General features: G+C 44.9%; 219 protein-coding genes and 1 pseudogene (2 of these 220 only partly in view). 119 read left to right on the top strand and 101 right to left on the bottom strand.

Annotated elements, in window-relative coordinates; genetic code table 11:
- Window positions 1-462, top strand: partial view of an aspartate kinase gene (locus tag RXX31_RS07645; protein WP_317588495.1) — the 3' portion only. The gene continues 963 nt to the left of window position 1, outside the view; 462 of the gene's 1,425 nt are visible here — the last part of the coding sequence; the start codon falls outside the window, past its left edge; its stop codon occupies window positions 460-462.
- 133 nt (window positions 463-595) lie between these two features.
- Here RXX31_RS07645 and RXX31_RS07640 read toward each other — a convergent pair whose 3' ends face one another.
- The 5 genes from RXX31_RS07640 to RXX31_RS07620 all read right to left on the bottom strand — a co-directional run bounded on the left by RXX31_RS07640 (window position 596) and on the right by RXX31_RS07620 (window position 5,694).
- Window positions 596-1,747, bottom strand: coding sequence for an ABC transporter permease (locus RXX31_RS07640; protein WP_317588493.1), 1,152 nt, complete (start codon window positions 1,745-1,747; stop codon window positions 596-598).
- A complete protein-coding gene (locus RXX31_RS07635; protein WP_317588492.1) occupies window positions 1,744-2,910 on the bottom strand; it encodes an ABC transporter permease in 1,167 nt (388 codons plus the stop codon). The genes RXX31_RS07640 and RXX31_RS07635 overlap by 4 nt, the downstream gene beginning before the upstream one ends.
- 21 nt (window positions 2,911-2,931) lie before the next feature.
- A complete protein-coding gene (locus tag RXX31_RS07630) occupies window positions 2,932-3,912 on the bottom strand; it encodes an HlyD family secretion protein (protein ID WP_317588490.1) in 981 nt (326 codons plus the stop codon).
- Between the two features lie 3 nt (window positions 3,913-3,915).
- Complete coding sequence (locus RXX31_RS07625) at window positions 3,916-5,331, bottom strand: TolC family protein (RefSeq protein ID WP_317588489.1); 1,416 nt, start codon at window positions 5,329-5,331, stop codon at window positions 3,916-3,918.
- 135 nt (window positions 5,332-5,466) lie between these two features.
- Entirely contained in the window at window positions 5,467-5,694 is a 228-nt protein-coding gene (locus RXX31_RS07620) for a hypothetical protein (protein ID WP_014231956.1), read from the bottom strand.
- Window positions 5,695-6,173: 479 nt separating this feature from the next.
- Here RXX31_RS07620 and RXX31_RS07615 point away from each other — a divergent pair, with 479 nt between their 5' ends.
- Window positions 6,174-7,793 (top strand): sensor histidine kinase, encoded by a 1,620-nt coding sequence (locus RXX31_RS07615; protein ID WP_317588487.1) that lies wholly within the window; start codon window positions 6,174-6,176, stop codon window positions 7,791-7,793.
- The gene (locus RXX31_RS07610; protein WP_317588486.1) at window positions 7,790-8,479 is read left to right on the top strand and encodes a response regulator; all 690 of its coding nucleotides are present in this window, start codon (window positions 7,790-7,792) and stop codon (window positions 8,477-8,479) included. Before RXX31_RS07615 ends, RXX31_RS07610 begins: the two co-directional genes overlap by 4 nt.
- An 85-nt stretch (window positions 8,480-8,564) precedes the next feature.
- Here RXX31_RS07610 and RXX31_RS07605 read toward each other — a convergent pair whose 3' ends face one another.
- Complete coding sequence (locus RXX31_RS07605; RefSeq protein ID WP_317588484.1) at window positions 8,565-10,700, bottom strand: TonB-dependent siderophore receptor; 2,136 nt, start codon at window positions 10,698-10,700, stop codon at window positions 8,565-8,567.
- A gap of 128 nt (window positions 10,701-10,828) precedes the next feature.
- Window positions 10,829-11,749, bottom strand: a complete 921-nt coding sequence (locus tag RXX31_RS07600) for a helix-turn-helix domain-containing protein (protein WP_411197971.1) — start codon at window positions 11,747-11,749, stop codon at window positions 10,829-10,831.
- 528 nt (window positions 11,750-12,277) lie between these two features.
- On the opposite strand from RXX31_RS07600, the gene zwf reads away from it, so the two are divergent.
- The 3 genes from zwf to gnd are packed head-to-tail and all read left to right on the top strand — an operon-like array spanning window position 12,278 to window position 15,980.
- Entirely contained in the window at window positions 12,278-13,780 is a 1,503-nt protein-coding gene (gene zwf, locus RXX31_RS07595; RefSeq protein ID WP_317588481.1) for a glucose-6-phosphate dehydrogenase, read from the top strand.
- Window positions 13,777-14,493: a 6-phosphogluconolactonase gene (gene pgl, locus RXX31_RS07590; protein ID WP_317588480.1), complete on the top strand. Its 717-nt coding sequence runs from the start codon at window positions 13,777-13,779 to the stop codon at window positions 14,491-14,493. Before zwf ends, pgl begins: the two co-directional genes overlap by 4 nt.
- A 38-nt stretch (window positions 14,494-14,531) precedes the next feature.
- Window positions 14,532-15,980 carry a decarboxylating NADP(+)-dependent phosphogluconate dehydrogenase gene (gene gnd, locus RXX31_RS07585; protein WP_317588479.1) on the top strand — a complete coding sequence of 483 codons (1,449 nt, stop codon included), beginning with the start codon at window positions 14,532-14,534 and terminating at the stop codon, window positions 15,978-15,980.
- Between the two features lie 81 nt (window positions 15,981-16,061).
- Here the strand turns inward: gnd and RXX31_RS07580 are convergent, their stop codons facing one another.
- Window positions 16,062-16,265 carry a hypothetical protein gene (locus RXX31_RS07580; RefSeq protein ID WP_317588478.1) on the bottom strand — a complete coding sequence of 68 codons (204 nt, stop codon included), beginning with the start codon at window positions 16,263-16,265 and terminating at the stop codon, window positions 16,062-16,064.
- 493 nt (window positions 16,266-16,758) lie between these two features.
- Here RXX31_RS07580 and RXX31_RS07575 point away from each other — a divergent pair, with 493 nt between their 5' ends.
- Window positions 16,759-16,899 (top strand): hypothetical protein, encoded by a 141-nt coding sequence (locus tag RXX31_RS07575; protein ID WP_317588476.1) that lies wholly within the window; start codon window positions 16,759-16,761, stop codon window positions 16,897-16,899.
- A 78-nt stretch (window positions 16,900-16,977) separates the two neighbouring features.
- Here RXX31_RS07575 and RXX31_RS07570 read toward each other — a convergent pair whose 3' ends face one another.
- Window positions 16,978-18,735, bottom strand: coding sequence for a sigma-54-dependent Fis family transcriptional regulator (locus RXX31_RS07570; RefSeq protein ID WP_317588474.1), 1,758 nt, complete (start codon window positions 18,733-18,735; stop codon window positions 16,978-16,980).
- A gap of 258 nt (window positions 18,736-18,993) precedes the next feature.
- Between RXX31_RS07570 and RXX31_RS07565 the strand changes: the two genes are divergently transcribed.
- Together RXX31_RS07565 and RXX31_RS07560 are read left to right on the top strand one after the other, a co-directional pair.
- The gene (locus tag RXX31_RS07565) at window positions 18,994-20,514 is read left to right on the top strand and encodes an aldehyde dehydrogenase family protein (RefSeq protein ID WP_317588472.1); all 1,521 of its coding nucleotides are present in this window, start codon (window positions 18,994-18,996) and stop codon (window positions 20,512-20,514) included.
- Between the two features lie 196 nt (window positions 20,515-20,710).
- Window positions 20,711-21,682, top strand: coding sequence for a TAXI family TRAP transporter solute-binding subunit (locus RXX31_RS07560; protein ID WP_317588470.1), 972 nt, complete (start codon window positions 20,711-20,713; stop codon window positions 21,680-21,682).
- A 167-nt stretch (window positions 21,683-21,849) separates the two neighbouring features.
- Here the strand turns inward: RXX31_RS07560 and RXX31_RS07555 are convergent, their stop codons facing one another.
- The 3 genes from RXX31_RS07555 to RXX31_RS07545 all read right to left on the bottom strand — a co-directional run bounded on the left by RXX31_RS07555 (window position 21,850) and on the right by RXX31_RS07545 (window position 25,123).
- Window positions 21,850-23,376, bottom strand: coding sequence for a tripartite tricarboxylate transporter permease (locus RXX31_RS07555; RefSeq protein ID WP_317588469.1), 1,527 nt, complete (start codon window positions 23,374-23,376; stop codon window positions 21,850-21,852).
- 19 nt (window positions 23,377-23,395) lie between these two features.
- Window positions 23,396-23,890: a tripartite tricarboxylate transporter TctB family protein gene (locus tag RXX31_RS07550; protein WP_317588468.1), complete on the bottom strand. Its 495-nt coding sequence runs from the start codon at window positions 23,888-23,890 to the stop codon at window positions 23,396-23,398.
- A gap of 261 nt (window positions 23,891-24,151) precedes the next feature.
- Complete coding sequence (locus tag RXX31_RS07545; RefSeq protein ID WP_317588467.1) at window positions 24,152-25,123, bottom strand: tripartite tricarboxylate transporter substrate binding protein; 972 nt, start codon at window positions 25,121-25,123, stop codon at window positions 24,152-24,154.
- A gap of 92 nt (window positions 25,124-25,215) precedes the next feature.
- On the opposite strand from RXX31_RS07545, the gene RXX31_RS07540 reads away from it, so the two are divergent.
- The 10 genes from RXX31_RS07540 to RXX31_RS07495 all read left to right on the top strand — a co-directional run bounded on the left by RXX31_RS07540 (window position 25,216) and on the right by RXX31_RS07495 (window position 38,577).
- Window positions 25,216-25,443, top strand: a complete 228-nt coding sequence (locus RXX31_RS07540) for a hypothetical protein (protein WP_317588465.1) — start codon at window positions 25,216-25,218, stop codon at window positions 25,441-25,443.
- A 259-nt stretch (window positions 25,444-25,702) separates the two neighbouring features.
- A complete protein-coding gene (locus RXX31_RS07535) occupies window positions 25,703-26,422 on the top strand; it encodes a GntR family transcriptional regulator (RefSeq protein WP_317588464.1) in 720 nt (239 codons plus the stop codon).
- A 12-nt stretch (window positions 26,423-26,434) separates the two neighbouring features.
- Window positions 26,435-27,331 carry a methylisocitrate lyase gene (gene prpB / locus RXX31_RS07530; protein WP_317588463.1) on the top strand — a complete coding sequence of 299 codons (897 nt, stop codon included), beginning with the start codon at window positions 26,435-26,437 and terminating at the stop codon, window positions 27,329-27,331.
- Window positions 27,332-27,494: 163 nt separating this feature from the next.
- Entirely contained in the window at window positions 27,495-28,637 is a 1,143-nt protein-coding gene (gene prpC, locus RXX31_RS07525) for a 2-methylcitrate synthase (protein ID WP_317588462.1), read from the top strand.
- Between the two features lie 189 nt (window positions 28,638-28,826).
- Window positions 28,827-31,418 carry a Fe/S-dependent 2-methylisocitrate dehydratase AcnD gene (gene acnD, locus RXX31_RS07520; RefSeq protein ID WP_317588460.1) on the top strand — a complete coding sequence of 864 codons (2,592 nt, stop codon included), beginning with the start codon at window positions 28,827-28,829 and terminating at the stop codon, window positions 31,416-31,418.
- 9 nt (window positions 31,419-31,427) lie between these two features.
- Window positions 31,428-32,624 (top strand): 2-methylaconitate cis-trans isomerase PrpF, encoded by a 1,197-nt coding sequence (gene prpF, locus RXX31_RS07515; protein ID WP_317588458.1) that lies wholly within the window; start codon window positions 31,428-31,430, stop codon window positions 32,622-32,624.
- A gap of 57 nt (window positions 32,625-32,681) precedes the next feature.
- Window positions 32,682-34,559, top strand: a complete 1,878-nt coding sequence (locus tag RXX31_RS07510; RefSeq protein ID WP_317588457.1) for a propionyl-CoA synthetase — start codon at window positions 32,682-32,684, stop codon at window positions 34,557-34,559.
- A gap of 192 nt (window positions 34,560-34,751) precedes the next feature.
- Window positions 34,752-35,240: a GNAT family N-acetyltransferase gene (locus RXX31_RS07505; protein WP_317588456.1), complete on the top strand. Its 489-nt coding sequence runs from the start codon at window positions 34,752-34,754 to the stop codon at window positions 35,238-35,240.
- Window positions 35,241-35,619: 379 nt separating this feature from the next.
- Window positions 35,620-37,071, top strand: coding sequence for an NUDIX domain-containing protein (locus RXX31_RS07500; RefSeq protein ID WP_317588455.1), 1,452 nt, complete (start codon window positions 35,620-35,622; stop codon window positions 37,069-37,071).
- A 282-nt stretch (window positions 37,072-37,353) separates the two neighbouring features.
- On the top strand, window positions 37,354-38,577 hold the full coding sequence (locus tag RXX31_RS07495) for an aldose 1-epimerase family protein (protein WP_317588454.1): 1,224 nt from the start codon (window positions 37,354-37,356) through the stop codon (window positions 38,575-38,577).
- 254 nt (window positions 38,578-38,831) lie between these two features.
- On the opposite strand, the gene RXX31_RS07490 is transcribed toward RXX31_RS07495, so the two are convergent.
- The gene (locus RXX31_RS07490) at window positions 38,832-39,107 is read right to left on the bottom strand and encodes a hypothetical protein (RefSeq protein ID WP_317588452.1); all 276 of its coding nucleotides are present in this window, start codon (window positions 39,105-39,107) and stop codon (window positions 38,832-38,834) included.
- A 630-nt stretch (window positions 39,108-39,737) separates the two neighbouring features.
- Between RXX31_RS07490 and RXX31_RS07485 the strand changes: the two genes are divergently transcribed.
- Window positions 39,738-40,223: a GNAT family N-acetyltransferase gene (locus tag RXX31_RS07485; RefSeq protein ID WP_317588450.1), complete on the top strand. Its 486-nt coding sequence runs from the start codon at window positions 39,738-39,740 to the stop codon at window positions 40,221-40,223.
- A gap of 116 nt (window positions 40,224-40,339) precedes the next feature.
- Here the strand turns inward: RXX31_RS07485 and RXX31_RS07480 are convergent, their stop codons facing one another.
- Complete coding sequence (locus RXX31_RS07480; RefSeq protein WP_317588449.1) at window positions 40,340-40,903, bottom strand: sugar O-acetyltransferase; 564 nt, start codon at window positions 40,901-40,903, stop codon at window positions 40,340-40,342.
- A gap of 237 nt (window positions 40,904-41,140) precedes the next feature.
- On the opposite strand from RXX31_RS07480, the gene RXX31_RS07475 reads away from it, so the two are divergent.
- On the top strand, window positions 41,141-41,623 hold the full coding sequence (locus RXX31_RS07475; protein WP_317588448.1) for a c-type cytochrome: 483 nt from the start codon (window positions 41,141-41,143) through the stop codon (window positions 41,621-41,623).
- 119 nt (window positions 41,624-41,742) lie between these two features.
- Here RXX31_RS07475 and RXX31_RS07470 read toward each other — a convergent pair whose 3' ends face one another.
- Window positions 41,743-42,552: a Cof-type HAD-IIB family hydrolase gene (locus RXX31_RS07470; protein ID WP_317588447.1), complete on the bottom strand. Its 810-nt coding sequence runs from the start codon at window positions 42,550-42,552 to the stop codon at window positions 41,743-41,745.
- Between the two features lie 198 nt (window positions 42,553-42,750).
- Here RXX31_RS07470 and queE point away from each other — a divergent pair, with 198 nt between their 5' ends.
- Both queE and queC read left to right on the top strand, forming a co-directional pair.
- Window positions 42,751-43,401, top strand: a complete 651-nt coding sequence (gene queE, locus RXX31_RS07465; protein ID WP_317588445.1) for a 7-carboxy-7-deazaguanine synthase QueE — start codon at window positions 42,751-42,753, stop codon at window positions 43,399-43,401.
- A gap of 14 nt (window positions 43,402-43,415) precedes the next feature.
- Window positions 43,416-44,111: a 7-cyano-7-deazaguanine synthase QueC gene (gene queC / locus RXX31_RS07460; protein WP_317588444.1), complete on the top strand. Its 696-nt coding sequence runs from the start codon at window positions 43,416-43,418 to the stop codon at window positions 44,109-44,111.
- 35 nt (window positions 44,112-44,146) lie between these two features.
- On the opposite strand, the gene RXX31_RS07455 is transcribed toward queC, so the two are convergent.
- The 4 genes from RXX31_RS07455 to RXX31_RS07440 all read right to left on the bottom strand — a co-directional run bounded on the left by RXX31_RS07455 (window position 44,147) and on the right by RXX31_RS07440 (window position 48,739).
- Window positions 44,147-46,111: a tetratricopeptide repeat-containing diguanylate cyclase gene (locus RXX31_RS07455; RefSeq protein ID WP_317588442.1), complete on the bottom strand. Its 1,965-nt coding sequence runs from the start codon at window positions 46,109-46,111 to the stop codon at window positions 44,147-44,149.
- Window positions 46,112-46,296: 185 nt separating this feature from the next.
- Window positions 46,297-46,650, bottom strand: coding sequence for a DUF2750 domain-containing protein (locus RXX31_RS07450; protein WP_317588441.1), 354 nt, complete (start codon window positions 46,648-46,650; stop codon window positions 46,297-46,299).
- A 149-nt stretch (window positions 46,651-46,799) separates the two neighbouring features.
- Window positions 46,800-47,420: an OmpA family protein gene (locus RXX31_RS07445; protein ID WP_317588440.1), complete on the bottom strand. Its 621-nt coding sequence runs from the start codon at window positions 47,418-47,420 to the stop codon at window positions 46,800-46,802.
- A 2-nt stretch (window positions 47,421-47,422) separates the two neighbouring features.
- Window positions 47,423-48,739 (bottom strand): TolC family outer membrane protein, encoded by a 1,317-nt coding sequence (locus tag RXX31_RS07440; RefSeq protein WP_317588439.1) that lies wholly within the window; start codon window positions 48,737-48,739, stop codon window positions 47,423-47,425.
- A 400-nt stretch (window positions 48,740-49,139) separates the two neighbouring features.
- Here RXX31_RS07440 and RXX31_RS07435 point away from each other — a divergent pair, with 400 nt between their 5' ends.
- Window positions 49,140-53,138 (top strand): Calx-beta domain-containing protein, encoded by a 3,999-nt coding sequence (locus RXX31_RS07435; RefSeq protein ID WP_317588438.1) that lies wholly within the window; start codon window positions 49,140-49,142, stop codon window positions 53,136-53,138.
- A gap of 63 nt (window positions 53,139-53,201) precedes the next feature.
- Here the strand turns inward: RXX31_RS07435 and RXX31_RS07430 are convergent, their stop codons facing one another.
- Complete coding sequence (locus RXX31_RS07430; RefSeq protein WP_317588437.1) at window positions 53,202-54,395, bottom strand: class I SAM-dependent methyltransferase; 1,194 nt, start codon at window positions 54,393-54,395, stop codon at window positions 53,202-53,204.
- A gap of 274 nt (window positions 54,396-54,669) precedes the next feature.
- Between RXX31_RS07430 and yccX the strand changes: the two genes are divergently transcribed.
- On the top strand, window positions 54,670-54,942 hold the full coding sequence (gene yccX / locus RXX31_RS07425; RefSeq protein WP_014231913.1) for an acylphosphatase: 273 nt from the start codon (window positions 54,670-54,672) through the stop codon (window positions 54,940-54,942).
- Here the strand turns inward: yccX and RXX31_RS07420 are convergent, their stop codons facing one another.
- The 6 genes from RXX31_RS07420 to RXX31_RS07395 all read right to left on the bottom strand — a co-directional run bounded on the left by RXX31_RS07420 (window position 54,943) and on the right by RXX31_RS07395 (window position 60,971).
- A complete protein-coding gene (locus RXX31_RS07420; RefSeq protein ID WP_014231912.1) occupies window positions 54,943-55,272 on the bottom strand; it encodes a TusE/DsrC/DsvC family sulfur relay protein in 330 nt (109 codons plus the stop codon). It lies immediately after the preceding gene.
- A gap of 453 nt (window positions 55,273-55,725) precedes the next feature.
- Window positions 55,726-56,388, bottom strand: a complete 663-nt coding sequence (locus RXX31_RS07415) for a Bax inhibitor-1/YccA family protein (RefSeq protein ID WP_118118594.1) — start codon at window positions 56,386-56,388, stop codon at window positions 55,726-55,728.
- Window positions 56,389-56,637: 249 nt separating this feature from the next.
- On the bottom strand, window positions 56,638-57,387 hold the full coding sequence (locus RXX31_RS07410) for an amino acid ABC transporter ATP-binding protein (RefSeq protein WP_317588436.1): 750 nt from the start codon (window positions 57,385-57,387) through the stop codon (window positions 56,638-56,640).
- 23 nt (window positions 57,388-57,410) lie between these two features.
- Window positions 57,411-58,508 (bottom strand): amino acid ABC transporter permease, encoded by a 1,098-nt coding sequence (locus RXX31_RS07405; RefSeq protein ID WP_317588435.1) that lies wholly within the window; start codon window positions 58,506-58,508, stop codon window positions 57,411-57,413.
- Between the two features lies 1 nt (window position 58,509).
- Entirely contained in the window at window positions 58,510-59,715 is a 1,206-nt protein-coding gene (locus RXX31_RS07400; RefSeq protein WP_317588434.1) for an amino acid ABC transporter permease, read from the bottom strand.
- A gap of 227 nt (window positions 59,716-59,942) precedes the next feature.
- Window positions 59,943-60,971 (bottom strand): amino acid ABC transporter substrate-binding protein, encoded by a 1,029-nt coding sequence (locus RXX31_RS07395; RefSeq protein WP_317588432.1) that lies wholly within the window; start codon window positions 60,969-60,971, stop codon window positions 59,943-59,945.
- A gap of 460 nt (window positions 60,972-61,431) precedes the next feature.
- Here RXX31_RS07395 and RXX31_RS07390 point away from each other — a divergent pair, with 460 nt between their 5' ends.
- Window positions 61,432-62,352: a bifunctional precorrin-2 dehydrogenase/sirohydrochlorin ferrochelatase gene (locus tag RXX31_RS07390; protein ID WP_317588430.1), complete on the top strand. Its 921-nt coding sequence runs from the start codon at window positions 61,432-61,434 to the stop codon at window positions 62,350-62,352.
- Between the two features lie 104 nt (window positions 62,353-62,456).
- Here the strand turns inward: RXX31_RS07390 and RXX31_RS07385 are convergent, their stop codons facing one another.
- Window positions 62,457-62,939, bottom strand: a complete 483-nt coding sequence (locus RXX31_RS07385; RefSeq protein ID WP_317588429.1) for a YajQ family cyclic di-GMP-binding protein — start codon at window positions 62,937-62,939, stop codon at window positions 62,457-62,459.
- A 28-nt stretch (window positions 62,940-62,967) separates the two neighbouring features.
- A complete protein-coding gene (locus tag RXX31_RS07380; protein WP_317588428.1) occupies window positions 62,968-64,020 on the bottom strand; it encodes a 3-deoxy-7-phosphoheptulonate synthase in 1,053 nt (350 codons plus the stop codon).
- Window positions 64,021-64,438: 418 nt separating this feature from the next.
- Between RXX31_RS07380 and RXX31_RS07375 the strand changes: the two genes are divergently transcribed.
- Entirely contained in the window at window positions 64,439-64,936 is a 498-nt protein-coding gene (locus RXX31_RS07375; RefSeq protein ID WP_317588426.1) for a PaaI family thioesterase, read from the top strand.
- A gap of 16 nt (window positions 64,937-64,952) precedes the next feature.
- Here RXX31_RS07375 and RXX31_RS07370 read toward each other — a convergent pair whose 3' ends face one another.
- Window positions 64,953-66,305: a hypothetical protein gene (locus RXX31_RS07370; protein ID WP_317588424.1), complete on the bottom strand. Its 1,353-nt coding sequence runs from the start codon at window positions 66,303-66,305 to the stop codon at window positions 64,953-64,955.
- A gap of 184 nt (window positions 66,306-66,489) precedes the next feature.
- Here RXX31_RS07370 and RXX31_RS07365 point away from each other — a divergent pair, with 184 nt between their 5' ends.
- Window positions 66,490-67,323 (top strand): S1 RNA-binding domain-containing protein, encoded by an 834-nt coding sequence (locus tag RXX31_RS07365; protein ID WP_317588423.1) that lies wholly within the window; start codon window positions 66,490-66,492, stop codon window positions 67,321-67,323.
- A 327-nt stretch (window positions 67,324-67,650) separates the two neighbouring features.
- Here the strand turns inward: RXX31_RS07365 and rsmF are convergent, their stop codons facing one another.
- The 4 genes from rsmF to RXX31_RS07345 form a co-directional block, all read right to left on the bottom strand.
- The gene (gene rsmF, locus RXX31_RS07360; RefSeq protein ID WP_317588421.1) at window positions 67,651-69,087 is read right to left on the bottom strand and encodes a 16S rRNA (cytosine(1407)-C(5))-methyltransferase RsmF; all 1,437 of its coding nucleotides are present in this window, start codon (window positions 69,085-69,087) and stop codon (window positions 67,651-67,653) included.
- A gap of 122 nt (window positions 69,088-69,209) precedes the next feature.
- Window positions 69,210-71,858 (bottom strand): MlaD family protein, encoded by a 2,649-nt coding sequence (locus RXX31_RS07355; RefSeq protein WP_317588420.1) that lies wholly within the window; start codon window positions 71,856-71,858, stop codon window positions 69,210-69,212.
- On the bottom strand, window positions 71,851-73,098 hold the full coding sequence (locus RXX31_RS07350) for a paraquat-inducible protein A (RefSeq protein ID WP_317588419.1): 1,248 nt from the start codon (window positions 73,096-73,098) through the stop codon (window positions 71,851-71,853). Before RXX31_RS07350 ends, RXX31_RS07355 begins: the two co-directional genes overlap by 8 nt.
- 27 nt (window positions 73,099-73,125) lie before the next feature.
- Window positions 73,126-74,922, bottom strand: a complete 1,797-nt coding sequence (locus tag RXX31_RS07345) for an ABC transporter ATP-binding protein (RefSeq protein ID WP_317588418.1) — start codon at window positions 74,920-74,922, stop codon at window positions 73,126-73,128.
- Between the two features lie 92 nt (window positions 74,923-75,014).
- Between RXX31_RS07345 and RXX31_RS07340 the strand changes: the two genes are divergently transcribed.
- From RXX31_RS07340 to rmf, 14 genes are all read left to right on the top strand, one after another.
- Window positions 75,015-75,488 carry a GAF domain-containing protein gene (locus tag RXX31_RS07340; RefSeq protein WP_317588416.1) on the top strand — a complete coding sequence of 158 codons (474 nt, stop codon included), beginning with the start codon at window positions 75,015-75,017 and terminating at the stop codon, window positions 75,486-75,488.
- Window positions 75,489-75,586: 98 nt separating this feature from the next.
- The gene (gene proQ, locus RXX31_RS07335; protein WP_014231893.1) at window positions 75,587-76,213 is read left to right on the top strand and encodes an RNA chaperone ProQ; all 627 of its coding nucleotides are present in this window, start codon (window positions 75,587-75,589) and stop codon (window positions 76,211-76,213) included.
- 17 nt (window positions 76,214-76,230) lie between these two features.
- Window positions 76,231-78,237 carry a carboxy terminal-processing peptidase gene (gene prc, locus RXX31_RS07330; protein WP_317588415.1) on the top strand — a complete coding sequence of 669 codons (2,007 nt, stop codon included), beginning with the start codon at window positions 76,231-76,233 and terminating at the stop codon, window positions 78,235-78,237.
- A gap of 195 nt (window positions 78,238-78,432) precedes the next feature.
- Complete coding sequence (locus tag RXX31_RS07325; protein WP_317588414.1) at window positions 78,433-79,098, top strand: hypothetical protein; 666 nt, start codon at window positions 78,433-78,435, stop codon at window positions 79,096-79,098.
- A gap of 229 nt (window positions 79,099-79,327) precedes the next feature.
- On the top strand, window positions 79,328-81,934 hold the full coding sequence (gene pepN / locus RXX31_RS07320) for an aminopeptidase N (RefSeq protein ID WP_317588413.1): 2,607 nt from the start codon (window positions 79,328-79,330) through the stop codon (window positions 81,932-81,934).
- A gap of 278 nt (window positions 81,935-82,212) precedes the next feature.
- Window positions 82,213-82,431, top strand: coding sequence for a DUF2835 domain-containing protein (locus RXX31_RS07315; RefSeq protein ID WP_317588412.1), 219 nt, complete (start codon window positions 82,213-82,215; stop codon window positions 82,429-82,431).
- Window positions 82,432-82,632: 201 nt separating this feature from the next.
- A complete protein-coding gene (locus RXX31_RS07310) occupies window positions 82,633-87,474 on the top strand; it encodes an NAD-glutamate dehydrogenase (RefSeq protein ID WP_317588411.1) in 4,842 nt (1,613 codons plus the stop codon).
- 310 nt (window positions 87,475-87,784) lie between these two features.
- Window positions 87,785-88,795 carry a quinone-dependent dihydroorotate dehydrogenase gene (gene pyrD, locus RXX31_RS07305; RefSeq protein ID WP_317588410.1) on the top strand — a complete coding sequence of 337 codons (1,011 nt, stop codon included), beginning with the start codon at window positions 87,785-87,787 and terminating at the stop codon, window positions 88,793-88,795.
- A 165-nt stretch (window positions 88,796-88,960) separates the two neighbouring features.
- On the top strand, window positions 88,961-89,503 hold the full coding sequence (locus RXX31_RS07300) for a cell division protein ZapC (RefSeq protein WP_317588409.1): 543 nt from the start codon (window positions 88,961-88,963) through the stop codon (window positions 89,501-89,503).
- Window positions 89,504-89,998: 495 nt separating this feature from the next.
- Complete coding sequence (gene rlmKL / locus RXX31_RS07295) at window positions 89,999-92,122, top strand: bifunctional 23S rRNA (guanine(2069)-N(7))-methyltransferase RlmK/23S rRNA (guanine(2445)-N(2))-methyltransferase RlmL (protein WP_317588408.1); 2,124 nt, start codon at window positions 89,999-90,001, stop codon at window positions 92,120-92,122.
- Window positions 92,123-92,138: 16 nt separating this feature from the next.
- The gene (locus tag RXX31_RS07290) at window positions 92,139-92,381 is read left to right on the top strand and encodes a glutaredoxin family protein (RefSeq protein WP_014231884.1); all 243 of its coding nucleotides are present in this window, start codon (window positions 92,139-92,141) and stop codon (window positions 92,379-92,381) included.
- A complete protein-coding gene (locus RXX31_RS07285; RefSeq protein ID WP_317588406.1) occupies window positions 92,359-94,278 on the top strand; it encodes an ABC transporter ATP-binding protein in 1,920 nt (639 codons plus the stop codon). The genes RXX31_RS07290 and RXX31_RS07285 overlap by 23 nt, the downstream gene beginning before the upstream one ends.
- A 7-nt stretch (window positions 94,279-94,285) precedes the next feature.
- Complete coding sequence (locus tag RXX31_RS07280; protein WP_317588405.1) at window positions 94,286-96,013, top strand: DUF3466 family protein; 1,728 nt, start codon at window positions 94,286-94,288, stop codon at window positions 96,011-96,013.
- Window positions 96,014-96,184: 171 nt separating this feature from the next.
- Window positions 96,185-96,358, top strand: coding sequence for a ribosome modulation factor (rmf, locus tag RXX31_RS07275; RefSeq protein WP_014231881.1), 174 nt, complete (start codon window positions 96,185-96,187; stop codon window positions 96,356-96,358).
- 156 nt (window positions 96,359-96,514) lie between these two features.
- On the opposite strand, the gene fabA is transcribed toward rmf, so the two are convergent.
- Both fabA and RXX31_RS07265 read right to left on the bottom strand, forming a co-directional pair.
- Window positions 96,515-97,033: a bifunctional 3-hydroxydecanoyl-ACP dehydratase/trans-2-decenoyl-ACP isomerase gene (fabA, locus tag RXX31_RS07270; RefSeq protein ID WP_264901559.1), complete on the bottom strand. Its 519-nt coding sequence runs from the start codon at window positions 97,031-97,033 to the stop codon at window positions 96,515-96,517.
- A gap of 64 nt (window positions 97,034-97,097) precedes the next feature.
- Window positions 97,098-98,744: a Lon protease family protein gene (locus RXX31_RS07265; protein WP_317588401.1), complete on the bottom strand. Its 1,647-nt coding sequence runs from the start codon at window positions 98,742-98,744 to the stop codon at window positions 97,098-97,100.
- Window positions 98,745-98,955: 211 nt separating this feature from the next.
- Between RXX31_RS07265 and matP the strand changes: the two genes are divergently transcribed.
- The 9 genes from matP (at window position 98,956) to RXX31_RS07220 (ending at window position 103,992) form a co-directional block, all read left to right on the top strand.
- The gene (gene matP / locus RXX31_RS07260; RefSeq protein ID WP_317588604.1) at window positions 98,956-99,405 is read left to right on the top strand and encodes a macrodomain Ter protein MatP; all 450 of its coding nucleotides are present in this window, start codon (window positions 98,956-98,958) and stop codon (window positions 99,403-99,405) included.
- 10 nt (window positions 99,406-99,415) lie between these two features.
- Window positions 99,416-99,727: a DUF3634 family protein gene (locus tag RXX31_RS07255; RefSeq protein ID WP_317588399.1), complete on the top strand. Its 312-nt coding sequence runs from the start codon at window positions 99,416-99,418 to the stop codon at window positions 99,725-99,727.
- A 120-nt stretch (window positions 99,728-99,847) separates the two neighbouring features.
- Entirely contained in the window at window positions 99,848-100,168 is a 321-nt protein-coding gene (locus tag RXX31_RS07250) for a hypothetical protein (RefSeq protein ID WP_317588398.1), read from the top strand.
- Window positions 100,169-100,540: 372 nt separating this feature from the next.
- A complete protein-coding gene (locus tag RXX31_RS07245) occupies window positions 100,541-100,858 on the top strand; it encodes an antibiotic biosynthesis monooxygenase family protein (protein ID WP_317588397.1) in 318 nt (105 codons plus the stop codon).
- Window positions 100,859-100,888: 30 nt separating this feature from the next.
- Complete coding sequence (locus tag RXX31_RS07240) at window positions 100,889-101,365, top strand: GNAT family N-acetyltransferase (protein WP_317588396.1); 477 nt, start codon at window positions 100,889-100,891, stop codon at window positions 101,363-101,365.
- Complete coding sequence (locus RXX31_RS07235) at window positions 101,332-101,661, top strand: GNAT family N-acetyltransferase (protein WP_317588395.1); 330 nt, start codon at window positions 101,332-101,334, stop codon at window positions 101,659-101,661. The genes RXX31_RS07240 and RXX31_RS07235 overlap by 34 nt, the downstream gene beginning before the upstream one ends.
- Before the next feature lie 9 nt (window positions 101,662-101,670).
- Window positions 101,671-102,048: a PH domain-containing protein gene (locus RXX31_RS07230; protein ID WP_317588394.1), complete on the top strand. Its 378-nt coding sequence runs from the start codon at window positions 101,671-101,673 to the stop codon at window positions 102,046-102,048.
- A 491-nt stretch (window positions 102,049-102,539) separates the two neighbouring features.
- Window positions 102,540-103,193: a hypothetical protein gene (locus RXX31_RS07225; protein WP_317588392.1), complete on the top strand. Its 654-nt coding sequence runs from the start codon at window positions 102,540-102,542 to the stop codon at window positions 103,191-103,193.
- Window positions 103,183-103,992 carry a DUF3307 domain-containing protein gene (locus tag RXX31_RS07220; protein ID WP_317588391.1) on the top strand — a complete coding sequence of 270 codons (810 nt, stop codon included), beginning with the start codon at window positions 103,183-103,185 and terminating at the stop codon, window positions 103,990-103,992. Before RXX31_RS07225 ends, RXX31_RS07220 begins: the two co-directional genes overlap by 11 nt.
- 141 nt (window positions 103,993-104,133) lie before the next feature.
- Here the strand turns inward: RXX31_RS07220 and RXX31_RS24815 are convergent.
- From RXX31_RS24815 to RXX31_RS07205, 4 genes and pseudogenes are all read right to left on the bottom strand, one after another.
- Window positions 104,134-104,442: pseudogene (locus tag RXX31_RS24815) on the bottom strand (hypothetical protein); the annotation flags it as partial.
- Window positions 104,352-104,813, bottom strand: coding sequence for a hypothetical protein (locus tag RXX31_RS24810; RefSeq protein ID WP_411197970.1), 462 nt, complete (start codon window positions 104,811-104,813; stop codon window positions 104,352-104,354). The gene RXX31_RS24810 and the pseudogene RXX31_RS24815, both read right to left, overlap by 91 nt.
- A 189-nt stretch (window positions 104,814-105,002) precedes the next feature.
- Complete coding sequence (locus RXX31_RS07210) at window positions 105,003-106,355, bottom strand: ISNCY family transposase (protein WP_317588390.1); 1,353 nt, start codon at window positions 106,353-106,355, stop codon at window positions 105,003-105,005.
- Between the two features lie 122 nt (window positions 106,356-106,477).
- On the bottom strand, window positions 106,478-106,744 hold the full coding sequence (locus RXX31_RS07205; RefSeq protein WP_317588389.1) for a helix-turn-helix domain-containing protein: 267 nt from the start codon (window positions 106,742-106,744) through the stop codon (window positions 106,478-106,480).
- A gap of 142 nt (window positions 106,745-106,886) precedes the next feature.
- On the opposite strand from RXX31_RS07205, the gene RXX31_RS07200 reads away from it, so the two are divergent.
- The 23 genes from RXX31_RS07200 (at window position 106,887) to RXX31_RS07090 (ending at window position 118,674) form a co-directional block, all read left to right on the top strand.
- Entirely contained in the window at window positions 106,887-107,078 is a 192-nt protein-coding gene (locus tag RXX31_RS07200; RefSeq protein ID WP_083120003.1) for a hypothetical protein, read from the top strand.
- Complete coding sequence (locus tag RXX31_RS07195; RefSeq protein ID WP_317588388.1) at window positions 107,075-107,338, top strand: hypothetical protein; 264 nt, start codon at window positions 107,075-107,077, stop codon at window positions 107,336-107,338. The genes RXX31_RS07200 and RXX31_RS07195 overlap by 4 nt, the downstream gene beginning before the upstream one ends.
- Window positions 107,335-107,652 carry a hypothetical protein gene (locus RXX31_RS07190; RefSeq protein WP_317588387.1) on the top strand — a complete coding sequence of 106 codons (318 nt, stop codon included), beginning with the start codon at window positions 107,335-107,337 and terminating at the stop codon, window positions 107,650-107,652. The genes RXX31_RS07195 and RXX31_RS07190 overlap by 4 nt, the downstream gene beginning before the upstream one ends.
- Before the next feature lie 2 nt (window positions 107,653-107,654).
- The gene (locus RXX31_RS07185) at window positions 107,655-109,511 is read left to right on the top strand and encodes a hypothetical protein (RefSeq protein WP_317588386.1); all 1,857 of its coding nucleotides are present in this window, start codon (window positions 107,655-107,657) and stop codon (window positions 109,509-109,511) included.
- A 59-nt stretch (window positions 109,512-109,570) separates the two neighbouring features.
- Window positions 109,571-109,726 carry a hypothetical protein gene (locus RXX31_RS07180; RefSeq protein ID WP_317588385.1) on the top strand — a complete coding sequence of 52 codons (156 nt, stop codon included), beginning with the start codon at window positions 109,571-109,573 and terminating at the stop codon, window positions 109,724-109,726.
- Between the two features lie 3 nt (window positions 109,727-109,729).
- Window positions 109,730-110,041, top strand: coding sequence for a hypothetical protein (locus RXX31_RS07175; RefSeq protein ID WP_317588384.1), 312 nt, complete (start codon window positions 109,730-109,732; stop codon window positions 110,039-110,041).
- Window positions 110,034-110,567, top strand: a complete 534-nt coding sequence (locus RXX31_RS07170; protein ID WP_317588383.1) for a hypothetical protein — start codon at window positions 110,034-110,036, stop codon at window positions 110,565-110,567. Before RXX31_RS07175 ends, RXX31_RS07170 begins: the two co-directional genes overlap by 8 nt.
- Complete coding sequence (locus RXX31_RS07165; protein WP_317588382.1) at window positions 110,557-111,012, top strand: hypothetical protein; 456 nt, start codon at window positions 110,557-110,559, stop codon at window positions 111,010-111,012. The genes RXX31_RS07170 and RXX31_RS07165 overlap by 11 nt, the downstream gene beginning before the upstream one ends.
- On the top strand, window positions 110,984-111,742 hold the full coding sequence (locus tag RXX31_RS07160) for a hypothetical protein (protein WP_317588381.1): 759 nt from the start codon (window positions 110,984-110,986) through the stop codon (window positions 111,740-111,742). The genes RXX31_RS07165 and RXX31_RS07160 overlap by 29 nt, the downstream gene beginning before the upstream one ends.
- Before the next feature lie 123 nt (window positions 111,743-111,865).
- Window positions 111,866-111,994, top strand: a complete 129-nt coding sequence (locus tag RXX31_RS07155; protein WP_317588380.1) for a hypothetical protein — start codon at window positions 111,866-111,868, stop codon at window positions 111,992-111,994.
- The gene (locus RXX31_RS07150; protein ID WP_317588379.1) at window positions 111,995-112,822 is read left to right on the top strand and encodes a major capsid protein P2; all 828 of its coding nucleotides are present in this window, start codon (window positions 111,995-111,997) and stop codon (window positions 112,820-112,822) included. It begins immediately after the preceding gene.
- Between the two features lie 9 nt (window positions 112,823-112,831).
- Entirely contained in the window at window positions 112,832-113,143 is a 312-nt protein-coding gene (locus tag RXX31_RS07145; protein WP_317588378.1) for a hypothetical protein, read from the top strand.
- Between the two features lie 85 nt (window positions 113,144-113,228).
- Window positions 113,229-113,483 carry a hypothetical protein gene (locus tag RXX31_RS07140; protein WP_411197969.1) on the top strand — a complete coding sequence of 85 codons (255 nt, stop codon included), beginning with the start codon at window positions 113,229-113,231 and terminating at the stop codon, window positions 113,481-113,483.
- The gene (locus RXX31_RS07135; protein ID WP_317588377.1) at window positions 113,468-113,857 is read left to right on the top strand and encodes a DNAase; all 390 of its coding nucleotides are present in this window, start codon (window positions 113,468-113,470) and stop codon (window positions 113,855-113,857) included. Before RXX31_RS07140 ends, RXX31_RS07135 begins: the two co-directional genes overlap by 16 nt.
- Window positions 113,858-114,352 carry a chemotaxis protein gene (locus tag RXX31_RS07130; protein WP_317588376.1) on the top strand — a complete coding sequence of 165 codons (495 nt, stop codon included), beginning with the start codon at window positions 113,858-113,860 and terminating at the stop codon, window positions 114,350-114,352.
- Window positions 114,349-115,068, top strand: coding sequence for a hypothetical protein (locus RXX31_RS07125; RefSeq protein WP_317588375.1), 720 nt, complete (start codon window positions 114,349-114,351; stop codon window positions 115,066-115,068). Before RXX31_RS07130 ends, RXX31_RS07125 begins: the two co-directional genes overlap by 4 nt.
- 3 nt (window positions 115,069-115,071) lie before the next feature.
- A complete protein-coding gene (locus RXX31_RS07120) occupies window positions 115,072-116,157 on the top strand; it encodes a hypothetical protein (protein WP_317588374.1) in 1,086 nt (361 codons plus the stop codon).
- Between the two features lie 2 nt (window positions 116,158-116,159).
- Window positions 116,160-116,627 carry a structural protein gene (locus RXX31_RS07115; RefSeq protein ID WP_317588602.1) on the top strand — a complete coding sequence of 156 codons (468 nt, stop codon included), beginning with the start codon at window positions 116,160-116,162 and terminating at the stop codon, window positions 116,625-116,627.
- A 62-nt stretch (window positions 116,628-116,689) separates the two neighbouring features.
- Window positions 116,690-116,917 (top strand): hypothetical protein, encoded by a 228-nt coding sequence (locus RXX31_RS07110; RefSeq protein ID WP_014231850.1) that lies wholly within the window; start codon window positions 116,690-116,692, stop codon window positions 116,915-116,917.
- Window positions 116,898-117,083 carry a hypothetical protein gene (locus tag RXX31_RS07105; protein ID WP_317588373.1) on the top strand — a complete coding sequence of 62 codons (186 nt, stop codon included), beginning with the start codon at window positions 116,898-116,900 and terminating at the stop codon, window positions 117,081-117,083. The genes RXX31_RS07110 and RXX31_RS07105 overlap by 20 nt, the downstream gene beginning before the upstream one ends.
- 232 nt (window positions 117,084-117,315) lie before the next feature.
- On the top strand, window positions 117,316-117,618 hold the full coding sequence (locus RXX31_RS07100) for a hypothetical protein (protein ID WP_317588372.1): 303 nt from the start codon (window positions 117,316-117,318) through the stop codon (window positions 117,616-117,618).
- A gap of 61 nt (window positions 117,619-117,679) precedes the next feature.
- The gene (locus tag RXX31_RS07095) at window positions 117,680-118,255 is read left to right on the top strand and encodes a DUF6338 family protein (RefSeq protein WP_317588371.1); all 576 of its coding nucleotides are present in this window, start codon (window positions 117,680-117,682) and stop codon (window positions 118,253-118,255) included.
- A gap of 176 nt (window positions 118,256-118,431) precedes the next feature.
- Window positions 118,432-118,674 carry a hypothetical protein gene (locus tag RXX31_RS07090; protein WP_317588370.1) on the top strand — a complete coding sequence of 81 codons (243 nt, stop codon included), beginning with the start codon at window positions 118,432-118,434 and terminating at the stop codon, window positions 118,672-118,674.
- 49 nt (window positions 118,675-118,723) lie between these two features.
- Here RXX31_RS07090 and RXX31_RS07085 read toward each other — a convergent pair whose 3' ends face one another.
- From RXX31_RS07085 to RXX31_RS07070, 4 genes are all read right to left on the bottom strand, one after another.
- Window positions 118,724-119,155: a phage protein gene (locus RXX31_RS07085; RefSeq protein ID WP_317588369.1), complete on the bottom strand. Its 432-nt coding sequence runs from the start codon at window positions 119,153-119,155 to the stop codon at window positions 118,724-118,726.
- Between the two features lie 449 nt (window positions 119,156-119,604).
- Complete coding sequence (locus RXX31_RS07080) at window positions 119,605-121,335, bottom strand: ATP-binding protein (RefSeq protein ID WP_317588368.1); 1,731 nt, start codon at window positions 121,333-121,335, stop codon at window positions 119,605-119,607.
- Window positions 121,325-122,506 carry an FIST signal transduction protein gene (locus RXX31_RS07075; RefSeq protein WP_317588367.1) on the bottom strand — a complete coding sequence of 394 codons (1,182 nt, stop codon included), beginning with the start codon at window positions 122,504-122,506 and terminating at the stop codon, window positions 121,325-121,327. The genes RXX31_RS07080 and RXX31_RS07075 overlap by 11 nt, the downstream gene beginning before the upstream one ends.
- A 113-nt stretch (window positions 122,507-122,619) precedes the next feature.
- Window positions 122,620-122,976: a hypothetical protein gene (locus RXX31_RS07070; protein WP_317588366.1), complete on the bottom strand. Its 357-nt coding sequence runs from the start codon at window positions 122,974-122,976 to the stop codon at window positions 122,620-122,622.
- 258 nt (window positions 122,977-123,234) lie between these two features.
- Here RXX31_RS07070 and ccoN point away from each other — a divergent pair, with 258 nt between their 5' ends.
- From ccoN to uspE, 10 genes are all read left to right on the top strand, one after another.
- Window positions 123,235-124,662, top strand: a complete 1,428-nt coding sequence (gene ccoN / locus RXX31_RS07065) for a cytochrome-c oxidase, cbb3-type subunit I (RefSeq protein WP_317588365.1) — start codon at window positions 123,235-123,237, stop codon at window positions 124,660-124,662.
- A gap of 16 nt (window positions 124,663-124,678) precedes the next feature.
- Window positions 124,679-125,299, top strand: coding sequence for a cytochrome-c oxidase, cbb3-type subunit II (gene ccoO / locus RXX31_RS07060; protein ID WP_317588364.1), 621 nt, complete (start codon window positions 124,679-124,681; stop codon window positions 125,297-125,299).
- A gap of 9 nt (window positions 125,300-125,308) precedes the next feature.
- Window positions 125,309-125,482, top strand: a complete 174-nt coding sequence (locus tag RXX31_RS07055) for a cbb3-type cytochrome oxidase subunit 3 (RefSeq protein ID WP_237316777.1) — start codon at window positions 125,309-125,311, stop codon at window positions 125,480-125,482.
- Complete coding sequence (gene ccoP, locus RXX31_RS07050; protein ID WP_317588363.1) at window positions 125,482-126,456, top strand: cytochrome-c oxidase, cbb3-type subunit III; 975 nt, start codon at window positions 125,482-125,484, stop codon at window positions 126,454-126,456. The genes RXX31_RS07055 and ccoP overlap by 1 nt, the downstream gene beginning before the upstream one ends.
- 104 nt (window positions 126,457-126,560) lie before the next feature.
- Window positions 126,561-127,037 (top strand): FixH family protein, encoded by a 477-nt coding sequence (locus RXX31_RS07045; RefSeq protein ID WP_317588362.1) that lies wholly within the window; start codon window positions 126,561-126,563, stop codon window positions 127,035-127,037.
- Between the two features lie 4 nt (window positions 127,038-127,041).
- Window positions 127,042-129,405, top strand: coding sequence for a heavy metal translocating P-type ATPase (locus RXX31_RS07040; protein ID WP_317588361.1), 2,364 nt, complete (start codon window positions 127,042-127,044; stop codon window positions 129,403-129,405).
- A 15-nt stretch (window positions 129,406-129,420) separates the two neighbouring features.
- The gene (gene ccoS / locus RXX31_RS07035) at window positions 129,421-129,585 is read left to right on the top strand and encodes a cbb3-type cytochrome oxidase assembly protein CcoS (RefSeq protein WP_176291516.1); all 165 of its coding nucleotides are present in this window, start codon (window positions 129,421-129,423) and stop codon (window positions 129,583-129,585) included.
- An 8-nt stretch (window positions 129,586-129,593) separates the two neighbouring features.
- Window positions 129,594-130,271 carry a sulfite exporter TauE/SafE family protein gene (locus RXX31_RS07030; RefSeq protein WP_317588360.1) on the top strand — a complete coding sequence of 226 codons (678 nt, stop codon included), beginning with the start codon at window positions 129,594-129,596 and terminating at the stop codon, window positions 130,269-130,271.
- A 90-nt stretch (window positions 130,272-130,361) separates the two neighbouring features.
- Window positions 130,362-131,108 carry an FNR family transcription factor gene (locus tag RXX31_RS07025; RefSeq protein WP_317588359.1) on the top strand — a complete coding sequence of 249 codons (747 nt, stop codon included), beginning with the start codon at window positions 130,362-130,364 and terminating at the stop codon, window positions 131,106-131,108.
- A gap of 180 nt (window positions 131,109-131,288) precedes the next feature.
- Window positions 131,289-132,236, top strand: coding sequence for a universal stress protein UspE (gene uspE, locus RXX31_RS07020; protein ID WP_317588358.1), 948 nt, complete (start codon window positions 131,289-131,291; stop codon window positions 132,234-132,236).
- 85 nt (window positions 132,237-132,321) lie between these two features.
- On the opposite strand, the gene ttcA is transcribed toward uspE, so the two are convergent.
- The 3 genes from ttcA to RXX31_RS07005 form a co-directional block, all read right to left on the bottom strand.
- Window positions 132,322-133,215, bottom strand: coding sequence for a tRNA 2-thiocytidine(32) synthetase TtcA (gene ttcA / locus RXX31_RS07015; RefSeq protein WP_317588357.1), 894 nt, complete (start codon window positions 133,213-133,215; stop codon window positions 132,322-132,324).
- A 192-nt stretch (window positions 133,216-133,407) separates the two neighbouring features.
- Window positions 133,408-134,067: a DUF2987 domain-containing protein gene (locus RXX31_RS07010; RefSeq protein ID WP_317588356.1), complete on the bottom strand. Its 660-nt coding sequence runs from the start codon at window positions 134,065-134,067 to the stop codon at window positions 133,408-133,410.
- Window positions 134,068-134,323: 256 nt separating this feature from the next.
- Entirely contained in the window at window positions 134,324-135,127 is an 804-nt protein-coding gene (locus RXX31_RS07005; RefSeq protein WP_317588355.1) for a hypothetical protein, read from the bottom strand.
- Between the two features lie 563 nt (window positions 135,128-135,690).
- Here RXX31_RS07005 and potA point away from each other — a divergent pair.
- From potA to RXX31_RS06980, 5 genes are all read left to right on the top strand, one after another.
- The gene (potA, locus tag RXX31_RS07000) at window positions 135,691-136,806 is read left to right on the top strand and encodes a spermidine/putrescine ABC transporter ATP-binding protein PotA (protein ID WP_411197968.1); all 1,116 of its coding nucleotides are present in this window, start codon (window positions 135,691-135,693) and stop codon (window positions 136,804-136,806) included.
- Window positions 136,787-137,647 (top strand): spermidine/putrescine ABC transporter permease PotB, encoded by an 861-nt coding sequence (gene potB / locus RXX31_RS06995; RefSeq protein ID WP_317588353.1) that lies wholly within the window; start codon window positions 136,787-136,789, stop codon window positions 137,645-137,647. Before potA ends, potB begins: the two co-directional genes overlap by 20 nt.
- A complete protein-coding gene (potC, locus tag RXX31_RS06990; protein WP_317588352.1) occupies window positions 137,647-138,417 on the top strand; it encodes a spermidine/putrescine ABC transporter permease PotC in 771 nt (256 codons plus the stop codon). The genes potB and potC overlap by 1 nt, the downstream gene beginning before the upstream one ends.
- Window positions 138,418-138,523: 106 nt before the next feature.
- A complete protein-coding gene (locus tag RXX31_RS06985; protein ID WP_317588351.1) occupies window positions 138,524-139,555 on the top strand; it encodes an extracellular solute-binding protein in 1,032 nt (343 codons plus the stop codon).
- A 236-nt stretch (window positions 139,556-139,791) separates the two neighbouring features.
- Window positions 139,792-140,829: an extracellular solute-binding protein gene (locus RXX31_RS06980; RefSeq protein WP_317588350.1), complete on the top strand. Its 1,038-nt coding sequence runs from the start codon at window positions 139,792-139,794 to the stop codon at window positions 140,827-140,829.
- A gap of 69 nt (window positions 140,830-140,898) precedes the next feature.
- On the opposite strand, the gene cobB is transcribed toward RXX31_RS06980, so the two are convergent.
- Window positions 140,899-141,621 carry a Sir2 family NAD+-dependent deacetylase gene (gene cobB / locus RXX31_RS06975; RefSeq protein WP_317588349.1) on the bottom strand — a complete coding sequence of 241 codons (723 nt, stop codon included), beginning with the start codon at window positions 141,619-141,621 and terminating at the stop codon, window positions 140,899-140,901.
- A gap of 120 nt (window positions 141,622-141,741) precedes the next feature.
- Here cobB and RXX31_RS06970 point away from each other — a divergent pair, with 120 nt between their 5' ends.
- Entirely contained in the window at window positions 141,742-141,918 is a 177-nt protein-coding gene (locus RXX31_RS06970; protein ID WP_317588348.1) for a hypothetical protein, read from the top strand.
- 34 nt (window positions 141,919-141,952) lie between these two features.
- Here the strand turns inward: RXX31_RS06970 and RXX31_RS06965 are convergent, their stop codons facing one another.
- From RXX31_RS06965 to RXX31_RS06920, 10 genes are all read right to left on the bottom strand, one after another.
- Entirely contained in the window at window positions 141,953-143,173 is a 1,221-nt protein-coding gene (locus tag RXX31_RS06965; protein ID WP_317588347.1) for an ammonium transporter, read from the bottom strand.
- Window positions 143,174-143,562: 389 nt separating this feature from the next.
- On the bottom strand, window positions 143,563-143,979 hold the full coding sequence (locus RXX31_RS06960; RefSeq protein WP_317588346.1) for a hypothetical protein: 417 nt from the start codon (window positions 143,977-143,979) through the stop codon (window positions 143,563-143,565).
- Window positions 143,963-145,015, bottom strand: a complete 1,053-nt coding sequence (locus RXX31_RS06955; RefSeq protein WP_317588345.1) for a formate dehydrogenase subunit gamma — start codon at window positions 145,013-145,015, stop codon at window positions 143,963-143,965. The genes RXX31_RS06960 and RXX31_RS06955 overlap by 17 nt, the downstream gene beginning before the upstream one ends.
- Window positions 145,016-145,029: 14 nt before the next feature.
- A complete protein-coding gene (fdh3B, locus tag RXX31_RS06950; protein WP_317588344.1) occupies window positions 145,030-145,638 on the bottom strand; it encodes a formate dehydrogenase FDH3 subunit beta in 609 nt (202 codons plus the stop codon).
- Between the two features lie 11 nt (window positions 145,639-145,649).
- Complete coding sequence (locus RXX31_RS06945) at window positions 145,650-148,505, bottom strand: formate dehydrogenase subunit alpha (protein WP_317588343.1); 2,856 nt, start codon at window positions 148,503-148,505, stop codon at window positions 145,650-145,652.
- Between the two features lie 10 nt (window positions 148,506-148,515).
- Window positions 148,516-148,716, bottom strand: coding sequence for a transcriptional initiation protein Tat (locus tag RXX31_RS06940; protein WP_317588342.1), 201 nt, complete (start codon window positions 148,714-148,716; stop codon window positions 148,516-148,518).
- Window positions 148,717-148,788: 72 nt separating this feature from the next.
- The gene (locus RXX31_RS06935) at window positions 148,789-149,415 is read right to left on the bottom strand and encodes a molecular chaperone (protein WP_317588341.1); all 627 of its coding nucleotides are present in this window, start codon (window positions 149,413-149,415) and stop codon (window positions 148,789-148,791) included.
- A 9-nt stretch (window positions 149,416-149,424) separates the two neighbouring features.
- Window positions 149,425-151,086 carry a 4Fe-4S dicluster domain-containing protein gene (locus RXX31_RS06930; RefSeq protein WP_317588340.1) on the bottom strand — a complete coding sequence of 554 codons (1,662 nt, stop codon included), beginning with the start codon at window positions 151,084-151,086 and terminating at the stop codon, window positions 149,425-149,427.
- A gap of 304 nt (window positions 151,087-151,390) precedes the next feature.
- Entirely contained in the window at window positions 151,391-152,005 is a 615-nt protein-coding gene (locus RXX31_RS06925) for a DUF3306 domain-containing protein (RefSeq protein ID WP_317588339.1), read from the bottom strand.
- A complete protein-coding gene (locus RXX31_RS06920; protein WP_317588338.1) occupies window positions 151,995-152,462 on the bottom strand; it encodes a DUF3305 domain-containing protein in 468 nt (155 codons plus the stop codon). Before RXX31_RS06920 ends, RXX31_RS06925 begins: the two co-directional genes overlap by 11 nt.
- A 330-nt stretch (window positions 152,463-152,792) precedes the next feature.
- Here RXX31_RS06920 and RXX31_RS06915 point away from each other — a divergent pair, with 330 nt between their 5' ends.
- Window positions 152,793-153,623 (top strand): formate dehydrogenase accessory sulfurtransferase FdhD, encoded by an 831-nt coding sequence (locus RXX31_RS06915; protein ID WP_317588337.1) that lies wholly within the window; start codon window positions 152,793-152,795, stop codon window positions 153,621-153,623.
- A gap of 339 nt (window positions 153,624-153,962) precedes the next feature.
- Here the strand turns inward: RXX31_RS06915 and RXX31_RS06910 are convergent, their stop codons facing one another.
- The 3 genes from RXX31_RS06910 to RXX31_RS06900 all read right to left on the bottom strand — a co-directional run bounded on the left by RXX31_RS06910 (window position 153,963) and on the right by RXX31_RS06900 (window position 159,180).
- On the bottom strand, window positions 153,963-155,555 hold the full coding sequence (locus RXX31_RS06910) for an ABC-F family ATPase (protein ID WP_317588336.1): 1,593 nt from the start codon (window positions 155,553-155,555) through the stop codon (window positions 153,963-153,965).
- A gap of 141 nt (window positions 155,556-155,696) precedes the next feature.
- Window positions 155,697-157,739 carry a cache domain-containing protein gene (locus tag RXX31_RS06905; RefSeq protein WP_317588335.1) on the bottom strand — a complete coding sequence of 681 codons (2,043 nt, stop codon included), beginning with the start codon at window positions 157,737-157,739 and terminating at the stop codon, window positions 155,697-155,699.
- Window positions 157,729-159,180, bottom strand: coding sequence for a sigma-54 dependent transcriptional regulator (locus tag RXX31_RS06900; protein ID WP_317588334.1), 1,452 nt, complete (start codon window positions 159,178-159,180; stop codon window positions 157,729-157,731). Before RXX31_RS06900 ends, RXX31_RS06905 begins: the two co-directional genes overlap by 11 nt.
- 319 nt (window positions 159,181-159,499) lie before the next feature.
- Here RXX31_RS06900 and RXX31_RS06895 point away from each other — a divergent pair, with 319 nt between their 5' ends.
- From RXX31_RS06895 to RXX31_RS06870, 6 genes are all read left to right on the top strand, one after another.
- Window positions 159,500-160,318 (top strand): substrate-binding domain-containing protein, encoded by an 819-nt coding sequence (locus RXX31_RS06895; RefSeq protein WP_317588333.1) that lies wholly within the window; start codon window positions 159,500-159,502, stop codon window positions 160,316-160,318.
- A gap of 6 nt (window positions 160,319-160,324) precedes the next feature.
- Complete coding sequence (locus RXX31_RS06890) at window positions 160,325-161,023, top strand: ABC transporter permease (protein WP_317588332.1); 699 nt, start codon at window positions 160,325-160,327, stop codon at window positions 161,021-161,023.
- A gap of 43 nt (window positions 161,024-161,066) precedes the next feature.
- Window positions 161,067-161,786: an energy-coupling factor ABC transporter ATP-binding protein gene (locus RXX31_RS06885; RefSeq protein WP_317588331.1), complete on the top strand. Its 720-nt coding sequence runs from the start codon at window positions 161,067-161,069 to the stop codon at window positions 161,784-161,786.
- Window positions 161,764-162,351 (top strand): molybdenum cofactor guanylyltransferase MobA, encoded by a 588-nt coding sequence (mobA, locus tag RXX31_RS06880; RefSeq protein WP_317588330.1) that lies wholly within the window; start codon window positions 161,764-161,766, stop codon window positions 162,349-162,351. Before RXX31_RS06885 ends, mobA begins: the two co-directional genes overlap by 23 nt.
- Entirely contained in the window at window positions 162,348-164,126 is a 1,779-nt protein-coding gene (locus tag RXX31_RS06875; protein WP_317588329.1) for a bifunctional molybdopterin-guanine dinucleotide biosynthesis adaptor protein MobB/molybdopterin molybdotransferase MoeA, read from the top strand. The genes mobA and RXX31_RS06875 overlap by 4 nt, the downstream gene beginning before the upstream one ends.
- A 167-nt stretch (window positions 164,127-164,293) precedes the next feature.
- Window positions 164,294-164,560: a DUF2960 domain-containing protein gene (locus tag RXX31_RS06870; protein WP_317588328.1), complete on the top strand. Its 267-nt coding sequence runs from the start codon at window positions 164,294-164,296 to the stop codon at window positions 164,558-164,560.
- A gap of 74 nt (window positions 164,561-164,634) precedes the next feature.
- On the opposite strand, the gene nagK is transcribed toward RXX31_RS06870, so the two are convergent.
- A complete protein-coding gene (gene nagK, locus RXX31_RS06865; RefSeq protein WP_317588327.1) occupies window positions 164,635-165,543 on the bottom strand; it encodes an N-acetylglucosamine kinase in 909 nt (302 codons plus the stop codon).
- Window positions 165,544-165,715: 172 nt separating this feature from the next.
- Window positions 165,716-166,465, bottom strand: a complete 750-nt coding sequence (locus RXX31_RS06860) for a tRNA-uridine aminocarboxypropyltransferase (protein ID WP_317588601.1) — start codon at window positions 166,463-166,465, stop codon at window positions 165,716-165,718.
- A 139-nt stretch (window positions 166,466-166,604) separates the two neighbouring features.
- Between RXX31_RS06860 and RXX31_RS06855 the strand changes: the two genes are divergently transcribed.
- Window positions 166,605-167,423 (top strand): sterol desaturase family protein, encoded by an 819-nt coding sequence (locus tag RXX31_RS06855; protein WP_317588326.1) that lies wholly within the window; start codon window positions 166,605-166,607, stop codon window positions 167,421-167,423.
- Between the two features lie 67 nt (window positions 167,424-167,490).
- Here RXX31_RS06855 and RXX31_RS06850 read toward each other — a convergent pair whose 3' ends face one another.
- Window positions 167,491-167,871: a hypothetical protein gene (locus tag RXX31_RS06850; protein ID WP_317588325.1), complete on the bottom strand. Its 381-nt coding sequence runs from the start codon at window positions 167,869-167,871 to the stop codon at window positions 167,491-167,493.
- Window positions 167,872-168,182: 311 nt separating this feature from the next.
- On the bottom strand, window positions 168,183-170,189 hold the full coding sequence (locus RXX31_RS06845) for a methyl-accepting chemotaxis protein (protein WP_317588324.1): 2,007 nt from the start codon (window positions 170,187-170,189) through the stop codon (window positions 168,183-168,185).
- A 115-nt stretch (window positions 170,190-170,304) separates the two neighbouring features.
- On the opposite strand from RXX31_RS06845, the gene RXX31_RS06840 reads away from it, so the two are divergent.
- Window positions 170,305-170,817, top strand: coding sequence for a C40 family peptidase (locus tag RXX31_RS06840; RefSeq protein ID WP_317588323.1), 513 nt, complete (start codon window positions 170,305-170,307; stop codon window positions 170,815-170,817).
- A gap of 86 nt (window positions 170,818-170,903) precedes the next feature.
- Here the strand turns inward: RXX31_RS06840 and RXX31_RS06835 are convergent, their stop codons facing one another.
- From RXX31_RS06835 to RXX31_RS06825, 3 genes are all read right to left on the bottom strand, one after another.
- On the bottom strand, window positions 170,904-171,248 hold the full coding sequence (locus RXX31_RS06835; RefSeq protein WP_317588322.1) for a DUF3802 family protein: 345 nt from the start codon (window positions 171,246-171,248) through the stop codon (window positions 170,904-170,906).
- 163 nt (window positions 171,249-171,411) lie between these two features.
- Window positions 171,412-172,374 (bottom strand): diguanylate cyclase, encoded by a 963-nt coding sequence (locus RXX31_RS06830; RefSeq protein WP_317588321.1) that lies wholly within the window; start codon window positions 172,372-172,374, stop codon window positions 171,412-171,414.
- A complete protein-coding gene (locus tag RXX31_RS06825; RefSeq protein WP_317588320.1) occupies window positions 172,374-173,348 on the bottom strand; it encodes a response regulator in 975 nt (324 codons plus the stop codon). The genes RXX31_RS06830 and RXX31_RS06825 overlap by 1 nt, the downstream gene beginning before the upstream one ends.
- Before the next feature lie 224 nt (window positions 173,349-173,572).
- Between RXX31_RS06825 and RXX31_RS06820 the strand changes: the two genes are divergently transcribed.
- Window positions 173,573-174,439: a fructosamine kinase family protein gene (locus RXX31_RS06820; RefSeq protein WP_317588319.1), complete on the top strand. Its 867-nt coding sequence runs from the start codon at window positions 173,573-173,575 to the stop codon at window positions 174,437-174,439.
- 246 nt (window positions 174,440-174,685) lie between these two features.
- Entirely contained in the window at window positions 174,686-174,880 is a 195-nt protein-coding gene (locus RXX31_RS06815; RefSeq protein WP_237316690.1) for a CPXCG motif-containing cysteine-rich protein, read from the top strand.
- Between the two features lie 61 nt (window positions 174,881-174,941).
- Here RXX31_RS06815 and RXX31_RS06810 read toward each other — a convergent pair whose 3' ends face one another.
- Complete coding sequence (locus tag RXX31_RS06810) at window positions 174,942-175,553, bottom strand: riboflavin synthase subunit alpha (protein WP_317588318.1); 612 nt, start codon at window positions 175,551-175,553, stop codon at window positions 174,942-174,944.
- A 281-nt stretch (window positions 175,554-175,834) separates the two neighbouring features.
- Between RXX31_RS06810 and RXX31_RS06805 the strand changes: the two genes are divergently transcribed.
- Window positions 175,835-177,205, top strand: coding sequence for an MATE family efflux transporter (locus RXX31_RS06805; RefSeq protein ID WP_317588317.1), 1,371 nt, complete (start codon window positions 175,835-175,837; stop codon window positions 177,203-177,205).
- A gap of 113 nt (window positions 177,206-177,318) precedes the next feature.
- On the top strand, window positions 177,319-178,326 hold the full coding sequence (locus RXX31_RS06800; protein WP_317588316.1) for a DUF3080 domain-containing protein: 1,008 nt from the start codon (window positions 177,319-177,321) through the stop codon (window positions 178,324-178,326).
- 11 nt (window positions 178,327-178,337) lie between these two features.
- On the opposite strand, the gene RXX31_RS06795 is transcribed toward RXX31_RS06800, so the two are convergent.
- From RXX31_RS06795 to hrpA, 6 genes are all read right to left on the bottom strand, one after another.
- Window positions 178,338-179,180, bottom strand: coding sequence for a DNA ligase (locus tag RXX31_RS06795; RefSeq protein WP_317588315.1), 843 nt, complete (start codon window positions 179,178-179,180; stop codon window positions 178,338-178,340).
- 173 nt (window positions 179,181-179,353) lie between these two features.
- Window positions 179,354-179,743 (bottom strand): ATP-binding protein, encoded by a 390-nt coding sequence (locus RXX31_RS06790; protein WP_317588314.1) that lies wholly within the window; start codon window positions 179,741-179,743, stop codon window positions 179,354-179,356.
- A 162-nt stretch (window positions 179,744-179,905) separates the two neighbouring features.
- A complete protein-coding gene (locus RXX31_RS06785; protein WP_317588313.1) occupies window positions 179,906-181,510 on the bottom strand; it encodes a BCCT family transporter in 1,605 nt (534 codons plus the stop codon).
- A 346-nt stretch (window positions 181,511-181,856) separates the two neighbouring features.
- Window positions 181,857-182,372, bottom strand: a complete 516-nt coding sequence (locus tag RXX31_RS06780) for an outer membrane beta-barrel protein (protein WP_317588312.1) — start codon at window positions 182,370-182,372, stop codon at window positions 181,857-181,859.
- Between the two features lie 228 nt (window positions 182,373-182,600).
- Entirely contained in the window at window positions 182,601-183,080 is a 480-nt protein-coding gene (locus RXX31_RS06775) for a porin family protein (protein WP_317588600.1), read from the bottom strand.
- Between the two features lie 184 nt (window positions 183,081-183,264).
- Window positions 183,265-187,236: an ATP-dependent RNA helicase HrpA gene (hrpA, locus tag RXX31_RS06770; protein WP_317588311.1), complete on the bottom strand. Its 3,972-nt coding sequence runs from the start codon at window positions 187,234-187,236 to the stop codon at window positions 183,265-183,267.
- A gap of 186 nt (window positions 187,237-187,422) precedes the next feature.
- Between hrpA and RXX31_RS06765 the strand changes: the two genes are divergently transcribed.
- Window positions 187,423-188,007 carry an FMN-dependent NADH-azoreductase gene (locus tag RXX31_RS06765; protein ID WP_317588310.1) on the top strand — a complete coding sequence of 195 codons (585 nt, stop codon included), beginning with the start codon at window positions 187,423-187,425 and terminating at the stop codon, window positions 188,005-188,007.
- A 120-nt stretch (window positions 188,008-188,127) separates the two neighbouring features.
- Here RXX31_RS06765 and RXX31_RS06760 read toward each other — a convergent pair whose 3' ends face one another.
- A complete protein-coding gene (locus RXX31_RS06760) occupies window positions 188,128-188,466 on the bottom strand; it encodes an NfeD family protein (RefSeq protein ID WP_317588309.1) in 339 nt (112 codons plus the stop codon).
- Between the two features lie 326 nt (window positions 188,467-188,792).
- Between RXX31_RS06760 and RXX31_RS06755 the strand changes: the two genes are divergently transcribed.
- The 3 genes from RXX31_RS06755 to RXX31_RS06745 all read left to right on the top strand — a co-directional run bounded on the left by RXX31_RS06755 (window position 188,793) and on the right by RXX31_RS06745 (window position 191,318).
- Window positions 188,793-189,170 carry a DUF3316 domain-containing protein gene (locus tag RXX31_RS06755; protein WP_317588308.1) on the top strand — a complete coding sequence of 126 codons (378 nt, stop codon included), beginning with the start codon at window positions 188,793-188,795 and terminating at the stop codon, window positions 189,168-189,170.
- A 107-nt stretch (window positions 189,171-189,277) separates the two neighbouring features.
- On the top strand, window positions 189,278-189,970 hold the full coding sequence (locus RXX31_RS06750) for a heavy metal response regulator transcription factor (RefSeq protein ID WP_317588307.1): 693 nt from the start codon (window positions 189,278-189,280) through the stop codon (window positions 189,968-189,970).
- Complete coding sequence (locus RXX31_RS06745; RefSeq protein WP_317588306.1) at window positions 189,963-191,318, top strand: heavy metal sensor histidine kinase; 1,356 nt, start codon at window positions 189,963-189,965, stop codon at window positions 191,316-191,318. Before RXX31_RS06750 ends, RXX31_RS06745 begins: the two co-directional genes overlap by 8 nt.
- Window positions 191,319-191,564: 246 nt before the next feature.
- On the opposite strand, the gene RXX31_RS06740 is transcribed toward RXX31_RS06745, so the two are convergent.
- Together RXX31_RS06740 and RXX31_RS06735 are read right to left on the bottom strand one after the other, a co-directional pair.
- Window positions 191,565-192,008 carry a DUF411 domain-containing protein gene (locus RXX31_RS06740; protein WP_065300091.1) on the bottom strand — a complete coding sequence of 148 codons (444 nt, stop codon included), beginning with the start codon at window positions 192,006-192,008 and terminating at the stop codon, window positions 191,565-191,567.
- Window positions 192,009-192,026: 18 nt separating this feature from the next.
- Window positions 192,027-192,659 (bottom strand): hypothetical protein, encoded by a 633-nt coding sequence (locus tag RXX31_RS06735; RefSeq protein WP_317588305.1) that lies wholly within the window; start codon window positions 192,657-192,659, stop codon window positions 192,027-192,029.
- 261 nt (window positions 192,660-192,920) lie between these two features.
- Here RXX31_RS06735 and RXX31_RS06730 point away from each other — a divergent pair, with 261 nt between their 5' ends.
- On the top strand, window positions 192,921-193,097 hold the full coding sequence (locus RXX31_RS06730) for a hypothetical protein (RefSeq protein WP_317588304.1): 177 nt from the start codon (window positions 192,921-192,923) through the stop codon (window positions 193,095-193,097).
- Between the two features lie 249 nt (window positions 193,098-193,346).
- Here the strand turns inward: RXX31_RS06730 and RXX31_RS06725 are convergent, their stop codons facing one another.
- The 4 genes from RXX31_RS06725 to RXX31_RS06710 form a co-directional block, all read right to left on the bottom strand.
- Window positions 193,347-193,709 carry a cupredoxin domain-containing protein gene (locus RXX31_RS06725; RefSeq protein WP_317588303.1) on the bottom strand — a complete coding sequence of 121 codons (363 nt, stop codon included), beginning with the start codon at window positions 193,707-193,709 and terminating at the stop codon, window positions 193,347-193,349.
- A 14-nt stretch (window positions 193,710-193,723) separates the two neighbouring features.
- Window positions 193,724-195,985 carry a heavy metal translocating P-type ATPase gene (locus RXX31_RS06720; protein ID WP_317588302.1) on the bottom strand — a complete coding sequence of 754 codons (2,262 nt, stop codon included), beginning with the start codon at window positions 195,983-195,985 and terminating at the stop codon, window positions 193,724-193,726.
- A gap of 47 nt (window positions 195,986-196,032) precedes the next feature.
- A complete protein-coding gene (locus tag RXX31_RS06715; RefSeq protein WP_317588301.1) occupies window positions 196,033-196,380 on the bottom strand; it encodes a c-type cytochrome in 348 nt (115 codons plus the stop codon).
- 340 nt (window positions 196,381-196,720) lie between these two features.
- A complete protein-coding gene (locus tag RXX31_RS06710) occupies window positions 196,721-197,224 on the bottom strand; it encodes a hypothetical protein (protein WP_317588300.1) in 504 nt (167 codons plus the stop codon).
- 240 nt (window positions 197,225-197,464) lie between these two features.
- Between RXX31_RS06710 and RXX31_RS06705 the strand changes: the two genes are divergently transcribed.
- From RXX31_RS06705 to RXX31_RS06695, 3 genes are all read left to right on the top strand, one after another.
- Window positions 197,465-197,809: a hypothetical protein gene (locus RXX31_RS06705; protein WP_317588299.1), complete on the top strand. Its 345-nt coding sequence runs from the start codon at window positions 197,465-197,467 to the stop codon at window positions 197,807-197,809.
- 9 nt (window positions 197,810-197,818) lie between these two features.
- A complete protein-coding gene (locus tag RXX31_RS06700) occupies window positions 197,819-199,759 on the top strand; it encodes an alkaline phosphatase D family protein (protein ID WP_317588298.1) in 1,941 nt (646 codons plus the stop codon).
- Between the two features lie 163 nt (window positions 199,760-199,922).
- Entirely contained in the window at window positions 199,923-200,363 is a 441-nt protein-coding gene (locus RXX31_RS06695) for a TerB family tellurite resistance protein (RefSeq protein ID WP_317588297.1), read from the top strand.
- Window positions 200,364-200,571: 208 nt separating this feature from the next.
- Here the strand turns inward: RXX31_RS06695 and RXX31_RS06690 are convergent, their stop codons facing one another.
- Window positions 200,572-201,102 carry a 3'-5' exonuclease gene (locus RXX31_RS06690; RefSeq protein ID WP_317588296.1) on the bottom strand — a complete coding sequence of 177 codons (531 nt, stop codon included), beginning with the start codon at window positions 201,100-201,102 and terminating at the stop codon, window positions 200,572-200,574.
- Between the two features lie 437 nt (window positions 201,103-201,539).
- Here RXX31_RS06690 and RXX31_RS06685 point away from each other — a divergent pair, with 437 nt between their 5' ends.
- Genes RXX31_RS06685 through RXX31_RS06675 form a run of 3 tightly spaced genes read left to right on the top strand, consistent with a single transcriptional unit; the run spans window position 201,540 to window position 206,999 of the window.
- Window positions 201,540-202,172 (top strand): DUF2760 domain-containing protein, encoded by a 633-nt coding sequence (locus RXX31_RS06685; protein WP_317588295.1) that lies wholly within the window; start codon window positions 201,540-201,542, stop codon window positions 202,170-202,172.
- Window positions 202,172-204,136, top strand: coding sequence for an Hsp70 family protein (locus tag RXX31_RS06680; RefSeq protein ID WP_317588294.1), 1,965 nt, complete (start codon window positions 202,172-202,174; stop codon window positions 204,134-204,136). Before RXX31_RS06685 ends, RXX31_RS06680 begins: the two co-directional genes overlap by 1 nt.
- A 55-nt stretch (window positions 204,137-204,191) precedes the next feature.
- Window positions 204,192-206,999, top strand: coding sequence for an Hsp70 family protein (locus tag RXX31_RS06675; protein WP_317588293.1), 2,808 nt, complete (start codon window positions 204,192-204,194; stop codon window positions 206,997-206,999).
- Window positions 207,000-207,073: 74 nt separating this feature from the next.
- Here RXX31_RS06675 and RXX31_RS06670 read toward each other — a convergent pair whose 3' ends face one another.
- Entirely contained in the window at window positions 207,074-207,268 is a 195-nt protein-coding gene (locus RXX31_RS06670) for a hypothetical protein (protein WP_237316658.1), read from the bottom strand.
- Window positions 207,269-207,354: 86 nt separating this feature from the next.
- Between RXX31_RS06670 and RXX31_RS06665 the strand changes: the two genes are divergently transcribed.
- The 4 genes from RXX31_RS06665 (at window position 207,355) to RXX31_RS06650 (ending at window position 212,768) form a co-directional block, all read left to right on the top strand.
- Complete coding sequence (locus RXX31_RS06665; protein WP_317588292.1) at window positions 207,355-208,041, top strand: DNA-3-methyladenine glycosylase I; 687 nt, start codon at window positions 207,355-207,357, stop codon at window positions 208,039-208,041.
- A 383-nt stretch (window positions 208,042-208,424) separates the two neighbouring features.
- Window positions 208,425-210,164, top strand: coding sequence for an ABC transporter transmembrane domain-containing protein (locus RXX31_RS06660; RefSeq protein WP_317588291.1), 1,740 nt, complete (start codon window positions 208,425-208,427; stop codon window positions 210,162-210,164).
- A gap of 3 nt (window positions 210,165-210,167) precedes the next feature.
- Window positions 210,168-211,946 (top strand): ABC transporter transmembrane domain-containing protein, encoded by a 1,779-nt coding sequence (locus RXX31_RS06655; RefSeq protein ID WP_317588290.1) that lies wholly within the window; start codon window positions 210,168-210,170, stop codon window positions 211,944-211,946.
- A gap of 273 nt (window positions 211,947-212,219) precedes the next feature.
- Window positions 212,220-212,768: a hypothetical protein gene (locus RXX31_RS06650; RefSeq protein ID WP_317588289.1), complete on the top strand. Its 549-nt coding sequence runs from the start codon at window positions 212,220-212,222 to the stop codon at window positions 212,766-212,768.
- Between the two features lie 79 nt (window positions 212,769-212,847).
- Here RXX31_RS06650 and RXX31_RS06645 read toward each other — a convergent pair whose 3' ends face one another.
- From RXX31_RS06645 to RXX31_RS06630, 4 genes are all read right to left on the bottom strand, one after another.
- On the bottom strand, window positions 212,848-213,066 hold the full coding sequence (locus RXX31_RS06645; protein WP_317588288.1) for a hypothetical protein: 219 nt from the start codon (window positions 213,064-213,066) through the stop codon (window positions 212,848-212,850).
- A gap of 105 nt (window positions 213,067-213,171) precedes the next feature.
- Window positions 213,172-214,284 (bottom strand): HD-GYP domain-containing protein, encoded by a 1,113-nt coding sequence (locus RXX31_RS06640; protein WP_317588287.1) that lies wholly within the window; start codon window positions 214,282-214,284, stop codon window positions 213,172-213,174.
- A 243-nt stretch (window positions 214,285-214,527) separates the two neighbouring features.
- Window positions 214,528-215,733 carry an aromatic amino acid transport family protein gene (locus tag RXX31_RS06635; RefSeq protein ID WP_317588286.1) on the bottom strand — a complete coding sequence of 402 codons (1,206 nt, stop codon included), beginning with the start codon at window positions 215,731-215,733 and terminating at the stop codon, window positions 214,528-214,530.
- A gap of 387 nt (window positions 215,734-216,120) precedes the next feature.
- Window positions 216,121-216,723, bottom strand: a complete 603-nt coding sequence (locus RXX31_RS06630) for a 2OG-Fe(II) oxygenase (RefSeq protein WP_317588285.1) — start codon at window positions 216,721-216,723, stop codon at window positions 216,121-216,123.
- A gap of 344 nt (window positions 216,724-217,067) precedes the next feature.
- Here RXX31_RS06630 and RXX31_RS06625 point away from each other — a divergent pair, with 344 nt between their 5' ends.
- Window positions 217,068-218,006 (top strand): LysR family transcriptional regulator, encoded by a 939-nt coding sequence (locus RXX31_RS06625; RefSeq protein ID WP_317588284.1) that lies wholly within the window; start codon window positions 217,068-217,070, stop codon window positions 218,004-218,006.
- A gap of 790 nt (window positions 218,007-218,796) precedes the next feature.
- On the opposite strand, the gene RXX31_RS06620 is transcribed toward RXX31_RS06625, so the two are convergent.
- From RXX31_RS06620 to urtC, 14 genes are all read right to left on the bottom strand, one after another.
- A complete protein-coding gene (locus tag RXX31_RS06620) occupies window positions 218,797-219,270 on the bottom strand; it encodes a response regulator (protein ID WP_317588283.1) in 474 nt (157 codons plus the stop codon).
- The gene (locus RXX31_RS06615; protein ID WP_317588282.1) at window positions 219,257-220,594 is read right to left on the bottom strand and encodes a sensor histidine kinase; all 1,338 of its coding nucleotides are present in this window, start codon (window positions 220,592-220,594) and stop codon (window positions 219,257-219,259) included. Before RXX31_RS06615 ends, RXX31_RS06620 begins: the two co-directional genes overlap by 14 nt.
- A 3-nt stretch (window positions 220,595-220,597) precedes the next feature.
- Window positions 220,598-222,016, bottom strand: coding sequence for an SLC13 family permease (locus RXX31_RS06610; protein ID WP_317588281.1), 1,419 nt, complete (start codon window positions 222,014-222,016; stop codon window positions 220,598-220,600).
- Window positions 222,017-222,390: 374 nt separating this feature from the next.
- Window positions 222,391-222,921, bottom strand: a complete 531-nt coding sequence (locus RXX31_RS06605; protein WP_317588280.1) for a HupE/UreJ family protein — start codon at window positions 222,919-222,921, stop codon at window positions 222,391-222,393.
- An 11-nt stretch (window positions 222,922-222,932) separates the two neighbouring features.
- Window positions 222,933-223,574 carry an urease accessory protein UreG gene (gene ureG / locus RXX31_RS06600; protein WP_014231747.1) on the bottom strand — a complete coding sequence of 214 codons (642 nt, stop codon included), beginning with the start codon at window positions 223,572-223,574 and terminating at the stop codon, window positions 222,933-222,935.
- A gap of 2 nt (window positions 223,575-223,576) precedes the next feature.
- Complete coding sequence (locus RXX31_RS06595) at window positions 223,577-224,239, bottom strand: urease accessory protein UreF (protein WP_317588279.1); 663 nt, start codon at window positions 224,237-224,239, stop codon at window positions 223,577-223,579.
- On the bottom strand, window positions 224,239-224,727 hold the full coding sequence (ureE, locus tag RXX31_RS06590; RefSeq protein WP_317588278.1) for an urease accessory protein UreE: 489 nt from the start codon (window positions 224,725-224,727) through the stop codon (window positions 224,239-224,241). The genes RXX31_RS06595 and ureE overlap by 1 nt, the downstream gene beginning before the upstream one ends.
- 28 nt (window positions 224,728-224,755) lie before the next feature.
- Window positions 224,756-226,462 carry an urease subunit alpha gene (ureC, locus tag RXX31_RS06585; RefSeq protein WP_317588277.1) on the bottom strand — a complete coding sequence of 569 codons (1,707 nt, stop codon included), beginning with the start codon at window positions 226,460-226,462 and terminating at the stop codon, window positions 224,756-224,758.
- Window positions 226,463-226,521: 59 nt separating this feature from the next.
- The gene (locus RXX31_RS06580; protein WP_014231743.1) at window positions 226,522-226,827 is read right to left on the bottom strand and encodes an urease subunit beta; all 306 of its coding nucleotides are present in this window, start codon (window positions 226,825-226,827) and stop codon (window positions 226,522-226,524) included.
- 8 nt (window positions 226,828-226,835) lie between these two features.
- Window positions 226,836-227,138: an urease subunit gamma gene (gene ureA, locus RXX31_RS06575; RefSeq protein ID WP_317588276.1), complete on the bottom strand. Its 303-nt coding sequence runs from the start codon at window positions 227,136-227,138 to the stop codon at window positions 226,836-226,838.
- Window positions 227,139-227,242: 104 nt separating this feature from the next.
- Window positions 227,243-228,100: an urease accessory protein UreD gene (locus tag RXX31_RS06570; RefSeq protein ID WP_317588275.1), complete on the bottom strand. Its 858-nt coding sequence runs from the start codon at window positions 228,098-228,100 to the stop codon at window positions 227,243-227,245.
- 4 nt (window positions 228,101-228,104) lie between these two features.
- Window positions 228,105-228,800, bottom strand: a complete 696-nt coding sequence (gene urtE, locus RXX31_RS06565) for an urea ABC transporter ATP-binding subunit UrtE (RefSeq protein ID WP_014231740.1) — start codon at window positions 228,798-228,800, stop codon at window positions 228,105-228,107.
- Window positions 228,797-229,633, bottom strand: a complete 837-nt coding sequence (gene urtD, locus RXX31_RS06560) for an urea ABC transporter ATP-binding protein UrtD (RefSeq protein ID WP_065302538.1) — start codon at window positions 229,631-229,633, stop codon at window positions 228,797-228,799. Before urtD ends, urtE begins: the two co-directional genes overlap by 4 nt.
- On the bottom strand, window positions 229,630-230,686 hold the 3' portion of the coding sequence (gene urtC, locus RXX31_RS06555; RefSeq protein WP_014231738.1) for an urea ABC transporter permease subunit UrtC. 29 nt of this gene lie beyond the right edge of the window; the window shows 1,057 of its 1,086 coding nt (coding positions 30-1,086); its start codon lies beyond the right edge, outside the window; it ends in the stop codon at window positions 229,630-229,632. The genes urtD and urtC overlap by 4 nt, the downstream gene beginning before the upstream one ends.

The following is a 230,686-nucleotide window of genomic DNA, read 5'->3' as shown; positions in this document are numbered from 1 at the left end:
CAGAAAGTGTTTGCATTACATCTGTTTGACCAAGCTATGGTTGGTAAAGTAGACAACGTGAGTTATGAGCTGATGGAAATCATCTCAGATGCACACGTGACATTGGTTGGTAAAGAAATGAACGCCAACTCGATTACTTACTACCTAGGTGGCAGTGCAGACAGCTTGAATAAAGTTCTGTATAAAGCGGAAAAATGTTACCCGAAAGCGTCAATCAAAGGCCGTATGGTAGCGTTGATCTCAGCGATTGGTTCTCAGATCGACACCAACAAAACCTTGGCGAAAGGTGTACTGGCGTTAATGAATAATGGTGTTACTCCAGTTGCTCTGCACTCATCACTACGTAATGTTAACGTTCAATTCGTTGTGGGCGATAAAGAGTATAAGCGAGCCATTTGTGCACTGCATGATGAATTCTTTGAGCCGGTAGAAAGCGCCGAGTCTATCGAAGACGTTGCTTAAAAAATTTATCTCAAGTCGTTATACAAAAGGAGCCTTTCTAGGCTCCTTTGTTGCTTCTGGCTTTGCTGTGGTTATTTCGGCAATGAAAAGAGGCTTAATTGGACGGTAACACACGGGCTTGCTTACTCATTCTTTAGCTTACACTTTCTGTGACGACAGGTTTTGAATGACGTCTAGCTATCCAATAGGCGATACCACCCCAAAACACAGTTAGCAGCCAAAGGGCAGTCCAGTGTTTAGCCACTTGCTGCCACGTCGCGCCCATTTGGTTTAGAGCAAGAAATCCTTTGATTGCCCAGGTACTGGGGCTTAAATCAGCCATCCAAAGTAGGGTAGCCGGAATGGACTCTACCGGCCATATGAATCCGGCAAGGAAGATAAGTGGCATAGAGCTGACCAGTACAACTAACGTGACCAATTCCCTTCTTGGTAGAAGATACCCGAGCCAGAAACCTAAGCCGCAGCAGCTTAAAAGAAAGGGTAAAAGCAATGTGAGCAGCTCGCTTGCTTTAGCGATGTGATTAACACTTAGTCGCTCAAAGCTCGCTCCAAAATAGTAAGCACTAAGCAGGAAGTAAATCGCAACGAATATTAGCGTCCGAACCAACAGTAAAGAAGTGGTTGATACTCTTGACCAATAACCCCGCCCGTGACGCTGTGATCCTGTTTGTAAGCCAACCGCCATGATCAACGTTTGTTGTAGAATCAGAACGAACACCGCGGGTACTACGTATTCGATATAACCCATCGTGGGATTAAATGTCGGTTTCATATTGAGTTTTATAGCAGAGTAGTTGTGACTGGCAGTGCTAAGCGGTACACCTTCCATCACGAATTTACTCACTTTGACCTGTGCACCTAACGTTCCCCCAGCTTGTGCCAACCCTTCCACCACAGTGCCATACACCAAAAAGTAAGAAGCGTCCGCAGCATAGGAAAGAGTTGGGCTTTTACCTAACATCAGATCTTTATAAAAGTGCTCGGGAATCACCAGAAAACCAGTAATATCACGCTGCAAAAAGGCTTGTTTGGCATCTTCTATACTATTCAGCCTAGAGACAATGCTTACCTGAGGTGTTGAATCGACCATGCGCTCTAGCTTCAAACTGGTTTGGCTTCCATCCAGATTGACGACGGCAATCGGCTGCTCACGAGGGGTTTGCTGTGTGTAGGGAAGAGGGTAGAGGAATGAGTAAAACACCACGCCACCAAAAACGGTCAGTGTCACCACAGGATTGGTCAATACCGAACGGATTTCTGCTTTAATCAGTTGCCAAAGTGTCATACGACCTCCTGATTGTGGTTAAGGCGTGCTGTATTTCGGTGCTTGTTAATCAACGCAGCGGTTACAAGCAAAGGCACTACGTAGCCGATCATAGTCCACAGCGAACTCAGAGATTGAGTGGCCGAAACCCCATAACTTGCTTGGCCAACTTGAACTTCGATGTAATGGCTAATAGGTAATAATGAGCGCCAGGCTGTCGCGAGCGTATTCATGTCTGTCACCGGAAAAGTAATGCCCATAAAGGCAAAACTTGGCGCAGTAAACGCACCAGCAAAACTCATCGCCCGGGCAGGATCCATGGAGAGGAAGAAAAACAGCGCGCCCATAATAATGCAGGCAATAACAGTGAACAGTTGCGCCAATAAGATAACGACCACATTACCTTCCATCGGCCAATCCAGCAAAACGTAAAACCAGTAGATAAACAGTGCACCTTGAATTATAAATACTGGAATGTAATTGCTTAGAATCGACGCCAGTCGTAAGCAAGGTTTTTCGCCGAGAAAATCGAACTTATTTTTCCCGCCATAAATACGAAAATGAGCACTCAGAATTAAAATCGTACTTACCACGATACAAATCTGCCAAATGGCGGGCACGATCGCCGTAACCAGAAACTGAGCGTAGTTGGTATTACGATTAAAAAGTGCAGTGATTTGGGTAGAAACAGGCACAGCTTGCCCGATGGCAGAAGTTGCAGTGGTATCGCCTTTCGCAAGGTTGCCTATGGTTTGCAGCTGGGCATCAAAATAGCCTTGCGCTTGAGCAACGGCCGAGTTAATCAACTTCGCAACCAGAATATATTGGCTGTTAAAAAACACAGACAGCTGGGGCTGCCGATGCTGCAAAATGTCTTGATCGAATTGATGAGGAATGACAGCGTAAGCGTAAATATCACCTTCAATCATGGCATTTTTTGCATCGGTCGCACTGACGTAATGGTAATCTACTGACAAAGTCGGCGAGGCATCCAAAGACTGGATTAACTTACGTGAGAGTTGAGAGTGTTGCATGTCGACGATGCCGATCGGCAAATCACGCGCAATACCCGAAGAGAAGACTCCCCAAATCGTCAACGCGAGTAAAATCGGTACCCAAGTGAGGCAAGATAACAACCACTTATCACGTCGTAAGATGTGGCGTTGTGAGATCTGAATCGTCATAACGTTAACCTATGGCCGTGTTCAGAGTTCAACCACGACACTCATGCCCATACGCAAGTCAGACTCTTGCTGGACTGGCCTCGCTTCGACTTCAAAAGTACGTAAATCAAAGCCTTGAGCCGCATCCGTTGCACGCCAAGTTGCGAAGTCCCCCATCACCGCAACATGCGTGACTTTAAATTCTACCTTCTTATCCAAAGCGGGTAAGTAAGCCTGAAAGGTTGCCCCTTCATTGAAATACTTCAGAAGATCTTCACGTACATTAAGCGTTGCCCAGGCGTCTTGTGTATCAATAACCGTAACGACAGGAAAACCTTGTGGTGCAAGTTCGCCACTTTGTAATAGAACCTGAGAGACCTCGCCATTAAACCAGCTGTGGATTTGCGTATCCTTCGCGTACGCTTCCACCTCTGCAACGGCACCAGAAGCCATGCGGGCTTTTTCTGCCGCAGCGACTTTAGTTTCACTGCGCGCACCTTCCTTCGCCATTTCGTACATTTGGAAAGCCGCACTTTGTGTGTATTTTGCTGCCTGCCATTGCGTTAACGCTTCATCACGTTTTTGCTCTGCAACGACGCCATCTTTGTACAGATTGTTGACTCGGTTATAAGTCTTCTCCATTAGATTCGCCGCAGCTTGAGCTTTTAACCATTGATCTTTTGCCGCTTGGATTTGTTGCTCTCGAGCGCCTTTCTCAGCTTCTTGCGCCAGAGCATCTGCCGCTTTTTCTCCCGCTTTTGCTTGCTCTAATTTTGCGGCGATTTCTGGACTGTGAAGTGTGAAAATTAGCTGGTCCTTTTCAACGTCATCTCCTTTACGGACCATCACTTGATCAATACGCCCCGGTACCTTTGAGGAAATGCTGTATTGCTGTGCCTCAATCATGCCTTGCAGACGAACCGGCTCTGGCTGATAAGCCTTATAAAACTGAAAGCCAACCCAAGCGGTAACACCTACAGCGCAAAGTGATAATAAAATGGGTTTTAATGATTTTGCTGCCATGGTTTATCGCACCTCTTTCGACGGTAAAGCTGGGGTATAGGCGGTGTTTTTATATTGTTGGAAACTATCGATTTCGCTACTTAATGCCAATAACTTGGTTAAAGAGATCAGATAGCGGAATCGCGCTGCCGAACGTTGCGTTTCTATATTGGCGACATAGAGCTGCGCATCAACAACATCGAGCGAAGAAGACAGGCCTTGGGTAAACGCTTTTTCACGCAGAAGCAGATTTTCGTTTGCAAGTGCGATACTGGATTCTAGCCCTCGCACCTCGTCAATCGCTTGTTGTGCTTCTAGATAGGTTTTTTGGACCAATAGTGAAAGATCTTGTTTTGCCTGAGACTTGAGTGCGTCGACTTGCGAAACCATGCTTTGCGCGGCTTTGGTTTTTTCGCTCCGGCCGGTGGATTCAATCAAAGGGACACTCACACCAACGCCGACTAACCAATCCGGCTTGAGCTGGCTGGCGAGGGAGTCGTCTTCGTATAAAGTGTAATCACCATATAAAAAGACTTCGGGATAGTACTTTCCTTGTTCCGCTTTGATTAAACTTCGGGCTTGTTTGTCTTTAGCATCGAGCAGCGCTAAGCCCGGGTAGGTAAGTAACGTTTGATCAATAAATGCAGTCAGCGGTGGGAGGTTTTGGTTAATGAACAAGGTCTCGGCTGGTTCAACAGATTGCTTTTGTGCCAGCAGTTTTCCCAGTGCTGCTTCGGCAATGGTTAGATCGCTTGCGGCTTTGCGCGTTTCTACCGAGGCTTTATCGAGCGAGGCTTCCGCTTGCAAACGTTCAACACGGGCGATTTGACCTTGCTCTTCCAACTTAATCGCAAAATCCCGATGTTTTCTTAAGCCTTGTTCTACTGCCTGACGAGTGGCGAGAACTTCTTTCGCCAGCACGACAGAAAAATAGTACTTGGATAGATCTTCAAATCGGGCTTGTCGTTCCATTGCCAGTTGGCTTTTCGCTTCGTCGGTTTTTCCTTCAGCCGCGGTCTGTGCGGCTGAGATACGACCGCCAGTAAAAATAGGCCAGATTGCGCGGATAGAAGAAGAGAAAATGTCACGCTCGGTAATAGTTGAAGTGGTGTTCGCTAACGTGCCCAATAGATTTTGAAAGATAGGGGGAGCTACCAGCTCAGCACCAGTGCTGTCAAAGATCTGTTTACCGGAAAGTGTCACGTCTGTATCTAACCGCGTGTAGTTTGCACCGACAGATATTTGTGGCAAATTGAGGTTGCCGGTGGCTTTCTCCTGGTACTGATAACTTTCTACGTTCGAACGTTGCGCTTTCAGGGAGTAGTTGTTTTCTAACAGCATTTGCCATGCACTATCTAACGTTACAGGCGTGGACTGACAGGTAAAAGAAATAGAGCTACTGATGAGAGCAAGTACCCAAAACTTTCCAGTTTGTTTCATAGTGGCTGCTTTGTTATAGAGTATTAGCTCTAATATAGAGGAATAATGGTTTGTTGTTAAGTAGTTAAAACGAGAAAGTCGGGCTACATAGGCGTCCGGTTAATGCCTATCAACAGACGCCCAGTTAGCACAACGTTATTTTTGGTACGGGCAGTGGAACTCGGCTCGCCATTCTAGCTGACGAGAGCCGCACATTGTATTCAATAGATCCTTACCACTCATTTGAGGGAATGACAGCAGCACTTTAAGCTCTGAGGCGCTCCCACCATTTTTCTCGTATGCGCGTACATGCGTGAATGTTGAATACATATTTTCTGACAGCATGGCCTTATTAAGGCAAATTCCAAAATTATCGCGTTCCATTTTTTGGTGTTCCTTCTAAACTATAAAAACACCTCTGTTTATAGTTTTGCAGTACTCAGATGGTGTCTAACTATTTGTCATAACGCAGTATTTCTTATTATTAATTTATATTCGAATATACTGACAATGATGTTGAGCTCTTTATAGACTTCCGGCTTCACTGCTTTTCTTTACAAGAGACTCTTCTTGGCCTCTCTGACTAAAAATTATACGCTTTAAAGTATGGCGTCGCTTTAAAAATCGACAAAATTGGTGTGATCGAATTCATGTTCTAGAGTAAACATTATGTATGTTGTTGAATAAGAAGTAATTGCTAGTCGTTTGTTGAATGATTGTGCTTATTAGGTTTATGCCGTCTATTATTTGACCACAAACTTCGCTGTTTGTTTGTGTTGTTCACAGATTTGCTATCTGATAACAACCGGACTGTTAACTCAATGTTAACTTAGGCTGCTGGTAGCTTTGTTGAGGGGTGGTTTGTGAGTTGGAGTACGATTAGCTTTCGTAAGCGCATGCTCATTATTATGACGCTTTCTGGTTTGATTGAGTTGTTGCTACTCGTCGCAGCTGGGTTTACCTATCTGAAAGTCAATCAAGAGCAAGAAATGGGTGAGAAAGCTCTTGGTGTCGCTCAGTTTCTAGCAAACTCCGAGATCGTGCGTGAAATCATAGCGAGTGATAACCCCGAGCCTTATCAAGATCGTTTTCGTGAACTGACCCAAGCTATTGGTGCGGCATTTATTGTTGTTGGCGATCATCAAGGTGTGCGTGTTATCCATCCTATTGATGAGCGAATTGGCAAGCCGATGAAAGGCGGTGACAACCAACGAGCGCTGGACGAGGGCGAGTCATATGTATCAACGGCAAAAGGCTCATTAGGTTACTCTATTCGAGGCAAAGCCGCAGTATTCGACACTGACGGTCAAGTTATTGGTGTTGTCTCCGTAGGGTATTTGCTGGAAAGGTTACAAGATCGTATCGAACCTTTTTTGACCTTTTTAATCATTATGGTTGTGATCGTGGTGATTGCGAATGCTGTGGTTTCTAACTACGCCTCAAGAAAGTTTCAACGCGCAATTCTTGGTTTCGAGCCAGAAGAAATTGGCCGTTTGTACGGCGAGCTTGAAGTCACGATGGGAACCATCAAAGAGGGGATTTTAAGCATTGACTCTCAGGGTGTCCTGCGGTCGATAAACCGCAGTGCATGTCAGATATTAGGGATAGACAGAGAAACGGCGCTCAACAAACCGCTCACAGATACGTTGCGTGATAGTGATTTATATACCGTGCTTGAAACCGGGCAAGAAGATCACGACATTGAAATTTACCTTAATCACAAACGCTTGATCGCCAATCGCTCTCCAATCTACGTTGATGGAAAAGTGGTCGGAGCGGTGTCCAGTTTTCGTCTGCGTGATGAAATCAGTGAATTGACAGAGCAGTTGTCACAAACCAAAGAGTATGCAGAACTGTTGCGTTCTCAAACACATGAACACAGAAATAAACTCAACACCATCAGCGGGCTTGTCCAGATGGGAGAGCTTGACGCTGTGCAAAAGTTGATAGGGCAAGAAACGGCCCATTACCAAGCGATGATCGAGTTTTTACGCGACACAATAAAAGATCCTCTGATTGCTGGCATGTTATTGGGGAAAACAGAGCGTGCTCGTGAGCTGGGCTTAAATCTAGTTGTTGAAGAAGGTAGCCGATTAGAGCCGCTACCCGAATGGCTGAACGCAGAAGATTTGGTCACGATTTTGGGTAACCTAATAGACAATGCTTTTGATGCTACGTTGGCGACGATTCGTGCAGAGTCCACGGTGGCGATTGAACGCAGAGACATCGAGGTCTCTCTAAGCGACTACGGCAACGAAGTGATCATGGAAGTAAGCGATCAAGGATGTGGTCTGCCAGACAATATAGAACCACAAGCACTTTTCAAAAAAGGCATTTCAACCAAAGCGCTTCACAATAGAGGGGTGGGGTTGCACTTAGTTAACCAACTCGCCACACGCTATCATGGCCATGTTGAGATGCTGCCGAATACCCAATATGGAACGAGAATAACCGTGTATTTGCCTAAGGAAGAACAAATATGAAGACGGCAACGCGTGTCATGATCATTGAAGATGATCTCGCTATCGCAGAACTCCACCACAAATACCTTAGCCAATTGCCTGGGCTAGAGGTTGTGGGCATAGCAACAACGCGAATGGAAGCAGAAATGCAGCTTGAGATACTCAAACCAGACTTACTGCTGATGGATGTTTATCTTCCTGACGGGACAGGTCTGGAGATCCTCAATACGCTGCGCGCAAAAAATCAAACTTGTGATGTGATTTTGATTACTGCTGCGAGAGATGTTGATACGTTGCAAACCGCCATGCGGGGTGGAGTTGTTGACTATCTGCTAAAGCCGATCATGTTTCCCAGGTTAGAAGTGGCACTGAAAAAGTACCTTTCTCAACGTGAGCGATTGGACGTCGCTGGAAGCCTGGATCAAAGCTTAGTTGACAAGATGCTGCAATCTAACAGTGTGACAGACACGGCTGCGAAGCGTCTGCCAAAAGGCATTGATAGTGTCACGCTGGACAAAATCCGAGACTTGTTTACAGGTGGGGAAATGCTCACAGCAGACGAAGCGGGAGAAAAGATTGGTGCGAGCCGAACGACCGCAAGGCGATATTTGGAATACTTAATTAGCGCTGGTGAACTCGAGGCCGATTTAAACTACGGTACGGTTGGACGCCCCGAACGTTGTTATAAGAAGAAGGTGACAAGGTAACTTATTTTAGCCTGTTAGAGTTTTAAAAACGGTGGCCTTCAACGCCACCGTTTTTGTTAGTTTCAGTCGAAACTTTGTTGGCGAGTTAAAAGTTATACTCTAACTTTGCTTCGACAGAGCGTTCTGCACCAAACCAGCAGTTACTTTTGTCGTAGCAAGAGTAGTACTCTTTATCAAACAGGTTCGATGCTGACAGTATGACCGAGGCGCCCTCGAGTGATTTGGATACGGAAGAAAAGTCATAGCTTGCCGATACGTCGACTAACGTATAGTCAGGCACTTTTTCACTATTCTGTGCATCCATTTGTGATTCACCTACGTAGCGGACCCCTGCGCTGGTTTGAAGCCCAGACAGTGAACCTTCAAAGTAGTAGTTCGCCCACAGCGATGCCATTTGTTCTGGAACCCAGACCGGACTTTTACCTTCTTGGTTGTAGTAACTGTCTTCAGTGATCTCCATGTCAATGTAGGTGTAGTTAAGCGTCAAGTCTGCTTGTGGCGTTGCCTGCCATTTTGTTTCTAACTCTGCACCTTGGGATACCACTTCGCCAGCCTGATAATTTGGCGCGTAAGGGTTATTCGGATCGGTCAAGATGGTATTTTTCTTGGTGATATGAAATAGCGCTAAGTTGCCTGAGACATCACTTTCCCAGGGTGCGTATTTAAAGCCAAGTTCCCACTGATGTCCCGTTGATGGCTCAAATGCGTTGCCATTTGCATCGGCTCCGGCAATAGGTTCGAAACTTTCTGAATAGGTCAGATAAGGTGATACACCGAAATCCAGTTCGTATAAACCGCCAACACGGAACGAAACATTAGTGTCATCCAGATCTTCTTTACTGTTGGATACCGAGCCAAGGTAGTCACTGACGGTATCAGTTTCGGACTCGTACTTATCCCAGCGCAAGCCGGCAATCATCACCAGTTTGTCGTAGCGTACTTGGTCCTGGAAATAGACACCGATCTGCTTGGTTTTGATATCAAGATCTTGTTGATACTGGAAATTAAGAGCGTTTCTATCAATTTGATTGTGGTCAGGGTTAAAGATGTCCTGCGTCAGCGAGTAATCGAGCGTGTCTTTATATCTCACGTCAGATTCTAGATATTGATAGTCTAACCCAAGCAGTAGGTTGTGCTGCCAATTACCGGTTTTGATAAAACCAGACAATTGGTTGTCGATAACCAATGACGTTGATTTTTCATCAGTGAGGTAAGCGTTACGTCCAACGGTTCGGTTGTCATCGGCCAGGGCGCTGTTATAGGTATTTTCCTGATAGGCGTCAGCGTTCATGTAACGGGCGTTTTGCAAAAACTGCCAGTCACGATTGAAGTCGTGTTGAATTTTGTATCCCACCATCAGCACTTCACGCTCGTATGTGTTCCAGTTCTCATCACCTAAATACGTATTCGGAGACATTGAACCCAGCGGATTATTTGACGCGGACCCCGATGCCGGAACTGTAGTGTAGATGCCTGCCGACGGATCATTTTGGTAATACACATTGACGTTCACCAGCGTATCTTCCGTCGCTTGCCAATTAACTGAAGGTGCAAGTACGTAACGTTCATCCTCTGAAGTATCGGCCTGTCCGTCGCGCTGTTTTGCCAGACCAACAAGGCGGTAATCCACGTTAGAATCGCCTAACTGTCCGGTTGTATCGAAACTCAACTCTTTCAGACGATTAGATCCAGTGCTGATAGCGATTTTATTCGCAGGTTCTGATTGTGGCGTTTTAGCAATGATATTCACCATGCCACCTGGTGGGATGTTTCCGTACAGTACTGATGTCGGTCCTTTGAACACCTCAATCTGCTCTAAGGCTATCGCATCAATTTGGGGCTGAAGATTCCAGCCGTTGTATAGCAGTGGCAGGCCATCGTAAAAGTTGGTGTAGTTGATGAAACCACGAATATTAAACAGATCGAGACGGGAGACAGCACCACCGCGTAATTCTGTATTGACACCCGACGCATAACGTAACGCCTCGCCCACGTTACTGACACCGCGTAAATCCATCTCTTCTTTGGTCAGAACGGTGATCGCCTGAGGTGTTTCTTCTGGAGCGAGCGCCGTTTTTGTTGCGGTATTTCGATAAGTTTCACCAAGTACAGTGATGGTTTCGTGTTGAGATTGGTCTTCATTGGCAATGACAGACCCTGAGACAAATGCAGAAACAACGACAGCGAGTACTGAGCGTTGAAATCTAACTGAGCTTTTCATATGAGTTCCACTACTTACTTAATTATTACTTGATAATGATTGTTATTTGTATTCTATAGAGTGGGGAATGCGAAAAGTTAACAATTTGGTGCAAACATAGTTTTGACGGTACAAGTTTTAGGGTGGATTCATTTTGAGCTGAGCGGTTTAACCGGGAGCCAGTATTGCATCTGAGCATTCTCACACTCTGGTTGGTAATTTTGAGGATAAATTTCCAGCTCGTAACCGTCGACACCACGATAGTTCGAGTTGGGTAGCCAATGTAGGATGAACCATTCCAGAGTCTCCGTTAGCTTGGAGATTCTGCCTGAGTGGGTGATGACCGCATAGCTTTGTTGCGGAACCAACAAGGTCTCCAATTGCGTGAGAGCATCATTACTGGATGTCGAGAATGCTTCTGTGTCTAATTGGTAACCCGCCCAATACTCAAGCTGATAGTTACCTGAATGAGTGTTGGCTACATCGATAACACCAAGACAAGCGTGTTGTTCCAGGTTCGCCTCTATAGATGCAAGTCGTGTCCAAAGCCTTGGTACTGTCGATTGAAAATCGGGCTCGGGAGAGAACAAGCCATTGATGGAATGGTGAACGCCTTTGAGGTTAAATGCCGGTTTTGTTTCAATTTTAACGTTCGCAAAGCGCGCTCCAAGCTTTGAGGCCTCGGATACGGGTAGTAAGACGAAAGGTTGCCTTACGCCATACAATTGCCGCTTCTGGCGATATTCCCTCGGGCTCAGAGAAAACATTTGTTTGAAGGCCCGGCTGAAGGCATTTTCCGATGTAAAGCCGAGCTCAATCGCGATATCCAGTGAGCGTTCGGAACTGTTTATTAGTCGTTCGGCTGCAAAGCTTAACTTTAGTTCTCTAACGTAATGAACTACCGACATGCCAGTATGTTGCTGGAACACACGTTGCAGCTGCCAGCGTGACCAACAGCTCTGTTGCGAGATGTCGTCGACGTTGAGAGGTAACTCCAGATTATTATGTATGTAATCAAGCACATTCTGAATTCGATTAATGGGGTGCGTACGGGGTGTGCCAGAGTTCATTACGTTCTCGTTGAGTGTAGACATGTGCGTTATTATCTATCATTGAGAATGATTATCAATAATGTAGAATGAAAATTACCGGTATTAGGCAGTTTGCTCTTATTGGCTTGATTACCAAAAGAATATTTTTTATTCAATGTAGAGTTTTAACTCAAATTGTAAGCGGATCTGAATTAAGTTTTTTTATATATAAAATACAATAAGTTAATCGTTTTTCTGCAACTTATTTAAACGTTTGCACTGGCAAGTGTTGATGTAAATCAAATTGTCGTAGACAATACTGCACCGTGTCGGACTCTCCTTCGCTTAAGTCGGGGGAGGAATCCTTGACCTAAATGACCTCAACAAGTCGTGCTTAGATGTGGTTGCGAGTATGACTTATTGAGGTTCTTTGGGCCTAATTTGACTTGCCTATCAACGTAATAGGTAAGAGCAATTTTCTATTTTGAAGTGCCGTTGATAGGGTAGGCTCATTCTTTTAGCCATATCCAGGCACACAATAAGTACCTCGTTTTTAAGGGAAAGATGATGGTAATACCAGAAAACAGCAGCATCGTTATTTTTGGTGCTTCAGGCGACCTTACTTACCGTAAGTTAATTCCTGCTTTATACCACCTTTATGCGAATAAGCAGCTTCCAGATAACTTTGCGATTCTGGGCGTAAGTCGAACTGAATACAGTGATGAATCTTATCGCGAGAAGCTGAAGAAATCGCTTCAGGAGATGGAAAAAACAGAGCCAGAAACGCTCAATGCATTTATTAACCATCTGCACTACCAAGCTATCAACACCTCAGATACCCAAGATTACGGCAAGTTGGTGACTCGTTTAGATCAACTAGCCGGCGAATACCAGCTAGAGCAGCGTAATACGCTTTTCTATCTAGCGACTCCTCCAAGCTTATACAGCGTTATTCCTGCAAGTCTTGCAGCACATGGATTGAACAACGAAGAAGATGGTTGGAAACGTCTGATCATTGAAAAGCCTTTCGGTTACGATCTGGAATCTGCGCGCAAACTGGACCAAGAAATCCACGAGCATTTCCAAGAGCACCAGATCTACCGTATTGACCACTACTTGGGTAAAGAAACGGTTCAAAACCTGTTGGTTTTCCGCTTCTCAAACGCGATGTTTGAACCGCTATGGAACCGTAACTTCATTGATTACGTTGAAATCACAGGTGCGGAATTCCTTGGTGTAGAAGAGCGTGGTGGCTACTACGATAACTCTGGCGCAGTGCGTGACATGTTCCAAAACCACCTTCTGCAAGTTTTAGCAATGGTAGGTATGGAGCCGCCGGCACAAATTAACGCTGACTCTATGCGTGACGAAGTGGTCAAAGTACTGCAGTGTTTGAAACCTCTGGATGAGGACGCGCTGCGTAACGATCTTGTACTTGGTCAATACACTGCTTCTGAAGTACGTGGACAGCATCTACCAGGTTACCGTGAAGAAAATGGCGTAGCAGATGACTCTCGCACAGAGACTTACATCGGCCTGAAAGCCCACATTAACAACTGGCGTTGGAACGGCGTTCCTTTCTACGTGCGCACAGGTAAACGTCTGCCAACACGTGTAACGGAAGTGGTTATTCACTTTAAAGCGACGCCACACCCAGTGTTTGGCCAAAATGCACCAGAAAACAAACTGATCATCCGAATTCAGCCAGACGAAGGCATCCAGATGAGTTTCGGTTTGAAAGAACCGGGCGCTGGCTTTAAAGCCAAAGAAGTGAAGATGAACTTCCACTACACTTCTTTAGAAGAAACGCAAATGCTGACTGCGTACGAACGTCTGCTACTTGATTCACTAAACGGCGACGCGACACTATTCGCACGCAGCGATGCAGTGGAAGCATGCTGGCAGTACGTGCAGCCAATTCTGGACTTCAAGCAAGATCCACAATCGCTCTTTGGCTACGCTTGTGGTACTTGGGGACCAAAAGAAGCCGATGATTTGCTGCAACGTGACAGCCGCGCATGGCGTTTCCCATGTAAAAACTTAACAGATACGGACTACTGCGAACTATGATCAACCATAAGATCTTCAACACAGCACAGCAGGTTGTGGAAAGCTTAGCTAATGATATGAAAGCGCTGAGCGAACAAGGACGACCTATTCACATCTCATTGTCTGGTGGTAGCACACCAAAAATGTTGTTTAAGCTTCTGGCGAGCGATGGGTACGCAGAGTCGATTCAATGGCAAAACCTTCACTTCTGGTGGGGCGACGAGCGTTGCGTAGCGCCAGATGACGCGGAAAGCAACTACGGTGAAGCAAACACACTGTTGTTTAGCCAAGTGAACATCCCGGCAGAAAACATCCACCGTATCCTGGGTGAAAACGATCCTCAGGGTGAAGCTGAGCGCTTTGCAAAAGAAATGGCAGACGTGATCCCGTGTGAAAACGGCACGCCAGTATTTGACTGGATTCTGCTAGGCGTTGGTGCTGATGGCCACACTGCTTCTTTGTTCCCAGGTCAGACTAATTATGAAGACGAGAACTTATCTCTGGTAGCGTCTCATCCAGAGTCTGGTCAACTTCGCGTGTCTAAGTCAGCGAAAGTGCTAGAAGCAGCAAAACGAATCAGCTACCTAGTACTTGGCTCAGGTAAAGTTGAAATCGTTCACGAAATTCACACCACTCCAGCAAGCGAGCTGCCTTATCCTGCAGCAAAAATCCAGTCTAAAACTGGTGCAACGGAATGGTATTTAGATTTAGACGCAGCAGCAAAAATTTCTTAATAAGCAGCGCGTCAATAGAACACAATCGGAGAGAAACAATGAAAGGTGATATCGGTGTAATTGGCCTTGCGGTAATGGGCCAAAACCTTATCTTAAACATGAACGACCACGGCTTTAAAGTTGTGGCTCACAACCGTACTGCAGCTAAAGTAGACGAGTTTCTGGAAGGCCCTGCAAAAGGCACTAACATCGTTGGCGCATACTCTCTTGAAGAGCTAGTAGAAAAGCTAGAAGCACCACGTAAAGTGATGCTGATGGTTCGTGCAGGTGACGTTGTAGATAAGTTCATCGAAGCGCTAGTTCCTCTGCTAGACGAAGGCGACATCATCATCGATGGTGGTAACACAAACTACCCAGATACAAACCGTCGCGTTGCAGCACTACGTGAACAAGGCATCCACTTCATCGGTACTGGTGTATCTGGTGGTGAAGAAGGTGCACGTTTTGGTCCATCTATCATGCCAGGTGGCGCACCAGAAGCTTGGGAAGCGGTTAAGCCTATCTTCCAAGGTATCTCTGCAAAAACTGACGCTGGCGAGCCTTGCTGTGACTGGGTTGGTAACGATGGTGCAGGTCACTTCGTTAAGATGGTTCACAACGGTATCGAATACGGCGACATGCAGCTGATCACTGAAGCTTACCAGTTCATGAAAGACGGTCTTGGTATGTCTGCAGACGAGATGCAAGCGGTATTTGCTGACTGGAACAAAACTGAGCTAGACAGCTACCTGGTAGAAATCACGGCTGACATCCTTGGCTACAAAGATGAAGACGGCGAAGCGCTAGTTGAGAAGATCCTGGACACGGCTGGTCAAAAAGGTACTGGTAAATGGACGGGTATCAACGCGCTAGACCTAGGTATTCCTCTAACGCTTATCTCTGAGTCTGTATTCTCTCGTTGCCTTTCTGCACTGAAAGACCAGCGTGTTGAAGCTGAAAAACTATTCGGCAAGACAATCACACCAGTTGAAGGTGACAAGCAAGAGTGGGTTGATGCACTTCGTCAGGCGCTTCTAGCGTCTAAGATCATCTCTTACGCTCAAGGCTTTATGCTAATGCGCGAAGCGTCTAACGAAAACGGCTGGGACCTAAACTACGGTAACGTTGCTCTTATGTGGCGTGGTGGTTGTATCATCCGTTCTGCGTTCCTGGGCAACATCCGTGATGCATACGAAGCGAACCCAGATCTAGCATTCCTAGGTTCTGATGATTACTTCAAAGGCATTCTACAAAACAGCCTGGTAGCATGGCGTAAAGTGGCAGCTAAGTCTCTAGAAGCTGGTATCCCAATGCCTTGTACGACTTCTGCACTGACGTTCCTAGACGGTTACACAACAGCTCGTCTACCTGCTAACCTGCTTCAAGCTCAACGTGACTACTTCGGTGCTCACACATATGAGCGTACTGACCGTGAGCGTGGTGAATTCTTCCACACTAACTGGACTGGTACAGGCGGCGATACAGCGTCTACAACTTACGACGTTTAATACGTTTTAAGTACACCGACACAATCTAAATGGATGCCCAGGTGGCATCCATTTTGTGTTGGAAAAACCAAGGCAGAGTCTTCAGGCGCTTTTGCCATTGGAGTGAGTTTTAGGGTGGGTAATCTTGTCTTTCAAGTAGAGGATTGCGCTGACGATAAGAGCCGCTGCGGAAACGGTAAAGAGCGCATACATGCTCAGAATCCAGGCGAGCGTGGCGGTCAGAAACGCAATAAAAGAAAACATTCTGCTGAATGACATGATATGACCTAGCTTGTTACTTTTCATAACGCCTCCCAAAGCTTAGAGAGGAGAGACAAGAGTGATGTCTCACATCAACGTTATTGTCTCCATTTCTTAGCTTGAACACCTAAAAAGCAGCTAAATATTTCTCAAAAAAGGTGGAATGTTGAACCTGTAGACAAAATTTATGCTGATCTGAGGATCAACTCAGGCCCTATGCACTTAAGATTGTTTGCAAGATCTCATCCTTTATGTGTCGGAGCGTAGAGGAGCTTTTTCTTTTTTTGAAACAATGAATTATAACTGTGAGCGTAATAAGAATGGTTATCACGCAAGGTGGCATGGGGTGCTTTATGTTGAGAAGATTACTTTGTAAGCCCTTGAACTACGCCTGAAATATCCTCGTAAATGGAGGATGTCTAAATTTTTAAAAAACTCTATCTTCGATATCAACAATAAATCGCTGGAGGAAGCCGTTTTCACTGGCAGGTTTATGTTGATTATAAGGTGGTAAATACAACTCATTGAGGTTCTAACGATGACTCTTAACAAGTATTTTGTTTTCAGCCCTGCGAAACTGAAGCAGCAGGAAATACAAAACGACGCTAAAGCGAAATCTGCAAAGGAAACTCAACGTCGGGCACTGGTCAAGCAGGCACAACAAGCTGGCGGACTCTAACGCCAACAATAAAAAGAAAGAGCACCCATTGCGGGTGCTCTTCAAAACGCCATCAAAGCCATCATTAACGATGATTGACTACTTAATCATTCCCATGCTCTTCAGTTTCCGATAAATCGTATTCCGGCTCACACCGAGCATACGAGATGTCTTACTGATGTTCCCTTGATTTGCCTGGTAGGTTTTTACCAGTTTGTCTTCGACTGTAGTACGTATATCCGTAGTCGGTTCTGCGCTTGCCTGTTGTTGTATCTGGCTAAGTTTCTTAGATAAGTGAGTTGGGACATGCGCCAGCTCTAACATCGCTTCACCTTGTGCCATGAGCGCAGAAACTTTTATCAGGCTATCGAGCTCTCGCAAGTTACCCGGCCACGAATATGAGAGCAGCAGAGATAATAGGTGAGGGCATAAGTGTTGATTTGGTTCCGCATGTCGGCGGTGAAGACTTTCAATCAGCTTTTGCTTGTCTTGTCGTTCTTCCAATCTAGGCAACTCGATGATCAGCCCATTCAGTCGATAATATAAATCTTGTCGGAACTCGCCCTGTTCAACCAAGGCTTCAAGATCTTTGTGTGTTGCCGCAATAATCTGAGTATCCACCTGAACGCTTTGATTGGACCCAACAGGAAGTACGGTTTTGTCCTGAAGTACATGTAGAAGGCGGCTTTGTGCAGCGATTGGTAAGTCAGCAATCTCATCGAGGAACAGGGTTCCTTTGTGTGCTTGGCGAATCTTACCCTGATAGCCTTTGCTGTTTGCGCCGGTAAAGGCGCCCGCCACATAGCCAAACAACTCAGATTCAATAAGGTCTTTAGGCAGTGCACCGCAGTTGACTGCCACCAGTGGGCCGCTTTTGCGTTGGCTATTGCTATGCAGGGCTTTTACAAATTCGTTTTTACCCACGCCCGTCTCGCCCAGGATCATCATACTAATGTCTTTATCGACGACGCGGTTCGCTTGTTGCCAACAGTGTTCAACTTTGCAGTCGCCATAATGAAGATTGTTAGAGGCACTGATGGAACGGGACTGGATTTTTCTTTCCGACAGTGGCGCCGTTCTGAATACGATCGGCTGGTCTGAATTCTGGTGGGACAGAATTTCCTCTAATGATTGACCAACAACAGTGCTGCGATCGAGTAGCTGCGATGCGACCTGATTGTGCGCCAAAATTTCACCGGCTTCGTTGGCGATAATTATGCCTTGCCAGCCGCTATTTAATAGGTTTTTGTCGCAGGCTAAATCAACCCGAATATGACCACTCGGGATCTGATTTAACATTTGGTTTTCGACCAGCTGAACCATATTCTGTACCAGCATTTGGGTAGAGAGATCATGCTTTTCCTGTTCGCTGGTAATGTCCAATACACCAAGGAGTTGGCCTAGATGATCAAATATAGGGTTCGCTGAGCAACTGATGAAACGATGTTGCTGAATAAAGTGTTGGTCGCCAAGCACCGAGACCGGTTTTGCTTCGATCAGTGCAGTACCAATGGCGTTCGTTCCTTTCAGTTTTTCCTGCCAGCATGCACCTGAACTTAGGGCTATTTCGGTGAGTTTCTCTCTAAACCTTGGTTTACCCCAGCTACCAATGATCACGCCATCCGCATCAGTAAGAATCAATCGACTATTGCTGTGAGCATACATTTGGTTAAAAAGGGGAAGCGCGAATTGTTTTACTGCATCCAGCAGGAAATTCAATTGGTGACGTCTGTCCTTTAGTGTCGCAGAGTTGACGCGAACATCTTCTGGTAGTCGACGCTGTTTTAAACCCGCTTGCTCGCTTCTGAGCCAGGAGGTCGATAGCCAGTTATTATCGGTAATATGTTGAAGTTCCATGACTGTACCATTTTGTCACAGTGAGCATGTTCCATTTTGCAACACTTGAACACTGGTGTTCACACCATACATCTATTCAAACAACACTCACTTAAATTGTTATCGCTTGGTAATCATAGTGTTACATTTGATTAACAACAAGTCTGTCTTACTTGGCCTGTGACTTGCGTATTACTCTTTGTTAACAGTGACCTATGACACTGTCAAAAAAACAAAGTGTTTCAAACACTAACTGAACGAGAAACAAAAGGAAGAGTTATGATTTACGCACAGCCAGGTAGTGAAAATGCCATCGTTAACTTCAAGTCACATTATGATAACTTTATCGGTGGAGAGTGGGTGAAACCGACAGGTGGGGAGTACTTCGACAATATTTCGCCAATCAACGGAAAGCCTTATTGTAAAGTAGCTCGCTCAGGTGAAGCCGACATCAATTTAGCATTGGATGCAGCACACAACATCAGAGAAAAGTGGGCGAAGACCAGCGCTGCTGAGCGTTCTAATCTGCTTTTAAAAATTGCCGATCGTCTTGAACAGCACATTGAAGAGCTAGCGTTGGTTGAGACATGGGAAAACGGTAAGCCGATCCGTGAAACATTGGCAGCAGACATCCCCCTTGTTGTCGACCATTTCCGTTACTTTGCAGGTTGTATTCGAGCTCAGGAAGGCAGCGCCGCTGAAATTGATGAGACCACGGCAGCGTACCACTTTCCAGAACCAATCGGTGTGGTAGGTCAGATTATTCCCTGGAACTTCCCAATCTTGATGGCGGCATGGAAACTCGCGCCAGCGTTAGCCGCAGGCTGCTGTGTGGTCCTCAAACCGGCAGAGCAAACACCAACATCGATTTTGGTTCTGATGGAAAAAATCGCTGATTTACTTCCACCAGGCGTAGTTAACGTAGTCAATGGTTATGGCTCAGAGGCGGGTCAGGCGCTGGCAACCAGTAACCGTATCGCGAAACTGGCATTTACGGGCTCAACGCAAGTGGGTAATCACATTCTAAAATGTGCCGCAGACAACCTGATCCCTTCTACTGTCGAGCTGGGTGGTAAATCACCGAACATTTACTTCCCAGATGTGTTTGATCACGAAGACGAATTTGTAGACAAGTGTATCGAAGGTACGCTTCTGGGCTTCTTTAACCAAGGTGAAGTGTGTACCTGTCCATCTCGTGTGTTGGTACATGAGTCAGTCTATGACAAGTTTGTCGCTAAAGTGGCTGAGCGAGCGAAGTTAATCAAGCAAGGCAACCCGCTAGACACTGAAACTCAGGTTGGTGCGCAAGCTTCGCAAGAACAGTTCGATAAGATTCTGAGCTACCTGGAAATCGGCCGCGAAGAGGGTGCTAAAGTTGTCTTCGGTGGTGATATTGCCAAACAAGATGGTGATCTTGAGCAGGGTTACTACATTCAGCCAACGCTGTTGGAAGGTCATAATAAGATGCGTGTTTTCCAGGAAGAGATTTTTGGACCTGTTATCGCAATTACGACATTCAAAGATGAAGCTGAAGCGCTTGCGATTGCAAACGACACTGAATACGGCTTAGGTGCGGGTGTCTGGACACGCGATCAAAACCTGGCTTACCGTATGGGCCGTAACATCGAAGCTGGTCGTGTTTGGATTAACTGTTACCACGCGTACCCAGCTCATGCCGCATTTGGTGGTTACAAGAAGTCAGGTATTGGCCGCGAAACGCATAAGATGATGCTGGGTCATTATCAAAATACCAAAAACTTACTGATCAGCTACAGTGTTGATCCACTAGGGTTCTTCTAATTAGGGACGTCCCAGTAAGATAAGAAAAAGCAGTATTAACGCAAGCCCCGTAAATTCGGGGCTTTTGTTATCAATCAATAAATAAGTTGTATACGAACAAGTAAACAAATTTTATATGCTGTGAACTCATGCATAATCAATCGATTAACGCTTGCTATACTTTAACCGTCACAAACAAAAGGAAAAAGGAAGTTCAATGTTAAAGTTTAAGCAAATCGCGATAACTGCTTCTCTCGCAGCGCTAAGTACAAGTTTCTCGGCTGCTGCTGCAGATACGTTTGTCACGATTGGTACGGGCGGGGTAACAGGGGTTTACTATCCAACGGGTGGTGCAATCTGTCGTCTTGTGAACAAGTCGCGTGCCGACCACGGAATCCGTTGTTCTGTAGAAAGTACCGGTGGTTCTATCTACAACATCAATACGATCCGAGCTGGCGAATTAGATTTGGGTATCGCTCAGTCAGACTGGCAATACCATGCTTATAACGGCACCAGTCAGTTTGCAGATGCTGGCCCGTTCAAAGAGCTAAGAGCGGTATTCTCTGTTCACCCAGAACCATTCACCGTTGTTGCACGCAAAGATGCCAATATTAAGTCGTTTGATGACTTGAAAGGCAAGCGTGTAAACATTGGTAACCCCGGTTCCGGTCAGCGCGGTACGATGGAAGTGCTGATGAATGAGTACGGTTGGACAAATGATGACTTTAAACTGGTTTCTGAGCTGAAAGCGGCCGAGCAGTCTAAAGCACTATGTGATAATAAAATCGATGCGATGGTTTACACCGTAGGTCACCCAAGTGGTGCGATTAAAGAGGCAACTACCTCTTGTGACAGCAATATCGTTGAGATATCAGGTTCTCACGTAGATAAATTGATCGCTGACAATAGTTTCTATCGTGTTGCCACCGTGCCTGGTGGTATGTATCGCGGATCTGAAGATGACGTGCATACTTTTGGTGTCGGTGCCACTTTTGTTTCTTCAACTTCGGTACCTGAAGACGTGGTTTACAATGTGGTGAAAGCGGTGTTTGAAAACTTTGATGACTTCCGTCGTCTTCACCCAGCATTCGCTAACCTGAAGAAAGAAGAAATGGTCAAAGATGGTTTGTCTGCGCCACTTCATCCAGGTGCATTGAAGTACTATAAAGAAGTGGGTTTGATTAAATAACCACATTTCAGCCCCCAAACTTTCGAAACAGCAAGCGCCATCATTTTGATGGCGCTTTTACTTTATGTCTTAATTTTGAAGTCGTTAACTCTAGTTAACTTGATGAAAGAAAAAAGCCACCGTGCTGGTGGCTTTTAGAAGTCAATCATGGGGGATGACAGACTTATTTATTGTTCAACTTTTACCGGTTGAGCTCTTAGCTTTTGAAACAGTTTTACAAATAATGGGCTGCTTAGTACCAGTACTGCTAATACCGTAAAGGTTAGTGTAATAGGTCGTTCCCACAAGAAGCTCAACTCACCATCTGAAATCATCAGTGCTCGACGTAAGTTCTCTTCCATCAAACCGCCAAGGATAAAACCAAGCAGCAACGGAGCGAGAGGGAAGTTCGCTAACCGTAGCGCAATGGCAGCCATTGCAACAAGCAGCATCACAAAGACATCCATCGTATTGAACGAAACCAGGTATACGCCGGTGATAGAGAAGAACAAAATCATCGGAAGCAGTACGGTTCTTGGTACCGCCAGAAGTTTCGAGATGTACGGAATAAGCGGTAAGTTAAGAATAACCAGTACGATGTTACCAAAATACATAGAGATAATAACTGACCAGAATACATCCGGGTGCTCAACAAACAGGCGTGGACCAGGCTGAATACCGTAAGCGATCAAAGCACCAAGCATAATAGCAGTGGTACCTGAACCAGGAATACCAAGTGTCAACAATGGTACAAATGAGCCACTTGATGCAGCGTTATTCGCCGATTCTGGTGCTACCAGACCACGAATACTGCCCTTACCAAATTCTTCTTTTTTCTCTTTCGGCGCCAGATTACGTTCCAAACCGTAGCTTAAGAACGCGGCAATTGTTGCACCTGCGCCCGGTAGTACGCCGGTAAAGAAGCCCAGAATAGAAGAACGAATAGAAACAGGTGCCACTTCTTTGATTTCTTCTTTGGTGACTTTCATCGAGCCGATGTTGCTCAACTTGTCTTGCTCTTCATCGCGAGTGTCTGCAGAGGGCTTAAGAATACCCATTAGCGTTTCACCCAGTGCAAACGTCGCCATCGCCAGTAGCAAGAAGCTAAAGCCGTCCATCAAGTCAGTCAAGCCGAAGGTAAAGCGCTCAACGCCTACGCCTTTATCGATACCAACTGTTGACAGCATTAGACCCAGAATGGTCATCATCCACGCTTTAATTACCTGGCCTTTACCTGCGAATGCGGCAACTGCAGACAGACCAAGAAGCATCAACGCGAAGTAGTCTGAGGATTGAAAACTTAGTGATACCTTTGCCAATGCAGGTGCTGCGACTAACAACATGATTGCCGATAACGTACCACCAGTGAAAGAAGAGTAGGCAGCTAACGCTAACGCTTTACCAGCCTGACCTTTCTGTGCCATTGGGTAACCGTCAAATGCGGTTACTACGGTAGAAGAACAGCCTGGTGCGTTGATCAAAATCGAAGACGTAGAGCCACCAAATACCGCGCCGTAGTAGACACCTGCCATCAAGATCAGACCAGATGAAGGTTCCAGACCGTAAGTAATTGGGATCATCAACGCGATCGCAGAAATAGGGCCAAGACCAGGCAGCATTCCGATAAATGTACCGACAAAACAGCCAACAATCACCATCATGATGTTCATTGGCATCACCGCCGTGGATAAACCTTGTAGAATTCCATCTAACATAATTCTTTCCTTTGTTTGGCTACCAGATGATGAAAATTAAACCCGGCTCAAGATAGATATCTAACCCTTGAGTCAGCAGTAAATAAAAGGCGATAACAAAAGGGAAAGAAGCACCAAACAAAATGGACTTGCGTCTTTCACCAAGTAAGTAAAAGCCTGCTAGAAGGAAGAAACCGGTCGCTAACACAAATCCCAGATAAGTTAGGCCAACGCCATATAGTGCCATTAACACTAAAAATGAGATCAGCAGCTTCCAGTTGAACGTCAACACAGCACCACTTTTCTTATCCGGCTGGCCGGTGACTAACAATAAAAGTGCTAAACCGATACCGATGTAGGTCAGAATTGTCGGTAATGTGCGGGCTGTAAACGGTTCATATTCATCTCCGGGGAACAATGCGATTTGAGAAGTTTGGTAACCGTAACAAAGACAGAAAAGTAAAAAGATCATCGCACCGACGCGATCGCGACAGAGCAAGTTTTCTTTGGTAAAAAAGTTGGTTGAACGAGACATATTCAACTCCTAACGAAGGTATAAAAGACCGTATATGGGCGTTAATGTGCAAGGTAATCCATTAACAATTAAGCATTTCGCTGCTAGTCGAGCCGCTTATCAATCTATAAACAAAGGAGTAGGTATGCCGAATGTCGACAATGCCCATATACGGTGAAACTTAGCGTGCAAATACAGAGTTGGGGCTAATACCAAATCAGATTTCTCCGTTTTGGTATTGGAGAATTAGCCCCGTTTAATGTTGAGTTTCAGGTAACCTGATTATTTAAGGAAACCTAAATCACGCATTAGATCGCCCATTTGCTGTTCCTGTTCTTCAAGGAACGCGACGAAGTCTTTATCGGCTTTATAGTTGTCGATCCAGCCATTACGGTCACGAACGACTTGCCATTCGTCGGTCTTGTACATTTTTGTTAAGGCAGAATTCCAGTCGTCGATTTTTTCTTGGCTAACGCCTGGCGCTGCGAAGAAACCACGCCAGTTAGCAAATACCGTTTCATTGCCGTATTCCGTTAGTGTTGGAATATTTGGAGCCGCTTCTAGACGTTTAGGCGCTGTGATAGCAAGCACTTTAACTTGTCCAGATTTCGACATTTCAAGTACTTCACCTAAGCCGGTTGAAAGTAATTGGGTTTCACCAGAAAGTAGCGCAGCCATTGCTTTACCGCCCGCGTCGTAGCCGATATAACGAACTTTACGTGCGTCAAAACCTTCGCCTTTGAATGCAGCTGCAATGACAAGGTGATCCATTGAACCACGAGCTGAACCGCCAGCGATCTTCACTTTACGTGGGTTCTCTTCAAACGCTTTGACGACGTCTTCCCATGAGTTATATGGTGAATCTGCGGACGTAACAATAGCGCCGTAGTCAGCAACGGTTGCTGCAACTGGGGTTAGGTCACGGAAAGATTGTGGGAAAATACCACTAAGAGAACGTACAACGATTGGCGTTGAGTTCACCATGAGTGTGTCTTCTTGACGCTCTGCGGTTTCAATTAAGTGAGCAATGGCTTTACCGCCGCCGCCACCAGACAGGTTTTGGAATGATACAGTTTCAACGATGTCTGATTTCACTAAAACATCACCCGTACCGCGTGCTGTCATATCCCAGCCGCCACCGGCGCCTCCAGGAATGAGGAAATGCATTTTTTCTACATCAGCTGCGAAAGTGTTAAATGAAAATGAAGCAGCGATGATAGATGCGGCGAGCGTTGGTTTTATTACCTTTAACATGTTCACGTTCCTTATGTGAGTGACTCTATTCTTTTGATGAGTCTTATTGTCGTTTCAGCTTTGACGCTGAAGTTTGTTGAAAGGTTAATTAAGTGTTAATGGTATGTCTGCAAAAGGTAGATAAAGAGAATATTGAGCATTACGGGGATTTTGTTCATAAAGTTCACGCTGGGGGAGGCGGTGTCGAACAGATAGAACTCAACGTGGCCTTAGGATCCTTACCTATGAAAAATCAACTGATTACGGGAGCAATCAAAGTTCATAAGATAATGACCGAACAAGAAATCATTAAGTATTTTGCAGCTAAAGGGGAAGTTTGAAAGACGAATTTTACTGCTGAATTTATTTTTATATCTTTTAATCAATGAGTTATGTGTGGTTAAGTTGTCGACAACTGCTGAATTTTTATGACGATTATCGCTGGTAACTGTCATTTATCTTCTCTATATATGACCTTTTAATAAGACCTTAGTCTAAATTGTCGACAATTCACTTGATTGTCGACACTTTGATCGTTTATTTTATATTTAGGTTAAGGAATTGTAGACATTTCGGTGTCATTGATGTGAGTGCCTGAATATGAACTCTGAGTTGAAAGCTCGTTTTAAAGTGATAGCTACGGAGAAAGAACACACTAAGTCTGAAACGCTGACTGAGTCGTTGATTGAAGCTATTGTGAATGGTGATGTCGCACCAGGGAGTAAAATCTCAGAGCCTGAGCTTGCCAGGAAGTATCAAGTCAGCCGTGGCCCTTTACGTGAAGCCATCATGCGTTTAGAAGGCTTAGGCCTAATCGAGCGCATCCCGCATGTTGGTGCGAGAGTGATTACCTTTTCTCCTGAAAAGTTAATTGAACTTTACTCCGTGCGCGAAGCGTTAGAAGGAATGGCAGCAAGACTTGCCGCTCGCCATATTACGCAAGAAGAGCTATTGAGTTTGGAAATGCTATTGTCGACACACTCGAAGCATATTGACCAGGTAGAAGGTTCTTCTTATTTCCACCAACATGGTGACTTTGATTTCCACTATCGCATCATTCAGGCAAGCCGAAATAGCAAGTTGATTACGCTATTGTGTGATGAGTTGTACCACCTATTGCGAATGTATCGCTATCAGTCGCCACGTTCGCAATCTCGTCCGAATGAAGCACTTAACGAACACAAATATATTTTGGAAGCCATTCGTAATCGCGATGAAGAGCTTGCAGAAATGCTGATGAGACGACACATCTCTGGAAGTCGAAAACTCATCCAATCGCAGATTATTCATACAGAAACTGAAAGTTTAGACAAAGACTAGAAGGAATTCGTCATGAGCTTAACACCGGGGGCGAAGTTCAGACTCGCCATTGAACAAAACAATCCGCTACAAATCGTCGGTACCGTGAACCCATACTGCGCCATGATGGCGAAAAACCTGGGGCATCAAGCGATTTACTTATCTGGTGGCGGCATTGCTAATGCTTCTTACGGATTGCCAGACCTGGGCATCACAACACTGAATGATGTGTTGGTTGACGTTAATCGCATTACCAACGCTTGTGACTTGCCATTGCTGGTGGATATCGACACAGGTTTTGGCGGCGCATTCAATATCGCTCGTACGATCAAGCAAATGGAAAAAGCGGGCGCAGCTGCCGTTCATATGGAAGACCAGGTCGCGCAAAAACGTTGTGGTCACCGTCCGAACAAAGCGATTGTTAGCCAACAAGAGATGGTTGACCGTGTAAAAGCAGCGGTTGATGCGCGTAACGATGAAAGTTTCGTGATTATGGCTCGTACCGATGCACTTGCAGTTGAAGGCATGGACAGTGCGATTGAACGCGCGATTGCCTGTGTGGAAGCTGGCGCGGATATGATTTTCCCAGAAGCGATGAACAAGCTGGATCAGTACGTACAGTTCTCTACTGCGCTAGAGCAGGCGACAGGAAAGCATGTGCCTATCTTAGCTAACATCACTGAGTTCGGTGCAACGCCACTGTATGGCTGTGATGAACTGGCAAAAGCCAAAGTGGACATGGTGCTTTACCCACTCAGTGCATTCCGTGCCATGAACAAAGCGGCGGAAACGGTTTACAAGCACCTGCTAGAAGTCGGCAATCAGGAAGCGCTGGTTGATTCAATGCAGACACGTAAAGAGCTATACCAGCACCTTAATTACCACGAATACGAAGACAAACTTGACCAGCTGTTCTCAGAAGGAAAATAGCGGGGAAGTAATACTAAACCGAAGCCCAAGAAAATAAACGGAAGCCCAAGAAATTTAATTGATAGAGATAATCGGAATTTATCCAATCCAATAACGTGAAACTTGTCTGGTGAATAAAAACGCTCCAAAGAGAGCAAAGCCAGACAGAAAAGGAGTTCAAACAATGCCTCAAACTGAAGCAAAGAAAGCAGAGTTAGGTGGTGCAGGCCTACGTGGTCAAAGCGCGGGAAGCACAGCTTTATGTACTGTCGGTAAAACGGGAACAGGTCTTACTTATCGCGGCTACGATATTACTGACCTTGCCAATAATGCTCAATTTGAAGAAGTGGCGCACCTACTGTTACGCGGTCACTTACCAAATCAACAAGAACTCGACGCGTACAAGACGCATCTGTTGAGCCTTCGTGGCCTGCCAGCTGAACTTAAGCAAGCGCTAGAGCTTATCCCTGCCTCGGCGCATCCTATGGATGTGATGCGTACAGGCTGTTCTGTTCTGGGTAACTTAGAACAGGAAATGAGCTTTGATGAGCAACTGCAATCCACTGAGCGCATGTTAGCGCTGTTCCCTGCAATCATCTGTTACTGGTACCGTTTCAGCCATGATGGCGTGCGCATTGATACAGAAGATACGTCTGAAGATAGCATCGGTGGCTACTTCCTGAAGCTACTTACTGATAAAGAGCCAACCGAACTGCACAAACAAGTGATGCACTGTTCACTTATCCTATATGCAGAGCATGAGTTTAATGCGTCAACATTTGCGGCACGCGTATGTGCATCAACATTGTCAGACATTCACTCTTGTATTACTGCGGCAATCGGCACGCTTCGTGGTCCTCTTCATGGTGGTGCAAATGAAGCGGCGATGGAAATGATCGAAGATTGGCAGACGCCGGATGAAGCAGAAGCGAACATCATGCAAATGCTAGCCAACAAAGACAAGATCATGGGCTTTGGTCATGCGATTTATCGCGAAAGTGACCCTCGTAACGCGCTGATCAAGCGCTGGTCTGAAGAGCTATCTAAGCAAGTAGGTGACACTCACTTATATGCGGTCTCTGAGCGTGTTGAGTCAGTGATGAAGCGTGAAAAAGGTCTGTTCTGTAACGCGGACTTCTTCCACGCATCGGCTTACCACTTTATGGACATTCCGACCAAACTGTTCACGCCGATTTTCGTGATGAGCCGTTTAACGGGTTGGGCTGCACACGTGTATGAGCAACGCGCGAACAACCGAATTATTCGTCCAAGCGCAGATTACACAGGTCCAGACCATCAGGAATGGGTGCCTATCGAAAAACGCTAGTGCGTAACTCCTTCTCTTACGTTTATTCTCTCCTCGTAAGAGAAGGAGTATTTCTCATCACTAAGGTTACTAGAACGACTACATCTCAAAAACGGTTCTCCAATCAAGTCTCCAAACAACTTTTCTAGGGTAATGTTTCTAGAGTGATGGGGAGAAAGCCAAGATGTACAGATTGAATGGAAGCAAACCATGAGCACAACTATTAATACCCAATATCGTAAGTCGCTTCCGGGGACTCAGCTCGATTACTTTGATGCCCGCGAAGCCGTAAATACTATCTCTCCTGGAGCCTACGAAACGCTCCCTTACACCTCACGCGTTCTTGCCGAGCAGCTGGTTCGCCGCTGTGACCCAAATACACTAACCGATAGCCTCAAACAGTTAATTGAACGCAAGCGCGATCTCGATTTTCCTTGGTATCCAGCGCGTGTTGTTTGTCATGACATCCTGGGCCAAACTGCATTGGTTGACTTAGCGGGTCTGCGTGATGCGATTGCCGATCAAGGCGGTGATCCTGCAAAAGTGAATCCTGTGGTTGAAACTCAGTTGATTGTTGACCACTCGCTTGCGGTAGAACACGCGGGTTTTGAGCCTGATGCATTTGATAAAAACCGCGCGATTGAAGAGCGCCGTAATGAAGACCGATTCCACTTTATCGAGTGGTGTAAAACGGCATTTGAAAACGTCAGTGTTATCCCAGCGGGTAACGGCATCATGCACCAAATTAACCTGGAGAAAATGTCTCCAGTAGTGCAAGCGAAGCAGGGCATTGCTTACCCGGATACTTGTGTGGGCACGGACAGTCACACTCCGCACGTTGATGCTCTCGGTGTTATCGCGATTGGTGTGGGTGGTCTGGAAGCTGAAACCGTGATGCTTGGCCGACCATCAATGATGCGTTTGCCGGATATTGTCGGTGTGAAACTGACGGGTAAACGTCAACCGGGCATTACTGCAACGGATATCGTTCTGGCGATTACTGAGTTCCTACGTAACGAGCGCGTCGTTTCTTCTTATCTTGAATTCTTTGGTGAAGGTGCAAGAGACCTGACTATCGGTGACCGCGCAACCATCTCCAACATGACACCAGAATATGGCGCGACAGCAGGTATGTTCTACATTGACGAGCAGACCATCAACTACCTGAAACTGACTGGTCGTGATGAACAGCAAGTCAACTTAGTTGAGAAATACGCCAAACAAGCTGGCCTTTGGGCAGACGACCTCGATACTGCGGTTTACGAGCGCGTACTTGAGTTCGATTTGTCATCAGTGAGCCGTAATATGGCTGGTCCTTCAAACCCTCACCGCCGTTTGCCTACTTCTGAGCTGGCACAACGTGGCATTTCTGGTGCTTGGGAAGAGAAAGAGGGCGAGTTGCCAGATGGTGCGGTGATCATCGCTGCAATCACATCGTGTACTAACACCAGTAACCCACGAAACGTTGTTGCTGCTGGCCTTGTGGCGAAGAAAGCTAACGAACTTGGCTTGGTACGTAAACCTTGGGTGAAATCCTCTTTTGCACCTGGCTCTAAGGTGGCGCGTCTTTACTTAGAAGAAGCGGGTTTGCTACCAGAACTGGAAAAACTTGGCTTTGGCATCGTTGGTTACGCATGTACGACTTGTAACGGTATGAGCGGCGCGTTGGATCCAAAAATCCAACAAGAGATTATTGACCGCGATTTGTACGCCACAGCGGTACTGTCTGGTAACCGTAACTTTGATGGCCGTATCCACCCTTACGCGAAGCAAGCTTTCTTGGCTTCACCTCCACTGGTTGTGGCTTATGCGCTAGCGGGTACGATTCGTTTTGATATCGAGCGCGACGCCCTGGGCACTGACCAAAATGGTAACCCAATTCACTTAAATGATTTGTGGCCAAGCGACGAAGAGATCGATGCGGTTGTTGGTCAACACGTTAAACCCGAGCAGTTTAACCAGGTTTACATCCAGATGTTCAAACTGGACGATGCAGCGCAAAACTCTAACCCGCTGTACGACTGGCGTCCGATGAGTACTTACATCCGTCGCCCACCATACTGGGAAGGGGCATTAGCAGGTGAAAGAACGCTGTCTGGCATGCGTCCTTTAGCAGTTCTGGGTGACAACATCACGACTGACCACCTATCGCCGTCGAACGCGATCATGGCGAGCAGTGCGGCAGGTGAATACCTGGCGAAAATGGGCGTTCCGGAAGAGGACTTTAACTCTTACGCGACACACCGTGGCGACCACTTAACCGCGCAACGTGCGACCTTTGCTAACCCGAAACTGTTCAACGAAATGGTGAAAGAAAACGGCGAAGTGGTACAGGGTTCTCTAGCTCGAATTGAGCCAGAAGGTCAGGTTGTTCGCATGTGGGAAGCAATTGAAACCTACATGAACCGTAAACAACCACTTATCGTGGTAGCGGGTGCGGATTATGGTCAGGGTTCTTCCCGTGACTGGGCTGCAAAAGGTGTGCGATTAGCTGGTGTAGAAGCGATTGTTGCTGAAGGCTTTGAGCGTATCCACCGTACTAACTTGGTTGGCATGGGCGTATTGCCACTGCAATTCAAACCGGGTGTAAACCGCAATACATTAGAACTGGATGGTACTGAGATTTACGACGTAGTGGGTGAAATTAAGGCGGGTGCTGATTTAGCCTTGGTCATCACACGCGGCAACGGCGAAAAAGTCGATGTTCCGGTGACCTGTCGTTTAGATACTGCTGACGAAGTTCACGTGTACAACGCAGGTGGTGTATTACAGCGTTTTGCTCAAGACTTCTTGGCACAGTAAGGGATCGTTATGGAAAACATTACTCCTAACCAAATGAGCCAAATCAAAGTGCCTGCAACGTATATGCGTGGCGGCACGAGTAAAGGGGTCTTTTTCAATCTCGACGATTTGCCTCAAGCCGCGCAGGTAGCTGGTGAAGCACGTGACAAACTGTTGTTACGTGTTATCGGCAGCCCGGATCCTTACGCGAAGCAAATCGATGGCATGGGTGGCGCAACTTCTAGCACCAGTAAAACGGTGATTGTCTCTCGCAGTAGCCGAGACGATCACGATGTCGACTACTTGTTTGGACAAGTATCGATTGATAAGCCATTTGTTGATTGGAGTGGTAACTGCGGCAACTTGTCTGCCGCAGTCGGGCCGTTCGCGATTCATGTGGGTCTAATTCCACAAGATCGCATTCCAGAAAATGGCATCGTTACTGTGCGAGTTTGGCAGGTGAACATCAGCAAAACCATCTTAATTCACGTGCCGATTGTGAATGGTTTTGTGCAAGAAACCGGAGAGTTTGAGCTCGATGGCGTGACATTCCCAGCCGCTGAGATTCAAGTGGACTTCGTTGATCCAGCTGACGGCGAAGGGAGCATGTTCCCAACCGGAAACTTAGTCGATGATTTAGTGGTGCCAGATGTAGGGACTTTCAACGCCACCTTTATCAATGCAGGTATTCCAACCATATTCATTGATGCTGAATCGATTGGCTATCAGGGCACTGAACTACAAGATGACATCAACAATGATGACGCTGCGCTAGCGATGTTTGAATCTATCCGTGCGCATGGCGCCTTAAAAATGGGCCTGATTTCTGAACTTGAAGAAGCTCAGACACGCCAACATACGCCAAAGATTGCGTTTGTTTCCAAGCCCAAAAGTTACCTGTCTTCCAGTGGAAAATCGGTCAATGATACTGATATCGATGTGTTGGTCCGTGCGTTATCGATGGGCAAACTACACCATGCAATGATGGGAACAGCAGCTGTTGCTATTGCGTCCGCTGCTTGTGTGCCGGGAACGCTGGTGAACTTAGCTGCGGGTGGCGGAGAAAAAGAGTCGGTGACTTTTGGCCATCCGTCAGGAACGTTAAAGGTTGGTGCACAAGCAAAGCAAACCGAACAAGGCTGGGTGGTACAAAAAGCCATCATGAGCCGAAGTGCGAGAATACTGATGGAGGGATTTGTGCGAGTACCCTTCAATGTCTTTGAATGAAAAGAATGGTCTTTGAATAGAACGAGAGCAAAATCAGGACATACTGGAGGAAGCAATATGTCTTCATACGAAAAAGAGTACTTATGGGCGAAAAATGAACCGGAGAGTTTTTGGCGCGCTCAAGCGGAGAACATCGACTGGTTTGAGTCTCCAAACACCATCTTGAAAGCTGATGAAAATGGCATCGAGCGTTGGTTCCCGGATGGCGTGATGAACACAGCTTGGCTGGCATTGGATTACCATTGCGAACAAGGTCGGGGGGAAAACGCCGCTATTATTTATGACTCGCCAGTGACGGGAAATAAAAAGACTTATACCTACAATGAGCTACGCGACCAAGTAGCGAAAATTGCCGGAATGCTGTCTGCTCAAGGCGTTGTAAAAGGCGATCGAGTCGTTATTTACATGCCGATGATTCCAGAAGCGGCTATGGCGATGCTGGCGTGTGCCCGTTTAGGCGCAATTCACTCAGTCGTGTTTGGTGGCTTTGCACCTAATGAGCTGGCAGTGCGTATTGAAGATGCCGAGCCGAAAGTCATCATGACGGCGTCGTGTGGTATTGAGATCAACAAAGTCATACCGTACAAACCGATGGTGGACAAAGCCATCATGGATAGCCGTTGGAAGCCTGAGAAAGTGTTTGTACTCCAACGTCCAGAGTGCGAAGCCGAACTAAACCAGGAACGAGATCTGGATTGGCAACAAGAATACAGCCAGGCATTGCCACACGCTTGTGTTCCTGTGTTAGCGACCGATCCACTCTACATCCTTTACACATCGGGAACGACCGGTAAGCCGAAAGGGGTGGTACGTGATAACGGTGGCCATGCTGTTGCACTTAAGTACTCGATGAGTGCGATATATAACATGCCACAAGATGGTGTATTTTGGGCCGCATCCGACGTAGGTTGGGTAGTAGGGCACTCGTACATTGTTTACGCGCCACTCATTCATGGCTGTACCACAATATTGTATGAGGGCAAGCCAGTCAGAACACCGAACCCGGGCGCATTCTGGCGAGTATGTGATGAATACAAAGTGGATGCATTATTCTCAGCGCCTACGGCGTTCCGCGCAATTAAGAAAGAAGACCCGGAAGGTGAGTTCTTAAAGCAGTACGATCTGTCTAACTTAAAAACCATCTTTATGGCTGGTGAGCGTCTCGACCCGCCAACACTCGAATGGGTGCAGAGTAAAGCCGATAAACCGGTTATCGACCACTGGTGGCAAACGGAAACGGGTTGGGCTATTGCGGGTAACCCAACGGGCATTGAGATGATGCCTGTGAAAGCGGGTTCTTCAACTAAGCCAATTCCGGGTTATCAAGTCGAAATTCTCGATGAACTTGGTGAACCGGTGAAACCAAATCAACAAGGCTTTGTCGCGCTAAAACGTCCGTTACCACCAAGCTGTTTACCGACTGTTTGGCGTAACCATGACCGTTTTGATACCGGCTATCTTAGCCAGTTCCCGGGTTACTATGTCTCGGGTGACGGCGGCTATCTCGACGAAGATGGTTACCTGTTTATTATGGGCCGTATCGACGATGTGATTAACGTTGCGGGTCACCGTTTGTCTACGGGTGAGATGGAAGAGATCGTGGGTGGACACCCAGCCATCGCAGAATGTGCGGTTGTTGGTATCCACGATGACCTGAAAGGGCAGCTCCCACTTGGCTTTGTGGTACTAAAAGACGGCGTCAAAGTGGATGAGCTGGATCTTGAAGGTGAATTAGTCGGAAAAGTACGCAGTGAGATTGGCGCAGTAGCTTGTTTTAAACACGCACTGGTTGTTGATCGCTTGCCGAAAACTCGTTCAGGGAAAATCTTACGTCGAACCATTCGTCAAATCGCTGATGGTGAAAAATATACGGTGCCATCAACCATTGATGATCCAACAAGCTTAAGTGAAATCGAGCGTGTTCTACGTCGATAACCTTTAATCTGTTTCTTGTTTAATGTTTTGCCCCTGCAATACCAGCAGGGGCTTTTTTCTATTTGTGAGCTGGTCAATTTAACTCTACTTGCAGCAAGAATAATCGAATAACTATTTTATTGATCCTACCTACTTGCCATCCTTGTACTTTGGTCACAAACTACAAAGGTTCAATTTTTGGTAATCTTTTGTATGAGTACATTTGTAATCAAATCTGCGTGTTTTGATGATATCCATATTCTTAATGAGCTCATGTTCGATCTGCACGACGAACATCATGTTCAATCGCCGCAACTGTTTAAAACGGCAGAAGAGATTGAACAAGAAAAAAGCATTGGGCGTTATATTGATAACCCAGAGTGTCTGGTTTATGTCGCATCAATAGGGGAAGACATTATCGGGTTTGTCTCCGGACACTTTTGTGAACTCGTTTCTGTTGTCAGCAAGCCCGTTATGATGGGGAGTGTCGATGAGCTGTACGTGCTGCCTGAGTTCAGAAAGCAAGGAGTAGCCAAAGCATTACTTGATAAAATTGAAGGCACTTTCATCAATTATGGCGCGAAACAGATGTTTGTTGAAGTATGGGACTTTAATAAACAAGCGTTAGCACTCTATGACAAGCAAGGCTTCGGGCACCACATTCACTGTCTGCGAAAACCGCTAACAACGCCGATCAAGTAAGGTAATTCTGTTCTAATGCGGGGGGCCTTTCGATGCTGTTTACGGTGAACTCCGACTAATGTGCATAGTTTTAGTTCATAAGTGAGCTGTGTATTATTAACACAACTTGTTCTCTGCAAACAAAAAGCCTCAAATCATGTGTCAGAGATGAGAATTTACTCAAGGTCGATGATTTTTTCTGACACTAATTCTACATAGCTGTCAAAATCTCGCCCAATCTTGCAGTATGTGTCTGAGGATTGTCAGAGGAATATTAATTTTCATCTCCAATACCCTCAATCTTCTGTATGATACGCATCAGGTGACACTTCGTTTTCCTTAAAAATTACCAGTCTTGTTGCCATCCCACTTTGGTCACTATCATTAAAGGTTACATTTTGTGTTGAGACGTTTGTTTTTCCTCACTCTTTACTCCGTATTATTTATTACTGCTCCGGCTTCATTCGCTGTGTCTCCTTTAGATAAAACCGAAGGTGCAATCTGTGTCGTGCGAGCGGATGACCAAATGGTGCTGGTTCACGAGATACTGACGAATAAGATTTCATTGCCGGGTGGGACGATAGTTGCGGGTGAGTCACCAAGAGCTGCAGCTCAAAGGGAGACCTGGGAAGAGACTGGACTCGTTGTCACGGTTGGCGAAGAGCTAGGTCGAACTGAGACTGCCGTTTTCTATGATTGCGTGTCAGATTCGGAGCTCATCGCCTTCTCAATGTTCAACTCGATGGGGGGGAATGAACTGCCAGTTTGGTTCGCACCGCATTATGGCGTAGAAATAGCGTCGGCAATGTTGTTGGCACCTGAGAAGCTTACTAGCTCTGTATATCGCTATCCCGAACAGTGGCAAACGGTTGTCGGTTATTTCGACGAGGCAACGTTGCAACCCGTTCACTATATCCATCAATTGGTTGAATCAGCACCATCGTTTCGTCAGTTTGAATTAGCCTGGATGATGGAATTACAAAGTTGGGTCAGCTCACTATCTGAAACCAGTTTTCAGACGGCGCATCAGATCGCTGATTGGATTCTTGAACTTTCGACACCAGCCATTTTTCTATTTTTGTTTCCGTTCGTGATGATGCAATTTGGTAGCCGATTCGTTTATCGGCTATTTTTCGCTATTTCAGCAACGTCAGTGATGACGCTCGTCGCACAGCAGGTTTTTTCATTACCGAGGCCACATGTATATATGCCTGTGGTAGAGCTGACCCATAGCTTTGGTTTTAGTTTTCCAAGCCTGCCTATTGCAGTGTGGTGCTGTATGATCACTTTTCTATTTCAGAAAACAGGCAAATTTGGTGTTAATGTGACGACGGCTATGATCATAGGTATCACTTTGCTGGTTGTTATGGCTAAGTATTTCCTTGGTACCGCTTTTATGCTGGATATGTTGCTTGGCGCTTTACTGGGGATATTGGTCTCCTGGCATGTGTTGCGTCTGGAAGTCAATCCGGAGATAAATGTTGACCAGCTGCTCACTTCGAAAGGACTCTGGTTTGCTATGACCGGGTTTACTGTCCTGATTACCGTCATTTGGCCGTTACCAGTATTTGGCAACTGGCTTGCTATTCTTCTAGCAGCATCAGCGATTGTTGTGACTTTCGATAACGCGCAAGTGCGAATAAGCGCCAGACAGGCCGTTTTCGTTACTTTGGCGTTGTTCTTAGCTCAACAACTTTACCTATATTCAGCAACTATCGTTTCGTATAGCGGTTTTTGGTCTTTGGTGTTTATCACGCTGGAATACCCAATGTTGATGCTATTGTTCACTTTTCTGGTAAGAAAGCTTACTCAAGCGCAGCGTCAGAAAACAAGCGTTCAGGGAGCCAGATAGGGCGCTTTAACTCGCTAGAACAAATAACATAGCCTCGCCATTTGCGAGGCTTTTCTTTATCCAAAATAGAGTGGCGTTTTTCAAGTTGGGCTGAGCATTGCAAAATGAGAGACAATATTGCTGAAGTTGATTCAGCAATCAAAATTAGCGTCGATATACCACTCTCATACTATCAAGATCACATTGCTATTAGTTGCGCATTGTCGGCTGCTTTTCTTTAGGCGTATTTTTAACTGAATCGATTCAGCATTTGTTATTCACAACAAAATTAAGGAAAAAGAGATGAAATTGAATTCAACGCTCGCTGCCGTACTTCTTGGTCTGACTACGATGAATGTTCACGCTGCCGAATTTGTATTAACCGATTCTGCTAAGGGGCAGGATGTGGGGGACTGGCAAGTCACTAACGAATCACTAGAAATGAAAAGTGATACTCCGTTTTCCATAGAAAAACGCCGTCTGCATGGTGGCAAGCAGATGGGTGTCGATATTATCGTTGTCAATAATGGTGAACTGAGCATCACCGTTATTCCAACACGTGGCATGGGTATACTCAATGTTAAACGTGACGGTGAACGAATCTTAGGCTGGGATTCTCCAGTCAAGGAAGTGGTTAACCCGGCGTTTATTGAATTGGAAAGCCGCAATGGTCTTGGCTGGTTAGATGGCTTTAATGAAATGTTAGTGCGATGCGGTTATGAATGGACCGGCCATCCAGGCGTAGATGATAACGGCCAGCTGTTGAGCCTTCATGGCAGGGTCCAAAATACCCCGGCTTCGACCGTGAAAGTTATCATTGATGACAATCCGCCACATAAAATTACGATTGAAGGTACGGTGTCAGAGCGCACGTTCAAAAAGGCAGAGCTGGAAACGCTGACCAAACTCGAAGTCGTTCCTGGTGAAAGTTCGTTTGCTCTGCACGATACGCTAACCAATAAGGCTGACTATGATGATGAATATCAGATCATCTACCACTCTAACTTTGGTCGTCCGATCTTAGAGAAAGGCGCGAAAGTCACCGCTGCAGCAAGTGAGATTTCACCATTTAATGACTACGCCAAAGCAGGATTAGACGATTGGCAGACGTATCTCGGCCCAACCAAGGACTTTGATGAAATGGTATTTAACCTCAAGCCAATTGGGGACGAAAACGGCAATAGTTTAGCTGTACTGCATAACCAAGCTGGTAATCTGGGTGTGGCGCTTGGCTATAATGTTAAACAATTGCCGGTACTGACTTTATGGAAAAATACCGATACTGAACAACAGGGCTACGTCACGGGGATCGAGCCGGGTACCAGCTATGCGTACAACACGAAGTACCAACGTCCGTTGGGTCTGGTGCCAACCATAAAAGCGGGTGAAAGCAAACAATTTGATGTTACGTATACGGTACTGCGCGATAACCAAGAGGTTACGCAAGCTTTAGAAACCGTCAAAAGTATTCAACAAAATCAGTCCGTGAAAAAGGTAGAGCAGCCGCTGGTCGATTTGAGCAAATAATCCCAAAGTTAAAAGGGTCACAGCCGTTGACCCTTTAAACATTACCTGTTTCTTGCTAACTATTCATACAGTTTTTTCGAATTAGGTAGAGAAGCTTAATGAATGTTAGGTACTGTATTTCGATCGGATTGATGACCAAAAGAAAGGGCGTGATATATAAAAGTGATTCACGATAATAGTTTTTATATGCGATATCAGCCGATAGTAAACGTGAGAGACGAATACACAACAAACTTTCGTTGACAAAAGGTCATTTACAAAATGTTATTGCGTAAAAGCCCTCTCTTGACATTAGTACAGAGTTTCCCAAACTGACGGATATCATCAAAGTTTGGTGTAATGCCTCGAGAGATACTGTGTTCCCAATAAGAGAGTTCTGAGTCCACGAGTTCCATCAATTTTTTAGGGCAGCCAATGCAATTGCCATCAGTACCACAAACGAATGTGTCACTTACATACAGAGGAAGCTCGACCTTGGCTCGATCAATAATTAACTGCATAGCAGTAACTCTGTCTGGTTTGATGCTCATGTTTTGAATCGCTGGTTTCGGAGAGTGTCGCCATTCTAAGGTGATTAATCACGTTGTAAATTGGCTGAAAGTGGTAATGTTGAGGGTGTTTAGCCAACAAAAAATTAAAATGGATTCTTAACGCTCGGGATTTGTAAGTTTTGATTGGTGTTAGCTTGCTCGCAAACGCTAATGCTAAAAGGAGGCTTATAAAACGACGAGATTGTTATTATTGCAGGGTTTATCTGCAAGGTATCTGAGATGTCAGTTCTCAACATAATGCTCGTTAGTAGTTTTTTATTGAATTTGTCTTTAGATTGGTTTGAGGTGGAAAGTGCGAGAACCTCGAGCTTATGGGTTTCATTTCTCGTTTCATGGACGTTTATTCTTGACGAAATGACCTGGCTGCAATCAGGCACTCACAAATCTGCTGAATGGATCAAAACCTTTTTTATTGCCTATATAACCTGTGAGGTGACTTTGGTGATCAATATGATTTACAGGTTGGCGAATAAATATAGTGTAACCTCAATGTCTTGGTATACTCCATGTTTATTGCTAGCTGGTTACTCACTCTACCAAAAGGTATACAAAGGTTAGAGTTTGCGTTGCTCACGTCTTCGCTAAGTATTATGTTCGAGAGGAATTTGAATGTTCAGGGAAACAACGAAGGCTGATTTTGAGTTATTTTGGCCAACTTTTTCAGCCGTTATTCGCGATCAGGAAACCTACGCGTTTGACCCAGAAATGACGATGGAACAGGCTTACCACATCTGGTGTGAAGTTCCGTTGAAGTCGTACGTTTATGTAGAAAATGACGTAATTTTAGGTTCCTACTACCTGAAGCCTAATGCTATGGGCCCAAGCAATCATATTTGTAATTGTGGCTATATGGTTGCAAGCGAAGCGAGAGGGAAAGGTATCGCGCGCAAGATGTGTGAGCATTCGCAACAGTTAGCCGAAGAGCTTGGTTTTGAAGCGATGCAATTCAATAGTGTTGTATCGACCAATGAAATTGCGGTTAACCTGTGGCAAAAACTCGGCTTTAGCATAATAGGTACGATTCCTAAAGCCTACAGACATGGTCGTTTGGGGTATGTGGACAGTTTAGTTATGTACAAATGGCTACGAGCATAACAAATATCAGATCAACTCAGTAACACGATTGTGTACGCGAAAACGGGTTTATACATTAAGAAGCTTCGTATGTCGGTCCGAGGCCTCTTAAATCATGTCTTATTCTAGTTACACGCTTACTCTAAAACCTCGAGAGAACGAACCACTTTGCATGGATTGCCTACCGCCACACTGTTTGCTGGGATAGACTTATTTACAACGCTACCTGCGCCAATTGTGCTGCCTTTTCCTATTGTCACTCCAGGGAGAATAATACAACCACCACCAATCCAAACGTCATCTTCTATGGTAATGGGTTTCGCTTGTCCAATATGTTCTTTACGTTCGCGAGGGTCTAGCGGGTGAATCGCGGTATAAAGTTGGACATTGGGCGCAATAAAAACATTGTCACCAATCGTCGTTGGACAGCAATCTAACAACACAAAGTTATAGTTAATAAAGACGTTGTTACCTAGCGTTGTATTAATACCGTAGTCGATTCTCACCCCTTTCTCTATATGTACGTTTTCGCCAACTTGCTTAAAGATGCTTTTGATAACTCGTGTTTTTTCTTCTGTCTGACGCGAACTGAGTTGGTTGAAGTGATCCGTTTTATCTCTGGTTTGATAGCGTATTTCTACAAGTTCTGGATCATTAATTAAGTAAGGCTCTCCAGCCACCATTTTTTCGTAGTCAGTCATGCACATTGCCTCATTACACATTGTTTTAGACAGTATAAAGAAGGCTTCAGATCGCAGACATGAACTAATTGGCTGTAAATATGTAGGATCCTGCTCATTCATGAGCAGTAATAAGTCGGAAGAGGTGAGTAAGTCCATTTCAGATAGAGAATAATTAGCGTTTTCACTAGTAATGAAGTACGTCTGCTATCGATAGAACTATAATTAGCCTAAATGAAATTCACAGGTGTGATTATTATGGCGATTAGAAAGGTACATTTCTCCATACTATTGATGATGTTGCTCGTCTCTCCTTTGGTTAATTCAAGTGATAGAGCGGATGAGTATAAGGCGAAAGGAAAATACCTCGTGACAGTCGGTGGTTGTAATGATTGTCATACCGCAGGTTACGCGCCTAGTGGTGGTGCTGTACCAGAATCACAATGGTTACTCGGCGATCAACTCGGTTTTCGAGGGCCATGGGGCACCACTTACCCGATAAATTTACGAGAGTATATTGATAACTTGACCGAAGCCGAATGGATAGCCAAAGCAAAAGCACTTAAAACCAGACCTCCGATGCCTTGGTGGATTTTAAATACCATGACAGAAGATGACTTACGCGCTGTCTACCAATACGTGAAGAGTTTAGGCAGTGTACAAAATACGGTTCCATCGTTTGTGCCTCCTGAAGAGGAACCGAATCCACCATATATTCAATGGCCACAGCCACCAGAGTAAAGCCGCTCGATAAATTATCACGTACAGTTATCCGAAGCTCGGTATAACAAGATTAAAAAACGGCACTCTTAGATCGAGTGCCGTTTGCTATTTGGACTGAAATGTTAAAGCTGAACTTATTAAGCGTTCAGAACAAACTTTTCGATAGCTCTTGCCACACCATGGTCGTCGTTACTTGCCGTAATGTAGTCGGCGATCTTTTTGGTTTCTTCCATGGCGTTTTCCATTGCGATACCTAGGCCCGCAAATTCCAACATATGGTGATCGTTTTCTGCGTCACCCATACAGATTACTTCTTCTGGCTGAATCGACAAGTATTCCGCAATTGCAGCGACACCAATCCCTTTGTTACTTAACGGGTTAAGAAATTCCAGGAAGTAGGCGGCACTTTGTACGACAGTAAAGGTTTCACGCAATTCAGACGGTAATGCAGCGATAACTTCAGTAAGCTTGTTTGGCTCTGCAACCATCATGGCTTTGATAATAGGGTGGTCATCTTCCAGAGATTCAAAGCACATCTCGGTGACATTGAGTCCGTTGATGTTTGCTTCAATATCGGTATACGGGTTGTTTTCGGTGGTAATCAGACCGTGAACCTGACTAAACGCATGTACATAGGCGCCGAGCTCTTTGGCTTTTCGAGCGACCAACTTTGCCGCTTTGCCATCAATGATCTGCTGGTGGATGATCTCATTGGTTCCAATGTTTTTAACCATTGAACCGTTGTAGTAGAGAACGAAATCTTTGTCTGAACGAATGTCCAGTTCATCTAGCTTAGCTTGCATGCCATCGATTGGACGACCAGAGGCCAGTACAACCGTTACGCCAGCTTCTCTCGCTTTAGCGATCGCGCGTTTATTTTCTTCTGAGATTACTTTTTCGCTGTTTAACAGCGTGCCGTCCATGTCCAGGGCGATCAATTTATACATTTTACTTACCTTAAAAACTGAAGTTTGTGGCTTGTTTCTTTAACAACCATAGAAACACGTCCTACCTATGAAACTACAAAATGGTCTATTTTAACAATTAATTTTTGGTTTGAATTGACCTAGACACAGCTCTCCATTAAGGTCTTCGCCTCGAAGTATTATGAGTGAGTGAGTTCTACGTTGTATAAGCTAAATGAGATGTTTGAAACCATCCAAGGAGAAGGGGTCTTTACTGGCGTTCCTGCTGTTTTTGTTCGTCTTCAAGAATGTCCGGTTGGGTGTTCATGGTGTGACACGAAACAGACCTGGGAGGCGGCAGCAGAGGACCAACGTTCGATTGGTGATATTCTGATTAAGACGGAAGATTCTCCAACGTGGTGTGTTGCATCTGCAGATAACATCGTAGAACAATATAAACAGCAAGGTTTCAATGCAAAGCACATTGTTATTACTGGTGGTGAGCCGTGTATTTATGATTTGCGCCCGTTGGCACAAGCGTTTGAAGATATGGGTTGCCAGTGCCAAATTGAAACCAGCGGTACGTCAGAAGTCGTGACGACAGAGAAAACTTGGGTGACAGTGTCACCAAAAGTGGCAATGAAAGGCAAATTACCTGTGCTGAAAAGCGCATTGGAAAGAGCGAATGAAATTAAGCATCCGGTAGGCACGCAGAAAGACATCGACCATCTTGATGAGTTGTTAGCGTCTGCTGAGATTACGCCGCAGACGATCATTGCTCTGCAGCCGATCAGCCAGAAACCTCGTGCGACTCAATTGTGTATTGATACCTGCATCGCTCGTAATTGGCGCTTGTCGATTCAAACTCATAAATACCTAAGTATTGCTTAAGCCCGGAGAGTAACATGAATAAAGCCGTCGTTGTTTTTAGTGGAGGGCAGGATTCGACTACCTGTCTTGTTCAGGCACTGAAAGAATTTGATGAAGTACATGCGATCACTTTTGACTATGGTCAGCGTCACAAACTCGAGATCGAGGTAGCTCAACAGGTAGCGAAAGACTTGGGTGTTGCGGCGCATAAAGTGATGGATGTGGGCTTGTTAAACGAACTGGCTATCAGCTCTCTGACTCGTGATGACATTCCTGTCTCGCATGAACTGCAAGAAAACGGCCTGCCGAACTCGTTCGTTCCTGGGCGCAACATTCTGTTTTTAACACTAGCGGGCATTTATGCCTATCAGATTGGTGCAGAGACAGTTATCACTGGCGTATGTGAAACCGATTTTAGTGGCTACCCTGATTGTCGTGATGACTTCGTTAAAGCAATGAACACCGCTTTGGTAAAAGGGATGGACCGCGCATTGACCATTAAAACGCCATTGATGTGGCTGAACAAAGCGGAAACCTGGGCCCTGGCTGATCAGTATGACGCGTTGCAATTGGTTCGCGAAAATACGCTGACTTGTTACAATGGCATCATTGGGGATGGTTGTGGTGACTGTCCGTCGTGTGATTTGCGCAAAGCCGGTTTAGAAGACTACCTGAATAACAAAAATGCGGTTATGCAGTCGTTGGTTGAAAAACAGAGCTCAGAAGCTTAAAACCAATATGTGAGATAATGTCAGACATACTGGCATTATCTCGTACACTGGTTAATCGGTTCGTCGTAAGCATCAATAATGACATTGCGTCCGCTTCTTTTTGCTTGAGATAGTGCTTGGTCTAAGACTGAATAGAGTTCATCAAAATGAGTTAATGGCTGTGATGTTGCGAGATAGGCCAGACTGGCGGTAATGCTCACTTGTTCATCTTTACCTGTTTTGATTCGCTGTTCTGCAATCGTTTTGTGTAGACTCTGAATACGGAATGGGACGTCTATTTCATCGACATTTTTTAGTAGTAGCACGAACTCTTCTCCACTTAAACGCCCAATGAGCTCACCCTTGTTCAACTTAGCACTAAGTTTGTGGCAAACCTGCTTTAGAACCAAGTCTCCTGTAGGGTGACCGTAAGTATCGTTAATTGACTTAAAGTTATCTAAATCAATCAGCGCAAGGACATATCGTAACTCTTCGTTCGTTTTGAAAGCCTGTCTCTTGATCGTTTCAATACTGGCGGAACGATTCAATGCGCTGGTTAAACTGTCTACACGTGCCTTTTTTTGGGTTTGTCTTAGCAAGACCATTGTCAGTGCTAGCAATGTTACCAAACCGACAATAGCGAAATGATAGATGCTTTTTTGTTCTGTAAGTTTCTCAAATTCCGCCTGTTTTAGACTACGTTCCGTGTTTAATCGAGCAAGCTTAAGCTCGTACTCATACTCATTTTTGGTGAGATCGAGCACTTCCATCGCTTTGATGTTTTTTGCATCTCGATTGGCTAACTCCAGCGTCGAATACACTTCGTAATGCGACAATGCAGTTTGATAATTTTGTTGCAGCTGATAAGCCTTAGAAAGCAATAATTGCGCCTTTGCTTGGAGTAATGAATGTGAGTTGTCGCTCGACAATCTTAGTGCTAAGTTCGCGTGCTCAATTGCCGTTTCTGCCTGCAAACTTTTTAGATAAGCAAAACCTGCGGCTAAGTGTGCTTCGGTTTGAAGGTGTTTATTCTCGTGTCGTTCACCGAGCGACAAGGCCAGATTGACATACTCTAATGCCTCTTCCACATTGCCAGACTCAGCGGTTGCAGATGAAAGACCAAGGTAAACTAAGCCTTTACCATATGGATACTCGACCTGTTCAAGAATAGTCAGGGAGTTTTTATAATGTGTAATGGCTTTATCAAAGGCTTTGGCTTTGGCATACATGGCCGCCAGGCTGTGCTCGACTTGTGCTACCTGTACTGGAGTACCATCACTTTGACGGGCGAGCAGCGCCTGTATCAGGTACTGTTCTGAGTGTTCAAATTGTCCGAGCTCCGCCAACAAATTACCCACGTCGTTATAAACCCCAGATGGATCGCTTTGATAGGGCATATTTGCTAGCAGGCGGCGATATACGCTGATGGACTTTTCATAATCTCCGCGAAAATTGTAGTTATTAGCGATGATGCGTAGTGAGAGATCTTTCGGAAAGGCTTCCTGATGTTCACTATCAAGGTGGCTCTCCAGTGAGGAGCAGAAAAAGTGCGCCTTATGGTAACGCCCTTGTTGATTCAATGTGTAACAGAGCTGATAGTTCATCAGGGCTTCTCCCTCGCTATCAGAACTTTCCTTCATCCTGTTTCTTAGTGAAATGAAGCTGTTGACTGACGCATCATAACTGCCTTGTTTTCTCTCATTTAAAGCGAGGATGTACTCTGATTCCAGGTTGGCAAAATCATTGTTAAGGTTCTGGCTATTCCCATAGTATGGCTGTTTAATGTTAGCCATGTATTCATAGATCAAACCACTCACATACAGCTTCTCACTGTCAAATTTAGCGGAGTGATAACGGCTTTGAAGTAGGATAAGCGCAGAGTTCGCGCTGATTTTTAATGTGGCCTGATAAACCGAGTGCCATTGAGTAACGTTCTGATCTTGTTTGGTATATTGAGTGTGATTAGCATAGACAGGGCCGCAGGAAAGCACAAACAAGAGCAAAGAATACAGCGTACGCATATTATTGTTTTATCGTATTACTTCTTATGAATAGATTGCTCATTATCTAATGAATGGCGTGAAACAGTGAAGTAGGAGAAGAAGAAAAGAAGAGCAAAAACTATGCGCTTCGTCGATATTCGGAGTGAAAGTTGTAAAAGTGGCAAACTAAAAGGCCCCAGCATTGTGAGCTGAGGCCTTATCAATTAGTCTACATAAAGTTTTGCTAGATCTTGTGGCTCCATTTCTTTGCCTTCTAGCTGTTCGTTCCAGTTAGTGCCCACAAGAACGCCATCTTCTGCAAGAGTAAGAAGCCAATCTTCAACAAAGATATCCAAAGGAATTTCCAGGACATCAAAATCAGCCCACTCTTCAACGTTATGTGCTTCTGCCTCTTCTTTCGCTGACCAGAAAGGCATCACTTCACTATTTTCGAATTCAGTCGAATCGCAGGATAACCAACCTTCTTCGTTGCGCAGACCCCAAACCAATTGGTTTTCTTTGGTTTCGGACACGAAAAGGTCAAGGTTTGCTTGGATATCTGATGTAAGTTTGCTCATTTCAAAACTCTCATTGTTATGACGTGGCTAGGTTAACACTAAAGGGCCGATTCCTAAAGCATAATACGGCTTTGTATCGCTGTTAAAACAAAAGGAGCCGAAGCTCCTTTGTACAATTTAAGGTTGACAATAGTCAGCAAGGGAAGTGGTTAATTTTTTGGTAGTGTCGTAAAGACTGTCCACTCTTTTTTCACCGCGCCTTTATAACCCATCACTGTTGCCGTCACACGTCTGTTTTGAGCGTGACTCACTTCATCCGTTCCTTGTGTCGCCAGAACCGTATCGCCATAACCGACGATAGTGACTCTTCCAGGGCTAATGCCGTTACGAAGCAATTCGTTTCTCACGTTATTTGCCCGTCGCTTAGAAAGGTCCAGGTTGTGCTCTGCAGTACCAGTTCGGCTCGCATAACCCTGAATTTCGATAGAGGTTTCAGGGTACTCTTTCAAGAAGTTAGACAATTCAAGAATCTGTTGTGCAAATACAGGATTGATGACGTCTGAATCATTGGCGAACAGAATACGAAGCTGCATTTTCTCCGACGTGTTTTCGTACGCGCCACAACCATCGTTATCTATCTCAGCACCTTCTGGTGTGCCTGGGCATAGATCTCTTTCGTTGATTACTCCGTCGCTATCATCATCAAGGTGATCAGCGGTTTGTTCGGCGATAGGTGTATCCATGTATTCATATTCATCACCGTTTTCATCGGGTGTAGAACTACATGCGGCCACTGCGAATGACAATGCAATAATAGTTATGTATTTCATAATTAGTACTCCACCTTATCTAGCCATTCTTGTGGTACCTCGACTCTCAATGCACTAAGAAGCTGACCAGTCGCGTTCATTACTCGATATTTTGCATACTGCTCTGCATATTTCGCGTCAAGGTAATCCTTACGAGCTTCAAACAGTTCATTTTGGGTATTTAATACATCAAGAAGCGTTCGTTGACCGATTCTGTATTGCTTTTCGTAAGCAATCACGGTTTCAGACGCTGAATCTACGTGATCCGACAAAAATTCTTTTTGTTGGAGTGTTAAATCCAGTGCTGTCCATGAAAGTTTTAACCCTTCTTCCACGTTTCTGTACGCGCTTTCACGCAAATCTTTCGCTTTATTGAGTTGGTAAGCGTAACTATCTGCATTAGCGACATCACTACCACCGTTGAACAAGTTATAGCGAAGTCGAAGCATAGCTAAGGTTTCATCACTTCGACCTTTCAGGCCGTCGGCATCATCTCGCCATGTTTGCGATGCTTCTATTGAAATGGTTGGGTAGTAAACACCTTTGGATTGTTTGTATTGGAACTTGGCTGAGTCAACATCTGCGAGAGCGACTTGAATTACAGGATGGAGTTCGTATGCCGTACTGACTGCCTCGTCCACCGTGTAAGGGAGAAAGTTTTCATCTGCTCTTGGGAAGATTAATCCTTGCGGTGTTTGCCCAACTAGACGAGTAAACATCGTATGAGTGTCGTATAAGTTATTTTGCGCTGCAGCAAGGTTACCGTGTGCTTTAGCAATACGAGCTTCCACCTGGGTTAAATCTGCTGTAGATCCAATACCAGAGGTGACTCGCTTTGAAATGTCGGAATAGATATCTTTGTGAACCGCGAGATTGTCTTCTGAGAGTTTCAATACTTCATAGGCTTTCACCGCATCTAAGTACACTTTTGCGACCTCAAGTGCCTTGTCTGACGCATCAGCTAAGAGTTGGAACCTTACCGATTCTGCATCGGCTGCAGTTCTGTCGATGTCATTCAGCGTCGCGCTACCGTCCCAAATCAATTGGGTCAAGGTAATTGACGCTTCTTTTCTCGTGTAGTCTGTGTCGCCCCGAGCTACCTCGTCTGACGGGTCCAGACCTTCGTAACCAATCCCTGCATCCAGGTCAAGGGATGGCAGGTAAGCACCGGTAGACGCGTCATTTACGTACCGCTTACTCGTAAACTCGTTGAATGCACTTTTAATATCTGGGTTGTTTTGTAACGTCAATGTCACTGCTTGCTCTAACGTTTGACCGAAAACGGGTATAGACACCATTAAGCTGCAACAACAGGCGTATTTGAGTCGGTTCCATTTCACGGTAGTTCTCCTAAAAATCGTGTTTCTTTTTGTTGTTTTATCTCATTATTGAGACAGAACACCACAATTAACAGTGTTTGAGTTAGGAATAGATCAACCTACTGTTAAACCTAGGCTTTTACTCAGAAAATCCACGAACTTACCTGTATAAACCATAGCGCATAGGCTAGCAGTTGCTTAGCTGGCTATTGTGCTTATTCAGGAAAAAAGCTCGATTTTTTAACACCATAGCGCTCCGTAGACTGTGCTTTTAGACGCTTTTTAAAAACCCCGCCCCTTGAGTTAAAAAGCTCTGTAAGCATTAAACATACAACGAAAAATATGATGATTTTGACTAAACTATAGTCGTAAATTAAAAGGTGACAAACTTTTGAACTAGTTTGAAGTGGGGCAGGTAGGTATGGATCGTATAACTTTGAGCTCTTTAGTGGGCAACATAGTGGTGATCGGGCTAGATGGGAACATAAGGACCCTTGCAGAAGGAGAGTCCCCAAAGCCTGGTGAATTAATAATTGAAGAAGTTTCAGATACTTCGGAGCTGGTTGTTGAGCAAGTTACCCCGCAAGGGAGCTCGATAAATGTTACCGATGATATTACTTCTCTGATTGAAGCGATTGCACAAGGGCAGGACCCGACTCAGCTTGGCGAAGATTTTGAAACCGCAGCTGGCGGGTTGAACGGTTCGAGTCCCCAAACCACTGGGGCGATTAACCGAACTGGTGCAGAATCGTTAGCTAGTACTAATTTTGAGACAGTTGGCATAAACGGAACAGGATTTTCTAGTACACAAGTTCAGACACTGTTTGACATTTTCCAACCGCAAACACCAGAACCAAGCGTTATTCCAATTCCTGCTGAGGTCGTCGTACAGGAAATATCCAGCCCTACTGTTAACGAAGGTGATCAAGTCACTTTTGAAGTCACTTTAGATCAAGCAACCGAGATAGAAACAAATATTGAGTTGTCTTTGGATGATGGCTCCGCTATTGGTGGCCCTTCTGGTGCAGAGGGAGTGGACTACGTTAATACCACGGTACTAGTAACCTTATCCGATGGCACGACTCAAGAAATCCAAGTGAATGAAGATGGCACGTTTAGCGTTTCTCTCCCAATAGGCGTGCAATCATTTACTGTGAGTTTAGATAGTGTCGCTGATGATATTTATGAAGGTCCAGAAACGTTTACTTTAACAGGTGCAACCCCAGAGCAAGAAACGCCAGTTTCTGGTACTGCGACGGTTCTCGATGATGGTACAGGGCCTGGTCCAAACCCGGATGATGACCGTCCAGAAGTGGCGAGTATCAGCAGCGTGTCAGTGAATGAGGGCGATCCGGCGACCTTTGAGGTAACGCTGAGCAACACCAGCACCACTGCGACGTCGGTTAGCATGAGTCTGGCAGAGGACGATGATCCGAACACGGTCAATGCCGAAAGAGGCGTCGATTATGAGGCTACCTCTGTCACCGTGAGGTATGCAAATGGCGAAGAGGAGCCTGTTGAGGTTAAAGAGGATGGTTCATTTACCATCAATGTGCCAGCAGAGGACCTCACATTTGAAATTCTGGTTGATACAACACCGGATGATGTATTTGAAGGGCCAGAGATGTTTGCCCTGAGCGGCAGCACTGCAACGCAAGAAGAGCCCGCTGTCGGCATTGGTACCATTTTGGATGATGGCACAGGCCCGGGGACCGATCCGGATGATGACCGTCCAAGGGTGATCAGCATCAGTAGTGTGGAGGTCAATGAAGGAGAGTCCGCGCCGCTGGTAGTCACATTAAGTAACGCCAGTACCACCGAGACGGTAGTCAACATGACCTTGTCCGACGTCAGCGCAGAGGGCGGCGCAGAGGACACCGCCGATTACACCAATACATTTGTGACCATTGACTTCGGCAACGGCGAAGCTCCCAAAGACGTGGCTGTTAATTCGGATGGCTCGTTTGAGGTTACGGTACCGGCTGTGGAACCGGGCGAGGAGTTGATAGCCCCGACATTTACCGTCAAAGTCCAAACCACATCGGATGATGTGTATGAAGGTCCAGAGACATTCGAGTTACGTGGCAGCACCGCAGCGCAACAAGAGGAAAACGAGTCAGCGTTCGGCATTGGTACCATTTTGGATGATGGCACAGGCCCGGGGACCGATCCGGATGATGACCGTCCAAGGGTGATCAGCATCAGTAGTGTGGAGGTCAATGAAGGAGAGTCCGCGCCGCTGGTAGTCACATTAAGTAACGCCAGTACCACCGAGACGGTAGTCAACATGACCTTGTCCGACGTCAGCGCAGAGGGCGGCGCAGAGGACACCGCCGATTACACCAATACATTTGTGACCATTGACTTCGGCAACGGCGAAGCTCCCAAAGACGTGGCTGTTAATTCGGATGGCTCGTTTGAGGTTACGGTACCGGCTGTGGAACCGGGCGAGGAGTTGATAGCCCCGACATTTACCGTCAAAGTCCAAACCACATCGGATGATGTGTATGAAGGTCCAGAGACATTCGAGCTACGTGGCAGCACCGCAGCGCAACAAGAGGAAAACGAGTCAGCGTTCGGCATTGGTACCATTTTGGATGATGAAGACCGTCCAACCGTCTCGATTGAAGGTGGTGGTGAAGTGGATGAAGGTGGCATCGCAGAGTTTACTGTTAAGTTGGATATGGCAGCTGACACTGAGGTTACAACAAAACTCCAGTTCAACCATGTTGATACGGTAAATGACGATTTTGACGGATACCAATATCAGGACAAATACGGGGAATGGAAAGACGTACCTACCAGTGGCTCTATAACTCTAACGTTTGAGGTTGGTCAGACTGAGATTAATTTGCGCGTACTGACTAAGCAAGATGATGTTTACGAAGAGGACGAGACTTTCAGTATTGAGGTTCTTAAGACTTCTACTACAGTAGTTGATCTTGACAATAACGTGGCCAGTGCGACGATACTTGACGACGATAACACACCACCAACAGCTCGTGACTTCTCTATCTTATTAGATGTAGAAGAAGGCATTTTCCCTGAACACGATGTAGAATTTGATGGAACTACAAGTGCAGGTTTACAACGTGTGGAAGACCTCGAAGATGATATCGATGGCGCAAATGATGCTGACATCAAAATTCAAATCACTGAACTTCCAGAACACGGTGAACTGTATTATGAGGATGGTGGACAGGAAGTCATCATAGATGAAACCACGCAGTTTGCTGAAAACACAGACGTCAAATACCGCCTGACTGACGACTTCTTTGAAAATCAGAGTTTTGATTCGACAGATGTAGAGGATCGTAAAGGTTTCGAAGCAGACAGTATCCAGATTAATGGTTTAAGTTTCTATGGAGGTCAGATAGGAACCGCAACCGATATTAACGGTGACCCTACTTTTGACTCTACTAACTTTCTCCTAAGAATCGACGGTGCAAGTCAACAGGAAGGCTTAATTGTAGTTTCTCCTGGTGAAGAGGGTCAGGGGGATGAAATCGCTACCGGTGAATTTATTGCCCTGGAACTGGACGAGGGTTTAGAAGCAAAAGAAGTTAAGTTGAATTTAGCTAGTCTGAATAATAGTTTCAACAGCAATGGTACGGGAATAATAACAGCGTATTTGTTCTTGGATGGTGCTCTTGTTGATACTCAAGACTTTAACACAAGCCAAATAGAGTATTTATCAGGAAGTCAGCACGAAGGTTCAATCACAGTTACATGGGATAGTGGCTTTGATGAGGTTCGACTTACACCAGAAAATGAAGGTGGGGGTGATAAGGCGAGTTTTACCTTGGTTGGGACAGAATTTACCAGCTTTAAAGAGGTGAACGATGACTTTACTTATCAAGCTATCGACACTGATGGCGCGGTTAGTAACGAAGCAACGGTATCTGTTAATTTTGATAACGTCACTTCCGATTCTGTATCAACAGCCGACTACAATACTCAGTCACTCACATTGACATCGGCGGCAGATGCCGAAGCCAATATCATTATGGGTGATGATGGAGATAATGAGCTAGTCGGCACCAGCGGCGATGATATTTTAATCGGTGGTTTAGGTAATGATATCTTGACCGGTGGTGAAGGTGATGATGTCTTCAAATGGACAGAAATGAAGTCTGCTACGGACACCGTTACTGACTTCGAAAGCGGCGATCAGCTTGATTTTGCTGATTTGTTTGAAGATGTGAGTCAGAGTGACATCTCGCTATTACTTGATGACTTAGGCTCCGGCGACTTCAGCGGGCAAGTTGAGGATATTAGTATCACCGTGACGGAAAGAGGTCAGGATTCAACCTTGATGATTCATAAAGGTGGGATGGATTTGGAGGTCAATTTTGACGGCGCATCGGCTGCAGATATCGCAAACAGCTTAATTAGCAATCTGGAGCAATTACGAGAGTAGTTGATGTTAGATATTAAAAAACGGAGCGAAAGCTCCGTTTTTTATTTGATACTTGAATGAGGTCTAAAGTACCTTACAAGCAAAACCTTTCAGATAGAAACCTTCTGGGTAAGCGGTATCCGTTGGGTGGTCTGCTGCTTGCTCAAAACGCTCAACAAACTTCACTTGGCGATTCGCATCTACTGCTGCATCCGCGATGATTTTTTGGAACAGGACTTGGTCCATTAACCCAGAGCAGGAGTAAGTAAGCAGAGTGCCACCAGGCTTTAGGATTTGCATCGCTAACATGTTGATGTCTTTATAACCGCGACAGGCACCATTAAGTTGCGCTTTGCTCTCGGCAAACTTTGGTGGGTCCATAATCACCACATCAAATTTAGTCCCTTGGTCACGGTACTCACGCAGCAATTTAAATACGTCTGCATTTAGGAACACAGCACGTTTCTTAGAAATGTCGAACTCATTCAGTTCGGCGTTAAATTTTGCCGTGTCCAGAGCTGGTTGAGAAACGTCTGCGTTGATAACACGTTTTGCTCCGCCTTTAAGTGCATAAAGACCAAAGCCGCCGGTATAAGAGAAGCAGTTTAGGACTTCTTTATCCTTCATGTATTTCATCGCTTGCTGACGACTGTCGCGTTGGTCCAGGTAGAAACCTGTTTTGTGACCACCAACGATATCCACGCTGATCTTGACGCCGTTCTCTTCGATCACCACAGATTTTGGTGGTTCTTCACCGAAAAGTACGCCAGTGGTTTCTTGCAAACCTTCTTTTTTACGTACCGCCACATCAGAACGTTCGTAAACGTTACAGCCAGGAAAGCACTCAACCAGCGCGTCTACGATTGCCTGTTTGTTGTACTCAGCGCCAGCACTTAATAACTGACAGACGAAGAAGTTCTGGTAACGGTCGATAGTAACGCCTGGTAAGCCGTCAGACTCAGCTGCGATTAGTCGGTAACCAGTTAGTCCATCGCGCTCGATAACATCTTCACGCAGAAGCTGTGCATCTTTAAAACGTTTGACGAAAAACGCTTTATTGATTTCTTCTTTTTCAAAGCTCCAAATACGAGCACGGATTTGAGAAGCCGGTGAATATGCTGCTTTTGCTAACCATTTACCGTCGTGAGTGAACACATCAACCGTTTCGCCAAGCGCGGGGTCGCCCTCAACTTTATTGATGCCTCGAGAGAAGATCCATGGGTGCTTGCGCTTCACCGATTTCTCACGACCTTTAACCAAATAGATAGCAGCTGTCATTTCTTTAGCTCTTGTTGAATTTTGAAAGGGGCGTATTGTCCGGGATGTTGCTGGTAAAAGCAATAACCATTGGGAATCAGTTGTTTTTGCTACCCGTTACAGTGTAGTAGAGGTTGTGTACCTAACCTAAAGGAAGCGCTATTTGAAATTTAAGTGAATGAGATATGTATCAATCCCGCATATCGGATTTTCTTCCATAATTGTCTTATAACCCACTACGTTTATTGAAAGGGCTGAGCGGGTTAAAACAACCATTAGAAGAAGCGAAATAATGATGAATCTAAAGTGTGAAAAATATGTAGTTAAAGGTCTTGTTCAAGGAGTGGGGTTCCGGTATCAAACCTCACATCAGGGATTGAAGTTGGGTCTGACTGGCTACGCTAAAAACCTAAACAATGGTGATGTAGAAGTGGTTGCCTGTGGCACTGAAACGCAAATTGATGAGTTTACTGAGTGGTTGAAAGAGGGGCCACGGACGGCAACTGTCGAAAGCGTATCGCATGAGAACGCTTCTTATAAACCATACCGCGGCTTCAAAATTTTATAATTATAGACATTTCGCTGGTTTCGGAAGTCCAGCCAGTTTTGTCGCCTGCTTTGCAGGGCCTTTTTTGAATAGCTTAAACAGGTATTTGCTGTTGCCTTTTTCTGGTCCGTGCGCTTTTTCCATCGCCTTAACCAACATTCTTACTGCTGGGGAGGTGTTGAACTCTTCATAAAAGTCGCGAACAAAGTGGACGACTTCTAAGTGCGCTTCGGTTAGCTCAATACCTTCTTCTTCTGCCAATAACTCAATCATACCTTCTTCCCATTGAGTATGGTCCAACAAGTAACCCTGAGCATCGGTTTCAATTTCTTTGCCGTTGTAAACGAACATAACGTTCTATCCGTTAAGTAATCTTTGATGTTTATAGATTAGCGTACAGGCGTGGAACTTCTCAACTAAATAATCTCCTCATTATTCCAAGCGAAGTAAAAGCAACCAAATTCTGATGTGGGTTGCTTTTTGTTTGTTTATTCAGAAATTTAGGTATTTAGTCGCTTAATTAGAAAATCTTCGGAGGGTAAACAAACGAACTTGCATAAAAATGCAGTGTTAGTTTAATGCCGTTAGTTTAACAGTGAATAGCATGTTTAAGACTATCGTCTTCCTGAACAGCGACGAAGGAGCGTGATTCAGGATCTGATTTCCGAGCACTTTTTATGGCCAAAATTATTTCACTAGCTGTTTAGCGTGCTGCTATTAGATTCCTCGTCTCGCTGAAATGACGCAAACAAAAAGCCCGAGGTGTAACCTCGGGCTTTTTTAATTTCGATTCAATCTGACGGATTAGTCGTCGTTCATGATACCTAGAATGCTTAGTAGGCTGATGAAGATGTTGTAGATTGATACGTATAGCGTCACTGTCGCAGAGATGTAGTTCGTTTCACCGCCACGGATGATGCCTTGAGTCGTCATCAGAATCGCCATGGTTGAGAACACGATGAACAAGCTGCTCATTGCCAAGTGTAGAATCGTTGACTGAATGAAGATGCTTGCGATCATGCCGACGACAAGTACCACGAACAGAGACAACATCAGGCCGCCCATCATAGATAGGTCACGCTTAGTGGTTAGCGCGTATGCTGAGGCTGCCATAAACGACAGCGCCGTACCACCTAGAGCGGTCAGTACAACGTCACCCATACCTGCACCGATGTACATGTTTAGGATTGGACCAATCGTGTAACCCAAGAAACCTGTGAACAGGAAGGTGAACACCAATCCAAGGCTGTTGTTACGGTTCTTTTCTGTTAGGAAAAGCAGACCATAGAAACCAACCAGCATCAGGATAATACCTGGGCGTGGTAGGTTGAATGCCATTGAAACGCCAGCGACAACGGCTGACCACAGTAGAGTCATTGAAAGTAGGGCGTAGGTATTACGCAATACTTTGTTCGTTTGTAGAGCACTTTCTTGTGTTGAAGTGCGAGTAAACATTGGACTGTTCATAATCTTCCTCGATAAGAGACTTTCTTTTAAGTACATTTATGGGGTTGAAAGTTCAAAAAATCAAGCCCTAACCATGTATCGCTATGACAAAATAATAATAGAAATAAGACGTTATGTATGCGAGAACTTGTAACACAATATTACTGTCAGAAATAGCGAATGTGATTACATTACCATAACTGACTAAGGATTGAAAAAGGCACTGATCCTATTGAAACCAGTGCCTTTTGAGTGTGTTTAACGCAACAATTAATGATGTAGAATTTGCGATAAGAAGTTTTGTGTACGATCCGATTGCGGGTTCTCGAAGAAGTCTCTTGGGTTATTTTCTTCGATGATTTCTCCTGCATCCATAAAGATAACTCGGTCAGCTACCTCTTTTGCAAAGCCCATCTCGTGCGTTACGCACAGCATGGTCATGCCTTCTTCTGCTAATTCAACCATCACATCCAGCACTTCGCGTACCATTTCTGGGTCGAGAGCAGACGTTGGCTCGTCAAATAGCATCACTTTTGGATTCATACACAGAGAACGGGCGATTGCCACACGTTGTTGCTGGCCACCAGAGAGCTGACCCGGGTATTTATCCGCTTGGTCAGGAATCTTAACCCTCTCTAAGTACTTCATTGCAATGGCTTCTGCTTCATCTTTAGGCATTTTCTTAACCCAAATCGGAGCAAGTGTGCAGTTTTCCAGCACGGTCAGGTGAGGGAAGAGGTTGAAGTGCTGAAAACACATGCCAACTTCACGACGAACCGCTTCGATGTTTTTCAAGTCTTCCGTCAGTTCGGTTCCCGAAACAAAGATTTCACCTGCCTGATGCTCTTCCAATCGGTTGATACAGCGAATCATGGTCGATTTTCCTGAACCAGAAGGTCCGCAGATAACGATCTTTTCACCTTTTTTCACATTTAAATTGATGTTCTTCAGTACGTGAAACTCACCGTACCACTTGTTCATGTCCTTCAACTGGATCATATAGTTTTGTTGTTGCGTCATAATACGTCCTTGATCTTAATGAGTTATCGTTTGTGACCGGTATGAAGTTTGTTTTCGAGCCATATCGAATAACGAGACATGCCGAAACAAAATACCCAAAACACTAACGCGACAAATACATAACTTTCCGTCGCAAAGCCGAGCCACTCAGGGTCGGTGTTTGCTGCTTGCCCAATACCCAGTACGTCAAACATACCGATGATCAGTACCAGACTGGTATCTTTAAACAGACCGATGAAGGTATTCACGATAGAAGGAATCGTGATCTTCAGAGCCTGAGGTAAAATAATTAACCCTGTTTTCTTCCAGTAGCTTAAACCGAGCGCATCTGCGGCTTCGTATTGCCCTTTTGGAATCGCTTGTAAACCACCGCGGATCACCTCTGCCATATAGGCTGCGGCAAACATCACCACACCGATCAGTGCACGGATGAGTTTATCTGTCTCTGAACCTTCCGACATAAACAGTGGCAACATTACCGATGCCATGAACAAGACGGTGATTAGCGGCACACCACGCCATACTTCGATGTAGACAGTACACATGCTGCGAATAATTGGCATATCAGAGCGACGTCCCAGTGCTAAGACAATACCAATCGGCAACGAGACAACGATACCCACAAGCGCGATGATTAAGGTAACAAGTAATCCACCCCATTTATGCGTGTCAACCACCTCCAGTCCAAACACACCACCATACAGTAGACCGGCAATCAGGAATGGATAAACGTTGACTAAAAATAGCCAAATCCACATGCGCTTTGGCGTTTTCTCATAAGCAACAAGCGCAGTCAGGATGGCAAGTGAGATATAAAACAGGCGAGGGCGCCACAGTTCAGCCTCAGGGTAGAAGCCGTACATGAACTGCTCCCAGCGCACGCTAATGAAAACCCAGCACGCGCCTTCTCGGCTACATGCATCACGTGTTGTTCCTACCCAATCCGCGTTGATGAACGCCCAATCAACGATGTTCCACAATGCAGTAAATGCTAAGTAGGCGAGAATAATGGTAACAATAGAGTTTACTGGTCCATTAAACAGGTTTTTACGCATCCAACCTACCGCACCGACCGTGTTTGATGGCGGTGGGAGATCAGGCTGAAATTGATGTGTACTCATATTATCTCTCCACCAGTGCTACTTTACGGTTGTATAGGTTCATTAACGCGGAAGTAATCAAACTTAATGCTAAGTAAACGCCCATTGTCATTGCGATAATCTCAATAGCTTGTCCGGTTTGGTTTAGCGTTGTACCAGCAAACACAGACACGAGATCCGGATAGCCTATAGCCATTGCCAATGAAGAGTTTTTGGTTAAGTTCAAATATTGACTGGTTAATGGAGGGATGATGATTCGCAGAGCTTGCGGAATAACCACAAGTTTTAGCGTTTTCGTTCTTGGTAAGCCCAGTGACATAGCCGCTTCAGTTTGACCATGGCTCACGGCATTGATACCAGAACGTACAATCTCCGCAATAAATGTCGCGGTATAAACACTCAAAGCGACAAGCAGAGCGGCAAGCTCAGGAATAATGCTGATCCCGCCTTGGAAGTTAAAACCTTTCAAAGCTGGGTATTCCAGTGAGATAGGCATACCAACAAGGAAATAAACGACCAAAGGTAAAGCAACCACTAAACCTAGCGCAATTTTGCCCATCGGTGTTTGTTGACCGGTTAGACGCTGTTTGTTCTTTGCCCATATAGAAATGCAGATAGTTGCAACCAGGCCGATAACAAACGCAGCAATAACAACACTACTGCCGTTTTCCAATATTGGCGCAGGGAGGTAGAGTCCTCGCACGTTTAAGAAGATAGCCTCACCAAGGCTGATACTTTGTCTTGTTGAAGGTAGTGCCTGTAAAACGGCGAAATACCAAAAGAAGATTTGGAGAAGAAGGGGGATATTTCGAAACGTCTCAATATACACTGCTGCTAAGCGGCTTACTAACCAGTTAGAAGAGAGACGAGCAACACCCATGGTAAAACCAATCACAGTTGCCAGGATAATACCCAACACTGAAACCAGTGCGGTGTTTAGTAAACCAATGACAAACGTTCTGCCATAAGAGTAGGTTTCGTTATAATCGATCAGCGTCAGCCCAATACCGAAGCCTGCTTCCTGATTAAGAAAATCAAAACCCGTAGCAATGCCTCGGGCGTCTAAGTTATTTAGCGCGTTGTTGATGATGGTATAAAAGAATAATACCAATGCAGCTACAGCAATGATCTGAAAAAGAGCGGAGCGAAAAGCAGGGTTATAAAACAGGCTTTTACTTCCACTTGGTTTGGACATCGTACTTAGCGATGCATCTTTAGTCGGTTCCATACAGCGTTAACCTCAAACCTTAGTTATAGATATCACTCTGCAGGAGTAAGGGCTTGTTACTGGCCGTTAAATCTGGTACACCGGCAATCACAGACCGTGAGCGTTAGTTTAACGCTATCAATCCTATTTATTACTGGGCTCAGCTATCACCAGAGGTTGAGTTTCCTTACTCATCCAGATTAATAGACAACGAAAAAGGGCGGATTCACCGCCCTAAATAATCGTTTCTATCGGATAGGTGATGCGTACATGAAGCCACCTTCGTTCCATAGTGCGTTCACACCACGAGAGATATCAAGCGGCGAGCCTTTACCAACAGTACGCTCGAAGCTCTCACCGTAGTTACCCACTTGTTTAACGATTTGGTAGCCCCAATCGTCACGGATACCTAGGCCTTTACCTTGAGGGCCGTCTACACCAAGAATACGTTTGATGTTTGGATCTTCAGATTTCAACATCGCATCTGCATTTTGAGAAGTAATGCCGTACTCCTCCGCATTGATCATTGCAGATAGAGTCCACTTAGCAATATTGAACCACTGGTCGTCACCTTGACGAACAACAGGGCCTAGAGGCTCTTTTGAGATGATTTCAGGAAGAACGGCTGCAGATGATGGGTCTTGAAGGTTTAAACGCAGCGCGTAAAGACCTGATTGGTCTGTCGTCAACGCGTCACAACGGCCTGAGTCGAAACCTTTTGAGGTTTGAGCTGCGGTATCAAATACGACCGGCTTGTAGCTCATGCCATTATTACGGAAGTAGTCTGCAAGGTTAAGTTCTGTCGTAGTACCTGATTGTACACATACAGATGCGCCATCTAGCTCTTTAGCACTTGATAGACCGAGCTCTTTTTTCACCATGAAGCCTTGACCATCGTAGTAGTTAACTCCTACAAAGTTAAGACCAAGAGCAGTGTCGCGGTGTAACGTCCAGGTGGTGTTACGTGAAAGCACGTCGATTTCACCAGATTGAAGCGCAGTGAAACGTTCTTTTGCAGTTAGGGGTACGTACTTCACTTTCGTTTTATCCCCAAGGACGGCGGCAGCCAGTGCTTGGCAATATTCTACGTCGATGCCTTCCCATTCACCTTTTGAGTTAGGGTTTGAGAAGCCTGGAAGACCAGTACTTACGCCACAAGTAAGAAAACCTTGTTTTGTTACTTTGTCCAAAGTAGAGTCTGCAGCTTGGGCTGATGTTGCCATCATTGCAGTAGAAGCCGCTACGACGGAAGCAAGAATTGTTAGTTTATTTGCCATTTGTATCCTTCCTGTATGATCCATGTTAAGTCAATGTTACATTGAGTTAACGTGTCCAATTTATTTTGTGTTGTGTCCTACGTGATTGATTTTCGAAGAAACGGCACTCGAATAATCAATCAGTTATAAGCGTAGAAAAGGATCTGTGAATTCTCAAATATATAATTTAAATGGAATTTTAAGAGAACCAACAAAATTCCTCAGGTTTTAGAATGACTAAATGTTAATTGTTTGTAAATAGTGCAAATGGTGATCATGATGGTGCATCAGAATGTTCAACGATTTATTTGACGCAAATAGAGAATAAAACGTCGTGATTAAAACGGTCTTTAGCTGACCTTGGCTATGTTCAGTGAAAATTCGAACAAAAATTATTTGTGTCAGCGAAACAGGGTGATGACCATGCCCCATTTTTGGTAGCATGGTTTTTAATAGTTAATTAGTGTAATCAAAGGTTGAGATGCGATATTTTCCACTGTTCTTAGACTTAATCAATAAACCAGTTCTTGTTGTTGGCGGCGGGGAAGTCGCGAGCCGTAAGGTCGAAGCCTTATTGAAGGCAGGAGCTGATATCACGGTCGTCTCTCCAACCTTGGTTGACTACCTTGCCAAGCTGGCAAAGGACCACCAACTAAGATGGATTCAGCGCTTCTATTCAAGTGACATTGTCACAAAAGGCTTTGTTCAGGTGTGGGCGACCACAGATAACCCAGACTTGAATCATCAAGTTTATAAAGATGCGAAAGGTTTCGGAATCTTGGTGAATGTGGTTGATGATAAGCCCTACTGCGATTTCATCACGCCTTCAATGATCAATCGCGGTCGTATTCAGATAGCCATTTCGAGCGGCGGCGCCTCGCCAGTTTTGATTCGTAATATTCGTGAGAAGCTAGAGATGATTCTTCCACAGAACATGGGATTAATGGCTGATTTTGCGAACTCCAAACGCAACTCGATTAAAGAAGCGTTACCAAGTGTCGATTTACGCCGTAAATTCTGGGAGCAATTCTTTGCTAACCCTGATGTTGAAAACGCGCGTGATAATCGAGATTTAGAAATCATCTACCAATCAACCATGGAAGCCCCACTTGAAGAAAAGGGCAGTTGTACGTGGATTCACGTCGGTAAAGATGTTGAGATGCTGCCAATAAAAGCGGTTCGTTACATGCAACAAGCGGAGCTGGCGTTGTACTCAACAAAATGTGAGTCAGACGCAATGGAGCTAGTGAGAAGAGACGCAGAAAGGGAATCGTTTAAAAACGCAGCTCAGCTATCAGATATGCTTGCCAAGGCAAAAGAAGAAAACTTGCGTGTCTGTGTGTTTATTCCTGAAGGCACTAGTGAGTTCATGTTGTTACAGGGACAAGATCTCGTTATCTAGAATAATTCCGTTAACACAACTAGAAACGCCGATGATCACTCGTCGGCGTTTAAGTCTTTGTTGTGTTAATGACGACTACGCGAGGTAATAATCACTAATGAGCATTAATCGCGGAAGTTGTTGAACTGAAACGGTAGACCTAGTTCTGCTTCACGAATGGCTGCCATGGTCGCCTGTAAGTCATCACGCTTTTTACCCGTAACACGAACTTTATCGCCTTGGATTGAAGCTTGCACTTTAAGCTTGGCATCTTTAATTAGCTTAACCACCTTTTTAGCCGTCGGCGTATCAATACCCTGGCGGAACAAGATGTTCTGATGCCAGTTTCTGCCAGTTGCCTCGGGTTTTTGAGAGTCCATAGCATTGGCATCAATGTTACGTTTCGCTAAATGACCTCGTAAAATGTCACGCATTTGTTTAAGCTGAAATTCACCTTCAGCGGACACTTTTACATTTTCTTCTACTAGCTCAAAGCTCGCATTTACATTGCGGAAATCGAAACGAGTAGACAATTCACGGTTAGCGTTATCAACGGCGTTACGTAGTTCAACCGTATCGATTTCTGAAACAATATCAAACGATGGCATGAAGATTCCTTGATTATCTTGTTATTAATTACTTAGTGGATTTTACCGCGTCTGCCAGCATATCTAACATCGTCACGGTATCTTCCCAACTCAGACATGGGTCAGTGATTGATTGCCCGTATGTCAGGTTGTTAATGTCAGTCATTGGCTGATTACCTTCTACGATGAAGCTCTCAGCCATAATGCCTGCAACACGTGTACTGCCAGACTGGATTTGTTGACAGATATCTTTAGCGACATCAAGCTGCTTTCTGTGTTGCTTCTGACAGTTAGCATGACTGAAATCAACAATTAAGCGTTGAGGCAGAGCAAATTCTGAGAGCGCGTCACAAGCTTGCTTGACTGAAGCTTGGTCAAAGTTTGGACCTTTTTCGCCGCCACGTAAAATAATATGACCGAATGGATTACCACTGGTACGATAAACCGTCATGCGACCGTGTTTATCTGGAGAGTAGAAGTAGTGTGATGCTTTCGATGCACGAATCGCGTCGATCGCTATTTTCACATTACCATTGGTACCATTTTTAAAGCCAACCGGGCACGAAAGTGCAGATGCCATTTCTCGGTGAATTTGAGATTCAGTGGTACGCGCACCAATGGCACCCCAAGTAATCAAATCTGCAATGTATTGACCGGTAATCATATCAAGAAACTCAGTAGCGGTAGCAAGACCAAGCTTGTTGATATCCAGTAGTAGTTTACGTGCTTTATGAAGACCGGCTTCTAACGCATAGGAACCATCAAGGTTTGGGTCGGTAATTAAGCCTTTCCAACCCACTACTGTACGCGGCTTTTCAAAGTAAGTACGCATGACAATAAATAGCTCATCTTTGTACTTATCCTGGATTTCGCTCAGGCGCGTTGCGTAATCAATTGCGGCTTCTGTGTCATGGACAGAGCAAGGGCCAACAATCGCAAGAAGACGCTTATCTTCACCCGTTAAGATCTTTTCAATCTGACGGCGAGATTGAGCAATACGGTCTGCAACGTCATCAGTAATAGGATATTCACTACCTAGCTCCACTGGGGTAGGCATTGGACCCAAAGGCTGGGTTCTCAATTCATCTGTTTTAATAGGCATCTTATAGCTTTATTCTCTGTTGCGAAGCGATAAAGATAACGGAATTACTGGCAGGAATAAACTGTTTCAAGGGATTCTTCGCCTCTAAGTGCCAATTAGTATGAAACGGTTGTAGGGTTCTTACTATTTGATAACAACCCGAGGGCACGCTATTGCGAGATAGTTACGCCATTGATCAGGATTAGGCAGTGAGCAAATTGAGAAAGCCGCAATAGTACGTTGCGCCTTGCCAGCCATAACCTATGTCAACAAATAACCCTATGTCAGCAAATAAACGATAGCTTGTATTTGTGACGTTGTCACCTTAGTCTATCTATGACGAATAATTTAATAGGTAGATCAAGTTCTGTTAACAACTCTTTGACATTAAAACGAGTGTTTGATTAACTGGCTGGGTTAGGTTGGTAAGGAGACCAAAATGTTATCTGCAGTACGCCGTGCAAACCTTTACTTGAAAGTATTCGGTTTCACAAAAGTTCCGTTAATTTGGCTATGTCGTCCAAAGATCATCGCGATCGACGATCAGCACGTTGAAGTTAGTATTCCACTACGTAAAAGAACCAAGAACCATCTCAATAGTATGTATTTCGGTGCTTTGGCTGTGGGCGCTGACGTTGCTGGCGCATTTTTAGCGATGAGTAAAGCGAAGGAAATAGGAGAACCTATTTCGCTGGCTTTTAAAGGGGTAAAGGCAGAGTTTTTAAAACGACCAGAAGCCGATGTTCATTTCGTTTGTGATGATGGACCTTTAATCGACGAGATGCTGGAGAAAACACTAGAGACCGGTGAGCGTGTCAATCGTGATGTGAAAATTACGGCATTATGTCCGTCTCTCCATGGCGATGAGCCAATGGCAGAGTTTTACCTGACGCTTTCGATCAAAAAAGCAGCACAACAAACAAAGAAGGCTGCTTAATCGCTCGGTATTTTCGTTAGTTCAGCTCGATTTTTTCAATTGAGACTATCTTCGAGCGGTTCAATATTACTTTCCAGCGATAGTAAACCGGTTCATCAGTGTGGTTGTCTTCTTTGACAATCACATTGATGAGGTGGCGTTTCTCAACGGATTCTTTCGTAACTTGTCCTTCATTTAAGCGATACACTCGGTTTGAACCTTTGTCCATCAATCGAATAATGGGCCTCAAACTGATGTTCAACGTTTCTCGCGTTTGCTCGTACCCACTCAAAAACATCGATGTCGCCATTTCCGTCTTTTCTTGATAGTGAAGTATTTTCTCTTCACGTTGAACGACACGCTTTTTACGGATCTGTTGAATTTTATCCGGTAAGCTAGAAAGCGTTCGGTAGTCAAGCCACTCTAACTTTTTCCCAACCACTTTCTTGGTCGTAGGATCGATATACTTTTTACGCCATTTTGGTTTACCTTTGCGTATCCAGCGCCACATGGCATCACGAAGATCATCTTTAAAAATTTCACGTAAGGCATAGATGAAGGACATCGCAATAATGAAGGATGCAGAAATCTCTCCCAAGTAGTCTCGTGCGAGGATCACGGTCGATGTCACGACCACCATGACTAAACCTGTCGCAATGCCTTTTATTGCGCGTTTAACATTTTTCCCCATTGAGACCGTCTGTTCACGCAGGACGACAGGGTGTTCAATCAGGCGTCTTAAAAGACGCATTTTATTGGAAAGTCGCGTCACTTCTGCAACGACTTTGGGCGAGTTATATTTATTTAACTTACGGTGGGCTTGCTCTTTTTCACATAGCGTGACGAGTCTCTTCTTGATCGTGCTGTAATCGCCTTCTCTTGGCAGGTGAGCGACGAGCGACAAGAACTTTTGCTCTGTGTACCACGACAAATAGTTGTCGATGTTAACGTAATAACGTTTTAAGTTCTCTTCAAAAGGAATACCACGACGAAGGCGCTTTAAAATCGCGATAGCCAGTTTGATGACTTCATCAACTTCATCTTCCGTTACAGAGTTACTCTCTAGTTTATTCAGACTGGCAACGGCTTTGTCTAAGGCGATGACGTATTGATAGGCGAACAAACTCAAACTAACACGGTATTGTTGATTCGAGAGACGTCCACGCTTAGCCAGTCGGCTATGAACCAAAGGAAGAAGAATTTCCTTACTGTAATAAGATCGCTGTTGTGTGATAGAGGTGTAATAGAATTCTGATTCACTGATGATATCGGCATTTAGGCCAAGCTCACCAGGTACAAAGAAGTAAATATCAAGGTCGACACTTTTACTTTTTGCTAGCTCATGGCTGATTTTTAATGTGATTGAGTCTTGTTTATCAACGGTGACCAAAAAAAGCTCCTGATTTTGCTAACGCATCCTTACCCCGAAAATTGTACTCTTTATATAAGTACCAGATTGCTAAGAGAATGATAGGGGTAGACAATAACAGCATAACAGAGCGATATGCTTTTCTCTCTGATTTTCTTGTTAGTTTAGGTATAATTCCAGGTAAATTTAAAAAGAGACAAAATCAATGATTAAAATTGGTCAAATTAACAGCTTAGAAGTCATTAAAAAGGCTGATTTTGGCGTATTTCTGGATGGTGATGACTACGGTTCTGTTTTGCTGCCAAATAAACATGTCCCAGAGGGCACAGAAATTGGCGATAAAATTGACGTATTTTTGTACTTTGATTCAGAAAGCCAACTGGCTGCGACCATTGAAACCCCAATCGCTCAGGTAGGTGAGTGGGGCCTGATGAAGATCGAAGGTGTCAATAAGACCGGTGCTTTTGTTAATTGGGGTATCAAAGATAAAGATTTGCTCATTCCATTTAGTGAACAGCGCACGCGCTTTTCTGCGGGTCAAACGATCTTGGTTTACGTATACACTGATAAAGCCTCGGGTCGAATTGTTGGTACGACAAAGTTCAATAAATGGCTGGATAAAACGCCAGCAAATTACGAAATTAACCAGCAAGTGGACCTTATTATTGCTGAACGCAGCCAACTTGGTTACAAAGCGATCGTAAACGGCAAACATTGGGGCATGATTTTCCCATCCGATGTTTTCGGTAAACTGTATATTGGTAAAAAGCTGAAAGGCTACATTAAGCAAATTCGAGAAGATGGCAAGATTGATCTGGCGTTACAAAAAGTGGGTGTCGCTAAGATGGACGACCTTTCAAGTAAGATCATCGATCAGCTAGAGAAGAAGGGTGGTTTTCTTCCTCTTAATGATAAATCTTCCCCAGAAGCGATTTTTGAAGCATTTCGTACCAGTAAAGGAACGTACAAAAAAACCATTGGCGGTCTGTACAAGCAAGGTAAGATCGTTATCGAGAAAGATGGTATCCGCCTAGCATAATACTCCATCAGTGTACTTTAGCTAAAATAGCAGAGCGAAATAACGGATAAAAAAAACGGCCCAAATGCTTCCATTTTTTTGGGCCTAGGGGAAATGGCTCCGAGGAGCCTACGCTAAAACCTTATTATTCGCTTATTTTTGAGCGTTTATTGCTGAAGTTATATGGAAGATGCAGTAATAATGCTCTGAGTTGATATATTTAGTTTAGTACAGGCCACTCGGAACGCTAGACCGCTAGGCTTCTTTCATACTTATAATAAAAAAAGCCATCGAGTTTACGATGGCTTTTCTTTTATTTATCGTTAAGTTATAGCGATGGCAAAAATATTAAAATAAGTTCTTGTCTCGTACTAATTCTCTCGGAAGACCATTTTTAATTCGGTTACTGACCCACTTTCCTAAACCGATGATGGTGCCCTGATACTTAACAAACACTTCGCCTTTACCTGTTTTTAAGCCTGCGGGAATATTTTGCGGACGGACGTCACGCCCCATATACCACTCACGGGCTTCATCTATGGTAAGCTCAATAGCATTAGTTTCTTTACCTGTCGCCAAAGTGGTTGCGACCTGATGTTGCCAGCGGTATCCATTTTTGTGTGCTTCAGCTATTTTTATTCCCATACGAGAGAAGCGCAGCTCACCAATCATAGGCTCGAGCGCATCAGGGAATAACCAAACGTCTTTATCGCGCAGCCAAACCGTACTGTCATTCGGAAGAACAATGCCCAGAGCTTTCTGAAGCTGATGAGCAATCTCAGCTGATTCCTTTTTTGAAGCTTTAGCAAACGGGAATCTACCCATGCGCTTTTTCACCTCGGGTGCTTCGACGGAAGAGTGTTTGCGAATACGTGCAACAAAGAACCCTTCACAGTCATAAACCTGAGGGAAAATATGTAAAAAACCCTCTTCGGTCAGCGCCGCTTTGGCATCTTCAAATAAGTTTTCTAGGCTCTCAAACTCTACCGCATCACCAAAGGTGTTTTTTAGATGATGACAGACTTGCTGGTTTTCTTCCGTACTTAGCGTGCAGGTTGAATAAACCAGAACACCGCCAGGTTTCAATGCGTGAAAGGCACTTTCAATCAAATCCTTTTGTGTATCCGCAATCTCTAAAACCGAATCTTGTGTCCAGTTTTTCATCGCATCTTCGTCTTTGCGTAAGGTGCCTTCTCCGGAACAAGGTGCATCCAGCAGAACGGCATCGAACTGTTCTGGCAACCAACCACCGAACACCCGACCATCAAAGTTACTGAGCGCGGCGTTACGCACTCCGCAACGCTCAATATTGGCATGCAGCACTTTCACACGGCTCGCGGCGTATTCATTGGCAACAAGTACACCTTCATTGTTCATTAGAGCTGCGATTTGTGTGGTTTTTGAACCCGGAGCGGCTGCGGTATCAAGGACCGCATGGTATGCCTCATCGTTCATGAATAGGGCAGACACAGGCATCATCGAGCTTGCTTCCTGAATGTAGAATAATCCAGACATATGCTCTGCAGTGTTTCCTAGCGGTACGACAGACTCATCTGCATCAATCCAGAAGCCAGTCTCACACCATGGAACCGGTGAAAGCGTCCAGCCTTTCTCTTCTGCTTTTTGGACAAAGGATTCGACGCTGATCTTTAGTGTATTGACGCGAATGCTTTTACGTAATGGCCTTTGACAGGCAGAAACAAAGTCTTCCATGTTAAGGCCGTCAGGCAGGATGGTTTGGATTTTTTCCAGAAACGCGTCTGGGATGATGACATTAGGATGCAATGTGACGTCTCGTTTGCAGAATTTGCCGCAAATAATATACGAAACCGGCGCAGAAACGAATAGCCACCGGGCTCGGAGAATAAAAAAGAGCAGCGATTACTGCTCTTTTGTATATCCTGCCACTATGGTTTAGGAATCGCTGTTCGCCACTGCAACCAGTTCTCTTCCGCTTGAGGGTAGAGGAAGAAGGTCTGGCCATTTTTTGCAGCCGGTGGAATTTGTGATTGTTCCGGTGTTGAAAAGGCGATTCCTCCACGCACAATGCTATCAATGGTGCCTGCTTTGATGTTTGCACCAGTAAGACCTATCGATACATCGACGCCAGATACATTCCAAAACACACTGTTCTGTCGCACAAGGTAGGCGTATTCCGGTTTGAGTTTAATTGTCGTAACAATACGATCGGCGAATTCACCTAAGCGAACATCGGTTACCTGACCCACCTCCATTTGACGGTAAAGAATAGGTGTTCCTGCTTGTACCGAACCGCGTTGTTCACTTTGTAGGGTGAACATCACGCCATCGACTTGATCAAATTGTTTCTCTAACTCGAAACTAAAGGCTCCGTTGCCTTTGCCGGGATTGACACTGATGGACTTGGAAACCAAGGCTCCGAGGTTTTTCACCCCGCCAAGACCGATCTCTGGCTCGGTTAACCAAAAACGAGAACCTTCCACGGCAATATCAGCCACGTACTCGGGTAATATACGCGCCGTCACTTCGACTAAATTACGTCGGAAGTTTGGTACAACAAGTGTCACTTCACCCACCGTCACGCCTTGATAGGTGATAGGCATGCCTTTCACGACTTCTTGAGTACCGTCCGTTGTCAGAGATATAACACGGCCAAATTTGCGTGCTGTTTTTTGGTCCTCATAAAGCTTCCAGCGGTCACCGATTTTGTTTTCAACGCCGGGAACCGAATCAAAGGCAATACCGCCTTGTATGATGGATTTGAGTGGGTGAGCTTTTACGCTAACGCCTGCGAGAGATGCATCGATTTCTATACCTGAACGGTTCCAGAATACCGTCTGCGACGTTAAAAGATGTGCAAAACGATTTTCAATACTCACCTGAATCACCACGCCACCATCAACCAAATGGAAATCGGCCACGTTACCTACCGGAAGGTTGCGGTAGAGTAGAGGACTGCCTTTCGAAATCGAAGGCAACTCAGGAGCGAACAAGGTCAATATTTTTGAGCCGCGGCGGTTGTATTGCGCCAGTTCTGCTAATGATTCGCTTTGGAACAGTTGATACTCTTTCTGAATGCTGCTTTCGCCTTCACTGACAAAGCTGATTGATCCAGTAAGCAACTGTTTTGCCGGCGGAACGGTGACACTGAGCCCTGATTCTGTTAGTTCCGCCGAAGCACTGCCGGTCACATAGAATCGGTTATTCGACTTAATTAAGTGTTTATATTCGTGATCAATCAAGACATCCATATACACTTCATGCTGTGCTTGCTGGCCTTCCTCGGCTAATCCCACTTTAATGATTGAACCAACGACAATTCCTTTGTAGAGCACATTCGCGCCGCTGTCTAAGCCAAATGAATTATCAGAACTGAGCCGGATAGCGATAGACTTTTCCTGCTGCTGATTAAATTCATTTTTACGAATAGCGGTGAACTTACGAGATCGTTCGCCTTCACCCGGAACAATGGTCAGGTAGTTACCACGTACCAGGTTCGCGATGTTTTCGACACCGGAAAGTGAAACCTTGGCTTCTTCCAGCACAAAGCGAGTCCCTGTGGTCAGTATGTCACTGAATGCTGGCTGTATCGCTGCAGAAGCAAGAATCACTTCTCGGCCGTCAGAAAGGCTTAAATCGGTGACCTGACCAATTTCCAGGCCGCGATACATGATGGGTGCACCTTCGGCGCTGATGTTATTGTCATCGGGCAAGACTATTTTGACTGCGATGCCTCGGCCCGCTGTCTTCAAATCTTTGTATAAACGGAACTGGGTATTCTCAACAACGGGTTCACCATCGTCAGGCGAGTCTACCGCGATTGCACCTCCGATTAAGGCACTCATGCTTTCTAAACGAACGTCGACACCGCCAAATCCAATGTTTGCTCCGATGCCACTCACGTTCCAGAAACGGCTACGGTCATTAATGATGTGGCGATATTGATCCTGTATGTTGGCGCGAATGGTAACGGATTTGGCATCCTCATCTAATTGATAGCTGTATACGGCGCCAATAGGGATTTTCTTATAAACGATTTGAGAACCGATCGATACGCCACCTAAGTCGCGACTTGTCAATTTGATATTTAAACCTTGAGTTACGCGTAAGTCTGTCGGGACAGAATCAAGGGCATGAAAAACGGTTTCTAACTCGTCACCTTCGCCCGGTTGAATAGAAATATAGTTACCAGAAACGAGGGCATCCAAACCAGAAATACCACTGAGGCTTGCTGTTGGTTTGACGAGCCAAAAGCGTGTGTTCTCATTGAGTAATTTTGTGGCTTCGGGGTAGATATCCGCATCAACATAAATACTGCCAAGATCTTCGGTCAGATTAATATCGCGAACCATACCCACTTCCAAACCTTGGTATCGAATGGTGGTTCTACCTGCGACTAAGCCCGCTGCATCGGAGAAGTAAATTTGAACGCGCTGACCAGCATCGTGGATTGATTTCACCACCAGCCAACCGGCTAAAACCATCGTCAAAATCGGGAGTAGCCAAAGGGGAGAGATACCTTTACTCCTCTTAACCTCCGGCACGTATGACGTTTGAGAACTGTTCTGATCACTCATTAACTGACTCTTTTTCTGATTGTTTTTGGGGCTGGTCCCAGATTAGTCTTGGGTCGATACTGTCTGCAGCTAGCATAGTAAACACCACGACTAACCCAAAGGCGACTGCACCAAGCCCTGGTGTAAAATCGAGTATCTGGCCTCGGTCGATCAAGGTCATCATGATAGAAATAACGAACAAATCCATGACGGACCATTTACCAATCCATTTGACTGCAAAATAAATCATCATCCGTTGGCGTTTAAATACCGAACGTTTGAATTTGATGCATAGCATGATGTAGGCGAGGCTAAGAATTTTGACCACAGGTACGACGATACTGGCAATAAAGATAATTGCAGCAATGCCGTACATGCCACTGTTAATTAAAGATGCAACGCCGGAAAAAATGGTGTCTTCAAGGCGCTGGCCATTGGTAATTAAAATTGAAATAGGGATTAAGTTTGCCGGGAAGATCGCCACGGTTGCCGCAATTAGATACGCCCATGTTTTTTGAATCGTGTGAGGTTTTCGATGGTAAAGCTCGTGGTGACAGCGGCGGCATCGGTCATTCTCTGGTTGCGACAAGTGGCACTCATGACAATGTACATCTTTGTGTTCAAACGGATACGTGCCTTCTGGTTGCCAAACCTCCCAGTAGCGACGAACACTAATTCGTGAAACAAGCAGGACGGTAAATATTTGCAACAAAGCAAGGCCAATTAAGCCGGGACCAACAAAAATATCTGAATAGTCCTGCAGTTTGAAGCAAGCGATAGCAATACTGACCAGAAACACATCCAGCATCACCCAGTGTTTTAAATGCTGAATAAGCCAAAGCGAAATACGCAGCCCATTAAACCAACGTGCTTGGATTGAAATATGTGCCGTAACGACAGACACACAGACAATAAGCGGCGCTAAAGAGCTACAAAACATGATCAAAAGAGAGAGAAGTACGAAGCCTTCTTCCATCAGTGCAATCATTCCAGACGGTAATGTTGCAGGGATCATGACACCAAACAGCCTGATACTGATGAAATTAAAAAAGTGGGAAGGGATAAATAAAAGAATACAGGTCACGGCGATGGCTAAGTTACCCGACAGACTATGCTGACCGCCACGGTATAATTGTGTGCCACAACGAGGGCAGTACGCATGTCTGCCCTGAGGTAACTCGACGACATCAACCGGAAGTTCACAACCCTGGCACAAACGGACTCGGTTGGGTTTCATGACGTGCTTAGCTAGAGAGGGCATTACAATGACCTCTCTAAACATAATGCTTTAAGCGTGGGACTGAATGCCACCATATAAGGTTTGATATAAGCCTTCCTGCTCAACTAACTCTCCATGGGTCCCGGTTTGTGTGACTTTTCCATCTTCAAGCACATAGATTAAATCGGCTTGTTTAACAGCAGACAGTCGGTGTGCAACAATTAACGTTGTCCGGCTACGCAAGAATTCCGTTAACGCCTTGTGGAGAGCAGCTTCTGTCGCTGTATCTAATGCAGACGTTGCCTCATCCAAAATAACAAATTGAGGGTTACTCAATACCATTCTGGCTATCGCGAGGCGCTGACGTTGCCCGCCAGACAAACGGATACCATTGCGGCCAATTTGTGTATCTAACCCGTGGTTTAACTGAGAAATGACATCTTGGAGCTGAGCGACATCTAACGCACGCCACAACGACATCTCATCAAAGTTACCACCGAGAGTCAGATTATGCCTTAAGGTATCGTTAAATAATATAGGTTGCTGTAATACCACGGCTATTTTATCGCGTATTACTTCAAAGCCTATGTCCTCAGTAAGTTCATCGTTGTAACGAATGTGCCCCGAATTTTGATGATAAACGCCGATCAATAGTTGAATCAATGTCGACTTACCGCCACCACTGGCACCAACTAAGGCGACTTTCTTACCCGCGGGAATATGCAAAGAGAGATTATCCAGCACATTGTGCTCACTGTTGTAAGAGAAATTAACGTTCTCTACTTTGACATCCACCTCACGATCATCAGTGAAAGGGTTAACTTTCGAAGGCGGTCTGTTTTCTTCTTCCAGCATTAGCAGATCGTTAATACGCTTTAATGCTGCTTTGGCACTGTACCAAGAGAATTGGATGCCAAGTAGCTCCTGAACAGGAGACAACATAAACCACAAGTAGCCAAAAACCGCAAAAATTTGGCCAATGGTCAGATCGCTAAACAGCACCATAAGCATGGCTACTGCGCGAAATAACTCAAAACCAATTAAAAATAGTAAGAAAGATACGCGACCTGCCGCTTCAGACTGCCAGGCATACTTATCTGCGTCGACGCGGACTTGATCGGCATTGTTTTTCAGCTGTTGGAGGAATTCTCGTTCTTTATTGGCGGCTCGTAGCTGATAAATACCATCTAACGTTTCGACCAGACGCGTTTGGAATAACTCAAAAGAGTGGTTCTCTTTGCGCTTGAGGTGCTTGACCATGCTGCCAAGTTTTCGAGAAAAATAGATAACGACTGGATTGACCAGCAAGATAAACAAGCCCAATCGCCAGTCAAGCCAAAGAAGAACGATTGCAGTTCCTATCACGGTCAGTAAACTAACGACAAATTTCGCCAGTGTTGAGCCGATGAATTGATCAATCGTTTCAATGTCAGTGATTAGGTGAGCATTGATACCGCCACTGCCTTTTGTCTCGTATTGACGAATACTGATTCGGCCTAGCTTGTCGATCATCTTGCTGCGCATTTCGAAGGTGATGGTCTTCGATACCAGCGTAAATTGACGACTCTGAACGATATTAAGTGCTTGGCTGGCTGCTCGCATGAGCACGACCAAAAAAAGCGTAAAGAAAATATAGCCAGTAGGTGCGTGCCACGCTTCTGGAAGAATAGTATTCATTGCAGCGATGCCGTTGGCGGGTTGGTCCAATAGAACTTCATCCACCATTAACGGCATAAGAAGAGGGATTGGAACACTAATCAAGGTCGCCAAAACAGCAATCAAGTTCGCTATGATCAGCTTGGACTTGTGCTTTTTTACTTGTGTTATCAACCAAGAACGGCTAATAGTGTCATCTTTCTGAATCATTGTAATTGAGAATAAGTCCTATTATAAAGTAGGTCAGCATTTTAGCGTTATCCCATAAGAATGGAAGCGTTATCAGTAAGTAGGAAGTTAATATGAACATAGAACAGTATCAAAGACTAACCAAGCAAGCTGCTGCACTCATTGAGTCAGAGCCAGACTTTATTGCCAACTTGGCAAACCTGAGCTCACTTCTGTTCATGGAACTAGAAGATCTCAACTGGGCAGGCTTTTACCTAACTCAAGGTGACGAACTGGTTTTAGGTCCGTTCCAAGGTAAGCCAGCTTGTGTTCGCATCCCAATGGGGCGAGGTGTCTGTGGTACCGCTGCAAAAACTAACACTACACAAAGAGTATACGACGTGCACGCGTTTGAAGGCCATATTGCTTGTGACGCGGCAAGTAATTCAGAAATTGTGATTCCATTTACTATTAATGGAAAAGTCGCGGGCGTGTTAGATATTGATAGCCCGAGTATTGGTCGATTCAATGAAACAGATGAAGCAGGGCTTACTCATTTTATGTCTGAAGTAGAAAAGCTGCTTAATTCACACGCGAACAACGCATAAATTCGTCCACGAGTGTGGTTTTTCGTTGTCATGTCACTATAATACGAGAATATTTTTTCTTAATGCTCTGCGGAAATCCGCTCAAACCAGGAACCCTCATGACTGAAAAGTTAAAAAACAGCAAAGAAGTTATCGCATATATTGCTGAATGTTTCCCTAAGTGCTTTACTTTAGAAGGTGAAGCAAAGCCTCTGAAAATTGGTATTTTTCAAGATCTTGCGGAACGTCTAAATGAAGACGAAAAAGTAAGCAAAACTCAGCTTCGTGCAGCGTTAAGACAGTACACTTCATCATGGCGTTACCTCCATGGTGTAAAACCAGGTGCGGTACGTGTCGATCTGGATGGCAACCCATGTGGTGAGCTAGAAGAAGAGCACGTAGAACACGCTAAAGCTACGCTTGCAGAAAGCAAAGCGAAAGTTCAAGCTCGTCGTAAAGAACAAGCACAGAAAGCTCGTGAAGAGGGTAAGGCGAAAGCAAAACCAGCGGCTAAGAAGCCTCAACAGCCTCGTCGTACTAATAAACCAAAAGCACAAAAACCAACTCAGCCTGTAGAAACACGCGCGCTAAATGCTGACGAAATCACAGTAGGCAACGCAGTTAACGTGAACATGGGTAAAGGAAACATGGCAGCGACCATTGTTGAAATCAATAAGGATGATGTACGTGTTCAACTTGCTAACGGCCTACAAATGGTTGTGAAAGCGGAGCACTTGCGCGCATAAGGGAGATACTCCTACGCATGAATTGCCGTTCAAAAGTGACCTTGATCGCTGCTAGCTTTTTGCTAGCAGCATCAACTCAGGCTCTAGAAGCCAAACTAAATAAAGATGACTTGCCGGTGCTTACTCCTGAAGTTCAGCACGAAACGGCCAGCAAACGAGTCACCTCTCGATTCACCCGCTCTCATTACAAGCATTTCAGTCTCGATGACGATTTCTCCAAAGCGATATTTGAACGCTATGTAGAAATGCTTGATTATAATCGAAATATTTTCACTCAAGCCGATATTGATTCTTTCAAAGATTGGTCTGTAGAACTGGATGATCAGCTCAAAGCTGGCAACAACCAGATCGCATTCGATATTTATAATCTGTCCATGCAAAAACGTTTCGAACGTTTTGCCTATGCTCTGACGTTGCTCGACAACGAAATCAAATTTGATAACGACGACGAGATCGAACTCGATCGTTCAGAGGCGGCATGGCCAAAAAATGAGTCGGAAGTGAATGAGTTGTGGCGAAAACGTGTTAAATATGACGCGCTAAACCTGAAACTGACTGGCAAAGAGTGGCCAGAAATCAAAGAAGTTTTAGAGAAGCGTTATAACAATGCGATGAAGCGAATCACTCAAACCAATAACGAAGACGCATTCCAGCTCTATATGAATGCCTTCGCTAGACAAGTTGATCCGCATACCAGTTACCTTTCTCCTCGCAACGCAGAACAGTTCCAATCAGAAATGAACCTTTCTCTGGAAGGTATCGGTGCGGTTCTACAAATGACGGATGACTACACCGTTATTCGTTCTCTTGTTGTGGGTGGGCCGGCTTCAAAAAGTAAGCAGCTTGACGAAGGTGACCGAATCATTGGTGTCGGTCAGGATGGCGAAGAAATTGTCGACATTATTGGTTGGCGTTTAGACGATGTGGTTCAGTTAATCAAAGGTCCGAAAGGAACAAAGGTTAACCTTCAGATCTTGCCAGAAGGTGCTGGAGCAAAAAGTCACATTGTCACAATTGTTCGTGACAAAGTTCGTTTGGAAGACCGAGCGGTTAAGTCAGAAGTCATCGAAAAGGACGGCAAGAAAATCGGCGTGTTGGAAGTGCCGAGCTTTTATGTCGGACTGTCAAAAGATACTGACAAACTATTGGCAGAGTTTAAGACTAAGAATGTTGACGGTGTGATTGTCGACTTACGTAACAACGGTGGCGGTGCTTTAACCGAAGCAACGGCACTGACCGGTCTGTTTATCAAAGAAGGCCCGGTAGTCCAGGTTCGTGACAGTTACGGTCGGATCAAAGTGAATGCGGATACCGATGGACAAATCAGTTACGACGGTCCGTTAACGGTTTTAATCAATCGTTATAGTGCATCGGCTTCCGAGATCTTTGCCGCAGCAATGCAAGATTATAATCGTGCGATCATTCTTGGTGAGAACTCCTTTGGTAAGGGCACCGTTCAGCAGCACCGTTCGTTGAACCATATCTACGATCTATTTGATAAAGAGCTCGGGTATGTTCAATACACAATTCAAAAGTTCTACCGCATTGATGGTGGTAGTACCCAGAATCGTGGGGTAGCGCCGGATATTGCTTATCCATCGCCAATTGAAGCGTCCGAAACCGGTGAAAGCGTCGAAGAAAACGCATTACCATGGGATAGCATCGATAAGGCAAATTACACCATGTATCCAAGTGAGGATTCATTGGTAGAGAGCTTAACCAAGTTGCACAATAAGCGTATCGCGGATGAACTGGAGTTCCGATTCATCAAAGAAGACATACAGAAGTATCGTCAAGAGAAAGACAACAACTTCTTGTCGCTTAATGAAAAAGTGCGTAAAAATGAGCAAGACTCAGAAGATAAGCTTCGTCTGGAGCGCATTAATGAACGCCAGGCATCGCTAGGCAAAAAAGCATTTAAGTCGTTAGACGATGTGCCTAAAGACTATGAAGCCCCAGATGTTTATCTCGATGAATCTGTCTCAATTATGATTGATATGCTAAAAGCAAGCAATCAGTCATAACGACTAAAAATTCACTACTACATGAGCGAGTCCTTATGACTCGCTCTTTTTTTGTGTCTTTTTATCTCTGCTTCTCAGTAATATTGAGATAAATATGCGCTTTTTTTGTACCAATAAATTACGTGATGAAGCTCAAATATTTCGCTAAACAGATGACTAAAGCCTAAGCTAAAAGAAAACGATAAGGATGCCGGTATGAAATGGTTCTTTATTTTACTTAGTTTTTTTTGCTTTAGTGCGTACAGTGCGGATAACGCTCGTGAAGAAGAATTAAGTCACTTTGACACCCCGTTCTTAATCGGGGATTGGTACTTGCTGAATCAGAACCCAGGAGAGTCGGCAGAAAATTTTCGTGCCATCAAATTATCTTTGGGCTCCGACTATATGTTTTCCATCGATATACAGAAAAAGGACTATTCCGTTGACCACTGGGAAGGGATGTACAATGTCAACGAAGACACGATTGTTCTTGGCCTGAATACTGATGAGCCCCAAATCTATGCTTACCGGAATAACCATAACACGCTTGATCTCAATGGCGTCACCTTCACGAAAGGCCTCTCAAACGCGCTTGCTGGAATTTGGTCTAGCTCTCACGTTTCCGGAGATGGTCTGGCTGCGAGTAATATCAACCACATGGACTTAATACTTCAGCCTGACTTCGTATTTTTGTTCCGTGTTTCCAATGAAGCTGGGAAAGAGTCAGTAAAACAGGGTGTATTTTATACTGAGGATGAGTATCTCGTTCTTTTGTACGAAAATGGTGAGCATGGAACCACGTATAAACTCAACAAAAACGAATTGACGATAGAAGACTCAAATGGTGATATGTACGCAGTTTTAAATAGGGTGACACAATAATAAATATCAATAAATGTTAACCGTGAAGTAACCCTAATGAATGTAAGTTATGTTGTATAAATGTTAACCCAAAAGTAGAGCTAGTACACTATTAGCTCTACTTTTTGGGATAAAGGCTTGTATTTTGATACCACAAGCACTACTAATAGCTTATATAGTGATACCACTTCGTCTTTTTAGTCCTTAAAGAAGTGGTTTTTTATTTTTCGACAGACAAGGATTTATGGACATGTCCCAAGCTCCCCAAGCTAAATATCGTAAAGATTATCAAGCGCCATCTCATACCATTACCGATATTGATCTCACGTTTGATCTATTTGATAACGACACTACCGTTACCGCGGTATCAAAAGTTGTTCAACAAGGTGAACTCACAACACTGGAGTTAGATGGTGAGGGGCTGGAACTTCGCTCTGTTAAAGTGAATGGCGAAGACTGGGCTCACCATGAAGTGAAAGAGGCCTCTCTGGTTCTTTCTGATTTACCGGCTGAATTTGAACTTGAGATCATTACCAAAATTGATCCAGAAGCGAATACGGCACTTGAAGGTTTATACAAATCTGGTGGTGCTTTCTGTACTCAATGTGAAGCTGAAGGTTTCCGCCGTATCACTTACTACCTGGATCGCCCAGACGTATTGGCAAAATACACAACAAAAGTCATTGCAGACAAAGGTACTTACCCTTACTTGCTGAGTAACGGTAACCGTATTGCACAAGGTGAAGCTGAAAATGGCCGTCACTGGGTACAATGGCAAGACCCGCATCCAAAACCTGCTTACTTGTTTGCACTGGTTGCTGGTGATTTTGATGTACTACGCGACAAGTACACCACCATGTCTGGCCGTGACGTAGAGTTAGAGATCTTCGTTGATAAAGGCAACCTTGACCGTGCGCCGCATGCAATGACGTCATTGATCAATTCAATGAAGTGGGATGAAGAGCGTTTTGGTCTTGAGTACGATCTTGATATTTATATGATCGTTGCCGTTGATTTCTTCAACATGGGGGCAATGGAAAACAAAGGCTTGAATATCTTCAACTCTAAGTACGTTCTAGCCAACGACCAGACAGCAACTGACCGTGATTACCTGGGTATTGAAGCCGTTATTGGTCATGAGTACTTCCATAACTGGACTGGTAACCGCGTGACTTGTCGCGATTGGTTCCAGTTAAGTCTCAAAGAAGGCTTGACTGTTTTCCGTGATCAAGAATTTTCGTCGGATCTTGGCTCGCGCGCCGTTAACCGCATCGATAACGTTCGTATTATTCGTGGCCCTCAGTTTGCTGAAGATTCAAGCCCAATGTCACACCCAATTCGTCCAGATAAAGTTATCGAGATGAATAACTTCTACACACTGACTGTGTATGAGAAAGGCAGTGAAGTGATCCGTATGTACCACACATTGCTGGGTGAAGAAGGGTTCCAAAAAGGCATGAAGCTCTACTTTGAGCGTCATGATGGCACGGCGGCAACATGTGAAGACTTTGTGTCTGCGATGGAAGATGCAACGGGTGTCGACCTGAAACAATTCCGCCTATGGTACAGCCAGTCGGGCACACCAACATTGCGTGTTAACAGTCAGTACAACGCAGAAGCAAAAACTTACGCATTAACGGTTGAGCAGTTTACTGAGGCAACACCGGATCAAGCTGAAAAACAGGCACTGCACATTCCATTTGATATCGAACTGTACGATGACAAAGGTCAGGTCATCCCATTAACCATCGATGGTGAGACTGTACACAACGTACTGGATATTAAACAAGACAAGCAGACATTCGTATTTGAAAATGTAGATGTTCAACCAGTACCATCGTTGCTACGCGAATTCTCGGCGCCAGTAAAACTGGAATACGATTACAGTGATGATGAGCTTATCTTCCTGATGAAACATGCGACCAACGATTTCGCTCGTTGGGACGCAAGCCAAATGTTACTGGCGAAATACATCCGTCAAAATGTAGTCAACGTTCAAGCGGGAGAGGAAGTGACACTTTCTGAAGAGTTGATCGACGCGTTCCGTGGCGTGCTGCTTGATGCGAACCTTGAGCCTGCCTTCATCGCACACGTGCTGTCTCTACCTTCGATTAATGAAATCACTGGTTGGTACCAGCAGATTGATATCGATGCTGTTGATACCGTATTGAATAGCATTACACTGTCACTTTCTAAAGAATTAGAAGATGAGTTGAGTGCGACTTACCATACGTTGAAGCAAACAGAGTACTCGATTGATCACGATGCTATTGGTAAGCGTGCGCTACGTAATCAGTGCCTGCAGTTCCTGGCGCATACCGAAAAGGGCAATCAACTTGTTCAGGCGCAGTATGAATCTGCAAATAACATGACAGATACCATTGCTGCGATGACCGCCGCGAATAATGCGCAACTTGAATGCCGTGAAGCACTAATGGCGGATTACAGCGATAAGTGGAAACACGATGGTCTGGTTATGGACAAGTGGTTTATACTGCAAGGCAGTAATCCTGCTGAAGATGCACTAGAGAAAGTAAAAGCGACCATGTCTCACGAAGCATTCAGTCTGAAAAACCCGAACCGCATTCGTAGCTTGATTGGCTCATTCTTAGGTGCAAACCCTGTTCACTTCCATAACAAGTCAGGCTCTGGTTACTTGTTTGCGGGTGAGATCCTACGTCAACTGAATGACACCAATCCACAAGTCGCCTCTCGTCTGATTGATCCTTTGCTTAAGTTCCGTAAATACGATGAAGATCGTCAAGCATTGATGCGTGCCGAACTTGAAAAGCTCAAATCGATGGATAATCTTGCCAAAGACTTGTTTGAAAAAGTCACCAAGGCACTAGACGAATAGTCGACAAACGAATAGGGTGGTCTTAACGGCCACCCTTTTTTGTGAATGCTCTTTGTTTAACAGCGAACGGCATGTTTAAGTTTCCCGTCATGCAGAACAGCGACGAAGGAGCATGATTCAGGATCTACTTTTTCAGCACGTTGATGTATGGTTTGTTGTCGCGAATTGAAACTCGCTGATATTAGATTCCTGATGTCGCCGTGGCTCCTCGGAATGACGCGCAGATAAATCTTGTTAAACTATTGGCATTTATCTTTTTTCAATGACGTTTTTGTTGCATGAAGCATTACTATTTCACTCTCAATATTCCATACCAGACATTTGTTTCCCATTACTCTGGCGTTTCAAACGCAATTCAGGTTGTGACACATCACGGTTTAAGACTTCAGTTACCAGCGGCTAAATTTCGACCATTTCTTAGCCAGTTGGGCGTTAGAGGGCAGTTTAGACTAACAACTGACCAAAATAACAAGTTTATTAAGTTGGAAACTCTGTGAGGGAAGGTATTTCTAGATGTTTAAATAGGTATCTTAGTCACAGAATCAGACATTTCACCTCATACCACTGCTAATAGTTGTTAAACATTTGTAATTAACCTTTTACAATAGATTGTATGCATTACCAATGCTTAGTTTCCGGGCGTTTGTCCTGTTGCTAAGTCCCCCTACAAAACAACAATTATTCTGTGGAGTGTGAATATGACCGCGCGTGAAAATGTAGTGCCGGTTCTGCTTGAAAAAGTGTACCAACTGATTCAAGACAAACTCGAGCTTTCTCACCAGACGCTTGTAACTAAACTTGCTCAACACTTATTTAGTAATATTTCCGATGATGACCTGATCCAACGAAACGAATCCGATCTCTATGGTGCTGTTATCAGCCTCTGGCACCATATCAACGATAAAAAACCAGAAGACGTTTCGGTACAAGTCTTCAACCCGACCGTCAGCCGTCAAGGTTGGCAATCAACTCACACAATCGTAGAAATTGTTGTTCCTGATAGTCCGTTCTTAGTGGATTCAATCAAGATGGCATTAGCACGCCTGGACTTGGTTGCTCATCTGATGCTGAACAACCCAACTCAGCTACAGCGCGACAAAAATGGCCATGTCACCGATGTAAATGGTGAAGGTGGCGTGCTGCAGTCTTTGTTCCATATCGAAGTCGATCGTCTGACTAGCAAAGAAGCGATGCAGGCACTGAAAGCAGAGCTATTAGACATTCTTTCGGATACACGCCTTGTGGTAAGCGACTGGAAAAAGATGGTCGACAAGCTGAAAGTCGTTACTGATCAACTTGAACAGAATAAAGAACGCGTAACGATCCAAAAGGATCGTATGGATGAAACTATTGCATTTTTGCGTTGGTTAGGTGAGCACAACTTCACCTTCATGGGTTACAAAGAATATGACCTTGTTGAAAACAATGGTGATACAGAACTAAACCCTGTGAAAGAGAAAGGCTTGGGTCTGTTTGCGGACGACAAGCGAGTTCGCAGCGTGAAACTGTCCGAACTGTCTGATTCAGCAAGATTAGAAGCGAGAAAGCCATACGCGCTGATCATGACAAAAGGCAATAAACCATGTCGTATTCACCGTCCTGCTTACACTGACTATATTGGCATCAAGAAGTTTGATGAAAATGGCAAAGTGATCGGTGAGCACCGCTTCACTGGTCTTTACACGTCGGCGGTATATAACCAAGCAGTTCAAAGCATTCCTCTGATTCGTGAAAAAGTCGATCGTATCCTTACTGCAAGTGGTTACCGTCACGGCTCATACTCATACAAAGCACTGCACAATATTCTAGAAAACTACCCACGTGATGAGTTGCTTCAAGCCAACGAAGAAGAGTTGCTGGAAGTCGGCATGGGCGTAGTGCAAATGCAAGATCGCGATTTGATACGTCTGTTTGTGCGTAAAGACCCGTTTGGCCGCTTCTTTAGCTGCATGGTCTACGTAACAAAAGACCGCTATAACACAGAATTGCGTCGCCAGACTCAACGTATATTCAAACAGTATTTTGGCTGTGAGCAAGAGGTTGAATTCACCACTTACTTCTCAGAGAGTCCTTTGGCTAGAACGCATTACATTGTTCGTGTAGACAATAACAACATTGACGTAGACGTGAAAAAAATCGAGCAAAACCTAATGGAAGTTTCCACCTCTTGGGACGACAGACTGAAAGAGTCCATCATTGCTAACTTCGGTGAGAGCAAAGGTCTTCCTCTTTCAAAAGAATACATGAGTGCATTCCCGCGTTCCTACAAAGAAGACATGATGCCAGGTTCTGCCGTTGCAGATATTGAACGTCTGGAAGCATTAAGCGACGACAACAAACTGGGCATGTTGTTCTACCGTCCTCAAGAAGAAGCGGCAGATTCAAAAGCGGTACGTTTGAAACTTTACCACCGAGACGAGCCGATCCATCTTTCTGACGTCATGCCAATGTTGGAAAACTTGGGTCTACGCGTGATCGGTGAATCTCCATATGAGATCGAGAAAACCAACGGTCAGACATTTTGGATCCTTGATTTCTCAATGCTGCATAAGAGCGAGAAAACGGTAGATCTTCGCGAAGCGCGTGATCGATTCCAACAAGCATTTGCCGCAATTTGGTCAGGTAACTTAGAGAGTGATGGCTTTAACCGATTGGTACTGGGTGCTTCCCTGACTGGTCGTGAAATCTCCATTCTTCGAGCTTACGCGCGTTACATGCGTCAAGTTGGTTTCCCATTCAGTCAACAATACATTGAAGATACGCTAAGCCACTACCCAGACTTAGCAACAGGTCTAGTTAAACTGTTTACTAAGCGTTTCGATCCTAAGCACAAAGGTAGCGAGAAAGGTCAGAATGATCTTATCAAGAAACTCACTGAGCAATTGGATCGTGTAGAAAGCCTGGATGATGATCGTATTATCCGTCGTTACATGGAAATGATCATGGCGACGCTACGCACCAACTACTACCAAACCGACGAAAACAAACTGCCGAAGCCTTGGTTGTCATTGAAGATGAAGCCGAGTGAAATCCCAGAGATTCCACAACCGGTACCGGCATTTGAGATCTTCGTTTACGCACCAGACATCGAAGGTGTTCACTTGCGTGGTGGTAAAGTCGCACGTGGTGGTTTGCGTTGGTCTGATCGCCAAGAAGATTTCCGTACCGAGATTCTTGGCCTGGTTAAAGCACAACAAGTTAAGAATACCGTTATCGTTCCTGTTGGTGCGAAAGGTGGTTTTGTTTGTAAACGTCAACCATCTCTGACCACACGTGATGAGATCTTCGCGGAAGGTCAACGTTGTTATAAACGCTTTATCCGCGCATTACTTGATGTATCAGACAACATCATTGAAGGCGAAGTGGCGCATCCGCAAAATGTTATACGTCACGATGAAGACGACCCATATTTGGTTGTTGCTGCAGATAAAGGGACTGCGACATTCTCAGACTTAGCGAACTCAGTCTCTGAGGAATACAACTTCTGGCTGGGTGATGCATTCGCTTCTGGTGGTTCTAACGGTTACGACCACAAAGCAATGGGCATCACAGCGAAAGGTGGCTGGGAGTCAGTAAAACGTCACTTCCGTGAAATGGGCATTGATTGTCAAGCCACTGACTTTACAGCAATTGGTGTGGGTGACATGGCAGGGGACGTGTTTGGTAACGGTATGCTGCTTTCTAAGCACATTCGTCTACAAGCTGCATTTAACCACATGCACATCTTCATTGATCCAAACCCAGATTCAGCATCAAGCTGGGAAGAGCGTAACCGCTTGTTTAATCTGCCAAGATCAAGCTGGGAAGATTACAACAAAGCGTTGATCTCTGAAGGTGGTGGCATATTCTCTCGCCGTGCGAAATCGATCCAATTAACACCTGAAATTCAGAAAATGTTGGGTACTAAGAAAGCTTCTATGGCACCAAACGATCTGATTAAGATGATCCTGAAAATGAAAGTGGATCTTCTATGGAATGGTGGTATCGGTACGTACGTTAAAGCTTCCAACGAGACGCATACTGACGTTGGCGACCGAGCAAACGACATGCTGCGTATTGATGGTCGTGATCTGAGAGCGAAGGTTGTAGGTGAAGGCGGTAACTTGGGTATGACTCAACAAGGTCGTATCGAATACGCACTTAACGGCGGCCGCGTAAACACAGACTTTGTTGATAACGTTGGTGGTGTTGACTGTTCGGATAACGAAGTCAACATCAAGATCTTCCTGAATGGTTTGGTTTCAAACGGTGATCTGACTGTTAAACAACGTAACCAGATCCTAGAGTCAATGGAAGATGAAGTCGGTGATATTGTTCTCGATGACGCTTACTGCCAATCAGAGTCGATCTCTGTGACTGAACAGCAAGGTGTTGGCATTGTTAAAGAACAGATTCGATTCATCCACACCATGGAAAAAGCGGGATTCCTGGATCGTGCGCTGGAATACATCCCTGATGACGAAACGCTTCTAGAGCGTGAAAAGCAGGGGCTAGGTCTGACACGTCCAGAGCTTTCTGTTCTGGTTGCTTACGGCAAAATGGTATTGAAGCAGCAGCTTGTTACCGACGAAATCGCAAATGACGAGTTCCATGCGAAGCAGCTAGTTGCGTACTTCCCAAGTGAGTTACGCCGTAACTATAAACATCAGATGGTCAACCACCCGCTACGGGCAGAAATTATCGCGACAGCGCTGGCTAACCAAATGGTTAACGAGATGGGCTGTAACTTTGTCACTCGCTTGCAAGAAGAAACAGGCGCAAGTGTTGTTGATATCGCCAATGCGTACAGTGCAGCACGTGAAATCTTTGAATTAGAAGCGATTCTGAAACAGACTCGTGAGCTGGATAACGTAGCTACTGCACAAGCACAATACGAAATCATGTTCTATGTTCGTCGCGCACTACGTCGTATTGCTCGTTGGTTACTGCGTAATCGTAGCGGCAAATACACTGTGGGCGAACTGATCAACCTTTACAAACAAGATGTAAATGTTATCAGTGAAACACTGGATAGCATGCTTGTTGAATCTGAAGTTGAAGAACACAACGAACTTGCACAAGTCTGGATGGAAAAAGGGGTTGAAGAGAAACTTGCTCATCAAGTCGCGCGTCTAACAAGTCTGCAATCTGCTCTGGATATTTCTGCAGTGGCGACAGAAACTGGCAAAACAGTCGAACAAGCGTCTAAACTGTACTTCAACTTAGGCGACCGTCTATCGTTACATTGGTTCTTGAAGCAAATCAATAACCAAGCGGTAGACAACAACTGGCAAGCATTGGCTCGAGCTGCGTTCCGTGAAGACTTAGATTGGCAGCAACGTCAGCTAACGGCTCAGGTTCTTACTTGCAGCTGTGCAACAGAAGAGTTTGATGTGATAGAAGCGCTTGATAACTGGATGAAATCCAATGAGCCTTCACTGCAACGTTGGGAAAGTATTCTAAACGAGTTTAAAGTTGGCTCTGTCCATGAGTTTGCGAAATTCTCGGTTGCACTACGTGAGTTAGTATTGCTTAACTTAAACTGTTCACCAAGCGAGTAGTCGAGCGTTAGCGTTTTAGACAAAGCCCCGTAGTAATACGGGGCTTTTTTGTATTTCTGCGCTGAAATTACCACATATTATGTTACGCTGTAACTTTGGTTTTAAGTTTATATCTACTGAAATCGATTGCTTTGCCATAATTAATTAGGATTTTTGTCGTCAAATAGTTATTTTAACTCACTGTTTTTATGTGATATTTGATTTTGAAAAATATGATTTTACTTAATTCGGTCATTTTCATTGAATTACGATTAAAAACAGTAAATAATATTGACCCGTTTACACGGGGCTTTTTTCTTTCGGAGGCACAATGCTTTACCGTCTAGCCAGAACTGGCTTTTTCCAACTTGATGCCGAAAAGGCACATGATCTTGCAATTAAGAATTTCCAACGCTTTAACGGCACACCTCTCGATCTTTTCTATCGTCAACAATTACCAAACCGTCCAGTAGAATGCATGGGGCTAACGTTCCGTAATCCAGTAGGTTTAGCTGCCGGTTTAGACAAAAACGGCGAATGTATCGAAGCGTTTGATGCGATGGGTTTTGGCTTCGTAGAAGTCGGTACCGTAACGCCACGTCCGCAACCAGGTAATGATAAACCACGTCTGTTTCGCCTAGTGGAAGCAGAGGGCATCATTAACCGTATGGGCTTTAACAACCTTGGTGTTGATCACTTGGTTGAGAATGTAAAGAAAGCGAAGTTCGACTGTGTACTCGGAATCAATATCGGTAAAAACAAAGACACGCCGATTGAGAAAGGGGCAGAGGACTACCTGATTTGTATGGAAAAAGTATACCAATACGCAGGTTACATCGCGGTGAATATCTCTTCTCCAAATACCCCAGGATTGCGCTCTCTTCAATATGGTGAAGCATTGGATGAGCTACTTGCAGAGTTGAAGGCAAAACAAGCAGAACTTGCAGAGAAGCATGATAAATACGTTCCATTAGCGCTGAAGATCGCGCCTGACTTGAGTGATGACGAAATCGTCCAGATTTGTGAGTCACTGATTAAGAACAACATTGATGGCGTGATAGCAACCAATACTACGTTGGATCGAACGGTTGTTGAAGGAATGAAACATGCGAATGAAGCAGGTGGCTTAAGTGGCCGTCCGGTACAATCTCGTTCTACAGAAGTGGTTCGTAAACTTCACGAAGCGCTTGGTGACAAACTTCCGATTATTGGTGTAGGTGGTATCGACTCTTATGTTGCGGCAAAAGAGAAGATGATGGCCGGAGCAAAGTTGGTTCAAGTCTATACCGGGTTTATTTACCACGGTCCAGGTTTAGTACGCGATATTGTTAAAAATCTTTAAAATATTTTAACAACTCGCTGAGTTTACATTAGTTATTACAAAAAAAGAGGATCTTGTTTCCTCTTTTTTTTTATCCGTTCATTTGTAGAATTTAAAATCATGAGTAGGTAATTAAGCGTCTTACCTCTTTACCACTGATTTAACTAGTCAAGAGAGAACGGAACAATGCTTAAACCCAGCGACAAATGGAATTGGTATTATGACGAGCATAAAGCTTGCCTAATGCTGGATTTAGGGGAGGAAATGATTTTCCAAACCAATCTAACCCGTAAGCTGTTAGTCAACTGCGCCTTCTCAAACAACGAATTTACTGTCGATGATGCCAGCGCGTTTCAGACTTATAATGAACGTATTCGCTGTCTCGATATCAGTGAATACCGTCAGGCAGAGCTAACTCTTTACTGTGTAGCTGCGAAACGTTTCCATAAGCCAGTACAACCTAAAAGTTGGTTTTTCGATGCTCAGTCTACCGGATATGAGCCAGAGGAAGGGGATATGGTCTTCCTGACTAACCAATATTCTGAAGGCGTATTCATTGTTCTGGAGCCTGGTGAAACCTCTAGTCTATGCCTTTATGTAGGGCAAGATGAGTTTGTTCTTGATGGGAATAAATCCCTACCATTCGGCCAACCGATTAAAGTGATGCATGACCGTATGGCGTGTGCCAGTCACCTGTTTGTTATGGCACCTATGGCCATGGTTGGCTAACCGATTTAACTTCTTTATTTCGTTCCTTTGTTTGCCTTAATCGACCGCTTCAGGTCGATTTTTTTTATCCGCATTCCTCACTTATTCCAGATAAACACCTCTGTAACTGTTCGTTTTTTGTGCATTTAATCATGAGGTAGGTCACTTTTATTCCACTTTTTTTTACTCAGTTTCTCCTGATGTTAGGCAACTTGGCGCTTAACATTCACCTATTTATTCCCCTATATCAACAAAATGTAATTAAATAACAACGATAAGTTCACTCTGGTATAGTCCAAAATGTACGTGAATAAGCATTCACTACCGCCATGTACTCAATGATTTGGTTCAAAAGTCGTTCAGGCAAAAGATGAGTGAAATGCAAAATGTAGGAACTTTCAGATCACGGAACTGGTGAGTGTTTGTGCTAACGAAAGGGAAAATACCTTTAAAAACGAGGCATTGATCGTAAAGTCAGGTATAATTGAAGCCATTTTTTATCAGCGAAAGAACACTATGAATCAATATCTCGCGGTAACTTCAAATGGCATGGAAAATTTGCTTGTTGAAGAACTGACTAAACTAGGCATCGAAAATGCGAAACCAGTACAGGCAGGCGTAAAATTTAAAGCGACAAACGAACAAGTTTATCGCTGTTGTTTGTGGAGCCGCTTGGCGTCTCGATTTGTACGTGTTTTATCTGAATTCACCTGCAACGATGATATGGACTTGTACCTTTCTACAATGGCCATTAACTGGGTGAACCAATTCCATAGTTCAAAGCGTTTCGTTGTCGACTTTAACGGTACAAACCGTGAAATCCGCAATAGCCAATACGGTGCGATGAAAGTAAAAGATGGCATCGTCGATTGCTTTGAAAAGAAAGGGTTACCTCGCCCAAACATCAGTAAAGAACGTCCGGATATTCGTATTCACGTTCGTCTGCACAAAGACAAAGCACTGCTGGGTGTGGATATGGTAGGTAGCGGGCTTCACCAGCGTGGTTACCGTCCGGAATCAGGTCGTGCACCGCTGCGTGAAACATTAGCTTCAGCGATTATCATGCGTTGTGGTTGGGATGGTCACCAGCCTTTACTTGATCCGATGTGTGGTTCAGGCACGCTTCTTATTGAAGCCGCGATGATGGCAGCGAATATGGCGCCTGGTGTTAAGCGCAAGCAGTGGGGGTTTGAGTCATTAGAAGACTTCGATCCCGAGATCTGGGCTGAGATTAAATCTGAGGCCAATGTTCAGGCTCGCCGTGGTGTCAAAAAAGTTGACGCGAAGTTTTTCGGCTTCGATAACGACCCTAAAGTATTGAAAGTCGCCCAAGATAACGCCCGCAGAGCAGGTGTTGAAGAGCTGATCGAATTTGCACAAGGTGATGCGGCAACCATCACTCGTCCAGCAGGGTTTGAGCATGGCGTTATTGTTTCTAACCCTCCGTATGGTGAGCGTTTAGGTACAGAGCCAGGTTTGATTGCGCTATACACCGCATTTGGTGGTCAGCTTAAGTCTGAGTTCGGCGGCTGCAAAGCGTCGATTTTCTCTAGCTCTGATGAATTGCTTAGCTGTCTTCGCATGCGTGCGGACAAACAGTTCAAGTTAAACAATGGCGCATTACAGTGTCACCAAAAAAATTACAGCATTGCAGAGCGCAGTGTTGATGAAGTGAAAGGCGCGGATACCAATGTACAAATCGCACCTGACTTCTCTAACCGCCTTAAAAAGAACATGGGTAAGATTGGTAAGTGGGCTCGTAAAGAAGAGCTAGACTGCTACCGTATTTATGATGCTGATCTACCTGAGTACAACGTGGCCATAGACGTTTATGGCGACCAAATCGTTATTCAAGAGTACGCCGCGCCTAAGAATATCCCAGAAGAAAAAGCCAAACGTCGTTTAACCGATATCATCCGTGCAACCATTCAGGTAACGGGTGTGGAAGCGAACAAAGTTGTCCTTAAAGTTCGTGAGAAACAAAAAGGCCGCAACCAGTATCAGAAACTTGGACAAGTGTCTGAAACACTCGAAGTTAATGAGTATGGTGTGAAGCTGATCGTAAATCTTCACGACTATCTTGATACAGGACTTTTCCTTGATCATAAAATCACACGTCGCCGTATTGGTGAAATGGCGAAAGGGAAAGATTTCTTAAACCTGTTCGCTTATACAGGCAGTGCAACGGTTCACGCAGCCGTAGGTGGTGCTCGTTCAACTACAACGGTTGATATGTCTAATACCTACTTAAACTGGGCGAAAGACAATATGGCGCTGAACGGTTGTGTAGGGCGCCAGCATCGTTATGAGCAAGCGGACTGCCTGCAGTGGTTAGAAAATGCAAAAGGCGAGTACGATCTTATCTTTATTGATCCACCGACGTTCTCGAACTCTAAGCGTATGGAAACGTCGTTCGATGTTCAGCGTGACCACATTAAATTGATGAAGAATCTTAAGCGTCTGTTAAGAAGTGAAGGCACTATCGTATTCTCAAACAACAAGCGTCATTTCAAGATGGATGAAGAAGCGTTGGCCGAATTAGGTCTGAAGGCGCAAAACATTTCTTCTCAAACGCTGCCGCTCGATTTTGCACGCAACAAGCAAATTCATAACTGCTGGTTAGTCACACACGCAGAGTAAACAAAAGGATTTAGATGTGCTGACATTGTATAGCACAGAGGGCTGCCATCTTTGTGAGATGGCATTCTCTCTAATAACTGAGGTCGGTCTGGCAGAACAGACTGATATCGTCGACATCGCGTTCGATGATGAACTATTTTCTCGTTACGGCGTCACGATACCCGTACTAAAATATCAAGATTCTGAGCTGAACTGGCCGTTTGACTCAGAGCAACTTACAAATTGGTTGGAAAATAATGGCATTACTTACCATTCATAATGCGCAGTTGGCATTTGGCGATCATCCGTTACTCGACCATGCAGAATTCGCCTTACAAGAAAACGAACGAGTGTGTTTAGTAGGGCGAAATGGTGCCGGTAAGTCCACGTTGATGAAAGTGCTTGCTGGCGACATTGTATTGGATGACGGCAAAATCCAAGTGACTCAGGACGTCGTTGTTTCGCGTTTAGAACAAGATCCGCCGCGTAACCAGGAAGGTACGGTTTACGAATACGTATCAGGTGGGTTAGCTGAAGTTGGCGAGCAACTAAAGATCTACCACGATCTTCTTGATCTTGTTGCGCAGGACCCAAGTGAAAAGAACATTAATCGCTTATCAAAGGTTCAGGAGCAACTTGATCATTCCAATGCATGGCGCTTTGATGATCGCGTTAACAATGTACTCGGCGCACTGAAACTTAGCCCGGAAACCAAGCTAACGGATTTATCTGGTGGCTGGCAACGTAAAGCCGCGCTTGCTCGTGCACTTGTGTGCGATCCTGATGTACTGCTTCTTGATGAGCCAACCAACCACCTTGATGTGACGACTATCGAATGGCTAGAGACTTTCCTGAAAGACTTTAAAGGTTCGATCATCTTTATTTCTCACGACCGTGCTTTCATTAAGTCGATGGCAACGCGTATCGTCGATCTGGATCGTGGTCAGCTTGCATCATTTCCTGGGGATTACGAAGGCTACCTAACTGAAAAAGAAGAAATGCTTCGCGTTGAAGAGATGCAAAACGCAGAATTCGACAAGAAACTGGCTCAGGAAGAAGTGTGGATTCGTCAGGGCATCAAAGCGCGTCGTACTCGTAACGAAGGCCGTGTGCGTGCACTGAAAAAACTCCGCGAAGAGCGCCGTGATCGTCGTGATGTGCAGGGTAAAGTTAACCTGAATATCGATGATGCCTCTCGTTCCGGTAAAATTGTCTTTGAAGCTGAAAACGTGTCATTTGCTTATGAAGGCAAGAAAATCGTTGATGACTTTAGTTTCAATATTATGCGCGGTGACCGAATCGCTCTCATTGGGCCAAATGGCTGTGGTAAGAGTACGGTTCTTAAGTTACTTTTAGGCCAGTTAGAGGCACAGTCAGGTCGTCTACATTGCGGTACTAAGCTTGAAGTCGCGTATTTCGATCAGTACCGTGAGATATTAGATCCAGAAAAGACGGTGATTGATAACTTGGCAGATGGTAAGCAAGAAGTGATGGTTGGTGGTCGTCAGCGTCATGCTCTGAGTTACCTGCAAGATTTCTTATTTGCGCCCAAACGAGCAAGAACACCGGTTAAAGCACTTTCCGGCGGTGAAAAAAACCGTCTATTATTAGCTCGTATCTTGCTGAAACCAAACAACTTACTTATTCTTGACGAACCAACCAACGATTTGGATATCGAAACGTTGGAACTTTTAGAAGAAATGCTTGCCAACTATCAGGGTACGTTACTGTTAGTCAGCCACGACCGTGAGTTTGTTGATAATACGGTCACAACAAGTTGGATCTTCGAAGGAAATGGAGTCATCGAAGAGTTTGTTGGTGGTTATCACGATGCAAGACAGCAACGTGAGCAGGTACAGGTCGCTCGTCAGTCGGCTGAAAAAGCAGCGAGTAAAGAAAAAGTGGTTGAGGAAACTCCCAAAACACCTCAGCCTAAGAACAACTCGAAGAAATTATCATATAAGCTGCAAAGAGAACTAGAAGCTCTTCCAGCTAAACTAGAACAATTAGAGTCGGATATTGAGACGTTGCAAGAACAAGTGAATGATCCGGAATTTTTCGCTAAATCTGTAGAACAAACTCAACCGGTATTGGAACAGCTTGCTGCTCTTGAGCAGGAGTTGGAAATCGCATTCGAGAGATGGGAAGAACTCGAAGCAATGCAACAGGATAGTTAAGAATTCAATGAATTGTAGTCACAAATTCAAACTAACTGCCATCGCGATGATGGTGGGTTCATCAATGAGTGCAAACGCTGCATTGTATCAAGTTATCGAAGTTTCACCTGAAGATCATGGTTCCAACGGTGACTATCAAAGCGCTTATGGTGTCGCGATTCAGCAGGGTGATGTTGAGATTGATGCATCTACGGGCTCTCCATTTGCTCTAGGGTGTTTTGATTCGACAGCAAACTGTACGGCAGAGCAATTTAAGCTAGCGGTAGAGACTCGTACAACACCTCTATCGGCAGGTCAGGCGATAGATGGTATTAGCTATCGTGAAGAAGTGCCATTTGGAATGGACTCTCGATTTGCTTATGTAGACGATCGCGATGACTTTGAAACTTACTGTTATTACAACCTTGGGTACAATACGTGTGAGACATGGTCTGCGGTCAATTTTGCCCCTTGGAATAACGAGCGTTATAAAGACTTTACCTCTAATGCCCTCGCATTCGTAGAAGGTGATAGCGCGGCGTATACAAATGAGTACAACAACGTTATCAACAGTCTAACGGCAAACGGTGAAGCAGTTGGTAACCAAAGCGTAATCAGTGCGGAAGATTCCTCTACGCTAGAAACGCGTAACAGGGTTGTTGCTCCGGTTACTCCGACTATCGTAACGGAAGAAGATCAGGCAGCGGTTGTAGAAAGCCATGCGTGGAAAACAGATGGTACTTTCACATCGGGTAGTGTCTCTCGTACAGCGAGTAATACTAATGGTACCCACCATACTTCCAAAGCCGCAATCTGGGATCAAGAAGGTAATGTATCTGAGCTGTCGTGGCCAAGTAATTCATCAAGAGAAAATGAAAGGTTAGCGCAAGGTAGCATGCGCGATTTCATCGTTGATGATACGACAATATATGGTGTTGGTTACAACACCTACGATTCAGATCGTAACTACTTAAATGCAACAGTATTTGTTGGTACGCTAGAGCCTGAATCATCGATTGCAAACGTTACTTGGTCGAACAAATCGGTAGTTGGTGCACGCCAGAGAGAAGACGGTGACACCATCCACTCGAACTCACGTCTGACAGCCGTTAACTCAAACTTTGTTGCTATTGGTGAGGCTAAGCGTAGTACGGTTGAAGCTGGTGCGTATGCAAATCGCTTGTTTATCGTACCGGATGTTCGTTCTGACTCTATAAGCGCTGTGTATCCAAACTCTGGCATCTTCTTTAATGGTGCGGGCGGTAAAATGGGTGGTATCAACGCTTATAATGAAATTGTTGGTCAGATAGATGCTGACTCTACGCGTGAAGATGATGGTAAGCCACGTCGTAAGCGCGGATTCATTTACCCATATAGCGCAGACGGTGCAGCAAGCGAACGTGCTGAATCACTATTTGGTGGTCAGGCATGGCTCCTCGATACGCTGACTAACGGTGGTGAATACTCCGACACGAACAACGAATTCCGTATCATCGATGCAACAGACATTAACGATGCTGGTGTTATTTCTGGTACTGCGCTGAAGTGTGCCGGTGGCTATAACTCTACTGCCCACAACGCCTCGTGTGATGGCACAGAAGAAATTGTTGCTGTGAAGCTACTGCCAATTCCGAATCAAACTCAGGACAATATCGTGTCTCGAAGCGTGGAAGGAGAGACTGCAACCCGTGAAGGTGCCGGCCTTGGTTGGTTAGCTTTGACCATGCTTGGCTTATTTGGGTTCCGTAGAAAATAGTTAAAAAATTTTAATACAAGCACAGACTCACAGATTTGAGTCTGTGCTTTTTTTATGCCTTGAGAAAATCCCAAAGTTGATCGATTCTTGTAGTTGGAGTCATAAAAACTCCATTAAAGTTTCACAAAAACAGAAGCAATTTTTCAAATGGATCTGTATGAGGAATTACCTATGAAGAGACAAAAGCGTGATCGCCTAGAACGAGCTCAATCTCAAGGCTATAAAGCTGGGTTGAATGGAAGGTCCCAAGAGGCTTGCCCGTATCAACAAGTTGATGCTCGGTCGTATTGGTTAGGTGGTTGGCGTGATGCCAGAGACGAAAAAAACTCTGGTCTCTATAAATAATAACTCCCACATACAATAGAAGGATTTGAAAGGGCTCTTTAAGGAGCCTTTTCTGCATTCTGCAGCATGAGAAAATTGGTATCGCGAAGTGCAAAAATATGAGATACAAAAAAGGCTCCAACCGGAGCCCTTTAAGAGATAGCAGAAAATCTTAGCTTAGAAGTTCGAGGTGTCCTGGAACAAACCAACTTTAAGATCTTTCGCTACGTAGATTTCTTTACCGTCTACCAATACACGGCCATCTGCCAGACCCATAACAAGCTTACGGTTTACAACGCGCTTCATGTGGATTTCGTAGGTTACTTTTTTCGCTGTTGGCAGGATCTGGCCTGTAAATTTCACTTCACCTACACCCAGAGCACGGCCTTTACCTTCACCGCCAATCCAGCCTAGGTAGAAACCAACTAGCTGCCACATTGCGTCTAAGCCAAGACAACCTGGCATTACCGGGTCACCAGGGAAGTGGCAATCAAAGAACCAAAGATCTGGAGTAATATCCAATTCCGCTAGAATTAAGCCTTTACCAAAGTCACCTTCCGTTTCTGACATTTTGGTAATACGATCCATCATAAGCATGTTTGGCGCAGGTAGTTGTGGGCGTCCTGGGCCGAAAAGCTCACCTTGGCTCGAAGCTAGAAGATCATCACGATTATAAGAATCACGTTTGTTTTGCATTATCAATCACTCCAATTTTTGACAGATGCATCTTAGTGAACACGTGTACGCTAAACAACTCCGATCAGTTCGAAACAAACCAGTTTTTGATACGCTGCACAAATCCTTCCGTGTGTTCATGTCTTTCAAAGTTTTCAATACGTTCAGCAATTTTTCCAATAATGCTGTCGTCTTCGCCACGGAATGGTTTACCCATTAAGATAGGAATGGCTTCATCGACAGTCGATACTGACCAAATGTTGAACTCTCCATTCTGTATGCTTTCTATGACGCTTTTATGTAAGGCTAAGTGCTTAAGATTCGTCTTAGGCAGAATCACCCCCTGATGCCCAGTAAAACCCTGATGCTTACAAACCTGATAGAAGCCTTCAATTTTCTCATTCAAACCACCAACGGCCTGAACGCGGCCAAATTGGTCTACTGCGCCTGTGACTGCAATTTGTTGATCCACTGGACATTCAGACAGAGCACTCACCAAACAACACAATTCAGCGAGCGAGGCACTATCGCCATCAACTTCACTATAGGACTGTTCAAACACAATCGAAGCGGCGTAGGGCAATGGCTCATCAAAGTTTAGCGCAGAACTCAGGAACGCCTGCATGATCATCATACCTTTAGCGTGTAAATTACCGCCAAGTTCAGCTTTACGCTCTACATCGGAAACATCACCGTCACCAAAGTGAATCACACAGGAGATACGTGCAGGCTCACCGTAAGAAACCGGGTGACCCGCCATATCGATGACCGTTAAGCCATTAATCTGTCCAACTTGTTCACCCGTTGTTTCAATGATCACCTGACCATCAAGAATGTCGTACACGGCGCGTTGTGGTAGGTAAGATTCACGATAGTATTTATCATCAATTGCGTGGTCTATTGCTTTGAAGTCAATTACCTCACCATCACGGTGTTGGCTGGCCAGGGTTAAAAGCTGACAATGCCACATGATACCAAGCGGAAGGTAATGCTGGTCTTCCATTTCACGCATGCCTGCGAGCATCAGCCTTTTATAAGCGTCTGTATCTAAACTTGGTAGGTTGTATTCCGTACATAACCAATTCACAAACCCCAAGTACGAAGACAAATTGTCCTGAGACAAATGGATGTCTTCCTCAACCTCGGTATACATACTAAGGCCAGAAGAGAAATCCTCATCAACATATTCAAGTTCGGCTAACTGGCTTCGGTCACCTGTAACAATAAGCTTAACGTCATAGCTGTTTGATGCCACTGCAGAGGCTGCAATACGTGTAGGGCTCATGTTCATCGGTGTAAAAGGTTGTTTTTGAATCGCAGACTTAATGCTTGGCCAGTATCCTGGGTTGGCCAGAATCAAATTTGCTGGAACCATCAGATAACCACCATGGGCTTGAGCAATGAGGCCCGGCTCTAACGTCACTTCGCCATTTTCAGAGATACTGTAACGATTAAACAAGTGTTTCGCATCGAGCGATTCGGTCGTAACTACTGGCGAAGAAGCGTTATGTTCGACCGCCTTACTGATAAACCCACGGTATATAGAGTTATCAACGCAATTAATCAGCAGGATTCGGGTAAGGCCACCAAGTTTTGTGAAACGAGAGATAGTGGCGGACATTCGAGGTTGTAGATCAACAAATGTCTTCTTTGGTAATGTCGAAGCGGACTTCAATAATGCTTCGTATTGATCAAACGAAGGTGTAACGTCTTGCCAGTTAAGTTGGTTCATTAAAATTCATCATCATTTAATTTGGCGCCATTATAGCGAAACCGCTAATAACTCCCTAGTCCGAATTTCTACAATCACGCCAAAGAGATAATTAGCTTGTGTAAGACTTAGACAAATGAGTGATCAGCATCGATACTTCTTAGAGATTTGTTTGCTGATCTTAAATAACTGGGTTACGCTGTCACTAGGTGAGAGTTATGGGTCGGAAAGGATGAAATATCAGCAACTTGAAAATTTGGAATGTGGGTGGAAGTGGAACTATCTGATCAAGAAATGGAAAGATGGAGAAGCGATAACGCGTCACATTGACACCAGCGAAGCAGATGCCGCAGTAGCAGAGCTACGAGGCCTTGAGCACGAGCCTACACAAGTATTGGCATGGATTGATAACCACATGTCTGAAGAGCTTGAGAACAAGCTCAAACAAGCGATACGTGCTAAACGCAAACGTCATTTCAATGCTGAGCAAGTTCATACTAAGAAGAAGTCCATCGATTTGGATTACCGGGTTTGGGAAAAGCTATCCAGCCGAGCGAATGATTTAGGTTGTACATTATCTGATGCGATTGAATATTTACTGTCCGAAGCATCACGAAGTGAAAAGGCAAGTCAGAAGGTAACTTCACTTAAAGAAGACTTGAGTAAGCTGCTATCCAGTTAAGGAGTACTAAATGTTATACGTAATATTGATTGCTGCTGTTGTTATCTTTTGGCTGATTGCGGTTGACCGGCCGATACTCAAGGTATCGTTTGATGAAGGGCGTATCAGTAAAGTGAAAGGCCATATTCCACCGTCTTTTAAACACAACTTGGAAGATATCAGTGAACATAATCCGTTTACCGGTGAGATGAAAGTTTATAGCCAGCGTACAGGTATGCGATTGGTCTTTTCTAAAGACGTACCGAAGAAGACCCAGCAAAGAATTCGCAATGTCTTTCCTCACCAAGGCTTTAAAACCTCGAAAGGCAAAAAGCGCGCTTAGTATACACATCAATTACTTCTCCATGTTAAGTGGGACGCAAAATCGCGTCCCATTTTTGTATTCCAAACGTAGAAAACTAACATAACTCTATATTTCTCAGATGGTTATATGGAGTTTGATATGCGATACGTTGTCACTTTATTGGCTTTGGCACTTTTTAGTGCTCCGACGTTTGCGGATGATTCACAAACCAATCCGGTTGCGAAAAAGATTAAAAATAAGCTTCAGCGAAAAGTAAGTAACAAGTTCGATGAGTATCAGGGCTATTGCGATGTGATGATTGAAATGGAGCATAAGGGAAGTAAAGCATCCATTAAGCGAGTATCAGGGACAGGCGATCAAACCGTGTGTCGGTATGTTAAATCCAACTTAAAAGTCGGCAAGCGATTTAGGTATAAGTTTCCCGAGAAGTATATCCGACTCCATATCACGACAAATTAAACAAAACCGGATCATTTTGCTTTGGCTCTAAAGGTTCGTAGCAATAATGAAAACGAATGCGAAACCTTGCGACAAGCTTCGTAACCCTACAAATGACGGTTTACACAACGAGCGCACTGCTCATAACATAGCTAAGTCGATTGGCCTCGACTGGCTTACAAATTTGAGTCGTAATTACTGTCCAAATCTTAAGCCAACTTAAAAGCCGAACCTTAGCGATGGGGTTCGGCTTTTAGTTATGGATCTCACTCCAAGGTTCAACCGCTTGTCTGAGTTTGCTTTAGAGGTGGTGTTAGTATAAAAGTCACAGTCACTTCAGTGAGATTTTGCATGATGCGAGATCTCGACGACCTAAACAATCAAGGAAGACATATGTTTATCGCTGTTTATGAGTTCGAAATTAAGGAAGGGACAGAAACGTTATTTCGTAATGCATGGCTGGAAGTCACTAAAGCCATTTATCAGCACTGTGGAAGTTTCGGATCCAGGCTTCATACTTCAGACACTCCTAATATTTTGATCGGCTATGCACAATGGCCAAGCCGTGAGCAATGGGAAAAAGACAGCGAACTTACCGACGCGCTTTATCAAAAAGCACGGAATGAAATGCATGATTGTCTGGTTCAATCTAAAACGGTTTATAAACTAGAAGTTTGCGATGATTACCTGCAAACTGAATTAGCTTCCTAGTTGAATAGTGCTTTGAGCCAGAGGTAAACAATGAAGTTAGTCGAGTTTAAACAAGCTCACTTTGATCTCCTGGTGGAATGGATTAAAACCGATGAGTTGAATTACTTATGGGGTGGGCCAGCATATACCTTTCCGTTAACTGCAACTCAAATTAAACGCCACTGTGCTCAACCAGAAGTTCATCCTTATCTTTTCTCCGTTAATGATCAAAACGCAGGATTTATCGAACTGTATAAAGTTTCAGACGATCATTACCGGATCTGCCGTGTCTTCATCAGCGATGCGTTTCGTGGTTTAGGTTTAGCGAAAGAAATGATGTCGCTAGCAATTGAAAAAGCGCGAAAGGACTTGTCTGCAGAAATGCTCAGTTTGGCGGTATTTGAGCATAATACGGCGGCTAGAAAGTGTTATGAAGCGTTGGGTTTTACCACGTTAACGATTGAGTCGGGCACGCGATACTTTAACGGTGAGTCATGGAAATTACTGCGCATGGAAAAGACGTTTTAGTATCTTTCGTGTACGACTTACTTTTTAGCACACATAGTTTTGCCTATTTAGCCTTCCGCAACCCGTTCATCATCAACCTCTTTTATCTAAAACCGGAGTTTCGAGGCCAAGGTTTAGGAAGCGAGTTGCAAGACTTCATATTTTCACAATTAAAATCTGCCAAATGCCAGTATGTCCAGTTAAGGTATTTACCAGCCAATAGCCAAGGTGTTGCGTTCTATCGTAAACATGGCTGGAAAGACGTTGGTGAGATGGATACACGAGGGCAACTGGCTCAAAAACGCATACCTGAATAGGAGATAGTCATGATCGATTTTGAAAACTCATCGGTGTTTAAGCTAAAACCGATTGAAGAATCGAAGGTGAGAGAAGATTTCTACAAGTTTCTGATTGATGGCGAAGAAATCATTGCCGCTTTCAAAAGTATCCGCGATCAAGTGGTTTTCACTAACAAACGAGTTATTGCCGCGAACGTTCAGGGGATTACAGGCTCAAAAGTGGACTACACATCGTTGCCGTATGGCAAGGTAAACGCGTTCTCTGTAGAAACGTCCGGCACATTGGATCTGGATTGTGAGATCGAGCTTTACCTGAGCGAGGTTGGCAAAGTACTGTTTGAGATTAAAGGCTCTTTTGACCTGGTAACTTTTAATAAACACATCAGCCAATGTGTGATGGGCTAACAAGCTCACTAGAGAGATTCGACACGCATGGCATTGGGGCGTTGTTTCACTCAGTTTCTGTGGTAGCTGGTGGTGCTTAGGGGGCTCGGCTTTTACCAAATACCGCTTGTTGTAATGGCTAGGAGAGAATCGCTTTGAAGTGATAGCCCGATTGTTTTTCAGCTATTTTATTTTGAATATCACATTTAATAAGATGGGGTAGGCATGAAACTAGAATATTACGTAAACGATATAGCTCAAGATAAAAGAACTTGGTGCAAGTGACGTCGTCAATATTCCAGTTTTAAGTTTTTTTTGGACACAGTCACTGTGTTGAGACCATTTTAAAGATTAATTTTGGAATGAGTCAACGCTGAACAGTTAGATTCTTGCATCTAAAATATCACACTTAGACTTATGCATCTAAATTTGCCTATTTAGACTTATAAATCTAAAATAATCATATTAGATTCATGCATCAAAGTGATGTTCATTGTGCTTTTGAGGTGAAAATGGAGCGGAACGAGAACTACATTGCTGTGATCAGTGGTGACATAGTTAAATCGACTAAGCTATCGACAGAAGAGTATAGCGATTTATTAAAAAGGATTAAGGCTATCCAAGATTTGATTTCAAAGGACTATAACGGGAACTCAAGCGTCATCCTGCGTGGAGATGAGTTTCAGTTCATTGTCCTGAACCCTGAGAAAAGCTTGATATATGCTCTTATCATTAAGGTAGCAATCAAGGCACTTGGTAAGCAGTTTGATAGTCGTATCTCTTTTGCTATCGGCCAAGGGGCTGATTTAGGTGAATCTATCCATGAGTCGATGGGTGAAGCATTCACTCTCTCTGGTAGACGATTAAAAGAAATGAAGTCAGAGCGGTTTGTCTTTACTGCTGCTGGATCAATAGCCATCTCACAAGAGTTTCAACTTTTATTTCAGTACCTTGATAAGCAACTTTCCGACCTCTCTACTAGGCAATGTGAAGTACTGTTACCAGTCTTGCAAGCGGGTCGCACCCCATCTCTTAAAGACTTATCGGAGAAGCTTGATGTTACTGGCCCTACGATAAGCGTATCTCTAAAAACTTCGGGTTATCATCTGATGAATGAGCTAAACATGTTGTTTGTAGACAAGTTCAAGGGACTGAATGATGACTGATTTTTTTGGTGTATTAACACTGTTTTTGATCTCCCACATATTTGCAGATTTCCCTTTACAACCTGATTCTTGGGTAAAGGCTAAGAAAGATAAAATGGCTAAAGCTCTTGAGCTGTACATGCACGTAGCGTTGCATGGCGCCATTCAGGTGATCCCAGCCCTCATTATTGGTCTAGATTGGCAATCAACGTTTAGCTTGGTGCTACTTGTCGCAGTAAGTCACTTCTTTATCGATTGGGTTAAAGCAGTGTTTGATAACTACGCTGATAAGGAGGGAAATGACCTGCCACAAAAAGGATATAAATTGAGATACTTCCTAATTGACCAATTGGCGCATATTTTTGTTCTGGCGGCCATCGCCGTCCATGTTGTTGGTGGAGTGTCGATACAAAGCGTTTTTGAGCATGAGCGATTCCTTGATGGTGCAATGGTGCTGCTTGGATATATGTTGCTCTTAAAGCCGACGTCTATATTGATTGGCACTGTGCTTCAAAAGTATCCATTGAGTAAGAATGCAACCGATGAAAACTCAGAACTCCCTGATGATGGTCTCGATAAGGCAGGCGAATTCATAGGATATTTAGAGCGTTCGCTGATATTCACCTTTACGTTGGCTGGCAGCTACGCGGCCGTTGGTTTTGTGTTGGCCGCTAAATCGATATTCAGGTTTGGCGAGTTGAATGCGAAAAATAACCGAGGATTAACAGAATACGTCCTTATTGGGAGTTTGTTGTCGGTGGTAATAGCGACACTGGTTGGAACCTTAATTTCGCTCGCGATTGGATATCAAATTAAGTAAAAGGATTAGTTGCAGCTCCTTATGTATCGTGGAAGATGTCCACTACGTCGTTACGCTCGATGATTTGGAAAGGTTTATCACTTGAATCTGACTCAGTGGTATGGCTACCAGTTACAAAAGGTAGCTCTTGGCCAACGCTAATCAGTCTATCTTGGGAAGGTTAAAAAGAGTAGGTGGGTTACGTTTTACTGTTAGACGCTTTGAACATTTTTGAAGTGAGAGTGCTGGATTTATGGCTCGAAGTTGTTCCTGTAAGGCTCTTTGTTGAGCTCTGCGTTTAGGGGCTTTCTTGCTTCTAGTGCGTTTCTGTTGTTGCACAAATTCTTCTTGTTGCTGCTGGGCAAATTTTAGGACTTGTCCTAACCGCTTGTTGTCGACGATTTGAGTCTGTTGAACGTGCTCAAGCTTATCAAAGGTTTTGAATTCCAGCTTTCTGTGACCGTAAACAAATGTGGTACCCAGAGACCATCAGCAATCATCCAACTTCGTAAGGTCTCGTTGGATATCGGAAGATTATGTAACTCAGATAATTTTTCTCTGGCGAGTGTTGGAAAAAAGTCCGAGTACTTATCACGAACCAACTTTAAAATTGTATCTCGATAGTCGCTGGGATAACGGTTGTTACTTGGCTTACCTCGAGCTTGGTGAGCCAGTCCTGCAAGGCCAAATTCTGGCAGACGATTCATCAGTCGCTGTCGCTGTACTTGGAGAACACTCAAATCAAGAATGTCTGCCGCATCGACTCGGCGGATTCGACGATCACAAACATCCTGGATTACTTTAAAGCGATTGATATCAGAGTCATTCATAGTCACTAGCATCTTCATCATGTCCTTAGCACAAATTCGAAGTAAATAAGGACTAGTAATTGTATGCTAAAGAGACATTTTAACTTTGTTAAATAGTGACATTACAACTTTGCTCCTACAGCCCCTGTTATTCCCACTTTAAAATGTCCTATTGTCAGCAAAGTAGAAATGTCCGCTAGATAAATTGAACGAGTAGGAGAGTCAACGTTTATTGGTACTGGCTTTGAAGGCCTCAGGGTTGATTAATACCGGGTTGATGATTCGTAACTTCTCCTGGAGTGCTCGTTGTTGAGCCCGTCGTCTTGGGGCACTTTTGCTGCGTGTGCGTTTCTGTTGTTGCTCGAATTCTTCTTGTTGCAGTTGGGCAAATTTTAGGACTTGTCCTAACCGCTTGTTGTCGACGATTTGAGTCTGTTGAACGTGCTCAAGCTTATCGAAAGTTTTGAAACGGAGTTTGCGATGGCCGTAAAGAATGGCGATGTCGCCGTTTGGGTAGTCCAATACTTTGACGTTCTCATGCACCAGTCGGGCGTTTTCTTCCGTATTTTCAATTAAGTAAACCACTTTATCGTACTGAAAGGTCAATGAGTTGGAGAGTTTACGTATTTCCTGCCAACTGAAGATATCGTCCAATTCTTCGGAGGTTTCCCGAACTTTACGGTGCATGTCTTTTGGATAGAGCGCCGGTTTGGCGAAGCGTCGGTTAAAATCAGCGATGAAGTAGGGAAGCCAGGCATTGGCTTGTTCCATGCTATCAATGCCTTGCAACCGCATTTCTTTCACTAAGCGATCCTGTAACGTTTGATTGGCTCGCTCGACACGACCTTTGGCCTGCGAGCTATTGGCACAAATCAGTTCTATACCCAGTTCACTCAATATACGCCCATACTGGGTCTGACCAACTTGCTTGTGTTTTTCCTGGTTGACCCGAAATATCGAGTGCTTGTCACTATAGAATGCCACCGGTTTACCATGTTCGTTGAGGTATTCTCGTGTTGCGACCATATAGTCGAAGGCGGATTCAGTCTCGCTAAAACGCAGGTTCATCAGGCGACCGGTCGCATCATCGATGAAGACCAGTAAGCAACATTTATCGCTGCGTCCTTCAAACCAGTCATGATGAGAGCCATCAATCTGGATGAGTTCACCAAAGCAGTCGCGGCGATAACGAGGCTGATAAACACGGGGCTTACGTTGTGAATGTCGTACCCAGAGACCATCGACAATCATCCATTGACGGAGAGTTTCAAGTGATACATTGATATGATGTTGTTCTGTTAACTTTTCATGCGCGAACGTGGGACCAAAGTCCGGATACCGCTCAGAAAGGATGTTCAACGCCTGGGCTTTTACTTTGTCATCGATTCGATTGGATGAAGGTTTGCCTCGGTTGCCGTGTGCCAAAGAAGCCGCACCGAACGTGAGAAAAGACTTTATCAGCCGGGAGAGTTGCCGATAACTGATACCAAGAATTCGCGACGCATCTTGACGAGAAAGATTACAGTGCAAGACATCTTGGATGACAGAAAATCGTTGTAGTTCGCGATCGTTCATGGCTATTAGCATCCTTAAACCTCCAAGCGAATATAGGACAAATTCACTTGGTAATATTAGGACATTATAGCTTTGTGTTTACACCTTAAGTTCGCATTATGTATAAAGGGGTTAATAGGAGCTTAGACTGGTGCGCCTGACTGTAAAGCACTGACTAATCTAGGGTTTTTGTATTTATCTTCAAGCAAATTATACACTACATCTTGATCATCAAGCCCTAGAAGGTCAGCGATTCTGAAAGCCATTTCCCAATCAAGAACACTGCGACCATTGCGGTAATTACTAATTCTACTTGCGCCAACGTCCAAAAACTTAGCTAACTGATAGTCAGAGGTAAGCTCTAACTGGATTTTCAGTTGGTCTAAAAGCACATTTGTATAATTAGTCATGTTCCCGCATTCCTTCGCTGTGTTGTTAAATTTTAGTGGATAGTCCCGCGTCTTTCACTATTGCAAGCATCTTGCAACCGAAAAAAGATTTCCTTAACGTTGTTTTTGAGACAGGAAATCAACAGCTTGCGGAGGCTAGACCATGGAACGTATCGTTACCAACCCAATTCACTTACCTTGCCCTGATATGGCAGGGTGTGCAAACCCAGACCCAGATAAAACAGCCAAATCTCTACGTAAAATTGCTTTACTGCGTGAAAAGTTTGCCGAGCAGTTTCCTAAGAAAAAGCGCAGCTACATCCCAGCACGTTTTCGTCAGGGGGTGTCAGCATGAATTTAAGTATCTGGAAATCAAAGCGCAATAAATCACTATTTGTTGCATCACTCGACAACGGTACGCATATTTACTTTGATGCCTTCGAACTGGAACCCGTTGAAGCGTCACTTTGGCTTTACCAAGGCACAACGCTCGTTTCGTGCATCCGTGCAACAAGCGCAAACATGCCAAAAGTAACAAACTATGCCCGCCGTATGTTAACGATGGGCGCTCAAAACTATGGCGAGCCACTGAGCCAAATTGAGGTGGTCGCATGAAAATTTCAACGTCAAAAGACTTTAGAAAAGCGGTTGTACGCATAGAAAAACTGATGCGCGAAAATCAATATCTCGGATTAGTAAACTTAGCAGCCAGCATAGAGAAGGAAAACCCACGCCACGCGGGTTATCTTGATATCCAAATCAACCGAGTTATCAACCATCGCAGTGGTTTATTGCCGTTTAAATGGGCACTTGAAACCAACTTACAAAGCGTTAAGTTGCGTAGTAAGTTACGTGCATACCATCAAAGAATCCGCAAGCAAGATGAAGCGCCCCAAGTGGGCGCGGATTCTTCCTCTTTGGAGGCATAGCGGTGAACCATCTTTATGACGCGCAACCGCCGCGCGAATACACCAACCAACTAAGCCCGCAAGATGTGGGCTTTGTTACCGCCTTAGCCCAAGACGTCACCGTCACTGAGAAGAATATCGCCGCTATCGAAAGCGGTTTTTTTAGCACTCCAAACCATGACTGGATGGAAAGTGAGCTAAAAAAGCTCAAATCGTTTGACCAAATTCACCACTTACGCACATTAAAAAGTGCTGAACTCGGGCGCGCAGCGCTGGACGAAGTCCAGAAAAGACTAGGCTCGTCAAAGGGCGCAAAAGTCGGACACGGAAAACGAAAGCACATAGAGCGTTTTCTTACCCGTTCCCGCCGTTTGCCGCCGCGTCATAAAACGGAATCGTTTTGTGGCGATAATGTCACCGATGAATACCGAGAACGCTCAGAATCGCAGACAGGCTGGATTCTGAATGAAAACAAGCGTCTAGAATGGCAACCAATTGGCAAAAGTCGTGCGTATTTGATGCAGCGTGGCTGGGCGAATCAAGTCAAAATGCAGGTGAAATTCCATCCAAGCCCGTCCGATGCTCCCGCACCGCAAAGTGGCGAGCGTTTTACCGAAAAACTGACACCTCGCGCCGTAAAGAAAATCTTTGAGTCGGGCGCCTATGTTGCCGCGTGTCATGGTGGGTTCAGTACCTTTCTGACGCTGACCTTTAGCCCTGAACAACGCGAACGTATTTTTGGCGGTGAAGCCATTACCGAAGATGGGCTGCGTTATTGTCCAATCCAGACCACCATTGGCGCCGAAGTGTCCCGCTTTCTTGATGGACTCAAGAAAATGTACCAGCGCGGTTTTGAATATTCCGCCAAAGCCACTGACCAACTGGCACTGGATGGCGAAAAGGTCAAAATTGCGGGCAGAATTGGACGCCCGTTAAAAGCAGCGTGGAAAGATGACCAAGGCATCAAGCACGTAAAAGAGATTCACGGCGCAACCAAGAAACCGTTCGATTTTCATTACATCTGGGTTGCCGAATCGCCAGCTAACGACGATGGCGAACCTAATCCCCATGTACATGTGCTGTTGAACTGGCGCATTGAACAGCACCACTTTGCGGGCTGGGCACAACGTATTGAGCAGCTTTGGGGTAATGGCATGGCGCACTTGGAGAAAATCAAATTCAGTGAAGCGGCGGCAGGTTATCTGATTAAAGCCGTTGGCTATGCTGCCAAGGGTGACAACGCCGACCAAGGGCTAATCAAGGGCAACCGCTATAACATTGCTCGTTGTAGTCGCGCACCCGATTGGGAGGTGCTGAGTTCGTTCGACGTCGACAACATGACAGGCATCATCAAAGAGTGTGGCTATCGCTTAGAACAATGGCGCAAGCCGATGCAGCGCGAGATTAAACGCAAAGAAACCAAGAAAGCTGACGCCATTCGCGCCATTGACATCAACCGCAAGTCGGGCAAACACGATGCGGTGCAAAAGCTCAATCACCTGATTAAAAAGCTCGACCATGAAACCCGCCAGATTCGTGACCGAATCAACAGTCGCGGCACGTTCGCCAGCAGCTTAAACCAGTTTTCGATAGTGTTTGAGGGTGAAAAACACCGACGCAACGCGGGCATGTTTTTGCTGTGGGCTTGCGGTGCGCGGGGCTGGTCAATGAAAGCCTCACACGAAACAAAAGGCAACGACTTTGATTTGTTGCGCGACGATGCCCGCTGGATGTTTGAAGAAGAATTTCAGCGTTTCCATTTACGCCAAGCTGACTGGAAAAGCCAGCTTAGCCAAGACATACCACCGGAACCCGATTTCCACAGCATAAAAAGCAATGACATGGCAACGTATCATGATTATTGCCGCTACACCCATTAAGCCCGCTTTGGGTACTTGCTTGCGCCACGATTTCCAGTAAACAAACTAAAGGAATGTGAATGAGCAACATCGACAAAATCACCAACGAAATGGAAGCCGAAGTGAAGCGCAGCAAGGGCGGTGTTTTCTGGCGTCTGCTATTGGTCTGGATGAAAGAGGTCAACAAGCACATCCAGAAAAAGCCCGAGTCTGGCGACGAACTGGCGGAGGTGTAAAACATGGAAATGCTATCCCTGAAAGAATGCCAACAGGCACTAGCCGCGCTCGATGCGGCGGATAAGCTTAACGCCAGCGTAGAAAAGGAACTCAGCCAGTTTAAAGAAATGGACACCAACGCGATTATCAAGCGAGCCAGCAAAATGCTCATGACGGGTAATTTTAGCCTTGAGGCGTTCGGCTTGAATCCAACCTTATTCCAGCAAATCGACCAATTAACCAAGCTCAACAACAAAGCACGGGAAAAATACCGCGCCTGTGTCGTGGCGAATGTTGAGCAGTTAAACCAAGTCGAGGTGAGCGCCAATGAGTAAACATCCTAATCCAGTTCGGGGGCACGTTTCGTGCCCCGTGTGCCAGCGTCATTCCACTGTTCACCGAGTGGGTGAAGGTAAGCTGATTGCCGAAGGGGAACCGACGAAAAACGGACGCAATTTGGGGCTGCTTTATTACAAGTGTCCCGACTGTGGCAACAGCCCAATGAGCAAAAGTATTAACGCGTTTTTGGAATCCAACATGGTCGAATCGGTTGAACTGCTAGATACGAGTGACCCTGTCACTATTGAGGCAGAATTACCAGCGGTTGAGCCAACGCCCGACACCGCTGAAAGCCTTGATACACCGGACTTGCCCGTGATTGAACAAAGCGAATTACCAAGCGTTGAAGCCAGTGCCACAACCGTTGAAAGCGTGCCGCCAACCCCCGTTAACAAGCGCCCATTTCCGGTTAAAAAGGTACTCGCGGGGGTGGCATTAGTGACCTTGTTGGTGTGGGCAATTCGTCAACTGATACCAACCAAGAAACCAACCGAACAGGGAGAAACCGCCAATGCAGGATGATTACGAAAACCAACCCGAGCTGGACGATTGGGGCGACTTTTCCAGCGTGTTAACCGACCTTGAACAAACCGAAGTCAGCACGTTAACCGATTTACCCACCACGGCGGCGAATGACGACGAGGTAAAGCCAGCGGGTGAAATGTTCGAAGGGGCGTTGTCGGTACTGTTCACCATTGCCGAGCAAGCCACGACCATCATTTCGGGCGTCGAGTTTGAGTTTGACGAAAAAGGCAAGGCGGCGGTGATGGATGCGGCGTTACCTGTGCTGCAAAAACACTGTGACACGGTAACGTCAATGTTTGGCGACTACATGGAAGAAGCCGTACTTGGTCTGGCGGTGCTGTCGCTGATTTACAGCGCCAAGAAAAGCGTGGCGCAGCAAAAAGCCTTACTCGAATTAGAGGAGAAAAAGCAGCGTGAGTCGCAAGAAAAAACCGCCGCTTAGGTTTCCCAATCCGGTGAACTCGAACCCGTCGCATGATGCCGAGCATGTGATTTATGTGGCGGGCACGGGTGGCGGCAAAACCTCAGCGGTCAAACATCTGGGCTTAGTCCCCAAAGCATCACAAGCGGTATTCTTTGACCCGTACCGAAATTATGCGGGCGCCAAGTTTCGCGGGCAGCAATGCCACCAAACCAGTTCACGGGTGGCGTTCGTCAAAGCCTTGGTGATGGCACGTAAACGGGGCAAATCGTTCAAGCTGGCGTATGTGCCAGGGCAAGGCGCGTGTGATGAAGAACTGGAGTTTTTCAGCGCGGCGGTGTGGGCGGTTGGTAATGGCAACGCCGACCGTTTGCACGTGATCATTGAAGAACTGGCAAGCTGCGTCGAAACGTCCGGTAAGCTGAAAGGCAAAGCGGGTGAACTGTGGCGCGGTGGGCGTCAGTATGGTTTGGTGCTGCATTCCATTTTCCAGCGTGGGCAGGAAGTGCCCAAGACCGTCACCGAGCAATCGCCTGTGTGGTGGATGGGCGCGGTGAACTCAATGGCTGACGCCCGCTGGCTGGCAGATAAAAAGGGCTTGTGTGTCGATACCTTGGCGGGGCTGAAATCCGCCAAGCACAACAAAGCCGCCGTGGGTAAACCCATTGCCGAATATATGCTGGTTCGTGACGGGATTGGCAACGTCGAGAAAGCCGCTTTTAACTGCCTGACCGGACACCTGCAACGCTAATTTCAACGCCTCTCCAACCTATAGGTTAACGCCTTAACCTATAGGTTTCCCTTGCTTCCAAACCTTTCAAATTCGTCGTTTCATGGAGTTGCTTTTTAACCGTGTGCAACCGAAAGGAACAACATGAAACAACAACATAAAAACTTAGTGATGGCGCTTATCCTCACGCTCATCGTGATTGCGGCTATCAACAACATCGGCGCGTTGTCATCAGTACGCGAAACTCTTAACGGCGACAAAGGATGGTTCTAAATGGAAGCCCTAAAACAGCCTTTTAACCCTCGTCCACGTGAATTAGACCCAGTTGAAGGTGTGAACTGGGGCAACCAAGCCACACTACGTTTAGTGTCTGGTCCTACGTATCAGAACATTGAACTGGTGACCGACATTGTTGACCCTGCCGACATTGAGCGCATCACTGTGAAAGTGAACGGGCGTGAAATTGTCAACGTCACCGCGCAGGACTTAATTGACCTGCAAGAGCACAAAAAAGAGTTCGTTCAGAAAGGGCGTTACGTGCTGAATTTCTCGGACATGTCGATGCGTACCAAGCTTGGTATCCGTACGGGTGAGTTGGTGACCTTGCAGGGTGAAATCTGGTTCATGTACATCCAGCTTAAAGCCAAGTCCGGCACTGCGGCGCCCGTGATTCGTGCCCGTGCTCATACGACCGCCGCACAGTCTCAGCGTGTGTACATGCCGCGCATCTACTCACAAACATGGTTTGCTGCGTCCAGTGGTCGTACGCCGTTTGACTTTGCCGAGCGTAGCGCGGGGCTGTCGCTTAAGCGTATTCACCTGAAAGACAAAACCATTGAGCGCGTTCGTGTGCTGCGTGATGAACGTGAAGAACTCAACGTCAACAAAGCGGATAACGCCTACGACTTGGCAGCGGCTGGGCGTGAGCAAAACCAAGGCTTTTTCTCGGTGGATTTCACCCGTTGTGGCTTTGGCAGTGAAGCGCGTTTGCCAACCGCCGCCATGAAACAACTGGCGTTTGAAGTCGAAAAAACCGCTGCGGGCAGCATTCCGGTGCTGATTGAAGCCATCGAACAAGTGTCTGTGCCAACGGCGCAGTAAGGGGGCGTTATGGTGATGGCGCTAGACCGATGGGGTTCAGTCTGGGATGGCATCTTGGAATCAGGCGGCGAGCTGCTAACCGATGTGACGGACATTGGCACCGATTGGCTTGGGGTTAAAGTGCAAAACGAAGCCAAGCGCGTTGAGTCCAGCAACCCAGATGAACAGCGCAAGCACAATAACGATTACCAGCAACCAACGGGTGAGCCTGTGGGGACTTCTGCTGTGGCGGGGTTAACACAGACTCAGCTCATGTTGGGCGCGGTGTTGTTACTGGTGCTGTTGCTGTTGGTTTTCTACGTCGCTAAGGGGAAGAAGTAATGCCGTTGTTTATTCCATTTCTATGTGTGGGAGGACTTGGCATCTGGGCGGGCATCAAACTCAGCGGCGGCTTTGAGCGCATGGGTTGGGTGCTCGGCTTACTTCTGGTGTGTTACGTGCTCTACAAGAAAGGGTTCAAATTATGATTGGCGGGCTTTTAGGTAATTCCGGCTCACTGCCCATCAGTGCCAATGGTGGTCCCGCGACCAGCGGTGCCAGTGGTGATTCGGGTGGTTCTCTGAAAGTGGGCAACATCAACATGGGCGGCGGCGGTATCAGTTCCACCATGTTGGTGGTGCTCGCGTTAATTGTGGTGGTGTGGCTATGGAAAAAGAAGTAGTTGAAGTCGTCACGAAGTCGGCGCGGGCACTTGGCGAGTTAAAGCCCGCCTTTCGTGCTGTCCCTGATGGTGAATATCAGGAGCTTTGTCAGGCGGTCAAAGAAGGACGCGTGAGCATCTATCGCTTTAAGGGTGAAAACCATCATCTTGTCGTTGCGGGTGAGCGTGAAGGTGACCATTACTACATCTGGGCGGCGGCAGGTCGCGGCTTAGTGGCAGGCAGTCGCCATCTGTTCAAAACCGCTAAGGAGGCGGGCATCAAAACCATGGAAGCGGAAACCGCCTTTGGTGGTGTGGCTCGTATGTTACAGACGCTGAATGTCGCCAATAAACCCAAGGGCGAATTCATCCAGCTAGATTTGGGAGCGTTATAGATGGGTAAATCTAAATCCAAGTCGACCAACAACAGCACCACGACCAACAACAGCGGTCAGAACGCCATTAGCGGCGATAACCTCGGGGTGGCAATTTCGGGCGTCAATGACTCGACCATTAACGCCACCATGACGGACCACGGCGCCGTTGATGCGGCGTTTGAGTACGGCGGGGAGTTACTCGATAGCAATGAGCGTGTTACGCAGCAAGCGATGAACACCACGCAAGACTTGGCAGAAACTGCCATTGATGAGGTGTCGGATTTTGCGGGCGACTCGCTGGCGACCTACGCCTCGACCAACAGTGAAAACCTCAACATGCTGGCAGGGCTGGCGGGCAACCAAGCGGCGCAGAACTCTAAGAATCTGCAATCCATGATGGACTTAGCCAAGTTCAAACAAGATGGCGGTCAGGTCGAAACCAGCAAGCTGATGGTGATGTTGTCGATTGTACTGGTGTTGGTACTGGGCTTTGTAATGGTGAAAAAACGATGAATGCACAAATGGTCGCGGGACAATCTATCCCGCTTACGCCAGACGGTAACTGGCTCTATGTGAAATCGGCAAAAGCTGAAATCGAAATTTACCGCCAATTGACGGGCGAGCATGTGAAGCTGAGCCAGTCGTCAGTGTTTAACGTGGGTGAAGGGAAAAGCCTTGGGCGTTTGATTATTATCAGCCGCACCGATAACGAAATCGAATTGCAGTTTGGTTATGGCTCGTTTACGCCGCCGGTCGAAGGTCAGGGCGTGGTGGTGCAAAGCCTGCCGAACATCAACGTTGAGCAATTACCGGATGTGACGGTGAAGCAACTGCCAGCGGTAGAAATTGCGCCTTTGCAGCAAGTGGCAATCAGTGAGCTGCCGACACTTAACATTCATTCCATGCCGCCCATTACCCAAGCCGCGACGCTTAATGTCAACATCGAGAGTCTAACAACGGCAGTGAAAATTTCACGGGGGCAAGCGGTACTGGTTGAAGAAGTCGCCAGCGAAAACTTGGTGACAGAAGCGGTAAACGTATTCCCGCACAACATAGCGGCTAACGCACAGCGCAAAGCCATCACCATCAAAGCATCCAAAACCAATGCGGAATCGGTGTTCGTCGATGCCTTTGAGTTGGAAGCAGGCGAACGTATTGAAATTGGCTCGACAGCCGCCATGACCATCACAGGCGCAGCGGGCGACAAAATCACATTAATGGAGATTTAACGCATGGGAGAAGTACGCGAAAACCTGCCAAACGGCAACTCGCGCAATAAGATTGAGTACTTGGCAGGGTGCATCGACTTTGCCAAAGAACAAGCCAAAAAAAGTGCGTCATCATCGGCACCACGTCCGGCTAACCTGCTGAAAAACGCCGCCTTTCTTGGTGTGCATGACTACAGCGTGAGCAATCGCTGGGCTACTAACATGGGCTATCGTGCTGCGGGTGCAATGAATGTTTACTCAAGCACCGGAACACCTGCCGCGCCGTTCTGGGGTGTGGAAGTGGTACCGAACTCCAACAAAATGCCTGTATGGGGCGCGTATCAGGTTGTGGGTGACTATGTCGAAGACCAAGACGACATTGATTTCTCTGAACTGATGGGCGGCTTTGCAGCAGCGTGGGGCAACGGCTCGAAACAGGTGGTCTTCCAAGTGTTTGACCCGCAAATGTTCTATTTGGTAAATCACAGCGGGCATGAAGGCAACGACTATCGCTGTTACCTGCGCTTTATCAGTGGTGGCGCCACGGACAAAATTCGCTTTGGCATTGTTGAGCTCAACCGTGATGGTAAGGCGACAAGAATCGTCGTAAGCAAAACCATTCAAGAATCGGCAGTGCAACAACACCGTGAAGAATGGCTGTCTATCCCTCGTTTTCAAATGAATTCAGAGATTGGCGGTCAGCGTTACGCGTTCTTTGTTGAACGTCTGGAACACACCGACAACGGTTACACGGTGTTAACGGGAGCGGGTGTCTATTGGGGTAAAGAAGGTGAACGCCCTGAACTGGCGAACACCGAGCAACACGACCAAGGCGGGTTTTACACCTTGCCCGTGACAGTACCCGCTAACGGGGAATTCAGCTTTGAACTGCCCAATTTCCCAATGCGCTATGAGCCAGAGCAACACCTGATTTTTGCCATTACGGACGCGGAAAATCGTCTGGCACAAATCGAGAGCCGACCATGCACGTTTGCGGTTTCGGGGAATACCGTCACGGTCAGCGGCGCCAGTGGCGATTTTACCTCACCATGCAAGCTGGAAGTCTATTACAGCCAGTGTGTGAATATCGGGTTTTATCAAATGGTGTAGCCATGCAAATAGTCATTCTTGCCATCATCATCTTAGGAATTGGAGCGTTTACCATGACAACACCGACCTCAAGCGTTCGCGGGATACGCATCAACAACCCGCTTAACATTCGCATTGCGTCGAATCCGTGGAAAGGCAAAGTGTCCCCCTCACGTGACACCGATTTTGAAACCTTCAGGGCGCCAGAATGGGGCTTTCGTGCAGGGGCTATTTTGCTGCGCAACTACCAGCTACGCCATGAACTGTACACGTTAAGTGAAATCATCAACCGCTTTGCGCCTCCACACGAAAACCACACAGGCAATTACGCTCGCTTTGTGGCTGGGCAAGTCAGCGTTGGCATTGACGAACGGATTGATTTAGTGAACAACCAGCGGCTTTTGGTCGATGTGCTTCACGCCATGAGCATCATGGAAGTCGGGCGCCACTACAGCAAAACCACCGTCGCTAAAGGCGTAAAACTGATTTAACCGTCAACCAAAACGTCAACCAAATCGTCAGGTGACGTTTTAAATATGTTAGGGAAATTATAATGTTTGAACGTTCTACATGGAAAGGCATTGCGTTGCTCGGCTCGGTGATTGCAGCGGCAACAGGCTACGGGCATTTGTTCAGTGTCGAAGTCACCGAAACAGGCTTGAACCTTGGCGGCGCCGTGGGTTTGGCAATTCCTGCCGTCATTGGCGCTTATGAATCATTACCAGACCACTGGAAGCCAAATAAAAGTGCAGGGGGCTGGCATGGAAAGCGCCCTAGCTAACGCCTTATCCGGTCTGGGCTTTTCATCTGAGTCTATTGTGATGTTTGCACTGATGGCGATGAATCTTAAGTATCAAATCGCCATCAACAAACAGCTTACCCAAGGGCTGCAAGACGTCCGAGAAAGTGTTTTGGTTCTAACCGCACGAAGCAAGAATGAAAGCTGACAGCTAATGTTGAGAACAGCGTCGAAAGGGCGCCGATTACGGGTTACAGAGCGAGTAGGGAGTCGATACCTTGGGCATGTCGATTGACCTCGACTGGCTTCAACATCCATATAGTGTTTTCTCTTTCAAGCACGAAGCCAAAAACAAAGCCGAACCTTAGCGATGGGGTTCGGCTTTTTGTATTTTATTCTATGCTGTAGTAACGAATGGTTAGATTGAGAAGTTCTTAATTATGGAAGACTACACTGACGACGAAAAACATATAAACGATCAAGCCATAGCGCTGTTGGTCGCTGTAGGTTACCTTGAAGAAGGTTCACCTACACACGGAATACTAAAGCAATATTTAGACAAAGGTTATAATTCTCTCACTAAGAATCAAAGATACCATTTCCATGAAACAGTTGAGCCTCTGTTAAATCAAAAGTGCAATCTATGTGGAGAGGTACTCTCTTTGGATGACTTGGCTTCCGAGATACATCAAAACGTAAAATTGTGTGGATACCATCGTTATCAGGTTAGTAAAGATGATTAATCTAGGTATAAAGAGTATGGTTTACGGGTAAACGGCGAATCTTAGACTATTGGAGGGGGTAGTGAACATTTGGGAAATTGATAAATTACTTCTTTTTATTGCTTTTGTTATCCCCGGCTTTATCTCTATTAGAGCATATGAAATGTTCTTCCCTGGTAACTCAGAAGATTCTTCAAAGAAGTTAATAGATGCTATCACATACAGTTGTGTTAACTATGGATTTCTTTGGCCTCTTATTTATTGGGTAGAATACATTGAATTGAGTGGCATAATTTACGGAGCGTTTTATTCCTTTGTACTATTTTTTGCCCCTATATTATGGGTATCCCTTTGGAAAAGGCTTAGGGAGACTCAGTATGTACAAAAACGCCTACCTCATCCCGCAAACAAAGCTTGGGATTTCGTTTTTTCTCAGCGTAAATGTTACTGGGTAATCGTAACTCTAAACGATGGCTCAAAACTAGCCGGAAAGTATGGTAGTAATTCATTTGTTACAAGTTCACCGTATCAAGAACAAATTTACCTTGAGGAATCATGGGAGTTAAATAGTGACGGCGGTTTTGAAAGGCCACATGAACAAACGAGTGGTATTCTTATAATTGCTGATGATATTAGCTATTTGGAATTTTTCGAATAAATGGAGAGTAAAATGTCAAATAAACAAGGTTTTAAAGACGGATATCAACCTAAACCGGATTCATCTAGAGGCCGCAACGGGGGTGCTAAGGGAGGATATCAACCGACTAGAAGTGAAGGAGGTAGCCCAGCTAACCCGCCTCCAAAACGTAAGTAAGCAAATGTTTAGGAGTAAGAATGAAAGTTAAAGAGCTGCAAGAAAAACTAGCCAGTTTGGATCCTGAATTACAATTAATTTGTTCATCAGAAGATGAGGAAATGCTAGCAGATAACGAATTGTTCAAGCTATTTGAAGTGTTAGACGTAAACGTGGTTAATGCTGAACGAATGCGTGACGCATACCGTAAACCAACTTTGAAAATTGGCGACTCAGAATATTCTATGCCAATAGTAATCGTTAATATCAGCAATGACTTTTAAGTGTCTATAGCGGCCATTCTTATCTTATAAAAGGCCGCTAAATTTATCCTTATCGACTTCCTTTAAACTTAGTCGGTATCCATTCGGCAGCTTTCATCCGATGGCCGCCACGAAACGGTAAGACGTTTTCTTTTGCAGGATAGACCTTGGGTTGTCCAATGTGTCCGTACATTTCCACGAACTGACGATGCTCGTCACGCCAATAGACAAAGCTTTCCAATTCTTTAGGACTGAACTCACGACCGGACGGCGTGATGATGATGGCGCGTTCCTCACAAACTCTAAAACCAGACCAGCGAATATCATTAGGTAAATAGCCAAGCGATTTGATGAGCAGTAGTTTTTCTGCCATTGGATTGAGTGGCACGGTGCCATCAAGCCAACGGGTAATCGTCGGTTTGGACACGTGAAAATAATCAGCGCCTTGCTTAATAGAGTTAAACTCACGCCAATAGAGAGTGCGGAATGATTCGTGAAACATGACAACGCTCGCAGTTCGTATAATGGACTAAAATTTTTTTTCTTATCGTTTTTGCCGAAACAGACCGCAACATTATGTGGCGGTGATGGTTTTCGGCGTTTTTCGTAGATTGTGCAAAACAAGCATTACGAATAGTACAAGTGACTTGAAGTACGTAAACTGACAGAAGAAAAAATTACAGTTGAGTTATCAGAGACTTATGAAACAAATCGTCAGTTAGTAGCAAATGTTAAATCCTAGCTCGAATTAGTCCTTTGGTGCGCATTATGTATATTATGTTAAATAAAGCGTAACGCTACGCCAAATCTTTACTGGTTAAGCCTCCTATCCCTCTCTTATTTCAATTTCATTCAGGGTTTTGAGGCTTTCATTAAACATAATGGCTATTTACCATAAAATACTTAATATAGATCTTAATAATCTATCGATTGTTAAGATCTATATTAAGGTTAACCATTTCCTAAAAACATTTGGATAGCTTCGTAGATGTCTTGTCTACGGACTGGTTTTGAAATGAAGCTGTCCATGCCAGCTTCTAAGCATTTGTCACGGTCACTTTCTAAAGCATGTGCCGTCAATGCGATGATTGGGATGGAAATTCCTTTTTCTCGGATCAAACGTGTTGCGGTAATGCCGTCCATTACTGGCATCGACACGTCCATAAGTATTAAATCGATCGAGTCACCGTTTTCTTCCAGAAACATCAGTGCTTCTTCACCGTGGCTTGAGATGTGAACGTTATGACCTAACTTATTCAGAATTAATTTAATCACGAGCTGATTTGAATGTGTGTCTTCGACCACGAGTAAATTCAATGCTTTTACTGGGCTATTTGCTTCTATTTTGACGGGACGATTTTGATGAAGCCTGGTTAGCACTGGAATCTTTATTGTGAATGATGAGCCTAGATTTTCTTCGCTCTCCACTGAGATGGTTCCGCGCATCATCTCTACTAAATGTTTGGTGATCGCCAGACCTAACCCTGTTCCTCCGAAACGTCTGGTTACCGATCTGTCGCCTTGATGAAATGCGGTGAACAGCCGTGACTGCATGGCTTTTGATATACCGATGCCGGTGTCAGAGACGGAAATAATTAGCTCTTCTTTTTGCTCTGACACTGAAATGTTCACACTGCCGCTATCAGTGAATTTAATAGCGTTACCTATGAGGTTAAATAAAACTTGAGATAATCGGGTCGAGTCAATCCAATACTGTTTTTCTGGCGGTATGCTGCAATTAAGGTTAAAAGCTAAGTTTTTACTACTAGCTATTTGTTTTTGCTGGGAAATAACAAAGGTGACGGCGTCACTAAGGTTGGTCCATTGCTCATGTAACTGAAAGCTGCCCGACTCTATTTTTGAGAGGTCGAGGATGTCACTGATGATCGCAAGAAGCAGCTCTGCAGAGCTTTCCATCTGACAAAGTGCTTCGAACTGCTCGTTGGATAATGTTGATTGTCTCAAAATATCGAGCATGCCAAGAACGGAATTCAACGGGGTTCGGATTTCGTGGCTCATCATTGCTAGAAACTCGGACTTAGATTGGTTCGCGTGTTCAGCTTCTTCTCGCGCTTTAGCTAACTCTGTCGTACGTACATCAACGATACGTTGTAACTTTTCTTTGGTTTCGATATCAATGACGGCTCGCTCTATTAGCGGGCGAAAACGTCGCAGTGTTTCTCTGTTTTCGATACTGAAGTGCCCTTTTTGTGCCCCAATCAGTAGGATGATATTTTGTGTCACTTCTGAACGAATACCGGTCATAATGACTGAGCTTACGTGGTTCTTAACGAATATATTTAGGTTAGCAAACTCACCTAATCTCAATGGTTCGAACAGTAATATACATTCACCATTTAACGCACGCTCCAATGTGTTACCTTGTAACCAATTGACTGTGTCGAAGACGCGGTTTGTTGATATTAGAGTTCTGAAAGGCTGCCTGTTATCGTCACGGGTAATAACGATAAAGTCTTCAAAGTGAATGTATTTTTTTAAGACCGTATTTAACCCGGAGAAGATTTCATTACGGTTTTTGGCTTCGCTCATCGCAGAGATTGCGGAAAGAATGGCTTTGTTTTCATCAGCCAGCAATTTTTCTCTCTGCTTCGCTTGCTGTAACTCAACCAATGCTTCCTGCAGTGCTTCTTGCTGGTAAGTTTCTAAATATTTATCTTTCATAAGGCTCATGGAATATCGCTGATGAAATCATTAGGTTCCCATGTCCATTTTCGCCACCAATAAATCTTCCTTGTTCGCCAAAGGTAAATGGGCATATAAATGGCAGGTTTTCCAGTTCTTGGTTGATTTGTTCACAAACGCTTTTCATGTCTTGCTTCAAGTGCAACATAGGCCCTGCGCAAAAAATGTTGATAACGCCAATTTTACGAGACTCCTCTAATTTTTGGTTGAACGCGATATTGACAACTTTTGCAGCTCGAGCCAGTAGATGTTCACGGCTGCCTTTCATTAAAGTGATCTCGTCTCCTTCTTCAATATTAGTAAAGAGTTCGATGCCCCCTTCTGCTGTTTCTCTAATTGGGTGAGATAGCTTGTAGTATGGCCTGTCGTACAAGTGCCCTGCGACTCTTCCTATTGGGTATGCACTGGAGTTCGTGAATAGTAGATTGTCGTTACTTGTTTGATTTTGCTGATGATTGGTCCATTGTCTGTAGCGCTCTAGTGCTGGCTCTCCGTCAATCTCTAGCAAACAGCGTCCTTTGGTTTTAGTGGCAACACCTTTTATGTTTGTTGAGGTATGCCCTGCACTAAAAGCAATATCAACATGCTGCGATGAATAAAATAAAGTGAGGCTAACCCCTGATTGCTGTTGACCTTGCGCGGTAATGACGGACCACTTTCCTTTGATATTATTGTCGGCTGCTGAGCCTCCAATAATCGGTACCAATGTTCCAAACCTGTCATCGATAGATTCGATGATTGATTCTTCATTTCCTGGTGTGGCATGGAGCAGGATTAAGTCTGGTATTTCCCCTATTCGATTGGCATCTTGAAGTGCCATGTCCAGTGCATGCATGACGCCTTCGTTTTGGGTGCAGTTTGAAATACCAGTCCCGTAAGCATGCGGGCCGTGATCGTAAACCGCCAATGCCCCAATAACCGGCCCAGTATGAAAACCCTGGTCCGTCATTATTGCTTGGCATGAACTTGCGCCATGGAAAGGCGTATCGGGAAAGTATTTGAGTAGCGCGTTGCGTATTAACGTAAAGTCATACTCTTCCGTGTAATAACATACGATGTATGCGGGATTATCTGAGATCAGATCAGAACGAAGCTCTTGAACCGCTAAATGTTCGTCGGTGATATGAGTAAAAACTGATTGGCACTGCATACGCTTTTAAAATTGTTTATGACTTTGATGTTATAACACTCCCACTAATGATCACTAAGTAAGAAGTTTTAATTTTCTTAAATAAGTTCCAATTATCGCGGTTCACATCCAATTTATAATTGAACTACGACAATATTTTGGTCTATTTTTAGCTTAATGATTTTGCTTTGCGAAATAGATATCCATTCAATTTTTTTATTAATGTCCTTTACATTAATAAATTGCTCTGATTGATCTAGATCAATTGTTAGAGAGCTACTTTTCAGCGTTTCGATAGAAAATCCATCCGAGTCGCGATTAATAGTGATTCTTTCCCCTGAAATTGTTACATCACATCGTTCTTTTTGTGAGCAGTCGACGCTTTTAGGCGTCTCGTGTGTAAAGGTTCGCCATAAAAATGCGCCAACTAAAACACTGAGCGTGATTAAGATTTGTGCGAGTCTTGCCTTTGTTAACTTTTGTGCCGGCATAAATACCAATATCCTTGTTACAAACTTCAAACTTTTTAAATAAAAAATGTGTTCCCGAGCTTCATTAAGGTTACTACCCTGTCATTGAATTGTTAATTCAAGTATAGTGTCGAGCTGAAAATGCCACTTTTTATTAAAGTCAGCAATGGAAATAAAGTGATGATAACACTTGAATTCTAGAGTTTACTTGGGTGGTGTTACGACGCAAGTCGTGTTGGAAGTAAAAGTGTAGTTAATTAGAAATTGGAAGCATGCATAATGAGCCAAGTAAAGCAGCTTGAACAAAACTACAACTATACAGTCGTTCGCCAATTTACCCTTGTGACCATTTTATGGGGCATAGTTGGTATGGCTGTTGGTGTTTTGATTGCCGCTCAATTAGTTTGGCCACAGCTAAACTTTGATACGCCGTGGTTGACGTACAGTCGTTTACGTCCGCTGCATACTAATGCGGTAATTTTTGCGTTTGGTACCAGTGCCCTGTTCGCAACATCTTATTATGTTGTTCAGCGTACTTGTCAAACACGTCTTTTTGGTGGCCCACTCGTTGCCTTCACCTTTTGGGGTTGGCAATTAATCATCTTAGCCGCAGCAATTACTCTACCACAGGGGATGACCACCTCTAAAGAGTACGCTGAGCTAGAATGGCCTATTGATATCGCAATCGCGATTGTATGGGTTTCATACGCAGTGGTGTTCTTCGGAACATTGGTAAAACGTAAGACCTCCCACATTTATGTGGCGAACTGGTTCTTCGGCGCGTTTATCATCACCGTAGCAGTACTTCACATCGTGAACAGCATGGCAGTTCCTGTTTCCTTGACTAAATCGTACTCGATTTATTCTGGAGCGGTGGATGCGATGGTTCAGTGGTGGTATGGACACAATGCGGTAGGTTTCCTACTGACCGCTGGTTTCCTGGGTATGATGTACTACTTCGTCCCTAAACAAGCTGAACGTCCTGTTTATTCTTACCGTTTATCTATCGTTCACTTCTGGGCATTGATCTCTCTATACATTTGGGCTGGTCCTCACCACCTTCACTATACTGCTCTACCTGACTGGACTCAGTCTTTAGGTATGGTGATGTCTTTGGTTCTCTTCGCTCCATCTTGGGGTGGTATGATTAACGGTATTATGACGTTGTCTGGTGCTTGGCATAAGCTTCGTTATGACCCTATCTTACGTTTCCTAATTGTGTCGTTGTCTTTCTATGGTATGTCTACCTTCGAAGGTCCAATGATGGCAATCAAGACAGTAAACGCGCTTTCTCACTACACCGACTGGACCATTGGTCACGTTCACTCTGGTGCTCTGGGTTGGGTTGCTATGGTTTCTATCGGTTCCGTTTACCACTTGGTACCTCGCCTGTTCGGCCAAGAGCGCATGTACTCTGTCGGTTTGGTTAACGTGCATTTCTGGTTAGCAACAATCGGTACGGTTCTATACATCGTAGCGATGTGGATCTCTGGTGTTATGCAAGGCCTAATGTGGCGTGCAGTTAACTCTGACGGCACACTGACTTACAGCTTTGTTGAGTCTGTGCAAGCGTCATACCCATTCTATTTTGTGCGTTTCTTAGGTGGTTTAATCTTCCTATCGGGCATGCTTCTAATGGCATACAACACGTACAAAACAGTAACTGCACCTAAAGAGAGCCTTAAGGCTATCCCACATCCGGCATAAGAAGGAGATTTAAAGAATGAGTAATAATTCTAATAATCGCCATGAATTCCTAGAACGTAATGTCGGTTTGTTGGCTATTTTTATCGTTTTTGCTATCAGTTGGGGTGCTCTTGTAGAGATCACGCCTCTGCTTTTCCAAAAACAAACTACTGAGCCTGTAGAAAACCTACGCGCTTACACTCCGCTTGAAATGGAAGGTCGTGACCTTTACATCCGAGAAGGCTGTAGCGTTTGTCACAGCCAGATGGTGCGTCCTTTCCGTTCAGAAACTGAGCGTTACGGTCACTACTCTGTTGCTGGTGAAAGCGTTTGGGAACATCCATTCCTATGGGGTTCTAAACGTACTGGTCCAGATCTGGCTCGTGTCGGCGGTCGTTATTCTGACGAGTGGCATCGTGTTCACCTAATTGATCCACGTGAACTCGTTCCAGAATCAAACATGCCTGGTTTCCCATGGTTAGCTGAAAACGTCTTAGACGGCAGTTTGACTCAGAAGAAACTTGAGTTGTTCCGTGATCAGTTCGGTGTTCCATATACCGATGAACAGATCGCGAATGCGGCTAAAGAAGTAGAAGGTAAAACAGAGATGGATGCAATCATCGCTTACCTTCAGTCTCTTGGTCATGCGATGAAGTAAGGGGGACGTATGGATTTCGGTACGATTCATAGTGTTTATACCGTTGTGCTCTTCGCCAGTTTTATTGGCATTGTATGGTGGGCATTTAGCAAGAAACGTAAATCACGTTTCGAGGAAGATGCTTACCTGGTCTTTGCTGACGAAGAACAAACGACCCCACATAACCAAGGAGTGAAGAAGTAATGACTACATTCTGGAGTCTCTGGATTATCGTGATTACTATCGGTACGCTAGTAGGCTGTGCGATCCTCCTGACTTGGTGCGCCAAAGATAAAATGGGCGTCGAGGAAGGGGAAGACATGGGCCACGAGTACGATGGTATTCGCGAGCTAAACAACCCGCTACCTAAGTGGTGGACTTACCTTTTTGTAAGTACTTTCGTGTTTTCTGCAGTGTACCTTGCTCTATTTCCAGGCTTAGGCAGCTTTAAAGGCTTCTTGAACTGGGAGAGCTCGGCTCAAGAAGTGCGCTCACTTGAAGAGTCAAAACAAGCCATTGCTGCGGCACAAGAGAACAAACAACTTAACCAATACGCTAAAGAGCTTGATGACGCGGATGCTTACTTTGGTGAAGCTTTCCGTAAGCTAGCACACAACGAAAGCGGCTTACGCCCTATTCCGGAAATTGCTAACGATCCTGAAGCGCTTAAAGTTGGTCAACGTTTGTTCTTGCAAAACTGTTCACAATGTCACGGCTCTGATGCACGTGGTCAGCAAGGTTTCCCTAATCTGACTGATGACGCATGGCTATATGGCGGTGAACCGCAAGCAATCGTAACAACCATCATGCATGGCCGTGTTGGTCAAATGCCAGCATGGAAAGATGCGCTTGGTGAAGAAGGCGTTCAAGAAGTGGTTAGCTACGCGCTGAGCCTTTCTGGGCGTAAAGTGAATGCCCGTGAAGCGGCAGCTGGTAAAGCTCGCTTTGTTGTATGTGCAGCATGTCACGGTACAGATGGTAAAGGTAACCCAGCAGTGGGTGCGCCTGACCTGACTGACCAAGACTGGTTGTTTGGTGATTCACGTGCAGCCGTTACTGAAACGGTTATGAATGGCCGTTCTGGTGTCATGCCTGCCTGGAAAGATATTCTAGGTGAAGACAAGATCCAGTTGGTTGCATCATATGTCTGGAGTTTAAGCAACTCCGAGAATAAGTAACCGAGATATTAGTAACATAGCAATAACAGCCCCTTTCATAGGGGCTGTCTTTCCTTTAAATTTAACGCCTCCTATTTTTTCATTTAGCTGTTGAGAACTTTTTTATGGTAAAGCCTTGGTATAAACAATTTTGGCCGTGGTTCCTGATTATCCTTCCTCTTATTGTTATTGGCTGGACAATCGTGACAGTGGTTATCTTCTCAAATAACTCTGTTTCTTTAGTTGCCGAGGATTACTATAAAAAAGGTAAAGGGATTAACATCGACATCAGTAAAATGAATGTCGCTCGTGACCTGAATCTTAACGCGCATATTTCGTCTGATAGCAACACAGTTGTTATTCATTTTGATAAAGGTGAGCTGGCCCACTACCCGGCCTTAACCGCTACTTTTACGCACCGTACACTTGCTGATCGTGATTTTTCGAAGCTAATCACTGCAGATGCTTCTGGAAACTACCGCTTAACACCAGATGAAGATATCCAAGGTCCTTGGTTCATTGAGCTGCAACCTCACGATAAAGAGTGGATGATTCAAGGTAAGGTTGAGTTTCCTGCCGCTGACACCGTTTTGATGAAGTAATCTTATGTGTAAATCCTGTTATCACTGTGGTGAAGATGTACCAGCCAACACGGATTATAAGGTAGAAATACTCGGTGAAGTCCGTGATATGTGCTGCCCTGGGTGTCAGACTGTGGCACAAACGATCATTGATAGTGGTCTCGTCTCTTATTACCAATACCGTACTGCGCCTGCTGAAAAAGCCGATTTGGTACCAGAGCAGCTTCAAGCGCTGATTCATTATGACAATGAAGACGTCCAATCGGAGTTTGTTCGTCACCATGATAATGTTTCTGAAGTGACTCTTTCCTTAGATGGTGTCTCCTGCGCCGCCTGTGCGTGGCTAATCGAAAAACAGGTCTCCAATACCAAAGGCTTGGTTTCTATTCGTGTCAATACCACAACAAACCGTGCTTTGCTCGCTTGGGATACAACCCAGGTTCGTTTAAGTGAGCTACTTTCGGTGATTCATAAACTGGGTTACAAAGCAGCGCCATTTGAAGCGGACGTTCAAGAAGCGTCTTATCATCGAATGATGAAGCAATACCTTTACCGTTTAGGGATAGCAGGCCTGGCAACCATGCAGGTCATGATGCTTGCCGTAGCTTTGTACCTAGAAGTTTTTGGCGATCTGGAACCTGAGTTTAAAAACTACTTTCGCTGGGTCAGCCTGATATTTGCAACGCCCGTTCTTCTCTACTCGGCACTTCCTTTCTATTTAAATGCTTGGCGAAGTATCAAAGGCCGTACTCTAGGGATGGATGTGCCCGTCTCGATTGCTCTCATTTTTGCTTATGTTGCCAGCCTCGTCGCGACGTTTACTGAGCAAGGAGAGGTCTTTTTCGAATCGATTTCGATGTTTACCTTCTTCTTGCTTGTCGGGCGTTTCCTGGAAATGCGAGCTCGTCGTAAAGCGGCTGCAGCAAGTGGTAACCTGCTCAAATTGATTCCGGCCATTGCGACAACCTTAGATGGTGAGCAAATCCCGGTGAAGACTTTGAAAATTGGTGATCGTATTCGCGTTCTGCCTGGTGAACACATTCCTGCTGACGGGAAAGTCATTTCTGGTCGTATTCATATCGATGAATCCATGCTCACCGGTGAGTCAGTTCATGTGGTTAAGAAGGAAGGCGATGCGGTATTTGCAGGGACGCTCAACGGTGATGAATCTTTTGAACTTGAGGTGACAAGCTCTAAAGCGGACTCAGTCATTTCAAACATTGTACGCCTGCAAGATGAAGCTCAGCATTCTAAGCCAAAGATTGCCGAGATTGCAGACGTTGTGGCGCGCTACTTTGTTGGTGCGATACTCATTATCTCAGCGGGTACTTGGTTTTATTGGCACCAAACAAAACCTGATGATGCGTTCTGGATCATGCTGTCGGTGTTGGTTGCGACCTGCCCTTGTGCGCTTTCTTTGGCAACACCAACAGCGTTGACTTGTGCGACGTCAAGAATGGGCAACTTCGGTATTTTACTGCGTAAAGGCCACGTTTTTGAAACATTGTGCAAAGTGAATCACCTTGTTGTCGATAAAACCGGAACTCTGACAAAAGGTGATATCGAAATCAGTCGCACAAGCGTTTTTGGTTCGCTATCAGAGAATGAAAGTCTCTCACTTGCCGCAGCACTGGAAGCTCATGCCAACCACCCTATTGCCCGTTCTTTTGCGCAGTACGCGAAAGAAGATGTGACTGTGTCAGAGGTGAAAAACATTATTGGCTCTGGTATCGAAGGCATATGGAACGATAAAGACGTAAAAATCGGCAGCGCTGCGTTTGTCTTAGATGAAGGTTGTGATGAAAGTAACGCCGTGTATCTGTCGGTCAACGGAGAACATGTCGCGACGTTTTATTATCGTGATCCAATTCGTAAAGAGAGTCAGGCATTTATACAGCGTTTTGCAGAAGCAGGTATCAAGACTACGTTACTTACTGGCGATTCAATACAAAATGCTCAGCCTGTTGCGGATGAAATCGGTATCGACCATGTGATCGCCTCTGCAAAACCAGAAGACAAACTCGCGTATCTTAAGAGCCTGGATAGTGAAGATATTACCATGATGGTTGGTGATGGTATCAACGATGCGCCGACACTGGCTGGCGCTCACCTGTCGGTAGCGATGGGCGGTGGTACAGACGTAGCAAAAGCATCCGCTGATATGACGCTACTGGGTGATAATCTGGATAAGTTATTAGAAGCTCGTCTGCTTGCTCTTCGTACAAGAAAAATCATCAGAGAAAACTTGGCTTGGTCTTTGGGCTACAACCTGTTAATTTTGCCGCTGGCGGTTGCGGGATTAGTTGCACCGTATGTTGCCGTTGTCGGGATGTCTGCAAGCTCAATTATCGTGGTATCCAACTCGTTGCGACTTCTAAAAGAGAAATAAATAGAGAAAGCGAACATGGAAAGCATATATATATTAATTCCCATTGCCATCATTCTGGTCTGTGTTGCTGTCGCTATTTTCCTTTGGGCTGTTCGCAGTGATCAGTTTGAAGATCTTGAGCGTCAAGGTCACAACATTCTTCTTGATGAAGAAGACAAATCAGACAATAAGAAATCGTAACTTTCTCTATGAATCCTGACTTTATTGGCGCGTTAATGATCGGGCTCGTTGGGTCTGGTCACTGCATGGGCATGTGCGGTGGCATCGCCTCTTTGCTCTCTATGGGCTCATCACAAACCCAAGGCTCTCCTCTGATTCCGCTTTTCTACAATCTGGGAAGATTGACTAGCTATGCGTTATTTGGCGCTCTTATCGGTGGTGCTGTATCGGGATTGTCTGAATTAAGTGGTTTAGCACACTCTCTTGCATGGCTGCGCTTTGTGGCGGCAATATTTATGATTTTAGTTGCACTATATATCGCTAAATGGTGGCAAGGTTTACTAGTTGTAGAAAAACTCGGTCAGAGCCTTTGGAAGTTTATATCGCCTGCTGGAAAGAGCTTGTTACCGTTAAAAAGCGCAATTCATGCACTGCCATTCGGTTTTGTTTGGGGATGGCTTCCATGTGGCTTGGTTTATTCGGCATTGACGTGGTCTGCTGTTTCCGGAAGTGCAGTTAACGGTGGTTTGATCATGCTTGCCTTTGGCGTGGGGACCCTTCCTTCGATGCTTGCTGTGAGTTACGGGGCAAGCTACTTTCAGAAACTACAAAAATCATTAATATTTAGAAACATCTCTGCATTTATTCTTATAGGTTATGGAACGTATACTGCTGCGGGTGCCATGCAAATGCTTGGTTTCATATAACTTGAAAGTCTATACCCACAATATTTTTGCTATCCTTTAGGATTAAGCAGTGCTAAAATATTGATGTATATCAAATAGTGAAAGGTTGTTATGATTTCTGAAAAACCTGCAACAAAGCGTGTCCAATCAGGTGGTTGTGCTATTCACTGCCAAGATTGTAGCATCAGTCAGTTGTGTATCCCATTCACTCTGAATGAATCTGAACTGGACCAGCTTGACCAAATCATTGAGCGTAAAAAGCCAATTCAAAAAGGCCAAGAGCTATTCAAAGCGGGCGATGAGCTTAAGTCTTTGTACGCTATCCGTTCTGGCACAATCAAGAGCTATACAATCACTGAGCAAGGCGACGAACAAATAACGGCGTTTCACTTAGCTGGTGATCTCGTGGGCTTTGACGCTATTACTGGGGACTGTCACCCAAGTTTTGCCCAGGCTTTAGAAACGTCTATGGTGTGTGAAATTCCATACGAAATTCTAGATGACTTGTCAGGTAAAATGCCGAAACTACGCCAGCAAATTATGCGTTTGATGAGTAACGAAATCAAAGGCGATCAGGAGATGATCCTGCTTCTTTCTAAGAAGAATGCTGAAGAACGTCTGGCTGCATTCCTGTTTAACCTGTCAACGCGTTTCTCTCAGCGTGGTTTTAGCCCTAGAGAATTCCGCTTGACCATGACTCGTGGTGATATCGGTAACTACCTTGGTTTGACCGTTGAAACAATCAGCCGTCTGCTGGGGCGCTTCCAAAAATCTGAGATCTTAAGTGTTAAAGGTAAATATATCACTATCTTAGATCACGATGCGCTGATGGAACTTGCAGGCGTAACGACAGAGTAACCTCTCCTATTATTTGATGTGGCTTTTAGCTGAGCCACATCATGTTTCTCACAAATTCCCTTCGAAAGTCCTCAAAATCTTCTGCAAACTGAGCTACATTAAAAATATGCGGTGAGTACTCCAATATACTGATTTACTTTAAATTCAGTAATTGGTCTTGCAATATAAGTGGGCTTAGATATGAGTATATACAGTAAAATTCTAGTTGTAGCTAACATCAATAGTGATGATCAGCCGGCACTCGCAAGAGCAGTTCAATTAGCTCAAAAAAGCGTATCAAGAAGCCGAATTACCTTCTTTTTATCCATCTATGATTTTTCTTATGACATGACTTCAATGCTGTCGGTGGATGAAAGAGATGCGATGCGTCGTGGTGTTATCCATCAGCGTGAACAGTGGATGCGTAAAATTGCTCAACCATACTTAGACGACAGCTTTGACTTTGATGTGTGCGTGGTTTGGCACAACCGCCCGTACGAAGCCATCATCGGTGAAGTATTTGCAGGCAGTCACGACTTATTGATTAAGGGCACTCGCAAGCATGACGTCTTAGAGTCCGTTATTTTCACGCCAACAGACTGGCACTTGCTACGTAAATGCCCTATCCCGGTTCTACTTATTAAGAACGCAGACTGGCCAGAACATGCGAATATTCTGGCGTCGGTTCACATTGGTTCGGAAAACCCAACCCACATTGATCTTAACGACTCAATGGTAGAACGCTTGAAAGAGATGTCAGGTCGTTTGAACGCGGATCCGTTTCTTGTTAACGCTTACCCTGTGACGCCAGCGAATATCACCATAGAACTACCAGAATTTGACCCAACAACGTACACCGATGCCGTTCGTGGCCATCACCTAACCGCGATGAAAGCCCTTCGCCAAAAACATGGGCTGGATGAAGAACAAACCATCGTGGAGCAAGGGTTGCCTGAAGATGTCATCCCTGCAGCGGCAGAACGTTTAAACGCAGCAATGGTTATTTTGGGTACCACTGGCCGTACAGGCCTTTCAGCCGTCTTTATTGGTAATACGGCTGAGCATGTGATTGATAAGATCAACTGTGATGTTCTCGCATTGAAACCAAAAGGCTACATCAGCCCACTGGATCCAAACGAGGCAACTTAATCTATCCATTCTGTCGTTATATTCATCGGGTACAAAACTAAAAAAGGAAGGCACTGTGGCCTTCCTTTCTTTATATTTATCTCAATCAGATATTTGTCACATCAATGAACATAGATTCATCAATGTTCGTTGAAGAGACGACCGCTTCATTGAACTCGTACTCTTCACGGTCACCTTCGCGATCGAGTGGAAGGTTAACAAAGTCAAACAACTCTTTGTCAGCCAATTGGCTTGGGCTTACGTTCTGAATTGATTTGAAAATCGCTTCGACGCGTCCAGGAGTCTTCTTATCCCATTCAATCAACATTGCTTTGATCGATTGGCGTTGCAGGTTCTCTTGAGAACCACACAGATTACAAGGAATGATTGGGAAATCTTTGTGCTCTGCGTATTTGATCAGGTCTTTCTCACGGCAGTAAGTCAGTGGACGAATTACAACATTACGGCCATCGTCAGAACGTAGCTTTGGTGGCATCGCTTTTAGGCGTGAACCGTGGAACATGTTGAGGAACATGGTTTCAACGATGTCATCCATGTGGTGACCCAGAGCAAGTTTAGTTGCGCCGATTTTCTCAGCAAACGAATAAAGCGTACCGCGGCGTAGGCGTGAGCACAGACCACAGGTTGTTTTACCTTCTGGTACTTTTTCTTTTACAACCGAGTAAGTGTCCTTATCTACGATGTAGTAAGGGATATCAAGTGTTTCGAAATAGTCCGGAAGAATATGTTCTGGGAAGCCCGGTTGTTTCTGGTCAAGGTTGACGGCAACAACTTCGAATTTAATCGGAGCAGCTTTTTGCAGATTCAGCAGGATATCCAGCATCGCAAATGAATCTTTACCACCACTTATACATGCCATGACAACATCACCTTCTTCAATCATGTTGTATTCGGTAATGGCATTTCCAACATTTCTTCGCAGGCGTTTCTGAAGCTTGTTGAATTCAAGGGTTTCTTTTCTTGTATCTTTCTGGATCATTGCGGGCTCTCACATCGCCGATAAATCGACGGTAGGACTTCCTAACGTGGTTTTCTATGGGGCGTGGATTATACGGCCTTTTTACTCAGGATTAAATGTTTGTCTTAGTTGAGAGCCGATAAATCCAATCAATTCTTTTCCTTAGCAGCAAAAAAAGCCGCTGCTGCGGCTCTTCGATTAAAAGTATATGATTTATTTTGCGTTCGGCAGGTACGGAAGAACTCGCATTGTTGGTTCTGGCAGCGTCATCGTTCCACCCTCACCAATTTCGCTTAAAGCGACTTGGACCTTTCCGTTAACAATTGGCTTCTCTGTCCCGTTGGAGAAAGAAATAGTACTATTCAGTCCGTTTGCAAACTCCATCGTGACACCTTGAACATCGGGCGTAAACCAACTGGCAAACATACCACCCAAGTCTTCTAGCATACTTTGCATCTGAGGCATTAACGGTGTGAGCTGATCATAAGATACGTTACCCTGTAATGGCTCTTTCGTCATTACAACCAGAGAATAATCGCAGCGGGTGTCTTTCGGGGTCTGAACGAAAACCAAAGGGTTTGCGGATTTCAGGTTTTTATCGATTGGAAGTGGCAGCTCTTTGGATGCTGGAATGACGAACTCTTCATAGTGCTCTTCTTTTTCCATCCACGCTTTTTCGATGTTACACAGCTTCTTAGTATCAGCATTAACGAAAAATACACCGACTTTTACATCGTCATGGCCTTCCTTATTGTTATTCTTCAGCTGTGTGTACAGCTTAGAATAGGTAAACATGTATTCTTGAGCTTGTGTGACAGGAGCAGCTAAGATCAGCGCCGCGCTACTCAGTATACTTAGGCTTAACTTTTTCATTTGAACCGTTGATTTATTTTAGTTTGTGTCATGTGTTCATGCTCTATATTGGCTTGAGCAATTCTGAGCATCCTTATAGCACCTTTAGACCATTAAGTTACCTGATAAGTAACAAAACGAGAGGTTCCCCACGCAGATTCTTATTCAAGTTGAATCGTGGCTTGTGCTTCTGATAGGCCATTTCTCACGGGGTTAGTGGCGATACAAAAATGGCGACTTGTTATAAGCCGCCATTGATTGTCATTGAAATGATACTTTACGCATCAAAGACCTGAGACTTGCCGTCGTGATCGCTATCATTATTATTTTTTTGTTTCGCCACAATCTTGAGTTTAATCCCAAACATCTCACGGTAAAGTATGCCCTTCAGGTGGAAGAAGAATGGCAGCACCACAATAAGCCCGATACCGTAGAACATAGCTGCGATAATAAACATGAACATCACGCCCAGATATAGGGTTGCGACAACGAAAATCTTTTTGTTCACCGCTCGTAATGACAGTAATAGCGATTGCATTGGCGGCACTCGTTTCTCACAAATAAGTAAGATAGAGTGACTGAACGCCAGAGATAGGTATAGCGATAGCGGAGCCAGAAGCATGCCAACCAGTCCTTGAAGTACCAGACTCATTAACGTTGCCAGAATAACCGGAACCGTGAATTGTAACCCTTTTCCCACGTGGCGAAGCTTTGTTTTTAGCCCCGCTACGTGACTCATTGCCATTAAACTGATGCCTGCGTATATCGGAGCGCTGATCACTTCATAGCTAAAGTTTGCTACATAAACAGCAGACACAATGTCGGTTGAAAAAGAATCCGGGTTTTGTATTGCATCCAAAATGACACTTGGGTCACCCAGTTGTAGCTGCAATGCGATATAGAAAATGCCTACCTGAACCAAAAGCAAGACGATAATCGCAGGAGAAAATGACAAAAAGTGTTGAATGGTGGCGCGCCATGCTTCGCTAAAAACCGCTCCGGCTTTCAGCTCGTAGTTGCCAGACAAAGCTCGCTCTACACTCCCTCCAAGGTTAAAATCGTTCTCAAAGTCGTTGTTCATATATTATCCAAGATTCACTTGTGAAATTTTTGCTGGGATACCAGTCAATTAGTGTGCCCGCCATTATAAAGAATTCTTGCCACGTCTAAAATCATAACTCGCTCTCAACCCTTGCAAAATCCACTATTTGGTCGATAATTAGCCACTCACAAGGCCATGAAATTGAAAACAATTGTTGCAGAGCGGTAAGCTTTAAAAAGCGCTGTTGAAATTAGGAGTAATCTTATAAAAACAGTATGGTAAGGAATGATGACTTTTGCCTGTAAAATTTTTTCTGATTTGAGGCTAAAAAATGCTTTGATTTCACAATTTTGGTGATTATGATGCGCGCCTCAAAAGTGAATGAATAATACCAGTTTCAGTAAGTAAGCGGTCAGATATAACGTAGAAACAAATACTTGAGAATAAAGAAGAAATATTCGATAAGCTGTTATTCTACAATGAAATTTTCCGCCATTCTTGAGTGTTTTAACAAGCCAGAATGAACCGTTATTTACTGCGATGGATAAAGAGTCAGATCAATTGGCGTAAACCCAAATTTGAACGTGGGAGAAATACAGACGTTGAACGCTAAACAGCAAGCAGGAAATCCAGTTATTCGTTTATCTGGCATTAGTAAGAGTTTTGATGGTAAGGAAATCATCAGCAATTTAAATCTGGATGTTAATCATGGTGAGTTTCTAACCATTCTTGGCCCATCTGGTTGTGGCAAGACAACCGTTTTACGCATGGTTGCGGGCTTTGAAGCGGTAGATAACGGTCAAATTATTTTGGATAACCAAGATGTTACTCAGGTTCCTGCTGAACAAAGACACGTTAACACCGTATTCCAAAGTTACGCCCTCTTTCCTCACATGACGGTTTTTGAAAACGTTGCGTTCGGTCTTCGTATGCAGAAAACCGCGGCAGCAGAAATTGAACCACGAGTGATGGAAGCATTGCGCATGGTTCGCCTAGAAAAAATGGCACAGCGTAAACCGCATCAACTTTCAGGTGGTCAACAACAGCGTATTGCTATCGCCCGCGCAGTCGTTAATAAGCCGAAAGTACTGCTGCTTGATGAATCGCTCTCTGCACTGGATTACAAATTGCGTAAGCAAATGCAGATTGAGCTTAAACAGTTGCAGCGCCAACTAGGCATCACCTTTATCTTTGTGACGCACGATCAGGAAGAAGCGCTATCAATGTCGGACCGTATCATCGTAATGCGTGACGGTGTCATTGAACAGGATGGTTCTCCACGTGAAATTTACGAAGAGCCTAAAAACCTGTTTGTTGCACGCTTTATCGGTGAGATCAACGTATTCAATGCAACCATGTTAGAGCGCGTCGATGAAAAACGCATTCGCGCTGACATTGAAGGTGTTGTGTCAGTGGTTTATTACAATGAAGAAGCTCAAGCCGGCGATAAACTCCAAGTATTACTCCGCCCTGAAGACTTACGTATCGAAGAAATCAAAGAGTCGGAAGAAAAAGGCATTGTTGGTCACGTGACGGAACGTACCTATAAAGGTATGACGCTAGATTCTGTTATCGAACTCGATTCAGGCATGCGTGTAATGGTAAGCGAATTCTTTAACGAAGATGATCCAGATGTGGACCACTCACTCGGCCAGAAAGTCGCTATTACTTGGGTTGAGAGCTGGGAGGTTGTCCTCAATGATAACCAAGAAGATTAATCTTCAGAACGCAATCATTACCTTAATTGTTGGTTGGCTGACACTGTTTGTGTTGGTGCCAAACTTGATGATTATCGGTACAAGTTTCTTAACGCGTGACGAAGCGAACCTAATAGAACTCACCTTTACATTGGACAACTACGTTCGTCTGTTAGATCCGCTGTATGCCAAAGTGCTTATGCACTCGTTCTACATGGCGATCATTGCAACGTTATTGTGCTTAGTGATTGGTTACCCATTTGCGTATATCGTCGCGAAAATGCCTGAAAAATGGCGTCCGTTTATGCTGTTTTTGGTGATTGTACCCTTCTGGACAAACTCGTTGATCCGTACATATGGCTTAAAGATTGTTTTGGGCACTCAAGGTGTTTTGAACAAATCGCTGATGGCAATGGAGATCATCGATAAGCCAATGCGAATCATGTATACCGAAACGGCAGTCATGATTGGTCTCGTGTACATCTTGCTTCCATTTATGATTCTGCCGCTTTATTCGGCAATTGAGAAGCTGGACAACACTTACATCGAAGCTGCGAAAGATTTAGGTGCGAACAAGTTTCAGACAATTACTAAAGTGATTTTGCCTTTGACGATGCCCGGCATCATCGGTGGCTGTTTGTTGGTGCTTCTTCCTGCGCTTGGCATGTTCTATATCTCGGACCTTCTGGGTGGTGCGAAGAACCTGCTAATTGGTAACGTCATTAAGAGCCAGGTATTAAATGCTCGCGATTGGCCGTTTGGTGCAGCAACCAGTATTGCGCTCACCATTGCAATGGCAATCATGTTGTATGCCTACTATCGAGCTGGCAAGTTGTTGAACAAGAAAGTGGAGCTAGACTAATGGGACGCACAGTTAGATTTAGCTTTATGGCACTGGTGTACGCATTTTTGTATTTGCCAATCATCGTGCTTATTGTGAACTCATTTAATGCGAATAAATTTGGCATGAAATGGGGCGGATTTACCACTAAGTGGTACGAAACCTTAGTGAACAACGACAGCCTGATGCAGGCTGCCTGGCACTCTCTAAATGTTGCCGTATTTTCTGCAACAGCTGCTACTATTATTGGTAGTTTGACGGCAGTTGCCCTATTCCGCTATTCCTTTAAAGGGAAAGGCGCCGTAAACGGCATGCTGTTTGTTGTAATGATGTCACCGGACATCGTGATGGCAATTTCATTGTTGGCGCTGTTTTTAGTGCTGGGTGCACAGCTTGGTTTCTTTACACTGTTGATTGCGCACATCACCTTCTGTTTACCATTTGTCGTGGTAACGGTCTATAGCCGCTTGAATGGCTTTGATGTGAAAATGTTGGAAGCAGCAAAAGACCTGGGTGCAAGTGAATGGGTTATCTTGAAGAAGATCATCCTTCCCCTGGCGAAACCAGCGGTTGCTGCCGGTTGGTTATTAAGCTTTACCCTGTCTTTGGATGACGTGATTATCAGTTCGTTTGTGACAGGCCCAACCTACGAAATCTTACCATTGAAAATTTACTCAATGGTCAAAGTGGGTATTTCACCAGAAGTGAATGCTCTGGCAACGGTTATGTTGATTGTTTCTTTGCTACTTGTGGTGATTTCTCAGTTGCTTGCAAGAGAAAAAGTAAAGTAAAATCAATACCCGTTAACATCACGAAACAGAATGGTTACATGCCATTCTGTTTTTCTATCTATCGTCCAAAATAGTTTGGACAACGTTTGGTTTGGAGCTAACGTCAATGAAAAAATGGGCTACTTTATTAGCTGGTAGTGCATGTGCGCTTTCTCTGTTCTCAGGTTCAGTGGCAGCGGACGATAATGAATTGGTATTTATGAACTGGGGTCCTTACATCAACAGTAACCTCCTGGAACAATTTACCAAAGAAACTGGTATCAAAGTGATCTACTCAACTTATGAGTCGAACGAAACTTTGTATGCAAAGCTAAAAACTCATAACGAAGGTTATGACTTAGTAGTACCTTCTACTTACTTCGTAGCGAAAATGCGCGATGAAGGTATGCTACAAAAGATCGATAAATCTAAGTTGAAAAACTTCGGTAACCTTGACCAGAACTACCTGGACAAGCCATTCGATCCTAAGAATGACTACTCTATTCCTCACGTTGTTGCAATTACTGGTCTGGCTGTCAATACCGACATGTACGACCCCAACGATTTCCAAAGCTGGGCTGACCTATGGAAGCCAGAGCTTGAAGGTCAAGTGATGCTAATGGACGACACGCGTGAAGTATTCCACATTGCACTGCGTAAGTTAGGTTATTCAGGCAACTCAACGGATCCAAAACAGATCGACGAAGCGTATGCTGAGCTACAAAAGCTGATGCCGAACGTGCTTCTATTTAACTCTGACAACCCAGGTGCACCATACATGTCTGGTGAAGTTGGTGTTGGCATGCTTTGGAACGGCAGTGCAGCAGCAGCTCAAAACGAAGGCCTTAACCTTAAACTGGTATTCCCGAAAGAAGGTGGTATTGGTTGGGTTGACAACTTCGCTATCTCTTCTGGTGCGAAAAACGTAGAAGCGGCGCACAAGATGATCGACTTCCTACTTCGCCCGGAAATCGCAGAGCAGATTTCTCGTGACACTGGTTACCTGACCGCAGTGAAAGCATCGAACGAGAAGTTTAAAGATGTGGCTCCTCTGTTCCCTTCACAAGAAGACCTTGACCGAGTTGAATGGCAAGATGCTGTTGGTGATCTGACCGTGAAATACGAAGGTTACTTCCTCAAGCTAAAAGCTGGCCAGTAATCGAATTTGTTTCACGCAAATTGACCAAAATGAAAATAGGCAGCAATGGCTGCCTATTTTTGTAATTGACTGATATAATTATGCCTTGCTACGTTTATTTAGCTCGGCTCGTTTCATCTCAATGGAATGAGAGACATCGGGTTAAATAAACAGAATTGTACTTGATGCAATTTGGTTCAACTTGATCATTACCACTAGTATTGATTTGTCCAATCGCTAAACAAAACGGAAAACAAATGAAAAGTAAATTCTACGCAAGCGCTCTATGTGCAGCGACTCTGTTCGCTACTCCTGCAATGGCGGCTGATCAAGAACTCTACTTCTACAATTGGTCTGAATATATTCCAAACGAAGTTCTTGAAGACTTTACAAAAGAAACTGGAATCAAGGTGCTTTACTCGACTTACGAGTCTAACGAAAGCATGTACGCGAAGTTAAAAACACAAGGTTCTGGTTACGACTTGGTAGTACCGTCTACCTATTTCGTATCTAAAATGCGCAAAGAAGGCATGCTTCAAGAGATTGACAAAGAGAAGTTATCCCATTTTGCCGACATCGATCCTAACTTCTTAAACAAACCTTTTGATCCAAATAACAACTACTCTATCCCTTATATCTGGGGTGCGACAGGCATTGGTATCAATGCGGATATGCTGGATAAGTCGTCCGTCACAAAATGGGACGACTTCTGGGATAGTAAGTGGGAAGGTCAATTAATGCTGATGGACGATTCTCGTGAAGTTTTCCATATCGCGTTGACGAAACTTGGTTACTCACCAAATACGACAAACCCTGATGAAATCAAAGCTGCTTACGAAGAGCTGCAAAAGTTGATGCCAAATGTGTTGGTGTTTAACTCTGATTTCCCCGCGAACCCATACCTAGCGGGTGAAGTTTCTCTTGGCATGCTGTGGAATGGTTCTGCTTACATGGCACGTGAGGAAGGCGCGAACATTGATATCATCTGGCCAGAAAAAGGCACAATCTTCTGGATGGACAGTCTTGCGATTCCTGCGGGTGCTAAAAACGTGGAAGCCGCACATAAGATGATCGACTTCCTGCTGCGTCCAGAGAATGCGGCTAAGATTGCACTGGAGATTGGTTACCCTACTCCAGTTAAGACGGCGTTTGACCTACTTCCAAAAGAATTTGTTAACGACCAAAGCATCTTCCCTCCGCAAGAAGTGATGGACAGCGGTACTTGGCAAGATGAAGTTGGTGAAGCAAGTGTGATGTACGATGAGTACTTCCAGAAGCTAAAAGTAAACAACTAATACGAACAACAGTAAAGAATTGAAAAAGCGGCCAACTGAACTGGCCGCTTTTATTGTTTTTATGGCGCTCTATTTATCTTCTAACGCTAAGATCTCATCAACTAACTTCGGCACTTCCACACTCGCTTTTCCATAGCGTTTTTCTTCAAATTCACTTTCTATTGCACTAGGCTCCAGATTGATTTCGATGGTATGGGCACCGTGCATTTTTGCATCGTGGACAAACCCAGCCGCAGGATACACCACACCAGATGTACCAATAGAAATAAACAAGTCCGCTTGTTCTAGCGCTTCGTAAATATCACCCATGCGCAGAGGCATTTCGCCAAACCAAACAATGTGAGGGCGCATTTGGGACGGAATTTGACAACAGTGGCAAAGCTCACCGGTTTCGATATCCTCAGTGTGTTCTATCACCTGATGCGATTCACTACAGCGGGCTTTGAGCAGTTCGCCATGCATGTGGATGACATTGTGGCTTCCGCCTCTTTCATGCAAATTATCGATATTTTGCGTAATGACGGTCACTTTGCCATCCAGCTCTGCCTCAAGTCGCCCTAAAGCGAGATGCGCTGCGTTTGGCTGTATCGCCTCGTCCTGTAGCTTTTTACGACGTTGATTATAAAATGCCTGAACAAGGTCGGGATCTCGCTCAAATCCTTCAGGGGTTGCCACGTCTTCAATACGGTGGTTCTCCCAAAGGCCATCTTGAGCTCGAAATGTTTGAATGCCGGACTCTGCTGAGATACCTGCCCCAGTAAGTACTACAATGTTTCTATACGGGAAATTCATAACTGATCCTTGTCGTTCTTTTTCATTAGCTTAACACTGAAACAATATCAGCTGTAGTAATATGGATTAGACAATGGTAGTAATGAACAATAATAAAATGATACTTTGAGAGGAAAAGCAATGAGACACGTATCTCTGGCTCTTGTCTTACTTACGACTCTAGCGGGCTGTCAATTGACCAATGTTGAAGGTGAAATTGATGATGTGAGAGTGAGCGTTGGTACCAATGATCATGACAGACACCGAGGTAGTGGCGATTTCTGTCCTCCGGGTCAAGCTAAGAAAGGCAATTGTTAAAAAGAGCGGCGTCATGCCGCTCTTTTACATTTTGTTAGTCTTCATTGGTTGAAGAGATTTTATGGATAGCCAAATCGGCACCATTAAATTCATCTTCTTCTGACAATCGAATACCCGTTACTGCGTTAATTGCGCCATAGACAGCCAGTGCACCTAATACGGCAATAGAGATACCTAATACAGTTCCCATTAGCTGTACAACAAGGCTAACACCGCCTAACCCGCCTAACGCTGTTTGTCCAAAGATGCCTGCAGCGATACCACCCCATGCGCCACAAATGCCGTGAAGAGGCCAAACACCCAACACATCGTCAATCTTGGTTTTGTTTTGTAGATGTGTGAACAGGTAAACAAAGAGCACACCCGCAATCGCACCTGTTATCAGCGCACCGATTGGATGCATAAGATCAGAACCGGCACATACGGCAACTAATCCGGCTAAAGGACCATTGTGGATAAAGCCAGGGTCATTTTTACCAGCGATAAGTGATGCAATGATGCCACCAACCATTGCCATCAATGAGTTCATTGCAACTAGACCGCTAATACCAGAAATGGCTTGAGCCGACATAACGTTGAAACCGAACCAACCAACACAAAGAATCCACGCGCCAAGGGCCAAAAACGGGATGTTTGAGGGAGCAAAGTTGGTATGTTTGCCTGCGCGAATTCGCCCTTTACGCATACCTAAGAAAATAACGGCAACCAGAGCAATCCAACCACCTACGCCGTGGACAACGACCGAACCTGCGAAGTCATGGAAGCCAAAGCCAAAACTTGCTTCAAACCAATCTTGGATACCAAAATTACCGTTCCATATGATGCCTTCAAACAGTGGGTAAACGATCCCTACCGTGAAAAATGTCGCAATGAGGATAGGATAAAAACGCGCACGTTCGGCAATTCCGCCAGAGACAATCGCAGGTATAGCGGCGGCAAACGTTAGCAAGAAAAAGAACTTAACCAGTTCATACCCATTCCCCTGGGATAGAGTCTCGGCGTCGGCAAAAAAAGTGCCACCGTAAGCAACCCAGTAACCAATAAAGAAATAGGCGATGGCAGAAACACCAAAATCGGCCAGAATTTTAACTAATGCGTTAACTTGGTTTTTCTGGCGTACGGTCCCCACTTCAAGAAAAGCAAAACCGGAGTGCATCAAAAAAACCATGATGGCACCAAGCAATAAGAATAGAGTATCGGAACTTTGTGTCAGAGTTTGTACAACGCCATGTACCTGATCGGCTGTTACACTCATTATGATTGTCTCCGTTAGTGTTGTGCGCACTTATCCTGTGCAATAAAAGTCAACCATCACCAAAATGGTGAATCAAATTTGTAAAGCGTCTAACAAAGCAATTAGTGTTCCAAAATTACTAACTGTTGATTAATGTAATTTAACTTGTTGTATTTTATTAAAAATCCTGTTTTTGAAGTGATTAATCATCTCGCCGTTCGCACATTTTTGCGCAACCATTTCGCACCAAAAGTGTCTGGCTGCACCAAGCTAATGCGCACCAAATTGTTAACTAAATGTAGATTTATATGCAACCAAGGATAACTTGGCACAAACTGGGTGCATATTTATTTGTGACGAATAGCCAATAAAAAACCGCCTTGCTCGGCGGTTTTAAATGTTTTGGCGTTCTACAGGTTCGGACCTGTAGAAGGCCTGTGTGGCTTGTTATTGCGTAGTTGATGCATGCCTTGGAACATTCTCCATAGCCAGACGCCTATCGCGACCACAGCGAACACACTGCCTATATAAGGAATAACATAAGCGATGTTATCTAACAGCGAACTGCGTACCCAATAATCACTGACCCCTTTTAACACACCATTGGTGGTCGCAACGGTCACGATTAAAACAACAAAGAACGTAAGGTACAGGAAGAAAGTACGAATTAGCCCGTAATAATGCGAGATAACCACATCACTGTCTTCGCCTTTGTCCAAACGATAACCAGCATAGATAATAGCGACAACGCCAGAGATCAAAAACGTGAACGGGGTTAAACAACTCAGGATATACGCAATCCAAATCCCGTTATGATGTTTGTTCATTCGCTTTCGCTCCTTTATCTGTAGCTTTAGCCTCGTCTGATTCTCCCATTGCCTCTTGAGATTTGACTTCTTCGTACCAGAGATCGTGGTGCTCTTTCGCCCATGTTTCGTCAACCTCACCCGTTACCATGCCTTCCAGTGCACCTTCCATACCGAACAGGCCGATATAGATGTGGAAAACAAAGCCGCAGATAAGAATGAGCGCTGAGACTGCGTGAATAAGGTTAGACAGCTCCATATCACGGCGGGTTTGATCAAAGATAGGGAAATCCAAAACCAGACCACTTGCTGCTGCGATTGCACCGACAAAAATGAGCAACCAGTAAACCGCTTTCTCACCACCGTTTGAGAAACCTGCCGATGGATGAGTGCCTTTGTGTTTACCCACCATCCCGCCCATTTTCATGAACCAACGTACGTCCGTCATGTTAGGGATCGATTTACGCCACCATTTCAGCAGAATTAACGTCAACAAGATGAAGAACAGCGGTCCCACGTAATTGTGGTATTGCTTCGCCAGCATAACGATGAAACCCCAGAATTCACTAGGAACGTAGGGTTTCAGGAAGTGCTTGCCGTAAACGAGCATTAATCCACTAAACGCGAGGGTTAAAAAGGTAAACGCCATGCTCCAGTGAAGCGCACGGTCCAAACGAGACCAGCGTTTGATTTTTTTACCCGTGCGAGGTTTGCTCAGCATCAATGGCCCAACAAAGATATAAGCCAGGACAACCAGCGCGATACTACCGAAAATAGCGATGGCGCCAGCTGGAGACATCCACTTTTCTTTCAGGATGTACCAGGTTTCGCCCGGTTTACTGATGAGCACGCCATGCTCTGGTGATTGGGATGTGGTGTAACCAGCTTCACCCTGCCTCAACTGACGCCAATAATCCGCACCGGCAAGTTGCGTCATCTCCTGTTGCATGACTTTAGAAGATTGCTCTTCTGCAGTCGCAGGTATCGAGAAAGTCAGCAGTAATGCTGTCATTAACGACAGCATTACCAGAGACGCACGTTTTAAAGTGTTTAACATGTGTCTCTCCTTACTTAGCTTTTGGTTGCGTCGTAAGAAAGATCATTTCCGTCTGTCCAACCTGCATTCTTAGCGCCGCGCTCTACCACTCGCTGACGGAAAATATCAGAGACTTTCTCTGCATCACCAGCCAACAATGCTTTTGTTGAACATAATGACGCACACATCGGCAGCTTGCCTTCTGCAATACGGTTTGCACCATACTTCTGACGCTCTTCAACCGAACCAGGTTCCGTCTCAGGACCGCCAGCACAGAAGGTACACTTGTCCATTTTGCCACGCTCACCAAACGCTTCTTGTTTAGGGAACTGGGGCGCACCAAAAGGACACGCAAACAGACAGTAACCACAACCGATACACAGATCTTTGTTGTGAAGTACGATGCCGTCTTCAGTGTACTCAAGACAGTCTGCAGGACACACCGCCATACATGGTGCGTCAGTACAGTGCATACAAGCAACAGAGATTGAGTTTTCGCCCGCTTCACCATCATTTAGTGTCACGACTCGGCGACGCTGTATGCCCCACTCAAGCGCATCGTCGTTTTCGTTCTTACATGCAGTAACACAACCGTTACACTCGATACAGCGTTTGGTGTCACATAGGAATTTCATTCGTGCCATTGTCAGACTCCTTACGCTTTACGAATGTTACATAGGGTTACTTTGGTTTCCTGCATTAAGGTAACCGGGTCATAACCGTAAGTCGTTGCCGTGTTGGCAGACTCACCGCTGACATACGGTTGTGTGCCTTCAGGATATTTCGGGCGTAGATCTTCACCTTCAAATTCACCACCAAAGTGGAACGGAATGAACGCCAGCCCCGGTTTCACACGACGAGTGACCATCGCTTTGACCTTGATTCGGCCTTTCTCCGCACCTTCAACCCAAACATCGTCGCCATCTTTAAAGCCAAGATCGTTCGCGTCTCTCGGGTTTACTTCTACGAACATCTCTTGTTGCAGCTCTGCCAACCAAGGGTTTGAACGGGTTTCATCACCACCCCCTTCGTATTCAACTAAGCGACCTGATGTCAGAACAATTGGGTACTCACCAGATTTGTCTTGGTCCTGAATCGATTTGTATAACGTCGGCACACGGAAAATCGCGTCTTTGTCTTCCCAGGTTGGATAATCCGTTACAAGGTCACGTCTTGGTGTGTAAAGTGGTTCACGGTGCAGTGGCACACGGTCTGGGAATGTCCAAACAATCGCACGTGCTTTTGCGTTACCAAATGGGATACAACCGTGAGCAATAGCAACACGCTGAATACCGCCAGACAGGTCGGTTTTCCAGTTTTTACCTTCCGCTGCTACCTTCTCTTCGGCTGTCAGGTCATCCCACCATCCTAGTTGTTTTAGCAACTTGTCGGTAAATTCCGGATAACCATCTTTGATCTCACTGCCTTTCGAGTAGCTGTCTTCAGCGAGCAGGTTTTTACCTTCAAATTCCACACCGAAACGCGTCCGGAAGTTACCACCCCCTTCGGCAACGGTCTTAGAAGTATCATACAGAATGTGCGTGCCCGGGTGCCCCATCTCTGGCGTGCCCCAACATGGCCAAGGAAGACCATACGTGTCACCATTAATTGGTCCGCCCTCAGCTTCAAGCGTGGTTTTGTGGAAGGTGTGCCAGTTTTGTTGGTGCGCTTTTAAACGCTCTGGGCTTTGTCCTGTGTAACCGATGGTCCACATACCCTTGTTGAATTCACGGGTCAGATCTTCAATCAGAGGTTGGTTGTTTTCCACACGAATGTTTTTGAACAACAGATCGTCATAGCCAAGCTTTTTCGACAGCAGATACATGATCTCGTGGTCTGGTTTGGAATCAAACAAAGGTTCGACTACCTGATCGCGCCACTGTAAAGAGCGGTTAGAAGCTGTAACACTGCCGTAAGTTTCGAATTGGGTCGTAGCTGGAAGCAGGTAAACACCATCTGTGCGATCGTTCATTACCGCCGCTACCGTTGGGTATGGATCAACGATGACCATCATATCCAGTTTCTGCATCGCTTTTTTCATCTCAACACCACGTGTTTGAGAGTTGACGGCGTGTCCCCAATAGAACATGGCACGAATGTTTTCACGCTGACGAATGTTGTCTTTATTTTCTAACACACCGTCGATCCAACGTGATACAGGAATACCAGCGCTGTGCATTGGTTTTTGGCCACCGTACTCGTTGTCATCAAAACGTGATTGGATCCACTCGTAATCGACATCCCAAACTTTTGACCAGTGACGCCAAGAGCCTTCAGAAAGGCCGTAGTAGCCTGGCAAGGTATCAGCAAGAACACCAAGGTCGGTTGCACCCTGTACGTTATCGTGACCACGAAAAATGTTGGCACCACCGCCAGATTTACCGATGTTACCGAGCGCTAGTTCAAGTACACAGTATGCGCGAGTGTTGTTATTACCCGTGGTATGTTGAGTACCACCCATACACCATACAACGCAGCCCGGGCGGTTTTCTGCAAGCAGTTTTGCGGTCTGGTAAACGTCTTCTTCACTTACTCCTGATACGCGTTCAACTTCTGCTGGCGTCCATTTTGCGACTTCAGCACGGATTTCATCCATACCAAATACACGCTGACGGATAAATTCTTTATCTTCCCATTGGTTTTCAAACACGTGCCACAATACACCCCAAATGAAAGCGACATCAGAACCCGGACGAAGAGACACAAAATGATCGGATTTGGCTGCAGTACGCGTACGACGAGGATCCGCAACCACGATCTTACAGTTGTTTTTCTCTTTAGCGATCAGGATATGTTGCATCGCAACTGGGTGTGCTTCTGCAGGGTTAGAGCCAATGAACAGCATAGATTTGCAGTTATGCATGTCATTGAAAGAGTTTGTCATTGCACCGTAGCCCCAAGTATTTGCTACACCCGCTACCGTGGTTGAGTGACAGATACGCGCTTGGTGATCAACGTTATTGGTACCCCAAAGTGATGCCATTTTGCGGAACAGGTACGCCTGTTCGTTACTGTGTTTCGCACTGCCTAAGAAGTAGACAGAATCAGGACCGGACTCTTCACGGATATCCAGTACCTTATTGCCGATTTCTTCAATGGCTTCGTCCCATGACAGCTTTTTCCATTTGCCATTTTCAAGCTTCATTGGGTATTTGAGGCGGCGTTCACCGTGGCCGTGTTCGCGCAGAGCTGCCCCTTTCGCGCAGTGTCCACCAGCATTAAATGGGTGATCGAACGCTGGCTCCTGACCGGTCCAAACCCCATTTTGAACTTCAGCGTAAATACCACAGCCGACCGAACAATGAGAACAGATCGTACGCTTCACTTCGGTTTTTGCTTCTGGATCGACGGTTTTCGCTTGTGCTTTTTTCATCATACCCGGCGCGAACAGGCCTGCGCCAACCACGGCACCACCAGCAGCAATCGAGGTGTTCTTCATAAACACTCGGCGAGAAATGCCAAGTTGATTGGTTTCTTTGCTCACACTGTCGGAGCGTTTGACAAGTTTCATCTCTTACCTCCTAAAGTGTGTCGTAGTAATCACGAATGTGTTGAGTTTCACGGTACCCTTTCTTCTTCACGTCTTTATCAGAAGACTCAACCGTTTCCGACGCGTTTGCCACTTTCGTGGTTCCTGCGACGACGGCACCAGCAACGGCAGCGGTTGTGAAGCCTTTCAATAGCTCCCTGCGGCTTGAGTTTATTTCTTTATTATCTTTCATCATTGCTTCCTTACCTTCCGGTAGATCTTTGGAGGATCATGCCTCTCTATCAATATGCTATGTACTGCTCGATTACTCGTAATCAGTGACGTTTTTCACATCAATTTTTAATTTGGCTTTAGTGCTCTTAGTATTCTCGCTAAATCGCACCTGCTCCAGGGTTAAAAACGCGTCGCAAAGCTGAGCTGCTGGCTGGTAAAAATCCGCGCTTTCTGCATTTTCTAATTGATGAGTAAACGCCTTGAACCAAGGAGCGATGTGTTTGTTAAACACGGCTTGCTGTAGCCCTTCTTCTTCGTCTGTTAGCATGGCCATCACTTCACAAAGGGCTGAGATATGATCTTCGGGCTCTTTCACGTTCTCGGCACGCTCAATACCTAACAGTTCTAAATCGTGACGAATATCGGCCAGTGGTTTTTCCATCATTGACCCTGTGAGGTGCCATGAAGCGAACGGAACCACTTCACCACGTCCAATACCGATAAAGAGATCTTGATATTCATCTTCAAGCGTTTCTCTTTCGGCACGTTCTGCCGCTAGCTGAAGCCCAGTCCATGCTTGTTGCATTGCGCTCGCTGAAGGTTCCACTTGCAGAGATTTAAGAAACTCAAGCATTTCTTCCGTTGGAGCATTGCGAAAGAGCGCCGATAAGATCAGATAAATTTCTGTTCTCAGTGTTTGTTCTTGCTGTTTTTCCACTGTGAGCTCCTAATACTTCAGTTGTTTCAATGGGTCAGAGGCCATCGACTCGAACATGTCGGCCACACGGCAGTCTTCACACATCGCGATACGGTTAATCGCGGTTTCATCAGTAAAATGAGAATGTCCACGCAACTTGTTTTGCAGCATGTCGATCATGGATTGTGGGGCGAAAGGCTTATGACAACGAAGACACTCTGCCGCTTTTTCTTCGTGAATCACCACAGCTTTCTGACGCTCTTCTTTTACCCAGTTCATACGAGGTGTCAGCGTAAGCACATTTTCAGGACACGCTTTCTCACATAGGCCACATTGAACACAGTCTTGTTCAACAAATTTAAGTGATGGCGAATGACCATCAGTATGCAGTGCACGGGTTGGACACACGGCGACACAACTCATGCACAGGGTGCAGTCTTTACTTTCACAGGAAACGGAGCCATAAGGCGCATTGCCCGGTAAGTCGACAACATTTTCGACAGGGATACGCGATGCAGATAGCGCATCCAGGGCAGTAAACAGACGCTGACGTTTATTCCCTTGCAGCTCTCCCACAGCTAAGTCGAAGGCGTCAGTACACAGCGTTGGCGCGCCCTCTCGAAGTGATTCCAAATAAAGGATGTCGATGGTTTCTTTTGCAATGCCAAGTTGATCGAGAAGCTCTTGTGCAATACCGACTTCACTATTGAGTACACGCAGAATCGTTGGAGGCATAAAACGCGAGGCGGCAAACAGAACCTGAGTCGCGCCGTTCACCAGTGCCGCAAACCAAGTATCGATACCAACAGATGGCAGCTCTTCTACCACAATAGGAATGACGTTATCTGGCAGCACTTTTAAAGCCATCACGTTATAAGTTTCATGGCGCGAGCTACAAATAAGCACAATAGGATTAACGCCACCTGCTTTCTCATAATTGGCTAACGTGCGCTCGATGAATTTTTGTGTATCTTCCGGATTTGGTAGCGCATAGTGAATGGCTTCAGTAGGACAAGCCGTCGCACAAGTTCCCACACCCTGACAGAGATAAGGATTGATCTCGATACGATGTCCTGTTTTCGGACTGCCTTCACTGGACAATGCCCCTGCTGGACAGGCATCAACACAACGTTCACACCCTTTTACGCCTCGCGAGCTGTGTGCACATAGGTCAGTGTCTAAGCGGAAAAATTTCGGTTTATCGAACGTCCCCATTAACGTTGGGATCTCTTCCAGTGCTTCGGCCAGTTTTGGATAACCACGGCCCACTGGGTAATAACCCGGCGCAGGGACTTCTTCAGGCATGCAGCTGTTCAGGCAAAGATCGAGAACGACATCAAAACAATCGGTATTAATTGCTACTTTAGCGAGATTGTTTGTCGAGCCGTTATTTTCGATAAGGACTTCAAAGGTCCCCAGGAAGCCAGAAACCTGAACGGCATTTGCATAGTAAAGCTCTCGATGCGTTCCCTTTTCCCCGTCGGTAGAAAGCAAGGTAAGGCTAGTCATTTGTGACAGCTGTGACGCCGCACTTTCAATGATTGCTGTCGGGCCAACGATTAACGTATTACCACCACTTTCGTAGCTTACCGTTGGCGGGATCAGGTTTGTTAACTCGATGGTATTATCAAAAGCGTACAGCCTTGCTTTACCGTTACTGGAAGTCGTTTGTTCTAATAGTTGTTTCAACATTGCTCGTTTCCATTGTTCAACATGGATCATCTTCCATCTTTCATTGTAGTTAGCGCGCTCGATTCTGCTGATTAACTTATAAATAAGCTGCTTTGTCTGGAGTATCACGGCCCATAACAAAACGCAGACAAGCGATAAATTTACATGAAGATTGGTAATAACAACCTGATAGCAAACGCCATGCCAGGTTTTATTCTATTTATATTCAATAATTTATCTTGATTTTAATGGAATTTTCCTAACAAAAAAGCCGGATGAGACAATATGTCCCACCCGGCTCGTTGAGTATTTAGTCAAAATGTACCTATTTTGTGTGTGGCATATTTTGTCCTACTTGTTCTGATGTTGGATCTGTCGTTTTATTCTCACTTTCTTCAGGCACTGTGTTTTTATACAGTTCTGCGGTATTTTCAGAAGGTTCGGTTATGTCTTGCTCGGATTCATTAACATCGGAAGCGTCAGCTTGAACAGTGGCTAACTCATCGTCTTCTGTAGATAGGTCATCTTCCGTTTTGTCTTTAACCCAGTCTCGTAGTGTCTCTGCGACACCTTCTGAAAGCGACTTCAAATTACTGTAATCGTCATCATAATCGTCTAACCCATCACGGACATTGAACTCTTCTGATAGAAACAGTTTACGCAAAGCGGCTTTTTTTACGCTTTCTGACGCCTCTGAAACCAATAGATTGGCAATCGACATCTCTTCCGGCTTTTGCTCTTGAGCGTCCGCAGTTGTTTCGCTTTCCTCTGTCGTCGTAATCTGTTCAGATACGTCGCTTTCAAAAGCCTCTTCAGCTGAAAGACTTTCTACGATTTCGGTATCTGTCTCATCACTTAGGTTGGCGTCTTGTTGAGTATTTTGAGATTCTTCTAACTTCCGTTTTGACCAACGGCTTAAAAAATCACGACTAGTTGCCATTTGCTCTACCCGCTCCTTTGCGTTTCTTACCTTTCACCTCTAGCATCTCACCGTGGCGCCCAATAAAGGCTTCCATCCAAGCTTGCACAGGTAATGGCATGTCATTAGATAAGACGAGATTATCTCCATCCATATAGCGTGCCGCGACGGCTTGAGAGGCGGTGATTAGTTGTATTGCTGGCTTCTCATTAGAGTCAAGGTTATCCATAACGAGAAAGAGTTTCGGGGTTTGCGAGCTTAGGTTAAATCGGTAATCAGTACGCTCATCTCTATGCAGTTGTAACAGGCAAATATCAGAGGTTTCCTCTGTAGGCGTTAGGTGAAATCCGGTTAATTGCCACTGGGTTGTTACCCATGCGCCTGTGATAATTTCATGCTCAACCAATTCTACGCCGATAGGCCAAGAATCTTCAGTCTTCTCGTATCTGTATTCTAAGTCTTTATTATTGTCCGACATAACTCACCCAACTTGCTTCCTTTGGTTTGATTGGCGAAGAGGACATTCTGACCCATGCTTTCAAACCATTTTAGGTTTACAAAGCAATAAACGCGCCAAATAAACCGTTGTAATACTCAGATAAGGTATAGATATAAGTATTAAATTAGTCGAAACTCAATGGCTTGCCTGTGTCATTCCTGCGAACTCTCAATTTTTATATTAAGCCGAGACAATCACTCGCATTTTCTGGCTTAAGCGCTATGTTGGAATGAGATTTGCTATTTGAACTCGTAACAAACAGAACAACTTTTTTGAGCATGTAGCTCCTTCACTGAACAGGAAAAGACTGTGGTAAAACCAAATATTATTAAAACCAGTGAAAATCCCCTGCAGACTATCGAAGTCGATGTGTACGACGAATATGGTGAAAAGCTGACGAAACAGATCGCCTGCGAACGACCTCTTACCGTCATGTTGAACTGGAAAGAAATCGTGACGTTGATGACGATTGGCTCTCGTCCAGATGCCCTAGTGTTAGGCTACTTAAAGAATCAAAGCTTCTTATCTGACCCTGAAGCGATAGAGTCCGTCATTATTGATTGGGAAACGCATTCAGCAGCCGTGATAACGAAAGAAAACATCGAGCATTTAGAAGGCGCACTGAAAAAGAAAACCGTCACCTCCGGTTGTGGTCAAGGCACCATGTACGGCAATGTGATGAAGCAGTTGGAGAACTATCAGGTTCCGCAAGTACCGCTTAAACAATCAGAAATCTATGCGACCTTAGAAGCTCTCACACACTACAATGATACGTACCGAAAAGCAGGAGCGGTTCACGGGTGTGCCATTTGTAAAGGTAACCAAGTCTTGTCGTTTGTGGAGGATGTTGGCCGTCACAACGCGGTGGATACCCTTGCCGGAGAGATGTGGTTAAATCAGGAAGCTGGCGATGACAAAATATTTTATACGACAGGGCGTCTGACATCGGAGATGGTGATAAAGGTAGCACAAATGGGTATTCCAGTTCTTCTTTCTCGCTCTGGTGTGACTCAGATGGGGCTGGATCTCGCCAGACAATACGGCATTACCACCATCGCGCGTGCGAAAGGATTGCGTTTCCAGGTATTCACTGGGGCTGAAAAAGTCGCGTTTGATGTAAAAGGCAGTAATAACGAATAATTCGTAAACGCAAAGATTGGTGTAAACTTATACTGATCGCAGTCATTAAGTGCTCGGGCATTTTACCAAGCTCGGATTACCCAGTATGTACTGCCTACTCGCTGTGATCAGTATCGTTAATACCGTTTATTCACAAAGGATGTGAACTATGGACAATGACCAGCTTTGGAACTTTTTACTTACGCCTAGTGGTATTATGGTTTCGATGATAATTACATTCGGTGTTGTTGGGATATATGCATACCTAACCGGTCAGTTTAAGGATTAAACATCCAAACGTAAAAAAGACCTCGTTATGAGGTCTTTTCATTTTACTAGATCGCGTCTTAAGGAGTGGTATTAACCATCAATGCCGCGCGATTTAAGGAACTCAGAGTAAGTGCCTTTGAAGTCAGTGATTTTTCCGTCACGAATTTCAAGAATGCGGGTTGCCAGGGAGTCAACAAATACACGGTCGTGAGACACGAAGAACAAAGTACCTTTGTACTGCTCAAGAGCTGTGTTCAGTGATTCGATGGATTCCATATCCATGTGGTTGGTTGGCTCATCCATTAGCAGCATGTTTGGTTTGTGCATCATGATCTTACCAAGCAACATACGGCCTTGCTCACCACCTGATAGCACTTTTACCGACTTCTTGATGTCATCCTGGCCAAACAGCATGCGCCCCAGAAAGCTACGTACAACTTGTTCGTCATCGCCTTCCTGACGCCACTGACCCATCCAATCGGTTAGGTTCATATCTTGCTCAAAGTCATGAGCATGGTCTTGTGCGTAGTAACCAATGTTTGAGTTTTCAGACCATTTGTAGAAACCGTCGCGCGGTTCAAGAACGCCAGCCAATGTGTTTAACAGCGTGGTTTTACCAACACCGTTCTCACCGATAATAGCGACGCGCTCGCCCACTTCAAAAATGGCATTGAAGTTAGTAAACAGGTCATTGTCAAAGCCCTGGCTTAGGTTTTCGACTTCAAGTGCATTACGGAAAAGCTCTTTCGACTGTTCGAAACGAATGAACGGGTTTTGACGGCTTGATGCTTTTACTTCGTCCAGTTTGATCTTATCAATCTGTTTCGCACGTGATGTTGCCTGTTTTGCCTTTGATGCGTTCGCTGAGAAACGCGCTACAAACGTCTGAAGTTCAGCAATTTGTGCTTTCTTCTTCGCGTTGTCCGCTAATAGACGTTCACGAGCCTGAGATGCTGCCGTCATGTACTCGTCGTAGTTACCAGGGTAAATACGAAGTTCACCGTAATCCAAGTCAGCCATGTGGGTACATACTGAGTTTAGGAAGTGACGGTCGTGCGAGATGATGATCATGGTGCAGTTACGTGCGTTAAGCGTATCTTCCAGCCAACGGATTGTATCGATATCCAGGTTGTTGGTTGGTTCGTCAAGTAGCATGATATCTGGGTCTGCAAACAGAACTTGCGCAAGAAGCACACGCAGTTTCCAGCCTGGAGCGACTTCGCTCATCAAACCAAAGTGCTGCTCCATTGGGATACCTACAGCAAGAAGTAGCTCACCCGCCTTTGCTTCTGCCATGTAACCGTCCATTTCAGCAAACTGCACTTCAAGGTCCGCCACTTTCATGCCGTCTTCTTCACTCATTTCTGCCTGTGAGTAAATGCGGTCACGCTCTTTCTTAACTTCCCATAGCTCTTTGTGGCCCATGATTACCGTATCGATAACCGTGAACTCTTCGTACGCAAACTGATCCTGGTTTAGCTTTGCAACACGCTCGTTCGGGTCGTAGCTTACGTTACCACTGGTTTGCTCAAGCTCACCGCTGAGGATTTTCATAAAGGTTGATTTACCACAACCGTTAGCGCCAATTAAGCCGTAGCGGTTACCTTCGCCGAACTTAACTGAGATGTTTTCGAATAGCGGCTTAGCGCCGAATTGTTGAGTAATATTCGCTGTGGAGATCAAAACCTTTACCTTAGCAATTGGAGTGTATTTATAAAAACCGGCCAACGGTACTTGTTAAGGCTACACTCTGCAAGTTTTGTTTTTATTAATTATTCATAAAGCCTTTGTTTTATGCATATCACAGTAACTCTCCAGGCCAGGTTAAGCGATGTTAGTGACCTCCAGCATTAACTCGGCTTTCTTGGGCAAGTAAATACTGAACACACTGCCTTTGCCCCACTCGGATTCTACTTTTAGTTCACCACCCGTTTGGCTCAGAATACTTTGAGAGACCGACAGCCCCAACCCGGTGCCATCACGTTTGGTTGTGTAGAACGGTGAGAATATGCGACTCACGTTTTCTGGTTTGATTCCACAGCCTTCGTCAGCAACGTGGATAACAGCACCTCTGATCTCGTCACCTTCCATCCAGTCATCGCTGGTGACGACCAACTTACCTTTGCCATTCATGGCGTGTATCGCATTCATCTGCAAGTTAACCAATATCTGTAGTAAATGATGGCGATTAATCTCGACTGAAGTATGAGCCTTAAGGTCGGTAACAAATTCAACATCACGTTTCTTCGTGCCCGTTTTAACCAAGGTAATACTCTCATCGATGATCGGGTTGACATGCTGCCAGGTTATCTCATCTTGTACGCCACCCTGTCGGCTGTATTGCAACAAACTGCGCGTGATATTTCTGATGCGATCAATTTGCGCGTGTATAGCGTCAATTTCTTCCTGAACCCGATTCGCGTCCTCACCAAGTTCAAACTGAATCAACTCGATATTGCCAAGTATCACTGCGGTTGGGTTATTGATTTCATGGGCTATTCCTGCAGTCAGTTCCCCAAGGGCAGAGAGCTTTTCATGAACGACGAGTTTATCTCTGGTTTGATTCAGTAGCTGAATGTGCAATTCTAGCTCTTGGGTTTTCTCTCGCAGACTCGCGGTACGTTCATGAACTTTACACTCAAGTTGCGCAGCGGCATTCTTCAGCTCTACTTTACGTTCCTGCAGCGCATCCAGCATGTTATCGAATTGCTTCGCCAGTTGTGCCAGCTCATGATCACCATCCAGTCCTAAAGGGCCAATACGCTTTTCTTTGCCCAGTTGAACCAGTTTTACCACCTTGTGAATGCGTTCTATTGGTCGGAATAAATCGCGCGAACCTCTATACACCATCACTCCGGATACCAGAAGTAGCATCAGCGTTATGAGGCTGACTTCCGCGATGTTGGTCATATACGCTTTGACAAATGGCCACATTAAATACCCGGTATATAGCATGCCGATCACGTTGTCATACTGGTCTTTAATGGGCTGGTAAGCGGTGATATACCAAGCGTCATAAACGTACGCCCTGCCTACCCACATTTCCCCTTTGGTTAGCACTTGCTCAGATACTTCGTTACTCACTGTGGTGCCAATCGCTCTGCCAAGGCGATGATCGCTATCGAGCGGCACGTTGGTGCTCACACGTAAATCTGACAGAAACAGTGTCAGGGTACCTACAGGGCGTAATCGGTCATTCACATTGGGATAAATCAGGTCACGGATCTGATCGACTAACACGGTGCTATTGTTGAGGAGTAAACCGCCGTCTAGGAAGCCGATTAAATCGTTAGCGCGACTATAAACTGGAATGACCGTACGGCTTACTAATCCGCGGGTTTCTGTTTCATGTTCCTGGTTCTGAATCGGTACTTCTGCCCGTTTAGCCAATTCCGGGGAAAGTTGTTGCAGCTCTTCTTTATTCAATACATCAAAGAACGACTCCCGTTTGGTCAAATCGAGAAAGCGGAACTTGTTTTCTATCGAATTCACGTAGTGGAAAGAGAGAAAATCTAACCCGTAACGATGCTTTTGTGCAGAGACCCAGGCTTGGAGCTCTTCCACGGGCATATTCTGATTGATACGGTTGTGAAAATCATAAGAATCTGCGAACGCCGAAACATAGTTGGCTTGCTTTTGTTGCAATAGCTCGACACTGTTTTCTGCGACACCTAAACGTTCTGAGACATCCAACAGCGTATTCTGCCACGTGTATTGAATAGACCAATAAATAGTGATGGCAATCAACGCGAACAGCGTCATGAAGATCGGGGCGGATGTCAGAATTAACAGCCGGTAACGCACCATGGTTTTAAACCGGTGCGTCCATTTCGACAATCCTTTGTGCTGCTGCCATTTAGTTGGCATATTCCTCATCCTCTGCATCCCATTCCTTGTACTTACGTTCTAACGTCTTACGCGCGACACCTAAATCACGTGCGGCTGCCGATTTGTTACCATCATGCAGAGTGACAATCTGTTGAATGTGGGCTTTTTCTACTTCTTTTAAAGTCCAGGTATTAGGGTAACCGTCGCCTAAAAATTCATTACTTTCCTTTAGTGTCGGAAGTTCAGCTGTATGTGAGACGGTCATCGAAACATTCGGCAAAGTGTGAGCACCATTTATTTCACGCCAATGATGCGCGGGAGGCTTTCCAAGTAAGATACAGCGCTCAATCAAGTTTTTTAGCTCACGGATATTACCTGGCCAATCGTATTCGTTCATCGCTTCCATATCTTCATGAGCCCACTTGGGTGCGGGCATGCCTAACTCGCGAGTTAACATATTGCTGAAAAAAGGGACGAGCTCGAAGAGATCACTTTTACGTTCTCGAAGTGGACAGACTTCAATCTTCAGAACGTTAAGGCGGTAATACAAGTCGCTACGGAAATTGCCCTGATTCACTTCTTCCTGAAGGTTTCGGTTCGTCGCGGCGACGACACGAACATCAATGCTAATTTCTTTCTCTGAGCCAACCGGTCGGATTGTACGCTGCTCTAACACACGTAAAAGTGACGCTTGCATCGATAATGGCATTTCACCGATTTCATCAAGAAAAAGGGTTCCGCCGTTGGCCACTCGAAATAAACCTTCACGTGATTTCTTAGCCCCGGTGAACGCACCGGAAGTATGACCAAATAGCTCACTTTCTAATAGCTCTGGTGCTATCGCTGCGCAATTAACGGGAACAAATGGACCACTTCTCCCGCTGGCCTGATGAATTCCACGGGCAACCAGTTCTTTCCCCGTCCCCGACTCCCCTTCAATTAATACTGATGCACGAGATGGTGCAAACTGAGTAATAAGTAACTTAAGCTGACGGGTTTTCTCTGAGCCACCTATGATTTCCGAGCTATTGTAACGTTGATAATCCCGTTTCATCGCATATTGCATACGCTCGTTCAGTCGACGATCCATACAGCGGACTACTGCTTTGAGCATTTGATCGAGATTAAACGGTTTGAGGATAAAGTCTGAAGCACCAAGCTGAAGGGCACGAATTGCGGTTTCAAGGTCGGCATAACCTGTCATGAAGATCACATCGGCTCTTTTATCTTCATCGGTAAAAGCTTCTTCCCACTCAATCCCTGAACGGCCGGGCAGATTTATGTCGAGCAAAATCAGATCATAATGGCGTGAGCTTCTTAGTTGCTCTGCTTCCTCAATGCAGCCAGCCGTATCAACCTGGGAAAAGAGTTTCCCCAACGCTTTTTTCAAAATGGCTTGCATACCTAACTCGTCATCGACGACCAGTACTGAAAAGGCATTGTATTGTTGCTTTGTACTAATATGGGATTGAGAGGACATATTTACCCCAGTTGTTTTCAGGTGGGACAGAGTGTACCAACGCTACAGAATTACCCTGCGCAATAATTGGGACATTTTGTACCAATAGAAGAATTTATGCAAACAAGTCTATGAAATGGCGCATAAATCGCACAATTTTAGGTTGAATATTGTTGGCATCTTGTTTGCTATAAGGGGTATCCAAGTCGCCAATATGTTGGGCTCTTAGAGTCTGCCACTCAAGGAAGGCTTGTGATTTGAGCAATCAAGATCGTTCAGGAACTTCTCACACGTTAAACGTAAAAGAAACCGAAACATCGTTGGAAAGGAAACAAATAAAATGAAAAAAATTGCGCTAACCTTGGCAGCAACGTCAATCACACTAGTAAGTTACTCTGCTTTTTCCGCTCAAGATGGCGAACACATTCGTCTAGCCACTACTACCAGTACTTACCATTCAGGACTACTGGATTACCTGCTTCCAGAATTTGAAAAAGACACCGGCTACAAAGTCGACATTATTGCTGCTGGTACCGGCAAGGCACTTAAAATGGGTGAAAATGGCGATGTAGATTTGGTGATGACACATGCTCCTAAAGCGGAAGGCCTATTCGTAGAGAAAGGATACGGTATCCAGCCTCGTAAGCTCATGTACAACGATTTTGTGATTGTTGGTCCAAAGGCCGATCCAGCTGAAATCAAAGATGATGAAAGCGTTCTTGATGTGTTTAAAGAAATCGCAAGCAAAGACGCAACCTTTATTTCTCGTGGCGATGACTCAGGAACACACAAGAAAGAGATGGGCTTTTGGGCACAAACCAAAATTGAACCAAACTTTGGTGGCTACCGCAGCGTAGGTCAAGGCATGGGCCCTACTCTCAACATGGCGTCAGAGATGCAAGGCTACACAATGACAGACCGTGGTACTTGGTTGGCATACCAAAACAAATTGGATCTGGAAATCTTGTTCCAGGGTGATCAAATGCTGTTTAACCCTTACCAGGTGATCTTAGTTAACCCTGAACGTTACCCAACCATCAATCATAAAGGCGCTCAAGTATTCAGTGATTGGTTGGTTAACCAACATGGGCAGGAATTGATTAACAGCTTCCGCCTCAACGGTAAACAGCTGTTTGTCGCGAACGCGGACAGTCAATAACGTACTATGAATCTTGCTGAAACAACACTAGAAGCACTCCAGCTGCTGGTGAATTTCGACGCAGAGCTTTGGGAGATCGTTGCGGTCTCCTTTAGTGTTTCTATAACGGCAATCTCTCTAGTGGTGTTGCCGGCAATTCTGATGTCCTTTGTGCTTGCCTACACCGATTTTCGTGGGAAGTGGTTTTTGCTGTCGATCGTCAATACGCTTCAAGCAGTACCAACCGTTGTTATCGGCTTATTGCTCTACATGCTTTTGTCGCGAGCTGGCCCTTGGGGTGGCTGGCAAATGCTGTTTACGCAGAAAGCGATGATATTCGGTCAAATGCTGATCTGTTTTCCGGTATTAGTCTCAATGATGCACGGAGCATTGCAATCAAGCGATCGCCGCATGATAGAAACGTCGCTCACCTTAGGTGTATCCCTTCCTCGTGTTGCAGCAACGATGATTTGGGAAACGCGCTTTCCGTTGCTCGCAGCGGTCATCGCAGGCTTCTCTCGTATCGTGACAGAAGTAGGCTGCTCAATGATGGTGGGCGGTAACATTATGGGCGTAACACGTAATATCCCAACAGCAATCGCTATGGAAAGCAGTAAAGGTGCTTTTGCGCAAGGTGTTGCATTGGGAATTGTATTACTATCTTTAGCATTGGCCCTAAATTTCTTCTTATCGAGTATGAGAGGCAAAGGCTACCTTAGAACATGAAGCTAATGATCGACTCGTTTTCAATTCTATGTAGAGGCGTATTATGACTATAAAAATTACCGCCGAGCAATTGTCCATGCGCTTTAAAGAGCGTGTGCTCTTTCACATTCCCGAGTTAACGATTGGACCAAACGATGCAATTTATCTGAAAGGCGATAATGGTGTCGGAAAAACAACATTACTTAAAATTCTGGCCGGCCTGTTAAAAGCATCAACCGGTACCGTAGACGCACCAAAAGATACCTGGCTGAAGAAGCTGACCCGTCGAAATGGTCGTGTCGATGTTATTTATCTCCATCAATCTCCTTACCTATTTGACGGCAGCGTTTACGAAAACGTAGTTTATGGCGTGAAATATCAGCAGGACAACGCAAAAGATAAGCGAGCGCAAGTTATCAACGCGCTACGCATGGTAGGTTTGGAAACCTTAGCCGATGAACATATCTCTGTATTGTCAGGTGGCGAAAAGCAGCGTGTTGCCATGGCGAGAGCATGGATCTTAAAGCCGTCGATTTTATTGATGGATGAGCCAAGTGCTTCACTAGACGCCGAATCGATCGAGCGATTAGTCGTAATGGCCAAAGATCTTTTAGATCGTGGCTCTAGTATCGTGATCACGAGCCATCAAACCAACGCGCTAACCGATTTATGTAAAAAACAGTGGTGGATTAAAAACAAGACTTTGATAGAGTCTCCACTGTTGTATGTCATACCAAAAGAAAACTCCCAAGAGAACGCATATGCTTCAACCAACACAAACTAGTTGGGTCATTTTAGCTGGTGGTCAAGCTAGCCGTATGGGTGGAAAAGATAAAGGTCTGATAGAGCTTAATCAGAAACCACTCATCAAACACGTCATTGAACGTTTATCGCCACAAACTCCAAGCATTTTGATCAATGCAAACCGAAATCAACAGGCGTACAGTCAGTTTGGCTTTGTCTTTAGTGATCAATTCAAAGATTACCCTGGGCCGATGGGCGGTATTCATGCTGGATTGGTGCACGCCGAAACCGACTGGGTTGGATTTGTTCCCTGTGACAGCCCGCAGATTAATACCGACTTAGTTGAGCGCTTTTGTCAGGCAGTCGAAGACGATACGGATATTTTGGTCGCTCATGATGGTGATCACCAACAACCAGTTTTCACGATGTACCATAAGCGCGTACTGCCAAAATTGACCGCGTTTTTAGAGCGTGGCGATCGAAAGATCATTTTGCTTTATAAAGAGTGTCACACCCGTTACGTTGATTTCAGTGACTCACCAAACTGTTTCGTCAACTTAAACACTCCAGAAGAATTGGCGCAATTTGGACAATTAGAATCATGAAACACACGCTAAACATCCCTATTCTTGGTTTTGCCGCTTACTCAGGTACTGGTAAAACTACGTTGCTAGAAGCACTGTTACCAAAACTGACCGAAGCTGGTTTACGTATTGGCATGTTGAAACACGCGCACCACAACTTTGACGTCGATAAGCCAGGTAAAGACAGCTATCGTTTACGCAAGGCTGGTGCTTCACAAATGTTGATCGCATCTCGCAATCGTTTTGCTTTGATGACAGAAACTCCGGATGCTGAGGCAGAGTTCGAATACCTGTTGACTCGTTTTGATGAAGACAAGTTAGATGTTGTTCTGGTTGAAGGTTGTAAAAACATCGCCTTCCCAAAAATCGAACTTCACCGTGAAGAAGTTGGTAAACCGTGGCTTTATCCTCATGACGAAAACATCATCGCGATTGCTTCCGATAGCGGTGAACTGGACTCCGAATTACCACAATTGAACATCAACGATCTCGATGCTATCGCAGAGTTTGTTCTTCAATATGCTAATGCAACAAAACAACCGAAATCGAAAGAGAAAGAAGCCGCATGTTGTGACACGTTATCCCCAGCCTATCTTTCTGTAGAACAAGGTCAGGAGAAAATCCTGTCATTAGTTCATCCTCTGACTGACCTGGAAGCCTGCAAGGTGGAGCGCAGTTACGGACGAGTATTAGCCGATGACATTGTTTCTCCGGTTAATGTGCCTCAATACACAAACTCGGCAATGGACGGTTACGCTATTCGCAGTGACGATCTTGAACGAGAGAGTTATCAAGTGATGGCTGAAGTGCTCGCAGGCTATGCTTATGATAAGCCATTAGAGCTTGGACAAGCGGTTAAAATCATGACTGGTGCGCCTACCCCAATTAATGCTGGTACTGTTGTAATGCGTGAGCAAGCTGCGCAGGGTGGTGACAAGGTAACGTTTAATACAGCAAGTATCAAAGCGGGTCAGAACGTTCGTCAAGCTGGTGAAGATCTTGAAATTGGCAGTAACGTTTTTCAGGCTGGAACTCGCCTTTCCTCTCCAGAAATGGGAATGATCGCCTCTCTTGGTTTTGGACAAGCGAATGTATTCCGAAAATTGAAAGTCGCGGTATTCTCTACAGGTGACGAAGTACAGGCGCCAGGGACAGAGCAGAAACCTAACTCAATCTTCGACTCAAACCGCTTTACTATTATTGGAATGCTTGAACAACTTGGTTGTGACATTCTCGATTTCGGTATTCTGGAAGACAACGAACAACAGATGATCGAAGCATTGGAGCAAGCCTCTCAACAAGCGGATATGGTGATGACGTCTGGTGGCGTGTCTGTTGGTGATGCGGACTACATTAAGTTAGCCTTGGACAAGTTGGGTCAAATTGACTTCTGGCGTATCAACATGCGCCCTGGTCGCCCACTTGCTTTTGGTCAGATCAACAACAAACCGTTTTTTGGCTTGCCGGGAAATCCGGTTGCCGTGATGGTCTCGTTCATCAACTTCGTTGAGCCAGCAATTCGAAAAATGCAAGGTGAGCAAGGCTGGCAACCGTTAAAAGTCAACGCGGTTGCAACAGAAAACTTACGCTCACGTCAGGGGCGAACTGAGTTCAGCCGAGGGTTTTATCAGCTCGATGAAACTGGCCGACTCACCGTTCGCACAACGGGGAAACAGGGCTCTGGTATTTTGCGTTCTATGAGTGAAGCGAATTGTTTAATCGAAATATCCCCTGCTATTGACACAGTTAAAGTGGGAGAAAGCGTGACAATCATCCCTCTTCAAGGCAGAATCTAGCCCCAATAGGTTACTAGCAACGATTTAATAAAGGTCAGCTATGCTGGCCTTTCGTTTTTAGTGAAGTTTGAAGTCGGATTGAAGCTTGACGCTCAGCCTCACTCATCCCTGTAGAGGGTAAAATTCAGTTTCACTAAAAGCACTAACAAACAATTCGAGAGATGACTATGGCTCGCACCATTCTTTACACATACAAGAACGAAGACAAAGAACTGACGTTCTCTTACCAGCAACATCGCAATATTCAGGAAGCCGTTGCTGAAGCAGAAGGTATTGATATTTCTGAATACCTAAAGATGGAACAGCAAATCGAAGCGGTTTCTGATACCAAAGCGGTTCGCAACTACCGTGATAACCACTTTAAAAAACTTGGCTTTAGTAAAATTACTCTGGCTCAAAAAGAAAATTTGGGTGTCGGGAAAAAGAATAAGTAAATTGCACCAAGTAGAAAAAAGCAAAAGCTCGCGATTAAACGCGAGCTTTTTTGTATCTACTGATGTTCAGGAGCTTACTTGATGTTTAGGAACGCTGCGCCGCGAACACCGCCTGAGTCTCCATGTTTGGCTTTGATGATCTTTGGACATTTCGCCACAGACAGCAGGTATTTAGGGATACGTTTTGGCATCTCTTCGTAAATCAAGTCGAAGTTAGATAGACCACCGCCTAAAACGACAACATGTGGATCCGTTGCAGTAAAGATGTTGCCAAAGCAGATTGCAAGGAGTTCCATGAAGCGCTCAACGTGCTCTACTGCTTTTTCTTCACCTTCGCCATACGCTTTGATGATGTCTATTGCTTTTTTCTGTTCACCGAAGTAATGCGCGTAAATGAGTTCAAAACCTCGGCCTGATAGATAGCTATCCAGACAACCTTTTTTACCGCAACCACAACCAAGCAGTGGCGCATTGTCACCCAGATGGAACCATGCATCGAGAGGAAGACGCATATGACCAACCTCACCCGCAACGTGGTTACGACCGGAGAATACTTGACCATCGTAAATAAAGCCGCCACCAAAACCCGTACCTAAGATTAAGCCAAGTACAGAAGGCTCACCTTGCAGATCTTCATCCCATGCCTCTGAAAGCGCGAAACAGTTTGCGTCGTTTTCGATCTTCACTGAGCGACCAACTTTCGCTTCAAGATCTGCACGTAGTGGTTTACCTTTTGCCGCTGGTACGTTCACTGTTAACACAGTTGCATCATCAGCATCTTCCATTCCCGGAAGACCAAGGCCAATGGTGCCTTCACAGCTAAATTCAGCGTCGTACTTATTAATAAGTTCAGCGATCGTGTCGACCAACAGTTCATAATTATCCGTTGGTGTTGGTACACGCTCCGTTGCTACACGCTCAAGCTTTTCGTTAAATGCACCAAACTCAATCTTTGTACCACCGACATCAAAGCCATAATACATGCAATTCTCTCCTAAAAATGCTAAAACGACTCCCAAAATTTACTGGAGTCAAAAGATAAACTTTTGGCATTATCCACATCTATACGCCTACAAACCGTGACCAAATTCAGGTTTATCCCCTCACTCAAACCAGTTGAACAACAAGCGATCAACAAAAATTCATTCCTTAGAGTCAGTTCTCAGTTTTTGTCCACTCCCTGAATCGTTTCAGGTGTGGTCGATTGGGATCCGTTTTGACCCGCGTTTTGGTCAACATATAGGTTTCTCTGAACGCTTCGAACCATAATTGAAGGCACTCCGAGGCCCTATGCTCACCCGCCTGTTTAAGTACGAGCGTGGCAACTTCTGCCGTAGAAAGATGCTGTTCGTTTTCAGAGCGTCGCATTATGTACTCTGAGAGTGTTTCCGGTTGGATCGACAACACCGGCAGCGATTGTAGGTAGTCAGAACGGCGGAAAATCTTCCTCGCTTCACGCCAACTGCCATCAATAAAAATCAAAAGCCATTTCTTGCTGCTGTTTTCAGATTTTCGTAATAACTCAGGGTTAAGGCTGTCCACTAGTCGCTTAGGGTCATCGACATAATCTGCCGGGAATACGATCACCGGTTGATAGTCATCACTTTTTAATAGATCCAGCATTTCCTCTGAGGGTTCTGTGCGATTCCACTGGTATACATAGGTTTCCTCAATGGTGTCGGCAATCAGTCGGCCTGTATTGCTTGGCTTAAACACTTCGTTTTCCGATACAATTAACATGCAAGCGAGGTTGGATTGAATACTTGGCTGTAGTTCACACAAGCAGTGCTGTTTTGAAACCTGGCAATATTGGCAGCGGATGACTTTGCAGCCTCGCGCGTTAAATGATTTTGTCGAGATAGACTGACGGTGCTGATACAAACGGTGAAAAGCGTGAATTCTCATGGGTAGCGATGCCAAATAAAAAGTAGAGCGCGATTCTACTGGCATAACAGTCAAGCCTCAAGGTAAGGTATCAATACCGTAAGAAACTCATAATAAGAACGGTCTGTTCAGGCGGTGACAATAACGAGAGGAAACATCTGTGACAGAAACTGCATTTAACGATCCATCATGGATAAGACTCAGTTGTTTTGTTGGCGTGTTGGTGCTCTGTGCTTTGTGGGAGAACACCTTTCCCAGAAAAAAATTAACCGTGTCCCGCTCTTTTCGATGGATCAATAACCTTACTCTCGTCGCTCTAAACAGTACTATTGTTGCTGTGGTCATGCCTATCGCTGCATTTCAGGCAGCCCTCATCGCGACCGAAAACCACTGGGGGGTATTTAATTTACCGTCGTTTCCTCTTTGGTTAAACGTACTGCTCTCAGTCATACTGCTCGATTTTGTCATTTATGTTCAGCACGTTATATTCCACCGTATCCCTGTACTATGGCAGCTTCATCGTATGCATCATGCTGACTTAGATATCGATGTCACAACGGGTACACGCTTTCATCCGATTGAGATTTTACTATCTATGGGAATTAAAATCGGAGCGGTGTTTACACTCGGTGTCTCTCCAATTGCCATTGTTGTTTTTGAGATCATTCTGAATGCGAGTGCCATGTTTAATCACAGTAATGCGAAGCTTGCGTTGCCCGCGGATGCTTGGTTACGGAAAATCATTGTTACCCCGGACATGCATAGAGTTCATCACTCCGTTATTCCGAAGGAAACACACTCTAATTTTGGTTTCTTTTTGTCGGTTTGGGATCGAATGTTTAAGACGTATCGCGCTCAGCCAGAACTTGGGCACGATCACGTCGTGATTGGATTGCCCGATATTAGAGATGAACGAGAGCAAAGATTGGACTATTTGCTCTCTCAGCCATTTCGCTACCGTGTTAAAGCGAAAAAATAATCGTTGTTCTGGCCGACTCAAACTTCCTTGTACCTTGACCAATTTTTCTAGCCATTCGACCGTATCACTAGCGGAAAATCTGGCGTGACTGTCGATTCTGTCGCACACTCCACAACCAGATTGAAACACCGATAGAAAAGCCCAAAAACAGCGTCTTCATCTGTAAGGCGGTGCTGTTGTCTAAAATTTCCAGTGAGTAATGGGCATGGGAGTTGAATATCACATTGGTTAGTAAAATTATCAGCATTAATACTAACCCTGCCCGACGGTGTCGAATAAGCAGGTATACCGCTAATAAGTCAAAAATGCCCAGTAAACTCCAGTAGATATTTAACCAACGCGGCGCAAAATCATAAGGTAACAGACCATCGACAATATTGTCATAAATGTGGACAACACCGCCAACGGTCAAAAAAAGGCATAAGAGAAACACTACGAATTTATCCATCATCGTTTCCTTATTTTAGTGAATAGCGAAGAGCATATAGAACTAATCGAACAATTTATAATTTTGTGGCAATTTTTGGGACCGACCATGCCCTAATGCTTGAGCAAGTAATTGGAAATGTATTCAGTTACGAACATGCTGCTACTGCAAGGATAGTTACTTGTTTTCAACTTCGCACGGTTACGAGGGTATGTATTGCCAAATAACTTAGAGATAACTGACTAAGCAGTGTGGTTTGGTTTGGTTCACGTAAGATGAATAGCCAAGACAGGCGATAATCTGCCTTGGCTTGTCACGAGCTTGACTAAGTTCTAAAGCTCATATTTGTGCAGCATCGCTTGTTGGTGGCCTGCAATTTCTGCGACTTGTTCCGAATTTTCAACCATAGATTCAAGCTGTTGTTTGGTTTGCTCACCTTGTTCCGATATTTGTGTGATCGATAGCGATACATCCGCTGTTGCTCTTTCCTGCTCTTCAGTCGCAACAGAGATCTGTTCGACGCGTTCTTGGATAAGCCGAACGGCATCGTTAATATCGGAAAATGCTAACTTGACGCCATCGCTAGATTGTAATGCATGCGCCATCTCTTCTCTTGAATCGCTTACCGCTTGTCGAGAATGTTCAGCAGCCGTTATCAACTCATTCATCATTTCCCGGATATTGGTCGTTTGTTGAGACGTGTCGCTGGCTAATTTGCGCACTTCATCTGCTACCACTGCGAAACCGCGACCTTGCTCACCTGCCCGCGCCGCTTCTATCGCTGCATTTAACGCCAATAAGTTGGTGTTATCAGCTATACCGCTGATCATATCGACCATCTCTCGAATCTGTTTAACTTGTTGATCAAGCTCCAGCATAGACTGCTCATTGATATTAAGTGACGTGTCTAGCAATTCTAACCTTTCGCGGTTTTGTTCAACGACCTCCAAGCCTTTTTTTGTATGCGTTGTCGCCAGGAGCGCATCCTCAGATGAAGCGTTGGTTACCGTTGCTATCTCACGAATGGACGCTTCTAACTGTGTGATGGTCGTGACCATACTCACCAAGGCTTCATTTTGTCTGCTAAGGCCCTCATTAGTCTGTTCTGCAGCGGTATGGCTGATTTCCGCCGTTTGATAAAGCGTCTCACAATTTCTCGTCACCGTAGAGATGGAGTCATACGTGGAATCAATGACCAGATTCAATTTACGCGCCACCTCTTTCAGTTCCTCAGGTCCCACCTCATCGGCTTTCTCTCGAAAATCATGTTCTGTCAGGGCAGATAATCGGCTAAGGACCGACTGTAGTCCACGATTCGTCCAGCTCCTTAGACCAATCAAGGATGCAAAAATAATGATTGAGATAACCACTGCGGCGATAATCACCATTAAGCTAACGGTTTCTATCGTCGTATTAACCACGTTTTCTCTCTCATCAATCAAATCAGAAGCGGCAAGTGAAACCTGGTCAAGCAATAGCATCGTCTCGTCAGCGAGCTCGGAAGCGTGCTTAAATTCCGCTCTTTGCTGTTCGCTTTGCGCAAGTTTGGCGAGAATCAATGGCAGAATACCTTTGTCAGTAAAGCCTGCTTTTACCATGTCATAAGGCGCGGTTAGACTGGCATAGTCACTGACTTCAGGGTGCAGTGCTTGAAAATCTGAGTATGCGAGGTTAATCCCTGCAATTCGATTTCTCATTTCACGAAATTCTGCTTCCGCTTTAGTAAGATCAGACTGCATGAGCATCATTAAAAAGGTGCTCTCCATCGAGCTCGCTGAAGCGATAAACCGATTTGCAGCATCACTTGATTGTGGATTGTCAGTGCTCAGAAAGGAGCTGATTCGGTTCATTTCCGGGCCAATAGAGCTAAGGCCATAACGGAATCCACCGACAGCAGAATCTATATCCGACTGAATTCGGAGCACGGCCGACTGTTTTAACAGTATCGATTGGGTGATCTTATGTAAGCTTTCGGCGTTGGTTTTTAGTTCATTCGAAAGCGATTCTGCCACACCAGAGGTTTTTTCTACTAACCCTTCAGTTTGAGTGGCTAATGCTTCTATTTGGGCTTCAACGATAGGGAGTTCTTTCGCTTCTGTTACTTGCATTCCATAGTTAAGCAATTTAACAATTTCGAGCACATTCCTGGTTAACTTAGCGTTGGCCATTGCCATCGGTAGTGCTTTTTGAGACAACTCTTCAAATTGTTCTCCAGTATGCTCCATTCCTTTGAAACTTGAAGCAGAAAGAGCTATAACAAGAGCAATGATAGTTAAAAATGTTGCACTGATTGTCTGAATCAGTGAGAGAGAAAAGCGTGAGCGATTGCGCGTTGCCATAATCAATGTTTATTCTTTTTTGAGTTTGAACGGTTTTACTGCGGATCCATCACTTAAGGTGATAAAACCGTGATAAGCGTTCAATACTATGGAGTGATTATGACAATAATATTTCATGTATGAGTCGTTTGAATGGAAGGTAGAGGATTTGCGTCGTATTTATTTCCCTTTGATAATCAGTACCCTAATGACTGCGTGCTCTTCAGGGCCGGAGCCAGCTGAAGACGTGGTTGCGGTAACGCCTCCCGCTCAGACTTTGTCTAGCCAACCGGAGTTACTAAGGTTTTACAATGAGTGGCACGGTACGCCATACCGCTTGGGTGGGACAAAAAAATCGGGTATTGATTGTTCTGCCTTTGTGCAGAAGGCCTTTGTGGAGGCATATCAGCTTGCTTTACCAAGAACGACCAGACAGCAATCTAAACAAGGTGTTGAATTAGGCTGGAATGAAGCCCAGCAAGGGGACCTCGTCTTTTTTAAGACCAGAAGAACGACTTACCATGTTGGGATCTATCTGGGCAACAAGCAATTTATGCACGCATCTACATCGAAAGGTGTCATTATTTCTAGGATTGATAACCCCTATTGGGCCTCGAAATTTTGGCAAATCAGAAGAGTGACACTGTAATGAAAAGATACTGTCACTAGCTGAAATGAACGGATTGTCACGACTTCACTTTAGAAGCTATCAACCAAGCGCTTCATCGCACCTGCTTAGTCGTAAATCGCAACGGCATTGTCAAACAGGTTTTTCACTAGCGCGACGTACTCTTCCAGAAAAGTAATCTGTTCATTCGTAGCCTTCCTGCTCCAGACACCCGCCAGGACTTCACCGAGATCTTCTACCACTGCATCCGCTTCTTTTAATAACTTAAAACGTACGCTTGAATGAAGTTCTGGGTTCTGCTCAAAAATCGTCATGATATTGGATGCCACCATGTCGGTAACGACATCTTCGATACTTTCCAATCCTGTGTCACCGCGCTCTGAGGTAAAGATATCCAGGTTAAACGACAAATGTTCGATAAGAGCAAGGTAACCATCCGTTTCTACAACCACTGTATTTCTCCATTAACGTCAAGATTAGAAAGCTGGGAGCGAAATTGTATCAATAGTAAGACATTATTGCGAAATTTCATTAACTTATGTCATAGAAATCCGTATGTATCAATCAACTGGACAAGTAGCAATCAAATAAATGGCAACGTGCCACGGATTTGATTTACTCATGATCATATACACAACTTTGGTTTCGCCCATTTTCTTTGGCGCGATATAATGCAGAATCTGCACTTTTGAGCCATTGCGTATGATTGTCAAAATGAGGCTTATATTCACAAACGCCGATACTAATCGTGAAATTAATGAGAAACTCTTCAACTTTCAACGTCTCTTCTTCTACGCGTTTACGTAGCCGCTCCGCAAAATAACTGGCTTGAGCTTGGTTAGTATTGGGTAACAAGACGGTGAACTCTTCTCCACCAAAACGCCCACAAATGTCGCTACTTCGGGCTGTTTTTCTCAATAAACTCGACGTTCGACGAATCACTTCATCTCCGACAGGATGGCCATAGCTATCATTAACCTGTTTGAAGTGGTCTATATCGAAGATTACCAATGAGCATGAGCCATCGCTGACTTTTATTTGGGTAAACTCCTCTTTGAGAGCTTGTTCCCAGTACGCACGGTTATATAAGCCTGTCAGCCCGTCTTTACGACTGATTTCTGATAGGTGTTGGTTGGTTTCTTTGAGATAAATACGGTTACGTGCGGTCTCAGACACGTCGTTGATTTGGATGGCGATATGACTGATTTCCCCAGAAAGAGAACGTAGCGGCGTGATCACAATGTCCTGATACATAAATGCGCTACTGTCCGAGACCGGAGAAAAGTTCGTAAATTTAAAAAGGTATGGACGGTTTTCCCAGCTAGAAAATGAACGAGTTTCCAAATCTGCTGACGTTTTTAATTTTGTCTCCAGCCAAGCTCTGGGCAAATCTTCAAAGCGGTCAAATAAACATTCACCAAGAATGTCTTGAGACAGCACACCACTGTAGGATTGCATAAAGCTGTTCCAGACACACACTTTATTCTGACGATCGAGCACAATCAGACCAGAATCCATCGTGTCCAGAATTTGTGTGACCCAGTGAAAGTCTGCCATGTCCAGCGTGATTTCGGACATCAGATTAACTCCATGATTTCATAAATGATTTCTACAGATGGTTTGTCGACCAGAAACAGCACTTCACATTCAAAGTCCAGTGATTCCGCCATGTATGTGTATTCAATTGTAAAGAGCTCCCCTTTTTTACCTTGTTGTTCACTGTATGTGGGTAATGTATCGATGATACTAGGTTGGCGAAGAGAGAACTGTTTATCTAACTGGTTACCTAACGAGGTTAAGAACGAAGATACCAATAGGTTAGAAACATTCAAAATGATTTCGTTATAGGCGGTGAACTCCAGTTGAAAGCCTAACTTTTCTCCAATCTGATTGATGTGCTTTCCTCTGAGGCAAACCAAGGCTTCACCATGGATTCCTCCTCCCACAAACCGTTGTGCCACCGCAATCGAACCATCGCGTCGAATCACATCAACCAGAGTCATGTGGAGCTCCCCATAGGTTAACGGCCCAACATGAGGTACAGGCAATTGAATAAACTCCTGTAAATGATCGGCCATAATGGCAGCCCCTTTTCCCAGAGCAACATTCGCGACTTCTCGAAATTTAGCAAGTGAGGAAAGATCATCGAATACATGATGATTAGGTGTGAGTTCTACAATGGGCTTAAAAGCGTACTGTATGCCTAACTGTTCATACAGTGGGGCTGCCTGCTCTTCAGACAATGGCTTTGCGATGAACGCTTTCGCGCCTAATTCAATACAGCGTTGTTGAGCTTCTTGTTGAACATCCCCGGAGATGATCACTATTTGAGTATTATAACTGCTGACAGGTAAGGACTTTAGAACTTCGAAGCCGTCCAAAACAGGCATCGTGAGATCGAGGAACATGATGTCAATTTTTTGTTCCGCCATAATTTTCAAGGCTTCATACCCATCTTGGGCTTCGATCAACTGCATTGATGCATTTTGCACGATGGTTCGTATAATCAGTTTTCTCGCGATCGCTGAGTCATCACATATCAGTATTTTCATGCTATCAATGGAACTAAAGTCAAAAAAATAATGATACATGTTGTGCGGGTGTATAACCATATGCTAGGTCGGAAAATCATAAACTTATGAGCGATTTTATTCACACTTATTTAAATTTCGTTACCTGAATCGTAAATTAATTGCTCAAGTATGCGCGGCACCGCGCCAATTTTTCATCGTTTATCCTAAACTATTGGTGATTAAACAGATTCACGAGGTTTTGTATGTGGCAAGCAATATCGCAACAACTTTCTGATACGCTGTTATTTGATTATCAAATCATCGAAAAAGTTCGTCTTTCCGGTGGAGATATTAGTGAAAGCTATATGATCAATGACGGTGAGCAACGCTATTTCGTAAAAATTAATGATCGTGATTTTGTGTCTAAATTCCAGGTTGAGGCTGAAAGTCTGCATCTGTTACGTGAGACCTCCACCGTATTTGTTCCTGAGGTGGTACTGGTTGGCAAAACCAAAAATACTTCTTTCTTAATTCTGAATTACCTGCCGACGAAACCTTTAGAAGATACGCAAAACAGTTTCTTGTTTGGCCAACAGCTTGCTCAATTACACCAATGGGGTGAACAGAAAGAGTTCGGGTTTGATACCGACAATTATCTGGGTTCCACATTGCAACCTAATCAGTGGCATAAAAAATGGTGCATGTTCTTTGCTGAACAGCGCATCGGATGGCAATTGCAGTTGCTGAAAGAGAAAGGGGTAAGTTTGGTCGATATTGAAGACTTTGTTAACGTCGTAAAACAGCTTCTGTCGAATCACAATCCAGAGCCTTCTTTATTACATGGTGACTTATGGAATGGCAATGCTGCTGTCACGCCAGTTGGACCGATTTGTTATGACCCAGCGTGTTACTGGGGAGACAGAGAGTGCGACATTGCGATGACCGAACTGTTTGGTGGATTTCAACCTGAGTTTTACCAGGGATATGAATCAGTTATGCCGTTAACGCCTGGTTATGAGGAACGTAAAGAAATCTATAACCTCTACCACGTCCTCAACCATTGTAATTTGTTTGGCGGGCATTACTTAGAGCAAGCACAACTCACAATCAACAAGATAATGTCGGTCTGATTTGAAATAGTATAAATGTTGCGTAATGTAAAACCTCGATGCATATCACCTTACAAACGGACCCCGGATTCAGGCTTGAGTTTGGGGTCAAGTTTTATACTTATTTCGATTCAAATAGCAACAACTACACTTAATATTTAAGTATCTCTCAATGTTGAGGCTAGCAAGTGATAGGGCTGCGCTTTCACAATCTATTGTTTTAAGAATCAATTGTTTTAAAAGCCCGTCAATACCAGGAGTTGTTGTATGAAAAACTATACGGAAAGGCACGTAAAGTGTCCGCATTGTGGGCACTCTATTGGCATAACTTTAGACGCCAGTAATGGTGACCAAGAGTTTTATGATGACTGCCCTGCTTGTTGTCACGCGATTCATCTCAACATGCATGTGGATGAGCTAAATGACAAAGTGGAGCTGTTCGTAGACGACAACTACGAATAGGCAAGAAAGTAAAAAGGAGCAATCATGCTCCTTTTTTGATCGTGTTTAAGCATTAATGTGCTTAAATCTGTTTCGCTGCCAGCACGCGCTCAACGGTATCGACAATCGCCTGAGTCTGCGGGTCAAACTCGATGTTGACACGATCACCCACTTGTCTACCACCGAATAGTGTTCTCTGCAGCGTTTCAGGAATCAGATGCACTGAGAATCGGTTGTCTTCTACCTCGCCAATGGTTAGCGAACAACCATCGATACCAATATACCCTTTGGCTAATACGTATTTCATTGAATCTTGAGGCAACTCGAACCAGATTGTTCGGTTATTTGGCGTATCAATTACGTCAACAATTGTGGCCATTAAACTAATATGACCCGACATATTATGGCCACCGATTTCATCACCGAATTTGGCAGCTCGTTCGATATTGACTTCCGATCCTTCATCTAGCAATCCAAGATTAGTTAATGCTAGCGTTGCTTGCATCAAATCAAAACTAATGTGCTTTCCTTCAATCTTAGTCACTGTCAGGCAACAACCATTATGTGCTACGGAAGCCCCGATCTCTAATCCATCAAGAAGGGAGCCATCTAACTCGATGACATGGGTTTGAAAACGTTCTTTCTTCTCAATCTTCACGACTTTTGCCGTGCCCTGTACTATTCCAGTAAACATTGTTTATACCTGCTTGTCTGATCTCTACTACAACGCTAGAGAGGTTTTTATTTCTACGCGTTTACCTTTTATCTATTGGGCTACTATAAACTGTTTTCAAGTTAATAAGCAGTTAAAGGTATGGCATATGAAGATACAATTGTTTATCATTTGCGCGGAGGCTCTCTGAGACATTTTTCCACCTTATTATGGTTAAGATCAACCGCTAGGTCAGTCCATCACACCTTTTGTTCTCGAGCACTCTCATTATTTCAATCTCTCTTTGCGCCTTGGAGTATTTCGTGCATCACTATAAAGAAGAAGCGTCGAGTCTTATAAAGTTGGCTACCCCTGTATTGATCGCTTCAGTCGCTCAAACTGGCATGGGTTTTGTTGATACTGTAATGGCAGGTGGCGTTAGCGCAACTGACATGGCAGCCGTGTCTGTGGCTTCAAGCATTTGGCTTCCATCGATTTTATTTGGTATTGGTCTGTTAATGGCATTAGTGCCTGTAGTCGCGCAACTTAACGGCTCTGGTCGTCGGTTAAAAATACCATTTGAGATTCAGCAAGGGATTGCCATGGCTTTGCTGGTGAGTATCCCTATTATTGTGGTGCTCCTGCAAACTCAATGGATTCTTGGGTTGATGGACATAGAAGCGCTGATGGCTGAAAAAACCATTGGCTATATTTACGCGGTAATTTTAGCCGTGCCTGCTTTCCTCCTGTTTCAGGCTTTGAGAAGTTTTACCGATGGCATGTCGTTGACTAAACCCGCCATGGTCATTGGTTTCATTGGTTTATTATTGAACATTCCATTGAACTGGATTTTCGTTTACGGCAAGTTTGGTGCGCCAGAACTGGGCGGCGTAGGCTGCGGTGTCGCAACAACAATCGTTTACTGGATTATGTTTGCGCTGCTTTTATTTTACGTGATGACGTCTGAGCGATTAAAGAACATCAATATCTTCGCTGAATTCCATCCACCACAACTAAAAGCACAAATTCGTCTGTTTAAGCTCGGGTTCCCTGTTGCCGCAGCACTATTTTTTGAGGTAACGCTATTTGCTGTCGTTGCACTTTTGGTGTCCCCACTGGGCCCAATCATTGTGGCAGCTCACCAAGTGGCAATTAACTTTTCAACGCTTGTTTTTATGTTGCCAATGAGCATCGGTGCCGCCGTCAGTATTCGAGTTGGGCATAAACTGGGGGAAGAAAGTGTCGCAGGTGCACGAGTGGCATCACGAGTTGGTATTATGGTCGGTACCGCAATGACTGTCGTGACCGCACTTCTAACCGTGGTATTTCGTGAGTTTGTCGCAGAGCTTTATACCAGTAACTCAGAAGTTATCAAACTGGCAATGCAACTATTACTGCTCGCGGCTATTTATCAGTTTACTGATGCGATTCAGGTTATCGCGGCCGGTGCGCTACGTGGATACAAAGACATGCGTGCTATTTTTAATCGCACCTTCGTCGCTTATTGGATTTTCGGCTTACCAATGGGTTACATTCTCGGGCGCACCAATTGGATCGTTGAGCCGATGGGAGCACAAGGCTTCTGGATCGGTTTTATCATCGGCCTGTCCACTGCCGCTCTGTTGTTGGGAGTCAGACTACGCTGGATGCACCACCAAAAACCGGAAGTTCAATTGAACTTTTCGGTCCAGTAACTCGCTTTTCATTAGGAGATCGAAGCCAGCAACCGCTGGCTTTTTTGATCGAATAGAACTTGAGACAGGTATACTTATAAACAAACCACAGCAGGTGTTCAGAAGGGAGCAATGTGCGTCTAATACTAGTATTTTCAATAATACTGCTTACTGGTTGCAATGACTGGTTTAACCCCGAGCAAGCGATGCTGGAGAAATACCACCAACGCTTGGCTAATGTCATGGATGTTTCAGGTGCGGAGATTGAGCCCTTACCCGCCATCACACTGCCACCGCGTCGAGAGTTATTTCACTCTTTGCCAAGGTTAACTCTTGGGCTTCTTGAAAGTTATCAACTTCGCCAGTGTGGTCTGTTCAACTTGTTAGCCGAGAAAAATTCACAATTGGGTAAAGTGCAAGATGCCTTTCATGATCTAGATTATCAGGCGTCTTTACTTCGAACGCTAAACACATGTTTGTCTGAGTTCGAAATGAGTAATGATGAGAGAGGAAAGCTAGACAAACTGTACGAGCAGAAATGGAACCACCTTCCCACTCACCTGGATAACTTGCTATTAGCCAGTGCTACGATGCAAAAGCAGCTCACCGCTTCAGATTGGCTGTCTGTTGATAAGCAAAATCAAATTGCCCGTGTCAGTGATGCCTTTGGCATTTTAGAGGAGATGTATGCAACTCCGAATAAAACTATCTCTGGATTACCGGATATTCGTATAGTGCAATACCAGGAAGTATTGGAGAAATCCCGTCTAGTAGGTAGGCTTTACTATTCTATTGCGAACTCGTCCCGCTGGTTAAATGAAACCACCCAATTACTCGAACAAAACCAGAGCAAGATCATCTGCGGTAAGAATCGCGATATCACCAAGTTTCGTTACTTGAACAATGTGTTTCAATCCATCTATGTAGAAGAAGTACAACCGTATCTGGCCTATTTGGACAGTACATATCAACGCCTGAATCGCGGCGTTATGTTAGTAGAAGAAAGGTTGGCGCTTCATAATGAGGGGTATAGGCTAACTGATGCGCATAACACATTCAGAGAAAAGACCCTAGAACATGTGAAGTTCTGGCAGAGTCTTTTCAAACGCTGTGGTGTATCGGTGGGTAAACCGAGTAATTAAAATTGCTCGGCCTACTCCTTAAAACGCTCACGCAAAAAGCGGGCAAATTTAGGTTTTCCGTTATGAGTAAATCCGTTGTATCTAAATGTGATAATGGAGCCTAATTGTGGTGGATTTCGACGCAACTCATCAGTAAATCCACTACCAATATAAAACTCTGTACCATCAGGCATACGAACCAGTAAAGCGCCCATCATGCCGAACAGCCTTCCAGTTCCTGGCTTGTGTCCTATCACCTGTGCTTCGGTATCCGCATAATGTTTTAGCTTAAGTAGATCACTACCACGCCCGGCTTGGTAACGACTGGACACCTTACGCAACATGACACCTTCCCCATTCGACAGTGATATTTTATCCAGTTGATTGAATAAGTGCTTTTCATCTTGAATGATCATGTGTTCAACGTACTTGATGTGTGGCTCATTCAGTTCAAACACTAAACTCTGGATATTGTAATAGCGCTTTCGGTAATCTCCCGAAGAGTAAGGCATGTCGAACAACATGAAATCAATTTTTTGCCACGCACTATCAACAGGTTTTTTATCAAGAACCGTTTGCTGAACCAAATGAAAGTTTCCCCGCCCAGCCCAGAGCTCACCATCCAAGGGATATTCTGGTAATGATTCAGTAAACCAGTGTGGAGCATAAATACGGTTTCCATTCCGTGTTACAAGGTGTTGCCCAGTCCAGTATGCGCGAATACCATCGAGTTTTTCACTATACCAATACTCGGATACATCGATCCCTTCCTGATACGTTTCAGCAAGACAAACGAGGGGAGTAAAAGACGAATCTGCTCGAACTGGTGTGGATGCTATTACGGCGAGTGCAATCAATGTCATTTTAAGCGGCATAGGAAGAAACCTTGTACAAAGAAACACTGATATTGAAGCGCAACTTCTGTCGATGACCTATTTATCAGTAGTTATTCTTCGAGCCACAACAATGATTGCAAGTAATGTGTTACAAGGTTAACGATGGTTTTAGACGGTATTGAATACATCGTGAGCGATAACTCACCAAGTGCTTAATCTTGCCACTGGTGGCGCATCTTCTCAATGGTGGCTCGTGGCACATTATGAATACTTTGATAGTTACCTTCACAGACTCTTATCTCAACCTCAATCCCCTTCTTTTTGCAGAAATCCAGATAGCGCTCCATTTCCCAACGGCGAACAAAAGTATTGCTCACAATAACGATTTTACCCTGGTTTAACCATTTGCGAGTTTGCCGGAAGCACCACTCATGCGCTTGAGGAAGCAGCTGCGGGTTGAAATGGTATTCCCCACTCTTTGACTCAAAGTACATGTCGGCTTCAAAATGTTTCGCGTTGAGTTCATTCGCTAACTGTTTAGCCTGTGTTGTTTTTCCAGAGCCGGGTAACCCGCGAATAAGTATGAGTTTGGAAATGGGCATGAGTGAAAAGTATGAAGTAAGAGACGCAAAGACTCTAAAGGAATTTTAAAAAAAGGAAAGAATAAATCAACTGGGCGGGAGATTATCTAAGACTTGCCGACCTCTTTACTCTGAGTTCAGGTTAAACAAAAAATGCCGAGCGCATAACGCTCGGCATTTAGATTATTTGTTTAAGCTAGGTTGAGTTTGGTATGCAGATAGCTCTGTTCTTAAACCTTTAACCAGACTGACACACATCACCAGCAGTACCACTGTAAACGGCAATCCGGTTGCAACAACGCCTGACTGCAATGCTTGCAAGGCTTCTTTACCACCTACCCAAAGCATTACTGCGGCAATTGAACCCTCAATACATGCCCAGAAAATTCGCTGAGGCACTGGCGCGTCAATCTTACCACCGGCAGTAATACTATCGATAACCAGAGAGCCAGAATCCGATGACGTCACAAAGAAAACCAGAATCAGTCCGATAGACAGAATCGAGATCACTGAGCTGTACGGCAATTGGTCATAAACATGGAATAACGTCAGAGAAATATCGGTTAGACCGTTAGTACCCAGCTCACCCACTTTATTCACGACCTGATCAAGTGCAATACCACCAAAGATCGCCATCCAGATAAGTGTTACCACTGTCGGAACGATGATAACCGCACAAATAAATTCACGTACTGTACGACCTTTAGATACACGGGCAATAAACATACCGACAAATGGTGACCAAGAAACCCACCAAGCCCAGTAGAATACCGTCCAACCTTGCATCCAGGTTTCATCCTCACGACCGTGTGGGTTACTCAAAGGAATGATGTATTCGATATATGCTTTCGTCGTATCAAAAATAGACGTAAATGCTGTATCAAAGCTGATGAAGGTAATGAAAATAAGCAGTGCAAAAGCAACCACCATGTTGACATTACTTAGCACCTTCACACCACCATCAATACCACGAATTACCGAAAGTACTGCAATGAAAGTAACAAAGGCGATCACAATCATTTGTGTACCGATGGCACCATCAAAACCAAACACATGGTTGATACCACTCGTCGCTTGCTGCGCACCCAGACCTAGCGATGTTGCCAGACCAAACAAAGTCGACAGGACTGCCAGGATGTCGATAACATGCCCTAACCAACCCCACGCGCGGTCACCAAAGATTGGGTAAAAAGCAGAACGTAGTGACAGAGGTAGACCTTTGTTAAACGCAAAGAAGGCAAGCGCTAGAGCAACTAGTGCGTAAATACCCCAACCATGAACACCCCAGTGAAACATAGTCGCAGCCATCGCCAGGGACTTCGCTTCTTCAGAGTAAGGTTCTGCATTTAACGGCATTCCCCACCAGTCTGTGAAGTAAGCGGTTGGCTCTGCAACACTCCAGAACAGCAGTCCAATACCCATACCGGCAGCAAACAGCATGGATAACCAAGATGCTCTTGAATGATCTGGTGTTGCGTCCTTACCACCGAGACGAATTTTACCTAGAGGAGACAACAGTAAAACAACGGCGAATAATACGAAGAAGTTGGCTGACCACATGAAAAACGCATCAAATTGCTCGATGATTCCGTTTTTGACACCATTTAAAGCGTCGCGAGCGGTATTTGGGTCAACTAAAAGAAGTGAAACAAGACATAAAACGATAAGACCGGCGCTGATTCCGAATACAGGATTGTGAACGTCAAAACCCCACTTCTGTACGTTATCCTGTCCTACCTGATAATCTGTAGTCTCGATACTATATTTTTTAAATGAATTTTTATCCATAAATACAAATTTAACGTTAATTTGAAACGCTCCTCAACAGAGAAGAACTCCAATACCGCCCTCCAATAATTTGAGCTCTAAAGTTTTTAATCGCGGCGTATATTAACATTAGTCACAAATTTATGCAAAAATGATGTTTATATTGCATTTTAAAGACAAATTGTTTTCAGTGACTCTCAAAAAAGAAAATAATAAGCTATGATGTCTAACTATTATCTCTCTCGCTTTGACAACCGTCGACCCCATAGCTTTAAGTTGAAGTGATACAAAAAGTGGCCTCCCCTAAATGGGTACGACCACTTCATTATTCCTGCAAACTAATTGATGAACCTGGCTGAACAAAGCGCTACAAGAAGTGAAAAGTAACATTACCAGTAAAGCTGCTCAGTGAATCACTGTCACCATCGATATCAACGCCAAAAGCCTGATAACTCGCACCAACGGACATATTATCGAGCAAGAAGTACTCTGCCCCTACGCCATACATGTAAGAAACGCCGTCATCTTTATCAATCGAACTTAGTGAACCTTTATAGTCGACATTAAAGGCATTGATGCCACCCTTGGCGTAGATATGGAAAGGCCCAAAATCAATGCTTGGCTTCACCGCTAAATAGAGAGAAGAAAAATCACCGTCTCCGTTAGTGCCATCCACCGAAAGATCGACTTTACCATGGTTAAAATAGCCGGCTTCTATGCCAATTAACGGCAAAATTCCCGTACCAACGTGCACACCGTAGGTTGTATCATTTTCGCCTTCAATATCAGATTGTCCGACTTGACCACCCGCATAAAGCCACGAATCAGCAAAAGCAGACGTTGAACACAACGCCAAAGCCAATATCGAGAGTTTTGTTTTCATAGTTATACCATCCTTTGTCATTCTGCGTGATATCACGCTCCTAGCTCGTAGCAGAGTGATCACTATATATTGGAAAGTATAAGGAAATTAAGATCAAAAAATGAATAATTAATATTCAATTTGTTGTACTGTGACATCAATTCAGGCTGAGAGCCCTCTAGAACGAAAGACCAGAAACAAAAACACCGGCATAAGCCGGTGTTTTTTAACTATCGAGAGGCTCGACAATTATAGGAAGTGCAGTGATGCATTCACTGAGAACGTACCGATATCGTCTTTATCAGCCGTGTAATTCATGTAGCTTGCACCCACAGACAGTGGACCAAAAATGAAGTATTCAGCGCCAACGCCGTACATTAGATCGACGTCGTCATCGTCACTACCGCCTTTCACTTCTTTATCCCACTGGTGGATACCACCTTTTGCGTAAATGTGCAGAGGACCAAAATCGATGCTTGGCTTTAGAGCTGCGTAGTAAGAGGTAAGCTCAGTATCGCGACCATCAATGTTGAATTCACCGTGTTGTGTCACACCAGCTTCAATACCGATAATCGGAAGAATGCCTGTACCCACGTGCACTGAGTATGCTGTATCAGTCTCACCTTTGTAGTCAGATTGACCTACTGAAGCGCCACCGTAGATCCAAGAATCTGCCATTGCCGCAGAAGATGCGCCAAGTAGTGCCACTGCTAATAGAGTTTTTTTCATCATTTACCTTTTACTCTTTTTGATCCCGCATCTTGTCGACAAGACGCAGGCACTGCGAATACAAGGGAGGCAATTGATTGCCTCCCTAGAACTAAAAACAATACTTTGATAAATCAAAAGCAATTACCGTACCAGTAACCGCACGCGCGTTGATATAAATCGCGATTACGATTGTACGACACGACTAGCATGCATCAATTGCGTTTTTGACTCGTTTATCAGAAACCGGATACGGTGTGCCTAACTGTTGAGCAAAGTAACTAACACGTAGCTCTTCTAACATCCAACGCACTTCTTTTACGTTTTCTGGAATTGCCATGCCTTTAGGAATCTTATTCAGTAACTCTTTGTAGTCATTCGTCACCGATTCGATTTTCAGCATATGTAGGCGGTCCTTATTCGGATCGATTGGCAATTTCTCCATACGGCGTTCAATGGCACGCATGTAACGAAGAATGTCCGGTAGACGTTTCCAGCCACATTCAGTTGCAAAGCCTTTGAAGATCAGTCCTTCAACTTGAGCTTTGATATCAGAGAGGGCGAACGCCATAGTAAAGTCGATCTTACCTTTCAACTTCTTATTGATGTTAAAGGCCGTGGTCAAAATGGTTTCTACTTGCTTAGCAATTTCTACCACAGTATCACCAAGTTCCGCTCGAACGTGTTCTTTCAAAGCTTCAAACTGCTCTGGCTCCCAAACCAAACCACCATGCTCTTCGATAAGTTTATCGACACCACAAGCAATACAGTCGTCAATCAGATCCAGTACTTTACCGTAAGGGTTAAAGTACAAACCTAGTTTTGATTTGTTCGGCAAGTTGGCGTGCAAGTATTTAATTGGTGACGGAACGTTTAATAAAATTAATCGACGCTGACCAGCTTGCATCGCCGAGATTTGCTCGTATTCCGTTTCGTACAGTTTGATTTCAACACTGTCTTTGGTATCAACAAGTGCCGGGTACGCTTTAACGTCATAACCGCCACGTTTTTGCTGATACACTTTCGGTAGCTCGCCAAAGCTCCACGTGTGCAAGCCCTGCTGCTCGATATCATCGTCAGCGACTTTTGAAAGTGTTTCCTGAACCTTATCTTTAAGACTTTCTTTCAGTTCATGAAGGTCGCGGTTCTCTTTCAGCTTACGATTTCGGTGATCAACCGCACGGAAGGTGACTTTCAAATGATCCGGTACCTGCTCCATGTTCCAGTCATCACGCAGTACTTCGACACCTGTCATACGGCGCAACTCTTTCTCAAGCGAGTCCAGTAACGGAGCTTCCATTGGCGTTACACGAGCCAAGAATGCGTCAGCATAGTTTGGTGCTGGTACGAAATTTTTTCGGATGGTTTTCGGCAACGACTTAATCAGGCTGACAACCAGCTCATGGCGCAACCCTGGGATCTGCCAGTCGAAGCCAGCCGGCTCCACTTGGTTAAGGATCGGAAGCGGCAAATGCACTGTGACACCGTCACTATCGTCACCCGGTTCAAATTGGTAGCTAAGCTTGAGTTTTAAACCATTTTGGTGCCAGAAGTTCGGGTAGTCCAAATCAGTAACATGGCTCGCATCCCCCTTGAACAACATCTCTTTTTCAAAGTTGAGCAGCTCAGCATTTTCTTTTGATGCTTTCTTCCACCACGTATCAAAGTGTTTACCAGATACTACTTCTGTGCCGACGCGTTGGTCGTAGAAATCAAACAACTCATCATCATCAACCAAAATGTCGCGGCGGCGAGATTTGTGTTCTAGCTCTTCGACTTCTTGCAGAAGTTTACGGTTTTGCTTGAAGAAGGCGTGCTTGGTTTCCCACTCACCTTCAACCAACGCACTGCGGATGAATATTTCACGACTGACCGTTCCATCAATGTTGCCATAATTCACCAAACGTTTAGGGACGATCGGCACTCCGTAAAGCATCACTTTTTCGTAAGCCATAACGGCGGCACGCTTTTTCGACCAGTGTGGTTCACTGTAGCTGCGCTTGATCAGGTGTTTGGCCAGAGGCTCAATCCATTCAGGCTGAATTTTCGCAATAATACGGCCCCAAAGCTTTGAAGTTTCAACCAGTTCCGCAGACATGATCCACTTAGGCTGCTTTTTAAATAAGCCTGAAGCTGGGAAGATATGGAATCGGGCATTACGCGCACCTTGATACTCATTCTTCTCCTGATCTTTCATACCGATGTGCGATAGTAAACCAACCAAAATGGCGCTATGTACACCATGGTATGAAGCTGGTTCGTCATTGAGCTTGAATTCCATTTCATGCATCGATTGGTGAATCTGGAAGTAAACATCTTGCCACTCACGAATACGCAAGTAGTTCAGGTAATCTTGCTTACACTGTTTACGGAATTGATTCCCAGTCAGTGCTTTTTGTTGTTTCTTTAGGTAGTCCCACAAATTTACAAACGTCAGGAAGTCTGATTCTTCGTGGAAAAAACGACGGTGCTTATCGTCAGAAGATTGCTGTTTGTCCGATGGACGTTCACGCGGATCTTGGATAGACAAAGCCGCAGCAATCACCATCACCTCTTTTAGCGCACCATACTTTGGCGCTTCCAACACCATACGCGCAAGACGTGGGTCGATTGGTAGGCGTGCCAGTTGGCGACCAGTTGGAGTGAGGCGTTTTTTCGGATCTTTCGCATCTGAATTAATGGCACCCAATTCTTCTAACAGGCGCACACCATCTTGAATATTGCGTTTGTCCGGTGCTTCCACAAATGGGAACGCTTGGATATCGCCCAAGCCAAGAGCCGTCATTTGCAGGATTACTGACGCCAAGTTGGTACGCAGGATCTCTGGATCGGTAAACTCTGGGCGTGACTCAAAATCTTCCTCTGAGTAGAGGCGAATGCAGATACCCTCTTCCACACGGCCACAACGACCTTTACGCTGGTTTGCACTTGCCTGAGAAACCGGCTCAATTGGAAGACGCTGTACCTTCGTGCGGTAACTGTATCGACTGATACGCGCGGTACCCGGGTCAATCACGTATTTGATGCCCGGAACAGTTAACGAAGTTTCCGCTACGTTGGTTGCCAATACAATGCGGCGCCCTGCGTGTGGTTGGAATATCTTGTTCTGCTCGCCTGCCGACAAACGCGCATACAGAGGTACAATTTCTGTACTCTTAAGATTACGTTTAGAAAGCGCATCTGCCGTATCACGGATTTCACGTTCACCGTTCATAAAGATCAGGATGTCCCCCAAACCTTCATCACACAGTTCGTCAACCGCTTCGAAGATACCTTCTAACTGATCGCGGTCGTTATCCTCATCACCACTTAGCGGACGGTAACGTGTTTCTACCGGGTAAGTTCGACCAGAGACTTCAATGATTGGAGCATCGTTGAAGTGCTTTGAAAAACGTTCCGGATCGATGGTTGCCGAGGTGATGATGACTTTTAAATCAGGACGACGTGGCAGAAGTTCTTTTAGGTAGCCCAAAATAAAATCGATGTTCAAGCTACGCTCGTGCGCTTCATCGATAATGATGGTGTCATATTGATTCAAAAAACGGTCATGCTGAATTTCTGCCAGCAAAATACCGTCCGTCATCAATTTAATCTGCGTGTTTTCTGAGATTTGATCGTTAAATCGAACTTTATAACCAACAAATTCACCGAGCTTGGTTTCCATTTCTTCTGCGATGCGATTCGCGACAGAACGAGCAGCAAGACGACGAGGCTGAGTATGACCAATCAGGCCAAATTTCCCGCGGCCAAGCTCAGCACAGATTTTTGGTATCTGCGTGGTTTTACCCGAACCCGTTTCACCTGCAATGATAACCACTTGGTTTTCATCAATCGCCTTTGCAATGTCATCTTTTTTCTGGCTAACCGGCAGGATGGCTGGATATTCAATTTTTGGCTGGTAACTACTGCGTTGCTCCACGGCCATCATTGATTTTGCAATGTCTAATGCGATTTCATCAAACACGGCGTTGCGTGACGCTTCTTTCTTAATTTTGCTTGCACCGGAAATACGTTTGCTTAAACGAAAACGGTCTCGCATCATGCACTGATTGAGCGCTTTGCGTAGAGAAGCAGCATTGTTCACTTGAGCCTGAGGGGCTTGAACTTTCTTTGATCCATTCTCTGGTGCAGATTGCGCTTCAGCGAGTATCTTTTTTGTAGGCTGTGACGAAGTCAAAGCGTTTCCTATTCTTTTCATTACATAAAACTGCGCGAATTGTATCACAACAGGGCCAAAACAAGACAACGGAAAGGTTATTCAATTTTTTCGAACAACTTAAGCAAACACGTCGGCTTTAGAATATCAGTTCGTTGCTTATAATGCGTTACATAGTCGAAAGCACTTATTTAAGGAATAAGCATTATGTCTCGTGTACTAGCTCTAAAATCAAGCATCCTTGGCGACCACTCACAATCAAATAAATTGGTTGAAGAATTCATCAAGAATGTAGGTCAAGACAAACTAACTGTTCGTGATCTTGCTGCGAACCCACTGCCAGTACTCGATCTGACGGTAGCGACAGCACTACGCTCGGCAGGTGATCTTTCTCAAGAACAACAGCAAGTTGTCGACTTGTCGGACGCGCTTATCGAAGAAGTTAAAGCAGCGGATACGCTAGTAATTGCAGCACCAATGTACAACTTCACTATCCCAACTCAGCTTAAAAACTGGATTGACTTGATTGCTCGCGCAGGTGTGACATTTAAATACACAGAAAATGGTGTTCAAGGCCTATTCGAAAACAAGAAAGCGATAGTGGTAACAACGCGTGGTGGTATTCATAAAGATACAGCGACAGACAACGTAACACCTTACCTACGTACCGTACTTGGTTTCGTAGGCATTGCTGACGTGGAATTTGTTTACGCTGAAGCGCTGAACATGGGTGAAGATGCGGCAGCGAAAGGCATCACTGAAGCACAAAGCCAGCTAGCGACTCTGGCTTAAGCTTCACTCAAACCTAATAGATCTGAAAGGGATGGCGAGATGCCATCCCTTTTTTCATTGTAACTACTAACTTATACACGTTGTAAAAGTTTTCCTGACGCTGTTTATTGTTCTCGCCATTCAATGTTTACTACGTTTAATGTCCAACGTATTCCCATGAACCGAACAAACCTCGACATGCTCGCCTGATTGCAACTGCTCATCAGAACGCGCATTCCAATATTCATTGTTTAAACGAACCTTATATAACCCGTTCTTTATGCCGACTATTGTCCCCACTTGGTGAAGAAGCGCTTCAGCCCCCGTAACAACGGGTAAATGCATCGCACGATAGGCAAGCCAATAGATGATCACAGAAATCGTAAAAATCAGGCCATAGACTGGAATCGCGATGGATAAAGGAGCCAACCAAAAAATTGGCAGTACTAATAAAGGAAGTGCGAGTAAAACATGACACATAATGGATTAGCTCGATTGACACTTTAAATAAGTATAGTTCGCAATCAGCAGGTTATATATCAGGTTCCGGGTGTCAAAAGCTCCCTGCATCAAACACAAAACTCTTATAATACTCCTGTAAGATTGATCGCGTTATGTTCTCTATTTAATTGAATCCAAAAATTTGTTCCCAGTTTTTAAGCCCCCTATATGACAAATTCCGTTGTGTCTGATCGTGATTAAAAACTGACCTTTGATGACAAAAAAGTCACTTTACTGAAAGGATGGTGTCAGAGGTGATATTCAATAATGTCAACACTGAAAACAAGCACTCAAAGGATAAAAACATGAACAAAATCAAAACGGCTCTTTTCGTTACTGTAATGACATTAACCAGCGCATCTGCATTGGCTCAACCGCTTTACACGGCAGGCAACTACGTTAGCCGAGAAGAAATGAAAACGATTTATGTCGCACCAACGTCAACGTCGGATGAAGCTTATCAACAAGCGTTATCGGAACTTAATACTCTTAAATCGTTGCCAGCCAGCGAACTGAACAAAGAGTTCAATATTTTGACCTTCAATGTGAAATCACGAAGCACGCACTTGAACGATGGGGGTTTCGTCACGGTACAAGAACGCATGAATGAAAATGGTCAACTGGAGTACCTGGGTAAGGTGAACGTAAAAGTGCATTATGTCGAACGTCGTGATAATCAATAATGTCATGTCGATGGAAAAGAGTATACTGTGGCTCACATTATGCTCTTTTTTAACTATTTATACTGAGCGTTTACCCATCCCGCTAATGATGATATAGGTAAGTTAACTTGAAGATACTGATCGTCGAAGATGAACATAAAGCCGGAGAATATCTACAAAAGGGTTTGATTGAGTCTGGGTATGTAGTGGACTTAGTGCACGACGGTGTCGACGGGCTCTACCACGCGACCAGTGAAGAGTATGACCTGATTATCCTCGACATAATGTTGCCAAAACTCGACGGTTGGCAGGTGCTTAATACATTGCGCAGTAGCGGGATTCACACGCCAGTCATTATGCTGACAGCGAAAGAACAAGTAGAAGATCGTGTACGTGGTTTCGAACTTGGCGCCAATGATTATGTAGTAAAACCATATGCATTCGCTGAGCTAATGGCACGAATTCAAAATGTATTTCGTCATCATACTGCAGCGCAGGTGGTCGCTTCGCCTCAAACATTGCGCGTTGCGGATTTGGAACTGGATATGATAAAACGAGTTGCCACCCGAGCAGGACACTCAATCCCCCTTACAGCCAAAGAATATGCGCTATTAGAACTGATGATGCGGAAAGCGGGACAAGTTCTTTCGCGCACCACGATTGCCTCGTTAGTCTGGGATATGAATTTTGACAGTGATACCAACGTCATTGATGTGGCGGTGAAACGCCTGCGCAATAAAGTAGATAAACCTTTCGATAAACCAATGATTCACACCATTAGAGGAATGGGCTACAAATTAGAAGATATCTCGGATGCTTAAATTTCCACTCCCTTTCTCTATGAAAAACAGGCTCGTGCTGATGTTCATTGGCATGACGTTTGTCACCTATTTTTCTTTGGCATTCATTCTTCAGTATGCGATAGAACGCCACTTCTACACCCAAGACTTCAACTATATCTCCAGTAAGTTTAATGCCATTGACAAGGATTTAGAAAAATCGCCGGAGTCAGTATTCAAACAGTCAAACAGCACCCCACTCTACATGTGGGTGTTTGAAGGCGAGAACATTCTCTATAAAAACTCACGCCTAACAATTCCTAAAGTCCGAGCTTATGCCCTCAGCTCTCCACAAATTTTAAACAACGACCGGGCGATAGAATGGAGCGAAGATTCGCTCAATATACGAGCCTTTGCATTTCAGGCGGGCGACTATGTGGTCGTGCTTGGTATGAGTATCAATCACCACTTTTTATTTTTAGACAAGTTGAATTGGATTCTATTCTGGTTACTTGGCTTTGCATTTATCGTCTCTTCTGTATTTAGCAGCTTTATCGTAAAGCGAGGGCTTCAGCCGCTGGTTGGACTTAATAAGCACATTCAGCAGGTTTCGCTAGAACAAATGGGGATCCGTGTCGATCCTGATTCTTTGCCAACAGAACTTAGAGACTTGGCAAATAAACACAATGCAATGCTCGATAGATTACAGATGGGGTTTCGTCGGTTAAGCGAGTTTTCTTCGGATATTGCCCATGAATTAAAAACGCCACTTACCAATATTACGACGCAAAACCAGGTTATTCTGGGGGCCTGCCGATCTCCAGAAGAGTATCAGGATGCGATAGCCTCAACGTTAGAAGAGCTCTATCGCATCACTAAGACCATCAACGATTTGCTGTACATCGCGAAAGCAGAAAACAAGCTAATCCATCGCAATGACGAAGTGTTCGCAGTGCATGAGGAACTTGCTCGCCTAGTGGAGTATTTTGAGATACTCGCTGATGATGCCGAAGTGCAGATAGTAAGCTCTGGTAAAGGGCGACTCTACATGGATAAGAATATGTTTGAGCGAGCCGTGGGCAATTTGCTTTCTAATGCCATTCGCCATGCTTATGCTCATTCGACGATCACTATTAAAGTACAAGAAGTCGGCAAACACTTAACAATATCAGTCAGTAACCAGGGTGACGAGATTCCTAAGCAAAGCTTACCGTATATTTTCGATCGTTTTTATCGGGCAGATAAATCACGCCAAAATCTGGGGAGCATTGGCGCTGGATTAGGCTTATCCATCACTCAATCAATTGTGCACGCCTATGATGGTGAGATAAATGTAAAGTCTAAAGGCCAACATACGGCCTTCCAAATCACCTTGCGCTCCGCGAGTTAGTTATGTCTCATGGCACGAACAATCCGGCCAGTAGTATGTAAGTGGCCGGATTGTTATCTGAAAACAAATGAACTCTAACCAAAGAAATAAGCTAACGCTAAGATCAAGACTAACAACACACCTATCCCTTTAAGCATAGAACCCATTTCGTTATTGTTGGGGCCTCCTGCAGGAGGTCGATTACAGCAACTCATAATATATTCTCCATGTTATACGCTAATACCAAAACTCTTAAGCAGTAGCGCGTTAGTCATATTTTTTATACAGGCTTGGTTTACCATTTTTATCGAAAGCGACAACGTTGAAGTTTTTATATGCTTCTCCATCACGAGCCATACCTGGGGAATATCGAGGCATTCCTGGTACTGATATGCCTGATATATTTGCCGGACGTTCTTTTAGAAGACGGGCTACCTCTGCCTCTGGAACATGACCTTCAATCATATAGCCATCAATAATCGCGGTATGGCATGAGCTAAGTTGTTTAGGCATATTGAAAGGCGCTTTCACTGAATCCCAGTTGTGTTGTTTGTGAACGTTGACTTGATAGCCTTCTTTCTCCATTGTGGCCGCCCATTGGCTGCAACAACCACATGTTGGTGATTTATAGAGTTCCACGACCGGGTTAGCGAAGGCATTTACACTAAACACAAGTGCTGAAATTGCGGTAATGTTAAGATACTTTTTCATCAAATTTCCCTTAATTTTTTAGAACATGACATGCATGTCAAGAACATGCTGTTTGTACTTCAATCTGTAATCACCGGCATTTGAGGTCCATGAGTAGGATTTTGTCTCATAAGGTTCAATTGACAACGCACGACCAGATCCAATCGGCTTCAACGTCAAATCCAGGGTTTCAAAGGTTTTGTTTAAAATAACCAGTTGATTAGTATTGCTTTTGTCGACGTTTACTTCGGTGTATGAAGCGTCTCCATCGATCGTCCATTCAACGAGATGTAGTTTACCTAAGGCTTTTAGATATCCCGCCAACGCATACTTTTCTCCATCGCTAAGCGCATTATTCAGGAGCTGCATTGTCGGTTCATTTTTTAGCGCATCATTTATCTGGCTTAATGAGTGGTCTCGTATATTGCCTCCCACGTTACCACCCCCTTGTGCAAACAGACCATGGCAGGCGCTGCAGCCATAACCACCAACGGTACGAAAAAGCGTTTCAGCTTGTTTAAATTTTGCGGAATCCAATGTTAATGCTGGTACACCTTGGTTTGCCTCTTCTACACTAATTTGTTCCATTGGGTGATTATGGGCAAATGCGGTAAGTGCATGAGAACCTAATAGAAAGGCAGAAAAACAGACTAAAAATCTTCTGGTATTCATGAAGTTACCTTCTCGCGCTTATAAGCACGGCTACTAAGTGTTCGTTAAACTAATGACGTGGATGAGCAGGTTATATTGACAAGCGCTATTTAGAATGAGCTTGTGAATGTAACGATGGACAGAGCGATAGCCCTTGAAGGATTTATACTATTGGAGGTCGGTATAACGAACGAGTAACCGAGTTGGCATACTCGACAGTGTCTGCAAGGAAAGGTATCAAACGAGAGGTTTGATGATGACTAACGATAACTTGTGATATGAGTGGATAACTGGCCGTACAGCTTGCGGGACAGCATTGATGCGCAGAAACATCGCTATTTGCTGTGTCATGGCAGTCAGTTTTTACAGCGAGAATCTCATGTTGTGATGATGAACAATCTATGTGTGCATCATGTGATAGAGAGAGTGACGGCTGCGCACTCAGAACTGGTGAATTAAGAGATGCATTAACAGGCATACTGGAGAGCACTAAAGCAACCAGTGTTAGCCCAGTCAACCAAATTGTGTGCAGCGGTTTTAGCATCACAACCTCTCAATTACCGATACAATATCGATTTACAAAACTCACTTAAAAAATATAAACCCTTCCCCTAGGGAAAGGTCAATAGGTTCGAACAAAAAACCGCACTAATGCTGAGTTTTTTAAGGCATATATACCCAGCCCTATTCTTCTTATCCGCCGACACCTCATTTTTTATCCATAATAATTAACGTACCACGGTACATTTGCATCTGACAGGTAAAGCTATATTCTCCTGGTGCTCCGGGAAGCAAAAAAACATCTTTATTTTTGTTCAGTGGCAGCTCTTCACTAATATCGAAGTCGGCAAATACCACGGTCGCAGCGCAAGGTGAAGCATCTTTGCGCAGAAACCGTAATGTTATAGGCTTACCTGCCTCTACTCGTACACGTGATGGCTCATAGGTACCGTTTTCAACTTTTATCGTTATTACCCCCTTATCCGCCGTCACCTCTTTTGCTTTATACAGCCAAAACCACCAGACAATTAAGCCTATTAACAGCAGCCCGAGTAGATTAATTATTATCATGTCACTCCCTCCCGTTAATGTTCTTTTGCCTTAAACAACCGTAATCGATTTGCATTACTCACTACGGTTAATGATGAGAATGCCATTGCCGCGCCAGCGATTACAGGATTTAACAGCACCCCGAAGAACGGATAAAACAGTCCGGCAGCAAACGGAACACCAGCGACGTTATAAATAAACGCTCCGAATAAGTTTTGTTTTATATTGCGTAACGTTGCTTTACTTACCGCTATAGCATCCGCAAGACCGTGTAAGGATCCTCGCATCAATGTAATATCAGCACTCTCAATAGCCACATCGGTTCCTGTACCGATGGCAAAGCCAACATTGGCCAAGGCCAGAGCAGGAGCATCATTGATACCGTCACCGGTCATGCCAACGATTTCCCCCTCGATTTGAAGCTCTGCGACTTTATTTGATTTATCTTCAGGCAAGACTTCTGCGAAAAACTCCTTAATTCCCACTTTTTCGGCAACGGCTTTGGCTGTTGCCCTATTGTCGCCGGTGAGCATCACGACGCGAATACCATTGTTCTGCAATCGCTTGATTGCACTGATGGAGTCTTCTTTTATCGGATCGGAAACGGCAATGATGGCAGCTAGCTTACCATCGACGGCAAGGTACATAGGTGTCTGCGCTTCTTTGGCCATTAGCTGAGCCGTTTCGATATGTGGTTCAATATCAATTGACTGATCGCGCATCAGCTTTTCGTTACCAAAAAACAATCGATGTCCACGGACGACGCCTTCGACTCCATGTCCGGCTATCGCCTGAAATTTCTCAGCATGTTCAGGCACCAAGTCCCGATCTTGGACTGATTCAACAATCGACAACGCCAATGGGTGTTCGGAACCTGCCTCAAGGCTGGCAGCCAATTGCAATACTTCATTTTCATCAGAGGCTTCTGCCAAATGGATACGGGTCACTTTAGGCGACCCCAGCGTTATCGTGCCGGTTTTATCAAGGATCATGGCGGTTATTTTTGACGATGTCTGCAAAGCCTCACCATTTCGGATCAATACTCCGGCTTCTGCGGCTTTACCGACCCCAACCATAACGGACATAGGTGTTGCCAACCCCAAAGCACAAGGACAGGCAATAATTAACACAGAGGTAGCAGATACAGTGGCAAAGGCGACTGCGGGGGCTGGGCCAAAGTTGAGCCACATAAGGGCACTGACGATGGCAATAATCATCACTACGGGCACAAAATAAGCAGAGATGACGTCAGCAAGGCGTCCAATAGGCGGCTTTGAGTTTTGTGCCCGCTTCACCATGCTTATAATTTGCGCCAACGCGGTATCTTTACCAACCCTGGTCGCTTCAAATAAGATTGAGCCACTTTTGTTCATTGTCCCTGCGACCACCTTATCACCAGTGACTTTCTCGACTGGCATAGGCTCACCCGTCAACATCGATTCATCTACGGTGGTGTGGCCCTCTAGTACCTCCCCATCCACTGGAATTTTTTCTCCCGGCCTGACTCTGACGTTATCACCAAGCAGTACTTGCTCAATAGCAATATCAACATCTTTACCATCTCGATTTACCCGAGCCGTCTTTGCCTGTAAGCCAATTAACCGCTTAATCGCTTCTGATGTTCGCCCCCGAGCTTTTATCTCCAGGGCTAAACCAAGGTCAATTAAGCCAATAATCATGGCGGAAGCTTCAAAATAGACATGGCGTGCCATTTCCGGTACAAAATTCGGGAAAAAAACCACGACCATGGAATAAAGCCATGCCGTTCCAGTACCTAGTGCAATGAGGGTATCCATATTAGCGCTATGGTTGACAAAGGACTTCCATGCGCCAATATAAAAATGCTTGCCCGAGAAATACATCACCCCTAAAGTCAGCAATCCGACGACAAACCATGCAATTCGCTCTGTGGTTGTTGTGACTGTCATTTCACCGATAACAATACTGTAGAGCATTAAAGGAATACCAATTGACAAGGCGACTGTCATTTCACGTATCAAGCGCTTGTAGTATGCCCAGTCGGCTTGCTCTTTGTCATCCAGCAACTCTTCATCGCTTGCTTCTTCGCTACTTCTGGCGTTATACCCCACACGCTCAACCGCTTTTATCAACATCTCAGGAGAGGCGCTTCCCGTTACTGTCACGGTACGTAAAGCAAAGTTCATTGTGGCATTGTCTACGCCATCTACCTCCAATAAGGCTTGCTCTATCTTTCTGGTACAACTGGCGCAGGTCGCCCCATCGATGATTAGCTCATACGTCACACCATGCTCATTATGGATATGAGAATTGTTCACTTGAACCTCCTCTGCTTATTGAGGCTTGATACAACCCACTAGAAAGGTTAGTGATCCTGCGCCTCTGTCCCCGAAGTACCTTCGGCCAAATAATTGACTAAATCATCTAGATCCTGTTCACTCATCATCCAACGTGGCATTGTCGAATCCAGATGCTCTCCGGACGGGTCGACACCGAAGGTTATCACCTTTTTAAGACTTTCTTTGTCGTAAGCCGGATGATCGCCATGTCCATCACCATGATCGCCAAACAAAACCTCGGCTTTCAATGAAGGAGCCTTCTGCCAGAAAGACGGATACATCCGCCGACCACCTTCGCGGTACTCGCCATGGCAGTCGGCACAAGCAGTAAAATGCATCCGAGCATGCATATTACCCTCTTGATAAGTAATCATACTTCCGCTTTGACTCCTTCCGGTGAAATATATCTGTTCACCGTTTGTAGGGTATGTGCGGCTCTTATCTACTGTGGAATACATGTGGCTAACCGACATATCACAACCGACTAATACAAGGGCGGTAAGAAGCCACCCCCACCGTAGTTGCCTTATTTGTATTTTCATGCCCAATGAACCTCGATGAATAGCTAAAAATTACTGTATGACAGTTACCTATACTGAAAAAATAATTTCTCCATGATGTAGGTAAAAAGGAATTCCCTGAAAATAGCTATAACGGGACATAGTGAAAGGATAAGGTATCGAAATGGCAGTCAGCATATTGGCGTGATACGTTTCATGTAAAGTCGTCATCTGACCTTTGTTCTATGTTTTCCATTGCGCTTACATAGAGTTGCTCTAAATATGCCTCTGCCTCTTGCACCCTATTTTCTATCATTGCATCGAACGCAACGTCACTGGGAATCTCTATTTCCTCACCTTCGCTCACTTCTAATGAGTTAACGTAAAGCACTAACCATCCGTCGCCCTCCAAATGCCCCTCTCCGTGAACCACAAAGAAACGTTTGGCGAACTCGTCATTGGTACAGTTTGATCCCTCAATTTGAATATTGAATGACGAATCGATGCTCATCTTACTCATGCCATCGAATTCATCAGACGCATTACAAACGGCCTTAACCTTTGCTCGATAAACAAAATTTAGCTGGGATAATAATGTTTTAGTTTTCATCCCCATGAGAATGGGTGATATTTTTCGCGGTGACAAATCCGACCTTTGATCTCGTTGTAAAATAGAAACACATTCAAGCCCCAACCATAAATGCCAGAAGTGAGGCATGCCGGAGCCATTTCACGTATTTTCTATAAAATTGGTCGATAAAAAAGCAATCATTCGTTAATTGAAAATTTACGCTTATGTTCTTTCTAAATGGGCCGTTACAATGTGAAAAGTTGTCATATACGTGACAGAATAAATCTTATGCTTTGATAAATTGGCATTGAATCTCGTTGAAATAGAATGAATTACCTAACGAGTTGTGCCAGTTATGTCGCTAGCCCTAACGATAACGAATAAAAAGTGAAAGTATCAGAACTCATTTCCATCCTTAATAATTTGCCGACCAACACTGACCCAGATATTGTTATGGGAGAAGAGTGGCTGCCGGAAAGATTGGTGGAAACACAACTCGACGGCAATCTGTTATTTTTGAGCTTCGACAATGCACCAGAAGAATGTCAGGCAGAAGAAGGTCGGGGTTTCGTTGACCATGAAATTGACTTAATTCGTACGCGCCTAAAACAGGTTCTGAACGAAGACAGCGATAACGCTTCAAAGGCAGAAGCAATGCTGGGGTTATTTCTCGCAGGCCATGAATTAAGTAGCGCTCAAGTCATAGAACTATTAGAAGAACCAGACAAATAAGGAACCAGTTTGGCTGCATCATTAGACACTATCCAACATCCTCACCTTCCTCTTATTATTGCGGGCCCGATTCTGCGCAAAGTGACCGCGTCAGAAATTAATATCTGGTTGGTCACTACACAGCCCTTAGAAGGGGTCATCGAAGTGACCGATGCAACTTCTGAGGCTTGCTATCACTCTGAGGATTTTGAGCAACTTACTCAGCTTCAGGTCGGTCAACGAGCTTGGGTCTGTTTGCTGACATTAAAAGCTGACTTCCCGACTCACCAGCCACTCCGGTATCAGCTCCACACGCAAAATGGTTTGCTGACAGAGCTTTTGCCCCACTTGGGTTATGAGCAGGATGGGGATATTCAAAAAGGGATAGAATTTTTAATCAGTGAGAAAGCCGATTATGTTATTCATGGTTCGTGTCGCAACCCACAGCACTTCAGTGAAGATGCCTTAGTTACGGTGGATTCAAAAGTCGCTCATCAGGACGTAGAGGATCGCCCAGACATGCTTCTCATGAGCGGCGATCAGGTTTATGTCGACCATGTTGCTGGGCCAACCTTAGATGCGATTGAACAAGTGATCACGTTATTAGGCTTGCCAGATGAGCAGTTTGAACAAGCCCTGATTTCAGATACTAAAGCGCTATATCAACACCCTGCATGTTTTTATGGTCGCGACAAACTGCTGCCACATTACGTCGATGACGAAAGCCTGCTAAGTCAGTTTTTCCCTAACCGCGGTACCCCTATTTTCAGTTCCAAAGAGTGTGAAAATCACCTGATCAGTTTTGCAGAATGCTTTGCGATGTACTTATTGGTTTGGTCTCCGACATTATGGGCACTGGTCAAGCGAGATCGGCTGTTAGAGAATAAATTTAATGTCGGAGGCAATACACTAACGCCCGACTGGCAACAAAAGTGGCGTGAAGAAAAGACCGAGATAGATAAGTTTGTCAGCGGATTGGATCGTGTTCAGCGTCTTCTCGCTCATGTTCCGACTTATATGATTTTTGATGATCATGATGTTACTGACGACTGGAATTTAACCATTGGCTGGGAGCAGGCAGCGTATAGCCACCCTTTTGCGAAACGCATCATCGGTAATAGTCTGATTGCCTATTGGTTCTGTCAGGGCTGGGGCAACGCTCCGGAAAAGTTCGATGAGACGTTTATGACTCGTATAAAAGACTTTCTGGAACAAGGATCCTCTGACGCTCAAGATGGACTGATTCACACTCTGTATCGCTTCGAAAACTGGCACTACACCATCCCCACTTCCCCAAAGGTTGTGGTTCTGGATACCCGAACTCGACGCTGGCGTTCAGAATCTAAAATGAATAAACCATCTGGCTTGATGGATTGGGAAGCCTTGATCGAGTTTCATCAAGAGCTAGTCCATGAAGATAAAGTGATCATTGTTTCTGCGGCGCCGATGTTCGGTGTGAAGTTTATTGAATCTTTACAACGTGTGTTTACCATGTTTGGTAAACCATTATTGGTTGATGCAGAAAACTGGATGGCACATCCCGGCAGCGCCAACACACTTGTCAGTATTTTCACTCATACCAAGACACCGACTAACTTTGTGATTTTATCCGGTGATGTCCACTACTCTTTTGCCTATGACATCAAATTACGTTATCGAAAAAGTAGTCCGAATATTTATCAAATCACCTGTAGTGGCATTAAAAATCAATTTCCTACACGGCTGCTGACGATATGTGACGCACTGGACAGAATGCTATATAGCCCTCGTTCGCCATTAAACTGGTTCACTAAACGTAAACGACTCAAAATTTACAAACGGGCACCAAGTAGTCACAACTTTTACCGTTTGGTTAATCATAGCGCGATTGGAGAGTTACACCTCGATGACGAAGGCAAACCTCGCCAAATCAGTATATTGACGAGTGATAATGAAGAAATTCATTTCCCACCGACGAAAATCGAAACCTAACAGGTCGGCAACCAAAACCCTGTGCTTAAATTGATCACCATGGCTCATAAGCTCGTAACAGACTAGAGTTAATGTATAGAATTCGTAATTTCAGGTGCTACCCCTTGAGATTTAATACACACATAACCATGTTTACAAGATAGTTATCAGCTTGGTGTTCATTATGTTCAATTCTCTCACATCTTTGTTTAAACAGCTTCTCGAGGGCGAGGATCTGGCACAGACTAATACTCTGTCTCCCAATATGGCGATAGCCTGCTTGCTGTGTGAAGTCTCTGGTGCCGACTACCAAGTGGATGAAAAAGAGCTAGAGACAAAACATTCCCTGCTCATGAAGTTACTTGAATTAAGTTCGGAAGAAGCTACACAACTGCTGGAACAAGCCGCACAAAAGACAAAAGATTCGGCTTCGTTGTACGATTTCACCTCTCAGTTAAGGGAGTTGACTCAGGAAACTCGTTACGACTTGATAAAGAGTATGTGGGAAGTTGCTTACGCCGACGGTGAGATAGACCCACTGGAAGACGCTGTGATTCGTAAAACTGCCGAACTGCTGTACGTCGACCACCATGACTTTATCAGAGCGAAGCTTCAATCTCAGTAATCGCGCAACACAATCCCCACTGTTACTTTTTAAACGTCCAATAAAAAACGCGCTGAAAAGCGCGTTTTTAAGTACAAGCCAATGAGTTGTTATTTTAATACTGGTTAAGGTAAGAATTTGTTTGACACGGTACAAACTAACGTCTTTTCATGACAGAAAAACATAAGTTGGATTAAACATTCTTTACAGGCTCATACCTAAAACATAGTTAGAGCATGGTTAGCGCAAGTTTGGCAAGGTTATAAGCATCAACATAACCAGAGTGTTGACGGCCTTCCCAGTCAATCCCTTTCGCTTCTTGCGCGGCTCTGTGACCAATACGCTTATCTTTAAGGCGGTTTTGAATACGGTAAAGCGTCGCTAGGTTAATAAATTCGGTAAAGGGTGCTTCAATTCCTTTTTGCTTACACTCTTCCAGCAAAATCGTGTCGTCTCGGCCCCAAGAGGCATAAATTTTGTTGCGCCCGCCGAAGTTCTTAACCATAGACTTCAACACTTCTTCAAGTGGTCGGCCCTGCTTCTCAATTTTACGCGGTGTAATACCGGTTAACTCTGCACAAAACAGTGAAACTTCGTCATGCTCAGGCTTAACGTAGTATTGAGCACGCTTAACGATCTCACCCTTAGACAAATCTATTTCAGCCAACCCGACTTCGATTATCTCGCCAGTGCGACCGACGCCATTTTCGTTCCAGCAACACATTTCTAAATCGAAGCATACGATACGGTTATGGTTCATAGTTTGTCTTGATTCCTAACGTAGATTTGAAAGCGTGAGATTCTACCTCAACGCCATGTAAAACTCGAATTCGCTTGCTGATTTAATCGCCGAACGCACAGCAGCAAAGCTATTTTATCTAGTGAAGATTAAAAACTAGTTCCCACAAAGGTGTAAAAAGCACGATATATAACGTCGACGAAAACTGAAGCAAGGTGTCATTAATTAAGGAAATATCGTGTTGATAACCAGCATTGGCCTTTAAAGCGTGTTCCAATCGTTGATTTTTCGCGCTAATCGTGCGGTAAATTTACGAATTATTACAGCGTTAAGCCTTGAATATGCTAACATCCGACATCATTTTAGTGTCTAAACTTGGTGCAGGATCGCAAAGACGATCATTTTAATAAACACATTGAGCCTATGCACCAATGAATCAATAGAAAGAGAAAAACGTCATGAACATTGATTTGAACCTAATTCCTCAAACGTTCGATATGCTTCACGCTGGTCTTGCTGCTTCGAGCGTATTGCTTTTGCTGGTTGCTGTATCACGTAAATCGAAAGTAATTGAGAAAGTGGTAGAAAAACCGGTTGAGAAGATCGTCGAGGTTGAAAAACCTGTCGAGAAAATCGTTGAAGTTGAAAAAGTGGTTGAAGTAGAGAAAGTGGTTGAAAAAGTGGTTGAGGTTGAATCAAAACTTGCAACAGCTTCTACCGACTCGGCAATGCAACTGCTTTCTATCATGCAGCAAGAAGCTCGCCTAATTGACTTCCTACAAGAAGACTTAACTTCTTTCTCTGATGAAGAAGTTGGCGCGGCCGCTCGTGTTATCCACACTGGCGGACAACAAGTATTAAGCGATTACGTGACACTTGCACACGTACGTAACGAAGACGAAGAAACACGCATTACGGTTGAAGAAAACTTTAACCCACAAGAAATTCGTCTGACTGGCAATGTAACAGGCAGTGCGCCTTTCCACGGAACACTGGTTCACAAAGGCTGGAAGGCAACGTCTATGAACCTGCCTAAACTGGCTGAAAACTACGACGCATCTGTGATCGCACCAGCTGAGGTTGAGCTGTAATGGAACACATGAACCAAGAAAACACTTCTCAAGAAGAAAATACCCACGCGGCGACTGAACAACAGTCTCCTCAATTCAGCGTTGGTATTGACTTAGGTACAACACACTGTGTGATGTCTTTTGTTGATACTCACGATGAAGACGCTCGTGTAGAAGTCATGTCAATCCCGCAATTGACAGCACCTGGCACAGTAGAAACTCGCAGCCAACTCGGCTCGTTTCTATACCAACCTCACGAACATGAAATGAATCCGCAGTCTCGCGTACTACCGTGGTCAAGCGAGCCTAAAGCTCTGGTTGGTGCGATAGCGCGTAACCTAGGTTCAAAAACGCCTATCCGCTTAATTGCCAGTGCAAAATCTTGGCTTTGCCATGGTGGTGTTAACCGTCGTGATGCTTTCCTTCCAGCAGGTAGCCCAGAAGAAGTTGAGAAAGTATCGCCTCTTCGCGCAACAGAACTGTACCTAGAGCATCTGAAAGACGCCTGGAACCACACTCACCCAAATCATAAGCTTGCTGAGCAAGAAGTGACGATTACGGTTCCTGCATCTTTCGATCCGGCTGCTCGTGATCTGACAGCAGAAGCTGCTCGCAACGTGGGTTTTGTTCACCTGACTCTACTCGAAGAGCCTCAGGCTGCTCTTTATAACTGGATCGACAACAGCAATGACAAGTGGCGCGACGAAGTTGAAGTTGGCGACATCGTGCTGGTTGTTGATATCGGTGGTGGTACCACTGACCTTTCCTTGGTGGAAGTCACTGAAGATGACGGTAACCTGAGTCTTAGCCGTATCGCAGTAGGTGAGCATATCCTGCTTGGCGGTGACAACATGGACCTTGCGCTTGCGTACCGCTTGAAAATGAAACTTGCTCAAGACGGCAAAGATCTACAACCGTGGCAAGTTCAGGCGATGACACATGCGTGCCGTGATGCAAAAGAAGCGTTACTCAACGACAGCGAGCTACAATCTGTGCCAATCGTTGTTCCTAGCCGTGGGTCTAAACTGCTTGGCGCAACGCTTAAGACCGAACTGACTCAGGAAGAAGTACAGCAAACTCTGGTTGATGGCTTCTTCCCACAAGTTGCGATTACTGATCACCCTGTTCAACGTAACCGTGGTGCACTAACGCAAATGGGCCTGCCTTACGCACAAGACGCGGGCATCACTCGTCACATCGCTGCATTCTTATCTAAGCAAGCAAACGCACAAAGTGGCGCTGAATCGGCTCCAGAGCAAGACTTCAACCCGTTTGCGAACATGCCTGGCATGCCGGGTGCAGACGCTGCGCCATCGGCAGATTTCATCAAACCAACCGCGATTCTATTTAACGGTGGTGTGCTGAAATCAACGCTATTGGCTTCTCGCTTAGAAGACACCATTAACGAGTGGTTGCTGGAAGCAGATACCGAAATGGCAAAACGTCTGACTGGCGTAGATTTGGACCTTGCAGTAGCAAGTGGCGCAGCTTACTACGGTTCAGTTCGTCGTGGTCAGGGTGTTCGTATCCGTGGTGGTATTGCTTCGGCTTACTACGTCGGTATTGAAAGCGCAATGCCAGCGATTCCGGGTATGGCGCCTCCAATGGAGGCTCTATGTGTAGCACCATTCGGTATGGAAGAAGGTTCAAGCGTTGACGTTCCAAGCCAGGAGTTTGGTTTGATCATCGGTCAACCAGTGAACTTCCAGTTCTTCGGTTCAACCGTTCGTCGTGATGATCTGGCTGGTACCCACCTTGATCACTGGGCACCGGAAGAGCTTGAAGAGTTACCAGAAATTCAAGTAACGCTACCAGTCTCTGAAGGTCGTCGTGAAGGTGAAGTCGTTCCAGTTACTCTGGCTTCTCGTGTTACCGAGCTTGGTACGCTTTACCTGGAAGCGATTGCCGCTGATAACGGTCAAAAATGGCACGTTGAGTTCGATGTGCGTGAAGACGCGAAAAGTGACTCAAACGAAGAAGAATAAATAGAAATCAAACGGCATCCAATCGGGTGCCGTTTTTAAATACACGAAGGTTTGTATGGCATCTCCTAGTTTTCTAGTTGGTATTGACCTTGGCACCACAAACACCGTGGTTGCCTACTGTGAAATCACCGACAACCTTGAACAATCCGAAGTATCGCTATTTGAAATTGACCAATTGATTGGTCCTGGTGAAGTGGTTCGTAAGCCGCTGTTACCTTCTTTTCGTTACCATCCTGCTCCGGGACAAATCTCCCCTTCTGATTTGACACTCCCTTGGGAAATCCAGCCAGTCTCTGGCGACATCAAGAATGTCATTGTTGGTGAATGGGCTCGCGAGCTAGGCGCAAAAGTTGAAGGCCGTCAGGTATCCAGTGCGAAAAGCTGGCTATCACACCAAGCCGTAGACCGTAGCTCAGACATTCTGCCTTGGGCAGGCGCACACGACGTTGATAAAGTCTCACCTGTTATTGCCAGCGCCAGTTACCTGAACCATATCCGCCAGGCGTGGAACTACCGTCATCCTAGTAACAAACTGGAAGACCAGGATGTAGTGGTTACCGTTCCTGCATCGTTCGATGAAACCGCTCGTAAACTCACCCTTGAAGCGGCCGAGCTTGCTGGTTTGAATAAAATCGTTCTGCTCGAAGAGCCACAAGCGGTATGTTATGACTGGTACGCACGGCACCAACAAACCGCAGCCGACGAGCTCAGAGAACTGCCTCTTATCTTAGTTTGCGATGTGGGTGGTGGTACGACCGACTTAAGCTTAATTGAAGCTAAGTTTAAAAATGATGAGTTAGCGCTAGACCGTATCGGAGTCGGCGAACACCTTATGCTGGGTGGTGATAACCTCGATTTGGCATTGGCGCACCTGGCAGAAAGTCGCTTTAATCAAAACAAAAAGCTGACTGCCGCAAGCCTGACAAAACTGATTCAGCAGACCCGTAAAGCGAAAGAGAATCTACTCTCTTCCAATGCACCGGAAGAAGTGAAAATCACCATGCTTGGGAGCGGCTCTAAACTACTTGGTGGCACCAAGAGTATTGGGCTGAGTAAACAAGAAGTGCACCAAATTGCTTTGGATGGTTTCTTCCCGCTTTCTGAATTTAATGAAGTACCAGATAAACGCCGCAGTGCGGTGGTTGAGTTCGGCCTGCCATACGTTGCAGACCCTGCGGTAAGTAAGCACGTTGCCGAGTTCTTGTCTCAACATCAGCAAGTTTCTCGCGCTGCACTTGGTATAGCAGACGATAAACAAAACGCAATTCCTGTGGGTTTACTGCTCAACGGTGGTGTGTTTAATAGTGACCTTGTCACAGATCGTGTCACTACCCTACTCTCTGACTGGCGCGGCGCTCCTATCACGGTTTTAGATAACCCACACCCCGACTGGTCAGTGGCCCTTGGCGCGGTTGCTTTTGGTAAAGCGCGTCGTGGTGCACAGCTAAAAATTGGTGGTGGTGCTGCTCGATCTTACTTCCTGCATCTGCAAGAGAAAAACAAAATGGGCAAAGCGCTTTGTTTACTGGCAAAAGGAACGGAAGAAGGTCATGAAATTCGTCTAAGTGGTCGTCGATTCTCTCTTACACTGGGCGAACCGGTTCGATTTAATCTACTGACTTCAACCCACGATACGCTGACCAACAACACCGCGATTCAAAATGGTGTGATGGTTGACGTTGATCCTGATTTGTTTGTTCCACTTCCGCCTTACATCACCACGCTAGAAGGTGAAGGCGCAGAATTACACGCAAACCAAAAAGAGCGTGTCGAGGTTCAACTCGCTTGTCAGTTAACTGAGGTGGGCACACTCAAAATGGAATGTGTCAGCGCAGAAGACGACAGTAAACGTTGGGGGCTGGAGTTTGAAGTTCGTAATAAACAAGCCGACGACAACGAAGAAGTACAGCTTCATCCAAAGTTAAATGAGTGTAAGGAGCTTATCGCACGTCTCTACAGCGGTAATAAAAAGAGTGCCGACAGTAAAGAGATCAAAACCTTAGCGAAAGATCTTGAGAAGAAACTGGGTAAACGTGATGAATGGGACTTCACCACTCTTCGTCAATTGTTTGATGCGTTTGCTCAAGGCAGAAAACGTCGCCGTCGTTCAGAACCACACGAGAAGAACTGGTTGCGTCTCGCGGGCTTTTCACTCCGCCCAGGATTTGGCGACCCAACAGACTCATGGCGTATCGAGCAAGTTTGGGGTCTCTACCAACAAAACATTCAGTTCAAAAACCATCAAGGATGGACAGACTGGTGGGTATTCTGGCGTCGTATTGCTGGTGGCCTGAGCCAGGAGCAACAAGAAACGATTCTGGCTGACATTGCGAAATACTTACACCCTGGCGCGATGAAGAACCCACAATCGGCTAAAGCCGCGCAGGATATGGGTTATGAGTCAATGGTTCGCCTGTCAGCGTCACTGGAGCATCTGGAAGTGGAAGACAAAGTACTGCTAGCGACTTGGTTCCTGAGCAAAGCCGTCAACCACAATCAATTCCAACAAGCGCACTGGTGGGCAATGGGCCGACTTGCTTCGCGTACTCCGCTATACGGCAGCCAGCACAATGTCATACCACGTGAGCAAGCGGAACAGTGGCTTCCTAAACTGCTTGAACAAAACTGGCAAAAAGAGCCGATGATCGCGTTTGCTGCTGTCATGATTTGCCGCAAAACGGGAGACCGATTGTTCGATATTTCAGACGACTACCGTAAGCAGGTTCTGAACAAACTGAAACAGAGCAAAGTCCCTGACTCTTGGGTTTCTCTGGTTGAAGAAGTCAAAGAGCTGTCTGAAAGCGAATCGAAACGTGTCTTTGGTGATGCACTTCCTAGCGGTCTATCGCTGGTTCATCACTAAGATATCTCAAACAACAGCTCTCTAAATGCACAAAGCCCTCAACGAAGGGCTTTGTTTTATCTTGTTAAACACGGCTAATTCATCTCTGTCGTAATCACCACATCGCGCGTTTCATTGTCCATATCACTGATGCCAACCACCGAGACTTCCCTATCAGATAGGGTCTCGATTATGCTGTCTTCTAATCCACCATCGGCTAGCCAAGTATAAAATTTCTCTGCGATGCGCTCCGAACCTTCCCCAACAAACGTTAATGTGACCTTCTTCATTTGTGACACTCCATCAATTTACGATTCAGCAACTTAAGCGTAGTATGTTTGCCTAACATCTACACGACACGAGTTCGAAATCTTTTATGACCATTGAAAAATTTGACGCGATTTATCAACGCGCTGCCGAGCGTAAAGGCGGTACAGATAAACTTGAAGCCCTGCTTACTCAGCCACTAAGTAAACAAGAGTTAGCAGCGATACCGAATGACCGTTGGTTAGCTGCATTTTCAATGAAAGTATTTCAGAGTGGCATCTCATGGAGTGTGGTACGTAACAAATGGCCCAACTTTGAAGAGGTCTTTTTTGGTTTCAAAATCGAGCCATTACTTATGCTTTCTGACGAGCAGTGGGAAACAAAAGCGACTGACGAGCGTATCATCCGTCATCTGACAAAAGTAATGTCGATTCCGGCCAACGCTCGTATGATTCATGAAGTCAGCATTGAATACGGCTCATTCGGTAAAATGGTCGCAGATTGGCCGCAAGAGAACATCACCGAGCTTTGGGCTTATTTAAAAAAACATGGCAAACGTCTCGGCGGTAATACTGGTCCATATACCCTACGCCAGATGGGTGCCGACACGTTTATCCTCTCTAACGATGTTGAGTCTTACCTGCGTAACTGCAAGATCATCGAAGGTGGTAAAGATACCAAGAAGTCTCTGGATGCAGCCAACAAAGCCTTTATTCAGTGGCAAAAAGATAGTGGCCGAAGTCTAACGGAGATCAGTCAAATCATTGCATTTAGTACGGGTGATAATCGAATTTAGCATACCTCTTATGCTCTTCGCTTTCATAAACCAAGCCAGGCTTGATTGAAAAGAATGTATGAGCTTAATTTCATTCGATCCTCTCTCGCAAAACAAAATTCTTTTGCTTTAAAGCGTTGATTGAACTCAGTTAAACTGTGTTTTAGCGCTTTAAACCATCGAACAGATCTGAAACCACCAAAACGGTATAATTAACATTAATTTCACATAATCTTGTTACATTGGCGGGTTGCAGTAATAAAGTCAGAAATTAGATAGAGCATATATTCAAATTCAATACAAAATATCGTATTCATGTCTGCTTAATATTTGTACTTGTAAACTTTTCATTTCGCCTAATAATGGTTCCATAATAATTTCAAATATTTAAGTTGGGAGGCGGAATGAGAATTTTCTGGCAGCTACGTTGGTATTTCAAACAGAAATGGAAACATTACGTTGGCTCCATTCTACTACTGGCACTGATCTCCCTCCTCCAATTAATACCGCCAAAAGCGGTAGGCGTGATTGTAGATGGTGTTGTCGATAACACTTTAGAAACAAGCACGTTAATCATGTGGTTGTTAGGTCTTACCGCCATATTCGTCACGATTTATGTCTGCAGAATACTGTGGCGGATATGGTTGTTTGGCGCGAGTTGGGAGCTAGGAACCATCCTGCGTAATAAGCTTTACCGCCATCTTTCAACGCAACCACCTCGTTTCTTCGAACGTTACAAAACCGGCGATTTAATGGCTCGCGGCACCAATGACGTCAGAAACATTGTCATGACCGCAGGCGAAGGCGTGCTCACCGCTGCGGACTCGTTAATTACAGGCATTGCGGTTCTTATCGTGATGGTAACCCAGGTTAGCTGGAAGTTAACGGTTATGGCGCTATTGCCAATGCCGTTTCTCGCCATCATCATTTTCTATATTGTGCGCATCCTTCACCAGCGTTTCCGCATTGCACAGGAGGCTTTCTCTACGATGTCAGATATGACTCAAGAGTCGTTGAACGGCGTCCGCATGTTGCGTGCTTTCGGATTAGAGAAGCAAGAACAACAGCGCTTTGAAGAGGTTGTTGACGACACGGGGGCAAAGAATATTGCGGTTGCTCGTGTGGATGCGCGTTTTGATCCTGCTATTCAGCTGACTATCGGCCTTTCGTTTTTACTCAGTGTCGCTGCAGGTGCGTACCTCGTTGACAAGGGGGAAATCTCTCTTGGTGACTTAACCGCTTTCACGATGTATTTAGGCCTTATGATTTGGCCAATGCTGGCGTTTGCTTTCCTGTTTAACATTTTGGAGCGTGGCTCGGCGGCATGGAATCGCCTGCAGGAAATCTTTGATGAGCAGCCTGAAATTGTCAGTGGAGACACTCCGCTGCAAGATAAACCGTTACCCCTGAAAATCAATATCGATAAGTTTCATTGGTCGAGAGATTTACCTCCTGCCCTGGCAGACATTAACGTGACGCTAGAGCCTGGCAAAATGTTAGGAATTGCAGGCCCAGTAGGGAGTGGTAAATCGACCTTATTGACGCTGCTTTTCCGCCAGCACGACTTGGAACATGGCACGATTAAATTTGGTGATGTATCGATTAAAGATGCCCAGCTAGCGCAATGGCGAAATCGCTTCGCTGTTGTGAATCAAAGCCCATTCCTGTTTTCAAAATCGATTTTTGACAACATCGCATTAGGAAATCCCAAAGCGTGCAAAGAAGAAGTGTACCGAGCCGCAAAACTGGCCTGTATTCACCAAGACATCGAGAAGTTTCCAGACGGATACAACACCGAAGTGGGTGAAAAAGGCATTACGCTTTCTGGCGGTCAAAAACAGCGTATTGCGATTGCGAGAGCGATGTTACTCAATGCTCAGGTCCTGGTTTTGGATGACGCACTGTCTGCCGTGGATGGACGCACAGAGCACCAGATTCTGAAGAACCTTGAGACACACTATCGTGACCAAGCCTTAATCGTCATCGCTCACCGTTTAACGGCACTTAAATCGGCGGATGAGATTATCGTCCTCAACCACGGCCACATTACGGAGCGAGGTCGTCATCAGTTATTAGAGCAGAACCAAGGGTGGTATGCGGAAATGTTGCAGTACCAGAAACTAGAGCAGGCAATGGAGGAGTAACCGATGAAACAAACGAGCACATTTAAGCGGTTGTTGTCTTACCCATTGTCACAACCAAAGCCGATGCTCAAGGGGCTAGGTCTGCTGTTTATCGCCGCATTAGCCAGTGCAGGTGGGCCTTGGTTGATTCAGTATTTTATTGATGAACACATCGCAAAAGGCGATTACTCACAAAGTGTCTTGATCTCACTGGCCGCTGGTTATATTGCACTTCAGGTGATTTCAGCGACATTCCAATATTTACAGTCATTGCAGTTCAGTATGGTCGCAACCAACACGATTAAGATGATCCGTAAACAAGTGTTCTCTGGCGTAATCAAACAGCCGCTTTCTGCCTTTGATTACACACCTGCGGGTAAGCTAGTCTCACGCATCACTAATGATACCGAGTCTCTTCAGCAGTTCTATGAGCTTCTGATTGCGACTGTGGTTAAAAACGCAGTGATGATCCTCGTGATGATCGGCGTCATGTTCTTTATGAGTTGGCAACTTACTCTGGTGGTTTTGGTGCTGTTGCCTATCGTGATTGGCTTTATGTATCTGTTTAAACAGCTCAGTACAGAAAGCTATCGCAGAATGCGTGACCTGCTTACTGACATTAACGCCAACTTAAGCGAATCAATCCAGGGAATGAGTGTCGTTCAGTTAATGCAACAAGAAGCGCGTTTTAACCGGCAGTTTAATGAGCTAACTGCAGAGCACCTAGTGGCCTCAAAGCGTGTCATTCGTTTAAACGGTTATCTATTGCGCCCACTGATGGATTTGCTAGCAGGCCTTGCTTTGTTGAGTTTAGTCGCTATTTTTGGTTTCAATGGTGTCGAGGTGGTAGGTGTCGGTGTGCTTTATGCGTTCATCAGTTACCTAGGGCGTGTTACTGAGCCGTTGATTGAAATGACACAGCAGCTTGCCTTATTGCAACAGGCATTAGTCTCAAGTGAGCGAGTATTTGAACTCATTGATGCAAAAGAGCAAACGTATGGCGATGATGAAGTAGAACTTAAAACCGGTTCTATCGAGATTAGAAACCTGACGTTTAGCTATGATGGCAAACAAGACGTACTCAAAGACATCTCAATTGATGCCGCGCATCAAGACTTTATTGCCTTAGTTGGTCATACAGGAAGCGGGAAAAGTACCCTAGCCTCGCTGCTTATGGGTTTTTATCCAACAGAGGTTGGCGAGTTGCTGATTGATGGCCGTCCACTGAATAAGCTGGCGAAACATGTTCTGCGTAAAGACGTGGCTATGGTTCAACAAGATCCGCATATTCTTCCCGATTCAGTTAGGGAGAACATTTCTCTGGGTCGTCCCGTTGAAGATACTGAAATATGGGATGCATTAGACAAGGTAGGTTTATCGGAACAAATCCATCGCTACCCGAACGGGCTTGATACTCAGTTAGGTCAAGGTGAAACCAACCTTTCCGCAGGTCAAAAGCAACTGCTCGCGTTGGCACGTGTATTGGTTGCCAAACCAAAAATTCTTATCTTAGATGAAGCGACGGCAAATATTGATTCAGGCACTGAAGCTTTGATTCAAAAGAGCCTCTCAGTCTTGCGTCAAAATATGACTCTGATTGTGATTGCTCATCGCCTGTCTACCATTTTGGACGCAGACCAAATCGTGGTTCTACATCATGGTGATTTGGTTGAAAAAGGGACCCATAAAGCGCTCTTGGCACAAAATGGTCGCTATGCGCAAATGTATCAATTGCAACAAGCGAGCAGACATTTGCAAGAAATCGAGGAAGAAGAAGCCAGCCTGCTGGAAGAAGCGGTCTAACCTATTCGCCCGTACCCTGTTTACGGGCGTACCAATTTGGTGCAGTAATCGCATCTTCAAAGCCAGATTCTGCATTTTGACGTTATTTAACGTTACAACCGCTCACAAACTACAATAATTTTCTATTTCCTCACCGATTATTGACATAACCCCTCGCTAATTAACGCGATGTCGTTGTAAAATCGCCATTAAATTCAGCCTGTTTATTCTCTACTACGTGATGGGTTGGTTATCACATTCTAATAATTCATATTGTTCTCATGACTGAAGTCCATGGATAAAGATAAGTTTACTAATATCTATCGTTTGCCGGGTTCGATTCAAATTCGCATTGGTAAATGGCAAAAAACGTTCCGCGGAACCTCAGATTTGGTTTTGCATCAAGCTTTAATGGAACGTAATAAACAATTTAAGAAACCAGACTTTCTACCCAAAGGCTGGTGTATTACGCCTATTGATGAAAAAGACATCACCATTACTCACCACGGCAAATATATTCAGACCGTTATGCGTACAATGCTGGACAGAAAAGTGTCTTATAAACGGCTGTTTCTTTCCCGTATGAGTGAAGACAAAGGTGAAGAGGTGCTTCGTAACTACAAATTAGAGTGGGTAAGAAAGCATAATCAAATAGCGAAGAAGTACAACCAGATTAAGAAAAAACAGTACATGCACTTTTCTAGGGAAGAAGAAGAGACGCTCTACCCTTCTATTCCAAAAGGTGAGTTTGATAAGACACTGTGGAACAAGCTGGTCGTTTCTTCGTTTGGCCCAGCCAAGAAATACAAAAACCCCCACTACGTTCGTAAAGCGGATTTCTAAATCCACTCCTTTGGTGCTCTCGCACTAGTCGTTGTGCTGCGGCGTTTATACGTGTAAGCCGCAGCAGCGATGGAAAGGATTAATGACGAGACTCCGCGCCGAACTCCACTTCTTTGTAGATATCCGCCAGCGATTTTTTACCTTTTCTATCTTTGGCTGAACGCGCGCTCTTTGGTTGGTAATGATATTCTTGCTCCTGCAGTGCTTGTTCATGCTCTTTTGCTGACTGAACAAACTCAGCGTTCGCAAGGGCTTGTTGGCGTAAGCGGTTTACTCTTTCAAGGGTTTCCCACAACATACTTCACCTCCAAACTTAATCGAAACCACAATACTGTACATGCATACAGTATTGTTTATAAAATCCTCCTAGTCAAATTTTCACCTCTTTCAATATTGATTGCCCCTATACGGAACAGTGCTCTGGGAATTTATGGATAATTTGTTTTAGATAGACTTGGTTATCCCGCAAGACATTGACACATTCACCAGACAATAAGCCGTCATGTACCCATTTCTCTAACTCGATTAGCGCATACGGGATCGACCATGCCTGACGATTTGGATGGTGCGTGGTCAACACATCAAACGAATTCGCAACCGCAACAATTTGTGCAGCAATTGGAATATCCTTTTCTTCCAGTCCATACGGGTAGCCTGTGCCATTTAAATTTTCATACTGGTAAGTGACCATCTGCATGAATAGTACGACACTTGGATGTACGGGGTTGCCAATACGAGCAACAATGTCATCCGCAGACGCTATACATTGCTCGATATGCTGAATGATTATTGCTTCTTGCTCTTTGTTGAAATGACTACGACGACAAGCGATATCGATGGGTAATTGAACATCACTCACAGCATGAAACTGTGCGAAAATCGCAATTTGTTCGACCAGTTCATCAGTCAACTTATGACGTTCAGCCAGGTGAACACCAAGCAAGTGGGCATACAGGCGCATTCGCTTGGTATGTGCGTAACACTCTGGACAATAGCCAGGCATCGCGCATAGTTTACGTTCTGAAAGCCTTTCGATCTCATGAACAACGTGATCTTCCGACTCAACGGCGAACTCAACCATATCAAAATACGGTTTTAGACTATTGAGTGTTTCTAGCTTAAATGAGTTGGGTTGTACGGAGTTTAAAAACACAAAGCCAGTAAAAGCTTTGTTTTCATAGCAAGGAATGGCAGCTGAGGATCGATAGCCGTGGTCCAGTAAAACTTTAACACGAGTGCTGTTACTAATGTCTTTGAGATCGTCAACCACGCGAGGTGTGCCGTTCTGAGCAGAAGTATATAGATTGGGGAGTTTGCGAAGCGGTGCTTCATAATGTGCTAAATCCCAGTTATCAAACTCCGTGTCTGCGAAAGATTTGAGCATATCTTGTCTGGGGTAATATTTTGCGAAAGACACCCTATCAATGCATGGCATATGCGCCTGCATCCTATTTTTTAACGCTTGCAATTGCTCATTTAGCGGCTTCGCAAACGGATAAAAACTACGGTGTGTCATACTTCCACTCTCCCAGTCAAGCCAGGTACCAGATGAAAAAGCTCATTATTATCAATTTTTTTGTGTTTTTAGAGCAACTTTTTCTCCACTCAAATTTTTGATATACCTCCATATAAGTGTACGAAACAAAACCAGACATCCGCCAACTTTTTTCGCGGAATATTCAAGTCACCTGATCCAGATTAAAAAAGCCAATGAGCAGAACCCATTGGCTTTTGAACAAGTCAATTTTATAAGGCGTTATCAACCTAAGGCAGGTAAAACTCCAAGAGTAATTAATAACTGTGCAGCGACTATCCCGGTACCCGCAATACCCGTAATCACTAACGCGCCCTGCCCGCCGGCTACACGGTAATCACCAGTAAAATCATCAGAACGACGCACTTTAATCACCATCACCAGCGGTAAAAATATCGCCAGAATAGCCAGTGCGATAGCCGCATACCCTAACGCCATGATAAAGCCTTGAGGATAGAACAGAGCAAAGCCTAACGGTGGAAGAAAAGTGATCAACGCAGCAACTAATCGGTTTGGTTTATCACTACTTCTTTTGATCGTATCACCCAAGAACTCAAACAAACCAAGACTCACGCCCAGGAAAGACGTCAGAAGCGCTAAATCTGCAAAAACGCCAACAATATTACCCAGGTTTGATTGATGAACCGTCAGGGACAACTGACCAATAAGCGCACTCAGCCCGCTATTGTCGATAAGAGTATCTTGACTGACTACACCTAACGTAACGATCTGCCAAAAGATGTAAATGACCAGTGGAATCGTTGACCCAATGATCACCGCTTTACGCAATGAAGCCGTATCTCCGTCAAGGTAGTTAACAATCGCCGGAATACTGCCGTGAAAACCAAAAGAAGTAAAAATAACAGGAATCGCCGCAACAATAAGCCCCTGCTCAATTGGCATACTTAATAGGTAAGACTGTGTCACGTTGGGTGCCAGGAATGACAATACCGCCACCATAGTAACGAGCTTCATTGCAAATAATACGCGGTTAACTTTATCTACAGTGCCCGTACCAATCGTCACAACCAACGTCACAATAAGTGTGAAAACGATGGTTGAAGTCGAGCCTGAAATATCAAGATCAAACCATTGCGTTAAGCGATCACCAAATTGTGCACCGCCACCAGCAATGTATGCCGCGCACAAAGAGTAAAACAGAAATAGCATGGCAAAACTGGCGACCCATTTACCTTTCTGACCAAGAATTTGTTTCGCCAACGTATGGAGTGTTGCGCTACTTTCAGCATACTGATGAAGCTCAAGCATCAATAAGGCGGTGAATGCCATTAGAGCCCAAAGGCCCAACATAATGATGAGGGAGGTAGAAAAACCGATACCGGCAGAGGCAAGAGGAAGCGCCAGCATTCCGGCACCAATTGTAGTCCCTGCAATAATTAGGGTACTACCAAACACTTTAGAACGACTCATTGTATATTATTCTTTACATCTTATTGAATATTAGCAGCACCAGATCGGGTAAGAATGACCCTACATGACACCATATTTTGTTATGAACACGATATTGTAGGATATACACGACAAGATCAAGCAAAGTGTAAGAATAAAAAACCATTAGTGTATAATTATATTTACACAGAATGGTCATCTAAAAATTTTCATGATTAGCTGGTGAGACTCGTCACTACTATCAGGACCAAACTTAATTATATGATTTCTGGTAGGTTTGTGACGAAGACTTGGGAGTAACTACAACGGATTCAGAGCTTGGTTGGAAATGCTCTGTTATAGGACGATGGTGAGACGTAAAGATTACGCCTCGCCTGATTTTAAGAAAATGGGGTTAAATCGTGTCAGTTAGCTTGCGATATCTAATAAATTATCTCTGACACCATTGATACGGAACCAACCTGCGATACTAAATCGCTCTGCATTAGTCGGTAACACTTCATGTGGAAATTGTTCTGATAAGAAAACAAGAAGACGCCCGCCTCGAGGTGGTATCTTGGCAACTAACTCATCATTAAGATCATATACGACTAGCTCCCCTGCATCTTCTTCACTCCAAGCCTCATTCATGTAGAACACGGTGGTTAAGCGACGATTTTCGTTGCCTTTAAAACTGTCGAGATGCTTTTTGTAAAAATCGCCTTTGTCGTACTTCGCAAAGTGAGACTCATATTCAAATAGTCCTAAGAATAAGTGGCGGTTCATCGCTTCACGAATTTCATCCATCTTATTGAGGTAAGATGCTATCGGGCTCCCCATTTCAGATTTTAGCCATTGAATTTTGTCGCTGCGAATCGATTCTATGCGTGTCACGTCTTCATTACGACCAATGCGTGCTTTTTTCCAGTTATCGGGAACACATGCTCTTAGATCAGCAACTTCTTGTTCTGAAAGGAAATCGTCCCAAATATAGTATCCGTGAGTTGCTATAGCATCGATCAGTTCGTTCATTTAATCTATTTAATCGTGTGGTTGAGAGCGTTTATATATGTAATTCAACCAACAACGACAAATCTGATATTTTGTCGAGACGACAACCGTTTGATTTTATGGCTTGTCCCACCGCACTCCCGCTCGATTCTTTCCATTAGCCCATGCTGATAGCCAAATAGAGCGCGTGTTAACTAACGTTTTACTGTCCAATAGAACTTAAGCAACACAATGCGCTGTTAGCGATAGTTATTTCATGCCGAACAAAAGTATTAGTCATATAAACTATAAAAAAATGGTTTTATGACACGATAAATCATATATTTATTATTACCTTAGAATAAGATCAAAAACAAAGACGACTAATGGACTACATCACTCTATCCAGAATCAGCTTGAAACACCTCACTGTGTTACACATGTTGCTGACAACACATAGTGTCACTCAAACTGCAGAGCGACTTTGTGTCACGCCTTCAAGTGTGAGCAAAACACTTAGTCAGCTTCGTGAAACCCTAAAAGACGAGCTTTTTTACCGTGACGGTACCCATTTAGTTCCAACGCCCTTTGCCATCAATGTAGGCCCGGCTATACACGGTATTTTGTCGAGTATGAATGGCTTGTTACACCAAGGGTCATTCATTCCCGCTTGCTATCAAGGCGATTTTTCCATTGCAATGCGAGAAAGCTCATTGGAACTGTTTGCACCGGTGTTGGTTCACCTGTCACAGCTGCTTGGTAACCATGCCTATTTAAAGGTCCACTCTAAAGACGAGATGAGTTTTGATGCGTTAGTCAGAGGACAAATTGATTTTTTGTTACTGCCTCACGATCTGAGTCAGCCGCCCACTCAGAATAAAGACCTGGTTTGGCAAACCATTTTGAAAGACGAACTGATCTGTTTGATGAATAAATCTAACCCACTGACCAAGCAATCACTGACTATTGATGGTTACTTGTCAGCTCGGCATATCGGCATTCATGACAAAGATCTTTCTCGACCGTATTTTGAGCAAAACCTGCGACAAAGGCATCACAAACGGAACGTTGCTATACGCGTCGCAGATTTCGGCTCCGCGGCCGTCATGTGCCACCATACAGACTATCTGTTTACCTGCTCCAAGCGTTGGGCAAGAGCCGCGCTGCAAACGAAAGATTTGGTCGAGCAACCTCTGCCGTTTGATTTTGGGCAAGTGTCTTACAGTTTGGTCTGGAACAAAGCGAGCTTGAATGATCCTGCTTTACGCTGGTTACAGCAGCAATTGCTCGATGCATGTAAAGTTCTTGACACTAGTGAATATTAAGCCGACCGATTGATGAAGAAGATGTTGGAATGAGTGTGGCGCGGTCGTTTGAAAAACATTTTTTGAATTATTGAGGTAGATTCCCCACCGGATTCCGTCACTACGCGCTAAACGTCTTAACATTATCAAATCGCACACTGTTATTTCAAAGTAGCCAGTCATTTTTAGTGTATATTACGCCGATCTATCTCTGATACAGTGAACGCGGTGGGTTCACTCCTCTTAAGCCAAACAACGTTGTTGTTTTGTCAAATTACAAACACCGAGATTAACGAATCTGTTTGCGAATCTATGCGCAGAGTTTACTCCAGCCAACGACCTGTAACTAATGAAAAAACCCAAACGCTTCGTTTCCAAAAAAGAAATAAGACAAGGCTAAATTAGCGTTTACTTATTAAAAATCACTCAGCAACCTTGACTCGTCTCTTGTTGACAATGGTTTTCGAAATATTATGCGCTATTTCATGAGGTTAATTAAGTTACAACCAAGATAAATAAGAAGTGGCTTGATAACAGAAGGAATGTGCGCCCTCCATGCCATAAGCAATGAAGAAGCCTTTTTGCAATAGAACTGAGCTGCGATACACAAAGTTTAAATCGCAAATTGTATCTAAGAGCGTCATTCACCCCTTTTTTATCGTAGGAATGGTATGACAAATTTCCACATTAGAAATTGATAAACCGAGAGAGGTCAGATCGTTTCGACTTCTACTTGAGAAAAATTGACCACAGCGACGAATTTGAATTCGTTGCTGTGGAGGGAATTAATTTCCAGTGGTTCGAATGCTCGTTATCTAAGTCGTTCAAATACGATACTTTGATCAAGGTGCTCATGATATTGTGTGTAGTCTAATCCCATATCAAAGATGTATTTGGTGACTAAGTTTCTTACGCATTCCACTAACTGATTAGCCTGCCAAGGCTTCTCAAAATAGCGATCAATACCAGCGGTGTTAATCGCATTGATGGTATCAGTGTGTGTGGCTTGACCTGTCAGCAAGACTTTTCGTGTGTGAGTAAATCGACTGTCTTTTGAAATTTCCGACAGCAGTTCAACTCCTGTTTTTCCTGGCATGACATGATCAGAAATGATTAAAGCAATCATTTCACCTTCTGCATCAAGCTCATCCATGAGTTCCAGGACTTCATCTGCCGATTCACAGTCTTCAATATTTAACCACTGGTTCAATGGTTCTAGATCAAGTAAAACCGCGCTTAACACCTCTCGTTGGTCATCAACGCAAATTAAATTAAGCTTCTCCATGTTCACCCTCTACCGGTAATTTGATTCTAAAAATGGTTTTATCACTGTCACTCTTAACGACAATTGAGCCGTTGTATCCAGCGATGATTCGCTTCACTATCGACAACCCCAACCCTAGCCCAAAAGACAACCCACCTTTTTTGGTGGTAAAGTTCGGCCTAAAAATCTTTCTGCGCGTCGCTTCATCTATCTCCGGGCCGTTATTCGCGATAGTGACAAGAATTTTGCCTTTACTAGCTCGGGTTTGTATCTCTATTAACGGAGACTCAACGTTACTTAACGCGTCACAAGCGTTTTTTAAGATATTCACCCAAATCTGCACTAGCTCAGTCTGCGAACCAACAATCAAAGGAAGTTCCGCTGGGCTAAATCTAACTTTTACTCGCCTTAAATCACTTTGTAATAGTGCAACCGCTCGATTAATAGAGTCATTAATATTCAAAGCCTCATCCAGATCGATATCGGTGCGTCCCAGTTGTTTAACAGAACGAACAATACCAACCGTATGTTTGGAAGCGAGACGTAAATCATGCAGGTCTCTGCCCATCTGCCAATACCTTATGGCTTCTTCCGGGCGTTTCAACCAATGCTCGGTAAGATCACCTTCAGGTACCGCGCGAGCTAAGTCCCTCGCTAAGTCTCTCGGCAGGCCATAAACCTTTTCAAAGTGTTTACCGCGTTTACGTGCCTCACTAGAGGAAACTTTTTGTCCCTGAAGCAAGCCAAAATCAAAAAACTGGCTGGCCTCCGGATGCACTTCCTCTAACAGCTCCATAATCACCGTTTCCAACCGTTCAGATTTACTGCTCACCACCCCAATAGCGTTGTTCAGTTCATGAGCGATACCCGCGGCCAACTGTCCTAACGTTGTCATCTGTTCTGCGGTATGAAGCTTTTGCAAGGCCTTTTCTTTTGCGAGTGCCTCTTCCATTGCTCGGTGCTGACGGCGAGATAGCTCATTGACTATGACTGGCATAAATTGCGCTGTCAGAGGCCCAAATTGTGACTCTTGAACCGCAGGAGTACTACGCTCTATCCAGGCAAGCTCTGCATCGGTTTGAGCAACCACGGTTGAAGACGCCGTCCAGGTACCAGAAAAGAAACTATGCACCCCTATGAAAGCCCCTTCCGAGGCAGAGAACACTTTAATCGGCTTCTTGTCGTCTTCAGCGTAATAGCCTGTCAGTTCACCCGCTATCACGAAATATAGACGATCGTTATGGCCATCTTGCTCAATCAATACCGAACCTGCCGCCACATTCAGTCGGCGTTCGGCATGATTGAAATAGCGCTCTACCAACGCATCTAATTTAGTTTCATACATGGATTAACCAATATGCCCCACAGAATGCAGTATCCAGACCATAACAAAGCTTAGCAACACACCAACGACACCGAGTACCACGCCAATCCGAGCCATTTGATTACTTTGTACATGCCCGGTCGCGTGAGCAAGCGCGTTAGGCGGTGTACTGATAGGCAGGGACATACCAAGCGATGCGGCAAACGTCACGACCAGAATCAATGTCACTTCTCCACCTAATGGCGTTAGAGATGTCATTGATGTACCTAGTGCAGCCATGATAGGCATCAACAAGTTAGCAGTAGCCGTATGCGACATAAAGTTGGCCATCGCTAAACAAAGGAATGCCGCGCCAAACAACACCACATAAGGTGAATATTGATCGAATGGAATGCTGTGGACCATTAACTTCGCCAATCCGGTTTTATCCAGTGCCAAACCAAGGGCAATACCACCAGAAACCAGCCAAAGTACGTCCCAGGAAATTTTCTTTAAGTCTTCTTTGTTGATTATGCCAGTTAAGGAAAAGACCGCGACAGGAATCAAAGCGACTGTGTATGAGTTCATGCCGTGAGCGGACCCCATTAACCAGAGAATAATCGTACCGGCAAACGTAACGTACACAACCATGGCTTTCGGTGTTTTTAAGAACTTACTTTTAATGTTCAGGTCGATTGTGGTCTGCTCTGCTTTGTACAAAACACCAATCAATACCCATGCCAGTGCCATCATAATCACGACAAACGGCACGCCAAACACCATCCATTCACCAAAGGTAATCAGGTTGTCACCGACTAAATATTTAAGTGCAATCGCGTTAGGTGGCGTACCAATTGGAGTTCCGATACCGCCAATATTTGCCGCGACTGGGATACACAAAGCGAAGGCGATCCTACCCGGGTCTTTTGGCCCAAATACCGCAATCACTGGAGTCAGAATAGATAACATCATCGCCGTAGTGGCAGTATTAGACATGAACATAGAAAAAATAGCGGTAATTAGCATCAATCCCAACATAACGTACTTGGGATTCTGTCCAAATGGCTTTAATAGTACTCGCGCTAAGTTCACATCCAAACGGTATTTCGTTGCCGCCATTGCTAAGAAAAAACCGCCCAAGAACAGCATGATAATTGGGCTGGCAAAGGTCGCCATGATCTCGTTGTATTGCAACAACTCACCAAAATGCGGCTGACCTTCTTGCGCCCGAAACAAAACGACACTTTTGTTCGACACAAGCAATAACTCAAGAACAATAATCACCACCGAAGTCGCGTAAATTGGAATAGGTTCGAATACCCAGCATAATGCCGCCAGCAAGAAAATCGCGATGACTCGCTGTTGGATAATAGTGATGCCATCAAATGGAAACGCAGATAAAGGCATCAGCCAAATAAGTAACGGGATTATCGTTGGGATGATGTATTTAAGATAAGGACGCATAGTGCTACTTCTCTTCCTGAGATGGTGTAAAGATGTAGGAGTTTCACTAATAAACGGACGTTTTGCTGTTTCGAATACTGACTTTGTTGATGATTCTCATCCGAAACAAACGCAGCTGTTCACGACTCCGATTTGGAATTATGCGCACTGTTAAGGTAAAAAGATTTGGTGTTAGATCAATGAACTTGTATTCACATTCGAAAACATCTTTGAGATGTGTTCGACCTCACTAAATGCGTGTCATAAATAATAATTTTAGTGATAACTCACCACAAGATGTAACTTCATTCCTGAAAATAATAATGCCGACTTTCGCCGGCATGTTTTCACTTTGGTTTGGAAAGGCGATGTGACAACCGCTACAACAAAATCTTTTATTGACGGGCAAAACGCGCCTTCATCGCCACGACTTGTCTAGAGACAGTATAAGTAGCGCCAATTACCAGTGCGCTCGCCAGCATCACACCCAAACCAAATTGAGTAAATGATCCCTGTGCCTCAGCGCCTTGCACTAATCCATGAGATAAACTGAAAAGAAGTATCGCAGCGGCAGCAATCACACTCTTCGCACCACCCTTTTTAAGAGTGATAAGCGCAAGTGGTAAACCGATTAATGAGCTAGCGACCAAAGCTTCTACGGAATTAGCTGCAGCCCACTCAAGACCAATCGCATACCCGCCAATAATTGCTGCCATTATCAATGCTGAAATTTGGCTCGCTCTGCGTAGTGCAAAGCTTGAAAGAAACAATCCGATCAATGCCAGTGCAGATAAATGATCCCAGCCGGTCAATGGGTGCAAAAAACCTTGAGAAAAACTGGCCTGCATGGCGTGGCCCGTATGGGCAAAACTGCTTGCACTGACTAAAGCCAAACTTGCTGCAAATCCTTTTGTTAGTCCTTTCATATCACTGTTCCTTATGCTTCCGTTACTTCAACTTTTACGTCACGCTTCTCCAGCATGCCGCGCTCAACAATAAAATTGATCACTTCCTGTAAACCATCACCACGAATCAGGTTGGTAAATACAAATGGCTTTTCGCCACGCATCTTTTTCGCGTCACGGTCCATAACGTCTAACGATGCATTAACCATCGGTGCGAGGTCTGTCTTATTGATGATCAATAAGTCAGATTTAGTGATACCCGGTCCGCCTTTACGCGGAATCTTATCCCCCGCACAGACGTCAATCACATAAAGGGTCAAATCAGATAACTCAGGGCTGAAGGTCGCACTCAGGTTATCTCCGCCACTTTCGACTAACACGAACTCTAAGCCGGGATGACGATCTTGTAGCTCATCGATCGCTGCCAAATTCATAGAAGCGTCTTCGCGAATAGCCGTATGTGGACAACCGCCTGTCTCCACGCCCAGAATACGGTCGGATTCTAACGCTTCATTGCGCAGTAAAAATTCCGCGTCTTCTTTGGTGTAAATATCGTTGGTCACGACGGCTAAATCGTAATGTTGGCGCATTGCTAAACATAACTGACGCAGGAGCGCCGTTTTGCCTGAGCCAACCGGGCCACCCACGCCAACTCGTAAACATTGTGTACTCATCCTTAACTCCTAAATAATCTTGAATATTGGGTTTCATGCCATGCACAGGCCATCGCAAAGTTCGGTAAAGTCAGCCCTATTGCTTCGTCTTGTACCGCAAACCCTGTCTTAATTGCTCGTTCAATTTGTGGCATTAATGCGATAAGAACGCGTTGTGCAGACGTCTGCCCCAACGGCACCGTTTTACATGCCACGGTAATTTGGTTTTCCAGCCACGACCAAAGCCACCCTGTTGCCGCTTGGTCCAGTGAGACGCCAAAGTGCTGACAAGCTTTGGCAAATAACGGCAGATAAGTCATCGTTTTTGCCTGTGGGGGCAATTCCACCTCCAAACTCACCAACAACCGGTAAAAGGTTTGGCCAAGCTTTTGCTCTTCCATCACCAGCTCCGCCGTTTCGCGGTTTGCTAATAACACCGCTTGCCAGTGCTCCAAAGCTGCCATATCGTCTTGTTGCCACGCTTGATAACAGCGTACCAAAAGTGGCACTTCCAAATTGGCCTGAGCATGGTTGAGAATAGGCTCAAGCCAGGTTTGTAATGTGGCTTCATTGCTCACCCACTCCAAATCCACCGCCGTTTCCAACCCTTGGCTGTAAGCGAATGCGCCAATTGGCAAACTTGGACTGCTTAAGTGGAGTAAAGAGAGTAATGACTGTATATGCATTAGTGACTGTGCTCCCCATGGCTGTGATAATGTTCACTATGCGAATGACCGTGACTATGACCACTGCCGTGATACGCACCAGACTCAGGGTTAAACATCGCTTGATGATGGTTACACTCCAGCCCAAATAGCTCGACCATCTCTTCTAAAACATGATCAGGTTGAAAACGCAGCCAGAGCTCACCAATTTCCATCGGTACGTGGCGATTTCCCATGTGGTAACACGCTTTGGAAAACGTTAGCCAATCTTTTGCCGAAGCCGTGACAATGTCTTCCTCCTGAGCTTCGACCAAGAACACCTTTCCGCATTCGGTAAACAGACAGTCGCCATCTTGAATAACATCGCCTCTTGGGAGAAAAACGCCTACATCCATGCCCGTTTTGCTAGATGCTCGAAAACGTCCGCGTTGACGCACTTCATAAGCCAATACAATGGAATCATCGATTTCACCGTGATGATGGTCGGAGCGACTAATTACTCGGTACATAATAAAATTCCTTCTTTAAACTGAGCGATTAGAACAGGGTGTAACGCTGCGCAAGAGGCAACTCTGTCGCTGGGTCACACGTTAATAGCTCGCCATCTGCTCGAACTTCATAAGTTTGTGGGTCTACTGTTACTGTCGGCATGTAGTCGTTCAGAATCATGTCGTTCTTAGTCACACTTCGGCAGTTTTTGCACGCCACCAATTCTCTCTGTAAACCCAGTTTGTCTTTGAGGCCATTCTCACTTGCGACTTTGCTGGTAAAGGTGACGGACGTTGCAGCAGCGGCACTACCAAAACCACCAAACATGCGACGGTAATGCACAGGTTGAGGCGTCGGGATTGACGCATTCGCATCGCCCATTGGTGCTGCAGCAATAAAGCCACCTTTAATGATTAACGCTGGCTTAATACCAAAGAACGCTGGTTTCCAAAGAGCAATATCCGCTAGCTTACCGACTTCAAGAGAGCCGACCGTATGATCAACACCATGCGCGATTGCAGGGTTTATGGTGTATTTTGCGATGTAGCGTTTCGCGCGAAAATTATCCGCCTGTATCTCTTTGTCTTGTTCCAGATAACCACGTTGCACTTTCATCTTGTGCGCGGTTTGCCAGGTACGGGTAATCACTTCACCCACTCGCCCCATCGCCTGTGAATCGGAGGCAATCATGGAGAACGCTCCTAAATCATGGAGAATATCTTCTGCTGCAATGGTTTCTTTGCGAATACGAGAATCGGCAAACGCCACGTCTTCCGGAATATTAGGGTCAAGGTGGTGACATACCATCAACATATCCAGATGTTCGTCAACGGTATTCACCGTGTAAGGACGTGTTGGGTTGGTTGATGATGGCAGTACGTTTGGCTGACCACAGGCAACAATAATGTCAGGAGCGTGACCGCCACCCGCACCTTCAGTATGGTAAGTGTGAATCGTACGTCCTTTAAACGCCGCAAGTGTGTCTTCCACAAAACCAGATTCATTCAACGTGTCCGTATGAATGGCAACTTGCACATCGTATTTTTCAGCAACGGTCAAACAGTTGTCGATCGATGCAGGTGTTGTCCCCCAGTCTTCGTGCAGTTTTAATCCGCAAGCGCCTGCTTCAATTTGCTCGGCTAACGGCTCCGGCAAACTTGCGTTACCTTTGCCCAAAAAGCCAAAGTTCATCGGCATTTGGTCCGTACTGCGCAGCATTTGCGCCATGTTCCAGGCTCCGGGTGTACACGTCGTAGCGTTCGTTCCCGTTGCTGGGCCAGTACCGCCACCAATCATGGTCGTGGTGCCTGCCATTAAGGCTTCTTCAATTTGCTGAGGGCAAATAAAATGGATGTGAGCGTCGATAGCACCTGCCGTGACGATATGACCTTCGCCGGCAATCACTTCGGTACTTGCGCCGATGTTAATCGTAACATCAGGCTGAATGTCTTTGTTACCTGCTTTTCCGATCGCGGCAATGTTGCCATCTTTAATGCCAATATCCGCTTTAACAATGCCCCAGTGATCAAGGATTAACGCATTGGTGATCACGCAGTCCATTACTTGATCACGGCGTAACTGGCCTTGTCCCATGCCATCACGAATGACTTTACCGCCACCAAATTTCACTTCGTCACCGTAGACGGTGTAATCCTGCTCAACTTGAATAAATAGCTCAGTGTCGGCTAGACGGACTTTGTCGCCTACTGTCGGGCCATACATATCGGCGTAGGCGCGACGAGAAATTTCTGCCATTGTTTAATTCTCCTTAACCTTCAATGCTTAGCATCTCACTAAAGCTGGCTAAATCTGTATTAGACCTTTCCCATGACTTCACCGCGGAAGCCATAGATGGTTTTCGTTCCGTCAATCTCGACCAATTCTATGTTGCGAGTCTGCCCCGGTTCGAAACGCACTGCAGTACCAGCCGCAATGTTGAGTCGCATTCCTTTGGCTTTCTCGCGGTCAAAATCTAATGCCGGATTGGTCTCAAAAAAGTGGTAATGACTGCCAACTTGGATCGGGCGATCACCATGATTAATCACCGCCAGTTGCTCAGTGCGACGCCCTTTATTCAGTTCAATTGGCACGTCGCTTAAAATGTATTCACCAGGCTTCATAGTCGCTCCTATTGAATCGGGTTATGCACGGTGACAAGCTTTGTGCCATCCGGAAATGTCGCTTCTACCTGCACTTCCTCTAAAAGCTCCGGAATGCCTTCCATCACGTCATCTTTGCTCAGTAGTGTGCGTCCATCACTCATAAGTTGGGCGACACTTTTACCATCACGAGCGCCCTCCATAATCGCGGCTGATATATAAGCAGACGCTTCTGGGTAATTGAGTTTTACGCCACGCGCGAGTCGACGTTCAGCGACTAACGCCGCGGTAAACAGCAATAACTTATCCTTGTCTCTTGGAGATAATTCCATTTGTAAACCCTCTAACCTATGCGTTACGTCCCTAAACGTTACATTGTGACTTTTAATGCCGCTGTACTTAGCAGGCTTCGTTTAGTTAATGGACTTAATTTAAACTACGTATTCCAAATTCTCGGTGGGCATGCCGGACGCCGAAGCAGCTCTGGACGAATAAGTTGCCAGCACGCTCGCAGTTGTTGCTGAGCCTCTTCACTACAATCACCAAGGTAACGAACTAATAAAACATTGAGTCGATAAGTGATGCTAAACGTGCCATGTTTATCTGCGGAAAAGTGTTCTCGCAGCGTTTCAACCGTAGTTTGAGCGTCATTCAATCCAACAACCGTTAAAGTGCCAGAGACTAAATTGCTGTTGAAACCACTGATAGCGGTCAAAAGCGGATCGTCTGCGGCCAGATATTGGCGTTCAAGTAACAGAGGCGTGCCGTCTTGATAGATGGATAAACGCTGCTCTACGCTTCCCTGAATGAACGGAAAGTGGCTTTTCGGGCGACCTAAACAAAAAACATCGATACCGATAAACTTCGCGTCACCGTAGAGATTGACGTTGGTGGTCAATTTACCGTGTGCTCCGTTGAAGACGATGGTTTCCATTGGTAGCCATTCACACGCGGCATTATCCACTTCAATATCGACATGCTGTTTTTGCTCGATATTTTTACTGTCAGCCTTATAAATTTTGCCAGCAGACGGTGTGGTGATCAGCGCATGACTATCGTTTTGGCAATGAATCTGAATACTCAAATCATCACCGGACACCAACCCACCCGGCGGATGAAGCAAGTAAACGTGGCAGACATCCAGTTCAGGATAAAACGGTCGCTGCACGCGTAGTGGTCCCTGAAACTCCATGCGTTTCATCTGCGTTTTGTCATCGGACTTACTAAAGCCGAGTGACAGGTAAGCCGGCCAATGGCGCTGCGTTTGGGTCGACATGTTAAATACACTGTTCATCCGCTTACACCGTCAGGTATTTCTTAACTAACGTATCATCGAGCGCTTCCATTTCTCCCATCGCCACCTGACGACCACGATCAATAATGCAGAAGTTGTCAGCGACTTTACGCGCAAACGGCAGTTTCTGTTCGACGAGTAACACCGTCAGGCCAATCTCTTTATTCAGACGGCGGATAATGTCGCCAATTTCAGCGACGACATTGGGTTGAATGCCTTCAGTCGGCTCATCCAAAATCAGAAGCTTAGGGTCAATAACCAAGGCGCGACCAATCGCAAGCTGCTGCTGTTGTCCGCCAGATAAATCGCCACCCCGTCGATGCAACATCTCTTTTAATACCGGGAAAAGCTCATAGATGAATTCCGGAACTTGTCTCGCTCCATCTTTGCGCATCGGTAAGCCAATACGTAGATTCTCTTCTACCGTCAGCAACGGAAAAATCTGGCGTCCCTGAGGGACATAACCTATCCCAATTGGCGCGCGCTTCTCTGCGGCCATTTTGGTGATGTTTTGTCCTAAGAAGTTAATCTCGCCGCTCTTGGTTGGTAACAAGCCCATGATGCATTGCAGCAACGTCGTTTTACCTACGCCATTGCGCCCCATCAGAACGGTACATTTGCCCTCTGGTATCTGCATGTCGAGATCCCACAACGTGTGGCTCTGTCCATAAAACTGGTTTAATCCTTTAATCTCAATCATGCTTCTTCTCCAAGGTAGACTTCCACGACCTTACGGTTGCTTTGAACTTGATCCATCGTGCCCTCAGCCAATACGCTGCCCTGGTGTAAAACCGTCACATCACGCGCTATTGAGCGAACAAAATCCATATCGTGTTCAACTAATACAATCGTGCGTTCACCCGCTAATGACGTTAGCAGCTCGCCCGTTCTGTCCATCTCTTGGTGAGTCATCCCCGCGACAGGCTCATCGACCAGTAGAAGTTTCGGGTTTTGCATTAGCAGCATGCCGATTTCCAGCCATTGTTTTTGACCGTGCGATAATGCCCCAGCCAATAAAGCACGCTGCTCGTACAAACCTATTTGCTTGAGTACGTGATCGATATGATCAACCTGGCTTGGCGTTAGTGTGGCAAACAGCGTTGAAAACACCGTTTTTGCCCCAGCCATTGCCAGCTCTAAGTTGTGAAATACCGATTGAGATTCAAACACCGTCGGCTTCTGGAATTTACGTCCTATGCCCGCTTGTGCAATTTCAGGCTCACTCATTTGCAACAAGTTAATGTTTTGCCCAAACCACGCGGTACCGGAATCCGGTCGGGTTTTACCCGTAATGATGTCCATCATGGTGGTTTTGCCTGCGCCATTAGGACCGATGATGCAGCGCAACTCCCCTTCTTTGATGTAGAGATTGAGGTCGTTGATTGCTTTAAAACCATCAAACGACACGCTGATACCTTCGAGATACAACAAGCAACCATGACCGACTTTAAGCATCGGGTTAACTTGCGGCTTCATAAACTCATAAACGTGTTCGCGGTCGGTGAGCTCTTTGGCAAGGCTTAGAATACTCATGAATGCACCTCTTTACGTTTGATTAAGCCGGTTACTCCCTTAGGCAGGAATAGCGTGACCAGAACGAACATTGCCCCCAGGCTAAACAGCCACACTTCCGGAAGCGCTGCGGTTAAGTAGGTTTTGGCGTAATTGACAGCTAAAGCACCAACCACCGCACCGTACAATGTTGCACGTCCGCCAAGCGCCACCCATACGACAAGTTCAATTGAGTTAAGCGGAGAAAATTCTGAAGGGTTGATGATGCCCACCTGAGGGACATACAACGCACCTGCAATGCCAGCGAGTACCGCAGAAAAAGTGAAGATAGCTAACTTGACGTATTCCACTTTGTAGCCGGTGAAACGAGTCCGAGCTTCAGCATCACGAACGGCCATGGCAACTCGACCTAAGCGGCTAACCACAATGAATCTACAAGCCATGTACCCTAATCCAAGAGCAATGCCAGACAACGCAAACAGCGTCAAGCGCGTCGAATCCGATTGCAGGTCAAAGCCAAGGATATCTTTAAAGTCAGTTAAGCCATTGTTACCGCCAAAGCCCATTTCATTGCGGAAGAAAGCCAGCAGCAATGCATACGTCAACGCCTGAGTGATAATGGATAGATAAACACCCGTTACACGCGAGCGAAAAGCAAACCAGCCAAACACGAAGGCGAGTATTCCAGGCGCTAATACTACCATCAACATCGCGAACCAGAACTGGTCAAAACCATGCCAGAACCAAGGCAGCTCTTGCCAGTTAAGGAAAACCATAAAGTCCGGTAGTTCTGGGTTACCGTACACACCGCGATCACCAATCTGACGCATCAGATACATACCCATCGCATAACCACCCAGTGCAAAAAAGGCTGCGTGACCTAAGCTCAGAATACCCAAATAACCCCAAACCAAATCCACTGCGACTGCCAGTAGCGCATAGGTCAGATACTTACCCATTAATGTAACGGTGTAAGTAGAAATATGAAGCGCAGATCCTTCTGCAAAAAACAGGTTCAGCGCTGGAATTAAGCAAAGCGCCGCCCCCAATACAATCAAAAACATCAGTGTAGAG

The sequence above is a fragment of the Vibrio sp. EA2 genome (genome assembly GCF_033042495.1).
In the GTDB taxonomy this organism is placed as follows: domain Bacteria; phylum Pseudomonadota; class Gammaproteobacteria; order Enterobacterales; family Vibrionaceae; genus Vibrio.
Note: the sequence above shows the minus strand (reverse complement) of the source record. Positions and strands in the feature narration are given on the sequence as shown.

What these genes read in the sequence shown, in the direction of transcription:
- RXX31_RS07640 (WP_317588493.1), bottom strand. Translation starts at nt 1,747, where the DNA reads ATGACACTTTGGCAACTGATTAAAGCAGAAATCCGTTCGGTATTGACC.
- RXX31_RS07635 (WP_317588492.1), bottom strand. Translation starts at nt 2,910, where the DNA reads ATGACGATTCAGATCTCACAACGCCACATCTTACGACGTGATAAGTGG.
- RXX31_RS07630 (WP_317588490.1), bottom strand. Translation starts at nt 3,912, where the DNA reads ATGGCAGCAAAATCATTAAAACCCATTTTATTATCACTTTGCGCTGTA.
- RXX31_RS07625 (WP_317588489.1), bottom strand. Translation starts at nt 5,331, where the DNA reads ATGAAACAAACTGGAAAGTTTTGGGTACTTGCTCTCATCAGTAGCTCT.
- RXX31_RS07620 (WP_014231956.1), bottom strand. Translation starts at nt 5,694, where the DNA reads ATGGAACGCGATAATTTTGGAATTTGCCTTAATAAGGCCATGCTGTCA.
- RXX31_RS07610 (WP_317588486.1), top strand. Translation starts at nt 7,790, where the DNA reads ATGAAGACGGCAACGCGTGTCATGATCATTGAAGATGATCTCGCTATC.
- RXX31_RS07605 (WP_317588484.1), bottom strand. Translation starts at nt 10,700, where the DNA reads ATGAAAAGCTCAGTTAGATTTCAACGCTCAGTACTCGCTGTCGTTGTT.
- RXX31_RS07600 (WP_411197971.1), bottom strand. Translation starts at nt 11,749, where the DNA reads ATGAACTCTGGCACACCCCGTACGCACCCCATTAATCGAATTCAGAAT.
- zwf (WP_317588481.1), top strand. Translation starts at nt 12,278, where the DNA reads ATGGTAATACCAGAAAACAGCAGCATCGTTATTTTTGGTGCTTCAGGC.
- pgl (WP_317588480.1), top strand. Translation starts at nt 13,777, where the DNA reads ATGATCAACCATAAGATCTTCAACACAGCACAGCAGGTTGTGGAAAGC.
- gnd (WP_317588479.1), top strand. Translation starts at nt 14,532, where the DNA reads ATGAAAGGTGATATCGGTGTAATTGGCCTTGCGGTAATGGGCCAAAAC.
- RXX31_RS07580 (WP_317588478.1), bottom strand. Translation starts at nt 16,265, where the DNA reads ATGAAAAGTAACAAGCTAGGTCATATCATGTCATTCAGCAGAATGTTT.
- RXX31_RS07575 (WP_317588476.1), top strand. Translation starts at nt 16,759, where the DNA reads ATGACTCTTAACAAGTATTTTGTTTTCAGCCCTGCGAAACTGAAGCAG.
- RXX31_RS07570 (WP_317588474.1), bottom strand. Translation starts at nt 18,735, where the DNA reads ATGGAACTTCAACATATTACCGATAATAACTGGCTATCGACCTCCTGG.
- RXX31_RS07565 (WP_317588472.1), top strand. Translation starts at nt 18,994, where the DNA reads ATGATTTACGCACAGCCAGGTAGTGAAAATGCCATCGTTAACTTCAAG.
- RXX31_RS07560 (WP_317588470.1), top strand. Translation starts at nt 20,711, where the DNA reads ATGTTAAAGTTTAAGCAAATCGCGATAACTGCTTCTCTCGCAGCGCTA.
- RXX31_RS07555 (WP_317588469.1), bottom strand. Translation starts at nt 23,376, where the DNA reads ATGTTAGATGGAATTCTACAAGGTTTATCCACGGCGGTGATGCCAATG.
- RXX31_RS07550 (WP_317588468.1), bottom strand. Translation starts at nt 23,890, where the DNA reads ATGTCTCGTTCAACCAACTTTTTTACCAAAGAAAACTTGCTCTGTCGC.
- RXX31_RS07545 (WP_317588467.1), bottom strand. Translation starts at nt 25,123, where the DNA reads ATGTTAAAGGTAATAAAACCAACGCTCGCCGCATCTATCATCGCTGCT.
- RXX31_RS07535 (WP_317588464.1), top strand. Translation starts at nt 25,703, where the DNA reads ATGAACTCTGAGTTGAAAGCTCGTTTTAAAGTGATAGCTACGGAGAAA.
- prpB (WP_317588463.1), top strand. Translation starts at nt 26,435, where the DNA reads ATGAGCTTAACACCGGGGGCGAAGTTCAGACTCGCCATTGAACAAAAC.
- prpC (WP_317588462.1), top strand. Translation starts at nt 27,495, where the DNA reads ATGCCTCAAACTGAAGCAAAGAAAGCAGAGTTAGGTGGTGCAGGCCTA.
- acnD (WP_317588460.1), top strand. Translation starts at nt 28,827, where the DNA reads ATGAGCACAACTATTAATACCCAATATCGTAAGTCGCTTCCGGGGACT.
- prpF (WP_317588458.1), top strand. Translation starts at nt 31,428, where the DNA reads ATGGAAAACATTACTCCTAACCAAATGAGCCAAATCAAAGTGCCTGCA.
- RXX31_RS07510 (WP_317588457.1), top strand. Translation starts at nt 32,682, where the DNA reads ATGTCTTCATACGAAAAAGAGTACTTATGGGCGAAAAATGAACCGGAG.
- RXX31_RS07505 (WP_317588456.1), top strand. Translation starts at nt 34,752, where the DNA reads ATGAGTACATTTGTAATCAAATCTGCGTGTTTTGATGATATCCATATT.
- RXX31_RS07495 (WP_317588454.1), top strand. Translation starts at nt 37,354, where the DNA reads ATGAAATTGAATTCAACGCTCGCTGCCGTACTTCTTGGTCTGACTACG.
- RXX31_RS07490 (WP_317588452.1), bottom strand. Translation starts at nt 39,107, where the DNA reads ATGAGCATCAAACCAGACAGAGTTACTGCTATGCAGTTAATTATTGAT.
- RXX31_RS07485 (WP_317588450.1), top strand. Translation starts at nt 39,738, where the DNA reads ATGTTCAGGGAAACAACGAAGGCTGATTTTGAGTTATTTTGGCCAACT.
- RXX31_RS07480 (WP_317588449.1), bottom strand. Translation starts at nt 40,903, where the DNA reads ATGACTGACTACGAAAAAATGGTGGCTGGAGAGCCTTACTTAATTAAT.
- RXX31_RS07475 (WP_317588448.1), top strand. Translation starts at nt 41,141, where the DNA reads ATGGCGATTAGAAAGGTACATTTCTCCATACTATTGATGATGTTGCTC.
- RXX31_RS07470 (WP_317588447.1), bottom strand. Translation starts at nt 42,552, where the DNA reads ATGTATAAATTGATCGCCCTGGACATGGACGGCACGCTGTTAAACAGC.
- queE (WP_317588445.1), top strand. Translation starts at nt 42,751, where the DNA reads ATGTTTGAAACCATCCAAGGAGAAGGGGTCTTTACTGGCGTTCCTGCT.
- queC (WP_317588444.1), top strand. Translation starts at nt 43,416, where the DNA reads ATGAATAAAGCCGTCGTTGTTTTTAGTGGAGGGCAGGATTCGACTACC.
- RXX31_RS07455 (WP_317588442.1), bottom strand. Translation starts at nt 46,111, where the DNA reads ATGCGTACGCTGTATTCTTTGCTCTTGTTTGTGCTTTCCTGCGGCCCT.
- RXX31_RS07450 (WP_317588441.1), bottom strand. Translation starts at nt 46,650, where the DNA reads ATGAGCAAACTTACATCAGATATCCAAGCAAACCTTGACCTTTTCGTG.
- RXX31_RS07445 (WP_317588440.1), bottom strand. Translation starts at nt 47,420, where the DNA reads ATGAAATACATAACTATTATTGCATTGTCATTCGCAGTGGCCGCATGT.
- RXX31_RS07435 (WP_317588438.1), top strand. Translation starts at nt 49,140, where the DNA reads ATGGATCGTATAACTTTGAGCTCTTTAGTGGGCAACATAGTGGTGATC.
- RXX31_RS07430 (WP_317588437.1), bottom strand. Translation starts at nt 54,395, where the DNA reads ATGACAGCTGCTATCTATTTGGTTAAAGGTCGTGAGAAATCGGTGAAG.
- yccX (WP_014231913.1), top strand. Translation starts at nt 54,670, where the DNA reads ATGAATCTAAAGTGTGAAAAATATGTAGTTAAAGGTCTTGTTCAAGGA.
- RXX31_RS07420 (WP_014231912.1), bottom strand. Translation starts at nt 55,272, where the DNA reads ATGTTCGTTTACAACGGCAAAGAAATTGAAACCGATGCTCAGGGTTAC.
- RXX31_RS07415 (WP_118118594.1), bottom strand. Translation starts at nt 56,388, where the DNA reads ATGAACAGTCCAATGTTTACTCGCACTTCAACACAAGAAAGTGCTCTA.
- RXX31_RS07410 (WP_317588436.1), bottom strand. Translation starts at nt 57,387, where the DNA reads ATGACGCAACAACAAAACTATATGATCCAGTTGAAGGACATGAACAAG.
- RXX31_RS07405 (WP_317588435.1), bottom strand. Translation starts at nt 58,508, where the DNA reads ATGAGTACACATCAATTTCAGCCTGATCTCCCACCGCCATCAAACACG.
- RXX31_RS07400 (WP_317588434.1), bottom strand. Translation starts at nt 59,715, where the DNA reads ATGGAACCGACTAAAGATGCATCGCTAAGTACGATGTCCAAACCAAGT.
- RXX31_RS07395 (WP_317588432.1), bottom strand. Translation starts at nt 60,971, where the DNA reads ATGGCAAATAAACTAACAATTCTTGCTTCCGTCGTAGCGGCTTCTACT.
- RXX31_RS07390 (WP_317588430.1), top strand. Translation starts at nt 61,432, where the DNA reads ATGCGATATTTTCCACTGTTCTTAGACTTAATCAATAAACCAGTTCTT.
- RXX31_RS07385 (WP_317588429.1), bottom strand. Translation starts at nt 62,939, where the DNA reads ATGCCATCGTTTGATATTGTTTCAGAAATCGATACGGTTGAACTACGT.
- RXX31_RS07380 (WP_317588428.1), bottom strand. Translation starts at nt 64,020, where the DNA reads ATGCCTATTAAAACAGATGAATTGAGAACCCAGCCTTTGGGTCCAATG.
- RXX31_RS07375 (WP_317588426.1), top strand. Translation starts at nt 64,439, where the DNA reads ATGTTATCTGCAGTACGCCGTGCAAACCTTTACTTGAAAGTATTCGGT.
- RXX31_RS07365 (WP_317588423.1), top strand. Translation starts at nt 66,490, where the DNA reads ATGATTAAAATTGGTCAAATTAACAGCTTAGAAGTCATTAAAAAGGCT.
- RXX31_RS07355 (WP_317588420.1), bottom strand. Translation starts at nt 71,858, where the DNA reads ATGAGTGATCAGAACAGTTCTCAAACGTCATACGTGCCGGAGGTTAAG.
- RXX31_RS07350 (WP_317588419.1), bottom strand. Translation starts at nt 73,098, where the DNA reads ATGCCCTCTCTAGCTAAGCACGTCATGAAACCCAACCGAGTCCGTTTG.
- RXX31_RS07345 (WP_317588418.1), bottom strand. Translation starts at nt 74,922, where the DNA reads ATGATTCAGAAAGATGACACTATTAGCCGTTCTTGGTTGATAACACAA.
- RXX31_RS07340 (WP_317588416.1), top strand. Translation starts at nt 75,015, where the DNA reads ATGAACATAGAACAGTATCAAAGACTAACCAAGCAAGCTGCTGCACTC.
- proQ (WP_014231893.1), top strand. Translation starts at nt 75,587, where the DNA reads ATGACTGAAAAGTTAAAAAACAGCAAAGAAGTTATCGCATATATTGCT.
- prc (WP_317588415.1), top strand. Translation starts at nt 76,231, where the DNA reads ATGAATTGCCGTTCAAAAGTGACCTTGATCGCTGCTAGCTTTTTGCTA.
- RXX31_RS07325 (WP_317588414.1), top strand. Translation starts at nt 78,433, where the DNA reads ATGAAATGGTTCTTTATTTTACTTAGTTTTTTTTGCTTTAGTGCGTAC.
- pepN (WP_317588413.1), top strand. Translation starts at nt 79,328, where the DNA reads ATGTCCCAAGCTCCCCAAGCTAAATATCGTAAAGATTATCAAGCGCCA.
- RXX31_RS07315 (WP_317588412.1), top strand. Translation starts at nt 82,213, where the DNA reads ATGAAGCATTACTATTTCACTCTCAATATTCCATACCAGACATTTGTT.
- RXX31_RS07310 (WP_317588411.1), top strand. Translation starts at nt 82,633, where the DNA reads ATGACCGCGCGTGAAAATGTAGTGCCGGTTCTGCTTGAAAAAGTGTAC.
- pyrD (WP_317588410.1), top strand. Translation starts at nt 87,785, where the DNA reads ATGCTTTACCGTCTAGCCAGAACTGGCTTTTTCCAACTTGATGCCGAA.
- RXX31_RS07300 (WP_317588409.1), top strand. Translation starts at nt 88,961, where the DNA reads ATGCTTAAACCCAGCGACAAATGGAATTGGTATTATGACGAGCATAAA.
- rlmKL (WP_317588408.1), top strand. Translation starts at nt 89,999, where the DNA reads ATGAATCAATATCTCGCGGTAACTTCAAATGGCATGGAAAATTTGCTT.
- RXX31_RS07285 (WP_317588406.1), top strand. Translation starts at nt 92,359, where the DNA reads ATGGCATTACTTACCATTCATAATGCGCAGTTGGCATTTGGCGATCAT.
- RXX31_RS07280 (WP_317588405.1), top strand. Translation starts at nt 94,286, where the DNA reads ATGAATTGTAGTCACAAATTCAAACTAACTGCCATCGCGATGATGGTG.
- rmf (WP_014231881.1), top strand. Translation starts at nt 96,185, where the DNA reads ATGAAGAGACAAAAGCGTGATCGCCTAGAACGAGCTCAATCTCAAGGC.
- fabA (WP_264901559.1), bottom strand. Translation starts at nt 97,033, where the DNA reads ATGCAAAACAAACGTGATTCTTATAATCGTGATGATCTTCTAGCTTCG.
- RXX31_RS07265 (WP_317588401.1), bottom strand. Translation starts at nt 98,744, where the DNA reads ATGAACCAACTTAACTGGCAAGACGTTACACCTTCGTTTGATCAATAC.
- matP (WP_317588604.1), top strand. Translation starts at nt 98,956, where the DNA reads ATGAAATATCAGCAACTTGAAAATTTGGAATGTGGGTGGAAGTGGAAC.
- RXX31_RS07255 (WP_317588399.1), top strand. Translation starts at nt 99,416, where the DNA reads ATGTTATACGTAATATTGATTGCTGCTGTTGTTATCTTTTGGCTGATT.
- RXX31_RS07250 (WP_317588398.1), top strand. Translation starts at nt 99,848, where the DNA reads ATGCGATACGTTGTCACTTTATTGGCTTTGGCACTTTTTAGTGCTCCG.
- RXX31_RS07245 (WP_317588397.1), top strand. Translation starts at nt 100,541, where the DNA reads ATGTTTATCGCTGTTTATGAGTTCGAAATTAAGGAAGGGACAGAAACG.
- RXX31_RS07240 (WP_317588396.1), top strand. Translation starts at nt 100,889, where the DNA reads ATGAAGTTAGTCGAGTTTAAACAAGCTCACTTTGATCTCCTGGTGGAA.
- RXX31_RS07235 (WP_317588395.1), top strand. Translation starts at nt 101,332, where the DNA reads ATGGAAATTACTGCGCATGGAAAAGACGTTTTAGTATCTTTCGTGTAC.
- RXX31_RS07230 (WP_317588394.1), top strand. Translation starts at nt 101,671, where the DNA reads ATGATCGATTTTGAAAACTCATCGGTGTTTAAGCTAAAACCGATTGAA.
- RXX31_RS07225 (WP_317588392.1), top strand. Translation starts at nt 102,540, where the DNA reads ATGGAGCGGAACGAGAACTACATTGCTGTGATCAGTGGTGACATAGTT.
- RXX31_RS07220 (WP_317588391.1), top strand. Translation starts at nt 103,183, where the DNA reads ATGATGACTGATTTTTTTGGTGTATTAACACTGTTTTTGATCTCCCAC.
- RXX31_RS24810 (WP_411197970.1), bottom strand. Translation starts at nt 104,813, where the DNA reads ATGCTAGTGACTATGAATGACTCTGATATCAATCGCTTTAAAGTAATC.
- RXX31_RS07210 (WP_317588390.1), bottom strand. Translation starts at nt 106,355, where the DNA reads ATGAACGATCGCGAACTACAACGATTTTCTGTCATCCAAGATGTCTTG.
- RXX31_RS07205 (WP_317588389.1), bottom strand. Translation starts at nt 106,744, where the DNA reads ATGACTAATTATACAAATGTGCTTTTAGACCAACTGAAAATCCAGTTA.
- RXX31_RS07200 (WP_083120003.1), top strand. Translation starts at nt 106,887, where the DNA reads ATGGAACGTATCGTTACCAACCCAATTCACTTACCTTGCCCTGATATG.
- RXX31_RS07195 (WP_317588388.1), top strand. Translation starts at nt 107,075, where the DNA reads ATGAATTTAAGTATCTGGAAATCAAAGCGCAATAAATCACTATTTGTT.
- RXX31_RS07190 (WP_317588387.1), top strand. Translation starts at nt 107,335, where the DNA reads ATGAAAATTTCAACGTCAAAAGACTTTAGAAAAGCGGTTGTACGCATA.
- RXX31_RS07180 (WP_317588385.1), top strand. Translation starts at nt 109,571, where the DNA reads ATGAGCAACATCGACAAAATCACCAACGAAATGGAAGCCGAAGTGAAG.
- RXX31_RS07175 (WP_317588384.1), top strand. Translation starts at nt 109,730, where the DNA reads ATGGAAATGCTATCCCTGAAAGAATGCCAACAGGCACTAGCCGCGCTC.
- RXX31_RS07170 (WP_317588383.1), top strand. Translation starts at nt 110,034, where the DNA reads ATGAGTAAACATCCTAATCCAGTTCGGGGGCACGTTTCGTGCCCCGTG.
- RXX31_RS07165 (WP_317588382.1), top strand. Translation starts at nt 110,557, where the DNA reads ATGCAGGATGATTACGAAAACCAACCCGAGCTGGACGATTGGGGCGAC.
- RXX31_RS07155 (WP_317588380.1), top strand. Translation starts at nt 111,866, where the DNA reads ATGAAACAACAACATAAAAACTTAGTGATGGCGCTTATCCTCACGCTC.
- RXX31_RS07150 (WP_317588379.1), top strand. Translation starts at nt 111,995, where the DNA reads ATGGAAGCCCTAAAACAGCCTTTTAACCCTCGTCCACGTGAATTAGAC.
- RXX31_RS07145 (WP_317588378.1), top strand. Translation starts at nt 112,832, where the DNA reads ATGGTGATGGCGCTAGACCGATGGGGTTCAGTCTGGGATGGCATCTTG.
- RXX31_RS07135 (WP_317588377.1), top strand. Translation starts at nt 113,468, where the DNA reads ATGGAAAAAGAAGTAGTTGAAGTCGTCACGAAGTCGGCGCGGGCACTT.
- RXX31_RS07130 (WP_317588376.1), top strand. Translation starts at nt 113,858, where the DNA reads ATGGGTAAATCTAAATCCAAGTCGACCAACAACAGCACCACGACCAAC.
- RXX31_RS07125 (WP_317588375.1), top strand. Translation starts at nt 114,349, where the DNA reads ATGAATGCACAAATGGTCGCGGGACAATCTATCCCGCTTACGCCAGAC.
- RXX31_RS07120 (WP_317588374.1), top strand. Translation starts at nt 115,072, where the DNA reads ATGGGAGAAGTACGCGAAAACCTGCCAAACGGCAACTCGCGCAATAAG.
- RXX31_RS07115 (WP_317588602.1), top strand. Translation starts at nt 116,160, where the DNA reads ATGCAAATAGTCATTCTTGCCATCATCATCTTAGGAATTGGAGCGTTT.
- RXX31_RS07110 (WP_014231850.1), top strand. Translation starts at nt 116,690, where the DNA reads ATGTTTGAACGTTCTACATGGAAAGGCATTGCGTTGCTCGGCTCGGTG.
- RXX31_RS07105 (WP_317588373.1), top strand. Translation starts at nt 116,898, where the DNA reads ATGGAAAGCGCCCTAGCTAACGCCTTATCCGGTCTGGGCTTTTCATCT.
- RXX31_RS07100 (WP_317588372.1), top strand. Translation starts at nt 117,316, where the DNA reads ATGGAAGACTACACTGACGACGAAAAACATATAAACGATCAAGCCATA.
- RXX31_RS07090 (WP_317588370.1), top strand. Translation starts at nt 118,432, where the DNA reads ATGAAAGTTAAAGAGCTGCAAGAAAAACTAGCCAGTTTGGATCCTGAA.
- RXX31_RS07085 (WP_317588369.1), bottom strand. Translation starts at nt 119,155, where the DNA reads ATGTTTCACGAATCATTCCGCACTCTCTATTGGCGTGAGTTTAACTCT.
- RXX31_RS07080 (WP_317588368.1), bottom strand. Translation starts at nt 121,335, where the DNA reads ATGAAAGATAAATATTTAGAAACTTACCAGCAAGAAGCACTGCAGGAA.
- RXX31_RS07075 (WP_317588367.1), bottom strand. Translation starts at nt 122,506, where the DNA reads ATGCAGTGCCAATCAGTTTTTACTCATATCACCGACGAACATTTAGCG.
- RXX31_RS07070 (WP_317588366.1), bottom strand. Translation starts at nt 122,976, where the DNA reads ATGCCGGCACAAAAGTTAACAAAGGCAAGACTCGCACAAATCTTAATC.
- ccoN (WP_317588365.1), top strand. Translation starts at nt 123,235, where the DNA reads ATGAGCCAAGTAAAGCAGCTTGAACAAAACTACAACTATACAGTCGTT.
- ccoO (WP_317588364.1), top strand. Translation starts at nt 124,679, where the DNA reads ATGAGTAATAATTCTAATAATCGCCATGAATTCCTAGAACGTAATGTC.
- RXX31_RS07055 (WP_237316777.1), top strand. Translation starts at nt 125,309, where the DNA reads ATGGATTTCGGTACGATTCATAGTGTTTATACCGTTGTGCTCTTCGCC.
- ccoP (WP_317588363.1), top strand. Translation starts at nt 125,482, where the DNA reads ATGACTACATTCTGGAGTCTCTGGATTATCGTGATTACTATCGGTACG.
- RXX31_RS07045 (WP_317588362.1), top strand. Translation starts at nt 126,561, where the DNA reads ATGGTAAAGCCTTGGTATAAACAATTTTGGCCGTGGTTCCTGATTATC.
- RXX31_RS07040 (WP_317588361.1), top strand. Translation starts at nt 127,042, where the DNA reads ATGTGTAAATCCTGTTATCACTGTGGTGAAGATGTACCAGCCAACACG.
- ccoS (WP_176291516.1), top strand. Translation starts at nt 129,421, where the DNA reads ATGGAAAGCATATATATATTAATTCCCATTGCCATCATTCTGGTCTGT.
- RXX31_RS07030 (WP_317588360.1), top strand. Translation starts at nt 129,594, where the DNA reads ATGAATCCTGACTTTATTGGCGCGTTAATGATCGGGCTCGTTGGGTCT.
- RXX31_RS07025 (WP_317588359.1), top strand. Translation starts at nt 130,362, where the DNA reads ATGATTTCTGAAAAACCTGCAACAAAGCGTGTCCAATCAGGTGGTTGT.
- uspE (WP_317588358.1), top strand. Translation starts at nt 131,289, where the DNA reads ATGAGTATATACAGTAAAATTCTAGTTGTAGCTAACATCAATAGTGAT.
- ttcA (WP_317588357.1), bottom strand. Translation starts at nt 133,215, where the DNA reads ATGATCCAGAAAGATACAAGAAAAGAAACCCTTGAATTCAACAAGCTT.
- RXX31_RS07010 (WP_317588356.1), bottom strand. Translation starts at nt 134,067, where the DNA reads ATGAAAAAGTTAAGCCTAAGTATACTGAGTAGCGCGGCGCTGATCTTA.
- RXX31_RS07005 (WP_317588355.1), bottom strand. Translation starts at nt 135,127, where the DNA reads ATGAACAACGACTTTGAGAACGATTTTAACCTTGGAGGGAGTGTAGAG.
- potB (WP_317588353.1), top strand. Translation starts at nt 136,787, where the DNA reads ATGATAACCAAGAAGATTAATCTTCAGAACGCAATCATTACCTTAATT.
- potC (WP_317588352.1), top strand. Translation starts at nt 137,647, where the DNA reads ATGGGACGCACAGTTAGATTTAGCTTTATGGCACTGGTGTACGCATTT.
- RXX31_RS06985 (WP_317588351.1), top strand. Translation starts at nt 138,524, where the DNA reads ATGAAAAAATGGGCTACTTTATTAGCTGGTAGTGCATGTGCGCTTTCT.
- RXX31_RS06980 (WP_317588350.1), top strand. Translation starts at nt 139,792, where the DNA reads ATGAAAAGTAAATTCTACGCAAGCGCTCTATGTGCAGCGACTCTGTTC.
- cobB (WP_317588349.1), bottom strand. Translation starts at nt 141,621, where the DNA reads ATGAATTTCCCGTATAGAAACATTGTAGTACTTACTGGGGCAGGTATC.
- RXX31_RS06970 (WP_317588348.1), top strand. Translation starts at nt 141,742, where the DNA reads ATGAGACACGTATCTCTGGCTCTTGTCTTACTTACGACTCTAGCGGGC.
- RXX31_RS06965 (WP_317588347.1), bottom strand. Translation starts at nt 143,173, where the DNA reads ATGAGTGTAACAGCCGATCAGGTACATGGCGTTGTACAAACTCTGACA.
- RXX31_RS06960 (WP_317588346.1), bottom strand. Translation starts at nt 143,979, where the DNA reads ATGAACAAACATCATAACGGGATTTGGATTGCGTATATCCTGAGTTGT.
- RXX31_RS06955 (WP_317588345.1), bottom strand. Translation starts at nt 145,015, where the DNA reads ATGTTAAACACTTTAAAACGTGCGTCTCTGGTAATGCTGTCGTTAATG.
- fdh3B (WP_317588344.1), bottom strand. Translation starts at nt 145,638, where the DNA reads ATGGCACGAATGAAATTCCTATGTGACACCAAACGCTGTATCGAGTGT.
- RXX31_RS06945 (WP_317588343.1), bottom strand. Translation starts at nt 148,505, where the DNA reads ATGAAACTTGTCAAACGCTCCGACAGTGTGAGCAAAGAAACCAATCAA.
- RXX31_RS06940 (WP_317588342.1), bottom strand. Translation starts at nt 148,716, where the DNA reads ATGAAAGATAATAAAGAAATAAACTCAAGCCGCAGGGAGCTATTGAAA.
- RXX31_RS06930 (WP_317588340.1), bottom strand. Translation starts at nt 151,086, where the DNA reads ATGTTGAAACAACTATTAGAACAAACGACTTCCAGTAACGGTAAAGCA.
- RXX31_RS06925 (WP_317588339.1), bottom strand. Translation starts at nt 152,005, where the DNA reads ATGGCAACTAGTCGTGATTTTTTAAGCCGTTGGTCAAAACGGAAGTTA.
- RXX31_RS06920 (WP_317588338.1), bottom strand. Translation starts at nt 152,462, where the DNA reads ATGTCGGACAATAATAAAGACTTAGAATACAGATACGAGAAGACTGAA.
- RXX31_RS06905 (WP_317588335.1), bottom strand. Translation starts at nt 157,739, where the DNA reads ATGCCAACTAAATGGCAGCAGCACAAAGGATTGTCGAAATGGACGCAC.
- RXX31_RS06900 (WP_317588334.1), bottom strand. Translation starts at nt 159,180, where the DNA reads ATGTCCTCTCAATCCCATATTAGTACAAAGCAACAATACAATGCCTTT.
- RXX31_RS06895 (WP_317588333.1), top strand. Translation starts at nt 159,500, where the DNA reads ATGAAAAAAATTGCGCTAACCTTGGCAGCAACGTCAATCACACTAGTA.
- RXX31_RS06890 (WP_317588332.1), top strand. Translation starts at nt 160,325, where the DNA reads ATGAATCTTGCTGAAACAACACTAGAAGCACTCCAGCTGCTGGTGAAT.
- RXX31_RS06885 (WP_317588331.1), top strand. Translation starts at nt 161,067, where the DNA reads ATGACTATAAAAATTACCGCCGAGCAATTGTCCATGCGCTTTAAAGAG.
- mobA (WP_317588330.1), top strand. Translation starts at nt 161,764, where the DNA reads ATGCTTCAACCAACACAAACTAGTTGGGTCATTTTAGCTGGTGGTCAA.
- RXX31_RS06875 (WP_317588329.1), top strand. Translation starts at nt 162,348, where the DNA reads ATGAAACACACGCTAAACATCCCTATTCTTGGTTTTGCCGCTTACTCA.
- RXX31_RS06870 (WP_317588328.1), top strand. Translation starts at nt 164,294, where the DNA reads ATGGCTCGCACCATTCTTTACACATACAAGAACGAAGACAAAGAACTG.
- nagK (WP_317588327.1), bottom strand. Translation starts at nt 165,543, where the DNA reads ATGTATTATGGCTTTGATGTCGGTGGTACAAAGATTGAGTTTGGTGCA.
- RXX31_RS06860 (WP_317588601.1), bottom strand. Translation starts at nt 166,465, where the DNA reads ATGAGAATTCACGCTTTTCACCGTTTGTATCAGCACCGTCAGTCTATC.
- RXX31_RS06850 (WP_317588325.1), bottom strand. Translation starts at nt 167,871, where the DNA reads ATGGATAAATTCGTAGTGTTTCTCTTATGCCTTTTTTTGACCGTTGGC.
- RXX31_RS06845 (WP_317588324.1), bottom strand. Translation starts at nt 170,189, where the DNA reads ATGGCAACGCGCAATCGCTCACGCTTTTCTCTCTCACTGATTCAGACA.
- RXX31_RS06840 (WP_317588323.1), top strand. Translation starts at nt 170,305, where the DNA reads ATGTATGAGTCGTTTGAATGGAAGGTAGAGGATTTGCGTCGTATTTAT.
- RXX31_RS06830 (WP_317588321.1), bottom strand. Translation starts at nt 172,374, where the DNA reads ATGTCCGAAATCACGCTGGACATGGCAGACTTTCACTGGGTCACACAA.
- RXX31_RS06825 (WP_317588320.1), bottom strand. Translation starts at nt 173,348, where the DNA reads ATGAAAATACTGATATGTGATGACTCAGCGATCGCGAGAAAACTGATT.
- RXX31_RS06820 (WP_317588319.1), top strand. Translation starts at nt 173,573, where the DNA reads ATGTGGCAAGCAATATCGCAACAACTTTCTGATACGCTGTTATTTGAT.
- RXX31_RS06815 (WP_237316690.1), top strand. Translation starts at nt 174,686, where the DNA reads ATGAAAAACTATACGGAAAGGCACGTAAAGTGTCCGCATTGTGGGCAC.
- RXX31_RS06810 (WP_317588318.1), bottom strand. Translation starts at nt 175,553, where the DNA reads ATGTTTACTGGAATAGTACAGGGCACGGCAAAAGTCGTGAAGATTGAG.
- RXX31_RS06795 (WP_317588315.1), bottom strand. Translation starts at nt 179,180, where the DNA reads ATGCCGCTTAAAATGACATTGATTGCACTCGCCGTAATAGCATCCACA.
- RXX31_RS06790 (WP_317588314.1), bottom strand. Translation starts at nt 179,743, where the DNA reads ATGCCCATTTCCAAACTCATACTTATTCGCGGGTTACCCGGCTCTGGA.
- RXX31_RS06785 (WP_317588313.1), bottom strand. Translation starts at nt 181,510, where the DNA reads ATGGATAAAAATTCATTTAAAAAATATAGTATCGAGACTACAGATTAT.
- RXX31_RS06780 (WP_317588312.1), bottom strand. Translation starts at nt 182,372, where the DNA reads ATGAAAACAAAACTCTCGATATTGGCTTTGGCGTTGTGTTCAACGTCT.
- RXX31_RS06775 (WP_317588600.1), bottom strand. Translation starts at nt 183,080, where the DNA reads ATGAAAAAAACTCTATTAGCAGTGGCACTACTTGGCGCATCTTCTGCG.
- RXX31_RS06765 (WP_317588310.1), top strand. Translation starts at nt 187,423, where the DNA reads ATGTCTCGTGTACTAGCTCTAAAATCAAGCATCCTTGGCGACCACTCA.
- RXX31_RS06760 (WP_317588309.1), bottom strand. Translation starts at nt 188,466, where the DNA reads ATGTGTCATGTTTTACTCGCACTTCCTTTATTAGTACTGCCAATTTTT.
- RXX31_RS06755 (WP_317588308.1), top strand. Translation starts at nt 188,793, where the DNA reads ATGAACAAAATCAAAACGGCTCTTTTCGTTACTGTAATGACATTAACC.
- RXX31_RS06745 (WP_317588306.1), top strand. Translation starts at nt 189,963, where the DNA reads ATGCTTAAATTTCCACTCCCTTTCTCTATGAAAAACAGGCTCGTGCTG.
- RXX31_RS06740 (WP_065300091.1), bottom strand. Translation starts at nt 192,008, where the DNA reads ATGAAAAAGTATCTTAACATTACCGCAATTTCAGCACTTGTGTTTAGT.
- RXX31_RS06735 (WP_317588305.1), bottom strand. Translation starts at nt 192,659, where the DNA reads ATGAATACCAGAAGATTTTTAGTCTGTTTTTCTGCCTTTCTATTAGGT.
- RXX31_RS06725 (WP_317588303.1), bottom strand. Translation starts at nt 193,709, where the DNA reads ATGATAATAATTAATCTACTCGGGCTGCTGTTAATAGGCTTAATTGTC.
- RXX31_RS06715 (WP_317588301.1), bottom strand. Translation starts at nt 196,380, where the DNA reads ATGATTACTTATCAAGAGGGTAATATGCATGCTCGGATGCATTTTACT.
- RXX31_RS06710 (WP_317588300.1), bottom strand. Translation starts at nt 197,224, where the DNA reads ATGCCTCACTTCTGGCATTTATGGTTGGGGCTTGAATGTGTTTCTATT.
- RXX31_RS06695 (WP_317588297.1), top strand. Translation starts at nt 199,923, where the DNA reads ATGTTCAATTCTCTCACATCTTTGTTTAAACAGCTTCTCGAGGGCGAG.
- RXX31_RS06690 (WP_317588296.1), bottom strand. Translation starts at nt 201,102, where the DNA reads ATGAACCATAACCGTATCGTATGCTTCGATTTAGAAATGTGTTGCTGG.
- RXX31_RS06685 (WP_317588295.1), top strand. Translation starts at nt 201,540, where the DNA reads ATGAACATTGATTTGAACCTAATTCCTCAAACGTTCGATATGCTTCAC.
- RXX31_RS06680 (WP_317588294.1), top strand. Translation starts at nt 202,172, where the DNA reads ATGGAACACATGAACCAAGAAAACACTTCTCAAGAAGAAAATACCCAC.
- RXX31_RS06675 (WP_317588293.1), top strand. Translation starts at nt 204,192, where the DNA reads ATGGCATCTCCTAGTTTTCTAGTTGGTATTGACCTTGGCACCACAAAC.
- RXX31_RS06670 (WP_237316658.1), bottom strand. Translation starts at nt 207,268, where the DNA reads ATGAAGAAGGTCACATTAACGTTTGTTGGGGAAGGTTCGGAGCGCATC.
- RXX31_RS06665 (WP_317588292.1), top strand. Translation starts at nt 207,355, where the DNA reads ATGACCATTGAAAAATTTGACGCGATTTATCAACGCGCTGCCGAGCGT.
- RXX31_RS06660 (WP_317588291.1), top strand. Translation starts at nt 208,425, where the DNA reads ATGAGAATTTTCTGGCAGCTACGTTGGTATTTCAAACAGAAATGGAAA.
- RXX31_RS06655 (WP_317588290.1), top strand. Translation starts at nt 210,168, where the DNA reads ATGAAACAAACGAGCACATTTAAGCGGTTGTTGTCTTACCCATTGTCA.
- RXX31_RS06650 (WP_317588289.1), top strand. Translation starts at nt 212,220, where the DNA reads ATGGATAAAGATAAGTTTACTAATATCTATCGTTTGCCGGGTTCGATT.
- RXX31_RS06645 (WP_317588288.1), bottom strand. Translation starts at nt 213,066, where the DNA reads ATGTTGTGGGAAACCCTTGAAAGAGTAAACCGCTTACGCCAACAAGCC.
- RXX31_RS06640 (WP_317588287.1), bottom strand. Translation starts at nt 214,284, where the DNA reads ATGACACACCGTAGTTTTTATCCGTTTGCGAAGCCGCTAAATGAGCAA.
- RXX31_RS06635 (WP_317588286.1), bottom strand. Translation starts at nt 215,733, where the DNA reads ATGAGTCGTTCTAAAGTGTTTGGTAGTACCCTAATTATTGCAGGGACT.
- RXX31_RS06630 (WP_317588285.1), bottom strand. Translation starts at nt 216,723, where the DNA reads ATGAACGAACTGATCGATGCTATAGCAACTCACGGATACTATATTTGG.
- RXX31_RS06625 (WP_317588284.1), top strand. Translation starts at nt 217,068, where the DNA reads ATGGACTACATCACTCTATCCAGAATCAGCTTGAAACACCTCACTGTG.
- RXX31_RS06620 (WP_317588283.1), bottom strand. Translation starts at nt 219,270, where the DNA reads ATGGAGAAGCTTAATTTAATTTGCGTTGATGACCAACGAGAGGTGTTA.
- RXX31_RS06615 (WP_317588282.1), bottom strand. Translation starts at nt 220,594, where the DNA reads ATGTATGAAACTAAATTAGATGCGTTGGTAGAGCGCTATTTCAATCAT.
- RXX31_RS06610 (WP_317588281.1), bottom strand. Translation starts at nt 222,016, where the DNA reads ATGCGTCCTTATCTTAAATACATCATCCCAACGATAATCCCGTTACTT.
- RXX31_RS06605 (WP_317588280.1), bottom strand. Translation starts at nt 222,921, where the DNA reads ATGAAAGGACTAACAAAAGGATTTGCAGCAAGTTTGGCTTTAGTCAGT.
- ureG (WP_014231747.1), bottom strand. Translation starts at nt 223,574, where the DNA reads ATGAGTACACAATGTTTACGAGTTGGCGTGGGTGGCCCGGTTGGCTCA.
- RXX31_RS06595 (WP_317588279.1), bottom strand. Translation starts at nt 224,239, where the DNA reads ATGCATATACAGTCATTACTCTCTTTACTCCACTTAAGCAGTCCAAGT.
- ureE (WP_317588278.1), bottom strand. Translation starts at nt 224,727, where the DNA reads ATGTACCGAGTAATTAGTCGCTCCGACCATCATCACGGTGAAATCGAT.
- ureC (WP_317588277.1), bottom strand. Translation starts at nt 226,462, where the DNA reads ATGGCAGAAATTTCTCGTCGCGCCTACGCCGATATGTATGGCCCGACA.
- RXX31_RS06580 (WP_014231743.1), bottom strand. Translation starts at nt 226,827, where the DNA reads ATGAAGCCTGGTGAATACATTTTAAGCGACGTGCCAATTGAACTGAAT.
- ureA (WP_317588276.1), bottom strand. Translation starts at nt 227,138, where the DNA reads ATGGAATTATCTCCAAGAGACAAGGATAAGTTATTGCTGTTTACCGCG.
- RXX31_RS06570 (WP_317588275.1), bottom strand. Translation starts at nt 228,100, where the DNA reads ATGAACAGTGTATTTAACATGTCGACCCAAACGCAGCGCCATTGGCCG.
- urtE (WP_014231740.1), bottom strand. Translation starts at nt 228,800, where the DNA reads ATGATTGAGATTAAAGGATTAAACCAGTTTTATGGACAGAGCCACACG.
- urtD (WP_065302538.1), bottom strand. Translation starts at nt 229,633, where the DNA reads ATGAGTATTCTAAGCCTTGCCAAAGAGCTCACCGACCGCGAACACGTT.